At 60.9% G+C, this 230,686-nt stretch carries 197 protein-coding genes and 25 pseudogenes (1 of these 222 cut by a window edge); 97 read left to right on the top strand and 125 right to left on the bottom strand.

Annotation, left to right across the window (positions count from 1 at the left end):
• The 9 genes from ctaD to Amn_RS30960 form a co-directional block, all read left to right on the top strand.
• Positions 1 to 1,957, top strand: the 3' portion of a protein-coding gene (gene ctaD / locus Amn_RS31000) for a cytochrome c oxidase subunit I (RefSeq protein ID WP_286299239.1). Its footprint begins 551 nt before the window's first position; 1,957 of the gene's 2,508 nt are visible here — the last part of the coding sequence; its start codon lies beyond the left edge, outside the window; its stop codon occupies positions 1,955 to 1,957.
• Entirely contained in the window at positions 1,957 to 2,340 is a 384-nt protein-coding gene (locus tag Amn_RS30995) for a hypothetical protein (RefSeq protein WP_286299237.1), read from the top strand. Before ctaD ends, Amn_RS30995 begins: the two co-directional genes overlap by 1 nt.
• On the top strand, positions 2,337 to 3,062 hold the full coding sequence (locus Amn_RS30990; protein WP_286299235.1) for a cytochrome c oxidase assembly protein: 726 nt from the start codon (positions 2,337 to 2,339) through the stop codon (positions 3,060 to 3,062). Before Amn_RS30995 ends, Amn_RS30990 begins: the two co-directional genes overlap by 4 nt.
• Before the next feature lie 436 nt (positions 3,063 to 3,498).
• A complete protein-coding gene (locus tag Amn_RS30985; protein ID WP_286299233.1) occupies positions 3,499 to 5,079 on the top strand; it encodes an ABC transporter substrate-binding protein in 1,581 nt (526 codons plus the stop codon).
• Positions 5,080 to 5,090: 11 nt separating this feature from the next.
• A complete protein-coding gene (locus tag Amn_RS30980) occupies positions 5,091 to 6,026 on the top strand; it encodes an ABC transporter permease (RefSeq protein ID WP_192321395.1) in 936 nt (311 codons plus the stop codon).
• Between the two features lie 2 nt (positions 6,027 to 6,028).
• Positions 6,029 to 6,913 (top strand): ABC transporter permease, encoded by an 885-nt coding sequence (locus tag Amn_RS30975; protein WP_286299228.1) that lies wholly within the window; start codon positions 6,029 to 6,031, stop codon positions 6,911 to 6,913.
• Positions 6,914 to 6,917: 4 nt separating this feature from the next.
• Positions 6,918 to 7,928, top strand: coding sequence for an ABC transporter ATP-binding protein (locus tag Amn_RS30970; RefSeq protein WP_286299226.1), 1,011 nt, complete (start codon positions 6,918 to 6,920; stop codon positions 7,926 to 7,928).
• Positions 7,915 to 8,946 (top strand): ABC transporter ATP-binding protein, encoded by a 1,032-nt coding sequence (locus tag Amn_RS30965; RefSeq protein WP_286299224.1) that lies wholly within the window; start codon positions 7,915 to 7,917, stop codon positions 8,944 to 8,946. Before Amn_RS30970 ends, Amn_RS30965 begins: the two co-directional genes overlap by 14 nt.
• A 47-nt stretch (positions 8,947 to 8,993) precedes the next feature.
• Complete coding sequence (locus tag Amn_RS30960; RefSeq protein ID WP_286299222.1) at positions 8,994 to 10,238, top strand: aminotransferase class V-fold PLP-dependent enzyme; 1,245 nt, start codon at positions 8,994 to 8,996, stop codon at positions 10,236 to 10,238.
• Here the strand turns inward: Amn_RS30960 and Amn_RS30955 are convergent.
• From Amn_RS30955 to Amn_RS30940, 5 genes are all read right to left on the bottom strand, one after another.
• Positions 10,225 to 11,412: a M24 family metallopeptidase gene (locus Amn_RS30955; RefSeq protein WP_286299220.1), complete on the bottom strand. Its 1,188-nt coding sequence runs from the start codon at positions 11,410 to 11,412 to the stop codon at positions 10,225 to 10,227. The genes Amn_RS30960 and Amn_RS30955 overlap by 14 nt on opposite strands.
• 14 nt (positions 11,413 to 11,426) lie before the next feature.
• Complete coding sequence (gene hutC, locus Amn_RS30950) at positions 11,427 to 12,185, bottom strand: histidine utilization transcriptional repressor HutC (protein WP_286299217.1); 759 nt, start codon at positions 12,183 to 12,185, stop codon at positions 11,427 to 11,429.
• A gap of 503 nt (positions 12,186 to 12,688) precedes the next feature.
• Complete coding sequence (locus Amn_RS30945; protein ID WP_353622445.1) at positions 12,689 to 13,534, bottom strand: sigma 54-interacting transcriptional regulator; 846 nt, start codon at positions 13,532 to 13,534, stop codon at positions 12,689 to 12,691.
• A gap of 7 nt (positions 13,535 to 13,541) precedes the next feature.
• Positions 13,542 to 13,976 carry a response regulator gene (locus Amn_RS32685; protein WP_353622444.1) on the bottom strand — a complete coding sequence of 145 codons (435 nt, stop codon included), beginning with the start codon at positions 13,974 to 13,976 and terminating at the stop codon, positions 13,542 to 13,544.
• Positions 13,966 to 14,673, bottom strand: a complete 708-nt coding sequence (locus Amn_RS30940; protein ID WP_286299215.1) for a sensor histidine kinase — start codon at positions 14,671 to 14,673, stop codon at positions 13,966 to 13,968. Before Amn_RS30940 ends, Amn_RS32685 begins: the two co-directional genes overlap by 11 nt.
• A gap of 345 nt (positions 14,674 to 15,018) precedes the next feature.
• On the opposite strand from Amn_RS30940, the gene Amn_RS30935 reads away from it, so the two are divergent.
• Complete coding sequence (locus tag Amn_RS30935; RefSeq protein WP_286299213.1) at positions 15,019 to 15,267, top strand: hypothetical protein; 249 nt, start codon at positions 15,019 to 15,021, stop codon at positions 15,265 to 15,267.
• A gap of 3 nt (positions 15,268 to 15,270) precedes the next feature.
• On the opposite strand, the gene Amn_RS30930 is transcribed toward Amn_RS30935, so the two are convergent.
• Positions 15,271 to 15,462, bottom strand: coding sequence for a hypothetical protein (locus Amn_RS30930; RefSeq protein WP_286299211.1), 192 nt, complete (start codon positions 15,460 to 15,462; stop codon positions 15,271 to 15,273).
• A 923-nt stretch (positions 15,463 to 16,385) separates the two neighbouring features.
• On the opposite strand from Amn_RS30930, the gene Amn_RS32680 reads away from it, so the two are divergent.
• The 3 genes and pseudogenes from Amn_RS32680 to Amn_RS30920 all read left to right on the top strand — a co-directional run.
• A complete protein-coding gene (locus Amn_RS32680) occupies positions 16,386 to 16,778 on the top strand; it encodes a MucR family transcriptional regulator (RefSeq protein WP_353622453.1) in 393 nt (130 codons plus the stop codon).
• Between the two features lie 10 nt (positions 16,779 to 16,788).
• Positions 16,789 to 17,274, top strand: a complete 486-nt coding sequence (locus Amn_RS30925) for a BA14K family protein (protein WP_286299209.1) — start codon at positions 16,789 to 16,791, stop codon at positions 17,272 to 17,274.
• 824 nt (positions 17,275 to 18,098) lie between these two features.
• Positions 18,099 to 18,294, top strand: a pseudogene (locus Amn_RS30920) (integrase core domain-containing protein); the annotation flags it as partial.
• An 8-nt stretch (positions 18,295 to 18,302) separates the two neighbouring features.
• On the opposite strand, the gene Amn_RS30915 reads toward Amn_RS30920, so the two are convergent.
• Genes Amn_RS30915 through Amn_RS30905 form a run of 3 tightly spaced genes read right to left on the bottom strand, consistent with a single transcriptional unit; the run spans position 18,303 to position 21,989 of the window.
• A complete protein-coding gene (locus tag Amn_RS30915) occupies positions 18,303 to 19,313 on the bottom strand; it encodes an HlyD family secretion protein (protein ID WP_286299207.1) in 1,011 nt (336 codons plus the stop codon).
• Positions 19,314 to 19,323: 10 nt separating this feature from the next.
• Entirely contained in the window at positions 19,324 to 20,601 is a 1,278-nt protein-coding gene (locus Amn_RS30910; RefSeq protein WP_286299205.1) for a glycosyltransferase family 2 protein, read from the bottom strand.
• Positions 20,598 to 21,989, bottom strand: coding sequence for a TackOD1 domain-containing metal-binding protein (locus Amn_RS30905; RefSeq protein WP_286299203.1), 1,392 nt, complete (start codon positions 21,987 to 21,989; stop codon positions 20,598 to 20,600). Before Amn_RS30905 ends, Amn_RS30910 begins: the two co-directional genes overlap by 4 nt.
• A gap of 1,694 nt (positions 21,990 to 23,683) precedes the next feature.
• On the opposite strand from Amn_RS30905, the gene Amn_RS30900 reads away from it, so the two are divergent.
• Positions 23,684 to 24,085, top strand: a complete 402-nt coding sequence (locus Amn_RS30900; RefSeq protein WP_286299201.1) for a hypothetical protein — start codon at positions 23,684 to 23,686, stop codon at positions 24,083 to 24,085.
• Positions 24,086 to 24,548: 463 nt separating this feature from the next.
• Here the strand turns inward: Amn_RS30900 and Amn_RS30895 are convergent, their stop codons facing one another.
• The 3 genes and pseudogenes from Amn_RS30895 to Amn_RS30885 form a co-directional block, all read right to left on the bottom strand.
• Positions 24,549 to 26,159, bottom strand: a complete 1,611-nt coding sequence (locus Amn_RS30895) for a BCCT family transporter (protein WP_286299199.1) — start codon at positions 26,157 to 26,159, stop codon at positions 24,549 to 24,551.
• Positions 26,160 to 26,667: 508 nt separating this feature from the next.
• A complete protein-coding gene (locus tag Amn_RS30890) occupies positions 26,668 to 26,904 on the bottom strand; it encodes a metallothionein (RefSeq protein ID WP_286299197.1) in 237 nt (78 codons plus the stop codon).
• 77 nt (positions 26,905 to 26,981) lie between these two features.
• Positions 26,982 to 27,821 (bottom strand): annotated as a pseudogene (locus Amn_RS30885) (vitamin K epoxide reductase family protein); the annotation flags it as partial.
• 36 nt (positions 27,822 to 27,857) lie between these two features.
• Here Amn_RS30885 and Amn_RS30880 point away from each other — a divergent pair.
• The gene (locus Amn_RS30880; protein WP_286299195.1) at positions 27,858 to 28,064 is read left to right on the top strand and encodes a CHRD domain-containing protein; all 207 of its coding nucleotides are present in this window, start codon (positions 27,858 to 27,860) and stop codon (positions 28,062 to 28,064) included.
• Positions 28,065 to 28,244: 180 nt separating this feature from the next.
• Positions 28,245 to 29,048, top strand: coding sequence for a non-homologous end joining protein Ku (gene ku, locus Amn_RS30875; protein ID WP_286299194.1), 804 nt, complete (start codon positions 28,245 to 28,247; stop codon positions 29,046 to 29,048).
• Here the strand turns inward: ku (Amn_RS30875) and ligD are convergent.
• Positions 29,045 to 31,642: a DNA ligase D gene (ligD, locus tag Amn_RS30870; RefSeq protein ID WP_286299192.1), complete on the bottom strand. Its 2,598-nt coding sequence runs from the start codon at positions 31,640 to 31,642 to the stop codon at positions 29,045 to 29,047. The genes ku (Amn_RS30875) and ligD overlap by 4 nt on opposite strands.
• 2 nt (positions 31,643 to 31,644) lie before the next feature.
• Positions 31,645 to 32,526, bottom strand: coding sequence for a non-homologous end joining protein Ku (gene ku / locus Amn_RS30865; protein ID WP_286299190.1), 882 nt, complete (start codon positions 32,524 to 32,526; stop codon positions 31,645 to 31,647).
• A 227-nt stretch (positions 32,527 to 32,753) separates the two neighbouring features.
• On the opposite strand from ku (Amn_RS30865), the gene katE reads away from it, so the two are divergent.
• From katE to Amn_RS30850, 3 genes are all read left to right on the top strand, one after another.
• Positions 32,754 to 34,865 carry a catalase gene (katE, locus tag Amn_RS30860; protein WP_286299189.1) on the top strand — a complete coding sequence of 704 codons (2,112 nt, stop codon included), beginning with the start codon at positions 32,754 to 32,756 and terminating at the stop codon, positions 34,863 to 34,865.
• A gap of 183 nt (positions 34,866 to 35,048) precedes the next feature.
• Positions 35,049 to 35,486: a DUF6894 family protein gene (locus tag Amn_RS30855; protein ID WP_286299187.1), complete on the top strand. Its 438-nt coding sequence runs from the start codon at positions 35,049 to 35,051 to the stop codon at positions 35,484 to 35,486.
• Between the two features lie 308 nt (positions 35,487 to 35,794).
• The gene (locus Amn_RS30850; protein ID WP_183194924.1) at positions 35,795 to 36,400 is read left to right on the top strand and encodes a cysteine hydrolase family protein; all 606 of its coding nucleotides are present in this window, start codon (positions 35,795 to 35,797) and stop codon (positions 36,398 to 36,400) included.
• A 75-nt stretch (positions 36,401 to 36,475) separates the two neighbouring features.
• Here Amn_RS30850 and Amn_RS30845 read toward each other — a convergent pair whose 3' ends face one another.
• Positions 36,476 to 36,694: a KTSC domain-containing protein gene (locus tag Amn_RS30845; RefSeq protein ID WP_286299181.1), complete on the bottom strand. Its 219-nt coding sequence runs from the start codon at positions 36,692 to 36,694 to the stop codon at positions 36,476 to 36,478.
• Positions 36,695 to 36,786: 92 nt separating this feature from the next.
• Entirely contained in the window at positions 36,787 to 37,716 is a 930-nt protein-coding gene (locus Amn_RS30840) for an HU family DNA-binding protein (protein WP_286299179.1), read from the bottom strand.
• A 326-nt stretch (positions 37,717 to 38,042) separates the two neighbouring features.
• Here Amn_RS30840 and Amn_RS30835 point away from each other — a divergent pair, with 326 nt between their 5' ends.
• Positions 38,043 to 38,675: a DUF6766 family protein gene (locus Amn_RS30835; RefSeq protein ID WP_286299177.1), complete on the top strand. Its 633-nt coding sequence runs from the start codon at positions 38,043 to 38,045 to the stop codon at positions 38,673 to 38,675.
• A gap of 48 nt (positions 38,676 to 38,723) precedes the next feature.
• Here the strand turns inward: Amn_RS30835 and Amn_RS30830 are convergent, their stop codons facing one another.
• The 3 genes from Amn_RS30830 to Amn_RS30820 form a co-directional block, all read right to left on the bottom strand.
• Positions 38,724 to 40,544 (bottom strand): alpha,alpha-trehalose-phosphate synthase (UDP-forming), encoded by a 1,821-nt coding sequence (locus tag Amn_RS30830; RefSeq protein WP_286299173.1) that lies wholly within the window; start codon positions 40,542 to 40,544, stop codon positions 38,724 to 38,726.
• 94 nt (positions 40,545 to 40,638) lie between these two features.
• On the bottom strand, positions 40,639 to 42,792 hold the full coding sequence (locus tag Amn_RS30825; protein ID WP_286299170.1) for an amylo-alpha-1,6-glucosidase: 2,154 nt from the start codon (positions 42,790 to 42,792) through the stop codon (positions 40,639 to 40,641).
• A 28-nt stretch (positions 42,793 to 42,820) separates the two neighbouring features.
• Positions 42,821 to 43,867 (bottom strand): glycosyltransferase family 4 protein, encoded by a 1,047-nt coding sequence (locus tag Amn_RS30820; protein WP_286299168.1) that lies wholly within the window; start codon positions 43,865 to 43,867, stop codon positions 42,821 to 42,823.
• A 179-nt stretch (positions 43,868 to 44,046) separates the two neighbouring features.
• Between Amn_RS30820 and Amn_RS30815 the strand changes: the two genes are divergently transcribed.
• The gene (locus Amn_RS30815; protein WP_286299165.1) at positions 44,047 to 45,750 is read left to right on the top strand and encodes an HAD-IIB family hydrolase; all 1,704 of its coding nucleotides are present in this window, start codon (positions 44,047 to 44,049) and stop codon (positions 45,748 to 45,750) included.
• Between the two features lie 22 nt (positions 45,751 to 45,772).
• Here Amn_RS30815 and Amn_RS30810 read toward each other — a convergent pair whose 3' ends face one another.
• A complete protein-coding gene (locus tag Amn_RS30810; RefSeq protein ID WP_286299164.1) occupies positions 45,773 to 46,237 on the bottom strand; it encodes an NUDIX hydrolase in 465 nt (154 codons plus the stop codon).
• A gap of 2 nt (positions 46,238 to 46,239) precedes the next feature.
• Positions 46,240 to 46,476: a hypothetical protein gene (locus tag Amn_RS30805; RefSeq protein ID WP_286299163.1), complete on the bottom strand. Its 237-nt coding sequence runs from the start codon at positions 46,474 to 46,476 to the stop codon at positions 46,240 to 46,242.
• A 532-nt stretch (positions 46,477 to 47,008) separates the two neighbouring features.
• Here Amn_RS30805 and Amn_RS30800 point away from each other — a divergent pair.
• A complete protein-coding gene (locus tag Amn_RS30800; RefSeq protein WP_286299161.1) occupies positions 47,009 to 47,341 on the top strand; it encodes a PRC-barrel domain-containing protein in 333 nt (110 codons plus the stop codon).
• Between the two features lie 286 nt (positions 47,342 to 47,627).
• Here the strand turns inward: Amn_RS30800 and Amn_RS30795 are convergent, their stop codons facing one another.
• From Amn_RS30795 to Amn_RS30735, 13 genes and pseudogenes are all read right to left on the bottom strand, one after another.
• Positions 47,628 to 47,918 (bottom strand): plasmid stabilization protein, encoded by a 291-nt coding sequence (locus Amn_RS30795; protein WP_286299159.1) that lies wholly within the window; start codon positions 47,916 to 47,918, stop codon positions 47,628 to 47,630.
• A gap of 37 nt (positions 47,919 to 47,955) precedes the next feature.
• A complete protein-coding gene (locus Amn_RS30790) occupies positions 47,956 to 48,369 on the bottom strand; it encodes a DUF427 domain-containing protein (RefSeq protein ID WP_286299156.1) in 414 nt (137 codons plus the stop codon).
• A gap of 32 nt (positions 48,370 to 48,401) precedes the next feature.
• Positions 48,402 to 48,734: a hypothetical protein gene (locus Amn_RS30785; RefSeq protein ID WP_286299155.1), complete on the bottom strand. Its 333-nt coding sequence runs from the start codon at positions 48,732 to 48,734 to the stop codon at positions 48,402 to 48,404.
• Positions 48,735 to 49,547: 813 nt separating this feature from the next.
• Positions 49,548 to 49,688 carry a hypothetical protein gene (locus tag Amn_RS30780; protein WP_286299153.1) on the bottom strand — a complete coding sequence of 47 codons (141 nt, stop codon included), beginning with the start codon at positions 49,686 to 49,688 and terminating at the stop codon, positions 49,548 to 49,550.
• A 1,359-nt stretch (positions 49,689 to 51,047) separates the two neighbouring features.
• Positions 51,048 to 51,239, bottom strand: a complete 192-nt coding sequence (locus Amn_RS30775; RefSeq protein ID WP_067969365.1) for a DUF3606 domain-containing protein — start codon at positions 51,237 to 51,239, stop codon at positions 51,048 to 51,050.
• 299 nt (positions 51,240 to 51,538) lie between these two features.
• Positions 51,539 to 52,189 carry a hypothetical protein gene (locus tag Amn_RS30770; protein ID WP_286299146.1) on the bottom strand — a complete coding sequence of 217 codons (651 nt, stop codon included), beginning with the start codon at positions 52,187 to 52,189 and terminating at the stop codon, positions 51,539 to 51,541.
• Positions 52,190 to 52,290: 101 nt separating this feature from the next.
• Positions 52,291 to 52,668: pseudogene (locus Amn_RS30765) on the bottom strand (NADPH-dependent FMN reductase); the annotation flags it as partial.
• Positions 52,669 to 53,068: 400 nt separating this feature from the next.
• Positions 53,069 to 54,088 carry a succinylglutamate desuccinylase/aspartoacylase family protein gene (locus Amn_RS30760; protein WP_286299144.1) on the bottom strand — a complete coding sequence of 340 codons (1,020 nt, stop codon included), beginning with the start codon at positions 54,086 to 54,088 and terminating at the stop codon, positions 53,069 to 53,071.
• Between the two features lie 32 nt (positions 54,089 to 54,120).
• Positions 54,121 to 54,870 (bottom strand): amino acid ABC transporter ATP-binding protein, encoded by a 750-nt coding sequence (locus Amn_RS30755; protein ID WP_286299142.1) that lies wholly within the window; start codon positions 54,868 to 54,870, stop codon positions 54,121 to 54,123.
• 79 nt (positions 54,871 to 54,949) lie between these two features.
• Complete coding sequence (locus Amn_RS30750) at positions 54,950 to 55,609, bottom strand: amino acid ABC transporter permease (RefSeq protein WP_286299139.1); 660 nt, start codon at positions 55,607 to 55,609, stop codon at positions 54,950 to 54,952.
• On the bottom strand, positions 55,599 to 56,258 hold the full coding sequence (locus tag Amn_RS30745; RefSeq protein WP_286299137.1) for an amino acid ABC transporter permease: 660 nt from the start codon (positions 56,256 to 56,258) through the stop codon (positions 55,599 to 55,601). Before Amn_RS30745 ends, Amn_RS30750 begins: the two co-directional genes overlap by 11 nt.
• Positions 56,255 to 57,142 (bottom strand): ectoine/hydroxyectoine ABC transporter substrate-binding protein EhuB, encoded by an 888-nt coding sequence (gene ehuB, locus Amn_RS30740; protein ID WP_286299135.1) that lies wholly within the window; start codon positions 57,140 to 57,142, stop codon positions 56,255 to 56,257. Before ehuB ends, Amn_RS30745 begins: the two co-directional genes overlap by 4 nt.
• A gap of 111 nt (positions 57,143 to 57,253) precedes the next feature.
• Complete coding sequence (locus Amn_RS30735; protein ID WP_286299133.1) at positions 57,254 to 57,958, bottom strand: hypothetical protein; 705 nt, start codon at positions 57,956 to 57,958, stop codon at positions 57,254 to 57,256.
• A gap of 139 nt (positions 57,959 to 58,097) precedes the next feature.
• Here Amn_RS30735 and Amn_RS30730 point away from each other — a divergent pair, with 139 nt between their 5' ends.
• Positions 58,098 to 58,316 carry a helix-turn-helix transcriptional regulator gene (locus Amn_RS30730; RefSeq protein WP_192321883.1) on the top strand — a complete coding sequence of 73 codons (219 nt, stop codon included), beginning with the start codon at positions 58,098 to 58,100 and terminating at the stop codon, positions 58,314 to 58,316.
• Between the two features lie 412 nt (positions 58,317 to 58,728).
• Here the strand turns inward: Amn_RS30730 and Amn_RS30725 are convergent, their stop codons facing one another.
• The 4 genes from Amn_RS30725 to Amn_RS30710 all read right to left on the bottom strand — a co-directional run bounded on the left by Amn_RS30725 (position 58,729) and on the right by Amn_RS30710 (position 65,309).
• Complete coding sequence (locus tag Amn_RS30725) at positions 58,729 to 59,166, bottom strand: Ros/MucR family transcriptional regulator (RefSeq protein WP_286299131.1); 438 nt, start codon at positions 59,164 to 59,166, stop codon at positions 58,729 to 58,731.
• 134 nt (positions 59,167 to 59,300) lie between these two features.
• Positions 59,301 to 61,145, bottom strand: a complete 1,845-nt coding sequence (locus tag Amn_RS30720) for a reverse transcriptase family protein (protein WP_286299129.1) — start codon at positions 61,143 to 61,145, stop codon at positions 59,301 to 59,303.
• 251 nt (positions 61,146 to 61,396) lie between these two features.
• Positions 61,397 to 62,986: a reverse transcriptase domain-containing protein gene (locus Amn_RS30715; RefSeq protein WP_286299127.1), complete on the bottom strand. Its 1,590-nt coding sequence runs from the start codon at positions 62,984 to 62,986 to the stop codon at positions 61,397 to 61,399.
• Between the two features lie 181 nt (positions 62,987 to 63,167).
• Positions 63,168 to 65,309, bottom strand: a complete 2,142-nt coding sequence (locus tag Amn_RS30710) for an ATP-binding protein (protein WP_286299124.1) — start codon at positions 65,307 to 65,309, stop codon at positions 63,168 to 63,170.
• A gap of 637 nt (positions 65,310 to 65,946) precedes the next feature.
• Between Amn_RS30710 and Amn_RS30705 the strand changes: the two genes are divergently transcribed.
• Positions 65,947 to 66,360 (top strand): nuclear transport factor 2 family protein, encoded by a 414-nt coding sequence (locus tag Amn_RS30705; protein WP_286299121.1) that lies wholly within the window; start codon positions 65,947 to 65,949, stop codon positions 66,358 to 66,360.
• A 336-nt stretch (positions 66,361 to 66,696) separates the two neighbouring features.
• On the opposite strand, the pseudogene Amn_RS30700 reads toward Amn_RS30705, so the two are convergent.
• From Amn_RS30700 to Amn_RS30690, 3 genes and pseudogenes are all read right to left on the bottom strand, one after another.
• Positions 66,697 to 67,287 (bottom strand): annotated as a pseudogene (locus Amn_RS30700) (transposase); the annotation flags it as partial.
• Positions 67,288 to 67,770: 483 nt separating this feature from the next.
• Positions 67,771 to 68,694, bottom strand: a complete 924-nt coding sequence (locus tag Amn_RS30695) for a nucleotidyl transferase AbiEii/AbiGii toxin family protein (protein ID WP_286299119.1) — start codon at positions 68,692 to 68,694, stop codon at positions 67,771 to 67,773.
• Positions 68,691 to 69,305, bottom strand: a complete 615-nt coding sequence (locus tag Amn_RS30690; RefSeq protein ID WP_286299116.1) for a type IV toxin-antitoxin system AbiEi family antitoxin domain-containing protein — start codon at positions 69,303 to 69,305, stop codon at positions 68,691 to 68,693. The genes Amn_RS30695 and Amn_RS30690 overlap by 4 nt, the downstream gene beginning before the upstream one ends.
• 84 nt (positions 69,306 to 69,389) lie before the next feature.
• Here Amn_RS30690 and Amn_RS30685 point away from each other — a divergent pair, with 84 nt between their 5' ends.
• The gene (locus Amn_RS30685) at positions 69,390 to 73,460 is read left to right on the top strand and encodes a helix-turn-helix domain-containing protein (RefSeq protein WP_286299114.1); all 4,071 of its coding nucleotides are present in this window, start codon (positions 69,390 to 69,392) and stop codon (positions 73,458 to 73,460) included.
• A 1,244-nt stretch (positions 73,461 to 74,704) separates the two neighbouring features.
• Here the strand turns inward: Amn_RS30685 and Amn_RS30680 are convergent.
• A complete protein-coding gene (locus Amn_RS30680) occupies positions 74,705 to 75,061 on the bottom strand; it encodes a hypothetical protein (protein WP_286299111.1) in 357 nt (118 codons plus the stop codon).
• A gap of 373 nt (positions 75,062 to 75,434) precedes the next feature.
• On the opposite strand from Amn_RS30680, the gene Amn_RS30675 reads away from it, so the two are divergent.
• From Amn_RS30675 to Amn_RS30660, 4 genes are all read left to right on the top strand, one after another.
• On the top strand, positions 75,435 to 76,004 hold the full coding sequence (locus Amn_RS30675; protein WP_286299108.1) for a GNAT family N-acetyltransferase: 570 nt from the start codon (positions 75,435 to 75,437) through the stop codon (positions 76,002 to 76,004).
• Positions 76,005 to 76,288: 284 nt separating this feature from the next.
• Positions 76,289 to 76,732: an SRPBCC family protein gene (locus tag Amn_RS30670; protein WP_286299637.1), complete on the top strand. Its 444-nt coding sequence runs from the start codon at positions 76,289 to 76,291 to the stop codon at positions 76,730 to 76,732.
• A gap of 46 nt (positions 76,733 to 76,778) precedes the next feature.
• Positions 76,779 to 77,192, top strand: coding sequence for an SRPBCC family protein (locus Amn_RS30665; protein WP_286299107.1), 414 nt, complete (start codon positions 76,779 to 76,781; stop codon positions 77,190 to 77,192).
• A gap of 215 nt (positions 77,193 to 77,407) precedes the next feature.
• Positions 77,408 to 77,845: a VOC family protein gene (locus Amn_RS30660; protein ID WP_286299104.1), complete on the top strand. Its 438-nt coding sequence runs from the start codon at positions 77,408 to 77,410 to the stop codon at positions 77,843 to 77,845.
• A 680-nt stretch (positions 77,846 to 78,525) separates the two neighbouring features.
• On the opposite strand, the gene Amn_RS32675 is transcribed toward Amn_RS30660, so the two are convergent.
• A complete protein-coding gene (locus Amn_RS32675) occupies positions 78,526 to 78,729 on the bottom strand; it encodes a TetR/AcrR family transcriptional regulator (RefSeq protein WP_353622443.1) in 204 nt (67 codons plus the stop codon).
• Entirely contained in the window at positions 78,635 to 79,126 is a 492-nt protein-coding gene (locus Amn_RS30655) for a TetR/AcrR family transcriptional regulator (RefSeq protein ID WP_353622442.1), read from the bottom strand. The genes Amn_RS32675 and Amn_RS30655 overlap by 95 nt, the downstream gene beginning before the upstream one ends.
• A gap of 9 nt (positions 79,127 to 79,135) precedes the next feature.
• Here Amn_RS30655 and Amn_RS30650 point away from each other — a divergent pair, with 9 nt between their 5' ends.
• The 3 genes from Amn_RS30650 to Amn_RS30640 all read left to right on the top strand — a co-directional run bounded on the left by Amn_RS30650 (position 79,136) and on the right by Amn_RS30640 (position 83,484).
• Positions 79,136 to 80,473, top strand: a complete 1,338-nt coding sequence (locus tag Amn_RS30650; RefSeq protein ID WP_286299611.1) for an FAD-dependent oxidoreductase — start codon at positions 79,136 to 79,138, stop codon at positions 80,471 to 80,473.
• Positions 80,474 to 81,300: 827 nt separating this feature from the next.
• A complete protein-coding gene (locus Amn_RS30645) occupies positions 81,301 to 82,071 on the top strand; it encodes a CPBP family intramembrane glutamic endopeptidase (RefSeq protein ID WP_286299608.1) in 771 nt (256 codons plus the stop codon).
• Between the two features lie 489 nt (positions 82,072 to 82,560).
• On the top strand, positions 82,561 to 83,484 hold the full coding sequence (locus Amn_RS30640; RefSeq protein WP_286299605.1) for a winged helix-turn-helix transcriptional regulator: 924 nt from the start codon (positions 82,561 to 82,563) through the stop codon (positions 83,482 to 83,484).
• A 26-nt stretch (positions 83,485 to 83,510) separates the two neighbouring features.
• On the opposite strand, the gene Amn_RS30635 is transcribed toward Amn_RS30640, so the two are convergent.
• From Amn_RS30635 to Amn_RS30620, 4 genes are read right to left on the bottom strand one after another with little or no spacing between them, the layout of a single operon-like run.
• Positions 83,511 to 84,494, bottom strand: a complete 984-nt coding sequence (locus Amn_RS30635; RefSeq protein WP_286299602.1) for a branched-chain amino acid ABC transporter permease — start codon at positions 84,492 to 84,494, stop codon at positions 83,511 to 83,513.
• Positions 84,495 to 84,497: 3 nt separating this feature from the next.
• Positions 84,498 to 85,385, bottom strand: coding sequence for a branched-chain amino acid ABC transporter permease (locus Amn_RS30630; RefSeq protein ID WP_286299598.1), 888 nt, complete (start codon positions 85,383 to 85,385; stop codon positions 84,498 to 84,500).
• Positions 85,386 to 85,421: 36 nt separating this feature from the next.
• Positions 85,422 to 86,132: an ABC transporter ATP-binding protein gene (locus Amn_RS30625; RefSeq protein ID WP_286299595.1), complete on the bottom strand. Its 711-nt coding sequence runs from the start codon at positions 86,130 to 86,132 to the stop codon at positions 85,422 to 85,424.
• Positions 86,125 to 86,883: an ABC transporter ATP-binding protein gene (locus Amn_RS30620; protein ID WP_286299593.1), complete on the bottom strand. Its 759-nt coding sequence runs from the start codon at positions 86,881 to 86,883 to the stop codon at positions 86,125 to 86,127. Before Amn_RS30620 ends, Amn_RS30625 begins: the two co-directional genes overlap by 8 nt.
• A gap of 345 nt (positions 86,884 to 87,228) precedes the next feature.
• Between Amn_RS30620 and Amn_RS30615 the strand changes: the two genes are divergently transcribed.
• The 12 genes from Amn_RS30615 to Amn_RS30560 all read left to right on the top strand — a co-directional run bounded on the left by Amn_RS30615 (position 87,229) and on the right by Amn_RS30560 (position 99,764).
• Complete coding sequence (locus tag Amn_RS30615) at positions 87,229 to 88,389, top strand: ABC transporter substrate-binding protein (RefSeq protein WP_286299635.1); 1,161 nt, start codon at positions 87,229 to 87,231, stop codon at positions 88,387 to 88,389.
• A 92-nt stretch (positions 88,390 to 88,481) separates the two neighbouring features.
• On the top strand, positions 88,482 to 88,949 hold the full coding sequence (locus tag Amn_RS30610; protein ID WP_286299590.1) for an SRPBCC family protein: 468 nt from the start codon (positions 88,482 to 88,484) through the stop codon (positions 88,947 to 88,949).
• Positions 88,946 to 89,713, top strand: coding sequence for an enoyl-CoA hydratase/isomerase family protein (locus tag Amn_RS30605; protein ID WP_286299588.1), 768 nt, complete (start codon positions 88,946 to 88,948; stop codon positions 89,711 to 89,713). Before Amn_RS30610 ends, Amn_RS30605 begins: the two co-directional genes overlap by 4 nt.
• 16 nt (positions 89,714 to 89,729) lie before the next feature.
• Complete coding sequence (locus Amn_RS30600) at positions 89,730 to 90,602, top strand: FAD binding domain-containing protein (RefSeq protein WP_286299585.1); 873 nt, start codon at positions 89,730 to 89,732, stop codon at positions 90,600 to 90,602.
• On the top strand, positions 90,599 to 91,084 hold the full coding sequence (locus Amn_RS30595) for a (2Fe-2S)-binding protein (protein WP_286299583.1): 486 nt from the start codon (positions 90,599 to 90,601) through the stop codon (positions 91,082 to 91,084). The genes Amn_RS30600 and Amn_RS30595 overlap by 4 nt, the downstream gene beginning before the upstream one ends.
• Positions 91,081 to 91,842, top strand: a complete 762-nt coding sequence (locus tag Amn_RS30590; RefSeq protein WP_286299579.1) for an N-acyl homoserine lactonase family protein — start codon at positions 91,081 to 91,083, stop codon at positions 91,840 to 91,842. Before Amn_RS30595 ends, Amn_RS30590 begins: the two co-directional genes overlap by 4 nt.
• Positions 91,835 to 94,267 (top strand): xanthine dehydrogenase family protein molybdopterin-binding subunit, encoded by a 2,433-nt coding sequence (locus tag Amn_RS30585; protein WP_286299577.1) that lies wholly within the window; start codon positions 91,835 to 91,837, stop codon positions 94,265 to 94,267. The genes Amn_RS30590 and Amn_RS30585 overlap by 8 nt, the downstream gene beginning before the upstream one ends.
• Position 94,268: 1 nt before the next feature.
• The gene (locus Amn_RS30580; protein ID WP_286299575.1) at positions 94,269 to 95,024 is read left to right on the top strand and encodes an SDR family NAD(P)-dependent oxidoreductase; all 756 of its coding nucleotides are present in this window, start codon (positions 94,269 to 94,271) and stop codon (positions 95,022 to 95,024) included.
• A gap of 35 nt (positions 95,025 to 95,059) precedes the next feature.
• On the top strand, positions 95,060 to 96,625 hold the full coding sequence (locus Amn_RS30575) for a class I adenylate-forming enzyme family protein (protein ID WP_286299570.1): 1,566 nt from the start codon (positions 95,060 to 95,062) through the stop codon (positions 96,623 to 96,625).
• 18 nt (positions 96,626 to 96,643) lie between these two features.
• Positions 96,644 to 97,804, top strand: coding sequence for an iron-containing alcohol dehydrogenase (locus tag Amn_RS30570; RefSeq protein WP_286299568.1), 1,161 nt, complete (start codon positions 96,644 to 96,646; stop codon positions 97,802 to 97,804).
• Positions 97,805 to 97,808: 4 nt separating this feature from the next.
• Positions 97,809 to 98,249, top strand: a complete 441-nt coding sequence (locus Amn_RS30565) for an acyl-CoA thioesterase (protein WP_286299566.1) — start codon at positions 97,809 to 97,811, stop codon at positions 98,247 to 98,249.
• A 57-nt stretch (positions 98,250 to 98,306) separates the two neighbouring features.
• The gene (locus Amn_RS30560; RefSeq protein ID WP_286299561.1) at positions 98,307 to 99,764 is read left to right on the top strand and encodes an NAD-dependent succinate-semialdehyde dehydrogenase; all 1,458 of its coding nucleotides are present in this window, start codon (positions 98,307 to 98,309) and stop codon (positions 99,762 to 99,764) included.
• A 151-nt stretch (positions 99,765 to 99,915) separates the two neighbouring features.
• Here the strand turns inward: Amn_RS30560 and Amn_RS30555 are convergent.
• Positions 99,916 to 100,139 (bottom strand): annotated as a pseudogene (locus Amn_RS30555) (DDE-type integrase/transposase/recombinase); the annotation flags it as partial.
• A gap of 101 nt (positions 100,140 to 100,240) precedes the next feature.
• Between Amn_RS30555 and Amn_RS30550 the strand changes: the two are divergent.
• A complete protein-coding gene (locus Amn_RS30550; RefSeq protein ID WP_286299560.1) occupies positions 100,241 to 100,489 on the top strand; it encodes an acyl-CoA dehydrogenase family protein in 249 nt (82 codons plus the stop codon).
• 52 nt (positions 100,490 to 100,541) lie between these two features.
• Here Amn_RS30550 and Amn_RS30545 read toward each other — a convergent pair whose 3' ends face one another.
• On the bottom strand, positions 100,542 to 100,841 hold the full coding sequence (locus Amn_RS30545) for a hypothetical protein (protein WP_286299557.1): 300 nt from the start codon (positions 100,839 to 100,841) through the stop codon (positions 100,542 to 100,544).
• 571 nt (positions 100,842 to 101,412) lie between these two features.
• A complete protein-coding gene (locus Amn_RS30540; protein WP_286299555.1) occupies positions 101,413 to 101,628 on the bottom strand; it encodes a hypothetical protein in 216 nt (71 codons plus the stop codon).
• Between the two features lie 160 nt (positions 101,629 to 101,788).
• On the opposite strand from Amn_RS30540, the pseudogene Amn_RS30535 reads away from it, so the two are divergent.
• Positions 101,789 to 102,022, top strand: a pseudogene (locus tag Amn_RS30535) (thiamine pyrophosphate-dependent enzyme); the annotation flags it as partial.
• A 315-nt stretch (positions 102,023 to 102,337) separates the two neighbouring features.
• Here Amn_RS30535 and Amn_RS30530 read toward each other — a convergent pair.
• From Amn_RS30530 to Amn_RS30515, 4 genes and pseudogenes are all read right to left on the bottom strand, one after another.
• A pseudogene (locus Amn_RS30530) lies at positions 102,338 to 102,559 on the bottom strand (GMC oxidoreductase); the annotation flags it as partial.
• A gap of 97 nt (positions 102,560 to 102,656) precedes the next feature.
• A complete protein-coding gene (locus Amn_RS30525) occupies positions 102,657 to 104,300 on the bottom strand; it encodes an ABC transporter substrate-binding protein (RefSeq protein WP_286299552.1) in 1,644 nt (547 codons plus the stop codon).
• Between the two features lie 90 nt (positions 104,301 to 104,390).
• Positions 104,391 to 105,152, bottom strand: coding sequence for a 2-keto-4-pentenoate hydratase (locus tag Amn_RS30520; protein WP_286299549.1), 762 nt, complete (start codon positions 105,150 to 105,152; stop codon positions 104,391 to 104,393).
• 28 nt (positions 105,153 to 105,180) lie between these two features.
• Positions 105,181 to 106,086, bottom strand: a complete 906-nt coding sequence (locus tag Amn_RS30515; RefSeq protein ID WP_353622450.1) for a zinc-binding dehydrogenase — start codon at positions 106,084 to 106,086, stop codon at positions 105,181 to 105,183.
• A 229-nt stretch (positions 106,087 to 106,315) separates the two neighbouring features.
• Between Amn_RS30515 and Amn_RS30510 the strand changes: the two genes are divergently transcribed.
• A complete protein-coding gene (locus Amn_RS30510) occupies positions 106,316 to 107,173 on the top strand; it encodes a LysR substrate-binding domain-containing protein (RefSeq protein WP_286299545.1) in 858 nt (285 codons plus the stop codon).
• A 416-nt stretch (positions 107,174 to 107,589) separates the two neighbouring features.
• On the opposite strand, the gene Amn_RS30505 is transcribed toward Amn_RS30510, so the two are convergent.
• Positions 107,590 to 109,122: a Fic family protein gene (locus Amn_RS30505; protein WP_286299543.1), complete on the bottom strand. Its 1,533-nt coding sequence runs from the start codon at positions 109,120 to 109,122 to the stop codon at positions 107,590 to 107,592.
• Between the two features lie 47 nt (positions 109,123 to 109,169).
• Between Amn_RS30505 and Amn_RS30500 the strand changes: the two genes are divergently transcribed.
• The 4 genes and pseudogenes from Amn_RS30500 to Amn_RS30480 all read left to right on the top strand — a co-directional run bounded on the left by Amn_RS30500 (position 109,170) and on the right by Amn_RS30480 (position 112,148).
• Complete coding sequence (locus tag Amn_RS30500) at positions 109,170 to 109,415, top strand: hypothetical protein (protein WP_286299541.1); 246 nt, start codon at positions 109,170 to 109,172, stop codon at positions 109,413 to 109,415.
• 117 nt (positions 109,416 to 109,532) lie between these two features.
• Positions 109,533 to 110,533, top strand: a pseudogene (locus Amn_RS30495) (IS30 family transposase).
• A gap of 240 nt (positions 110,534 to 110,773) precedes the next feature.
• Positions 110,774 to 111,205, top strand: coding sequence for a hypothetical protein (locus Amn_RS30490; RefSeq protein ID WP_286299539.1), 432 nt, complete (start codon positions 110,774 to 110,776; stop codon positions 111,203 to 111,205).
• 886 nt (positions 111,206 to 112,091) lie between these two features.
• Complete coding sequence (locus Amn_RS30480) at positions 112,092 to 112,148, top strand: hypothetical protein (protein ID WP_353622452.1); 57 nt, start codon at positions 112,092 to 112,094, stop codon at positions 112,146 to 112,148.
• Between the two features lie 153 nt (positions 112,149 to 112,301).
• On the opposite strand, the gene Amn_RS30475 is transcribed toward Amn_RS30480, so the two are convergent.
• From Amn_RS30475 to traA, 3 genes are read right to left on the bottom strand one after another with little or no spacing between them, the layout of a single operon-like run.
• Entirely contained in the window at positions 112,302 to 113,537 is a 1,236-nt protein-coding gene (locus Amn_RS30475) for a conjugal transfer protein TraB (protein WP_502874783.1), read from the bottom strand.
• Positions 113,458 to 113,988, bottom strand: coding sequence for a conjugative transfer signal peptidase TraF (traF, locus tag Amn_RS30470; protein ID WP_286299537.1), 531 nt, complete (start codon positions 113,986 to 113,988; stop codon positions 113,458 to 113,460). The genes Amn_RS30475 and traF overlap by 80 nt, the downstream gene beginning before the upstream one ends.
• Positions 113,985 to 117,287 carry a Ti-type conjugative transfer relaxase TraA gene (gene traA, locus Amn_RS30465; RefSeq protein ID WP_286299534.1) on the bottom strand — a complete coding sequence of 1,101 codons (3,303 nt, stop codon included), beginning with the start codon at positions 117,285 to 117,287 and terminating at the stop codon, positions 113,985 to 113,987. The genes traF and traA overlap by 4 nt, the downstream gene beginning before the upstream one ends.
• A gap of 256 nt (positions 117,288 to 117,543) precedes the next feature.
• Between traA and traC the strand changes: the two genes are divergently transcribed.
• From traC to Amn_RS30445, 4 genes are all read left to right on the top strand, one after another.
• Positions 117,544 to 117,840, top strand: coding sequence for a conjugal transfer protein TraC (traC, locus tag Amn_RS30460; protein WP_286299532.1), 297 nt, complete (start codon positions 117,544 to 117,546; stop codon positions 117,838 to 117,840).
• 4 nt (positions 117,841 to 117,844) lie between these two features.
• A complete protein-coding gene (gene traD, locus Amn_RS30455) occupies positions 117,845 to 118,060 on the top strand; it encodes a type IV conjugative transfer system coupling protein TraD (RefSeq protein ID WP_067968880.1) in 216 nt (71 codons plus the stop codon).
• Positions 118,047 to 119,972: a Ti-type conjugative transfer system protein TraG gene (traG, locus tag Amn_RS30450; RefSeq protein WP_286299528.1), complete on the top strand. Its 1,926-nt coding sequence runs from the start codon at positions 118,047 to 118,049 to the stop codon at positions 119,970 to 119,972. Before traD ends, traG begins: the two co-directional genes overlap by 14 nt.
• Before the next feature lie 217 nt (positions 119,973 to 120,189).
• Positions 120,190 to 120,465, top strand: coding sequence for a WGR domain-containing protein (locus Amn_RS30445; protein WP_286299525.1), 276 nt, complete (start codon positions 120,190 to 120,192; stop codon positions 120,463 to 120,465).
• An 88-nt stretch (positions 120,466 to 120,553) separates the two neighbouring features.
• Here the strand turns inward: Amn_RS30445 and Amn_RS30440 are convergent.
• Positions 120,554 to 120,730, bottom strand: a pseudogene (locus tag Amn_RS30440) (DUF736 domain-containing protein); the annotation flags it as partial.
• A 210-nt stretch (positions 120,731 to 120,940) separates the two neighbouring features.
• Here Amn_RS30440 and Amn_RS30435 point away from each other — a divergent pair.
• Positions 120,941 to 123,379 (top strand): TOTE conflict system archaeo-eukaryotic primase domain-containing protein, encoded by a 2,439-nt coding sequence (locus Amn_RS30435; protein WP_286299523.1) that lies wholly within the window; start codon positions 120,941 to 120,943, stop codon positions 123,377 to 123,379.
• 37 nt (positions 123,380 to 123,416) lie between these two features.
• Here Amn_RS30435 and Amn_RS30430 read toward each other — a convergent pair whose 3' ends face one another.
• Positions 123,417 to 123,719: a DUF736 domain-containing protein gene (locus Amn_RS30430; RefSeq protein ID WP_286299522.1), complete on the bottom strand. Its 303-nt coding sequence runs from the start codon at positions 123,717 to 123,719 to the stop codon at positions 123,417 to 123,419.
• A 388-nt stretch (positions 123,720 to 124,107) separates the two neighbouring features.
• On the opposite strand from Amn_RS30430, the gene Amn_RS30425 reads away from it, so the two are divergent.
• The 4 genes and pseudogenes from Amn_RS30425 (at position 124,108) to Amn_RS30410 (ending at position 127,881) form a co-directional block, all read left to right on the top strand.
• Positions 124,108 to 125,334: a tyrosine-type recombinase/integrase gene (locus Amn_RS30425; protein WP_286299521.1), complete on the top strand. Its 1,227-nt coding sequence runs from the start codon at positions 124,108 to 124,110 to the stop codon at positions 125,332 to 125,334.
• Positions 125,328 to 126,248: a tyrosine-type recombinase/integrase gene (locus Amn_RS30420; protein ID WP_286299519.1), complete on the top strand. Its 921-nt coding sequence runs from the start codon at positions 125,328 to 125,330 to the stop codon at positions 126,246 to 126,248. The genes Amn_RS30425 and Amn_RS30420 overlap by 7 nt, the downstream gene beginning before the upstream one ends.
• A pseudogene (locus Amn_RS30415) lies at positions 126,245 to 127,252 on the top strand (tyrosine-type recombinase/integrase). Before Amn_RS30420 ends, Amn_RS30415 begins: the two are co-directional and overlap by 4 nt.
• A gap of 326 nt (positions 127,253 to 127,578) precedes the next feature.
• Positions 127,579 to 127,881 carry a DUF736 domain-containing protein gene (locus Amn_RS30410; protein ID WP_286299516.1) on the top strand — a complete coding sequence of 101 codons (303 nt, stop codon included), beginning with the start codon at positions 127,579 to 127,581 and terminating at the stop codon, positions 127,879 to 127,881.
• Between the two features lie 137 nt (positions 127,882 to 128,018).
• On the opposite strand, the pseudogene Amn_RS30405 reads toward Amn_RS30410, so the two are convergent.
• A pseudogene (locus tag Amn_RS30405) lies at positions 128,019 to 128,177 on the bottom strand (DUF736 family protein); the annotation flags it as partial.
• 842 nt (positions 128,178 to 129,019) lie between these two features.
• The gene (locus Amn_RS30400; RefSeq protein WP_286299652.1) at positions 129,020 to 129,199 is read right to left on the bottom strand and encodes a hypothetical protein; all 180 of its coding nucleotides are present in this window, start codon (positions 129,197 to 129,199) and stop codon (positions 129,020 to 129,022) included.
• A gap of 20 nt (positions 129,200 to 129,219) precedes the next feature.
• Between Amn_RS30400 and Amn_RS30395 the strand changes: the two genes are divergently transcribed.
• Entirely contained in the window at positions 129,220 to 129,402 is a 183-nt protein-coding gene (locus Amn_RS30395) for a hypothetical protein (RefSeq protein WP_286299514.1), read from the top strand.
• 512 nt (positions 129,403 to 129,914) lie between these two features.
• Here the strand turns inward: Amn_RS30395 and Amn_RS30390 are convergent.
• From Amn_RS30390 to Amn_RS30380, 3 genes are all read right to left on the bottom strand, one after another.
• The gene (locus Amn_RS30390; protein ID WP_286299512.1) at positions 129,915 to 130,523 is read right to left on the bottom strand and encodes a carboxymuconolactone decarboxylase family protein; all 609 of its coding nucleotides are present in this window, start codon (positions 130,521 to 130,523) and stop codon (positions 129,915 to 129,917) included.
• A 388-nt stretch (positions 130,524 to 130,911) separates the two neighbouring features.
• The gene (locus tag Amn_RS30385; RefSeq protein WP_286299509.1) at positions 130,912 to 134,136 is read right to left on the bottom strand and encodes a 2Fe-2S iron-sulfur cluster-binding protein; all 3,225 of its coding nucleotides are present in this window, start codon (positions 134,134 to 134,136) and stop codon (positions 130,912 to 130,914) included.
• 33 nt (positions 134,137 to 134,169) lie between these two features.
• Positions 134,170 to 134,625: a MarR family winged helix-turn-helix transcriptional regulator gene (locus Amn_RS30380; RefSeq protein ID WP_286299508.1), complete on the bottom strand. Its 456-nt coding sequence runs from the start codon at positions 134,623 to 134,625 to the stop codon at positions 134,170 to 134,172.
• Between the two features lie 139 nt (positions 134,626 to 134,764).
• Between Amn_RS30380 and Amn_RS30375 the strand changes: the two genes are divergently transcribed.
• From Amn_RS30375 to Amn_RS30350, 6 genes and pseudogenes are all read left to right on the top strand, one after another.
• The gene (locus Amn_RS30375; RefSeq protein WP_286299506.1) at positions 134,765 to 135,763 is read left to right on the top strand and encodes a TRAP transporter substrate-binding protein; all 999 of its coding nucleotides are present in this window, start codon (positions 134,765 to 134,767) and stop codon (positions 135,761 to 135,763) included.
• 47 nt (positions 135,764 to 135,810) lie between these two features.
• On the top strand, positions 135,811 to 136,293 hold the full coding sequence (locus Amn_RS30370; protein WP_286299504.1) for a TRAP transporter small permease: 483 nt from the start codon (positions 135,811 to 135,813) through the stop codon (positions 136,291 to 136,293).
• Positions 136,290 to 137,591, top strand: coding sequence for a TRAP transporter large permease (locus Amn_RS30365; protein ID WP_286299502.1), 1,302 nt, complete (start codon positions 136,290 to 136,292; stop codon positions 137,589 to 137,591). The genes Amn_RS30370 and Amn_RS30365 overlap by 4 nt, the downstream gene beginning before the upstream one ends.
• A gap of 606 nt (positions 137,592 to 138,197) precedes the next feature.
• A pseudogene (locus Amn_RS30360) lies at positions 138,198 to 138,869 on the top strand (chloride channel protein); the annotation flags it as partial.
• Positions 138,843 to 139,019, top strand: coding sequence for a DUF982 domain-containing protein (locus tag Amn_RS30355; protein ID WP_286299628.1), 177 nt, complete (start codon positions 138,843 to 138,845; stop codon positions 139,017 to 139,019). The pseudogene Amn_RS30360 and the gene Amn_RS30355, both read left to right, overlap by 27 nt.
• Before the next feature lie 214 nt (positions 139,020 to 139,233).
• Positions 139,234 to 140,472: an MFS transporter gene (locus Amn_RS30350; RefSeq protein ID WP_286299500.1), complete on the top strand. Its 1,239-nt coding sequence runs from the start codon at positions 139,234 to 139,236 to the stop codon at positions 140,470 to 140,472.
• A 76-nt stretch (positions 140,473 to 140,548) separates the two neighbouring features.
• Here Amn_RS30350 and Amn_RS30345 read toward each other — a convergent pair whose 3' ends face one another.
• Positions 140,549 to 141,118: a DUF2062 domain-containing protein gene (locus Amn_RS30345; protein ID WP_286299499.1), complete on the bottom strand. Its 570-nt coding sequence runs from the start codon at positions 141,116 to 141,118 to the stop codon at positions 140,549 to 140,551.
• Between the two features lie 665 nt (positions 141,119 to 141,783).
• Here Amn_RS30345 and Amn_RS30340 point away from each other — a divergent pair.
• The 3 genes from Amn_RS30340 to Amn_RS30330 all read left to right on the top strand — a co-directional run bounded on the left by Amn_RS30340 (position 141,784) and on the right by Amn_RS30330 (position 146,073).
• Positions 141,784 to 143,466 carry an acetate--CoA ligase gene (locus Amn_RS30340; RefSeq protein WP_286299497.1) on the top strand — a complete coding sequence of 561 codons (1,683 nt, stop codon included), beginning with the start codon at positions 141,784 to 141,786 and terminating at the stop codon, positions 143,464 to 143,466.
• Positions 143,467 to 143,476: 10 nt separating this feature from the next.
• Positions 143,477 to 144,289: an enoyl-CoA hydratase-related protein gene (locus tag Amn_RS30335; RefSeq protein WP_286299496.1), complete on the top strand. Its 813-nt coding sequence runs from the start codon at positions 143,477 to 143,479 to the stop codon at positions 144,287 to 144,289.
• Between the two features lie 152 nt (positions 144,290 to 144,441).
• The gene (locus Amn_RS30330; RefSeq protein ID WP_286299495.1) at positions 144,442 to 146,073 is read left to right on the top strand and encodes a BCCT family transporter; all 1,632 of its coding nucleotides are present in this window, start codon (positions 144,442 to 144,444) and stop codon (positions 146,071 to 146,073) included.
• Between the two features lie 42 nt (positions 146,074 to 146,115).
• On the opposite strand, the gene Amn_RS30325 is transcribed toward Amn_RS30330, so the two are convergent.
• Positions 146,116 to 146,958, bottom strand: a complete 843-nt coding sequence (locus tag Amn_RS30325) for a LysR family transcriptional regulator (RefSeq protein WP_286299492.1) — start codon at positions 146,956 to 146,958, stop codon at positions 146,116 to 146,118.
• A gap of 95 nt (positions 146,959 to 147,053) precedes the next feature.
• Here Amn_RS30325 and Amn_RS30320 point away from each other — a divergent pair, with 95 nt between their 5' ends.
• The 3 genes and pseudogenes from Amn_RS30320 to Amn_RS30310 form a co-directional block, all read left to right on the top strand.
• Positions 147,054 to 147,626, top strand: coding sequence for a hypothetical protein (locus tag Amn_RS30320; protein WP_286299491.1), 573 nt, complete (start codon positions 147,054 to 147,056; stop codon positions 147,624 to 147,626).
• Between the two features lies 1 nt (position 147,627).
• Positions 147,628 to 147,846: pseudogene (locus Amn_RS30315) on the top strand (group II intron reverse transcriptase/maturase); the annotation flags it as partial.
• Positions 147,847 to 147,913: 67 nt separating this feature from the next.
• Positions 147,914 to 148,387, top strand: a pseudogene (locus Amn_RS30310) (IS6 family transposase); the annotation flags it as partial.
• 56 nt (positions 148,388 to 148,443) lie between these two features.
• Here Amn_RS30310 and Amn_RS30305 read toward each other — a convergent pair.
• Positions 148,444 to 150,285, bottom strand: a complete 1,842-nt coding sequence (locus Amn_RS30305) for a HipA domain-containing protein (RefSeq protein WP_286299489.1) — start codon at positions 150,283 to 150,285, stop codon at positions 148,444 to 148,446.
• A gap of 260 nt (positions 150,286 to 150,545) precedes the next feature.
• Between Amn_RS30305 and Amn_RS30300 the strand changes: the two are divergent.
• Positions 150,546 to 151,000, top strand: a pseudogene (locus Amn_RS30300) (IS3 family transposase); the annotation flags it as partial.
• A 430-nt stretch (positions 151,001 to 151,430) separates the two neighbouring features.
• Here Amn_RS30300 and Amn_RS30295 read toward each other — a convergent pair.
• From Amn_RS30295 to mdeB, 4 genes and pseudogenes are all read right to left on the bottom strand, one after another.
• Positions 151,431 to 151,652: pseudogene (locus tag Amn_RS30295) on the bottom strand (DUF932 domain-containing protein); the annotation flags it as partial.
• A gap of 203 nt (positions 151,653 to 151,855) precedes the next feature.
• Positions 151,856 to 153,604, bottom strand: coding sequence for a dihydrolipoyl dehydrogenase (lpdA, locus tag Amn_RS30290; protein ID WP_067968845.1), 1,749 nt, complete (start codon positions 153,602 to 153,604; stop codon positions 151,856 to 151,858).
• A 7-nt stretch (positions 153,605 to 153,611) separates the two neighbouring features.
• Positions 153,612 to 154,913 (bottom strand): 2-oxo acid dehydrogenase subunit E2, encoded by a 1,302-nt coding sequence (locus tag Amn_RS30285; RefSeq protein WP_286299486.1) that lies wholly within the window; start codon positions 154,911 to 154,913, stop codon positions 153,612 to 153,614.
• Between the two features lie 31 nt (positions 154,914 to 154,944).
• Positions 154,945 to 157,638 (bottom strand): alpha-ketoglutarate dehydrogenase, encoded by a 2,694-nt coding sequence (gene mdeB / locus Amn_RS30280; RefSeq protein WP_286299484.1) that lies wholly within the window; start codon positions 157,636 to 157,638, stop codon positions 154,945 to 154,947.
• Positions 157,639 to 157,783: 145 nt separating this feature from the next.
• On the opposite strand from mdeB, the gene Amn_RS30275 reads away from it, so the two are divergent.
• Positions 157,784 to 158,272: an Lrp/AsnC family transcriptional regulator gene (locus Amn_RS30275; RefSeq protein WP_067969635.1), complete on the top strand. Its 489-nt coding sequence runs from the start codon at positions 157,784 to 157,786 to the stop codon at positions 158,270 to 158,272.
• Positions 158,273 to 158,301: 29 nt separating this feature from the next.
• On the opposite strand, the gene Amn_RS30270 is transcribed toward Amn_RS30275, so the two are convergent.
• From Amn_RS30270 to Amn_RS30165, 22 genes are all read right to left on the bottom strand, one after another.
• Entirely contained in the window at positions 158,302 to 159,603 is a 1,302-nt protein-coding gene (locus Amn_RS30270) for a TRAP transporter large permease (protein WP_286299481.1), read from the bottom strand.
• Between the two features lie 2 nt (positions 159,604 to 159,605).
• Complete coding sequence (locus Amn_RS30265) at positions 159,606 to 160,118, bottom strand: TRAP transporter small permease (RefSeq protein ID WP_286299479.1); 513 nt, start codon at positions 160,116 to 160,118, stop codon at positions 159,606 to 159,608.
• A 67-nt stretch (positions 160,119 to 160,185) separates the two neighbouring features.
• A complete protein-coding gene (gene dctP / locus Amn_RS30260; protein ID WP_286299478.1) occupies positions 160,186 to 161,163 on the bottom strand; it encodes a TRAP transporter substrate-binding protein DctP in 978 nt (325 codons plus the stop codon).
• Positions 161,164 to 161,602: 439 nt separating this feature from the next.
• On the bottom strand, positions 161,603 to 162,310 hold the full coding sequence (locus tag Amn_RS30255; protein ID WP_286299477.1) for an antitoxin Xre/MbcA/ParS-like domain-containing protein: 708 nt from the start codon (positions 162,308 to 162,310) through the stop codon (positions 161,603 to 161,605).
• 70 nt (positions 162,311 to 162,380) lie between these two features.
• The gene (locus tag Amn_RS30250; RefSeq protein ID WP_286299475.1) at positions 162,381 to 163,988 is read right to left on the bottom strand and encodes a bifunctional 3-(3-hydroxy-phenyl)propionate/3-hydroxycinnamic acid hydroxylase; all 1,608 of its coding nucleotides are present in this window, start codon (positions 163,986 to 163,988) and stop codon (positions 162,381 to 162,383) included.
• Positions 163,989 to 164,102: 114 nt separating this feature from the next.
• The gene (locus Amn_RS30245; RefSeq protein WP_286299474.1) at positions 164,103 to 164,861 is read right to left on the bottom strand and encodes an IclR family transcriptional regulator; all 759 of its coding nucleotides are present in this window, start codon (positions 164,859 to 164,861) and stop codon (positions 164,103 to 164,105) included.
• A gap of 29 nt (positions 164,862 to 164,890) precedes the next feature.
• Positions 164,891 to 165,751, bottom strand: coding sequence for a fumarylacetoacetate hydrolase family protein (locus Amn_RS30240; RefSeq protein WP_286299472.1), 861 nt, complete (start codon positions 165,749 to 165,751; stop codon positions 164,891 to 164,893).
• A gap of 10 nt (positions 165,752 to 165,761) precedes the next feature.
• Entirely contained in the window at positions 165,762 to 166,604 is an 843-nt protein-coding gene (locus tag Amn_RS30235) for a VOC family protein (RefSeq protein WP_286299469.1), read from the bottom strand.
• 116 nt (positions 166,605 to 166,720) lie between these two features.
• Positions 166,721 to 167,959: an MFS transporter gene (locus Amn_RS30230; protein ID WP_067968805.1), complete on the bottom strand. Its 1,239-nt coding sequence runs from the start codon at positions 167,957 to 167,959 to the stop codon at positions 166,721 to 166,723.
• A 127-nt stretch (positions 167,960 to 168,086) separates the two neighbouring features.
• The gene (locus Amn_RS30225; RefSeq protein WP_067968802.1) at positions 168,087 to 168,806 is read right to left on the bottom strand and encodes a dienelactone hydrolase family protein; all 720 of its coding nucleotides are present in this window, start codon (positions 168,804 to 168,806) and stop codon (positions 168,087 to 168,089) included.
• A gap of 76 nt (positions 168,807 to 168,882) precedes the next feature.
• Positions 168,883 to 169,836 carry a hypothetical protein gene (locus tag Amn_RS30220; protein WP_286299465.1) on the bottom strand — a complete coding sequence of 318 codons (954 nt, stop codon included), beginning with the start codon at positions 169,834 to 169,836 and terminating at the stop codon, positions 168,883 to 168,885.
• Between the two features lie 175 nt (positions 169,837 to 170,011).
• Complete coding sequence (locus Amn_RS30215) at positions 170,012 to 170,383, bottom strand: VOC family protein (protein WP_286299461.1); 372 nt, start codon at positions 170,381 to 170,383, stop codon at positions 170,012 to 170,014.
• 53 nt (positions 170,384 to 170,436) lie between these two features.
• Positions 170,437 to 170,985, bottom strand: coding sequence for a ribonuclease E activity regulator RraA (gene rraA, locus Amn_RS30210; protein ID WP_286299458.1), 549 nt, complete (start codon positions 170,983 to 170,985; stop codon positions 170,437 to 170,439).
• A gap of 7 nt (positions 170,986 to 170,992) precedes the next feature.
• Positions 170,993 to 171,964 (bottom strand): hydroxymethylglutaryl-CoA lyase, encoded by a 972-nt coding sequence (locus Amn_RS30205; RefSeq protein WP_286299456.1) that lies wholly within the window; start codon positions 171,962 to 171,964, stop codon positions 170,993 to 170,995.
• On the bottom strand, positions 171,961 to 173,163 hold the full coding sequence (locus Amn_RS30200; protein ID WP_286299626.1) for a CaiB/BaiF CoA transferase family protein: 1,203 nt from the start codon (positions 173,161 to 173,163) through the stop codon (positions 171,961 to 171,963). The genes Amn_RS30205 and Amn_RS30200 overlap by 4 nt, the downstream gene beginning before the upstream one ends.
• A gap of 113 nt (positions 173,164 to 173,276) precedes the next feature.
• Positions 173,277 to 174,284: a TAXI family TRAP transporter solute-binding subunit gene (locus Amn_RS30195; protein WP_286299454.1), complete on the bottom strand. Its 1,008-nt coding sequence runs from the start codon at positions 174,282 to 174,284 to the stop codon at positions 173,277 to 173,279.
• A gap of 54 nt (positions 174,285 to 174,338) precedes the next feature.
• Entirely contained in the window at positions 174,339 to 174,923 is a 585-nt protein-coding gene (locus Amn_RS30190) for a VOC family protein (RefSeq protein WP_157097267.1), read from the bottom strand.
• Between the two features lie 14 nt (positions 174,924 to 174,937).
• On the bottom strand, positions 174,938 to 175,885 hold the full coding sequence (wrbA, locus tag Amn_RS30185) for an NAD(P)H:quinone oxidoreductase (protein ID WP_286299450.1): 948 nt from the start codon (positions 175,883 to 175,885) through the stop codon (positions 174,938 to 174,940).
• A 377-nt stretch (positions 175,886 to 176,262) separates the two neighbouring features.
• Complete coding sequence (locus Amn_RS30180) at positions 176,263 to 179,736, bottom strand: ATP-binding protein (RefSeq protein ID WP_286299449.1); 3,474 nt, start codon at positions 179,734 to 179,736, stop codon at positions 176,263 to 176,265.
• Positions 179,733 to 180,992, bottom strand: coding sequence for a metallophosphoesterase family protein (locus tag Amn_RS30175; RefSeq protein WP_286299447.1), 1,260 nt, complete (start codon positions 180,990 to 180,992; stop codon positions 179,733 to 179,735). The genes Amn_RS30180 and Amn_RS30175 overlap by 4 nt, the downstream gene beginning before the upstream one ends.
• A gap of 220 nt (positions 180,993 to 181,212) precedes the next feature.
• On the bottom strand, positions 181,213 to 182,541 hold the full coding sequence (locus Amn_RS30170) for a type II toxin-antitoxin system HipA family toxin (protein ID WP_286299445.1): 1,329 nt from the start codon (positions 182,539 to 182,541) through the stop codon (positions 181,213 to 181,215).
• Positions 182,541 to 182,795, bottom strand: a complete 255-nt coding sequence (locus Amn_RS30165) for a helix-turn-helix domain-containing protein (protein ID WP_286299441.1) — start codon at positions 182,793 to 182,795, stop codon at positions 182,541 to 182,543. The genes Amn_RS30170 and Amn_RS30165 overlap by 1 nt, the downstream gene beginning before the upstream one ends.
• 436 nt (positions 182,796 to 183,231) lie before the next feature.
• Between Amn_RS30165 and Amn_RS30160 the strand changes: the two genes are divergently transcribed.
• Positions 183,232 to 183,528 carry a YgaP family membrane protein gene (locus tag Amn_RS30160; protein ID WP_502874782.1) on the top strand — a complete coding sequence of 99 codons (297 nt, stop codon included), beginning with the start codon at positions 183,232 to 183,234 and terminating at the stop codon, positions 183,526 to 183,528.
• 81 nt (positions 183,529 to 183,609) lie between these two features.
• On the opposite strand, the gene Amn_RS32670 is transcribed toward Amn_RS30160, so the two are convergent.
• From Amn_RS32670 to Amn_RS30145, 4 genes and pseudogenes are all read right to left on the bottom strand, one after another.
• A complete protein-coding gene (locus tag Amn_RS32670; protein WP_353622451.1) occupies positions 183,610 to 183,915 on the bottom strand; it encodes a hypothetical protein in 306 nt (101 codons plus the stop codon).
• A gap of 8 nt (positions 183,916 to 183,923) precedes the next feature.
• Positions 183,924 to 184,115: a helix-turn-helix transcriptional regulator gene (locus Amn_RS32665; protein ID WP_353622448.1), complete on the bottom strand. Its 192-nt coding sequence runs from the start codon at positions 184,113 to 184,115 to the stop codon at positions 183,924 to 183,926.
• A gap of 116 nt (positions 184,116 to 184,231) precedes the next feature.
• The gene (locus tag Amn_RS30150) at positions 184,232 to 185,551 is read right to left on the bottom strand and encodes a type II toxin-antitoxin system HipA family toxin (protein ID WP_286299436.1); all 1,320 of its coding nucleotides are present in this window, start codon (positions 185,549 to 185,551) and stop codon (positions 184,232 to 184,234) included.
• A 129-nt stretch (positions 185,552 to 185,680) separates the two neighbouring features.
• Positions 185,681 to 185,993, bottom strand: a pseudogene (locus Amn_RS30145) (Tn3 family transposase); the annotation flags it as partial.
• 244 nt (positions 185,994 to 186,237) lie between these two features.
• Here Amn_RS30145 and Amn_RS30140 point away from each other — a divergent pair.
• Together Amn_RS30140 and Amn_RS30135 are read left to right on the top strand one after the other, a co-directional pair.
• Complete coding sequence (locus tag Amn_RS30140; protein ID WP_286299434.1) at positions 186,238 to 186,909, top strand: hypothetical protein; 672 nt, start codon at positions 186,238 to 186,240, stop codon at positions 186,907 to 186,909.
• A 116-nt stretch (positions 186,910 to 187,025) separates the two neighbouring features.
• Positions 187,026 to 187,592, top strand: coding sequence for a HutD/Ves family protein (locus Amn_RS30135; protein WP_286299430.1), 567 nt, complete (start codon positions 187,026 to 187,028; stop codon positions 187,590 to 187,592).
• A 43-nt stretch (positions 187,593 to 187,635) separates the two neighbouring features.
• On the opposite strand, the gene Amn_RS30130 is transcribed toward Amn_RS30135, so the two are convergent.
• The gene (locus tag Amn_RS30130) at positions 187,636 to 187,800 is read right to left on the bottom strand and encodes a type 2 periplasmic-binding domain-containing protein (protein WP_286299428.1); all 165 of its coding nucleotides are present in this window, start codon (positions 187,798 to 187,800) and stop codon (positions 187,636 to 187,638) included.
• A gap of 284 nt (positions 187,801 to 188,084) precedes the next feature.
• Positions 188,085 to 188,231 (bottom strand): annotated as a pseudogene (locus Amn_RS30125) (leucine zipper domain-containing protein); the annotation flags it as partial.
• A gap of 256 nt (positions 188,232 to 188,487) precedes the next feature.
• On the opposite strand from Amn_RS30125, the gene Amn_RS30120 reads away from it, so the two are divergent.
• Positions 188,488 to 190,776, top strand: a complete 2,289-nt coding sequence (locus tag Amn_RS30120; protein WP_286299427.1) for an acyl-CoA dehydrogenase — start codon at positions 188,488 to 188,490, stop codon at positions 190,774 to 190,776.
• A gap of 108 nt (positions 190,777 to 190,884) precedes the next feature.
• Positions 190,885 to 191,019: a hypothetical protein gene (locus tag Amn_RS30115; protein ID WP_286299425.1), complete on the top strand. Its 135-nt coding sequence runs from the start codon at positions 190,885 to 190,887 to the stop codon at positions 191,017 to 191,019.
• Positions 191,020 to 191,400: 381 nt separating this feature from the next.
• Here the strand turns inward: Amn_RS30115 and Amn_RS30110 are convergent, their stop codons facing one another.
• From Amn_RS30110 to Amn_RS30075, 8 genes and pseudogenes are all read right to left on the bottom strand, one after another.
• The gene (locus Amn_RS30110; protein ID WP_286299620.1) at positions 191,401 to 191,532 is read right to left on the bottom strand and encodes a hypothetical protein; all 132 of its coding nucleotides are present in this window, start codon (positions 191,530 to 191,532) and stop codon (positions 191,401 to 191,403) included.
• 18 nt (positions 191,533 to 191,550) lie between these two features.
• A pseudogene (locus Amn_RS30105) lies at positions 191,551 to 192,168 on the bottom strand (oxidoreductase); the annotation flags it as partial.
• A gap of 57 nt (positions 192,169 to 192,225) precedes the next feature.
• Positions 192,226 to 192,961, bottom strand: a pseudogene (locus Amn_RS30100) (SDR family NAD(P)-dependent oxidoreductase).
• A pseudogene (locus tag Amn_RS30095) lies at positions 192,912 to 193,163 on the bottom strand (Fic family protein); the annotation flags it as partial. The pseudogenes Amn_RS30100 and Amn_RS30095, both read right to left, overlap by 50 nt.
• A gap of 70 nt (positions 193,164 to 193,233) precedes the next feature.
• A complete protein-coding gene (locus Amn_RS30090; RefSeq protein ID WP_286299423.1) occupies positions 193,234 to 194,019 on the bottom strand; it encodes a potassium channel family protein in 786 nt (261 codons plus the stop codon).
• A gap of 226 nt (positions 194,020 to 194,245) precedes the next feature.
• Positions 194,246 to 196,288: a TRAP transporter permease gene (locus Amn_RS30085; protein ID WP_286299421.1), complete on the bottom strand. Its 2,043-nt coding sequence runs from the start codon at positions 196,286 to 196,288 to the stop codon at positions 194,246 to 194,248.
• A 72-nt stretch (positions 196,289 to 196,360) separates the two neighbouring features.
• A complete protein-coding gene (locus Amn_RS30080) occupies positions 196,361 to 197,371 on the bottom strand; it encodes a TAXI family TRAP transporter solute-binding subunit (protein WP_286299419.1) in 1,011 nt (336 codons plus the stop codon).
• A 236-nt stretch (positions 197,372 to 197,607) separates the two neighbouring features.
• Positions 197,608 to 197,811, bottom strand: a complete 204-nt coding sequence (locus Amn_RS30075; RefSeq protein WP_286299417.1) for a hypothetical protein — start codon at positions 197,809 to 197,811, stop codon at positions 197,608 to 197,610.
• A gap of 138 nt (positions 197,812 to 197,949) precedes the next feature.
• On the opposite strand from Amn_RS30075, the pseudogene Amn_RS30070 reads away from it, so the two are divergent.
• Positions 197,950 to 198,082 (top strand): annotated as a pseudogene (locus Amn_RS30070) (hypothetical protein); the annotation flags it as partial.
• A 79-nt stretch (positions 198,083 to 198,161) separates the two neighbouring features.
• Entirely contained in the window at positions 198,162 to 199,061 is a 900-nt protein-coding gene (locus Amn_RS30065; RefSeq protein ID WP_286299416.1) for a LysR family transcriptional regulator, read from the top strand.
• A gap of 349 nt (positions 199,062 to 199,410) precedes the next feature.
• On the opposite strand, the gene Amn_RS30060 is transcribed toward Amn_RS30065, so the two are convergent.
• The gene (locus Amn_RS30060) at positions 199,411 to 201,246 is read right to left on the bottom strand and encodes an SLC13 family permease (RefSeq protein WP_286299414.1); all 1,836 of its coding nucleotides are present in this window, start codon (positions 201,244 to 201,246) and stop codon (positions 199,411 to 199,413) included.
• 194 nt (positions 201,247 to 201,440) lie between these two features.
• On the opposite strand from Amn_RS30060, the gene Amn_RS30055 reads away from it, so the two are divergent.
• The 4 genes from Amn_RS30055 to Amn_RS30040 all read left to right on the top strand — a co-directional run bounded on the left by Amn_RS30055 (position 201,441) and on the right by Amn_RS30040 (position 204,326).
• Positions 201,441 to 201,875 carry a hypothetical protein gene (locus Amn_RS30055; RefSeq protein ID WP_286299411.1) on the top strand — a complete coding sequence of 145 codons (435 nt, stop codon included), beginning with the start codon at positions 201,441 to 201,443 and terminating at the stop codon, positions 201,873 to 201,875.
• Between the two features lie 22 nt (positions 201,876 to 201,897).
• The gene (locus Amn_RS30050) at positions 201,898 to 202,143 is read left to right on the top strand and encodes a DUF982 domain-containing protein (protein WP_286299409.1); all 246 of its coding nucleotides are present in this window, start codon (positions 201,898 to 201,900) and stop codon (positions 202,141 to 202,143) included.
• Between the two features lie 22 nt (positions 202,144 to 202,165).
• Positions 202,166 to 202,417 (top strand): hypothetical protein, encoded by a 252-nt coding sequence (locus Amn_RS30045; RefSeq protein ID WP_286299406.1) that lies wholly within the window; start codon positions 202,166 to 202,168, stop codon positions 202,415 to 202,417.
• A gap of 970 nt (positions 202,418 to 203,387) precedes the next feature.
• Positions 203,388 to 204,326: an IS481 family transposase gene (locus tag Amn_RS30040; RefSeq protein WP_286299402.1), complete on the top strand. Its 939-nt coding sequence runs from the start codon at positions 203,388 to 203,390 to the stop codon at positions 204,324 to 204,326.
• A gap of 16 nt (positions 204,327 to 204,342) precedes the next feature.
• On the opposite strand, the gene Amn_RS30035 is transcribed toward Amn_RS30040, so the two are convergent.
• The 6 genes from Amn_RS30035 to Amn_RS30010 are packed head-to-tail and all read right to left on the bottom strand — an operon-like array spanning position 204,343 to position 207,708.
• A complete protein-coding gene (locus Amn_RS30035; protein WP_286299400.1) occupies positions 204,343 to 204,816 on the bottom strand; it encodes a YHS domain-containing (seleno)protein in 474 nt (157 codons plus the stop codon).
• A 25-nt stretch (positions 204,817 to 204,841) separates the two neighbouring features.
• Positions 204,842 to 205,099: a GDCCVxC domain-containing (seleno)protein gene (locus Amn_RS30030; protein WP_286299397.1), complete on the bottom strand. Its 258-nt coding sequence runs from the start codon at positions 205,097 to 205,099 to the stop codon at positions 204,842 to 204,844.
• A gap of 25 nt (positions 205,100 to 205,124) precedes the next feature.
• Positions 205,125 to 205,598 (bottom strand): DoxX family protein, encoded by a 474-nt coding sequence (locus Amn_RS30025; RefSeq protein ID WP_286299395.1) that lies wholly within the window; start codon positions 205,596 to 205,598, stop codon positions 205,125 to 205,127.
• Positions 205,599 to 205,632: 34 nt separating this feature from the next.
• The gene (locus tag Amn_RS30020; RefSeq protein ID WP_286299393.1) at positions 205,633 to 206,445 is read right to left on the bottom strand and encodes an HvfC/BufC N-terminal domain-containing protein; all 813 of its coding nucleotides are present in this window, start codon (positions 206,443 to 206,445) and stop codon (positions 205,633 to 205,635) included.
• Positions 206,420 to 207,352, bottom strand: coding sequence for an MNIO family bufferin maturase (bufB, locus tag Amn_RS30015; RefSeq protein ID WP_286299390.1), 933 nt, complete (start codon positions 207,350 to 207,352; stop codon positions 206,420 to 206,422). The genes Amn_RS30020 and bufB overlap by 26 nt, the downstream gene beginning before the upstream one ends.
• A gap of 32 nt (positions 207,353 to 207,384) precedes the next feature.
• Positions 207,385 to 207,708: a BufA1 family periplasmic bufferin-type metallophore gene (locus Amn_RS30010; RefSeq protein WP_286299387.1), complete on the bottom strand. Its 324-nt coding sequence runs from the start codon at positions 207,706 to 207,708 to the stop codon at positions 207,385 to 207,387.
• A 785-nt stretch (positions 207,709 to 208,493) separates the two neighbouring features.
• Between Amn_RS30010 and Amn_RS30005 the strand changes: the two genes are divergently transcribed.
• Entirely contained in the window at positions 208,494 to 208,796 is a 303-nt protein-coding gene (locus tag Amn_RS30005) for a DUF982 domain-containing protein (RefSeq protein WP_286299385.1), read from the top strand.
• A 663-nt stretch (positions 208,797 to 209,459) separates the two neighbouring features.
• On the opposite strand, the gene Amn_RS30000 is transcribed toward Amn_RS30005, so the two are convergent.
• Positions 209,460 to 210,494, bottom strand: a complete 1,035-nt coding sequence (locus Amn_RS30000; protein WP_202330503.1) for an IS110 family RNA-guided transposase — start codon at positions 210,492 to 210,494, stop codon at positions 209,460 to 209,462.
• Positions 210,495 to 210,603: 109 nt separating this feature from the next.
• Between Amn_RS30000 and Amn_RS29995 the strand changes: the two are divergent.
• Positions 210,604 to 210,705 (top strand): annotated as a pseudogene (locus Amn_RS29995) (IS5/IS1182 family transposase); the annotation flags it as partial.
• Positions 210,706 to 210,781: 76 nt separating this feature from the next.
• Here Amn_RS29995 and Amn_RS29990 read toward each other — a convergent pair.
• Both Amn_RS29990 and Amn_RS29985 read right to left on the bottom strand, forming a co-directional pair.
• Positions 210,782 to 211,021, bottom strand: a complete 240-nt coding sequence (locus Amn_RS29990) for an isochorismatase family protein (protein WP_502874784.1) — start codon at positions 211,019 to 211,021, stop codon at positions 210,782 to 210,784.
• A gap of 132 nt (positions 211,022 to 211,153) precedes the next feature.
• On the bottom strand, positions 211,154 to 212,929 hold the full coding sequence (locus tag Amn_RS29985) for an SLC13 family permease (protein ID WP_286299383.1): 1,776 nt from the start codon (positions 212,927 to 212,929) through the stop codon (positions 211,154 to 211,156).
• Positions 212,930 to 213,582: 653 nt separating this feature from the next.
• Here Amn_RS29985 and Amn_RS29980 point away from each other — a divergent pair.
• The 3 genes and pseudogenes from Amn_RS29980 to istA form a co-directional block, all read left to right on the top strand.
• Positions 213,583 to 214,044, top strand: coding sequence for an SRPBCC family protein (locus Amn_RS29980; protein ID WP_286299382.1), 462 nt, complete (start codon positions 213,583 to 213,585; stop codon positions 214,042 to 214,044).
• The gene (locus Amn_RS29975) at positions 214,031 to 214,360 is read left to right on the top strand and encodes an ArsR/SmtB family transcription factor (RefSeq protein WP_286299380.1); all 330 of its coding nucleotides are present in this window, start codon (positions 214,031 to 214,033) and stop codon (positions 214,358 to 214,360) included. The genes Amn_RS29980 and Amn_RS29975 overlap by 14 nt, the downstream gene beginning before the upstream one ends.
• Positions 214,361 to 214,647: 287 nt before the next feature.
• Positions 214,648 to 215,689: pseudogene (gene istA / locus Amn_RS29970) on the top strand (IS21 family transposase); the annotation flags it as partial.
• A gap of 19 nt (positions 215,690 to 215,708) precedes the next feature.
• On the opposite strand, the gene Amn_RS29965 reads toward istA, so the two are convergent.
• Entirely contained in the window at positions 215,709 to 216,290 is a 582-nt protein-coding gene (locus tag Amn_RS29965; protein ID WP_286299618.1) for a recombinase family protein, read from the bottom strand.
• A 163-nt stretch (positions 216,291 to 216,453) separates the two neighbouring features.
• Between Amn_RS29965 and Amn_RS29960 the strand changes: the two genes are divergently transcribed.
• The 4 genes and pseudogenes from Amn_RS29960 (at position 216,454) to Amn_RS29945 (ending at position 222,452) form a co-directional block, all read left to right on the top strand.
• Positions 216,454 to 219,420 (top strand): Tn3 family transposase, encoded by a 2,967-nt coding sequence (locus Amn_RS29960; RefSeq protein ID WP_286299379.1) that lies wholly within the window; start codon positions 216,454 to 216,456, stop codon positions 219,418 to 219,420.
• A gap of 45 nt (positions 219,421 to 219,465) precedes the next feature.
• Positions 219,466 to 220,458, top strand: a pseudogene (locus tag Amn_RS29955) (lyase family protein); the annotation flags it as partial.
• Between the two features lie 1,016 nt (positions 220,459 to 221,474).
• A complete protein-coding gene (locus Amn_RS29950) occupies positions 221,475 to 221,711 on the top strand; it encodes a hypothetical protein (protein ID WP_286299377.1) in 237 nt (78 codons plus the stop codon).
• A gap of 36 nt (positions 221,712 to 221,747) precedes the next feature.
• On the top strand, positions 221,748 to 222,452 hold the full coding sequence (locus Amn_RS29945; RefSeq protein WP_286299375.1) for an IS6 family transposase: 705 nt from the start codon (positions 221,748 to 221,750) through the stop codon (positions 222,450 to 222,452).
• Positions 222,453 to 222,611: 159 nt separating this feature from the next.
• Here Amn_RS29945 and scpB read toward each other — a convergent pair whose 3' ends face one another.
• Positions 222,612 to 223,316 (bottom strand): SMC-Scp complex subunit ScpB, encoded by a 705-nt coding sequence (gene scpB / locus Amn_RS29940; protein ID WP_286299374.1) that lies wholly within the window; start codon positions 223,314 to 223,316, stop codon positions 222,612 to 222,614.
• 2 nt (positions 223,317 to 223,318) lie between these two features.
• On the bottom strand, positions 223,319 to 224,278 hold the full coding sequence (locus Amn_RS29935) for a DUF1403 family protein (protein ID WP_286299372.1): 960 nt from the start codon (positions 224,276 to 224,278) through the stop codon (positions 223,319 to 223,321).
• 125 nt (positions 224,279 to 224,403) lie between these two features.
• Here Amn_RS29935 and Amn_RS29930 point away from each other — a divergent pair, with 125 nt between their 5' ends.
• Positions 224,404 to 225,654, top strand: a complete 1,251-nt coding sequence (locus Amn_RS29930) for a site-specific integrase (RefSeq protein WP_286299370.1) — start codon at positions 224,404 to 224,406, stop codon at positions 225,652 to 225,654.
• A gap of 210 nt (positions 225,655 to 225,864) precedes the next feature.
• Positions 225,865 to 227,031 carry an ATP-binding protein gene (locus Amn_RS29925; protein ID WP_286299613.1) on the top strand — a complete coding sequence of 389 codons (1,167 nt, stop codon included), beginning with the start codon at positions 225,865 to 225,867 and terminating at the stop codon, positions 227,029 to 227,031.
• 1 nt (position 227,032) lies between these two features.
• On the opposite strand, the gene repC is transcribed toward Amn_RS29925, so the two are convergent.
• The 3 genes from repC to repA all read right to left on the bottom strand — a co-directional run bounded on the left by repC (position 227,033) and on the right by repA (position 230,686).
• On the bottom strand, positions 227,033 to 228,241 hold the full coding sequence (gene repC, locus Amn_RS29920) for a plasmid replication protein RepC (RefSeq protein WP_286299368.1): 1,209 nt from the start codon (positions 228,239 to 228,241) through the stop codon (positions 227,033 to 227,035).
• A gap of 171 nt (positions 228,242 to 228,412) precedes the next feature.
• Positions 228,413 to 229,366: a plasmid partitioning protein RepB gene (repB, locus tag Amn_RS29915; RefSeq protein WP_353622447.1), complete on the bottom strand. Its 954-nt coding sequence runs from the start codon at positions 229,364 to 229,366 to the stop codon at positions 228,413 to 228,415.
• Between the two features lie 114 nt (positions 229,367 to 229,480).
• Positions 229,481 to 230,686 (bottom strand): plasmid partitioning protein RepA, encoded by a 1,206-nt coding sequence (gene repA / locus Amn_RS29910; protein WP_286299363.1) that lies wholly within the window; start codon positions 230,684 to 230,686, stop codon positions 229,481 to 229,483.

Below are 230,686 nucleotides of genomic sequence, written 5' to 3'. Positions count from 1 at the left end.
GGAACTGATTGTCGGCATCATGAAATGCCGGGCACCGGGAATGCGGGTAAACCTGATGCCGCTCTTTGCCTGGTATCTGCTCATCGTCGCAGGAATGATCCTGTTCGCTTTCCCGCCGCTCATCGCCGGGGATCTGCTGTTTGAACTGCAGCGCATGTTCGACTGGCCGTTCTTCGACCCGGCGCGCGGTGGCGACCCGCTTCTGTGGCAACACCTGTTCTGGATATTCGGTCACCCCGAAGTCTACATCATCTTCCTGCCGGCAATCGCCTTGCTCGCGATGATCGTGCCCACCTTCGCAAGGCGACCGATCGTCGGCTATTCCTGGATCGTGCTGGCGGCGGTCGGCACCGGCTTCCTGTCCTTCGGCCTTTGGGTCCACCATATGTTTGCGACGGGCTTGCCGCAGATCTCGCTGGCTTTCTTTTCGGCGGCCTCGGAGGCCGTGGCGATTCCGACGGCGGTCCAGATATTCGTATTCATCGCCACCATGCTGGCCGGCCGGGTCATCTTCTCGACGCCAATGCTGTTTGCCATGGGCGGCATTGCCATCTTCGTCATGGGTGGGCTTACCGGTGTCATGGTCGCACTTGTGCCCTTCGACTGGCAGGCGCACGACACCTATTTTGTCGTCGCGCATCTCCACTATGTCCTGATAGGGGGGATGCTGTTCCCTGTTTTCGCCGGGCTCTATTACTATTACCCGCTAATCGGCGGGAGACGCATGTCGGATCGTGTCGGCCGGTTTGCGTTCTGGCTGATGTTCGCCGGTTTCAACATCACCTTCTTCCCGATGCATCTCACCGGCTTGCGCGGCATGCCGCGTCGCGTCTACACCTATCCCGCCGATATTGGCTGGGACTGGCTGAACCTGATCTCTACGATGGGCGCCGTGGTGCTTGGCATCGGCATGTTCGCCGTGGTGATGGACGTTACCCTGCATCGCCGCGGGAAGCCGCGCGGCGAGGTAAACCCGTGGAACGCCGGCACGCTGGAATGGATCAGCGAGCCGGAAGAGAATTGGGGCGTCCGCTCCATTCCCCGCATCGAGAGCCGCTATCCGCTCTGGGACCAGGAGTCTCTGGCCAAGCAGGTAAATGCCGGAGACTGGTATTTGCCCGACGCCAAAGAAGGCCGACGCGAAACGCTGGTCACATCCGTCCTAGACGCCGAGCCCGAACAGGTTCTGCGGGTCGGCGGGACATCCTATGTCACGATCATCAGCGCTTTGGCGCTCGGCACCGTGTTCGTTGCCCTGACGTTCAAATGGTGGATCGTCTCCCTGATCTCAGGCCTCGCCTTTATGGCGGCCCTCTTGTGGTGGTTGTGGACCGGAACGGGGGACATCCCGGAAAAAGATGAAAAAGACATCGGGCACGGCATTTCCCTGCCGCTCTATGCATCCGGGGTGAAATCAGTGGGTTGGTGGGCGATGTTCATCACCATGACCGGTGACGGCACGGCTTTCGCCAGCCTCACCTTCGGATACTTTTTCTTCTGGACCGTTCATGAGGACTTCACCGGCGGCATCGCCGGCCCTGGCATGTTCTGGCCGATGGTGGCCTTGGCGCTGTTTGCGCTTTCCTGGGCAGCAGCGCTCGGCGCACGCGAGGTGAACCGGCGCCGCAAACTGGCAATGGCGCGGATCCTTCTCGGCTGCGGTGCGCTGACGTCCATCGCCGGCTGCGCCGCAGCTCTCGCCGGACCATTCACCACCGGCATGAACCCTACCGCCCACGTCTACCCGGCAATCGTCTGGACACTCGTCATCTGGGCGGCGTTACACGGTGCGGCGGGCGGCATCATGCAGCTCTATTGCCTGGCACGCAGCCTGGCCGGGCGGCTCACCCACCGGCATGACATGGAATTGCACAACATAGCCCTCTACTGGCACTTCATGCTGGTGACCGCGCTGGTGACCTTCGCCGTCGTCGGCCTGTTTCCGGAGGCGCTGTGATGCGCCACCTCTTGCCTCCGGAAATCGAGTCGCTGTGGACGCTTTTCACTGCCCCCGTCGTGTGGGCGCTGCACTTTCTGGCTTGCTACGTCTCGACGGCGATCTTCTGCGCAAAGCCCCGTCTTTTGGGCAACGAATTTTTCGATCTCCGCACCCTTATCGCCGGCATCACCCTGTTGTCTCTCGCGATGATCGTCGTCGCGGCGCTGCTCGCCTGGCGCCAATGGGGGTTCGGCACCGGCGATCCGCCGCACGACGACCCCACCCGTCGCGACCGTCTTCTCTTCCAAGGTTACGCAACCCTGCTGCTGTCCGGCCTGAGCTTCGTGGCCGTAATCTTTACCGCGCTTCCGGCCGTGTTCCTGACGGAGTGTCTGCGATGAGAGGGCTGGCGCTCACAAGCGGCGTGGCAATGCTAGCGCTGATCTGGCTAGGGCCCTTACTCGGACCCTGGCGCGGCTCCTTCGCCGCGCACATGGTAGCTCATATGGGTGTGATCGCCATTGCCGCGCCTTTGATCGCACTGGGCTTGCCTCAAAACTGGCGCCCAAGACATTCGATGCCTCTCGCCTTGCCGATCGTCGCCTCGCTCCTGGAGCTCGTCGCCGTCTGGGGATGGCACGCCCCTGTTCTGCGCGCCGCAGCGGAAACCTCGCTCCTCGTTACTGCAACGGAACAACTCATCTTTCTCGCCGTTGGCTTGCTGCTGTGGTTGACAAGTTTCGCAGCACCAACGGAGCCACGCCACGTGGCGGTGGGCACATCAGCCCTCCTGCTCACTTCCATCCACATGACCCTGCTCGGCGCACTTTTGGGGCTCAGTCCCCGACCGCTCTATGGCGGCGGCGAGGTCACCTGCTTCGGCATCGTGCTGGATGCCGGCCAGGATCAGCAGATCGGCGGCGTCGTCATGCTTATGATCGGCGCGATAGTCTATCTCGCCGGCGGCCTTTTCCTCATGGCTCATCTCGTCAAGCCAAGTCCCAACGCGAGAGAATTTCCGCCGACCGCCATGTCATCGACTACAAGCTTGAACAGGCAATCCCCTGGCTCGGTAGGCGCCGGAGCCCGTCGGCAGGCGACTAGGCCCGACCGCGCGAACTGAACCGTTCGCGGAGGCTCAGCTGGCCCCCCCTCTCCCAGCTCAACTGCGGGCTCGAAGATCCTGACCGGCGCACAGGTGAAGGCTTGCCTGCCATCGACCCCCATGGATCGTGTTGCATCGGTGGGCTCAACGATAGTGTCCGGCAGTATGCCCATATGCTTGAGCACGCGAATTACCCCGTCTCGAGCTAGGACTTCGCCCGCCCGTGAAATGGAAGCCCCGCCGCCGAGATCGGCCGTCAGCGCTGTGATGCCAAGCGCCTGGGGCTGTCGCCGAGAGTGACGAATATGCGAGCATCAGAAGTACCAAGAACCCTATTGCATAGACAAAAGAAACAAGCTACGTTTTTATTGTCTAGACAAAAGAGTGTCTCCTCCTTGCGCGACGCAGCAAGCCGGGCAGCGACACCACCATAAATGTCACAAGGGGAACTTGGATGACCGCATCAAGACGCACTTTTCTCAAGGGCCTGGCGGTTGCGCCGGCTTTATTCGGCGGTCTGTCGTCGACAATTGCCGCCTACGCCCAGGAGGCCAAGGCGCATGGCGACCTGATCGTTGCGATCGCAAAGCCGGCGGGAAATCTCGATCCGCACAAATATATCGGCCTGTGGGCCGTGCAGGATCTCATGTTCGAGCCGCTCATGCGCTACGGCAAGAACGGCTCGATCGAACCGGCACTCGCGACCGAGTGGGCCGTCGAGGACAATGGCAAGCTGCTCCGCGTCAAGCTTCGTCAGAACGTGACCTTCCAGGACGGCACGCCCTGGGACGCTGAGGCCATGATGTGGAACCTGGATCGCTGGATCGGCAAGCCTGCCAACAACTGGATGAATTCTTCGCGGTTGTATTCCGGCCACAGGATCGTCGACCCGCACACGGTCGAGCTGCAGTTCAAGGAGCCGGTGCTCGGACTCCTCTACGAATTCTCGTATGTCCGGCCGTCGCGCTTCCTCAGCCCGAAGTCGGTCGATAAGGATGGTAACTATCAGGCACCGGTGGGAACCGGGCCATGGATTCAGGAAAGTGCGTCGAACAGCGAAAGCACCTTCAAGCGCTTTGATGGCTATTGGGGCGATCTGCCAACCTTCGAACACGTCGAGCTGAAGGTCCTGCCGGATTCGCGCAGCCGCATGGCAGCACTTAGGGCAGGCGAGATCGATCTGGCCGGCGGCGACTACCTGGCTCCCATAAAGGCGACAGAAGCCAAAGCACTGGAAAGTGCCGGCATCCCGGTCACGGTAGAGACCGGAACGACGACGATCGTACTCGCCTACAATCCTGATCGGAACGAAGCGCTGAAAGATGTGCGTGTACGCAAGGCGATCAACATCGGCTTCGACAGGGCGGCGATCGGCCAGGTGCTCTACCAGAGCCTGGCAGAGCCGGCGGGCAGTCTGTTTCCCGCCAATGTTCCGCATGCCGGCAAGCGCTTCGATGTCGCCAAGCGCGACGTGGAGGCGGCCAAGTCACTGCTCGATGCGGCAGGCTGGATCGGTTCGGGGATCCGCGAAAAGGACGGCAAGAAGCTGTCGCTGGAACTGGTGGTCTCTGAAGAGCAGATGGCGGGCTCGCGCTCGCTCGGCGAAATCCTGCAGTCGCAGCTTGGCGAGATCGGCATCGAACTGACAATACGCTCGGTCGACCATGCCTCGCGCCACAGTGACATCCCGGCACGAAAATACGATATGGCGCTGTTCTATACCTTGGGCGCGCCCTACGAGCCGTTCGGAACGCTTGTAGGCCTGTTCTTGTCGACATTCAACAATGGCGTCGACGGCAAGCTGTTCCTCGATCCGGCAAACCTCGACCCGTTGGTGCTGGCGGCTACATCGGCATCGGAAGCCGACGTGGCGGGCGCGACCCAGGCCATCTATGACTGGCTCTACAACGAGGTTGCGATTTCTCCGCTGTTCTACGCGCCGATCATCTGGGCGCATGCTCCGCGGGTCCAGGGCTTCACGCCACCGTCGACGGAATACGACCTTCCCTACAAGAACATCACGTTGGGCGCGTAAGGGCGGATCCGATGCTGACACTAGTTTCGCGCCGGTTGCGCAACTCGCTTGTCCTTTTGGTGCTGGCGACGCTGCTCTGCTTCACTTTGGTGGTGTCGGCGCCCGGTAACATCGCGGTCCTGATCGCGGAGCTGCGCACCCCAAAGGCTACCTTTGCCGACATCCACAAGATAGAGCTGGAACTAGGGCTAAACCAACCGATCGTCACCCGGTACTCGCACTGGCTCACCGGCGCCTTGCAGGGAAATCTCGGAATTTCCTACAAGACCGGTGAGGATATCGGGCCGGCCTTGTCCAGCCGCCTGCCGATCACCGCAACGCTTGTTGCCGGCGGTGCGACCTTTGCGATGCTTTTCAGCTTCGTGCTTGGCTTTGCTGGTGCGCTTTGGCCGGGACGGTTCGCCGATGTTGCCACCCGCACCGTCGCCCTGCTTGGCGCCTCGATGCCATCGTTCTTTGTCGGCGCGCTCTTGATCTATGGGTTGGCAGTGCAGCTTCGGCTGCTGCCCACCTTCGGCTCGGATGGTCTTGCGAGCTGGATCCTGCCCTGGATGACGATCGGACTGTTGCCTGCCGCAGTGCTCAGCCGGGTAGTGCGTGTGGGCTTGGAAGAGGCGATGTCGCGGCCCTTTGCGCTGACCGCGGTTGCCAAGGGCCTGACACGGCGGACCATCCTTGTCCGGCATGCCCTGCCCAACATCGCACCGACCTACATCAACGCGCTGGGTGCCCAGACGGGTGCGATGGTGGTTGGCGCGGTTGTTGTGGAGCCACTGTTTGCCCTCAAGGGCGTGGCCGACCTGTTCCTATCGGGTGTTCTGTTCCGCGACTTCATGGTCGTTCAGGCGTGCCTGCTGGTCTTCATATCGTTCTTCGTTGTCCTCAACCTCCTCGTCGACATCGGGATGATGTTCACCGATCCCAAACTTCGGCGCCAGGGAAGCTGACCATGAAATTTCTTCGCGAATTCCTGTCTTACCCCTCAAGCCTGCCCAGGCTGGCGATTTGGGCTGTCGGCACCTTTCTCTTCCTCGGCATCTTCGCGCCATGGCTGACGCCGCATGATCCGAATACGCAAAACCTGCTCCAGGCGCATATGGGCCCGTCCTTCGCCCACTGGTTGGGTACCGATCATGTCGGCCGCGATACACTGAGCCGGCTGATCCTGTCGGCGCGAACCTCGGTTGTCGGCATGACCCTTGTCCTGGTGCTCGCGCTTTCTGTTGGCGTTACCATTGGCACGGTTGCGGGCTATCGCCGTGGCTGGGTCGAAGAGGGCCTGATGCGGATCGTCGATGTCGGGCTGGCGATGCCCAGCCTTATCGTGGCGCTGGCCGTTATCGGGATTTTCGGTACCGGCTACTGGAATATGATCCTTGCGCTGGCACTCGCCTGGTGGCCGGGCAGCGCGCGCATCAGCCGGGCGGTTGCGGTCAACGTCATGAACAGGCCGCACATCGAGTCCCTGCGGGTCCTCGGGGCAAGTCCGGTCCGGATCTATTTCCACCACCTGCTGCCCGCAACGCTGGGCGCCGTTCTTGTCTACGCGACGGCAGATGCAGGAGCGGTGGCCCTGGCGATCGCAACGCTGAGTTTCCTTGGGCTGGGCATCCAGCCGCCAACGCCGGAATGGGGCCAGATGCTGGTAGATGCCTTGCCCTATCTCGAGTCTTCGCCGCGTCAGGTCATCCTCCCAGGACTGGCGCTCACTCTGGCCGTGATCGGCTTCAATCTGCTTGGCGAATCCATTGCGCTGAACCGGGTGCCCACCCCGCTTTCCCGCAAGACCCTTCGCCAGAGGCGGGTCACGGCAGCTGCATGGAAGAAGGCATAACCGGATGGCTTCGAAGGATATTCTGAGGGTTTCGGATCTCTGCGTAGATCTGTTCACCCAGCGTTCGGTCATCCGGCCGGTCGACGGGGTCAGCTACTCTGTCGCTGCTGGCGAAACGCTGGCCATTGTCGGCGAAAGTGGCAGCGGCAAGACAGTGTTGAACTTTGCCCCTCTTGGACTGATGCCGACGGGCGTCAATGTCGACCTGAGCGGCTCGATCCTGTTCAATGGCACCGAACTGGTCGGCATCGCCGAACCAGCATTGCGAAAGCTGCGCGGCGGCTCGATCGGAACGATCTTTCAGGATCCGATGAGCGCGCTGAACCCCGCGCGCACCATCGGCAGACAGATCGCCGAGGTGACCGAATTGCATATGGGCCTGAGCTCCAGCCAGGCCGAAAGCAGGGCACTCGACCTGCTAAAGCTGGTCAGGATGTCCGACCCCGATGCGCGGTTGAAGCAGTATCCGCACGAACTGTCAGGCGGGCTTCGCCAGCGCGTGATGATCGCCATTGCGGTTGCCGCCGAGCCGAAGCTGTTGATCGCCGACGAGCCGACGACCGCTCTCGATGTCACCGTGCAGGCACAGATCATCGCCTTGCTGAAGGACCTGCAGAAGCGGCTGAACATGGCCATCGTGCTCATCACCCACGACATGGGCGTGGTGGCCGGCATCGCCTCGCGTGTTGCCGTCATGTATGCCGGCCGGGTTGCCGAATACGGGCCAGTCGGCGACGTTCTGGTCGAGCCGCGGCATCCCTACACGATGGGCCTGATCGACGCCATTCCGCGTGCCGACGATGCGCCCGGCTCGCTGTTTCGCGGGTTGCCTGGCGCACCGCCGATTCTGGGCGCACCTATCCCGGGATGCGCGTTCGCGCCTCGCTGCCACGCGGCAATCGAAAGCTGCCACATCAGTCGCCCGGCGCTGGTGTCGACGGTTCAGCCGCTGGTTTCAGCAGCCTGTCCGATCATCAACAAGCACAATCACGGGGGCGCGTATGTCCAGCACTAAGTCAGTCCTGCGCGTTGAAAACCTGGTGACGCGGTTCAAAAGCGTCGAACGCGGCAAATGGGTCAAGGCGGTCGATGGCGTGAGTATCGAGCTCCGTCCCGGAGAAATCGTTGGTCTGGTCGGTGAATCCGGTTGCGGAAAGTCGACGATGGGGCGCTCGATCGTCGGGCTAGAACGCCCGCAAAGCGGCCGCATCTTGCTCGATGATATCGACCTGAGCGGCTTTGGCGGACGCAAGCTGCGCGAGACCCGACGAGCGATCCAGTATGTGTTCCAGGATCCGTATGCCTCGCTCAACGATCGACAAACAATCGGCGAGGCGATAACCGAAGCGCTGGTAATCATCGGGGTTCACGACAAGGCCCGGCAGCGTCGGCGGGTTCACGAATTGCTTGACCAGGTCGGGCTACCCGACACGGTGGCGGAACGTTATCCGCGCGAACTGTCCGGCGGTCAGCGCCAGCGCGTGGCGATCGCCCGCTCCCTTGCGGTAGAGCCGCGCGTTCTGATCTGCGACGAGCCGGTCAGCGCACTCGACCTGTCGATACGCTCCCAGGTCATGAACCTGTTCCTGACTCTGCAGAAGGATCTGGGCGTCGCCTGTCTATTCATCGCCCATGACCTGGCGCTCGTCCGTCAGGCCGCGTCTCGCGTCTATGTGATGTATCTCGGAAAGATCGTCGAGCAGGGGACCTCGCTCGATGTCTACGAAAGACCGACCCATCCCTATACACGCGCGCTGCTTGCCTCGATCCCAAGCGCCGATCCGCGCATCGAGGCCACGCGCGAGGTTCCGGCATTGCTGGGGGACATTCCGAGCCCGACCAATCCGCCATCCGGCTGCCGGTTTCGAACGCGGTGCCCGAGCGCGATGCAGGCATGCGCCGCGGCCGAGCCGCCTACGGTCTGGGTTGGTGCCGGCCACGGCGCGGCATGCATCATTGCCTCCCAGATCAGGGCAACCGAGATCGTGGCGCGGCCCGAGCCGCAACGCCTGCCACAGCAATTGTCAGCCTAGGCGCCGGCAACGACACCGACACAGTCTGAACGACGGAGGCATCCAGGATGTTTTTGAACAGTGACGCAGCTCATGCGAGCTCGCTGAAGAATGCGCCCGACAACGAGGAGTTTTGGGGCGCGGTGCGCAAGACCATGGCGCCGATGTACACCCACACCCAATTGGTCAACACCCGGCGAGGGTCGGCGCCTCTCGAAGTGCGCGAACGGGTCAGGTCGCTCGTCGACCTTTCGCTTTCTTATGAGCTCGATGAATACGAGCCATTTCGCGATCTGAAGGAAAGTGGTTCCTCGCTTATGATCAGGCAGATGCTGGCCGACTATTTCGGCGGCGGCGCCGACGAGATCGCGCTGACGCGCAATGCCATGGAAGGCATCGCCACCGTCCTGAACGGCGTGACGCTGAAGCCAGGCGATGAAGTCATCGCGACGAAATATTGCTACGATTCAAACCTTGCGATCTTGCGGCAGCGCGTCGAACGCGACGGCATTTTGCTCAAGCTCGTCGATCTTCCCTTCGGTCGCGGCAGCGACGCCGAGTTCGTCAAAGCCTTTTCGGACGCCATTACAGAGCGCACGCGGCTGATCACATTTCCCCACGTGGTCGTTCGAACCGGCCAGGTGCTGCCCGTGAGGCCGTTGTCCGAACTGGCGCGCGCCAAGGGTATTTTCAGCTTCGTAGATGGCGCCCATTCGGCTGGGCATATCTGCTTTCGTCTCGAGGAGCTTGGCTGCGATGCTTTTGCGACCTGTCTTCACAAATGGATGTACGGGCCGCGCGGCACTGGTTTTCTCTATGTCAGGCGGGACAAGATCGCCGACGTCTGGCCGATGTGGGCAAGCTGGTCGAACAAACCGGCGGACTCGATCGAGAAGTTCGAGGAGGTCGGGTCGGTGTTCAAAGCGCTGCCGGCGTCAATTCCGGATGCATTGGCGTTCAATTTGCAGATCGGCCAGGAGGAGAAGGCCGCGCGGCTGCGCTATATGCGCAACCGCTGGATGATCCCGCTGAGCAGGCACGAGAAGGTCACGATGCTGACCGACATCGACGCCGAGCCGGGCACCGGCTTTGGCGCATTCGTGCTCGTCGGCATTGATCACGGACAGTTTGCCAAGGCGCTGCTCGACGAATTCAAGATCAACGTCTTGTCGTTTGCAATGGATGAAGACCCCTCGTTGAAGGGCATTCATGTGTCGCCGGGCCTGTCGAACAGCCTCGAAGAGATCGATCGTTTCGTCGAAGCAGCCGACATCGTCCTTGGCAGGTTCGGCTCGACCCTTACCCGGGTATGACAAACAACTCGCGGTCGAGTCTGGTCAGCGCTTCCGCTCCGGTGGCGGTCACCAGCAAGGTGTCCTCGCTCATCATGCCGCCCCAGCCGGGGCGATAGTAAGGCGCCTCGATATTGACCACCATACCTTCCCGCAGCGTCACGGAGTTTGAGGCTGCGATTGTCGGATACTCGTGGCTCTCGATGCCAAGGCCATGCCCGACATGGTGACGCATGTATTGGGGCAGCCCGGCCTGGCGGACGGCTGCCACGGCCTCATGAAACAGCGCATCGGTGGTCATCCCCGGTGCGACCATGTCAGAGGCTTTGCGGTGGCCCATAGAGGTCGCCGCAAACGCCGAAATGACATCCTTGCCCGGGTCACCGACAAAGGCGGTTCGCGCGGTGTCTGACCAATAGCCGCCGAAGGTGGCGCCGACATCGATGCGCACGATGTCGTTGGCACCGATCCGCCGCCGGGTCGGATAGGCATCGGCAAGCGCGCTGCGTTCTCCCGAGGTGACGACCACGAAGCCGGGCGAGCCACCTTGCGAGATCATCTCGGAGGATATTCTGGCGGCAAGCTCGTATTCCGTCATGCCTGCCTTGGCATCGCGCAGGGCGCTGCCCAGAGCGACTTCAGTCAAGGCGGATGCACCGCGCAGAAGGCTTATCTCGAGCGGGTTCTTGACCGCACGGGCGTCGCGGAAAAATGCCGCGGTCGCGCGCGCGTCGATCAGTTGCAACCATGGTGCCGAAACGAGCTTGGGGGAGGCGCCATCCACGCTGTCGATGCCGAGCTTGTGCCTGCCGCCGGCCAGCTGCGCGACGGCAGCGGAGAGAGCTTCCTCGAACGTGGCGAACTCGACTACATCGGTTCCTTCGCGTTCGCGCAGTTCCTGGTCGTCGAAGAAGAAGTTGCCATAGCAAAAGTATCGCAAATCCTTGCCGACGGTCTCGGCGGCGGACCAGAGGTCTGCTTTTAGGCCGACGAGGATCCAGTCGTCTTCAATGAAGACCACTGCCATCTTGAGCAGCCAGCTGGTGTCGAAACCCATGCTCTTATAGCCGCTGCAGTAAAAGACATGGTGCGGCTGGGTCGCGACCAACACGACGCTGCTGTCGCCAATCTGATTGAAGATGGCTTGCCGGTTTCTGCGGGCCAGCTCTTTGACGTCCACCGACGCGCCGTCCATTTGGTCTTTTGTGCTCACGGTTGAAGCGGGTTGAATTCGCCTACAAACTCGTTGCGGTCGGCAGGGTAGATCAGTTTTACCCAGGTGACCGGCATGGCGTCAGCCCATGTCTGGCGAAGCGACACCAGCAGCGGTGCGTTGGCCGCGACGCCGAGTTGCGCGGCTTGTGCTGCGGTTGCGATCTCGGCGCGGATGGTATGTCGAAGTCGCGTGCATGGAAGCCTTGCCAGCAACCAGATGTTCGGCGTTTCGGCCCCAAAATCCGCATCCACCGCATCCGGGGCAGCCTGCAAACTGATGAGCCGTTCCTCCAGCACTTCGGGCTTGCCGAAACCGCTATGCACCGCATGAAGGCGCAACAAGGGCGTGCCCGCTTCTACCTCCGGCCAGACAGATGTGTCAGCGCCGGCTGTGATGACGGACGAGCCAACCACCCGGTAGGCATAGGTCCTGCCCTTGGCTTCGATATCTTGCCTAATATCGAGATAGCCTATCACCGCATGCGATTCAGTGGTCTGAGCAACGCGCGTTCCCTGCTTGCGCCGGCGCTCCAGAAGTCCTGCTTCGGTAAGTTTGGACAGTGCCTTGCTGACGGTTGCCCGGGTCGTCGAGAATTTTTCCAGCAGCGTATGCTCGGAAGGGATGCGGTGACCGGCGGGCCACCGCCCGCTCATGATCTCGGCACGAACCGCGCGTTCGATCTGCCTGTAGATCGGACCATTGCCGTCCAGCTCGATCGTGTCAGCCAATTCAGTGTTGGTTTCTTGGTCCATCACGTCCCGGCAGCCCCATCAAAAAATGCTCCTCGAACCACGCGGGCGTATTGTCTACACATAAGACATCATGCCGATTTCTGCAATAACTCCCAGACGTTTCGGAAGCGCGGCCGATACCTCCTCAGAGAGGCCAGGCATGCGGTGGCACAATACCCCTGCACAGCATTGTCGCCCCTGAACATAAAAGGGCACGGCATATGATAGAAAGCTCGAATCATGGACAGCGTTGTGCTTCCGCGCCACAAAGGTCACTTGGCGGGGCGACATGTCTGGGCCTCGCCGCCTTGGCCTTTCCAAGTTCGCAATCCTGACAGGCAGGAAACGGCTACTGAGCTACCAGGCCGCTGACAACTCCTAAAAGCTGCGGTTTCCGTCGGGCCACAAGTCCGCGATGGGGGTGGAAACGGACTAGCGGCTTTCGGGCGGCTGCTTCGAGAAAGCTGACCATCATCGATCGAACGAGCTTCAGGATGTAGGCCTAACTGTAGCTCTAGTAGGGGTTACGCCCGAACCCCCAGCCGCGTCATTTTCTCCCACAGCGTAGAACGTCCGATGCCGAGGAGTTCGGCGGCCTTGATGACCTGGCCGTCGATCTGTTCAAGCGCGCGCTCGATTTGCCGACGCTCCGCTGCGTCGCGGACGTCAGACAGCGGGAGGAACCCGGGCCTGGCCTGGGTTCCAGGACGATCCGGAAAGAGATCGCCCGGCATTATCCATTCCGACGCTGTGAGCGCTACGGCCCGGTCGACGCGGTTGCACAGTTCGCGCACGTTGCCGGGCCATGGGTGCGCGAGCGCTGCTTCTTCCGTCAGGGCGCTGAAGCCGCGGATGCGGGCGTCAGAGCGCGCGGCGGCATTCTCCAGGAAGCGGTCGAGCAGCCAGACGATATCCTCCGGCCGCTGCCTGAGTGGGGGGATGTCAACAGGGAGCACGGCGAGTCGAAAGTAGAGGTCTTCGCGGAAGCCGGATGCCTGCCCCGGCGCGAGGGCGCAGTGCGTGGCCGCCACGATCCGTGCGCGGAAGGGGACGGCCGCCTCGCCTCCGAGGCGGGTGAAGGATTCGCTCTCGATCAGGCGCAGCAGCTTGGCCTGAAGCGCTGCCGGCATGTCGCCGATCTCGTCGAGGAAGAGCGTGCCACCCCGGGCGCGTTCGGCGTAACCGAGATGGCGCTGGTGGGCGCCGGTGAAGGCGCCCTTCTCATGACCGAAGAGTTCGCTTTCCAGGAGATCGGCCGGGATCGCCGCGCAGTTCACCGCGACAAACGGCTGCTCCGCGCGCGCCGAGACCTGATGCAGGAGCCGCGCCGCGACCTCCTTGCCGGAACCGGTCTCCCCCGTGATCAACACCGGCAGGCTATGCGCAGCGAAGCGATGAATGAGGTCTTCGGCGTGCTGGCCGCATGCCCGCGCGCATGGTTCGCCGGCCGATGGCGATCCGCTTCAGGAAATCATCCATCGCGAAGGGCTTGGTCATGAAGTCGACCGCACCGGAGCGCATCAGGCGGACGGCCTGGTCGATCTCGGCGAAACCCGTGACGAAAAGGAAGGGAGGAGCATTCGGCTGCCGCGCCATTTCCTCGAACACCGCCTCGCCAGACATGTCCGGCTGTCGGATGTCGCAGATCACGAGGTCGAGGGAGCCGGCGACTCGGCCGAGACCCGCCACGGCCTCTCCTCCGGTCTGCCACCAGGTCACGTCCCAGCCCTCAAGCTCCAGCCGCTGTACGATGGAACCGCCCATGACGGGATCGTCTTCGACCAACCCGACGCGGGCGCGCTCAGGCAGCATGGCTACGTTCATTCCGTGTTTCCTCCGGGATCGGCAAGGTCAGGGTGACGACCGATCCTCCCGATGGTCTTGCGTCGACATTGGCCTTGCCCCCGCAGGCGTCGACCATGCGGCGCACCATCCAGAGTCCAAACCCGCGTCCGGCGCGCACCGCCGGGCCGGGATCGTCATCGCTCAGCATGGCGATCGAATCCCTGGGCATGCCCGGACCTTCGTCGGAGACCGAAATCCTCAGCTGGTCCGCCGTCCGCTTGACGCTCAGGCCGATTGCAGTTCCTTCAGGCGTGACAGCGCTGGCGTTGAGCAGAAGGTTCAACACCGCCTGCCGCACCGGGCCGCCGGGTATCGTCGCAGCCACTTCGGCCGGCCACTCGACTTGCCAGTCCAGTCTCTGCCGGCGCCGGCGCAACTCCGGTTTCATCACAACCCTGACGTCCTCCAGATCGTCGGCGCTGAGCGGCCTGAGCGATCGTTCGGGGCGATAGGTAGCGAGCGCCGCATCGACGACCTCGCGGATGCCATTCAGCCCGCGTTCGATCAGGCTGATCGAAGTATCGCGCACGCCCGGCGTCCTGCCATGCGTCTTCAGCGTGTCGATGGCGTTGAACAAGCCGCCGAGCGGATTATTGATCTCGTGCGCCATCCTGGAGGCGAGCCGCCCGAGGCTAGCAAGTTTTTCTTCCTCGGCCAGTTGCATGGCGAAGTTGGCGCGCTGTCGATGTAGTCCTGAATCGAATCTCTGGGAGCCACCTCTACCGCCCGTATTCGCGAAAGAAACGCGGCAACTCCAGCGGGCCGCACCGCGCGACCGGCTTCCGCTCGTCGCTTCGGCGCCAGACACCGTCGACCTTGCCACCCTTCCGGTCATTATCAGGATTGAAGTGCGTGCTCTCTCAAGGTTGCGTCCAACGCTAACCCCCCCTATTCTACCCCATCCATCATAGTTTGCCGGATAAAGGGCCTGCCGCGCGCGTTGCCGGAGATGCGATGCGAAAGACCCCCGCGGCGCCGCGTCGGAACGCGCCTCGCCACATGAACGCCGTTGAAAGTCGTTCCACGCCCAGTCAAGGTTACGCGCGTCTTGGCGTTGGAGGAGGAGTTTGAAGTGCCCGAATTACATCAGAAGGGTGTGGATCTCGTTCTCGAATTGCTGGATGTGGCCGACCATCCCGGTTCCTTGCCTGACCTGGAAACTCGCAACTTGCTAAAAAGAGCAGCCACGACGCTGAGCGAGCTCTTGGTAAGGGATAAGCCCGCCGCCACAAGGATGCCGGGACAAGGCAAGCCATGACGGCTACAGTGTTTTGCGTCGGAGTGATTGGAAGACCTTGTTCATAAGGTCTTCTGATACCGACAGCAGCGTGTCGGCCTCCTCCAGAAGGACCTTGGAGGCTGAAGCGGCGATGCGTTTTCTCACAGCCCGTAGTTCCCCGCGGATGGCTTCGATCTCTTCAATGATCTCTTCAATATGATGGTCGTCTGGCATTGCCCGTTCTCCTGGGCAGCCAAGCGCCAGCGAGCAACATGGTTCCATCACCTTTCCGGCATACTAGCGATGGCCCACCGCTTCCGGTTGGAAAAGAAGCGGCAGGCCCGCTGCTCAGGAGCGAGTGACGGCGGGGTTGTCGGGTCGCTCCGGCATCATAAATTCGGCAATGTGGGAATGGTTCCGCCAGACTGCGAAGCCTGCCGGCCCAAGCTTGACGCAGCGTCAGCGGGGAGTAGAATCGCCCTTAAGCTCGCCCCCTTGCCATCGTCCCACCAGGCAACCGAGAGAGCCTTGCGCCTGCGCTAACAGCACCCCTTCTGGCGCGGGCGCTCTCTTCTTCGTTCAGGCCGAGGATGCCCTAGATAGAGGGTATGCGCGATCGGTCGCCTTCCGCCAACCTTGGCGGGGTCGTTTGTGGCTGCCTTCCTTCAGAATGTGGATCAATCGATCTCTATCTGTGATGCCCGATCCATATAGACAGATCAATGATGCTGTCTGCAATTCCTTATCTATGTCAGTCGCTGAAGGCGGCAGGGTCTCCCTAAGGATACGTGCCATGAAATCCAGGTCGCCGGGCCCAAAACAGGTACCACCTAAAGGCATGCTTACCTCCGGTATGACTGTCGAACGCTGAATGGAGAATTTTTGACAAACCCGCGCATCTCAGTCGAGTCATCAACGGTTGAACCTTAAATCGGCGATACTCGCATAAATTCTTTTGGACAAACCTCCCTGATCGTCTGACGTTTCGGAGGTCGATCGCCAATCTCGCGATGGCGTACTCGCCATGGCTATTGCAATGATAGCCGTTGGATAAATTAGATACCGCTTGCGTGACTATTGGAGAAATATGTCGACCGAAATATTGCCAAAGCCGGGCGGCCAGATTGTCGAGCTGACTTCCGATCTTGTCGCAGCTTATGTTCCAACAACCCGGTTCATGCAGCCGATCTGCCGGGCTTGATTGCAGACATCTATGCCAGCTTTACCAAACTGGGGGCACCTGTCGCCGCTGCCGCCGAACCGTTGACCCACCGGTGCCCATCAAAATAGCGGTTACTCGCGATTACATTATCGGCGTGGAAGACGCAAAGCAGTATCGGACGCTGAAACGGCATCTGGGGCTGATGGGGCTCCCCGCGCAGTACCACGCAAAGTGTCTTGGCGGCAATGGCGCGGAGACAGTCAGCGCTGACAGGTGCCTGCAAATGGCCTGTCACATGGGCGTGGTTTACCACGCCGTAGGGCCTCGTACGGCTTCACCGGAACCATTGCACCGGCGCGGACGTTGCAAAAATTGGGTAACGTCATGAGGAGTTGATCATGAGCAGGATCCTTTCCCGGCTGATGGCAACGGCAATCGCCACATCTTTTGCGGTAGCGTCCGTTATTCCGGCCGTTGCCGTACCTGCTTATCCACTGAAAGCACCGTCGGCAGAGGCTGCGTTCCAACAGGTTCAATATGATGGCTACTGGCAACGACGCATGAATCGCGATGATCGTCGCTATCGGGTAATCCGGCGTGGTAACGTGGTTTACCTCAATGGGCACCGCGGTTTTCGGGACTACCGGCCAGGCTATCGTCGATACAACGACTTCTGGTTCCCGGCTGGCGCCTTCATCGCGGGGGCTATCATTGGCGGAGCGCTGAACCAACCTCGTTATGCTCAGCCGCCATATGTCCAACGCACTAGAAACGACGCCCATGTCCAGTGGTGCTATGACCGCTACCGGTCTTACAGGGCCTACGACAATACCTTCCAGCCCTACAACGGTCCCCGTCGGCAGTGCTATTCGCCTTATAGCTAAGCTTTGCTAAGAAAAGCCCCGCAAGCTTGCGGTTGCAGGGCGTTGGGTAGCTTGGTCAGCGGTACCGTATAAATGGCCGCCTAAGCCATCGTGGCGCGGCAGCGGTGCGGATGCTTGAAGAAGACGGCGAGACGGACGGCAGCACGTGTCTCCAAGGCGCCATAGGGATGGCATTGGTAGCGTAGTGCCGATTTCCCCTCCCGATTTTGCCGAGTCGTTGCCCGCGCCTTGATGCGCACGTGGGCTGGGTGAAATGGGACATGGTCGCAGCGGTGTCATTTGAACGGCTGGACTTGTTTCGAACGGACCGCGATCGTCAAGGGAAACGTAAGTTTCTGACGATCAAGCGGGCCGACGCAGAATTCGAACGGGTGTTTCTGGCATCGTGACCGTTTGAACGCGAAAAAACCCCGCCTGCCGGAGCCAGCGGGGCTAGGGATGGGAGTGTGTCACACGGTGTCAGGCTATCATGATTCTGCTGCCCTTACGGCAGTTTAAAGCCTCCGCCCATCATGAAGGCGACGATGTTTAGGATAATGCCCCATGATGACCTGGCGCCGATCGGGCGGGTGGAATCGAGCAGTTGCTCGTCGTTATCATGGACGAAAACGATCCGAGGGTGCCGCCCGACGCACGGCTCTGCCATGGGATGCTCGAAGCTCAGCTCATGGTCGTGAGGGCACAGATCCTGGAGAGCAGCGGTACGGAGAAGCTCGGCAGCATCTCCAAACCAGATTCTAGTGGTCGGCGCTATGGCGGTCATCCGCTACGCCGAGCGACACGGGACTAGGCGAATGGCTCGTGCAGCTGATGGCACGGCGCACAACGGCAAGGCGGAGCGCTTCATCCAGACTTCGCTGCGCGAATGGGCCTATGTCAGGCCATACGCCTCATCGAACGAACGCACCAAAGCCATTCACCAGTGGGCAGACAACTACAATCTCGCACGGCCCACACTCAGCCCTCGGCGGCATCAGCCCATTCCGTAGACTGAACAACATTCTTGGAAACGACATCTAGGGCAACTTTCATTTCACCCAGCACCATCCGAAAACACAGCCGCGCACCACGACTTTCTGAGAAACGGCAAATGGACTCCCGTTGGGCAGCGCAATGCGGATGAGCCGGGAGCGATCTCTTGGTCGCAGCATGTTTTGAAACTCCGCAGGCAGTGCGTCAGCAATCTGGAGCACTTTTTCGACGGTGCCTTCGCTGCGATCGCTTCCAGCGCTGACGTCGACTTTCAATCCCTCGGTGACGGGGAATAGATACTCATCTGGAAGGTACGCCAGAATGTAAGACCGCCCGCCATTAATCTGAAGAAGTTCGTCGCCAGGACGGACGAACTGGCCGGGAACAGGCACGCGAGAACCAACCACTCCAGCGGTCAAGGCCTGGATTTTTCCGTCATCATATATTTCCTTAAGCTTGGCGACAGCGTTCTCGGCGACTTGTCGTGACTCTTGAACCATCCGAAGTTGCGCTTGGTTGTCCAGGCCTTGGGCAGTCAGTTCAGCCAGCCTTTGTGTCGCCTGGAAGCTTGTGCTCACAGCGTCATCGCGTGTCCGCATTGGGATTAGCCCCTGCCTGGCTACCTGGTCGAGCCTGGCTACCGTCTCGCCGCTTTCGCGCGAGGCGCGCTCCGCCAGTGGCAGGAGAATGGATATTGTTGTCGACTGTCCTCGCAACTCGGTCTCTTTCACTACCATTTCACTTGAGCGCACAGAAAGGTCGGCGATTTCCTTGACCATCTCGAAGGACTCGAGCTGGACGAGTAGCGCGCCATTGTCTACGACGTCGCCTTCGCTGACCAGAACCTTGACAATGGTGGCGGGATAGCTGGCCGCAACGACGCGCTTGTCATTGAGCACGATTCCGTCAGCCGACAGTATAACCAGTGAGCCGACGAGGTAGTACGCAATCATTAGGAAAAAACTCGCCAGCAATATAAGGTAAATCGCCCTACCCAAACGGCCGGTGTGCGATCTCTGTTGCTTGTCGATATTGTCTATAAGCGTTCTTTTGCGGATGTGTTGCATAGATGCGTGGTCACCACGGCCTAAGCAGACGCACTTTTGCCGGCACATAGTTGTCGCGATGAGAGCCTGAAACAAAGCACTCGTCGACGTAAGCGGTCAATCGCACAAATCGCATCACATACGACATGAACAGCGAATAGGCCGGCAGGAACGGCACGTTTCGTCCAAAGGCAGCGCGGTGGGTTATCCGGTTTGCCAAGGCGAGCATTGCGGCGTCGAACAGTAACAAGGCCGATTGGAGGGCGATCAGGATCGGGATGGCTTCGGGCCCAAAATGAGTGACAAGCCACAGAAGGTAGAGCGGAAATACGACCGTGCTTGCGACGCTGAAAAGAGCAAAGTCCCATTGGTGAAACGCCTCAGCGGAGCGGAAATTGCTCCCGAAGGGATTGAGCAGCCGACGATGCTTTCTGAACCTGAGCCAGAAAGCGTCACGCTCCCACCGCAGACGCTGTCGAATGTAGGCGTAAACCGACTCCGGCACATCGGTGTAGCACAACGCATCCGGAACAAAGGCAATGCGCCAGCCGGCTTGGCGCATTCGAATGGTAACATCCAGATCTTCGCCGCCACCAACGTCGAGCCCGCCAACCTGAGCCAACGCCTCGCGGCGAAATGCACCGAACGCCCCCGAGCAACATGTTATTTGCTCCATCGATCCGCCAAAGCGTTTGCCCACGGAGATGGACTGCAAATACTCAATTTCTTGGATCTGCGTCATCAGCGTTGCGCTGGCATTTCGCGGGGCGATGTCACCGCATGCCGCTCCGACGAGAGGGTCGTCAAAAGCACGTACCAGCGCTTCAATGGCAAAGCGATCGAACGAGCAGTCGCAATCGACGTTGATGATGATGTCGCCTTTGGCGATTTCGCAGGCGAAGTTCACGCCGCTTGACTTGCCGCCCCTGACATCAGTCGAAAGGACACAGGTCGCGTCACCGGATCCGACGATCTCACGCGCAACTTTGCTCATTCGATCGGTGGAGCCGTCACTGACAATCACGATCTCGAAGTCGAAAAACGACTGCTCCCTAAGCGATCGGACGCATGCCCGGATCGAATCCGCCTCGTTATGGCCAATCAGAACAACACTGACCTTGAGGGGCATGCAATGGGGTTGTCCGATCGGATCGGACTGCGCTGCTTCTCTTCTTTGGCTCAGCGCCAGCGCAGCAAATGGCAGGGCGTAGCGCGGCAGATCGAACATCAGCGTGTACCAGAAGATCGCAACGACGCTCGACAGGGTCTGTGAATATAGAAACGAGAGGCCGAATTCGATGTCAGTCACGCGATCGCCCCGTCCGAACCACCCCACAAGATGCGCAGCCTCGGCTGCAGATGGTCTGACAGAACTGCCTCGCACATGTTGAGAATGACCTGTGCATCAGTCTCCCGGTCGGATTGCGTCAGATGGAAAAAGAGCACGAAATCGCGTTCGGTCGACGAATGTACGGTGGCCATTCCCGCCAGATGGCCTTGCAAGTTTTCGGCGAACAATCGGCGGAGGGAGGTAAAAGTCGCTTCGCCGCGCCGACTTACGATTTCGTCCTTGGCCTCATAGATCAACTCTGCAACGACGCAATCGTGTAGCACCGGCAGGTCATTCGTGAAGGAGCGCAACTCCTTTTGCAATCCGTCTGGGCAGTCTCGGAGTTGTGGTGGCGAATGCAGTGCCTGCCGCGTACCGTCGGTGAGCTGATGGGTGGCGTAGTCGCTCAAAGCATAGGAATACAGATCGACTGTCGTTACCTTTTGGCCATCGATGCTCACTCCGCAGTCTTGGCACACAAACCCGATTGCCGGCTCTGACGTCGTGTGGCGGCATTCGCCACATATTTGCACGCTTCCCGGCTTGTCGTAGTCCTTTCCGTAGTTTCGCAACTGCTTGCTGCATTTCGGGCAGATAAGTGCATTGCCACGGCGAAAGTCGACCTCCGGGCCAAGTTGGGCGCAGCTGTAGTGATGGATCAACTCTGCTTCATCAAGGTTGGCTGACCGGCAGTTTGGACATTCTTCCCTCACCACAAGTCGGTGCGAGCCGCATGGGTCACATTGATGATGCCTGTCGACGAAATGCCTGTCCAACCAGCCTCGATTTGCAAGAGCCTCCGCGATCAGCACGGTCGAATTGGTGTCGAGAAATCCCTTCATGGCGAAAAAATACTTGGACTCTGGATCACGAACCGGCGTGAGGGCTTCGCCCGACACAAACAAGTGCGCCAGCATTCTTGAAGCCGGTGAATCTGCCAGTAGAAATCTGTGTGACAGGCGGGCTCTTCTTTCGGCGAACTTGCTGATAAGGCCTGCCGTTTTTATGATCGATTTCGGATCGGCGACGTCGAAATCGACGTCAGCGACATGGCTGGATCGGCCGGTCATATTGACCACCGGCACCAAGCAAAGGTTCCTGGCGCTTCGGAAGTCATCGAGTGCCAAAACGTGTCGCTCGTCCGTCAGAACAATGGCATCCGCATCGCCGCTGTCGACGACTTCGAAAATCTTGCGAAGATTGCTGAATTGCGTGCTCGCCTTAGGAAGCAAGGCCACACGCGGAGCGGGTATGCCGAACTGCTCCCAGATAGACTCGCAATATGCGGCTGAAGTGTATTCTAATGTATTAAAACCACGCTCGGAAATCTTGAGCTTTTCGATTGACGAGAAGTTTCGACTTAGCACGAAGCGACTCCGCACAATCAACGAATAAATTAACCGCCCGGCGAACTCCGGCAATTTTAACCGAAAGTTAAGCTTCAGATCATGCAGGTCAATCGCGTATAAGAGCTACGCTGCCTCTAGCTATTTCGATCTATTATCAGCTGGTCGCGCTGGGCATGCGACTGCTTGGACGGCTCACCTCTTGCGCTGGTCTCTGTGGTTCAATTCCCATGTCCAGCGCTTCCCATAGCGTTGCCTTCGCGACCGGCGGCCGCGTCAATTCGGAGCCTGTTCCGGTATATCGCCAGGGCGAATGATGCGCGTTGTCCCCGTGTTTGGTGGAGGCTCTTCGATCTCGTGGTCGCCGATCTTTGGCGGAGTCAGAACGCCCTTGCAGTGTTCCAAGGTGTTTTCAGAAGGTAAAGCCTCTCTTGACGTGTCGACCGTCGGATCTTCGCTGTGATCCCCGGGCTTTGCCTGACAGGGGTCAGCCGGAACCAATTCTTCGCCACCATTTGAGGATTGCGCCGTTGCCGAGGCAACAGCTCCTACTGTACACGCCACTATGACCACAATCCGTTTCAGCCACACAAAGGCGCACGGTTCAACACGCGTTTTTGCGCTGCCTGCGGGGCCGGGGGAGGGTGGCGGAACACCTGGCTGCACGACTGCCGGGGCTATTGGCGGCGGATGCGGACGCGCCGGCGCGGGATTGGGACTGCGACTGTCAGGACCAGGAATAGGCATATTCGGCTCCCATCACAGCTGAGGTTCTGCTTATTTAATCCGCGAACCTGCGACGTGTTCCGACCGCTAGAGCGGTCACCATCACGACCGATCCCGATGCGCGCCTTGCTGTTCCAACGGTTTGGCCCAAATGGAACTCACTGTGAAGTGATCACGCGCATGCCGACTGGGATGGCCAGAAAATCCAGTACGCAAACCGAGTAGGATCGCCGCACCGGCAAATCGTCTGCCGGAACTCTCAGCAAAGCAGGCTTCGCGCGCCAGCGGGAGACACGTTGGGAAAGCGAGGGTTACGTCTGTATTTGCGCGCGTTCGACGAGCGCGCGCAACAAACAGTTCACCACGGTCAATCGCTTGGCCAACGGACACGCCAAGCTGAGCGACGACGGGTTGCGACAGGCCTGCGCCGGAACAAGCGGACGGGCCAAGCGTTGTGTAAGTCAATGGTGGCTGGAGAACTCCAATGGATATCACGACGCTTCTAATAATCATCCTGATCGTATTGCTAATTGGAGGAGGCGGTTGGTACGGTCGAGGCCGATGGTATTGACCCTGTCACGCGCGAACGGTGTCTTTATGTAAACAGGGATTTGAACGAACCGTTGCTCAGGTTATCTTGCGAGGACACCATTTCGAGCAGAAAATTCCATCTGTTCCACCTTTGCATCTCAAGGTCCGTTGGCGTTCGTCCCACGTTCCAACAGTCAGCACATTCGACTGGTGTATACGCCTCCACGCTCACGGGCATACTGAGCCGACGATTGCGAGCCTTTTTCCGTTTTCAACACGAAGGAACTATTAGATCGTTTCCGAATTGATGATGCTCGGAGCGTGATGCCCCCTCAGCGATAGCGCTCTGGAGAGCGGGGCCTGCTGGGCGTCCCCAGCAGGCCCAAGTTTCTGCGCAAACAAGGCGCCTGCTTTATAGGCTAGCCCAGATAGCCGACGCCTAAAAAATGGAGGCAGCGATGAAGCATCACAGCATCGAACAACTGCAAGCCTTGGCCGACGTCGTTCCTATGACGCGCATCGAGCGTCTCGAGCGCTGGGCTAGATTGCTTAAGGACCAGCCGAAGCGACGTCTGACCACCCTTTCTGGCACCGAGTTTCTCCCGCACGCCGAACGACAGACCATGCGCGCATCGGGTTCGCCCATCACGGTGGCTTTCGAGGATCCAGTCTTCCGAGCAGCGGGGCTTAGTGACGACAGTTACGGCGAGGCCAAGCGCTTCTTCGAACTATCCGACCGGCAGCTGCATAACATAGTCTGCCACTGTCATCTCGGCGAGTCGACCAGAGGTGCCAGCGCTGCCCGACGCGTCCGCGCCGCAATCGGTTGGTGGCCACGGATGCGGGCGTTCTTCGCCTGAGGGCCAAGACGTTCCTGCCACTTAGCAAGGGCCGTGACAGAACGTCTGGAGCCGGGCCGAATTTCGCTACCAGGAGGCACATGAAGCACTGGAATGACTTAGCTTGAATAACCGGGGTAAGCGGTCGCCCGTTCTGACCAGCACGAACGAGCGTCTTGCGCCAATTCCGGCCCTTCGGTGCGCTCCTCCATTTCGGACCTTCGCTCTGCTGCTCGTGTTGTGAAGGCCTGCTGACGCGGCCCGCTGCACGGCAGTTCGCGCATAACGCCGGCGTCCGCAAGCCCTCGCAACGACAGCCCTGGGCCAGAAGGCAAAGGAAGGTTGGTTTCTAGCTCCAGTGCGAGGTGAGCCTCTCAGCGGCCGCGGCATTCTCCGCTTCCAAGTCGCTTAGGGTTTCGCCTTCTCCACATAAGAGCACTAAGAGACCGGTCGCTTCGCCCGATCGGCGAACAAACACCATCGCTCACCTTGTCCGGGCGCGATTTATCAGCGCGGTTTCCGACTGAAGCGTCTTCCAGGTCGCCACCATCATGAGCAGTAGCAGCAGGGCAAAGGGAAAGCCGGTCGCGATGGCGCTCGCCTGAAGCGCGGCAAGCCCGCCGCCGAGCAGCAGTGCAATGGCAACCAGGCCTTCGAAAGTGGCCCAGAAGACGCGTTGCGCTACAGGCGCGTCGACCTTGCCGCCAGCTGTGATCGTGTCGATGACTAACGAGCCTGAATCAGAGGAAGTGACGAAGAATACGATCACCAGCACGATACCGATCAGCGATGTGAGCCCCGCCAATGGCAGGGGCTGCAGCAGCCGGAATAGCGACAATTCAGGCGTGTAGGCCACGACGGTCTCCTGCACGCCCTGATAACCATCGTTCAGGAATTGCGAAAGTGCCGTGCCGCCAAAGGCTGTCATCCAGAAGATCGATACGACCGTCGGAATGAGCAGCACGCAGACGATGAATTCGCGCACTGTGCGGCCTCTCGATATACGGGCGATGAACATGCCGACAAATGGCGACCAGGAGATCCACCACGCCCAGTAGAAGGTGGTCCAGCCATGGAGGAACTCGTCGTCAGTGCGCCCGAAGGGATTGGACAGCGCAGGCAGATTGGTGACATAGGACCAAGTGTTGCTGAAGAAGCCGGCGACGATTTCCCCGGTCGGTCCAAGAGCGAAGACGAAAGCCACCAGCAGCACAGCGAGGACCATGTTGATCTCGGACAGGCGCTTGACGCCCGCGTCCAGGCCGGCGACAACCGAACCCAGCGCAATTGCCGTGATGCCGGCGATAAGCAGAACTTTCATCGTGTCCGTCACCGGAACGCCGTAAAGGAAGTTGAGGCCGGCCAACGCCTGTTCTGCCCCAAAGCCAAGTGATGTCGCCAATCCGAACAGGGTGGCGAAGACGGCCATAATGTCGATGACATGGCCAATCCAGCCGCGAACGCGCTCGCCGAAGATCGGATAGAAGGCGGAGCGGACCGACAGGGGCATGCCCTTGTTGTAGGCGGCCAAAGCCAACGACAGCCCCAAGACCGCATAGATCGTCCACGGATGCAGGCCCCAATGGTAGATGGTCGCGGCCATGGCGGCTTCGCGCGCGGCCTCGACAGCGCCGGCACTCAACACGCCGTCGGCAACCGGGCCGGCGATGCCCAGAGGCGGGTTGTTGAAGTGATACATCGGTTCCAGCACGCCAAAGAACATCAGCCCTATGCCCATCCCGGCGGCAAAAAGCATTGAGAACCAGCCGGCATAGCCGAATTCCGGCACGGCGTCGGCACCTCCGATGCGCACGCGACCCATTGGCGACAGGACGACGGCGAGGCAAAACAGGACGAACAGATTGCCGGCTATGATGAACAGCCAGTCGAAGGTGGACGTGAGCCATACACGCAAGTTGCCGAGCGCCGGGCCGACGGAACTCCTGAAGATCAGGGTGAAGATGACGAAGCCGACGATGATTACCGCAGAAACGAAGAAGACCGGATTGTGAATGTCCAAGCCCAGAACGCGAATGTTGTCCTGGCCGGCTTCCAGGCCATGATCCTCGGTCGCGGTGGTTTTGATAGACGACATGCTTCCCTCCCTGAGATTTTGTCATGCGTCGGTCGGCCATCGGGCCGTGCGCAAGATGACTCGGTTGCCCTTGCGTCATGGTCCTGATTGCGACATCGTCGCAACAATTGCGACCTGATGTGCGACTCTGGCGCGTAGCAACGCGAGGCCCAAGTTGACGCCCCAACCCGCGAAAGCCCCGGCGGGCCTTTCTCCCACCGGCCACGCACTGAGCGCGCATTGGGCGTTCGCCCAGGAATAGGTGCGCCAAGGCCGAGCCCGTTGTGCCGTCGACCAACCAACACCGACAGTGTCAAGGAACAGGCCGCTGTCATGGCGACCACCTGCACCTGCGCGTCCGCGTAGAAAGCCTGTGTTGCCACAGGTCACGCTGCATGAGGTACCGCAGCCGGTCGCGCTGACGGAACCCTGCCGAAGATCAAGCTGATGTTCGACGATCGCCGCAGTGCCAGCGCCACGCCACCGGTCAAACGCCTGCCCGCGCTTTCGGAAGCTCTGGTGGCGTGGCTCAACGGGCCCGGTCGATCAGTGCATCCGCCCCTTCCTGCTCTGCGCAGTGCGCGCAGCAGTAGATCACGTCGCCCTGTTCGACACCGTGCCCGATGATGCGCACATTGCAATGCGGGCAGGTCGGGGCCAATTTCTGGATCGCGCACTCGAAACTGTCGAACGTATAGCTTTCCTCCGCAATGATCACCTCAAAGGCCTTGTCGTAATCGTTGCCGCACTGGTCGCATCTGGCCATCGTTCCTTCTCCTTTCGATATCGAAAACCAACGACCGCGGCGGCGATCCGTTCCTGCGCCGTGCACGAAGACTGTCGGACGATCGCCCTATCCCAGCCGCCGTAGTGCTGATCGCTGCGGACCCCTCGCGGCAGGCTCAGGTCGATCAGTGCGAGCCCGATCACAAGGTTCACCGCCGTTGCAAGGCCCGATCCTCCATCCAGCGCGCACGGTGCCGCCGCAATCCACGCGCCAAGGGCTATATTGGGAAAGCGCACGGCCCGCACAATCTCGGCCATGGCGGTGATTGCGACGAGGATAACGAGGCAGCCGACGATATGATCGCTGAAGTACGCGGCTCGGCGCCAAGGACGAGCGGCGTCGCCATCAGCAGGACGCCGAGCGCTATGCTTGCGCCAAGTGACCAGGGGAAGGTCACCGCCGAAGAATAAATCCTTAAAGGCTTCCCAAGCCGGGCGATCGAGGTCGGCTTCCAGCGTCGGATCCTCCGAAAGCGCCGGCCCGCCCCTCCAGAAAGTCCGCCAGGACGGCTCGCCCGCTTTCTGGCCCGCCACAGATATTGGACAGTCGCCAGCACCTCGTCGATCGAGTAGGGGATGAGGATCACCCTCATCGCGGCCTGGAATGATGCACGGCGTGCAAAGGGCCCCGATAAGCGGCGGCTGGACGATGACAAAAGAGACGCAGGATGACGAGCAGGCCGAACAGGAGCACCACCTAAGGCTTCGTCCGCCAGCGGCGCCGGTGGCGATCGCGCCGGCGAGAATGTCCAGGCCATAGGCGAAGGCGCCGAGGCCGGCGTCCGCGATGGGAAAACCTTTGGATAGCCAGGAGGTGACGACAGCTTCGCTGCCGCCGGCCGCGGCAGCTACTCCGGAACCGAACAACGGATCCCACAGACTGTCTATGTGGCCCATGGAACGCTACTGGCGGTGCTGTCCCTGTCGGAGAGCATGAAGTTCAAGGCCGATCTGAAGGCCGCGAGCGAGGTTCCGCCGACCGACAGCACCGGAACCGGGACTGCCGATGTCTGTCTCGACAGCGCAACCAAGAAGCTGAGTTGGACGGTGACATCGACAAGTCTCACCGTCGACATATCTGCGAGCCTCGCCGCCTGGAGCGATGGTGCTTTTACTCGAGCGGCGAGTTGCGCCTGCTAGACGCGGTCGACGAACTTGTTGAACCGGCTGGGTCGCATCGCCGCAATCCTGGCCGCCATCGCTGATGATCTCTCCTCATGCATCCCGGGGGATGCATCCTGACACCTGCCCAGGAACGCAAGCCCGTATCTGACGTTACTCCTGCTCGACATCTGGCACTCGACACGCGGGAAGACACCGATGGCACAGCGCGCATTCTGGAAGGGCTACATGAAACTGTCGCTGGTGACCTGCCCGGTGGCGATGACGCCGGCAACCAGCGGGTCCGAAAAGGTCCGCTTCCACACCCTCAACGAAAAGACCGGAAATCGCGTCGTCAGCCACTATGTCGATGCCGTCACCGGCAAGCCGGTCGACGAGGACGACGAGGTCAAGGGCTATCCCAGGGGCGAGGACGACTATGTGCTGCTCGAGGACGAGGAACTCGAGGCCGTCGGCCTTGAAAGTACCCGGACCATCGATATCGAGAAGTTCGTTGCCGCAGACAGCATCGGCTGGATCTGGCTGGACAAGCCGCATTATCTGATCCCGGACGACAAGGTCGGTGAGGAAGCGTTCTCGGTGATCCGCGACGCCATGGCGGCGGCCGGCATGGTGGGCATCTCGCGCCTCGTGCTCTACCGGCGCGAGCGCGCCGTGATGCTCGAGCCGCGCGGCAAGGGCATCGTCGTGTGGACATTGCGTTATGGCGACGAGGTCAGGGACGCCGGCGACTATTTTACCGGGATCGATGCGCCGAAGCCTGATCCGGATCTGATGACCCTGGTGACCCGCCTGATCGACAGCCGCACAAAGCCGTGGGACCCTGACATGGTGCGGGATCCCGTCCAGGAAAAGCTGCTCGACATCATCGCCTCCAAGAAGAAGGGGCGCCGTCGGCCGGCCAGGGAAAAGACCGAGCCGGCCGCTTCGTCGGGCAATGTCGTCAGCATCATGGATGCGCTGAAACGCAGCATCAAGTCAGAAGGGCGCGCCAAGAATTAGCCGGCCTTTCGGCGCTTTGCTGCAAGCGGGACGGCGGCGGCGCGGAAATCCTCCCAGGGATCGCTTGCCAGGGCTTCGAGGCGCTTGGGCATGTTTTCGACGGTGAAGTGGGCCGGTCCGATGTCTGCGCCGAGCTCCTCCCACGACAGCGGCGCCGACACCGCAGCGCCCGGTCGGGCCCGGGTCGAATAGCAGGCGACGGCGGTCGCGCCGCGCTGGTTGCGCAGATAGTCGACGAGGATCTTGCCGCGCCGCTTCGATTTGGTGATCGTCGAGACGTAGCGGTCCGGATCGTCGGAGGCCATCTCGTCGGCGAGCGCCTTGGTGAAGGCCTTGACCTCGGGCCAGTCGGCTTTCGGCTTGAGCGGCGCCACGACGTGCAGGCCTTTGCCGCCCGATGTTTTCAGGAAGGCGGCAAGCCCCTTGTCGACCAGCCGCTGCCGCACCTCCTGTGCCGCTTCGGTGACGGCCAGCCAAGAGACGCCGTCTCCCGGATCGAGATCCATGACGATCATGTCAGGATGTTCCCAATCCGCTGCTGTCGAGCCCCAGGGATGAATTTCCAGCGTCGCCGACTGGACCAGGCCGAGCAGGCCATCGAGGTCGTTGATGCTGATCAGCGGCGCGCCTTCTTTTTCCTTGGGGTCCTTGATCAGCCCGATGTTCGGGTTCAACCCTTTCCAGGCATGCTTCTGGAAGAATTTTTCGCCTGTTATGCCGTTCGGGCAGCGCAGCAGCGCCAGCGGCCGGCCGACGACGAACGGTGCCATGTGGCGCCACACATCGGTATAATAGTCCGCCAGCCCCTCCTTGGTAACGCCATCATCGGGCCAGTAGAGGCGGTCGGGATGGGTGAGTTTGACGGTGCGGCGTTGCGGCGGCGGAGGCTTTGCGCCGGACTTTCTGATTTCGCGGACGATCTCCGTCGCCGGCTTGTCGTCGCGCAGGCCGCGAAACGAGGCGTGGCGCAGGTGGCCATCCGCGGTCCACGCCCTGAACTCCACTTCCGCCACCAGCTCGGGCCGGACAAACCGGGCCTGGCGCCTTTCGTCGGCCGACAGGCGTCCGGCAAATGGGCTGGTCGCAATCTCCAAGCGATGGAGCCGCTCAAAGAGCTGCCTTGCCACGGCTTCGGTGAAACCGGTCCCGACACGGCCGACATGGTGAAGCTCCTTGCCGTCGAACACGCCGAGGATGAGCGAGCCGATAGCCTTGCGCGACACGCTGGAGGGCACGAAACCGGCGACGACGAACTCCTGGCGGGCCGAGCATTTCGACTTGATCCAGGACTTGCCGCGGCCGCTGCGATAGGGCCCATCGCGCAGCTTCGACACCACGCCCTCGAGGCTGAGGCGGCAGGCGTGGCGCAGTACCAGGCTGCCGCGTTCCTCGAAATGGCCGCTGTAGCGAACAATGCCGTTGCCCTCGGGAATAAGCTGCTCGAGCCGTGCCTTGCGTGCCGAGAGCGGCGTCTGAGTGAGGTCATATCCCTCAAGATGGAGCAGGTCGAAGGCGTAGAAGACGAAGCGATCCATCCGGCCCGCGCTCAGGTCGGCCTGCAGGGCGGAGAAATCCGACGCGCCCGTGCCCGTCTCGACGACAAGTTCGCCGTCGATGAGTGCCGTGGTGACGGGCAGCGCTGCGAGCGCGTCGACGACCGCCTTGCCGAATTTGGCCGTCCAGTCGAGCCCGCTTCGCGTCGACAGGAAGACATCGCCATCTTCAAGCCGCGCCTGCAGGCGGTAACCGTCGAACTTGATTTCGTGTAGCCAGCGCTCGCCTGTCGGCGGCGACGCCGCAAGGGTTGCAAGAGCCGGCTCGACGAAGGCAGGAAGGGCTGCCTTTCTGGCTTTCGGCATGTCGGCAAGTGCTGCGGTCGGCGCCTCATGCGCGGCCTTGCCGCGCGCCCCCGACTTCCGCGTCCCCGACTTCTGGGCCCCAGTCTTCCGTGCCCCAGTCTTCCGTGCTGTTGCCTTGTGCTGCAGGGTCTTGGGGCCACGGATGCGCCCGGTCTTCGACGACCAGCCGGGAGCTTCGCCTGAGACCTCCGCCAAGTCCCGCCCCGTCTTCACCGACAGCGGCAGCTCGTCCAGCACGTCCTCGCCATTGTCGCGGGCAAATTCATCGTCGCCCTTGATCAGCAGCCAGTTTTCCCGTTTCTCGCGCGGTTTTCCGCGCATGCGCACGAGATGCCAGCGGCCGTGAAGCTTCTCGCCGTCGAGTTCGAAATCGAGCTGCCCCTTGGCATAGCCGCCCGCGCCGTCGCCGATCGGAGTCCAGCTGCCGCGGTCCCAGACGATCACGGTGCCGCCGCCATATTCGCCTTTCGGGATCGTTCCTTCGAAATCGCCATAAGCGAGTGGATGGTCCTCGACATGCACCGCCAGCCGCTTGTCGCCGGGCGACAGGCTGGGCCCCTTGGTGACCGCCCAGCTTTTCAGCACACCATCCATCTCCAGCCGGAAATCGTAATGCAGGCGTGTGGCATCATGTTTCTGGACGACGAAGCTGTTGCCTCTGCGGCGCCCCTGCCGCCCCTTAGGTTCGGGCGTGGCGCCGAAATTCCGCTTTTTGCGATAGGTTTCGAGCGCCATGATCATCCGGCCTTGCGCTGCGGCGGCTGTGCCTTGGCAGGTTTTCGCGCCCTCTTTTGCGGCGAGGTCTTCTTTTGCCCGGCGCTCTTGTTTTGCTTCGTGGCTTTGCCGGCAACGCCGGCGCTCTCACGCAGCGCGGCCATCAGATCTATCACATCCCCTCGTTTCGGCTGTTTCGGGGCGGTGATCTTCTTGCCCTCCAGCTTTGCCTTGACGAGGTCGGCCAGTGCCGCCTCGTAGCGGTCGTCGAACGTCGCCGCGTCGAAACTGCCCTTCTTGGTCTTGATGATGTGCTGGGCGAGGTCCAGCATCTCGCCTTCGATCTTCATCGCGGGGATTTCGCTGAAGGCGTCCTTTGCCGAGCGCACCTCGTAGTCGAAATTGAGCGTGGTGGCGACCAGGCCGTGGTCATAGGCTCGGATCAGCAGCGAGCGCACCCGCCGGAACAGCACGGCCTGGGCGATGGCGACGACGTTCTTTTTCCGCATGCCCTCGCGGATGAGCGCGAAGGCCTCCTCGGCTGTGTCGCCTGACGGGGCGAGATAATAGGGACGGTCGAAATAGACGTCGTCGACATCGGCGCAGGCGATGAAGGCGGTGACCGAAAGCGTCTTGTCGCTTTCCGGCACGGCAGCTGCCACTTCCTCCGGCGACAGCAGGACATAGTCGTCCTTGCCGACATCATAGCCCTTGACCTGCTCTTCGCTGTCGACGGCCTTGCCGGTCTCGCTGTCGACGAATTCGCGCTGGACGCGATGGCCCGTGGCGCGGTTGATGGTGTGGAAGGCGATGCGCTCCGACGTCGAGGCGGCGGTGTAGAGGGCGACCGCACAACTCAGTTCCCCGACCTTCAGCGTCCCCTTCCAGTTGGCTCGCGGTGCCATGTGTGCCTCCGTTCGACGGGGCAACGTGCTGCGGCGGCGGTTTGTTCCGGCGGCCCTCGGCAAATCGTTGCGATGGGGCTGCCGCGGAGGTCAGGCGAGGCCAAGTGCTGCGTTCGCGCGCTGCCGGAATCCCGCGCTGCGAAGACGCCGCGAAAATCAGGAACCCGATCGCCATCCCTGCATTTGGGAAGGAAGCGACGGCGGATTCTCTCACGAAGGAAACGACAATGGCCAAAACTCCGAGCGCCTCGGCACGCAAGCCTGCGACAATTCACGATCAGAAGCTGGAACGCGGCAGCGGCGGCGAACTGCACCAGACGGCAACGGGCGGCATCGACGTGCTCACCACCGCACAGGGCGGCCCCGTCTCCGACGATCAGAATTCGCTCAAGATCGGCGCAAGCGGCCCGACCGCGCTCGAGGATTTCCATTTCCGCGAGAAGATCTTCCATTTCGACCACGAGCGCATTCCCGAACGGGTGGTGCATGCCCGCGGCTACGGCGCGCATGGCTATTTCGAAACCTATGAGTCACTGGCCGCCTATACCCGGGCCGACCTGTTTCAACGGGCGGGCGAAAAGACGCCGGCCTTCGTCAGGTTCTCGACCGTCGCCGGCAGCAAGGGCTCGTTCGATCTTGCGCGCGACGTGCGCGGCTTCGCCGTCAAGCTGTACACCAAGGAAGGCAATTGGGATCTCGTCGGCAACAACATCCCGGTGTTCTTCATCCAGGACGCGATCAAGTTCCCCGACATCATTCATTCGGTGAAGCCCGAGCCCGACCGGGGCTTTCCCCAGGCGCAGTCGGCGCATGACACTTTCTGGGACTTCATCAGCCTGACGCCGGAATCGATGCACATGATCATGTGGGTCATGTCGGATCGCGCGATCCCGCGCTCGTTCCGCTTCATGGAAGGCTTCGGTGTCCATACCTTCCGCTTCGTCAATGCCAAGGACGAATCGACCTTCGTCAAGTTCCATTGGAAGCCGAAACTCGGGCTGCAGTCGGTGGCCTGGAACGAGGCGGTGAAGATCAATGGCGCCGATCCCGACTTCCATCGTCGCGACCTCTGGCAGGCCATCCAGTCGGGCAACTTCCCGGAATGGGAAATGCGCGTCCAGATCTTCGACCAGGACTTTGCCGACAGCTTCGATTTCGACGTGCTCGATCCGACCAAGATCATTCCCGAAGAAATCCTCGAACCGATCGCGGTCGGCCGCCTTGTGCTCGACCGGATGCCCGACAATTTCTTCGCCGAGACCGAGCAGGTCGCCTTCATGACCCAGAACGTGCCGCCGGGCATCGATTTCTCCAACGACCCGCTGCTCCAGGGGCGCAACTTCTCCTATCTCGACACCCAGCTGAAGCGGCTCGGCAGCACCAACTTCACCCATCTGCCCATCAACGCGCCCAAATGCCCGTTCCACCACTTCCAGCAGGACGGGCACATGGCGATGCGCAATCCTGTCGGCCGGGTGAACTACCAGCCCAATTCATTCGGCGAGGGCCCCCGGGAATCGCCGCAGCAAGGGTTCCGCTCCTTTGCCGATGCCGAAGAGGGCCAGAAGGTGCGTCTGCGCGCCGAGAGCTTTGCCGATCATTACAGCCAAGCCAGGCAGTTCTTCCAGAGCCAGACCGCTCCGGAACAGCGCCACATCGCCATGGCCCTGACCTTCGAGTTGAGCAAGGTGGAGACCCCGGTGATCCGCGAACGTATGGTCGCGCATCTGCGCAACATCGATGAGAGCCTAGCGACCGCCGTCGCCGACAAGCTCGGCATTAAAAAGCTTCCCGCGCCGGCGGATGCCGCGGTCGCACCGCGCGACGACCTGAAGCCGTCGCCGGCGCTCAGCATCATCGAGAACGGTCCCGACAGCTTTGCCGGGCGCAAGCTGGGCGTGCTCGTCAGCCCCGGCGCCGATGCGGCGCTGTTGAAGAAGCTCCAGGCGGCGATCGACAAGGAGGGAGCCGTGATGGAGGTCGTGGCGCCTAAGGTCGGCGGGGTCGAAGCCGCCGACGGCAGCTGGATCGAAGCCCGGCACATGGTCGACGGCGGCCCGTCGGTCCTGTTCGATGCGGTCGCTCTCGTCGTTTCGGAACAGGGAGCCGAACGCTTGGCAGGCGAGGCGGCTGCACGCGACTTCGTCGCCGATGCCTTCGCCCACTGCAAGTTCATTGCCTTCACCGCGGAAGGGGTGCCGCTGCTGGAGAAGGCCGGGGTCGATCCTCAAGCCGACGAAGGCCTTGTGCCTCTCGGCGATGCCAAGGCGGCAAAGGCATTTGTCGAAACCTGCCGCAAGCTGCGGCTGTGGAGCCGGGAGACGGCGGTCAAACTCTAGCCAAGCTGCGACAACGGGGCTGCGACCACGGGCAGACATCGCGGGCAGGGGGCGGGGCAGCCATCACGGGAGCCGATCATGCAAATCATCCGAACGGAAATCGAACAGGATCTCGCGGCCGAGGCCCATCCCATCCTGCGCGTCATGTTCAGGGGCGAGGGCGGCTAATGTGTCATCGTTGCCATGGCCGACGTTGACAGCCTTGCCGGCGACGAAGCCGCGGCAATCGAACGGGCAAAGGCCGTGCTCGTCCAGACCGCAACATTCGACAGCGCCGTTAACGACTATGACGCCCAGAGCAACGGCAACTTTGATCAGGTCACTGAAACGGCAGTGACGGATCAGGATGGCGGGATCTACGTCTTCGAATATCGCGACGGCGATGGCTCCCGGCGGGTGCCGCCCTCGAAGATGCCCAGCCTGGATGCCGCTCGTGAGGAAGGGCTTCGCTGTGCGGTCGAGGTGCTGGCCGACCTCGACCTGAACACGGGGCCCATCCCCGACTGGCTCATCCGGATTTACGACGAACACGACACCCTTCTTGCCGTCGTCGACCTGGAGCAGGCGGACGCAGCGCGCCAGGCGGCCGATCAGAAGGCGGACCGTCGTGACGGATCGTAGCGAGGGGTATCGTCTCGAGGCCGCGATTCTTTGCACCCCCTCTGTCCTGCCGGCCCCGCAAGGGCGAAGATCAGCCCTCGTTGCTGCCCGCGCCAATCTCCGGCGCAGGACGAGGCTGCCGCTGCCAAACTCCCCCCTTGCCACGGAGATATCCGGCAGGTCAGAGGCGAGCAACGTCGAGCACTTTCCTTTGAAGTCGGTGACAACCCTGCTCCACCGGCGGAGAACATCCGGTTCGGAGAGGCCGCGATCCTTCTGGGGCCGGCGAGGCGTACTGTTTCGGACAAGCGGACGCCGGGAGGGCGGTGATGGCGGCTGAGGGGCTGGTGCATGGTCCGCTGGGCGACAACTGTCTCCATCTCTGCGTCGACATGCAGCGGCTGTTTGCGCCTGACGGCCCGTGGTCGGTTCCCTGGGCGCAGAAGGTGCTGCCGGCGATCGAAGAGCTTGCTGGGGCGCATGCCAGTCAGACTCTGTTCACCCGCTTCGTTCCCGCCGCCCGTCCGGGAGAGGGGCCCGGCATGTGGGCACGCTATTACAGGCGATGGGCGGAGGTTACGCTGACACGCATGGACCCGGCCTTTGTGCGGCTGCTGCCTGCCCTGGAGCGGCTTGTTCCTCCGGCCCGCGTCCTCGACAAGCACGTCTATTCGCCATGGACCGAGGGACGTCTCGACGCGCTGCTGGGAACGGAGTTCGACACGCTGGTCGTCACCGGCGGCGAAACCGACGTCTGTGTCCTCGCCACCGTCCTCGGCGCCATCGATCGGGGATATCGGGTCGTGTTGGCGACGGACGCATTGTGCAGTTCTTCCGACGCGACGCATGACGCCCTCATGCAACTCTATCACTCCCGCTTCAGCGAGCAGGTCGAGACAGTGACGGTCGAGGAGATTCTGCTGAACTGGCAGTGACTGGAGCTTCGCGGAACGGGGATCGATATTACCCGGGCGCGGCGGAGGCACAGCTGGCGTAGCGTCGCTGCTTTCCTATCTCGCCGCCAGCCTGTCGGGCACGAGGCGATGGCGGAAGCGGTCGCGGATGTGGGCATTGAAGAAGCGCCCCTTCGAAAAGGCGCTTCGGAATGCGGCGTAGGTCTCGGGCGGCACCGCCACGTAGTCGTAGCGTCTGCCGCTGACAGCGAACCAGACCGACAGCACCCGGGTTTCCGGATCATAGGCGGTGTCACGGATCGAGGTCGACGGCATTTCGCTCAGGCTGGCGCAAAGGCTTAGTTAAGCCGGCCAAGGCGCCGGGACGGCACGGGGTCCAGCAGGCCGATAGCGCGCTGTATCAGGCCTCATCGCGAGAGGTAGCGGACCTCGTCGTCGTCGCGCTGCCAGCCGCCCAGGGCGCCTGCCGCACTGGCGATGAAGGCGCCGATGGCCAGCGACAGGGCGCCCACCAGCGCGAAGGTGGCGCTTGCCTTGCGCGCCGTGTCCGCAGCCTGCTGCGCGGTGGCCTTGGCTTCGCCGATGCGGGTCAACACGGCGTCGACGCGCGCCTGGGCATCGGCCTCGGACAATCCGGTGCGCGCGGCGACCAGTTGCACCAGGTAGGTGCGATCCTCTGCCGAAACTTCATTCGTCGTCGCACTGGCCAATAGGATGCGCGACGCCTGCCGCGCCGCCTGATCGGACTCCGCCGTGCCGGGGGCGGCGACCCTGGCGGGATCCGACGGCCGGAACAGGGTGTCGACGAAATAGGACGTCGCCGTGTCGACCGCGGGCGAATCTGCGTTGGCGGTCGCGGCCGCAGCGGCACCCGAGGCGACATTCGACGCGGCCTGGACGCCGCTGCCGACGGCGGCCGACAACACCGACCCCAGTACGCCGGCGACCAGAAGCGTGGCCAGCGCCCAGGCGAGAAAGCCATGCGCCGTATCCCTGAAGAAGGTTTCGTCGGTGTGGATGCCTACCCATTTGGTGCGCAGGCGGCCGGTCAGGTAACCGCCGACGGCGGCCGACAGCCACTGCACGATCACCAGCCAGACGGCGGTGGAAGCCGCAAAAGTCGTGATCGTGACGCCCGCGCTGGGCCACGGCGAAACCATCGTCAGGCCGAGGCCGGACCCGAGCAGCATCAGCACCAGCGTAATGCCGGCCGCCGCAGCGGCGCCGGCCAGGATCGGCCCCCAGTTGATCGCGGAGGCGGTGGATTCCGGGGCGGAGGATGCGGGCGAAGTGGCGATGCCTTGCGCGGCCAGCGTCTCGTCGGGAACCAAGGTCATGTCATCCTCCTAGCGCACGAAAAGAAGGATCAGGATGATGATCGGGATCGGAATCCCAAGCAGCCAGAGAAGAATACCGCGTCCCATTTACGTCTCCTGCACGTGTTCGGCGCCACTCCGGCGCGCTGTTTCGGTGGATGAACAGTCCAAAGGAGAAGCGTGCCGGGGCGCAAATGGTTCCTCGGAGCGGAGACTTTATGGCGGCAGGCTTTTCGGTGGGCGGCTTCACCGGAGAGCTGCACGAGACGCCCGGCCCAAACTGCGGCTCTGCTCGAACCATATCCCCGCCTGGCCGTTGAAGGGTGGTTCGTCACATGGAGAGTGCAATGAAACGCTGGCTCAGGGACAACGGCCTCACCCTCACATTGATGCTTGTCTTTCTGCTGTCGATCCTGGGAATGGCGATCGCGGGCTTCGCCCATGAGAGCCGGGAGCTGGCGCTGCACGGCGAAGCGCCGCCGCGTTTTCTCGCCTATCTCGGCTCGGGAACGTTTGTCTCGGCCGTCTTCGAGAATTGGGAGAGCGAGTTTCTCCAGATGAGCGCCTATGTCATGCTGACCGCGTTTCTGTTCCAGCGCGGGTCGGCGGAATCGCTCGATCCCGACGATCCGCACAGGCCAGGCGACACGCCGCCCGCCAGGCTGCGCGGCCGCATCAGGAGGTGGCTCTACTCCTACGGGCTGGGGTTGAGCCTTGCCGGCCTGTTCGTGCTTTCGTTCACTATCCACTGGCTGGCAAGTGCGGCTGCAGCCAATGAGGAGGCGGCACGCCACGGCGGCGAGATCACGTCCGTCGTGAGCTATCTGTTCGACCCGCTGCTCTGGTTCGAATCCTTCCAGAACTGGCAGTCGGAGTTTCTCTCGACGGCGATGCTGATCGTGCTGTCCATCTTCCTGCGTTTCAAGGGCTCGCCAGAATCGAAGCCTGTCTCCGCACCACACGGCCAGACGGGAGCCTGAGCTGCCGAGCCGGTCCGATCAGGGCAAGGGTTGCGTCGCAGCGCAAAACTATTTGATTTCCATCCTGGCGCGCGCCTCAGTGCCACGCCGGCGCGTCCGCGTGCCGGCGAGAAACCGCCTGAGGAAGGCTTGCGGCGGCGGCAAGGGGGCAGGGGCGACGCCGTTCTCCACCGCGCGGTTGCGCTTGCGCAGCCGGGCCGCATCCTGGAGCAGGGCGCCGGCCCAGCGATAGACGTTGTTGGTGCTGACGACCTCGCGCAGCCTGTGCATGCGCTCGCGCTGCTCGTCCTCGGGCATGGTGATCGCACGCTGCATGGCTTCGGCCATCGCCGACGGATCGAACGGATTGACGATCAGTGCGTCGAGCAGCTCCCGCGACGCCCCGGCGAAGGTGCTGAGGATCAAGACGCCCTGTTCGTCGTCGCGGGAGGCGACAAATTCCTTGGCCACCAGGTTCATCCCGTCATGCAAGCTGCTGACCACGCAAGCGTCGGCCGCGCGGTAGGCGGTGTAAATATCGGCCTGGTTGTGGTGTTCGTCGAGCAACAGGATCGGCTGGTAGTCCTTGTCGCCAAACCGCCTGTTGAAGTCGTCGACGAAGGTCCGGCATTCGGCGTGCAGGTCGCGATAGGCGGGCAAGGTACCGCGGCTGGGGGCGGCGATCTGCACGAAGACAAGCCTGCCCACCCATTCGGGATAGCGCTCGAACAGCTGCTGGAAGGCAAGGAACCGATCGAGGATGCCCTTGGTGTAATCCAGTCGCTCGACCCCGACCAGCAGCCTGGTTTGCGGATCGAGACCGTGACGGCTCAGCATCCTGTCGCGACATTCCTGCACCGTGGGCTGCGTCGCAAGCGCTGCAGGCGGCCATTCGATCGAGATCGGATAGGGGTGAACCAGCGTCGTCTGGCCGCCATAGGAGATCGAGGAATGCTCGCGCTCGATGCGGCTTTCGAGGAAGCGGTCGACGCTGTCGGTGAAGTTGTTGCAATGGAACTGGATGTGGAAGCCGACGACCGAGCTGCCGAGCAGACCATCGAGGATCTGTTCGCGCCAGGGACAGATGCTGAACACTTCGGGGTTCGGCCAGGGAATGTGCCAGAAGGTGACGATCGTTGCGTCCGGCAACTTGTCGCGGACCATGCGCGGCAAAAGCGCGAAATGGTAGTCCTGGACAAGGACCACGGGATCGGGCGTGCGGGCTTCGGCGACGATGCGGTCGGCGAACTTCTGGTTGACGGCGCGATAGGCCTCCCAGTCGGATTCGCGGAAGATCGGCCGGGTGAAGACAATGTGGCAGAGCGGCCAGAGCCCGTCATTGGCGAAGCCGAGATAATATCCCTTATGCTCCTCCTCGCTCAACCAGACGCGGCTCAGCGTGTAGCGCGGCCCGTCGGGCGGGACTTCGATCCGGTCGTGCCGGTCGACGACCATCCTGTCGGCGGTGCCGCCGCCATGGGCGATCCATGTGCCGGCACAGGCACGCATGACCGGCTCCAGCGCCGACACCAGGCCGCTCGCCGGCACGATCAGTTCGACCTTGCCGTTCTTCAGATTGTGGATGTAGGGCTCCCTGTTGGAGACGAGGATGATCTCGGCGTCGGGAAGCTCGCTTTCAATGACATGGCGCATCGTCTCCGCAGTCCAGGCGATCGTCGGGGTTTCGACAAGCCGATTGTTCCGTTCGAACTCCGGCAGCAGCTGCCGCGGCGGCTCCTGTGCGGTTCGCCGCAGCTGGCCGGCATCGTCCGATATCGGCGCCGGACGGCGCCGCCACGCGGCGATCGATACCGCAATGGCGATCACAGACATGCCCAGCGCGACGAGGGCCACGCTCGCCAGGTTCAGGAATGCAGGATCGTATGTCATGCCGTCGCTTGAAATGAATGGAACAGGCTACAGAAGCTGAACTCGTCCGGCGTGGATCGGTTCCTCCGTCTGGACAGTTTGCAGCCCGTGTTGGTCAACTCCGCACCACAAGCGGCGCGCGGCCTTCGTCACGGGCATCAAGGAACGCGGCAACCCGGTCGCCGACACGCTGGAAATTGAGGTCGACCTGCGCCCGGCCGACGCGCAGGCGTCTGACCGTCAGCGTGTCGATGCCGATCGGCAGCCTGGGCCTGTTGACCCTGATTTCGTTCTCGAACCCGTCGATCTCGAGGCCGAGGCAGGCCTGCATCAGCATGAAGGCCGACCCCGACGACCAGGCTTGCGGCAGGCAGGCGACCGGGTAGGCGACAGGTGCTTCGCCCGGCGCCCTGGTGAAGCCGCAAAACAGTTCGGGCAGGCGCATGTTGAAATGGACGGCGGATTCGAAAGTGCCGCTCAACAGCCGGACGAGGCTATCGCGTTCGCCGTAGCGCGCCATGCCGGCGCCGCACATGGCGGTGTCGTGCGGCCAGATGGAGCCGTTGTGATAGGACATCGGATTGAACGGGATTTCGTCGTCGGCAAGGGTGCGGATGCCCCATCCGGTCTGGAAGCCGGCCGCCAGAAGCTGGTCGACGAGGCGCCGCGCCCGTTCCGGCGACGGCAGGCCGACGAAAAGCAGGTGCCCTGCATTGGAGGCGCGAACCTCGCAGGGCTTGCTCTCGCCATCCAGCGCCAGCGCGTAGAAGCCCTTGCCGTCCATCCAGAAATGGCGTTCGACGGCGGTCCGCATGCTCTCGGCGCACTCCGCCCAGCGTTTCGCCGCAGCTTCGTCGCCCCTTCGTGACGCGAGGTCGGCGAGGCCGCGATAGGCGGCAAAGGCATAACCCTGGACTTCCACCAGCGCGATCGGGCCTTGCGGAATGCGTCCGTCGGCATGGAAGACCGCGTCGGAGCTGTCCTTCCAGCCCTGGTTCGACAAGCCGGTGTCGGCGGCGCGCTGGTAGGCGACGAAGCCGTGCTCATGGCTGGCCCGCATCGCATCGATCCAGCCGGCTGCGGCGCACAGCGACGGCCAGAGTTCGTCGATGAACGCCATGTCGCCGGTGCGTCGGGCGTAGGCGCCGGCGAGATGGACGTAGAGCGGCGTGGTGTCGACGCCGCCATAGTAGCGGCCGAAGGGCAGCTCGCTGAGCGCCGTCATCTCGCCCTTGCGCGTCTCGTGCATGATCTTGCCGGGCTGTGAATCGCTGAAGGCAAGCGTTTCGGTGGCCTGATGCCGGGCAAGGAACGACAGCACGCCCTTGGCAAGACCGGGATTGAGCCAGAGCATCTGCAGAGCCGAGATCACGCCGTCGCGCCCGAAGGCCGTCGAGAACCAGGGTATGCCGGCATAGGGATAAGGACCAGTCGCAAGTTCGGTCGTCAAAAGCGCGATGTCGGCGCGTGCGCGCGACATCCAGTCGTTGAAGACCCGACCCGAACTGTGCAGCGTCGCGCCGTGCCGGCGCTTGGCGCGCATGCGCCAGCGGGCGTGGGCGGCGGCCGAACGGTGGCGCTCGCGGCTGGGTGGCGCGACATGGCTTGCGCCGACCTCGACGAACAACGAGCCGCCGCCGCGGCGGGCGAGGCTGATGCGAAATTCGGCGTTTCCGGCGCTCAGTTGCACCGGCTGCTCGGAAAAGGAGATGACGGACTGGCGGACCAGCGTGTCGAGGCCTTCGTAGCGCAGCACGACATGATCGGCTGACGTTTCACTGGCAAAGGTCCTGCCGCGCTTCCGGCGCGCGGTTCCGCGCACTTCGAACATGTCGCGAAAGTCGGCGTCGAACTCCAGCGACACCGGGACCACGAGCTCCCTGTCGCTGTAGTTGGCAAGCCGGATGCGCTCGAACATCCGGTCCTGCCACAAAAGCCGCGAGCGTTCGACATGGATGATCCCCTGCGGCAGCTGCTCCAGCGGCATGTTGGTCATGTTGGCGGTGAAGACGATGTTGTCCTGGCTGAGCGAGGCGCCGAGCAGCGTCGGCTCGCGTCCGCCGACCCGCAACCGCAGCAGCGACAGCACCCGCGTGTCGTCGCGGAACAGGCCGTCGCCTCTGCCCTGTATGTCGCCGCGATCATTGGCAACGACAAAACAGTCGCCGTCCTTGAGGGCGTATTGCCGGTGCGGCGTCCTGGGCGGTGCATCGTCGAGCGCTGCGAGCGCCACCGCGGGGTCGAGCTGGCGTTCGTCGAGTTGTGCCATGTTCCCTCCCGTCAGGGTTTGCAATTAGTCAGCCGCCGTGGCCGTGCAGCAGCTGCGCGTAGGCGTCGGCATATTGCCTGACCATGCGTTCGGCCGAAAAACGCCTGTCGAAGACGGCGCGGATCCTGTCGCGGTCGAGGCCGACCACCTGGTGGACCGCCGAGATCGCCGCCTCGTCCGTGTCGACGACCGCCCCTGTCACCCCCTCGTCGATGATCTCGTTCATGGCGCCGTTGTTCCAGGCGACGACGGGCGTGCCGAGCGCCATCGCCTCGATCACCACCAGGCCGAACGGTTCCGGCCAGTCGATCGGAAACAGGAGCGCTGCGGCATTGCCGAGAAGCTCGTCCTTCTCGGCATCGCCGACTTCGCCGATGAACTCGACGTTGACACCGTCGATCAGCGGCTCGATCCGATCGTGGAAATAGGCGCGGTCGTCGTCGCCGATCTTGGCGGCGATCTTGAGCCTGTAGCCGCTCCCGAGCGCGATCCTGATGGCCCTGTCCGGCCGCTTGTCCCTGGACAGCCGGCCCAGGAACACCAGATAGCCGCCTTGACCCGTCCACCTTTCGCTGCCTGGCCGGCGCGGCGGCAGGCCATGCTGGATCGTCGCCAGCCAGTTGGCATCGGCGAGCGGAAAGCGCTGCCGGTCGGAGATCGAGATCAGCGGAAAGCCGGGCCAGCGTTTGTAGGCGCCGGGAAGGTCCCGGTAGTCCAGGCGGCCATGCGGTGTCGTGACCGTCTTGCCAGCTATCTGCTCGAAGAAGGGGAAATGCAGGAAGTGGCTGAGATGGAAATGGATGACGTCGAACTCGGCGGCCCGGTTGCGCACCTCATGGAGTTGCGTGAGGTGGGCGGCGATCGCCGAAACAGGCGGATCCGGATCGAGGCGCAGGGCACAATCCCGCGAAGCGACAAGCGTCGCACGCGTGGTGGAGTCGCCGCTGGCAAACAGCGTGACGTCGTGGCCTAGCGCGACAAGCCCGTCGGCCAGATAGGAAATGATCCGTTCGGTGCCGCCGTAGAGACGCGGCGGCACGCTCTCATAGAGCGGCGCGACCTGGGCAATCTTCATGTTTTTCAGCCGTCCTTCCGAGGCAATATCCATCCCGCCAGCACAGGCTGTCCGAGGAGGAAATCGTCCCCGGCGACGATGGTTCCCGCAAAAGTGCGGATTGGGCGCGCGGGTCTCTTCTGGGGAACGAATGGAGTGCTCGCCGGTTAACCCCCATCCTCAAACGAGAAGAAGATGCGATGTATGCCCTGGCGCTTGCCACCGATTACGATGAAACCCTTGCCGACCATGGCGCCGTCACGCCGGCAGCGCTTGAGGCGATAAGGAAGCTCAAAGATTCCGGGCGGAAGCTCATTCTGGTGACGGGCCGCGAATTGCCCGATCTCAAGCGGGTGTTTGCAGAGCACGAAATCTTCGACCGCATCGTCGCCGAAAACGGCGCGCTGCTCTATACGCCGGCGACCCGCAAGTCGCGCCAACTGGCGCCGCCGCCGCCGCCGAAATTTGTCGACAGGCTCCGCCAGAGGGGCGTCGAGCCGCTGTATGTCGGCGAGACCATCGTCGCCACGCTTGTTCCCAATGAAACCATCGTGCTGGAGGAAATACGGGACCTCGGGCTCGAACTTGAGATCATCTTCAACAAGGGCGCCGTGATGGTGCTGCCCAGCGGCCTGAACAAGGCGACTGGGCTTCTGGCGGCGCTCGAAGAGCTGGAACTGTCGCCGCACAATGTCGTCGGCATCGGCGATGCCGAGAACGACCACGCTTTGTTGCGCACTGTCGGTTATGGCGTGGCGGTGGCAAACGCCCTGCCGACGGTCAAGGAGACGGCCGACCGCTCGACGCGGGCGGCGCGCGGCGCCGGCGTGGCCGAGCTTGTCGGTCTCGTGCTCGACAAGGATGCCGCCTTGATGGACACGGAAAGGCAACGCGTCGAGGTCGGCGCCGACGCTGCGGGCGTGGCTTCGGTGATTTCGCCTTATGGCGGCTGCAGTCTGATCGCCGGCACCTCGGGCATCGGCAAGTCGACGCTCGCCACCCTGCTGACGGAACGCTTCTTCAAGAAGGGCTACCAGTTCTGCGTTCTCGACCCCGAAGGCGACTACAGCCATCTCGAGAACGTCGTGGTGGTCGGCGACGCCGATGCGGCCCCGAACCTGCGCGAGATCCTCGACCTGCTGGAGAAGCCGACGAACAACGTCGCCGTCAACATGCTGGGCCTGAAGACCGACGAGCGGCCCGATTATTTCGCCAGGCTTCTGCCCGAGCTCGCCTCGCTGCGGGCGCGCAAGGGACGGCCGCACTGGCTCGTCATCGACGAAGCCCATCATTTGTTGCCGTCGGCCAGGGTCGGCAACTCCTTCGCCCTGCCCAACGAATTGCCGGCGACGATCCTTGTCACCGTCCATCCCGATCTGGTGTCGAAGGACGTGCTGCAGAAAGTCGAGGTGGTGATGGCGCTTGGGCCGGAGGCCGGCGCGGTCTTCGACAGCTTTTCCCAGACGGTCGGCGTCGACGGTCCGAAGGGCATCGTTCCGTTGTCGGAGCAGCAGATCCTGTTCTGGGACCGGGCATCGGGCCGGCCCGCCAAGGCGATCGAGGTCGACAAACCGAAACAGGCGCGCAAGCGCCACAAGCGCAAATATGCCGAAGGCGATCTGGGCGACAGCAGCTTCTATTTCCGCGGGCCCGACGGCGCCATGAGATTGAAGGCGCAGAACCTGATGATGTTCCTGCATATCGCCGAAGGCGTCGACGACGCGACCTGGGAGCATCATCTCAGAGCTGGCGATTATTCCAAATGGTTCGGCGGCAAGGTCAAGGACAAGGAACTGGCCGCGGAGGCGCGCGCGATCGAGGATAACGAACAGTTGGCGCCCGGCCAGAGCCGCGCCGCGATCGCCGACGCCGTTCGAAGCCGCTATACTGGGACGACTGGGTAGAGCTGAGGTGCGAGTTGCCGGGCTAGCAGCGACGGATCAGCTCGGGCATTCGCCTGACCAGGCTCGCCAGCGCCGGCTCGTCGACAAGGGTCGCCGCATCCTCGGGGCACAGCCATTTGCGGCCGCGCTCGGCCTCTTCCTTCCAGCTGTCGAGCACCGTCTCGACCGCCATCGGAAAGACGCGGACGATGATGGGGACAAAGCCGACCGACAGCCTCTTCCAGTAGCGGAAGGAGCCGATCGGAACCCTTGCCATCTGCCCGACAACGCCGGCTTCCTGCCTCGCTTCGCAGGCCGCCGCAGCCGCCGAGCTCTTCTTTTTCATCGGCCAGCCCTTTGGCACGACGAAGCGCCGCGTTCCGCGTGAGGTGATGAGCAACACCCGCATCGACCCATCCGCAGCCAGGCGATAGGGCAGTGCTGCGACCTGGTTGGCGGGATCGCCCTTGATCGCCGAGCGGATGGCACGCTTTTTCCGCTTGTTCATGGTCACAGACTCGCCGCGCCCTTGCGGATGCGCGTGGCGCCCAGCTGCTCGAGCGCCAGGCGAACGAAGCGCAGTTCCGCCTGCCAGCCGTCGTCGGCATTCATCGCGCTTTCGGACGCCGCCCGCTGCAAGGCGCGGGCATCGTCTTCCAGATGGCGCAGGCGCTGTATCTTGATCTCGCGGGAGGCGCGCGGATAATCGAGAATCTTCCGGCCCAGTTCTTCGCAAGGCGTATTCATGACGACACCTGAATTGTCTCGGCACCTGAAGACAATGACCGGTGCGCGGCTTGGTTCCGCTCATTCCTCAGATCGTTGATTGGCATCCGATCAGCCGCCGGCATCGGACCGGCAGGCGCACCGGATCAATAGCCGGCCAGCCAGGAAAAGCGCGCTGGCGGTGCCGAAGGCCACGGCAGGGTGGAACCAGCAACTCCAGCGGAGTGGTTCGTTGTCGGTCAAAAGCCGTATTGCAGGATGATCGAGGCGAGCGCGCCGAAGATCACCACCAAGTAGACCATTTCCTCTGCGGACATATCGCATCTGCGGCGGCTTTCTCTACGAACGCCCCCCGCCTCGTTGAAGCACGCAGCCTGACATAGGGCGTGAGCCTGCGAAGAACACCTCGAACGCCAGATTGGCTTGCGGCGTCATGCCATCAGCCGCTGCCGGGTTGCGCCGGCTGGGGACAGGACGAGCCGGCAGAAAGTTCGGAACCAGCCTCGTCGCGATGCGTTGGCCTTCAGATGCCCTGAACCCGAGGAGACCCCAAATGAACAATTTTATCGAAAGCGACAAGGTTATCGGTACCGAAGTTTACGGACCCGATGGCGCCCACATCGGCGAGATCGAACGCTTGATCCTCGAGAAGGTCGATGGCCGTGTTGCACATGCCGTGCTGAGCTTTGGCGGTTTTCTCGGCATGGGGCAGGACCGTTATCCATTGCCGTGGAACAAGCTGACCTACAATGAGGATCTGGGCGGCTTCCAGGTCGACATCACCCGGGAGCAGCTCGACGGAGCGCCGACCTACGTCGAAGATGATTGGTCGGAGGAGAACAATCGCCGTATTTACGACCATTACGGCGCTCAGCCCTACTGGTAACGCGGCAGGAGAGGGGTAACGACTTCAGCGACCGTTCCGGTCCATCACGAGGCGTGGCAAGGGTTCTTGCCACGCCCCGTCTCATGCGTCCGATGCGGGCGACGGGGTCGAAGGCAGCGGGTCGACAAAGGCAGGCGGAGCGGTCGATCCACAGGGCGGACCGCGTCGCATCCACGGGGAATACCGCCGCAGGCGCGATGAGCCCGGGGATCAAAAGAGCCTCGCGACCAACAAGCCTCGGCCTCAACGAACCTTGCCTTCAATGAACCTCGGGGAAACCTCGGGCTCAATGCGCCTCGCGCCGTTTGCGCGTGGCTGCGGCCTTCTTTGCCGAGGCCGAGCGGCGCGCAGCGGCTTCGCCGCCAGCCTTTCCGCCTTTCTTGGCCGAGGCGTTGCTGTCGGGCTTGCCGCGCCCCGAGCCCGACTTGTTGCCGCCGCCCGAATCCTTGTTGACCGTCGCCCAGGCCCGCCGCTCCGCCTCGTCGGCAGAGACGCCGCGGTCCTTGTAGCCTTCCTCGATATGCTCGGCCTTGCGCTTCTGCTTGTCGGTGTATTTGTCCTTGTCGCCTCTGGGCATGTCTTTTCCCCTTTGGTTCGCCGACCGCTGGCGGGCGTCAGACGTCGGGCAAGGCGGTCGAATGGATGCCGTGTTCGGTTGGCACGGCCGAGATGACGGCACTTTCCGGATTGAAGGCGCCGTGGTTCGCCAGCGCGGCTGCCGCCGGCTCGGGTGTCAGATAGGCCCACATGAAATCGTCGGCCGCTTCGCCGACGGCGGAAACGCTCCAGAAATAAGCGACGCCCCAGTCCGGACGATGAATTGTCTTGTCCATCGCCCGCAGCATCTCGAAATAGATGTCTTCGAACGGGATGTAGAACACGTCGGGCTCGCCTTCGACGCAGACCATCCGGGCCCGGGTCGTCGACGCGATGACGGCATCGGAAAAGGTGACGGTCACCGTTCCGTCGAAGGTGCCGATCTTGAGCTGTTCGGTTTGTGGTGCGGTCTGCATGATGAGCTCCTTCATTTCAGACGGCCCTCCAAATGCTTCGGCCCGGCTTAAACGTCGAATCCTTGCCCCGTCGTCTCCTTGGCCGCATCGTTCTCACCCGCATCGTTCCAGCCGGCACGGTTCCGCGCTGCATCAGTCCTGGCTGCACTGGTGGCTGCATCGTTGCGCAGGTGATCGTGCAACAGGCTGATTTCGGCCCAGCCGAACTGATCGCCCGACTGCGTGACGATGCTGGCCGAATGCATCTGCCGCGACGACGGCGTGGCGACGGCATGCCGGATCGCCTGCGCCAGATGCGCAAAGAATGTTCCGTGCGTGAAGCGGTCTTCGTAGAACGTCGCCGGGCAATTCAGATCGACCGTTTTTCCGTTGATGAGCATCGGTAGTGACTCCGTCGTGCGGGACTTTTGAGCATGGGTTGGTTGGTTGCTGTCGGCTGTCTGTGACGCGCACGATCGACGTGCTGCTCCCTAACCGCCGGCGGGCCGGGCGGTTCCACGCTCAGCGATCACGAAATCAAAGGCTTCAAGCGGCGCCGCTCTCGCTGCTCTGGTCCATGTGAAGGGCCCGCGGTTGCCCGGCGGAAGGCTGCTAGACAACACCACCGTGACGATACCGTGGGGGCGGTCCTCTGCTGCGCCTTCATCACCGCGCTTTCCTCCTGCCGTCCTGCTGGTTGCCGCTGTGCTCGAAATCTTCATCGCGCTAAGACCTGCGCTGGGAACTCTCGTTATGTCCTGCTATCGCGCTGCCAATGTCGCGGGCCACGCCATGGCGCAGTGTGATGCTGCTTCGCCAAAGGTATGCTTACAGCGTGGCGTAGCGCCCTTGAAAAATGATCGAATGCCATTCCCGGTCCCAGCCGATTTTCGAAAAAGATAGCTGGTTCGTTGAAATCGATGGAGCGAATGTCTTTCATGGGTAAGCAAAGGCTGCCACCAGAAGGGAGAGGACGCCGATAGCCATCAGCAGCAGGCCGGGGCCAGCAGCGACGTCCAAGGAGGCCTAACCCGCGGCGCCAAGGCTGGAGTGTGCAGCCTGAAAGGGTCAACATGGCTATCGCTGAAGGGCCGCGGTTGATAGCGGCCAAGGCTAGCATAGCAATACCGCAGACAGACAATATTGCACCAAACCACATCGTCGCGACCATGGTATTGCTCCCCTTTACAGTCGCAAACAACTCACTGATTGTCTCATTGATTCAGCGTGTGTTGTGTGACTTCCTGGACGCTGCCGGGGTCGCGTGCACGGTCCATGAGGCCGATGACGAAGAGGGCAACCACTGCGAATGCGACAGCCACCATCATGGCATAGAAGCCTGTTGTCTTATCCATTGAAACATCTCCCTGAGACGCCCGGAATCAACCGCCGGCAGCCCAAACGGTTCCGACGCGCCTTCCATCGGGCGCATGCGGGGTTGTTTGAGTACCCGCCTCAGGCGACAAGCTCCGCCGCCTTTCGGCCGCGGGGCTTTTTCAACCATGGAAATTGTCCATCTCTGCTAGCGCGTCCCAGCCAGTGCCGTCTCGCTAGTCGCCAGATTTGAGTATTGACCACCCTTCGCTACCGAAGGGTGGTGGCGATGATTGTTAGCGTAGGCTAATGTTAATTACCCTCGATGCATCCTGAGCATCTGCGGGTGTGTATTGAGTACCGCGGCGCGAAAGCGCCCAGGCAACAGGCTCCGTCATCGAAAGGTGGCGGGGCTTGTTTTGTTTCAAAATTGGGAAACAAAGAGCGGCCCGCTTGGACATCGCCAAGTCGGGCCGTCGGGCCATCGGCAGCCGACACAACGCTCATTCATTAATGCATAGCGCCGGCGCTTATCCCACACCTGCCGATCTAGTTTACTCTCAATGGCAACAGGCACAATTAGCTCATTGGATGTCAGCGGTAGGGCGGACTGGCCAGTCGGCGGTGTCAGGCGGGAACCCGGGGCGCCTTGGGGGATTATGTTAGCGGAGCGCGTGCCCCTCAGCTGCGTTCCAAGCAGCGGCCCTGCTGTTTCCAGCCGGTAGCGGCAGGTCTCGCGTATTTCTCCTTGATTTGAAAGCAGAGCAAAGCTGGCGCGTCGACAGAGGCTGGCCGATCACGTGGGCTCACGTTCTGAGCAAGCTGCGCAGCTGATCGGGCAGCATGTCTGGGTACAGCATGCCGGGGTAATCGACCGCATCTCGACAACCGGATCGACGCGTTGTGAAACAGTTCCGGGATTTCCCGCTTCCTTGTCGAGACGGTCTTACCGTACCGGATGACGGGAATGACAATCATAGCGATGCGTTTTGAGTTGGAGCGCCAGGCAACGACCCGAACCGTCAGGCGCTCTAGCAGCGAGGCCTGCCGCGAATTCGCCCTCCGGCAGGTCTTCGCTTAGGAATATTGGTCCTTCTCAGAGTTTCACGATACATACCGTAGCCGTTTTCGTCCCCTTCTCGGCCACAGATTGTTTAGCTGGCCTGCCGGCCTCCCAGAAGGGCAAGCCTTTCTCTGTCGGCCGCATCCGTCGGTCGTCGCAACGCCTCTGGCCCAGGTCGAAGGCGTAGAACAAGGCCGGAACTTTCCAGCCGGACAGCGCTCACAAGCTTGTTGAAGCTGGAGCGCCCACTTTCGTCCTGCGCCACCCTCTCGCCTTCAATGACGGCATCGCACTTGATCCACTCGCGCATGGCAACGCGGACCCCGTCCCTTGTCGATCAACCATAGAAACGTTGCGCCATGATAGCGTCGAGCTTGCTCCGCGATGAGCCGTAGCGCTTGATGATGGTCGCGGCTTCGCCTCGGCTCAAGTCGTACTTGCTGGCAAAGTCATCAATCTCATATTCCTGCTGCGAGGACGAGGATACGAGTTTGCGGTCCTCTTTTGTTTTGGTTGGATCGTCAGGCATTGGAGGCCTCCAATCATTATTAGAGAACCCTAAAACGCTGTTCGGTGTAATTCGATCCAGGCCAGCTGCAGAGCTTGGACGCCGCTCTCGGCTTGGCCCGGATGATCGAGAGCGATCATGCAGGCGTCATCGCCCGACGGCTCACATTATTTGCCCGTACCCCTACCTTGCAACTGGCCAGCAGAATTGACGGTGAAATGCGCATCGTCACGATCGAACGACACCCACGGACTGGCGCTCGGATTGCGACGGCAACCATCAGCCGCAACTAGAATGACGTTTGTTAGGCCTGTTTCCACTTAGAAACGATAGCGTAAGCCGATTGTATTTGCGTTCGATCCTTCGGCCATGTCGCCAAAAAAGCCGTTTGCCCCCGACCTGTGATGCAACTGGTAAACCAACTCAAGGTCAGGAATTTGTCTGAGTCGGAAGGAGAGTTCGGGACCGACGAACCCAAGTAGCGTTGCATCGCCGTCCCGGCTGATCTCGCGAAGGCGCTCGATCTCGGTAGGTCCAGTCACGGCACTAAGACCGACGGTTACCGCCGGCGCAATCGCCAGATCGCCTATGACAAGCCCATGGTGGCGGAGTCTCAGGCCGGCCCAAACCTCCCCGGTCGTCTCATCATCGTCGCCAAACCGGATTGCCGCCCCTGCTACCCCGCCAAGAACGAAGCCTGCTCCAAGTTCACGGAAATCGCGTCCAAAGGCCGCTCCAACGAGGTAATTGTCCGTGTAGTCCACGTTCCAGAATTGCAGATTGTCGCCGAAGGAGCCTTCGCCAAACACGCCCCCGAAAACATGGACGTCGTTCAGCCGAACCTGGCCTTCGGAGCTGACGAACGGATCCTGGGTTGCGATGTAAAAAAAAGGGGCGCCATCGCCTGCGTGAAGGCTGCTGGCCGGTGCCAGGAACAGAATTGCACTTATAAGCGGCTTCGCTCCAAACACGGACCTCTCCCGAATCAAACGCCCCGACGTTTGCTAATTTAGCATCGCGAGGGTCCGTCCATGCAAGTTCCTGAATGTCGCGATCCTCGGTCCAAGGCCAAGCTCGTGGCATAAGGCTGCCAGTAGCCGATATAGCGGTCGAGCTGCGCCCTGGCGGTGGCCGGCGCCAGCCGCATGAAGGCGAGCCATTCGACGAGCAGGCGCCTGACATTTTTCGCGCCTTCGACGTCGCCATGAACAACCACCGAAAACAGCCGTCCCGCGAGATGGCGGGGATAAGGCCAGCCCGCCAGTTCCGCCACCTTGGCCTCACCGGCCTGCTTGCCATGGGCGGCTGCCCACATTGGATAGATGTCGTTCATCCAGTCCTGGGTCTGGCCCAGCCCATGATTGGCGAGTGACAGAGCGGTGCAGCCGTCGAAGAGCACGCCTTGCAGGGGAAAGTTGCGGTCATATTCGCAGGCCAGCCGCGAGAAATCCGTTCTCCAGCGGCGCTAACGAAGACATATCGACGACAACCTGCTCGCCACCACTTCCGAAAAAACGACTCTGTGAAAATACGAGCTCCAGGCTCAAAGTCCGGCGGAGAGCTCCTATCCGGCCACTTGCCTTTGGAATGCGACGAAGGGCTAACGAAGTCCAAAAAACGACAGTATGGCCACTACGATGACAACCAGTCCAACCAGATAAATGATGTTGTTCATATCGGTCCTCCCGTGCATTTGATAGGCGACATCATCCAAACGCTAGGCAGTCGTCGAAGTTCCGCGCATGGCTGTGCGCCCATGTGACCGCGACCGCCCCCTGTCATGGGATATGCAACTCTTGGCGATTTCATCCGCTCGGCGGAAGACCCAACCAAGGAAGTGCTATGCGCGCTCAGATCATGGGAGGCGCAGTGTCGATGACAAGCTTGAAAAGACAGTCACCTGGCTCGGTCAGTGCCGGAGCACGTTGGCAGGCGACAAGGCCCGACTGCGCGAACTGCACCGATCTGGCAGTCACGGACGGCCCAGCAATCGGATGGATTGTGCCGGCAAGATCTCCGGCCTCAACCTCGTCGCCCACCGCCACTGCGGGCTCGAAGATCCCCCTGACGGGTGCATAGGTGAAGGCCTGCCTGCCATCGACCCGCATGGATCGTGTCGGCCCAGCCGGCTCGACGATGGCGTCGGGCAGGATGCCCATATGCTTCAGCACACGCAGCACCCCGTCGCGCGCGAGCTTTTCACCCGCCCGTGACAGTGACGCCCCGCCGCCCAGTTCGGTGGTCAGGGCAGGAATGCAGAGCGCCTGAGCTGTCGCCGACAGGGTCGTGGCGCCACCGCCGCCCGAACCGTCGCTGATCGAGCCGATGGGAGCGCCAAAGACATGCATGAGTTCGACGAGCCGTGCCGTCTCGGCTGCGGTCTTGCCCACGCGGATCAGGCAGCAGGGGAGATAGAGCAGCGAGGTGCCACCGGAATGCAGGTCGATGACGATGTCGGCGCGCGGCAGCAGCACCTCGGAGACATAGTGGGCGATTATGTCGGTCGGCGAGCCATTGGCGTCGCCGGGAAACATGCGGTTGAGATTGCCCTGATCGAGCGGCGACACGCGCCTGCCTGCGTCCACGGCGGGATAGTTCAATGCCGGCACGATGATGATGCGGCCGCGGAGGTCGCCGGCATCGAGCTGCCGGGCGAGCTTGCTGAGCGCGACCTGGCCTTCATACTCGTCGCCATGATTGCCTGATATCAGAAGAGCGGTTGGCCCGACACCATTCCTGATGCAGACGATCGGGATGGGAATGGTGCCATAGGCGGAACGGTCGCTTGAGAACGGCAATCGCAGGCAGGAGATTTGCTTGCCGTCTTTGTCAAAATCAACGTCCGTCCAGATGCGTGTATCCTTCGTCACCGGTCCGTCCCTTCTCATCTGCCCACACGTCGTCAATGCAGCAGCGTGTGGAGGAAAGACTGGGCACGCGGATGACTGGGCGTCGAAAAGAACGTCATCGGCGATGCCTGTTCGACAATGCTGCCCTGATCCATGAACACCACCTGGTCGGCAACCTCGCGGGCAAAGCCCATCTCATGGGTGACGCAGATCATCGTCATGCCTTCCTGGGCCAGCCCGGTCATGACATCGAGCACCTCCTTGACCATTTCGGGATCGAGCGCGGAGGTTGGCTCGTCGAACAGCATCAGCCGCGGGTTCATGCAGAGCGCGCGCGCAATCGCCACCCGCTGCTGCTGTCCACCTGACAATTGTGCAGGGTATTTGTCGGCCTGTTCGGGAATGCGGACCTTTTCCAGGAAATGCCGTGCCAGGCTCTCAGCCTCCTTGCGCGGCATTGAAAGAACCCGGCGCAGCGCAAGCGTGCAGTTCGACAATACAGTCAGATGCGGAAACAGGTTGAAGCTCTGGAACACCATTCCGGTCTGCCGACGGGCCAGTGCTGTCTCCCTGGCATTGTCGCCCAGCCGGGTCGTGCCCAGTGTCACGGTCCCCTGCTGGTAGGCTTCAAGCCCGTTGAGGCAGCGGATCAGGGTGGATTTGCCTGAACCGGAAGGTCCGCAGATCACGACGCGGGAGCCGCTTGGGATTGTGAGGTTGACCTCCTTCAACACATGGAAGGCGCTGTACCATTTGTTGAGCGAGGTGATCTGGACGGCTGGTTTGTCATCTATGAGGGGCATGAAGTACCTCTGTATTCGCTTGAAGGTAGCGATCTAAGTATCTGATTTCGTGCAAACGACTGGGATGCCGGCTTGTCGGCTACCTGGTCGTCGGCCCCATCAGCCTGACCTCGAGCCGCTTGATGGCCTGCGAGATGAGGAGTGCGAGACCGAGGAAAATGAGGCCGGCGACCGTCAGCGGCTCGGCATAGCGGTAGGTCTCGGATGCGATGTCGAAGGCACGTCCGAGCATCTCCGGCACCGCAAGCACCGCCAGATAGGGCGTCGCCTTGAGGATAGAGACGAAGTAATTGCCCATGGGTGCCGCGATGTTGCGCAGCATCTGCGGCGCGATGACAAAGATGGTCATATCCATCCTGCCGAGCCCAAGTGCCTTTGCGGCTTCCGCCTGACCGTTGGGGATGGCATCGATGCCGGCCTTGAACACCTCCGCGAGATAGCCGCTGTAGTAGAGGCTGAGCCCGATCATGCCTGTGGCAAGCGCACCAAGGCGAATGCCGTAAAAGGGCAGGATGAAATACAGGCAGTAGAGCCAGACCAGCACCGGCGTCGCCCTGATGAAGTCGATCACGAAGCGGATGAACAGTCCTCCCAGCCCGCCGGAGCGGCGGACGAGTTCAAGGCCGAAGCCTATTGCCGAGGCACCAACGCAGCTGACCGCTGCCACCAGCAGCGTCATGCCGATGGCGCCAAGGATGGTCGGCACCGTCGAAAGCGTAAAGGCCACATCAAACGCCACAACGCGCCTCCCTTGCCGGGTTGATGCGTCGTTCCACCCAGCGGCCGAACAGGGCGACCGGATAACAGACGATGAAATAGGCGAGCAGCAGCGAGCTGTAGATCGGCACCGGGTCATACTCGATCTGGGAGATCTCCTTGGCGCGGAAGGTCATGTCTGTCAGCGTCACCAGCGAGACAAGCGATGTCGCCTTCACCAGTTGGATGAGCTGGTTGATGAAGGTCGGGCTCATCGCCACCAGCGCCTGCGGCAGTTCGATGCGCAACAGGATGGTGGACCGCGATAGCCCCAGTGCCTGGCCAGCTTCTTTCTGGCCACGGTCCAATGCCTGCAGGCCGGCTCTCACCGCCTGGCTGGCATAACCGCCAATGTTGAGCCCCAGCACCATGGCACTGACCGTCATTGCCGACAGCGCCAGTCCGGCCAGGGGCAGGGCGTAATAGAACACGAACAGCAGGATGATGACGGCCGAGCTGCGCCAGAACTCGATGACCGACGTCACCACGAACCGCGCCGGGCCCGTCGTCAAATATTGGGCGACGCCAAAGATGAGGCCGAAGGGAATGGCAAAGACCAGGCCATAGAGCGTCACCAAAGCAGTGACGCGAAAGCCCTGCAGGATGCCGAGCCAGATCTCGAGCATGTTCATTTGCCGGCACCATCCGTGCCACAGAGCTTCTCGACGGTGACGGTATCAGGCACGACCTCGGTTTCGCCAAAGCCATATCTGGCCATGACCTTGGAAACCGTGCCGTCCTTTGTCAGCGCCAGAAGCCTTTCATCCCACAGTGCGCGCAAATCCTGGTCTTCGCTGCGAAACGCGACTGCGGCATAGGTGGCCTGTTCGTCTGTCGTCACGAAGGGTGTCGCACTCTCCAGGCCCTTGAGCTTGCCGCTGGCAAGCAGCCCGATCACGGTAGGAGACGACAGCACCGTCGCATCGATGCGGCCGGAGCGCAGGGCCGAGATGTTGGCCTCGATGTCGGGGAACAGCAGCATGTTGCTTTCCGGCACGCCGGCGACAGTCGCATTCCTGACTGACACGCTGCCGCGGCCGGCACCCATGATGATCTGCTTGCTGACGATATCGTCAAAGCCATGGATCTGTTTTGGATTACCAGTGAGCACGATGGCTGCGTCATGGACCTTCAGATCGGGTGCACCGAAGGCAACCTGCCGGCAGCGCTCCGGCGTGATCGAGAGACCAGAGGCCACCGCATCGAAGCGGCCGGCCAGCAGGCCCGGGATGAGGGCGCCGAACTCGGTGACCCTGATGTCGATCTCCTTGACGCCAAGTTCGGCAAAGGCAGCCCGCAACAGATCAGGATGCCATCCCTTTGCATCGCCGGTGGCTTCATCGCGAAAACCCCATGGCGTCCGATTGTGAATGCCGATGACGATCTTGCCCTCGCGCAGGATGCGCTCCTTGGTCGTCTCGGCAAAGGCCGGACCACCTGGCAAGGCAACGATCAGCGCGAGCAAAACGCACCACATGAATGCAAGCCGCAGGCGTACAGAACTTCTGAAGGTCATTTCTCTCTCTCCCATTGTTGTAAAAGGTGCCTCCCACCCGCCGATCCAGGGCACGCCTGATGCGTGACCGCGGGCATCGCTGCCTCGCATCCCGCAGTCCTGCAGTGCGTTTCAGCTTCGCCGTTGATGGCTTTCGCGGGCTATGGTGCCGTCCGACATGGATGCGCGAAGGCGGTTCGTCTCGCCGTCCAGGCCGCGATCCCCGGCGGGCTGGCGCCGGCTGTCCGCCGGCAGCACGTCCGCGCCGCGGTCACCCAATGCCTGGAGATCCGCCAGGACCGACTGAACTTGCGGCCAGGGAAATGCCGATGTGTCGCCCATATTCTCGCCGCCGCCGGCAATGATCTTCAGTTTGGCGATCACCCCGGCCAGTGATTGGGCGGGAGTGGCAGCAACAGCGTCGAGGATCTCCTCTTCGGCCTCAACGGCCTGCGCCTCGGCGGCACGGGTTCGTGAGTAGCCGACCTCCCGGTCGAGCTTGTCCCAACGTGCCTGCTGATCTGCTGGCTGCGGTGCGCGGTGCCCTTCGTTCTCAGGTCCACCGCTGGGTTCAGAAGCCTGCAGGGCATTCCTGATCCTTATCTCCAGACGCTGCTGCAGCCGGCACAAAACCACGGCCATGTGGTGTGCCTGTTCCCACTCCTGCAGAAGGACCACGCATGGGTCGATGGTGCCAAGCAAACGCGCGGCGATCTTCTCGGCCGGTCTCACGCCAAGCGAGCTGTCACCTTCCGCTTCGTCATCCACAGCACAGCTCTTCCTTCGTCCCCCTTGGGTGACGAAAGGCAAAGCTGTGGTATTGTCGGAATCAGCCATGATCCGAGCTCCAACCAGCTAGGGTTTGGTCAGGCCGAGTAGGTGTTCCAGCAACTACTCGGCCGTCTACAGAGCCAAGTTCTTATACAAATTGATTGATGTCAATCGGAATGTTTAGTTGAAATCGCCAGTTTTGACGATGGAGCAGTGCCGGGGCGCTCGCGCGATGCTTAGCTGGAGCCAAGAGGATTTGGCTCAGGCGGCAGATGTATCTCGACAAACAGTGGCAGACTATGAACGGGGTGCTCGGGTCCCTATCTCGAACAACCTCAAGAGCATGGCTCAGGCCCTAGAGAAAGCTGGTATCGAATTTCTACCTGATAACGGAATTCGATTTACACGAAACCGGCCCGTGTAATCGGGCGTGATCCCGTGCATCTGCACGAAAAACGGCCCAAAACCTGACTGTCCGTACGGCTTCTGCTGTTCGCCCCGACCAGCGCCAACTGCGGCTTTGGGCGGGGTGGGGGTGAGCTGCAGCTGGCGCTAAGCTCATGAGCTGCCTTGGGGGGCGGCAGGAGCCTGACTGCAAAGTAGACAGAGCTAACGCAACGTCAAGCAACGCCAGCGTGTCTGGCGGAGACCTACCGCAACTAGCGAATGCCACGGCTTTTTGGCCCTGATGATCTCGCGCTGCGCCTTCCGCTTCTCGTAGACCTGTACTCGAACTAGAACTTTCGGACGTAAATTTCCGGCTGCAGGCAGGGCCTCGATCTTGATGGCCAGCTGTTACCACCGATGGAACCAGAGTTGGTATCTTGGCGGTCTGACTACGCCTTAGTCTTCCTTCCGGCTTTTTTCACAGGCTTCTTGTCCCCAGGCTTTCGACCGAGGCCGAACTGCTTCGCCAACTCCGAGCGCCTGGCCGAATACCCGGGAGCTACCATGGGGTAGTCAGAGGGCAGGGACCACTTGGAACGATATTGGTCAGGGGTAAGCCCCACAAGACCAAGATGCCGCTTCAGGGTTTGATATTTCTTCCCGTCTTCCAGGCTGATGATGTACCTGTCCGTGACAGTCTTCTTGATGGGCATCCGGGGTGTTGGCCGCTCTTCCACCGGCGTCGCCGGAGTGCCGAGCGTGCTGATGCTGGAATGGATTTGGGCAATCAAACCAGGCAGTTCTCCGGCCGGGACTGGATTGTTCGGAACATAGGCGGCCACGATATCGGCAGTGAGCTCAATCAGCTGACTATTGGGCTTCAGCAATATCGGTCATCACAATACCTCGGGAGAGTACTCGGCTACCAAGCTCCGGTAGCGGAATTTTGCCGGCGACGAAACCCAGGGGTTCCCAAAAGCACAAACTCGGCCGCCGTTGGACGTCCGCTTCGCGCCCATACTCAGCCGTTCAGAGGCGATCTCTCGTTTCTCGAAACCTGCCATTCGTTCGCTTGGCTGATTGCCTCAGCCGCTTTGGCATCACTCCAAGGAAGGATTGGTCGCCTCCGCGAATATTCCGCCCAAGTCGTCAAATCGAGGATCAAGCGATATTTGTCGCGTAGGCGTTCGAACAACAGCCGGTCGCGCGGCTCCGGCATACCTAGCGGTGCCGGCTTCGATTTTAAGTATTTGCCAAGCACACCGAGTAGGAAATCCGGCGCACTGATTCCGAGATGAGGCTTTGAGACCGGTTGGATGCTAAACCCGGCGGGCCGGCGGTCATCGCTGGCCTTGAGCCCATCGAACGCGCGTTGGACAAGTGCCTCGACCTTGGCGGCGGAGACCTTGTCGTTCTGCTCAAAGTAGAGAAACGCGAATTGGCTTTCCGCGGCTTTCAGCCTGCGCTCGATCATCGCACCAAGCAGCCGGAGATAGGTCTTCTCATAGCTGCTCGGCCCGTCATATTCGGCGAACGCCACATACCCCTCGAAACGCATCCCGGCGAGGCGCTTTATGTATTCGATCCTGAGATCCTCGGTCGCATCCACATAATGGAGCCCGCGCTTCCGCAGCGCTTCCGCATCTCCGTCCAGAAACATGTCCGCCAACGCTGCGGTCAGCACCTGCTGCCCCTCGGTGACCATCCGGGGACCATGCTGGCTCACGGTCATGCCGATCGCGAGGATCTTACGATCTCCTCGCTCGAACTCGGCCTCGTCGATGAAGAGATAGAAAGGTGCTCGGTGTTGTCCGCGCGGCACGAAGCTCGGCTTCATGCCTTCCGCCTGCAGCGCCGCCCGCCAGCACGTCTTTAGCTGCGTGGCGATCGTCGGCTCATGATGCGCGACAAAGCGAACCGTCCCGTCGATCCGATTCACTTCCTGCTGAACCACGCTAGGATCATTGACGCCAACGTGCCGGAGGTGGTCTGCAAGACCGAACTTTCCCGCGTAATGGAGCTCCTGCCGCAACCGGCGTTTTCGCGCGCGCGGCACATGCGGCTGCGCGGAATCGCTTATGCTGAGCCCCGTTACATAGTGCGCCTGGCCGATCTTAGATCGGCGCGTCTTCTGCTCCGCGAGCAAGAAGCCCTGCTCCTGGACCAGTTGGCGGATCGCATCGAGTTCAGGCAGCCCAGCATCGCCGGAGAAGCTTAGATCGTCGGCATAGCGCGTGTAAGTGGCGTCCATACGCCTAGCCAGAGCCTCGCACGCGAGGTCGAGCGGCAGTGCGATCGCGTTTGAGATCACCGGGCTGGTCGGAAGCCCGAGCGGTAGTGCACCGCCGATTGTCACAAATCTCGCGAGCAGATCGGCAACACTAGGCATGATACCGAGAGCTTCAAACAGCTGCGCAATCCGATCTTTCGAGATCGACGGGAAAAAGTCTTGAAGGTCGGTTGCCAGCAACGCTGCATGACCCGCATGCGCCCCGGCGTTCTCGCGAATGTTGCGGCCAGGACGATATCCGTACACGGCGTCGTGCGGGTAGCCGGGAAGCGCGATACGGAAGAAGGTTTCGAGGCGTCGGGCGAGCGCCTTGTATTCGGGCTTCATCAGTAGCGGTTCCCATACGGTACGATAGCCGCGCTTCCGGTTCCGTTTCGGGATATCGTGCCGGAAAAATACAAGAACATCGGCAATCGACACGGCCTTTACAGCCCGCCGTGCGGCTTCTCGTTGTTGTTCTTGGGATGTCGGCGGATCAAAGGCAAGGACCGCATCGAACATGGCCTCGTCGGTTCCGATTGCGACGATCAGTGCTTTGCGGCTAGTGATACGGCGGAAATCCGCAGGGAAGGTCATTCGCCCTGTTCCCTGAAAGGGGTGGCATACCATACGAAGCAAGTGGTGCTGAACTCAGCAAGCGCGACTCGCGCCTTGAACCTTATCGCCATGCCACCCCCCGCACGATCTTATACGCCACGTCGGTAAAGGTGCAATCTGATGTTGGAGGATCGCAGGTTGGTATTCCGAGAGCAGACATCGCCATGGCAAGGCTGAGATCGATGGTGTTGTTCATCGAAAATGATGCCCGTGTTGCGATCAGACATGCACTATTCAACTTGATCATCCACTGAGGCCCCCAGCTTTGTTATCAACTTATCCTTGTTGGACTTCGTCCATTTAAGGAATAGGTGGCAGGTCGGTCCTGAAAAAATCGGTTTCAACGTGACAAGCCAGTTTTCATATTCGTCTTTCGGCAAGCAAACCGCGCCAGAAATGAAAGCTGGCTGTTCGAAAGGCGGGATCTGTCCGACAGCAGCCTTGTTCATGCGAAAAAAATGCTTGTTGTTCGTCCTGCTCCGGATGATGTGAAGCTGCCTCTTGTCCAGCAGAGACGGAAGACTTTCGACCTGCTTGAATTGGGCTGCGGCGATAGGCACGGTCCCGCGCACGAACAGCTCTAGGAGCCAGGTCCGGATCAGTTGGACGCTGGAGGCCGGAGGTTCCAAGATCGCAGCAACAACGCTATCCGCAAGGCTGTTGAAGCAACCTGGGGTGTCCTCCTCTAAAGCCTGCATCAGCAGGCTGACCTCCTTTGCGAAAACTACAAGTTCCGAAAAGTTCGCTGCGATATATTCGATGGCGTCTGGGGGCTTCACGATTTTAAGAGCGCGGAAAATCACCTTGATCCGGCCAACGTCATAGTCCTCTTTGCCGATTTCCTCCTGAAGAAAACCAAGCAAATTAAGCGCTTTGAGGGCCTCCACATCCTCAGGGTCCGGCGAATCCTCGAAATAGATGTCGGCAGTTAGGGTTTCGAGGGCCTCACCCTCGGCTTCCTCCGATATGTCGCTCGTCAGTCCCTTGAGCGCTTCCAGATACGCCCCCCGCGACATGACTTTCGTCTTTGCAGCGTTTAGCGATAAGCCCTCATTTATGCTGAGTTGCTGGGCAAGAAAGCTCAGGACGTCGTACGGATTATCTCCTGCGTTCAGAAAGATGCGAAAATCGTCGACAAACCGCGTGGCTATGATGCCGTGGTCCATGAGCGCCTTATCGGTGTCGGAAAGGGCCAATTCAGCCAATAGTCTCGCGGCAGTGCCGCCAACTGGCAATCCAAACGATTGCTTCGCCCGGATGACCTTGATCACCTTCTTGATGTACCTTGCTGCGCCATTCGCGGGGGCGGCCTCATCGAGCAGATTTTCCAAGCGGTGAAAATTTATGCGGGCATAGAAGTCCGAGATATCCGTTAATACCACCTGCTTGATCTTGAGGCTGTTCTGAATTCGATTCTGCTGCGCATGGAGCCAATCCTTAAATGTACGGTTCGGTAGGAACAGTGACCCATCGGTCGTGCTGTCGAAACGATACGAAAACGCCTCAAGGCCCTTCGCATCAGGTCGTCTAGCCTCGATCAAGGAGCCGATCTCTATCACCGCGGCCAGAAGCAGGACCGTGTCCACAGCGCTCAATTGGTGAGTAATCCTGAAGCCGAAACGGCTCTTCGGCGCGAGAGCCTCCAACGCTCCACCCGGGTTATAGGAATCAAGGTCAAGCTCCTTGAGTTCAGTGACGATGGCTGCGCTTTCGTCTCGAAAGAACGCAAGCTCCGGCAAATGCGGGAATACATCGGTGTCACCGTATTTGCAAAGGTGCTTTATTGCGTTGTCAAGTGAGGAATCAGATAGTTTAAACACAAAGAATACCTGCCTTATGTATTATGGGTGATGATTTGAACATGCCCAATGATACTGGGGAATATAACTTCCTCGCGATATCCACTCATTTCATCCATATTGGCAACCGCCTAGACATGATTTGAGCTTAAAATGGAATTTGGGCGACGCGTTCGTTTGCCCGCGCGGCTGGTTCTAGCACCTATTGAGCGTCCGCAGCAGGAAGAGGCTGGACCGGCTGCTCTGCGCGAAAAGCATCAAGGAAGGGTTGGCGGTCATTTAGGCGCACCAGCACCGGGTTCTCACAGGACGAGGCTTTGCCAAAAACCACGGCGTGCCGCGCCTCAAGGCTGGGAAGCACACCGGCGTAGTCCCTGCCGATATAGTTGGACAGGAATTCCTTTCCCGTATCGTCGAAGGTTCTCATGGCAAAGATGGTATTGCATTGATTCAGGATGGTCTTCGTCACATTGGCCGTGCGCTGCGTGATGAGCAGGCAGCCGAGGCCGTATTTGCGTCCTTGCAGGATCGCTCGTGCGCTCCGCGCCGTCGCCGCCTTGTCTCCTTCGGCGACCACCGAGTTCCATTCGGGGACGAGAGAGTGCGCTTCTTCATAGACGAGGCAGACCCGCGCCCGTTCGATCATGCCGAGTTCCTGGCACACGGTTAGGGCGGCATCCGATACGATCGCTGTGACTTCGGTGGGCGTTAAGGACGCCATAGATGCGTCGCCGGTCTTGTAGTCCTTGAAGCCAGTTTGTCTCCACACATCGAACGCTGCGGGATTCAGAACGCGCAGATTCCGGCCATCCTCGACAACGAACGCGCGTAGCTGTTCCGCGAGCTTTTGCGAGAATTGATTGATCGTCCCACCTTCTTCGCGGTTCTGCTCGGCTTTGCCTCGCCCGCCGGCCTTATGCAGATCGTCCTCCAGTTGCTTTTCATGTGCGCCATCGAGGAACTCGCTCAAAAGCTTGGCGTACTGGTCGGTCAGATCGAGGCAGATCACCTTGATCCCATCGGCGATCATCCGCTCGACCAGCTCGATCGACAGAAAGCTCTTGCCAATGCCGAGGATGCCGAGAATCGCAGCGTTGTGCGTCACCGCGTCCGAGATATTCAGACTGACGCCGAAGCTTGTATTCGGAAAATGTCCGATAGCGCCGGGAGAGACGGCATGCTCGTTGGAATCGAGCAGGAAGACGGGCGAATTGATCCGGGGCAGCCATTTCACCGGCACGAATTTTCCGGCATCCGCGTCCCACCGGCCGATCTTCCGTGCCTTGGCCCGCGCATAGCCGTAGGTGTTCTTCTGCTGGACGATTTCCTCTCTCGTCAGTCCGTCGATGATCTGAAAAATGACGTGATGGTCGCCAATGCGGGCTTCCACCAGCCGCCCCTCCGCAAGGTCCCTGTCTTCCGTCACTTCAAAGAGCACGTAGTCGAGATTCGTATCGCTGACGACGACGCCGCACAGACGATTGATCCATTGGATCGCGGGCACGTCGTCCAGTTCTTCCGGCGTGGCGGATAGGGCAAGCGCGATACCTGTGCCCCGTGCCTCCGGCAGCTTGGCGATGCGGCTCTTGAGGCCTTCCGGCAGTCGCACGGTAAGCACGCGCAGTAGATTGCCTTCGTCGCGCCCCACGTAGTTCAGGGCGACGCCGAGCATCCACGGCCCGTTGTTATCGGCGACCACCATGGGCGTACCGCGCGGCACGCTGTTATCGCCGAGCTGCCGCACCAGCACGATTCCGGGCGACTGATAGGCTGCTATCGCGCCGACGACCTGACCGGCCTTGACAGCGCTCCATTGCTCACCGGCCCAGTCCATAAATCCCAGGACCGACTCCACCGGTCGCAGGACGACGATCACCGCCCAGGCGCTGAGAATGGCCGCAACTTCGTCCGCGCGTGTCCGGTGAAAGAGCCAGACGCACAGCAGGATGACGATCGTGAAGATCACGATCGGGCTTCCCAGCCCACGAACCGCCTTGTCAGCGAGCCGGACTAGGGGGCGAATTTCGGCACCAATCGGGGGCCTGATGAGCAGGACCAAGACCGACACAATGCAGATGGCAGCGAAGAGCGCAATAACGCCCCACAACAGCGCGGCACCGGCGCTATCTGGCGCAACGACTAGCGACCCGGCGATCAGAGCCGCCAGCGCCATGAATGCGTTCGTTGCTGCATCCGCAGGAGGCGTGAAGTGAGGATTGAGCAGGCGACTGCCGAATAGGAGACTGGCGAATCCGCTATACAGCCAGATGGCATTCTCGTTGGGTGTGAAGCCCGTCGAAACCACCAAATACTGCACCACCGCCAGCAAAGCGGCGTAAATCATCAGGCTGGTGACCCTGTGTCGCGTCTGTCGTCTTACCGCTTCCACGATGGCCCCCCTCGTGCATTTTGCCGCTATGGGAAGGTAGGATATAGCCCCCGTCGAGTCGATCACCTACATTCCGCGGTAGTGAGAGCCCGGCCGGCGGGTCGAGACAATAAGCGTGTAGTTGGCAAGCCTACTGCCAGCCATCTCCTTCGACCCCGAACTCTCCCAGTCCTAAACGCGTATAGATTCGGGCGGAGTTGGACGGCCGATTGCTATAATCTCGCGCTGAAAGCAGACGGTCGGTAAACGGCCCCAGATTAGCCGTTTGGGTGGCGGTAGATTGCAGATGTCCTTTCGAGCAGACATTTCCGCACCGATCTGATTGCTGCATTGCCGAGGTCGTACGAGTTTCAGTGACTAGAATATGGCGCGCGACGACTTGATGCACATGAGTTGTACTGACCACGATTAGAGGGACCGTGTGCAATGTGTCCCGCTATCTCGGAATGTCGGGCCTGAACGAGGAAATACACGCCAAGTCCCGGGTACGGAAAAAGCGGCCGCGATAGTTCCTACAATGAGGTTGCCCTGTCACCTGGAACTTTTCCATTCAACACGCAGTTCCTCATACTCCAGCTCAAGGAGATGAACGATGGAAAAAGATAACGCCCAGGAGATCATCGATCTGGAACGAAAGTTCTGGCGTGCAATGGTGGATAAGGACATTGAAGGGTCGATCGCAATGCTTGCCAGGGAGTCAATCGTTGCGGGCGCCCAAGGCACGGCGATGCTCAGCCATGACGATTATCGTGGCATGGCGCGGCAAGGCGAGAGCCTCTGGCAGCTGAAATCCTTTCAACTCGACGATATCAAGGTGATGTTCCCGTCCGGCGATATCGCCGTCATTGCCTATACGGTGACCGAGGATATGGACGTCGAGGGCAAGCCGCTGACCTTGAAAGCAGCCGATGCCACGACTTGGACCCGCCAGGACGGTAAGTGGCTTGCTGCCCTGCATACGGAGTCGGTGCTCGGCGATCCTTTTGGCCGAGACCGCGCGGCCTAGCAGGCTGTTGAAGAAGTATCGCGCGCGGCCTTGAGGTGGCCTCGTCGCCGTTGTGGTAGGCGAACGTGATCTCGATCGAGCCGTCGTCGAGCAATTCGGCGTGGCCGTCGCCGCTCACTTCGTCCATTTCGTCGCAACCTTCCCACGTGAAGAAGACCATCGATGGGCTGTAGCTGACATCGAGGCCGGCTTGCAAAGCACCAAATGCGATCTCGCCGTTGTTGTCGTCGCCGATGGTGATCGTGGCGGGACCGCAGAGGTTGAGATAATCGCGATCCCACAGATCGGCCTCGACAATGCGCCAGCGGCCGATCATCTGGCAGCCCGCCGGCGCGGTCATGTCGGCACCGCCAGCAGCTTCGGCAGCCGCACCAGATTGTAGGCGGCGGCAGCGAAGGTGAAGGCCCATCCGACGCGATCACGGCCGCGGAACCCGGTCTTGTCTTGGCCAGCGACCGTCTTGATCCAACCGAACGCCTCTTCGATGCGCTTGCGGATGCGCTGACTGACGGCATAGCCGCTGTGCCGGGTCGTGCGTCCGTCGATCGCTGAACTGCGGCCGTTGGTGTTCTGCGCTACGTGCGGCGTCACGTTCATCGAGCGCAACTCGTAGACGAAGTCCTCCGCATCATAGGCCTTGTCGGCGCCGAGCGTGATCGCCTGCGGCCGGTCGGCACGCGGCTCGATCATGTGCAGTGCGGCTACCCGTTCGGCATGCCCGTCGGCCAGCGTCAGGCAGGCATCGACCAGCAGGCCGTGGCGGTTCTCCATGAGCCCGTGCCCCATGAAGCACAGCTTCGTCTCCTTACCTTTGCCCTTGCGATAGAGCCTGGCTTCGGGATCGGTGGTCGAGGCATGCGTCTCGTTCGACCGCTTCTGGCCGTGGAAGTCCGCCTCCGTGTTGCGCCCGCCGTGCCCGTGCTGCGGCGGCCGCATGATCGTCATCGAGGTCTTCGAGCGGCGGCGGCGGCCGCGCGGACCGCCAGATGCGACGGCGACAAACCGGGTGCACGACCCATGACCCGGCACGGTATGGTCGAGCCTTCAGCTGCTGGCGCTCCGCCGCCGGCAACGGACACGCGTGCGCCCACGGCAATTGCTGACGCCGACGGAGGCGTGAAGAGCCGGGCGCCGGGCCGCCAACACCGCGAAAAGGCACAACGAAGCGGTCCGTTCACATCCACCCCGGGGCTTCCCAGTGGCGGTCGCGCCATCGCCGACACCGGCGGAAATCCGAAATCCCCATAGCCATCGCCAGTGGCCCGCGGGTTCCTGCATGGGAGGCTTTCGTACGCCTACCGGCACCCGAAACCCTTCATCTTCTCGGTCATTCGCCGATGTTGATGCGGCTCCTGAAAGCGGCCAGTCCGCTTCTGATACATCCCGAACTTCGGGATTTGCTTCTCGCGGTCAGCGCCAAGCGTTTCCATTGGGATCCCAACGTCCCCGAGCGCCTTCCGGGACACTCAGGCTGGCGATGATCGGCCTGAAGAAGCTTCGCAGCTCCTCCTGCAGCTGCCGAAAAGGCGGTGGCTCCATCGCTGGAGGCGACCTACGCAGGAAGCCCGCCCAGAGGCCGCGCTCTTCTGCAATGGCGGCGAAGACGTCGGTCAGGCCCACAGGCATGTCCGTCGGCATCACAGTCTCACGGCGCCGCAGCGTGCCGCCGACTGCCTCGACGACGCTTCCCAGGTCGAACGGGAAAGTGCGGGTGGTAACCCAGACGTCGTAGAAGTCCTTTATTCGGCCGTTGGTCTCCCCAAAACGGATCATCGCCTCGAACTTCTCGGCTATTACAGTCTCGGGCGGGTACATGAGGATGTTGGCCTCCGGTAGACCAGACAACAGGGATGGGAAAGTTTCCCTTTTCGGCGGCGGGTATACGTGGTCGCCGAAGCCTATGTCGATCAGCACGGTTATCACTGCGCCGGCCAGACCGGCCTTCAACTTCAGCCGCGCACCCTGATATTTGTCGGCTTCGCGCACTTCCTCGACCTGCAGCGTAGTCGGGTCGAATAGGATGCCGTCGTCTGCCAGCTCCACCTGGCAAATGCGGGTGAACAATTCCTTCAAGACCTCGGGGGCAGGGTCGCCTCGGCCGAGGAGGTCCAGGTCGCCGGTGGGCCTAAGAACATGCCTAGGCCAAGTGACGAATAGCATGGCACCTTTCAGCACATAGTGCTCTACGGCTTCTGTCTGGCTGAGACGAAACAGGAGCCGCTCAATGGCGTAGCGCGTCAGAACCCGCTGAAAGTCGTCGCCATTCGTTTTGGCGTCAGCTAGCAGACGCGCGCGGATCGATGAGGCAGGATCCTTGATGACCTTATCTTTCATTGCATGGCCTTCATGAACGGCTCCATGCGGCCGGCGACCCGGTCGATGACGGCAAACTTCATAAGTTCGCTTACGGTGGTCTTCCGCTGCCTTAGTGCGTCACGAAGGGCCTCAACCGCCACATCCTCGCCCACATGACGGCGGTGCTTGAAGCAATCAGCGACGGTTTTGGCAACGCCGTAAACCGGTACCGAGACCCCTTCGATTATCACTTGCTCAATCCCCGCCGTCAGGGCTTGGCCTGTTGCCCGGACAATCTCAAACTTTAGGCTCGTCGTTTTCGGCGTCCGATCTTTGTGCGGAATGGTCATCCAGACGGCATTCGGAAGCTGGGTCGTTAGCTCGTGGTGACGGAGCGCGCTTATGAGGCTGATTATGCCGTTAGGCACCAGCCGCGCCGCCTCCGCCAAGTTATGCTCGATATGCTCCCCAACGCGGTCGGAATCCTGGTAGAGTCCACGGCCGAGACGAACTAGGACGCCGGAGTCGGTCAGACGCTTGAGATAGACCAGCGGGATGCCGGCCGCCTTGAAGTCGCGCGCGCGCGCGATGCCTCGTGCCCGGACCAAATCGAGCGCGCGTTCGCGATAATTCATATGAAGATCAGTCATTGTGTTACCTATTGTCGGCAGAAACTCCAAAATGTCAACAAAAGAGAACAGTTGAGATATTATCGCTGAGGTCATATATTTCATATGACCATGACGAATTCCAGCCCTCCCACCGAACTCACGCCTAAGCATGTTCGCGCGGCCCGCGCCCTGCTGGCTTGGTCGCAGCAAGATCTCGCGAAGGCAGCGGGTGTCGGGACATCCACCATCGCCGACTTCGAGCGTGGCTCGCGCACGCCCGTCGCCAACAACGCGCAGGCCATCCGAACCGCTTTGGAGGGCGCGGGCATCAACTTCCTACCCACGGGTGCCGTGATCGGGCCATCCGTGCTTCCAATCGCGGGCGCGGACCCCACAGGCACCCCGGTTCGATGGGTTAGCGCACAAGACCTGTCGGATTGGGCCGATCGCATCGATGGTCCAGTTAGCCTGCCGACGTTGGTGGCCAAGCTGGTCCAAGCCGCGCCCGACCCCACCATCGAGCTTCGTTTCCCGTCTGACGAAGGGGTTCGTCACCCTGGTTGGGACGGTATAACCACTGCCGCCAAAGGCAACGCTTATGTACCCAAGGGGCGCGCGGGCTGGGAGCTCGGCGTCCAACGGCGTAACATCCAGCAGAAGGCGAGCGAGGACTACGAGAAGCGGACGGCTGCCCCGAGCCCTATCGAGCCTGCTACCTCCGCCTACATTTTTGTCACCCTGCGTCATTGGCCGCAAAAGGACGCCTGGGCCAAGGCTCGTCAGGCGGAAGGCCCCTGGCGCGAAGTTCGGGTCTATGACGCTGACGATCTGGTGCATTGGGTCGAGCAGCATCCTGCTGTCGGCCTCTGGATCGCTTCACGCCTTAACAAGCGGCCGCCGGGAACGCGGGAGCTCGATGAGATTTGGGAAGAGTGGTCGCTCGCCACCGAATGGCGGCTGACCGAGGATCTCGTGCTCGCCGACCGCAGCGAAGATTCGGCCGAAGTCCTCCGCTGGCTGCGCGGAGAGCCGTCCGTCCTTTCCCTGCAAGCGACCACGCCCGACGAGGTGGCGTCGTTCTTTCACGCCACGCTCAGCGAACTGCCGGACAATATCGCGATGGCCTATCGTGCCCGTACGCTGGTGGTGACGACGGCCGAGGCTGCCCGGGCGCTGGGCAACGCGCCAGCGCCTCTGATCCTGCTCCTCACCGAGCCTGATCCGGGCATTGCCGGCGCCCTAACTAAGCGGGGCCACTTCGTGCTCCAGGCATATGATGAGCGCATGATCGGACGTGGCGAGGTCCGAGGCCTGGCGCGCCCTTCGCGCGAAGGTATCGCTGCCGCCCTCCAAGCCGCCGGCGTGGCTGAACCACGAGCGAAGGCGCTAGCCCGCGACAGCGCGCGCAATCTCGCAGTCCTGCGTCGGCTGATCCCAGGAGCTCCCGGGCGCCTACCTTGGTGGGCGGAAGGGACTCCGCCAAAGGGGCTGCTAGCGGCGCTGCTCGCCGGCGGGTGGATCGAAACCTCCGAGGGCGACCGCGCGCGCTTGGCCGAGCTCGCTGACCAGCCCTACGACTCCATGATCGCCGATCTGGCGTCGCTTGTGAGTATTTTTGACAGCCCGCTTCAGAAGGTCGGACCGGCGTGGCGCATCGCCTCGCCGTCGGACGCTTGGATTTTGCTGGGCCACCACCTGACGCGCGCCGATCTTGACCGCTTCGACAACGTCGCTCAAGCGGTTCTGGGCGCTCCCGATCCTCGTTTCGACATGAAGCCAGACGACCGCTGGATGGCCGACATTCACGGCGTACGGCCGAGCTATTCGGCCCTGCTGCGGCATGGCGTGGGCCAAGTTCTAATCTTGCTGGCGCTCTGGGGGGACAAGATTCGAACCGCCGCGGACGCACCGCGACGCGCGGACGCGATCGTCGCGCACCTTCTTCGTAATGCTGATGCGCGACGCTGGTGGTCACTCTCTGACGACTTCCGGCTGCTCGCCGAGGCATCGCCCGACGCCTTTCTGACCGCCATTGAAGACAGTCTCGACCAGGACGACCCTCCGATCGGCGCCCTATTCGGCCACGATGACGGCGGGGTCTTCGGAACGGAGCACCTGTCCGACCTGATGTGGGCGCTGGAAGCACTGGCCTGGTCACCGGATTTGATGACTCGCGTGACCCATGTCCTAGCACGTCTCGACGCGATCGACGTCAAGCCGCGCAAGTACAGCAATGGGCCGATGAACAGCCTGAAGGAGGTTCACCTCCTGTGGAGTCCTCAGACGTACGCCACGCAGGAGCAGCGCATCCGCGCTCTCGACTTGATTCGCAAACGCGAGCCTGCGACCGCGTGGAAGCTGATGCTCAGCGTGCTGCCCAGCGGCCACGACATTTCAAGTCCGTCGCCAATGCCGCGCTGGCGCGACTTCAGCGTCGACAAGCCGGAGGTGGTGACTTGGAACTTGATCGGCCGAGGCGCGGCAAAGATCAGCGAGCGGCTGATTGCCGACGTCGGCCTCGATCCCCAGCGATGGTCTGCTCTACTGGATCGGCTTGGCGACCTTTCCCCCGACCTGAACCCGGCGCTTGCGGCGCTGGAGGCTGCCGAGACCGAGGTCACAGACACCGCCGACCGCGCTGTCTTCTGGGAGAAGCTTCGGCGCATCCTACACCACCATCGACAATTCCCTGATGCAGACTGGTCACTGTCGGAGGAAGTGCTGCAACGGCTGGAGGCGATCTACGAGCGCTTCGCACCCAAGGATTCCTTGGCGCGCGCGGCGTGGCTTTTCGAAGACTCGGTCGCTTTGCCCAAATCAACACGCGAGGGGTGGGAAGCCGAGCAGCACAATGTGGAGGTTGCGCGACAGGCGGCTGCCCAAGCCCTCTTCAATGAGGGAGGCATTCCGGCTATCCTCGGCTTGGCCCGACTGGTCAACAGCGCAGGCTACATTGGCCAGGCGCTCTACGACAGTAGCATTCCAGCCGCCGATGTAGACGCCCTGATTGAAGCAGCGGCCAGAAGCGGCGACGCGCACGAGCGCGGCGTTGCCCATGGCCTCATCATCTCAGCGTTCCGGGATCGCAAGGAGACTTGGGCGGAGGCGCTGATCGCTCAGGTGCGAGCGGAGGCCTGGGGCGACGACGCTCTCATGACTGTCCTGCGGGCCCTGCCGACCAGACGATGGACCTGGAACCAGGTCGCAGCGATCGGTGACGAGACGTTGGGGACCTACTGGCGCCTCGCACCGGTCATGTGGATGGACGGCGACAGCGATGACATCATCTACGCTATCCGCCAGCTGATTGAAGTGGGTCGGGCTCGTCACGCCCTGGTACTCGTCGGTCGTCGCGACAAAAAGGGTCGTCTGCCGTCCGCGGTATTGCTGGAGGTGTTGGAGCAGGCCGCGCGCCAACCCACCGAGAACACGGCGGATGGCAACGAAGCAACCATGTTTCAGCACTATGTCACGGAGGTCCTGACGGAGTTGGACACACGCGACGACGTGGACCGCAATGCCTTGGCGATGCTGGAATGGAATTACCTGCGCGTCCTTGAGTACTCGCGCCGCCCGCCGAAGGTGCTGCTGTCGGTTCTTTCGGAACAGCCGAAGCTGTTTATCGAGATGCTAAGCGCCGTGTTCAAGGCCAGCGCCGAAAGCGGGATAGAGGAGCCCGAGCCGTCGAATCCGGAACAGGCGCGCGCGGCGGCCCGCCAAGCCTACCGGCTGTTCGAACTCTGGAACCACATCCCGGGCAGGCGCGACGACAACACTATCGATGGCGAGGTGCTAGAGGCTTGGATCAAGGAGGCGCGCGCTCTAGCCAAGGCGGTCGGACGACAGGACATCGCCGATAGCAAGATCGGCCAGATGCTTTCCGCGTCACCCAACGGCGCCGATGGGCACTGGCCCGCGGAGCCAGTGCGCGACGCGCTAGATCTTTTTCGGAGCAAGCCTATGCTTGAGGGGTTCCGCGTCGGCAAGGCGAACAGGCGCGGCGTTACCACTCGCATGCCGGGCGACGGCGGCAATCTGGAGCGGAACGAGGCGGCGAAGTACCGGGGCTGGGCCAAGGCAATTGCTTTCGAGCATCCGTACACGGCCAAGGCACTGAACGAGCTCGCCGATGACTATGAGTGGCAAGCCAAGCGACACGATGAGGACACCGAACGGTACGACTGGTCCTACTGACTCGTGGCAGGGACCACAAGATGACTTGGCAAACCAACCATATCGCTGACTCTCGATTGTGGTGGGAAATCCGACGCTAGTCCCAAAGGAGACACTGCAACCGGGACTGAACGACAGCTTACCGACCTTTTCTGCCGTAAACTGCCAGTCTGGAGACGGCCCCTTGGTAGCCCAAACGGTTCCCATAGCGCCAGTTGAGCGCTCAAACCGACGAGGGGTCTGCAAACCGCGCCTGCTATGGGATGTCGTAAGTGGTTACGTGAGGCATCGCCCCGTACGGCGCCCTCAACCTCGCCAGCTCAAGCGCGTGCCGTCGAGCTGCTATTGATTGGGCTTTGGCGGATTCTCGAAAGGATTCGGAAGCTTGAAAGCGTCCGCACGAAGTGCAGTCGACAGCCAAATAGTCACCGGTCGCAGCGGGCCCCTTCCTGGCCCCATTTCTACAAATCGGGCAGACAATCTTGCCTGGTGCCATTTCACGGTTCCCCCGAGATCAAATGACAGCAAAGCAGATATGGCGATCACCAGCAAGCCGTGCGGACTTCACTGCAAGGTGCCGAGGCTCGAGCCTGGCTCTGCTCGCACGGCCTTAAGGCGCGAGCAGCCTGCCGGGAAAGAAGTGCGCTCGGTCTATTGGCCTGGAATGACCATTTATTGTGTCGCGTGACGTTAGTGGGCGTCCAGTCGAAGTTGCTCATCGGTGGAACAAAGCTGGAGCTGTTGAACGCCCAGCATCATGATGGTGTAGGAGACTTCGTTCGGGGTCCAACCTGCCTTTATGGCCATGTCCATCAAGCCTTGGATCGACGCTCCAATGCGAGGCGACAGTCAGAGGAATAGAAGGGGTGAGTGCTCGCACGAGTAGGCGAATTGATTACGGCTTTCCTCATTTGCCTCCCTCAATCGTCGATGCTGACAACCGCATCGTCAGTGAGGAAACCTTCGAATTGGGACAAGCTTCGGCGGTGGCAAACTGACACCACCAATCTCATCCGCGGACAATCAAAGTCCGTTCACCTAGAAGCAGGATATGAAATCATGAACGATCAAGATTCTGGCAGTACTCTCCTGCCGATGCTCGTCGCTGGCCTGGTGCTGGTGACCGTGGGCTATGCGGTGATCATGATGTTCGTGTAAACCGTCATCGGAAAGGCCGCTATCTAAGATTTGAGCGCGCCCAAGCTGTCGGTCTCCTGTCGGCGCCCGAATAGTCCTTAGAAAGTCGCTCGACTGGGCCGGCGTGCTTAAGCTTGCTCGGCGAGCCGCGGCGGATAATCCAAGTCAGGGAGTGAAAATGCCGGCGAAAGTGGATGCCATTCGAGCCGCCGCGTCACTGTGGCGAGATCGGGGGCACTCACGACATATCGCTCGTCATATCGAGCATAAAGCGTGTTGAAGAAACCCTCCAGATGAAGCGAGCTCGTCTCCTGAGGAAAACTGTCCAGCAAGTTGTTTCGTCTGGCGCCGTGCATTTCGACCAGACCAAAGCCAATTGCCTCGTATCGGCTGACGTCCTCGCGAATGCCACGCCGTCCAACAAGCTCACGTAAGGCATTGTGAAACCTGACAATTCCGGCGACGGGGTCACCGCCTTCCGTCATTGCTATATCGTTCGCAGTAAGCGTCCTGGTCCCTTCAGCAGCATCCTCCATCACGGCAGCAACAGCCGCCGCATCATCCAGCGCGGCCTCGAAATTGCGATTCGCGCGGAGCAGAACCAGATAGCCGAGGACAAGTGCCGGATAACCATGCTTGGTTCGGCGAGAATGGGTGAGGGAATGGCAGCTATTGCTGTCTGTGGGATCGACGCGCCTTTTTGCCGGCAGCTATCCCACATCAGAGGCTCGAAACCGGACTGTCGCCGGCCCCAAACAGCCCGTGGGCACGTCGGCGAAACTTGTCCGCCTCTCGCATTAGCCGGACGCGGCCCGCCAGTACTGTTGCATTGCCACCGCCTCAGGTCGAAAATGCCTTATGGAACCAGTCCGATTTCCTGAGCTCACGACACCAAGGCTCGTGCTCCGGGCGCCGAGCGAACGGGATATCCCAGCATGGTTTGCGCGCGCGACAGATGTCGAGTCCGCCTCCCTCGCCGGCGATCCCATTCCCGCAGACATAAGCGCAGGCGCGCGATGGTTCGCCCATTCGCGTCAGCTTTTCACTGACGGCAAGGCCATCAAGTGGTCGATAGACCAAGTAGGAGTATCGGAACCGACCGGGACGATAACCCTGTCTTTCGGCGCAACCGTCGCCAAGACAGCCGCATTGGGATTTGTGCTGGCACGTGGGCATTGGGGGCAGGGACTGGGCAGCGAGGCGGCGCGCGAAGTAATCCGCTACGCCTTTGAAACTCTGGCGCTTCAAAAGGTGACGGCCGAGGCGGTTGCGCGCAAAATCGCGTCGCTGCGGATTTTGGCGAAGCTCGGCTTCAAACACATCGAAAGCTACATTGATGACTCCGACGGCGAGCGCTGCGAGCGGTTTGCACTCGATGGAGACATCGGAAAGGCACTCTTGTCGAGCAACAAGATGCCGGACTGCTAGGCTTTGATCCATCCGCCAACAGCGATTGTTTGTGCTGTTTGGATCCGCAGAGAGCTCGCGGAACGTCCGCCTGCGGATGACTTCAACCTAGCTGACCGTCAGCTCACGGCCTCCACCCTGCCACTCAGCGGCGCGCCGCATGTCGTCCGTCCCGTCGCCGCTTCAGCTTCAAGCAAACCGCGATCTTGCGCGCCCCGCGAGAGCCTCTGGCAAAAAAATTTGCTTGATTGTCGGCAGGCGCACTGTTCGTTCGTCCTAGGGGAGCTCAATGAATGGAGGTGACCATGCCCAACACTGTAAAGCTGCACCGAGTCTTTGCCACGAAACCCGAAAAGATCTATCGCGCATTTCTGGAACCCGACGCGATTGCGAGTTGGCTGCCGCCCTTCGGCTTTACCTGTACAGTCCATGAGCTCGAGGCGAGGGAAGGGGGCAAGCACAGAATGTCCTTCCGAAACTTCACCACCGGGCAAAGCCATTCTTTCGGTGGCACTTATCTGAAACTCGTTCCCGGCCAGACGCTCGTCTATAGCGATGTCTTCGATGATCCGAACCTTCCGGGCGAGATGAAAGTGACGGTCACGCTAAGCGCCGTCTCCGTCGGAACCGACATGACGGTGGTTCAGGATAACGTGCCAGATCTGATCCCCCTCGAGGCATGCTACCTCGGCTGGCAAGAGTCGCTGCGCAAGCTTGCCAAACTCGTCGAACCCGAAATCACCCGATGAACTGCCGGCGAATTCTCATCCAATTGGGACAACGAGGAATTCAAAAGTGACCATCCAGCAGATTACCATCGCCACCACGATTGCGGCGCCGATCGAGCGCGTCTGGGAGGCCTACACGACACCCGCTGACATCACGCAGTGGAATTTCGCTTCCGACGACTGGTGTTGCCCAAGCGCCGAAGCTGACCTGAGGGTCGGCGGTCGCTACAAGGCGCGCATGGAAGCCAAGGACGGCAGTTTCGGTTTCGATTTCGAGGCAGTGTACGACGAGATCGAACCGTACAAGGCCATCACATTAGCGATGGGCGACAGGCGCAAGGCGCGGACGATCTTTGATGCCACCGAGAATGGCACGAAGGTGACCACGATGTTCGATGCCGAGACGCAGAATTCCATCGAGATGCAGCGCGACGGCTGGCAAGCGATCCTGAACAATTTCCGCAGTTATGTTGAGAAGTGACGCCATCCAGCGTTCGGCCGACCGACGTCATGCCGTGCGCTTCCAGGGATTCCAAGGGTCGTTTATTGCCTTCACGCGTCCCGGGAATGACTGACCGGCATCGTCCCCGATCGAGACGACCGAGGCGCGTTTCTCGCTGGGATCTGGAAAGGTGTTTCACCTGGCAAGCTGTTCTATGAGTTTGCGATTTGGACGACATTTTGGAGATTGGACATATGGCGCTCAAACGGATGGACAATGTAGGAATCGTCGTCGATGACCTCGAAGGGACGATTGATTACTTTCGCGAGCTCGGCCTCGAGCTCGAAGGGCGGGCCATGATCGAAGGAGAATGGGCCGGACGTGTCACTGGACTGGGCGATCAACGGGTCGAGATCGCCATGATGCGCACACCGGACGGCCACAGCCGGCTCGAGCTCTCCCGCTTCCTGGTGCCGGAAGTCGTCGCAGATCACCGCAACGCCCCGGTCAACGCACTTGGCTACCTCCGCGTCATGTTCACCGTGGACGACATCAACGAGACGCTTGAAAGGCTCCACCATCGCGGGGCGCAACTCGTAGGCGAAGTCGTCGAATATAAAGACGCGTATCGGCTCTGCTACATCCGCGGGCCAGGAGGGCTGCTCATCGGGCTCGCCCAAGAACTTAATTAAGCGCAATAGGCAATAACAAAGGCTGCTCTACGAGGGCGGTTGCAGCATGGCAGCTATTCCCTGACCTGGCCGAGGTAGCGGACGATGCGCTTGCGGTTCCGTAGCGAGCGCTCAGGCACAGCCGCTTAGGCCGCGTGCTGCGCCGTCGCTTCGGACCTGGCCAAGGCAATGTGCCGGACGCATATGCGAGCAAAGACTTTGAGGCACGTGGGCGGGCGATTTGCACCGACAGCCATTTCCCGTACGCGCGGGCTGCCTGCATTGTGCTAGGGGGCATTGTGCCAGGGGGCGTTGTGCTAGGGTCGCGGCTTGAAGTCGGCGGCGTCTCTCGAAACGGGGGTTTTACCCGTGCATCGAACGATGGATTATGAACCATTGGAACGCATTCGACGTCTGTTGAGGCGCGCCCGATTTGTTCGCCTCTGATGGGCGTATCGCAGATTCGTCTGGTTTTGGAGACATCGTGCAACAAAGAAGCCGTCGGGAAGCGGCCCCAAGACCGCCTGCCAACAATACGCCCTCATCTAGGCTGTTGGGGCTTCGCCGGCGCCTGAAAGGAGCCATTGCCGGCCGCGACGCAAGGGGGAGCGATTGGGTCTGAACCAGACACCCCCATTCTGCGCAGAACCCCATGGTTGGCATTGTTATCACGGGCTTCCATCTGGGTCTTGGAGGATGCGTCAAATCTTGCTCATCGCATCTTCATCGGTCGCCATCACATAGCTTTGTAGCGTCGGACCAATCGCGCGCACAATTTCCGCCTGGGACAGGTCAACCACAGGAGGCAGCCTAAGGATGTAACGGCACATTGCCAATCCGAGCAATTGGCTGGAGACCAGACCGGCACGCCTGGCTGCTGTCGCGGGATCCCCGACGGATGCCACAACCGGGCGAACTTGCGCGGCGAACACTTCCCGCATTTTTTTCGGCTGCAAACTCGTTCGAGGCCGCCGATCGCAACAACACCGCCATGCCGCAACTGCTCTCCGGCCCCTCCCATAGGTTCAGGAAATGGCGGACCAACGTCTCACCGATAGCTTGACTGTCGACCACCTGTAGCTGGGGGACATTCAGCCTGATCGAGGCAGCGCGGGCAAAGAGCTCCTCCTTGCTGCCAAAATAGCGGATCACCATCGCCGGATCGATCGAAGCCCGGTGCGCCACATCGCGCACCGTCGCGGCCTGATAGCCGAACTCCATAAAAAGTTCGCGGGCTGCCTCGAGGATTGCGGCCCGCGTTCGTTCGGACTTGGTTGGTTTCGCGGTCGGTTTGTTGGCCATGTCATTTATATGCCAACAGCTGTTGACAAATTCAATGGCATTCGTCATAAGTCAACAATCGTTGATAAAAATGATATCCAAGGAGAAATTGAAATGCTCCCCGATCATACGGACATAATCATCGTTGGGGCCGGCCCCACTGGCATGGCACTCTCGATCGCCCTGCACCAGGCTGGCGTCGATCATCTGCTGGTCGACAAGCTCGATCAGGGTCAAAACACATCGCGCGCTGGTGTCATCCATGCACACACTCTTGAGGCGCTAACCCGCTTGGGCGTGACCGACCGGATGGTTGAGCTTGGGATGAAAGTTGAACGGTTCACGGTCAGGGATCGTGACCGCGCACTATTGAACCTACGCTTCGGCAAGCTGCCGACCAATCATCCCTACCTCTTAATGCTGCCTCAGAACTTAACCGAGCAGGTGCTCGCAGAGCGCATCGCGGAGCTCGGCGGGTTTGTGCATCGAGGCTTCACCGCCACCGGCGTGCTCCAGGATGGCGACCAGGCAATTGTAACGCTCAGCAAGAATGGGGTCGAGCACAGGATATCAGCCCGCTACGTGGTTGGCGGCGACGGCGCACACAGCGTTGTGCGACAGGCGACCGGCTTCGATTTCGAAGGCGCGACCTATGAAGGTTCCTTTGTGCTGGCCGATGTGAGTCTGGAGTGGCCGCTGACCGGCAAGGAGGTCTCCCTTTTCTTTTCGCCAGCGGGAATGGTGGTTGTCGCCCCCTTGCCGGACGGGACGTTCCGCGTCGTGGCTACCATGGATGATGCGCCGGAGCAGCCTCAGATCGCTGACATCCAGCGCCTGCTGGACAGCCGCGGCCCAGAACGTGAGCGCGCCAAGGTCACCGCGCTGAACTGGAGTTCGCGTTTCCGGCTGCACCATCGTCTCGCCAGCTCCTATCGAAAGGATCGCTTATTCCTCATGGGCGACGCTGCCCATGTTCACAGCCCCGCCGGTGGCCAAGGCATGAACACTGGCTTGGTGGATGCGGTGGTACTCGGAGAACTGCTCGGCGATGTAATAAACGGCATCCGGGAAGAGGCGGCCCTCGACCTGTACGAAAGACTGCGCCGGCCTGCAGCGGAGAAGGTGCTGAGCATCGCTGGAACAATGACCGGCATGGCGACCACGCGCGGTCCAATAAGGCGCTTTCTTCGTAATATCATGCTGTCGCTTGTGGACCTCAACCCGATTGCCAGGTGGCGCATTCAGATGAACCTGTCGGGCCTGAGCCGTGCCGCTTCGGCCCAACTACCACCGGCGGCTGTCTCTGCCGCGCGTATCGACGACACCGCCGACGCGGCGCGCGTTCGATCGTTCAAAGCCGCGGCTTGAACGCGGCAATCTCCGGCAGAGATGCGATACGCCTCACCAATGCAGTCACCCTGGCGTGTGTATCGCGACGGCTCCAGCGCGTTCATTAATCACGGGCGTCCTGAGGCGCCACACAGGAAGCAGCGCCGGGCAGCTGCCCATGGCAAGCAGAGCGACTGGGCAGCATCCTAAACGGACCACCAGTGTTTGCTGTTGTGCCAAGCAGATGGTGCTCATGTTCACATACAGCAGGTCTATCGCTCCTCGTTTTAGCGGCGATGGTGAGCATCTATACGGGACGTTTCAGATACAACCTGTTGGCGGCCGCGGTTGCAAGGTTGCGGAACCCATGGGTGTTGATCAGATCATATCAGCGCCCAATAATCAGTTAGCGCAATCCGACTGCAATCACGCTATGGCATGTTGCTAAGGTACTCGGCGCGACGCCAGCGGACCTCGTCATCCACACGAACGGCCAAACCTTGCAGGAAGAAGCTGCTGCTGAGCTGAGGCCGACTTACGCATCGCCTCACGTGATCGGCAGCAAATGCGCCTCCATTGCAGCCCATAGATGCCAGCTTTGCCACTTCCATAAGGCGGACATTGCCGCGACCGCTAGACTGTCGAGCCAGAAGCGGTCGTCGAGCGGAACACCCCCGGCGCGCTCGGATAGACTGCATGTGGCAGGATCAGCCAGAGAGCCTGCAAATCACCCGTTGTGGGCCAAGCGGAAGGCAGGCTGACTACGTGGTTCGCGTCCGGGCAAAGTGATAGTCTATTTCGCCGAGGGGTGGCGCGCCGCCGGAGGAGCTTAGCTCTCTTGGTCATGCCCAACAGGGGTCAACGGTATGGTGACGCAGATTTCGAGGCACCCGCTCGTCAGCTTTTTCGCGCTCGCCTTCGCGCTGACATGGCTGTTGTTTCTGCCGTGGATGGCGAGCGGTGGCGAGGGCATACCTTGGTTCACTTTCGGCCCAGCGCTCGCCGGCTTCGCCATCGCGGCGCTAACTGAAGGCTGGGTGGGGGTGAGGCGGATCCTGGCCGCGATCGGGCGTTGGCGGGTGACACCCGTCTGGTACTTGGTGGCGATCGGGCTGCCGCTGGCATTGCAGCTTGCGGCAATGCTCGTAACCCCCATGTTCGGTGCGGCGCCGCCCAATTGGAGCTTGGTCCCACCGTTCGGCGAGATCGTCGCCTGGGTAGCGATTTTCCTGGTGTTCAGCGGCCCGCTCGGTGAGGAGCCGGGCTGGCGCGGTTATGCGCTCCCAAAAATGCTCGAGCGGCAGGGGGCACTGGCGGCGAGCCTAATGTTGGGCGTGCTCTGGGCGACGTGGCACCTGCCGCTCGGGCTGTTGGGTGACCTGACAGTCTACGGTTCGATCCACGCGGTATTCGCCGCAGTAGTATTCACCTGGCTCTGGCAGAACACCGGCAGCGCGCTGTTGGCGATCCTGATGCACGCCTCGCACCAAAATAGCGTGCGCTACCTTGGTCGGGTCTACGAGGGTGCCGACCAGGTGCAGCAGCAGTGGATCGCCGTCGCACTGTGGGCGCTTGTCGCGCTGGCGATCGTCGCAATCCACGGCCGGGAGCGCTTCGCGCCGAAGGCCGCAGCCTGAGGCTGCGCGCGGCAAGATTCGAAGCCGGTCGTTCGTTTCGGAAGCAGGTGGCCGACTAATGGGGTTTATTCACTTTTGAGGTCGGCCAACCGGCGCGCTGGCATTGCGCGGGATTTTCAGCGTATGTGCGGAGACCCAAAAGCGCGTTTCGGTCGTATGCAGGCAGGTAGCCTCGACACCAATGTCGAGTTCTACACCGCGATCCTGCTCGGCGCGCTGAAGATTCCGCGCGAGGCGTTCACACCGGTGCCCGCGGGTCAGCCTATCACGGGCTTCGTTGAACAGCGATGCCCTAAACTCGGTCCAATCCAGTCTTAGTTCGCCGGTCGCCAATTGAAGTGGAGTGACGCTTGCATTATTAGACTAGGTGTCAAAGCGGCCAATTTTGTACACAACTGAGGGTTTCCGTTGGCTAAGTCCGTTCACCAAGTCGGCGGCGAAAGCAATCCGACTCCCGCTGAATTCAAACTTCGACTGAGGCAGCCTCATTTGGAACGCCATTGCTCGGTCCGAAAAACCGTCGAGATCGTTCTCGATAGTTGGACCTTCCTGATCGTCCGGGAAGCCTTCTTTGGCGTGCGCAGCTTCGAAAAGTTCCAGCGCCGTCTTGGCATTCCGCGCCAGACGCTTTCGACGCGGCTGTCGATGCTGACCGACAACGATATTTTCGTCATCGGCGCCAGGCCGGGCGAGCGCGGCAAAAGCTATTTTCTGACCAAGCGTGGCAAGGATCTGTTTTCGACGATGCTGTCGCTGATGGAGTTCGGCGACAAATGGCTGACGCAGGGGGCTGAGCCTCCGCTGAAACTGATCCACACGACATGCGGTCACACTTGCGATCCGGTCACCGTCTGTTCGGAATGCCATGAGCCGATCAAGGCCCGCGAGGTTTCCTTTCGCGACGGCCCGGGCGCCGGCTATTCACCTTACGAGGTAAAGTTGAAAAGCCGCAGGAGCTCCGATCCTGCTCTTCTGGAGAGGGTCAGGCCGTGTTCTGTGGCGCGCAGCCTGCAGATCATCGGCGACCGCTGGAGCTTCCTGATCATTCGTGAGGGTTTTTTCGGCGTTAGGCGGTTCGACGAGATGATCGAGAAGCTCGGCATCGCCACCAATATCCTGACCGATCGCCTGACGCGGCTGGTCGAAAGCGGGGTGTTCCGCAAGGAGCGCTACGGTGCGAATGGCGATCGTTTCGAGTATCGCTTCACCGAAATGGGTCGCGATCTCTACCAGCCGATGATCGTGATGATGCGCTGGGGTGACCGCTGGCTCTCCGACGGCAAGCCGCCTCTGACGCTCAGGCATCGCCTGTGCAATTCGGATTTCGAGCCCTTGGTGGTTTGCAGCCACTGCAAGCAGCCGATCGTGGCGAATGAAACCGACTACGAACTCAGCTACACATTCGAGGAATAGGAGACGCCCTGTTTAAGGGCGTCTGCTCATTCCTTGGGAGATGCCGCAGCGCGCGATGCAAGGCGAGCGCGCAGCTCGCCATAGAGCCCACGCCGCGCCACCATCACGCAGGCGATGAAGACAAGTCCGATGATGAAGGTGATGGGCAGGCCGCTGGTCGAGAGGTAATGCTCCAGGCCGACGACGAAGGTTGCGCCCACGACGGGTCCGATGAGCGTTCCCATGCCGCCGAGCAGGGTCATGAGGATGACCTCTCCCGACATGTGCCAGGTGACGTCCGCGAGCGATGCGAGCTGGAATGCAATTGCCTTGAGCGATCCGGCAAGCCCGGAAAGGGCCGCCGAAAGCGTGTATGCAATCAGTTTGTAGCGTTCGACGTTCAGGCCGAGCGAGGTGGCGCGCTGCTCGTTTTCGCGGATCGCCGCCAATACGTGACCGAATGGGGAGTGCACGGTCCGCCAGATGACGAACAGGCCGAAGGCGGTGAAGCCGAGCACGACATAATACATCGACGTGGTGTCGCCAAGGTTGACGAGGCCGAGGAACGTGCCGCGGGGTACTGCCTGGATGCCGTCCTCGCCGCCGGTGAACGGCATCTGCACGGCCAGGAAGTAGACCATCTGCGCCAGCGCCAGCGTTATCATTGCGAAATAAATGCCGTGCCGGCGGATGGCCAGGGCGCCGAAGAAAAAGCCGAGAACGGTCGAGAATATGACACCGGAGAGGATCGCGAGCTCGAAGGGAAAACCCCACACCTTGGCGGAATGGGCGGCGATATAGGCCGCGCCGCCAAAGAATGCCGCATGGCCGAAGGAGAGCAGGCCGGCATAGCCGAGGACGAGATTGAGCGCCGACGCAAACAGCACGAAACAGAGGATCTTCACCAGGAAGAGCGGATAGACGAAGGACGGGGCGACGAGCGCTGCCGCGATCAGCAGGATAAGGAGCGCGCCCTTCAAGGAGGCGGCGGAGCGGGCCGGAGCTTTTTCGGCAACTGCGAAATTGGCCATGTCTTATCTTTCCCTGCCGAAGAGTCCGGCCGGCCGCACGAGCAGCACGAGCACCATGATGATGAACACCGCTATCGTGGACGCGGATGGAAAAAACACCTTGGTCAGCCCTTCGATGACGCCGAGCCCGAGGCCGGTCACGATGGCGCCGACGATGGACCCCATGCCGCCGATGACCACGACGGCAAAGACGACGATCAGGAGGTTGGACCCCATGCCCGGACTGACCTGATATAACGGCGCCGCGAGAGCGCCGGCAAAGCCAGCGAGACCGACGCAGAAGGCATAGGTCAGCGTCAGGAGCAGCGGGACATTGATCCCGAACGCCTGCACCAGCGACGGATTTTCCGTCGCCGCGCGCAGATATGCACCAAGCCGGGTGCGCTCGATACCGTACCAGGTGACAAAGCAGACCACGACCGAGGCCAGGATCACCCAAGCCCTGTAGGCGGGAAGGAACATGAAGCCGAGATTGTAGCCGCCGCTCAGCGAGAGTGGCAGGGGATAGGCCTTGCCGGCCGAGCCGTAGACATGGCGGAACAGGCCCTCAAGCGCGAGCGCCAGCCCGAATGTGAAAAGCAGGCTGTAGAGGTGGTCCATCCGATAGAGATGGCGAAGGAACAGGCGTTCGACGACGACGCCGAACAAGGCCACCGCCACCGGAGCGATGATCAATCCGGGCCAGTAGCCGACGCCAAGGACGCTTAGCGCGAACCACGCAGCAAAGCCGCCCAGCATGTAGAACGCGCCGTGCGCGAAGTTGATGACATTCAACATGCCGAAAATGATCGCCAGGCCGAGGCTCAGCAAGGCGTAGAACGAACCGTTGATCAGGCCGAGCAGGACTTGGCCGAGCAGCACGGCAACGGGAACGCCGAAGATCTCAGTCATGCCGCAATTCCTTCGAGATGGACAGGGAGGTCATGATCACACTCCGAGATAGATGTTGAGGCGTTCCATATTCGCGTCCAGCGCGTCATTCGCGATCTCATCGACGACGACACCCTGTTCCAAGACGTAGTGACGGTCGGCGATGGAGGCCGCAAACTGCAGGTTTTGCTCGACCAGAACGATGGTGAGACCGCGGGCCTTCAGAATTTTCAGAGCCTCGGCGATCTGATCGACGATGACCGGCGCCAGACCCTCGGTCGGCTCGTCGAGTAGGATGAAGTCTGCGCCCGTGCGCAATATGCGGGCGATGGCGAGCATCTGCTGTTCGCCGCCGGAAAGCCTAGTCCCTGATGTCCGGTCGCGGCCACGCAAATTGGGGAAGAGTTCGTAGATTTCATCGATGCTCATGCCGCCCGGCAGCGACACCGGCGGAAGCATCAGATTCTCGATGACGCTCAGCGAGGAGAAGATGCCGCGTTCTTCCGGCACGTAGCCGATGCCGAGGCGCGATACCTTGTGCGGCGCCAGCGCGAGGATGTCGGCGCCGCCGTAGAGGAGATTGCCGCGCCGCTTCCGCACAACGCCCATGATGGTGCGTAGCGTCGTGGTCTTGCCGGCGCCGTTGCGCCCGAGCAGGGTGACGATCTCGCCCTTGCCGACATGGAAGTTGACGCCATGCAGGACATGGCTTTCGCCGTACCAGCCATGCAGGTCGGATACGCTGAGACGTGAATGCGACTCACCCATGCGCACCTCCCATATAGGCCTTGCGGACTTCGCTGTTGCTGGAAACGTCGGCGTAGCTGCCCTCGGCCAGGACCTCGCCGCGCCGCAGCACGGTGATCGTGTCTGAAAGGTCGGCGACCACGCCGAGATTGTGCTCGACCATGAGGACAGTCCGCGACGCCGCCACCTTGCGAATAAGGTCGGCCGTGCGTCCGATATCCTCACGCCCCATGCCGGCCATCGGTTCGTCCAGCAGCAGGACTTTCGGATCGAGCGCCAGCGTGGTGGCCAGTTCCAGTGCGCGCTTGCGGCCATAGGGCAGCTCTGTGGCTGTCCGGTCGGCGGCATCTGCAAGGCCGACGCTTTCAAGCAGAGCCGTCGCTTCCGGATCGAAGCGCTTCAGTTTCGCTTCCGAGCGCCAGAAGGTGAAGGTGTCGCTTTCGCGCGCCTGCAACGCCACACGAACATTCTCGTGCACGCTGAGGTGTGGAAACACCGAGGAAATCTGGAACGAGCGGATGAGGCCGAGGCGCGAAATACCGGCTGGCCGCATCGAGGTTATGTCGCGGCCCTGGAAGAATATATGGCCGCTGCTCGGCGACAGGAATTTGGTGAGAAGGTTGAACAGCGTGCTCTTGCCGGCGCCGTTCGGCCCGATAAGTGCGTGGATGGTTCCGCCGCGAATCTTCAGATCCACATTGTTGACGGCGACGAATCCGCTGAATTCCCGCGTCAGTCCGCGAGCTTCGATGATGGGTTCAATTTCCGGCACGAGTCCTCCCAACCGGATTGCGTTTTTCTACGCCTGTTTCGCGTCGCCCGGCGTTCCGAATTTTTGGCTGCCGTACTTTTTCGCGCCAGGTGGCTTGACAGTTGTAAAGCACATGCCGTCTAATAATGCAAGTCGATGCCTTTCTTTTCTTGGGAGCGAATGTGCTGCCTGATAAGGCAAGATATGCGCAGGCGTCATTCTGCAACGGCAAGAAAGTCTTGTATCGCAAGTATGCAGCGAGAGAGATCGGCTCCTTGTTGCGATGGTGGAGGAAACGAAATGAGAAGAATGAAAAAACTGATCGGTGTGAGCTTCGCGATGACGCTCGCGGCAAGCACCGCTTTCATGCCGGCCGGGGCGCTGGCGCAGGATGCGAGTGCGGTCAAGGTTGGCGTCCTGACCGACATCAGCGGTCAATTCTCGCATGAATCCGGAGAAGGGGCTGTGACTGCGGTCAAGATGGCCGTCGAGGATTACGGCGGCAAGGTGCTTGGAAAGCCGGTCGAGGTCGTTGTAGCCGACCACCAGAACAAGCCGGAGGTCGCGGTGGCGACTGCCAAGGAATGGTATGAAGCGCAGGGCGTGACGATGATCGCGAACCTGATCAATTCAGGCATCGCACTTGCTGTCGCCCAGGTTGCCAAGGAAGAAAACGGTATCGCAATCGTCAACGGCTCGGGTTCTTCGCGGTTGACCGGCGACGGCTGCACTCCCAACAGCATCCACTACGCCTACGACACCTATGCGCTCGCCAATGGCACGGCCAACGAGTTGATCAAGCAAGGCAAGAAGAACTGGTATTTCCTGACTGCCGACTATGCATTCGGTCATGCGCTCGAAGCCGATGCGACCACCATCGTCAAGGCAAATGGCGGCGAGGTTTCGGGGGCGGTTCGTTACCCCATCGAGACGTCCGACCACAGTGCGTTCATGCTTCAGGCGCAGGCATCGCCCGCCGAGGTGGTTGCGATCGCGGGCTCGGGCACCACCTTCGTCAACGCCGTCAAATCGGCCGGTGAATTCGGTCTCGGCGTTTCCGGCAAGACCATCGCGGGCTTGCTTGTGTGGCTCACCGACGTTCACGCGCTCGGCCTTGAGGCCGCGCAGGGCATGATCCTGACTAACGCCTTCTACTGGGACCGGGACGACGAGACGCGTGCTTTCGCGGCCAAATTCGAAGCGAAGGTCGGCCGCAAGCCGCATATGGGCGACGCCGGCGACTATTCGTCGACCATGCATTATCTCGCGGCGGTCGACGCCGCCGGGACCACCGAAGTGCAGGCTGTGATGGCCAAGATGCGCGAGATGCCGATCAACGACTTCTTCGCCAAGGGCGGAAAGATCCGCGAGGACGGCCGCATGGTGCACGACATGTATGTCTATCAGGTCAAGACGCCCGACCAGTCGAAGGGCGAGTGGGACGTCTACAACCTGGTTTCGGTCATTCCCGGCGACCAGGCATTCCGGCCTCTCTCGGAAAGCACTTGCCCACTCGTCAAGAAATAAACGGCGCATCCTCCCGCGCGCAACGCGACGGCCTTGGCTCGATCTGCCCGGGCCGCCGACACAAGAAAAACGTCAATTCGAAAGGTGATGAGATGGAGCTCCAGGACTCAGTCAGAATCCCCAAGGACCGCGAGACGGTCTGGCGGGCGCTGAATTCTGCCGACGTCTTGCGTCAGGTCATTCCCGGCTGTCAGGAATTGGTACAGGAATCGGCCGACAGCATGACCGGGCAGATCGTCCTCAAGGTCGGGCCGATCAAGGCCAAGTTCAGCGGCGGCGTGACGTTCAGCGACGTTGTGGCGCCTGAAGGCTACACCATCACAGGCGAGGGGAAGGGCGGCATTGCCGGCTTCGCCAAGGGTACGGCGCGGGTCAGGCTGGACGCTGATGGCCCAGATGCAACGGTCCTACACTACGACGTCAACACGGATGTGGGAGGCAAGATCGCCCAACTTGGCGCGCGCCTGCTCGATTCCACCGCCAAGAAGCTTGCCAAGCAGTTTTTCGACGACTTCAACAAGATCGTCAGCGAAGGCGCGACGGCGGGAGCCGCGGCGTGAGCGATATTCTTTGCGCCATCGAGGGCGGCGTCGCGACGGTCAGATTGAACCGGCCTGCACAGCGCAATTCGGTCACCTATGCCATGTGGCGCGAAATCGGCGACATCTTCACCAAGCTCGATCATGATCGCTCCGTTCGGTCAGTCATCTTCACCGGCGCAGGTTCCGACTTTTCCGCTGGAGCCGACATAGGCGAGTTCGCTTCGACACGCGACGACAAGGCCCAGAGCGTCGCCTACGAGGAGGCGGTGGATTATGGCTGTGCGGTGATCGCCCATATGGGCAAGCCGGTCATCGCGGTTACATCAGGCTATTGCCTCGGCGGCGGCGCGCATCTGGCGATGTCGTGCGACTTCCGCTTCGCCCATGACAAGGCGATCTTCGGCATTCCGGCGGCCAGGCTGTCGATCATCTATGGCGTGCAGGCAACCCGCAAGCTGGCGGCGCTTGTCGGCCTGACCCAGGCCAAGCGCATCCTTTATTCCGCCGAACGGTTCGATGCGGCCAAAGCCCTGACAATCGGGTTCGTCGATGACGTATCGAGCGATCCGATGGCTGCAGCGCTGGATTATGCACGAAAGCTCGCAGACAGCGCGCCGCTGACGATCGCCGGCGCGAAATACATCCTGAACGGATCGGCATTCGGGACCTTCGATGAAGCGGAGGCCAACCGCCGCATCGATTTCGCCAGCGCCAGCAGCGACTACCGCGAGGGTCGCGCGGCCTTCGCCGAAAAGCGTGCTCCGCAGTTCACCGGCAAATGAAGCGGATATTGATGAGATGAAGCCGGCAGCTTTCGAATATCTTGCAGCCAAAACGCTGGACGAGGCGTTGAGCGCGCTTGCCAGCGGCGGCGACGCCAAGGTTATTGCCGGGGGGCAAAGCCTTGTTCCCATGATGAATTTCCGACTTGTGCAGCCTGAGTTTCTGGTCGACATAAACAGCATTCCTGAGCTCTCGGAAATCGAGGAGCGGGACGGAGGCCTGAAGTTAGGCGCGTTGGTGCGTCATGCGCAGTCCCTGAAGTCCCCTGAGGCCTTGCGGCATTTCCCAATCATCGCCGAGACGGTGCAGCATGTCGCGCATGTCGCCATCCGCAATCGCGGCACGATCGGGGGCAGCCTCGTCCATGCCGATCCCGCCGCCGAATGGCCGCTTCTGGTCACGCTGCTCGACGCCGAACTGGAAATACACGGACCTGACGGATTGCGTCGCGTCGCGCCGGACGAGTTCTTCATCGCACCGCTCATGACCGGGCTGGAGGATGGCGAGATTCTGACGGCAGTGCATCTTCCCTATCTTCCGGAGGGCACGGGAACCGCCTTCGAAGAGGTTTCCCAGCGTGCAGGCGATTTCGCGATCGTGTCGGCAGGCGCTATCATTGCGCTGAAAGACGGCATCGTTGCCGAGGCGCGCCTGGCGCTCGGCGGAGTGGCGGACACCGCCATCCGCGCGCGCGCGGCGGAGGAGCATCTTCTTGGCAAGACGCTCACGACGGAGTTGATGGCGCGGGCGTCGCAGCTCGCCGCCGAGGGACTTGAACCGAACGCCGATCTTCATGCCTCGTCCGAATACAGGCTCCATCTCATCCCGATCGTGGCCAGGCGGGTACTCGAACGAGCGTCGCGTCGCGCCGAAGGAGGCATTTCTTGAGCGGCAAGGTGGATATCGAACTGGCCGTCAATGGCGAAGCCGTCTTCGAGGCGGTCGAGCCGCGCACGCTCTTGTCGGATTTCCTGCGCGACACGCTCGGGTTGACCGGCACGCATGTCGGCTGCGAGCACGGAATCTGCGGCGCATGCACCGTCAGGGTAAACGGTTCAACCGCCCGCTCATGCCTAATGTTCGCAGTCCAGGCGAACGGCGCGACAATCGAGACTGTCGAGGGGCTGGGGAGCGTCGCCAAGCTTCACCGCATCCAGGAAGCTTTCCGAAAGCACCACGCGCTGCAGTGCGGCTTCTGCACGTCGGGGTTCCTGATGACTGTTCGAGACCTTCTCGAAAGCCATCCGCTGAAGACTGACGACGACATCCGGGACGGGCTGTCCGGCAATATCTGCCGCTGCACGGGATATGACCACATCGTCAAGGCGGTGCGGGAACTGGCGGACGAGCGTGACGGAGTTGCCTCATGAAGATGCATGCCTTGAGCGGGGGACGTCTCCGGATGAAAAATCGTATCTATGTCCCGGATGCCGATCGCGACGAGACAATCGAGTTGCCGGTGTCCGCGTATCTCTTCCGCCACGCTTCCGGCAATGTCCTGTTCGACACTGGCTGCCATCCGTCGGTCGAAACCGACGCTGAAGCGCGTTGGGGCGGACTGGCCAAGGTGATGACGCCGATCGGCGCGCCCAAATCAGACGTCGTCTCCAGCCTCGGTGCGATCGGCCTTTCCCCCGAGGATATCGACCTCGTGGTGAACTCGCATTTCCACCCCGACCATTGCGGCTGCAACGCGTTTTTTCGCAACGCGACCTTCATCTGCCATGAGGCGGAACTTTCCTCGGCGAAGTCGGCGGATGCTGCCGCGCAAGGATACCTGCCTGCCGAATGGGATCATCCGATGCCGGTCGAAACGGTTGCCGGCAGCCACGACATTTTCGGCGACGACAAGTTGGTGACGATTGCCTTGCCTGGCCACACGGCCGGCATGATCGGATTGCGCGCGGCTCTCGAAAAGAGCGGGGAGTTTCTCCTTGCCTCGGACGCGGTCAGCCTGAAACGGAACCTCGACAATGACGAAGTCCCGCGCAACGCCTGGAACGCCGATCTCCTGTTGAGCTCCTATGCGGAAATCCGCCGGATTGAGAAAGCCGGTGCGACGGTCCTGTGCGGCCACGACGACCAGCAGTGGCAGTCCTTGAGAAAAGGGGCCGATGCCTATGAATGACGTAGTGGACCATCGTCCAGGCGTTTCGCAGGACCATGCAGGTCCGGGCGATGACGCGCTCTCGACCTCCCGCCCGAAATATGTCGGCCAGCCGGTGCAGCGGCTCGAAGACCCGCGACTGTTGACGGGCGCTGGACGATATGTCGGCGACATCAGGCTGGATCGAATGGTGCATGCCGCGTTCCTGCGCAGCGACCAGTCGCATGCACGGATCGTTTCCATCAATGCCGACGCCGCCAAGGAAATCCCCGGGGTCCTCGGCGTCTTCACGGCGGCAGACTTCAGCGAGATCGCACCTGTCGTCGCCACCTCGAGAATGGCGAACTACCATGCGACGGCCAATCCAGCGCTGGCGATCGACAAGGTTCGCTATGTCGGCGAGCCGGTTGCGGTGGTCGTTGCCAAAAGTCGCTACGTTGCGGAAGACGCGATGGCGCTCATTGAAATCGAATATGAGCAACTGGAGGTCGTGATCGACCCTGAGGCTGCTGCAGCATCTCAAACAGCACTGCTTCATCCCGAATTCGGAACCAATGTCATCTTTGAACGCCTGTTCAAGACAGGTGAGGCAGAGGAAATGCTTGCCGCGGCTCCGTTGACCGTGAAGGGACGGTTCCGGTTTCATCGCAAGTCCCCCCTGTCCATGGAGAACCGGTCGTATCTGGCCGACTACGATCGCGGACGCGATGCATTGACGCTCTACTCGTCGACGCAGATTCCCGGGATCATACGCGATCTCTTGTCGACGCTGCTCGCAATGCCCGGAAAGCTGCGCGTTGTCGCTCCGGACGTTGGCGGCGGATTTGGCGGCAAAGGCTCGCTCTATCAGGAAGAGATCATCGTGTCGGCCCTGGCGCGCAAGCTTGGGCGTCCGGTGAAATATGTCAGCGATCGCATGGAGGATCTTGCCTCCACCAGCCAGGGTTTCGACGAACTGGTCACTGCGGAACTTGGCTTTGACGAAACCGGTCGCTTCCTGGCGCTCAACGCCGAGGTTCTGGGCGATATCGGCGCCTACTCGATCTTCCCCTGGACGGCCGCGCTCGAGCCGGTTCAGGTGGTCAGCTTCCTGCCCGGCGCATACAAGATTCCGCACTATCGTGGGCGCGTTCGCGGCGTGGCGACCTCCAAAGCCCCGACCGGACCGTATCGCGGGGTCGGCCGTCCGACCTCGGTCTTCGTGCTTGAACGGCTTGTCGATATGGCGGCCAAGAAACTCGGGATGGACCCGAAGACAATCCGCGCCCGAAACCTGGTGGGACCGGATGAATTTCCCCATCGCATTGGATCGGGCATCATCTGGGAAAGATCCGGGTTCACGGAATGCCTCGACAAAGCGTGCGAGGTGGTTGGCTACGAAGCTCTTCGCGAGAAGCAGCAGGCAGCCCGGAAAGCCGGGCGCTGGATGGGGATCGGCATCGCAAGCTATGCGGAACTGACCGGCATCGGCTCGCGCATTTCAGTGGCGCCGGGAATGCCGATCAACACCGGCAATGAATCCGCGACGGTCCGCATTGATTCGACCGGTGCGGTGACGGCCATCTTCGGAGTGGCCTCGCATGGGCAGAGCCTGGAGACCACGCTTGCGCAGATCGTCGCCGAGGAACTTGGGGTTCGGCCGCAGGATGTCGAGATCGTGCATGGCGACAGCGCCGCGACTGCCCACGGTACGGGTACCTATGCCAGTCGCAGCGCCGTAATCGGAGGCGGCGCCGCGATCCTGACGGCGAGGGTGCTCCGCGACAAGGTGAAGCGTGTCGCCTCCCATCTGCTCGAAGCTTCGGTCGAGGACATCGAAACGGGCGACGGGCGGATTTTTGTCCGCGGCACGGATCATCAGATCAGTTTTGCCGAACTGGCGCGCGCCGTATATTCGGACATGAAGACCCTGCCGCTGGACAAGCGCGAAAAGCTCGAAGCAAGCGAAAGTTTCGATCCCTATCTGGGCACGACGACCACGGCCACGCATATCGCAGTCGTCGAGGTGGACCCGGAGACCTATACCGTGAAGCTGCAGCGGTTCGTGGTCGCGGAAGACTGCGGCCGCATGATCAACCCGCTGGTCGTCGACGGACAGGTGCATGGTGGCGTCGCCCAGGGGATTGGTGCGGCGCTTCTCGAAGAGCTTGTCTATGACGGCCAGGGGCAACTGCTGACTGCGAGCCTCGTCGATTACATGGCGCCGACGGCTGTCGAAGTGCCGGACATCGAGGTCGCCCATCTGGAAACCGTCAATCCGGACAATCCGGGAGGGTTTCGTGGCATGGGCGAGGGTGGAACGATCGGCGCTCCGGCGGCAATTGCGAACGCCATCGCCGATGCGCTGTCGCACGCAGATGTCGAGATTTCGGAACTGCCCGTTACGCCGGAACGTCTGTTCCGCCTGATCGGCGCGGCCACACAGAATTCAAGCAAGGAGAATTGACATGGATTTCGGTTTGAAGGGGAAGGTCGCCCTGGTGACTGGCGGCGGCCGCGACGTCGGCGGTGACATCGCGCGTGCGCTTGCAGCCGAAGGCGCAAAGGTCGCGGTCAACTACAACCGCTCCGAAAGCGAGGCGGCAAGCGTCGTCGACAGCATCATCGCAACTGGCGGCGAAGCGCGCGCCTACAAGGCCGACGTCAGCGACAATGCGCAGGTTACCGCGATGACCGACGCGATTGTCGCCGATTGGGGCCGTATCGACATATTGGTCAACAATGCCGGCTATGTGAAATACCAGAAATTCGTCGAGTCCACGCCGGCCGACTGGAAGGCCCAGATCGATGTCTGCCTTTACGGTGCGCTCAACTGCTGTCACGCGGTTGCGCCGCACATGATCCGCCAGAATGGAGGCCGCATACTCAGCCTTGTCGGCGACAGCTCGCGCATCGGCGAGGCGAATCTGGCACTTGCCGCGGCGGCCCGCGGCGGCACGATTGCGCTCGGCAAGTCGCTCGCTCGCGAACTCGGCCGCAACAACGTCACGGTGAACGCGATTTCACTGGGCCTCGTCGAGACCGCGCATTCCGATATGGATTTCCTCGAGAAGAACCGCGAGAAGATCGTCAAGGCCTATCCGTTGCGCCGCATAGGCAAGCCGGAAGACATCGCGCCGATGGTCACGTTCCTGGCCTCTGACGCGGCATCCTGGGTGACCGGCCAGGTTATCAGCGTCAACGGCGGATTCAGCATGGTCTGATCCCCCTGGGGGATTAAGTCGATTGGGAGAAAGCGATGATCAGAACCGATCTCATAGCCCCCGTGGCCGAGCTCCTCGAGCGGCAAGCGAGCCGCTTTCCGGACAAGGTTGCGTTCGCGGACGCAGCTAAGACGCTCACCTATCGCGAACTGGACAGGGCGGTCGGAAATCTTGCCACTCAGCTGCGCGCCCGCGGGGTGAGCGAGGGCAAGACCGTTGCGCTGTGGTTGCCAAATTCGGTGGATTGGGTTGTCACATGCCTGGCGACTGTTCGCGCCGGCGGCGTTTCGGTTCCGATCAGCTTCGAGGCAACGCAGGGCGAGGTTGCCTATCGACTTGAAGATTCCGGAGCGGACGTCATCGTGACCAGCCCCGCCCGCAGCGAACTGCTGGCAAGGATATCTGCGGGCGGTCCCAATCCGACCGTCGTTCTTCTGACCGGCGAAGGCGTGGCGCAACATGGCGCGCTTTCCTTCGCCGAACTCTGTGCGGTGGCCGCATCGGGCATCCAATTGGAAGCCGACGACATCGACCGCGCTTCCTATATCATCTACACCTCGGGGACGACGGGCCGCGCCAAGGGCGTTCTCTTGACCACCCGCAGCATGCTTTGGGTGACCGCGGCCTGCTGGGCGCCGATCCTCGGCCTTGGCGAAGAAGACAGGGTGCTGTCGGCGCTGCCGTTGTTCCATTCCTATGCTCTCAACATTGCCGTGCTCGGCATCCTCGCGACAGGCGCGAGCGAATTTCTGATGGAGAAGTTTTCCACGCAGGGCGCGATGGACCTGCTCGAAAAGGGAAGTTTCACAATAGTGCCCGGCGTGCCGACCATGTTCCACTATCTGATGCAGGCCGCACAGGCATCCGGCGCCAAGCCGTTTGCGGGCGTGCGCCGCTGCGTTTCGGCCGGCGCGATCATGCCGGGCACCCTCAATCATGAATTCGAAGACTATTTCGGCATCGAACTGCTCGACGGCTATGGCATCACCGAGACGTCCACCATGGTGACCATGAACTGGCCCGGCAAGTATCGTGTTCCCGGCTCCTGCGGGTTGCCCGTGCCGGGGCTTGCCGTGCGCATCATCAGCCCTGCCACTGGGCTGGACGTTGTCACCGGCGAAGAGGGGGAACTGATCTGCCGAGGCCCGAACCTGATGATCGGCTATCACAACAAGCCACAGGAAACCGAAGCGGCGCTGAAGAACGGCTGGTATCACACCGGCGATCTCGCGCGCAGCGACAAGAGCGGTTTCCTCACGATCACCGGAAGGCTGAAGGAGATCATCATCCGCGGTGGTCAGAACATTGCGCCGGGGGAGGTGGAGGAGGCGATCCTGCCGCTCGAAGGGGTGAAGGATTGCGCGGTGGTCGGCATGTCTCACGCAACGCTGGGCGAGGTGCCTGTCGCTTTCGTGGTGGCCAGGGAGGGCCTTGCTCTTGAGGGCGAGGCCGTCATCGCCCACTGCAGGACGATCCTGTCAAGCTACAAGGTTCCGGCCTCCGTTCACATCATCGCTGAAATACCGCGCACTGGGTCGGGCAAGGTCATGCGTTTCAAATTGCGTGATCTGATCGAAAAGCCAGTCGTTTCGGCCGCCTGACCGTAGAGGAATTCGCCAATGCAAGCCTTCACCTTCAATACGACGCCCTCGATCGTCTTCGAAGCCGGTTGCGCCAAACGCTTCGGCGCGATCGCGGGCAAGCGGCTGGGCCCGACGGTGCTGTTCGTGACCGATCCCGGCCTGCGCAAGCTCGGCCTTTGCGACGCGGCCATCGCCTCGCTGGAAAGCGTCGGAGCGTCGGTTGCGATTTTCGATTCCGTCGAAGCCGATCCTTCGCTGGCGACTGTGATGAAGGCGGTGCAAGCTGGTCGTTCAGCAGGAGCTACCGGCGTCGCCGGCTTCGGCGGCGGCTCGTCGCTCGACGTGGCGAAGGTGGCCGCCCTTCTTCTGGGCTCTGACGAAGACATCGACGGCGCCTGGGGCGTGGCGCAGGCGAGAGGACCGCGCCTGCCTCTGGTGCTGGCGCCCACGACGGCAGGAACAGGCTCGGAAGTCACGCCGGTTTCGATCATTACAGTCGGTGAAGAGGAGAAGCGCGGCGTGTCCAGCGCGATCATCCTGCCAGACATTGCGGTGCTCGATCCGGAACTGACGCTGGGCCTGCCGCCGGCAATCACCGCCGCCACCGGCGTCGACGCGATGGTGCACGCCATCGAAGCTTATGCCTCGAAAAACGCCAACAACAATCCGCTGTCGAAGATGCTGACCAGACAGGCGCTGCAACTCATCGGCGCCAACATCGAAAAAGCGGTGCTTGATGGCAAGGATGTCGAGGCGAGGGGGGCGATGTTGCTCGGCTCCATGCTCGCCGGCCAGGCCTTCGCCAATTCGCCGGTGGCCGCCGTCCATGCGCTTGCCTATCCGATCGGCGGGACATTCCATGTCCCGCACGGCCTCTCGAATGCGCTGGTCCTGCCGCATGTCCTGCGCTTCAACGCGCCCGACGCCGCCCACCTCTACGCCGAGATCGCTGCGGACGCTTTCCCACGTCTCGCGCGGGAGGAGGGTGTCCAGGGACGCTGCGCGGCGTTCATCGAGGAACTGGCCTCGCTGTCGAAACGACTTGGACTACAGCCGCGCCTGCGTGATGTCGGCATCGGCGAAGAGCATCTGGAAAAGATGGCGGCGGACGCGATGAAGCAGCAGCGACTGCTGGTCAACAATCCGCGCAATGTCGCCGAGCCGGATGCGCTCGCAATCTACCGCGCGGCCTGGTGAGACGATGAGCGACCGGCCTTCACCCTCGTCGCGCAATGCATACAAGGCGTTTCGCACCATCACCACGCGCTGGATGGACAACGACATTTACGGCCACATGAACAATGTGGTGCATTATTCACTGTTCGACACAGCGGTGAATGGTTGGCTGATCGACGAGGGCGTGCTGGACATCCATGGCGGCGACCAGGTCGGGCTCGTCGTCGAAACCGGGTGCCGCTATTTTTCTGAACTCGCTTTCCCCGACACGGTGATGGCCGGTATCCGCGTCGCCAAGCTCGGAACGTCCTCCGCTCGCTATGAGGTTGGCCTGTTTCGGAACGAGGAAGAGGCACCCGCAGCCGAAGGCTTCTTCGTCCACGTCTATGTCGATCGCGAGACACGCCGTCCGAAGCCGCTCAACACTCGGCTGCGGACCGCTCTATCAGCGATTGCGGCTACATAGCGACACGCGTTGCTGGCTCGGTTGAACTTTCACTCACATGTTGGAACGGAACAAGGCATGACAAGACTCGACCTCCGCGACCCCTCGCTGCTGCGTGACCGGTGCTTCATCGATGGGGAATGGCTGGGTGAAGCCGGTGGCGAGACGATCGCTGTCAGTAATCCGGCGAGCGGCGCGGTCATCGGCACAGTTCCCAGTTTCGGCGCCGCCGAAACGCGGCGAGCCATTGAGACTGCAAATGCAGCACTCAAGCCCGGGGCAGCACGAACGGCCAAGGATCGCGCTTCCATGCTGCGCCGCTGGTTCGAACTGATCATGGCCAATCAGGAGGACCTTGCCCGGATTATGACCGCAGAGCAGGGCAAGCCCCTCGCAGAAAGCCGCGGCGAAATCTCCTATGCGGCAAGCTTCATCGAGTGGTTTGCCGAGGAGGCCAAGCGCGTCTACGGCGATACCATACCCGGCTATGCGCAGGACCGCCGGATCGTCGTTTTGAAACAGCCTGTCGGTGTCTGTGCAGCCATAACGCCGTGGAATTTTCCGGCGGCCATGATTACCCGCAAGGCCGCTCCAGCCCTTGCCGCTGGCTGCACGATGGTGGTTAAGCCTGCAAGCCAGACTCCCTTATCGGCGCTGGCGCTTTGTGTCCTGGCCGAACGGGCCGGGATTCCCAAAGGCGTACTTTCCTGCGTGACGGGTTCCGCCCGCGCAATCGGCGGCGAGATGACGTCGAACCCGCTCGTGCGCAAACTCACTTTTACGGGCTCGACCGACGTTGGAAAAGTGTTGATGCGGCAATGCACGGACACGGTGAAGAGGACATCGATGGAATTGGGCGGCAACGCGCCGTTTATCGTCTTTGACGATGCCGACGTCGATGCGGCGGTCGAAGGCGCGCTCGCCTCGAAATACCGCAATGCGGGCCAAACCTGCGTCTGCGCCAACCGGTTCTTGGTGCAGGACGGCATTCATGACGCGTTCGTCGAGAAGCTGAGCAACGCGGCCTCGGCAATGAGGGTCGGGGACGGGATGGACGATGGTGTGGAGATCGGCCCGCTCATCGACGATGCTGCCGCTGCCAAGGTCGAAGAGATGATTGCGGACGCTACGGCTAAGGGTGCGACTCTCACAACAGGGGGCAAGCGCCACGCGTTGGGCGGAACTTATTTCGAGCCGACCGTGATGTCCAATGCACGCAGCGACATGATGGTGTTTCGTGAAGAGATTTTTGGGCCAGTCGCGCAGGTCCTGCGGTTCAAAACGGAAGAAGACGCCATCCGTCTTGCAAACGACACGCAGTTCGGCCTTGCTGCCTATTTCTATGGTCGCGACATCTCGCGGGTCTGGCGTGTCGCCGAGGCGCTTGAGTTTGGCATAGTCGGCATCAACCAGGGCCTCATCTCGACGGAAGTCGCTCCGTTCGGCGGCATGAAGGAAAGCGGAAACGGCCGCGAGGGTTCGAAGTACGGGATCGAGGATTATCTGGAAATCAAATACCTCTGTTTGGGCATTTGAGATGCAAGAGATCCAAAGTCGGCCTCCGTACGTCCCTTAAGACATTTGCCCCTGAAGGGCGATGGCGAGGCAATCGCGTTTTTGGTAGCAGAGCTTTCGGTTCTGTTGCAAATTCCCAAACATCCAAAGAAAGCAAGAGCTGGCGCGCTTTTCACGCCGCTGCGATGATCTTAAACTGCTTGGCGATCACTGGGTTCGGATTGTAGGCATACCTCGCCTGTCGTTTGCGCATCATTTGGATCATCTCGATACCGTCCAGAGTTGCGGCGGCACTTGCGAATGACTGAAGCCAAGCATCGGCCGCACTCGACGTTTAATACGCCGATGGTCCTGCTCGATCCGATTATTCAAATACTGGCTCTGACGAACCCGGATCGGCTTCATCTCTCGCCGTGAGTGATCGGCGATTTGTTGCATCACAGGATACGATATCCGATGCGACATACATACTTTTGCGTGATGCAGGTCTCTTCAGCATGATGATGCCAAAGGAGGTTGGCGGCGCTGAACTTTCTCACGTCGACGCGATGCGGCTCGGCGAACGCGTGGCATGGGCGCATAGTTCTGCCGGCTGGTGCGTGATCGTGAACAACGCGGTCGGCGGTGTGATGTCGCTGTTTGTCTCAGAGAAGGGTGCCGCCGATATTTTCGCCGAGGGTCCCGATGTCATGGTTGCCGGAAACGGTGTGCCGCGAGGCTATGCGCGGCCGGTCGACGGCGGCTAACCGCATTGCGCGTGGCAAGTTTCGCAAGGTCTATGTTGGCATCTTCGGTGAATCAGCGTCCGCGGATATCGTCGTTGCGGTCATGCCAATGCGCAAAGTCCTTGCACGACTTGTTGTTGCCAACACAGCCGTCGACGAGAATGGTGTGGTGCCTGGTGCGAACCAGGTAGCTCTGGATAGGAAGAATAATCCGGCCGGTCGCAGGGGACAGCGATCGCGGCACGAGCCAATGAAGATGTGGTCTGATTGCTTCCTCGGTGCTGTCGGGGAACCATTCCGACGGTGTCCGCAAGGGTTCGCACATCTCCAGGATCCTGGTTGTCAGGACATCTCCAATGCGCCACTCATCCATCGAGGCGGCCTTTCTCTGCGGCTCCGATCGATGCCCGATTCCTGCAGGTCGGCATCAGACCAACGGCAGCTTGTGGCGGCGCAAAGCGCACCTTGCCTCGGACACGATCTCAGAAATCAACGACGGCAGCAATGACAGGGCGGTTCCGGCGCCGGGTTCCTGGCGCTGGGGGGGGGGCCAGCCACGACGGCATCGGCTTGGCGTTGGAACGTCTCTCTGCGCTGACTGTTCTGTTGATCGGAGCGAGCACGCCCCACCCAACCCTCCTCGCTCCAGCGGGGGCCTGCCGCGATCCCTCCCGGCAGGCCTTCTCACGATTAGCGGACTCGCCTTGAATTCTGCTGGTGCGCCATCTGGGGGCCCATGGAGCAAGGCGATGGATCATTCCACAACTAGGCTAGAGGACGCGCTCGCGGCGAAGAGCCATGTGCGCGAAGCTCGGGGTTTCCTCAGACAGGCATCAAGCGAGTTACTTCAGGAGATTGATTCACTCCTGGGGGTGGCAGAATTGCGCATCGACCGCCTTATCGCGTTGGTGCGCCAGGGCGTCGCATAGGTCGTGCGGTAGACGTCACTCAGGCAGGCTGCTCTTCTCGGCTGCTGCAAGTGCTGCTTGGACCAAGGAATCAATCATCTCATCTGGGTAGACCTCATCCGGGCAGAATTCTTCTGCAACAGTCCGAGCCAATTGGCGCAATGTGTCTGGAGCCGTCGTGCCTGACGCCGCTATCTGTCCCATTACCGCCTGGATGACGTCGAAGTCGAAGGCAGAAATTGGAGCTATCATAGCTTCCGTCCTCTAGTGTGGGGCGGAAGCTTGATCTGCGCGCACAGCCGGCGATGCCCATACAGTTACCGCCGATGCCGTATTCCTAGAAATCTCGATTAGCTACTCATCTTGGATTGCAAGGATAAATATACAGCTCATGGGCTGAGCACTTCGGTTATCGTCGCATGCGCTTGCAATCCTGCAAAACGAGATGCGGAATGTTGGCGTCAACGATTTCGGCCGCAATGCGCGTCGTATGCTCGATCTCGACAACCCCGAACTCGACTGGTGCCTGCTTGCGCGCGGTATGGGGGTCGAGGCAGCCCGCGTCGACACCATTGAACAATTCGCCGACATTTTTTCAGCGGCCTTGACGCGTAAGGGCCCTTTCCTCATCGAAGCGCGAATATAGAACGCAATGTCGAGTTGACGCATCGTCGCCGACCCTTGTAGCTGGCGGCTTGGCACTGCGGCGTTATTGACCGCGAACGGAGGGATCTCGCTATCGACGACCTCATGGGAGATCGGTTGGAAGCTAGCGAAAGCCGCACCAAGCAACTTATTTGACGCTTCCCGCATTGGGCCCTGGGAACCCTAAGGCGTGAGCATTCTGCCCACCGCAAAAGCTGTCGGTTATCCAACCGCTCTCACCACGACGAGCCGATCGAACCATGGATGACAGTGGGCTATGTGGCCCACTCCTACAATCTGGAGCCGAAAGCGCTGTTCAGCACGCTTGATCTCCCGACAGGTGTTTCGGACAATCCACAACGCGGAGTCCATAGATCCCGCGCACGCGCTGCTGAGGATCAACCACCGCCATGTCGTCGCTGCCCATTCGTGCAGTACCGACGGGATGGAAGATTGTCGTGGCGATATCGCCCGCGGCGCGGGCGAGTTCCCTGGGCGCCTGGATATGTGCGCCCGGCTTGAACTCCTCCAGGCGGAACTAGGCCATGGGCAAAGTTGCGCCGAACTCCTGCCCCCTTTGGTGCCTGCGGCAGGTGGACCCCGTCACGCACACACCTGGTGCGCTGCTGGCGATTTCAGGACTCGAGCCAAACTTTATCGAGCTGGATCTGGAGAAGCGGATGAGCGTGATGGTCTTTGACCTTTGGAACGAAGTGGGCAAATACCTTGCGCCAGTAGGGTTGGATGATCACCCCGGACCCCTGAAGGATCTTTTCAATGTCTTCCATGGCGCTACGCCGCTTTTCGACATCGGAGATCGAGAGCGCCTCGTTGAGCTTGGTATCGAGCTCCACGTTGGCAAACCCGGTTTCGTTCCAGGCCTCACCGCTCCGATAGGCGAGCGCCAAGATCTGAACGCCCAAGGGACGCATTGTCCACCCGGTCAACGAAAACGGATATTTTGTCCAGTCATTCCAGAATGTGGAACTGGGCAGCACCGTGCGCTTGACCTTGAAACCCGCTTCTCGCAACTGCCCCGCGATCGCGTCGGCCGTCCCCCGATGCCAGTCATCATCGCTACTGATCAGTTCGTGTTCGAAATCCATCATGCCGGCTTCCTTCATCAGGGCTGCGGCCTTTTCGAGATTCCGCTCGAGCTTCGGCAAGGGGAAATACTCGGGGTGGATTGGACAGACATGGTGGTTTTCGGCGACATTGCCGCGGCCGTTATATCCAAGCTCGAGGACCGCCGCGTTGTCGACGGCGAGCTGCATTGCATTGCGCACGCGCTGATCGTCATAAGGCTTGTTGGTCACGTTGAACCGGGCAACGGCGGTTGCGGCGGTCGGAGCTTCACTGCGGGCAAGCCCCATTGAGTCCAACACTTGAATCTGATCGCCGGTGGTTTCGAAATTGGCGTCGACTTCGCCTGCTTCGAATGCGCTGGCGAGTGCATTGGGATCGGTGCCGTAGTCAATGAACTCGACGCCGTCGAGGTAGGTCTCGCCGCCCCACCAGCCATCCCGGCGTTTGTAGACGGCGCGCACCGACGTTTCGAAGGAGACGAGTTCGAACGGTCCTGTCCCAACGGGGTGCTGTACCAGATCGGAGCCCGTTTGCTCGTAACTCCGGTGGACGATCAGTGCGGGGAAATCGGCAAAGTTCGCAATCAGCGAGATGTCCGATTTCGACAAGGACAGCTTGACCGTATGATCGTCAACCTTGGCAATGGCGTCTGTGCGCGCCTTGCCGGTTGCGGGATCGACAAGCGCGGCCATGCGCCCGGCCATGGAATTGCCGGGGGTCTTCTTGTCACACCAGCGCGTGATGTTGAAGATCGCATCCTCCGCCGTGAAGTCGTCGCCGTTGTTCCATTTCACGCCCTTGCGCAGATGCAGCACGTACTGCGTCGCATCGTCGTTGACGTCCCAGCTTTCGAGAAGCATGGGCTCGAACGTGTAGTTGGCGGTGTATTTGACAAAGGGCTCGAGAAATTGCCGGCCGAGATTGCCCATCTCGCCCCAGTCGAACGTGCGCGGATCCTTCAGTTCCTTGACGGGCATCGCAACCCTGAGCACGCCGCCTTTTTGCGGGGTCGCCGCCCGCGCAGGTACTGGCAGTGCCAGGCCCGCAAGCGCATAGGCGGTCGCCGCGCTCAGTCCCATCGTGCTGGCGATGGTCAGGAACTCGCGCCGGTCCATGCGACCGGCCTTGGCCATTCGCGCCATCTGCGCCACCGCCGCTGGTATCGGCTTCTCATCATGGTTGCGATTGGTCATTACGTGCTCCTCCCCGGGGAATGTCGCTGCCACGAATTCGTGGCGAAAGGCGATTGAGGTAACTGTTGAATGGCAGCTTGAAGCGTTCGTTCAGAACGACGCCTTGACGTGTCCGTACGGACCAAAATCCGCCTCGATCTGGTCGCCTTCCGCAACAGCTACCGCCCTTGCGAAAGCTCCGGACATGACGATGTCGCCTTTGCGGAGATAGGCGCTGGCATCGACAAGCGCGTTTGCCAGCCAGGCGACGCAGGCAGCAGGATGGCCCATCCCGATTGCCGAAACGCCCGTTTCTTCCACGATGCCATTGCGCGACAGGGCTGCGCCGACCCAGCGAACGTCAATGTTCTCTGGGCGGAAGCGCCGGTCAGAAAGGACTATGGCGGCGAAGGCCGAGTTGTCGGCGACCGTGTCGGCAACAATTCGTGGCGGAGCCATTCGATGGTCGACAAGCTCTAGGGCAGGGACGATGTAGTCCGTTGCCTGCAGCACCTCATCTATCGTTGCGCCTGGCCTGTCGAGGTCACGTCTCATCACAAAGGCCAGTTCAACCTCGATATGCGGCTTCACGAATCGTGCGGCTGGAATCTTGGAGCCGCTGTCGAAGACAGCATCTTTCAGTATCCTTCCGCGGATCGGCTCGGTCAGATTGCAGGCTATCTGGGTGGAGTGCCAGGTCAGACCGATCTTGTAACCAGCGAAGCGCAGCCCCTGCTTCTTGCGCATGTCGTTCAACAGGTTCTGGATGCCATACGCTTCATCAAGCGTCAGATCAGGATGGTCGCCGCTCAGCGGGGGCATGCTCGTCGCACTGCGTTCGGCTCTCAGGATTGCCTCTGCCGCCTTGTGCATGTCGAGGCGTCTTGGGGGCGCGGGCGTTTCAAGCATGGATGCCCCCAGTCGTATCGACAACGACCTTGCCAACCGCCTGCCCACTTTCGAGGCGGCGGAACGCGTCCGGCAGCCTGTCCAGAGTGAAGCGGTCGGGGTCGAGCAGCGGCCGAACCTTGCCATTTTCAACGAGGCCAGCCAGTTCGACGAGGATCCGGCCATGCTGCTCCCTGCCGATGCCCGAAAGCAACGGGATCAACATGAACACGACGTGGAGAGACAGCGCCTTGGCATGCATCGGCGACAGATCGTGGGTGCTTCGCGCCGCCGTGGCGACAACACGACCGTGCGGCGCAACCGCCTGCAGGGAACGGTCGAGACATTCGCCGCCGACCGTATCAATGACAACGTCGAACCCATGGCCGCCAGTCAGTCTACCGACATAGTCGGAAACCGTCTCTCGTGGGTAGAGGATCGTTTCGTCGGCACCCAGTTCGCGGGCAAGTGCTGCCTTTTCCATCGACGAGACGGTGGCTGCGACACGCGCGCCCCGTGATTTTGCCAGCTGGATGGCGATGTGACCAACACCACCGCAGCCGCCATGGACCAACACATGATCGGATGCGCCAACGGCTGCTCGCGTCATGCAGTTCCACGCCGTAATCGACACCAGCGGCAGCGCTGCCGCCTCGAGCATCGAAAGGTTGCGTGGCTTCCGTGCGAGCAAGCGAGCATCAGCGGCAATGTAGTCGGCGAAAGACCCACCAAGTCCTTTGACGCCACCTGCGCAGCCATAGATCAAATCGCCTGGTGCCAGATCCGAAACGCCTTCGCCAATGGCTTCCACCGTACCGGCAAGATCGGCGCCCAATACGGCAGGCAAGTCAGGCCCGATCGGCAGCCCTCTCAGGATGCGGACATCGACCGGGTTGACGGACGTGGCCTGCAGCCTCACCAAAACCTCTCCCGGGCCTGGCCGAGGCGTCGCAAGTTCGGCAAGATTGAAGTTCTCCGGGCCTCCGAAAGCCCCCACGACCATTGCACGCATCCACCAGTCCCAACACATTTCGTCTGTTGGGCACTTTGCCGGCAGCGGCGCATGAGAGGAAACGCATAAATCTAATGCTATCGATCTGGAACGCTTCTGGCTTATGGTGACCCTCAGACGACAGACAGGGGCCGCAATGAGATATCCCGATCTAGAAATCGATCTGCTCCGGGCGTTCACGACTGTCGCCGAAACAGGCAGCTTTACTGCCGCCGCCGACGTTGTCGGACGTTCGCAGTCTGCCGTCAGCCAAAAGATCATCCGGCTCGAAGATCTGCTCGGGCGGCCGCTTTTCAGGCGAACCAGCCGTTCCCTTGTCCTCACGGGCGAGGGGGAACGACTTCTCTCGGCGGCAAGGCGCATGCTCGAGTTCAACGATCTAGCGGTTCGCACGCTTGTCGATTCCGCAGAGGTCGAACGCCTGCGTATCGGCATTTCAGAGGATTTCGTACCGCACCATCTGCCCGCCTTGTTGTCGAAATTTGCCAGCTTGTGTCCAGCGGTGAGGCTCGAACTGATGACTGGCCTCAGTTGCAACCTCTTGGCGGCCTATGACGAGGATCGGCTGGATATCGTCATCGCCAAAAAGGATGGGCGCGCACAGCGAGGCAGGGTCATCTGGCGTGAGCCGTTGATGTGGATCTCGTCCAACCAATATGATCGCGATCCAGGTGAACCGGTGCCGCTGGTTCTCTTGCCGGCCCCGTGCACCTACCGCGGCGTGGCCATCAAGGCGCTCGATTCGGTTCGGCGCGATTGGTTTGTGGCCTGCACGACCAACAGCCTGGCGGGTGCGCGTGCAGCCGTCGCAGGTGGTTTCGGGGTGACCGTGCTGGGGAGATCGTTCGTTCAGGACGGAATGCAGGTCATCCGTCCTTCGGACCAGTGGCCTGCTCTTCCGATGACCGAGATCGTGGTCATAGGTGAGGAGAAGAGCGAGGCGCGCATCGTCCAGCCTCTCCTCTCTTTCCTCACCGACAATCTTGCCCACTGACGCCACCGCGAGGCTGGCTTTAAGGTGAACCGGACAGTCCTGCAGGGTCGACCTTGTGGAACGACTGAACAGAGTATCCCTACTCTCTGACCATCTAGGCGATGCGGCCGCTGGAATGGAGCCGAACGCAGATAACACGCCGCCTCATCATGGAAGCGGACTGTCCACTCCGGCTCCATACACGACGTTCGCGAACGCTCTGGCGAGTACGGCCCTTAGTGCAAAGCAGCCAGATGGAGCAATAGTGACTGCGACCTTTGATGCCGGGCCGGCCGCGATTGCCTATTCCCCCAAGCATACTGCTGATCCATAGTCGGCTGTCTAAGTCGACATCATTCGCCATGATCCGGCATCTTCCTGAAACAAGGCAAGGGCTGTTAGGCTTCAAAACGTCGGTGCAAACGCAAACACGGCTGTTAGACGTCTGCGTAGATTGCCTCGATCCGCACAGCTTCATCGTCGGTAAGGGCGGCGAACTCATTTTCGCGCGCACGCTTCGACAGCTTGCCCCCGTTCTGTCGCAAGAACCGGTACAGGAGGTCGAGTACCCGGTCCGGCATGTCGACCATTCCTTGCACCTGTGCCTTGAAACTATCGTACCTCCGAAGGAACGCGGTCTCAGAAGGTAGGTCGACATCGATTGCGCGCGCGACGCATTCGAACAGAAACTCTGCCTGGGGCGTCGCATCGAAATAGCGATAGAAGTCCGCCGTCTCGTTGAGGACCGCGACGTTCCCCCGGTCAGTGGGGCGCCAGCGGATGAGTGGTAAAAGACGACGTGAATAGGTTTCCAACACGCGCCGGTAGTCGGCAATCCTATCAAGAATGACGGCCGATACGGGGAAGACAAGACCGGGTGGGTTGAAGCCGCGTTCTGCCAGAACATGATGCATAAGGTAGCGGTGGAGCCGGCCGTTTCCATCCTCGAACGGATGGATGTAGACGAAGCCGAATGCGAGGACGGCCGCGGCAAGAACCGGATCGAGATCCCGCGCGGCGCCACGATCAAAAGCCGTCAGGCCGTCGATTAGAGCCGGTAAATCCTGATGCCGTGCGCTGATGTGATCGGGAATGGGTGTACCGTTCTGACGATCGTGTTCGCCAACAAACCCGCCCTGATCTCTCAATCCGAGATGTACGAAACGTGCGTCTCCGATGACAATGCCCTGCAAGCGCTCCAATTCGGCGCGGTCGATCGGGCGACGGCCCGCCTCGCCAATCGCGTGCCCCCAGCGTTGAATGCGCTCCTGGGGCGGATCGTCGCCCTCGATCTGGAAGCTCGATCGCGAATCCTTGAGCAGCAGAAACGCCGCAGTGCGGGCAAGGAGGTCTGCGGGCAGGTCGGCCACGAGATGCCGTGCTTGGTCACTGAGATTGCGTGCTACAAACCGCTCCAGCGTCGGCGTGCGAAAGATCAGCGGGCAATATGCGGGCGTACCAGGCAGATTGTTTTTCACGCGATGGCGTGACGATGTCGTCCCCTTAGTTGCCCATTGCTGGTCCGGGTCGAGGACAAGCGCGTAGCTTCCGAGCGTCGCGTCAGGCAGATCGAGCCGAGTGTCGAGCAGCCATTCGTACAGGAACCAGATCCGCCGTGCGTAGGAGCCGGTTGGAGCTGCGCGTATCAGGGCCACGATCGGCTCGGGCCCCGTGGCAAAAAACAGCGTCTTGAGAACTGCAAGGTCGAGCCCTTCATAGCGAAGCGCGAAGGTGAGATGACCGCTGACACTGGCGTCTGGCTGGTGGCGTGGGGTATAGAGCTTCCATCCGTCAGCCTCGTAGACCTTGTGCCGCGGACCGATCGCCGCCAGGTGGATCGGGATTGGCACCTCCAACTCGAAGGCGTCAATCAATGCGGCGTAACCGACTGGAATGGCCGCTTCGGGCAGTGGACGCCCGTGAAAAGCGGTTACCGCTTCTGAAAATGGCTTTCGTTGTTCGATTTCCATGAATTCCGATACCAATCTATGAAAGACACGCCAAATCGGAGTATTTCATGAAAATTGATAACTTTCTACAACATTTCATGAAATCTGTTCTAGCCGTAAACGACGGTTCCGACTATCACCGCGACGATGCCTACACCCAACCTCAACGTCCGCTCTGCACGATGACGCGCCTGAATGGACATAGCAGGCGGCCAATAACGCGCATTGTTGACGGCGAATGCGTCCAAGCCGATCGTCAGCCAAGCTTGCAGACGACCGCGAACAGCAAAAACCCAGCTAATCGGCGTTTCTGAAAGGCATGCTTGTTCCATAATTCCCGTTACGCGGCAAAATTTGTAACCGGGTGGGTTCTACCTTGAAGTGCGACTTTGCAGCGATACCAATAGGTTATCGCACGCAAGGAACCGCAGATGAAACGCACCTACTCGCAGATTGATCTCGATGAGCGGCGCAAGATCGCCCGCTGGCGTCAAGCCGGGGTCAGTGTCGATGTGATTGCCGAGAAACTCGGCCGGCATCGTTCGACGATTTTCCGTGAGCTGCGCAGGAATGTCTTCGAGGACGCGGAGATGCCGGATCTGACCGGCTACTTCTGTGTCGCCGCCGACAGCAAGGTCAAGGAGCGCCGTAGCCGATATCGCAAGCTGGCGCGTTTCCCGCGCCTGCGATCGGCGATCATCGAGCGGATCAAGCATGGCTGGTCGCCAGAGCAGATCGCCGGCCGGCTGCACCTCGAGAGAAGCCCGACGCGGGTCTGCCACGAGACGATCTACCGCTTTGCCTATTCGAGCGACGGCCAGGAGATGAAGCTTTGGCATTATCTGCCCGAGCGTCGGGCGCGGCGCCGGCCACGCCATGTGCGGCGACGTCACGGCCGAAGATTCAGCCCAGAACTCAGCAATCTGCACCGCCCGGACATCGTCCGGGAGCGCAAGCAGCTTGGCCACTGGGAGTGCAGTTCCGCAAGAAGTTCGGCAAGGCCAACATCACATCATTGGTTGAACGGGTCGGCCGATTTACGGTGTTCCTGCGCAACAACGACCGGCAGTCGAAGCCAATCATGGACGGGCTGATCGATACGTTGAGCGCCCTTCCCCATGGCGCGCGGCGTTCGATCACCTTTGATCGCGGCACCGAATTCACCGACTGGCCGTATCTCCAGGCCGGGCTCGGCGTGCAAACCTGGTTCTGCGACCCACAGTCACCGTGGCAGAAAGGGTCGGTCGAAAACACCAATCGCAGAGCCCGAAAATGGCTGCCGCGAGATCTCGATCCACTGTCGGTCAACGACAGCGACCTGAAGGGCATCTGCCACCAACTCAACACGACGCCGCGCAAATGCCTCGGCTTCAAGACGCCCGCTGAAGTGTTCCGGCAAAAGATGATGACGGCGCCGAGAACGTCAGGCTAACCTGAGCCGCTGCGAAGTCGCGCTTCGACGAGAACTCACACCGCAAGAGCAGAAGAGTTGCATGCTTCAATCTCCGGCACACCCGCCCCAAAACGCCACGGGCGGGCGGCCCAGCGGGCATGTCGGCCACGTTGTAACTTATTATCACACTCCCGTGACAGCCCCCATGGCTTTGTAATAATGTGTTATACTTCGTGACGATCCGACCCTTGAGTGAATATCAAGGCTGGAGAATGCAAAATGTTTACTCAGAACAACGAACAAATGTCTCTTTGGCAACGATGGGACCAATACACTCCTTCCAAGAAGATCTGGTTTTGGTCAGTAATTTCTGCCTCCATCTTGACAATGGTGCTTGGATTCACGGCTGGAGGATGGGTTACTGGTGGATCTGCCGGATTGATGGCTAACGTAGCGGCACGTAACGCAAGGACGGAACTCGCCGCCTCCGAATGTGTCAATAGGTTCATATCGGATAACAATGCTGAGCAGCAGCTGACCGCACTTAAGGCACTGAGTGCCTGGCAGCGCGACGACTTTGTCAGAGAAGGCGGTTGGGTGCTATTTGGGTCGGGTGAGGTAGTGGGTGCGGACGTTCGCTGTGCGGACACGCTCGCGGCAATGGACGGCATCCCGGAGCAGGAAGCAACAGCAGTACTGCCTGCCGGATGAGCGCCGCTCGCAAAATCATCAGTCGAAACCCACATCGGTTTAGTAAATGCTCAAATCGAGAATATAGCTATGAAATACTCATGGCAAACGATCGAACAAATGTTCGCATGGCTCACGATAGCAATTATGGCGATTGGAGCTGCGTATTTCTGCTACCTCTTCTTTACAAACATCACATGGTAACAGAGCTTCTGAGCAGCTGAGAACATGTAGGAACCCATAAGATCAGTTTGTCACTGCGCGGACGTACATGCGGCCATGGAAAACATCCCGAGCAGCAAGCAGCGTCAACCCGTCTATCACCGGAGGGTCGCGAAATGGGCAGGTGCTGCTATAAGGTTGGACCCGGTCAGGGGTGGCAGCAGCGTACGGGCTGGACCGATCCGCGCTTCGGGATCGACGCGACGAAACGATGCAGGATCAGTGACGAAAGCCCGGCCATCGAGCGCGTCTCCCGGAACGCGCCCAAGCACTCCGCAACCGGGATCGAGCCATCCTCGTCCAATGCCGCGAGGAGGCGGACCCGGTCTCCCAGGGGGACAGGATCAGCCGGCGTAGCGGAGAAGATCCTTGGCGTTGGCATACGTATCTCACGGTTGCTGCCAAATTCCTCCTTCCCAGAAGTAGCGACACCGAGCGGTCAACTCCTCTCATGGCGGCCGCGACTGTCGCGTCGCGTTCGGCGGGTGGCACAATGGCTTCGCAAACCTCCACTCGCTGCGAGCAATCACTTTTCCTTTCGCGCACTGATCTGGAGGTCCGGCCACTAGCTGACTAAGTATGGATCGATGGCAAGCAGGTTGAACTGACGAAGACAAAGCGGTCTGGCAGCCGGACGGCGGCGGGACGATCGAAACCGGAAGACGCAAAAGCCCGGTTCAGTGAGGTGGTGCGGCATGTACGCGAAGACGGACCGCAGACGATCTCCGATTGTTTCCTTTGAGCCCGCGCGTCAGCCGAAAGCGAAAGCGACATAAAGACTACCGACTCGCAAGTGAGGCGACATCTTGCGGCGCCAAAAGGCCGTATACAAAATTGATTACATTTTTCGCCAATCAGAACAAATTTGGGAAGATGCATAAGGCTGCTGCAGCGATCAAAGATTAAAGGCGGTGATAAGGGGAACGTCGAATAGCCGGGCCCAGGAAGCGGCGCTGGCCCTCTGAATGGCGACGATTGACGTGCCACCCGTCCACCAGCCATTGCCGGTGGCGACGACAATCTCGGGCGCATAAATCATGGACTGTAGGACGGGCCAGAGGATGAGCTGCTCGTAGCAGATAAGCGACGCAATCCGATAACCGCCCAGCTCGACCGCAGGATTGGCGAAGAAGTTCCCCCGCGCTCCGCCGCCTTGGTCGGTCCATGCAAGCCAGGGCTGCCACATGGAGACCGGAAGAGGCATGCGCTGGCGATAGAGGACGCGCGCCCCGTCGGCCGAAATCGCAACCATGACATTGTCGTATGCTTGCGCATCGACAATTGTCGCTCCAGCGATGACAGAGACTTCGCTTCCTTCCAGCCCCGCGCGCCAAAGCTTCTCTAAGGTCGGGGTCCAGAAGCCGAGCGTGCTTTCGGGAAGAACAACGACGCGCCCTTCCTCACCCGCTTCCCGCCGAACCATATTGATCAGGTCACGGTGACGTTCGAGCGAGCCGTCTCGCCCCAAGCTTTGTCCCAGTTCGAGATCGACGCCTTTCCACCCATTCGGTGGGGCGGGAGGCGTCCATGTTGCGGCGGACGATAACCAGAAAGCCCCCAGGACGATGGCCGCAGCTGGCCAGAATCGCGATGTCATCATCGCCAAGCTGGCGGCTGCCCCGGTGAGGCCCCACCATCCCCACCCCGGAAACAGAACGCCCGCCGCGGTCAACGGATGTGCCCAGCCAATGATACCGAAGGGCGGCAGTCCCAAAAGCACCGCCGCCGCCAGATAGCGCAGCGACCTCGCATTCCCCCGCTGCCCAGTCCACATCGCCGTATGCACGCCGACGAAAGAGAGCGATGCGACGATCCAAAGCAACAGACCAGGCCAAAGGTCGGATGCGTAATAGGTGGCAACGCCCTGCGGCAACCCACGGGAGGCTGCGAGGAAATATCCTAGCGATACCAGAGCCGCGATCAGGCGGGATGGCGACCAGGTCCATAGAGCTGGAAAGGCGAACGCAAGCGGCAAGCTCAACGGATCGCCGCTCCAGGCAACGCAGCCGACTAAAGCGGCAGTCGCTGTCAGCGTGATGCCGCGGACATAATCAGGGACGGAAGGTGAAGACCGGGCGAGCCCGACCGAGAAGGCCCGATGCGGGGATCGGCCCGAAATATCGGGAGTCATATGAGCTCTCTGAGGATGAGTGCAGGAAGAGGTAGCCAGGCGGCACGGTGCCTCCGGAAAAGGGGAAAATCACCCTGCCCTGACCGTCCCTGTGATGGATGCGCGAGGCAGCAAGCGGCCTGCCATCGATGCTGACATCGTCGCCGATCCAGACGCGCTGGCCGGCAACGGCCACGATAGTCTTGAGTAGCGGGGCCAGCCCACCCGGACAAAGTCCGCCACGCAGATAGCCCCGACCGAACGCCTCCATGAACATGGAGGTCGCAGGAGGGCAAATGAAGACTGTATCGCCAACGGCCACGGCGCGCTCCGTCGGCTCAATGCGCCAAAGGCCGATTGCCGCGCTTGATGTCAGGTTGAGCCTGTAGCCGCCGACCCAGCCAATCATGGCAAGTATTGTAGCGCTGACGACAGCCATGCCGAGAACGTTTGCGATGCGCCTGCGCTTCATAGCTTCCACGCCAATCCCTGGCGCTGCGCCAGTCGTAACTGCTCGACCTGCGTCAATGTCTGCGCTGTGCGCTCATGAGCAGCGATCTGCTGGGCCGCGCGCATCACCGGCCAGGCCTGACGCAGCTTCTCGCGCTTGAGAGGTCGAAGACCCTCGGCGGCCTTGTCGAAGAGAAAGCCCGAGTCCTCCCGGACTGCGTGGGTAAGCAACGTCCGCTCGCCGAAGCGTTCAGCAATGGCACGGTTGAAGCCAGCGATCTCCAGCTTCACCTCGCGATTGTCGCGGATATGGGCGAGTGCGGCTGGAAGATCGTTGCGGTCGATCGCCTCGCGGATCGTTTCCAGCACTGACCTGGCGGCCGGCGACAGCGCCGGGATTTCGATCGACAGCCGGTGACGATGTGCCTGCTCCTCCTTTTCGATCCTTTCGGCAGCAACCGCGCGCATCTGCAGATAGCGCTCGATGTCGCGCTTCAGTGCCGGCACATTGACCTCGGCAACACGGCGCGCCTCCTTGTCAGCTTTTGACGCGAGAAGGCCCGTTCGCCCTTTCAATGCTCCGAGCGATGCCGGCTCGCTGACGAGCTGAGCAAGTGTGTGTTGCGCAGCCTTGTGGTTCGTCAGAAGCGCATTGAAGTCCATTGCCCGGAAAGCGGCCTCCGGATCTGCAAAGACATAGCGGAAGCGTGTGGACATCTCCTCCCACTGCTTGGCAAGGGCCGGATCGGCGAGAAGCCTTTCCTCGACGACATCGGCCAGCGACCTGGCAAACACCGTGACACCGGCGACCATCGGTTCGGCCCTGTTGCGCATTTGCGTTGTCTGGCTTTGCAACAGGCCAAGGCGCTTGCCGTGGACACGGAACCGTTGCGCCAGGTCGGCAAGCCGCTCCTTCTGGCGCAGCATCCAGTCGAGCCGGTCGCGAACCAGGGTGCGTGCAACACGCGATATGTGCAGCCCACGGTTCTCGGCAAAGCGCAGTGCCTGCCGGTAGAGTGTGCCACGCTCGTAATCGAGCGTGGTTTCCTTGGCGTTCGTTCTAGATAGGATCGTCTCAAGCCCGCCCACTTTGGCGAAGGAACGACGCCCGTAATAGAGTGCCATGTCCTCCCGGTGCCGGGTCATTGCGACATAGGTGAGATGCCGATCCAGCGAGAGCGAAGCCAGCACCTTGACCCGGTCGACGGTCGCGCCCTGAGACTTGTGGATCGTGGTCGCATAACCATGATCGATGTTGGGATAGAAGCGCTGCTCGACTTTGACCAGCCGGCGATGCTGACCCTCGCCTATGGCCGCAACGATCCGGTTTGGTGCCGCCTCGACGACACGCCCGATCATGCCGTTCTTCACCCCGAGCGACGTCTCGTTTTTGAGGAAGACGATCTGGTCGCCAGCGTCGAACCGGCGAAGACCGTCATCAGTGCGGAAGTCATGTCCCACGCCGACGATCCCCCGCTCGACGAGCTTCTCACGCGCCAGGCTGTTGAGTGCGCGCACGTCACGCCGAAGATGGGCCAGGATGAGTGTGGTCTTTGTCGCATCGTGGTCACTGTTCCAGTCGCCGATCAGACTGTCGATCGCCTGTGCCTTGAGCTCTGACCCACGCACTCTGCCATGCTCACCATACGCCCCAATCGCCTGTGCGACGCGGCCACGCGCCAGGTCGAGAGAGGCGGCCCGCATCCATTCTTGGCGCTGGCGGTAGATGGTGTCGAGTTCGGCATAGCCGATGCGGTCAACGATCGCCCGAAACGCAGCACCTGCTTCAATCGGCTGGAGTTGCTCGGGATCACCGACCAGGACCAGCTTTGCGCCGGCCAGGGTTGCTGCTTCGACGACAAGTGCCATCTGCTTCGAGGCAACCATGCCCGCCTCGTCGAGGACAAACACCGTGCTTTTGTCGAGCATGTCCCTGCCCTGCTTCCAGCGCAGCTCCCACGACGCCAGCGTGCGGCTGACAATGCCTGCTTCCTTCTCGAGGCCTTCCGTTGCCTTGCCGGCAAGGGCAGCACCGACAACACGATAACCCGCCAGTTCCCACGCCTCGCGTGCTGCCTTCATCATCGTGGTCTTGCCCGCGCCTGCACGACCGACGACAGCAGCGATGCGTGCCTCACCCACCACATGCTCGATGGCGACACGCTGCTCCTGCGACAGCTGCGCATGACGCGCCAGCACACTGTCCAGCACCTTCTGCCGGACGCCATGTGATGTGCGTTGTGACAGCCACAGCGATTGCTTCGCCATCTTCGCTTCGATGCGGATCAGTTCACGCGTCGTGTAGCGGGAACGGATCCTTGCTCCCGTCGCAAGGTCGATGCCGTCGCGCTCGATGCGCAACGCCTCCGGGCTCTGCAGAATGCGCACCATCAGCTGCTGGAACGTGACGGCATCGTCGACATAACGATGCAGGATCTTTGCAATGTCGCGTTCATCGAAGACGCTTTTCTCCGAAGAGACGATATCGAGCACGAGCTCGGGTCGCTTCAGGATCCGGCTCGCATTCTCCTTGCGCCTCGCCTCGAGCAGCTCGATCCGCTCGAGCGACATCTCATGGCCTTCACGCGCTGACTTGCGCTGGATCGCCTTGGCGCCAACACCGATATGGGTGGTTGGCACGAGGTCGATGCCACGCTCGGCATAAGAGCGGCCATCGACACGCAGGTCGACCCCGCCGAGTGCCAGATGCTGGTTCTGGATCTCGAACCAGGCATCGCGAAGGGCCGTGAAGTCGTCCATGCCGCCGGCCCATAACTCATAGACGATCTTGCCGGCGGCGTTACGCAAGACCTCGCCGTTCTGACCAATGACGGCAACCTTCTTGGGACCAAAACCGTCCTCGGTCAGTGGTCGCAGGGTCATCATCAGATGGACATGCGGATTGCCAGGCGCATCATGATAGACCCAGTCCGCAACCATGCCCCTGGCGAGAATGTGTCGTTCGACGAAATCCCGCACCAGCGCGATGTTCTGCTCGGCAGAAAGCTCAAGCGGCAAGGCAATGGTGATGTCCTTGGCAAGCTGGGCATCGGAGCGTTTCTCGAAGGCTTCGACCTTGTTCCAGAAGGCTTCCGAAGCCCCTGCCACCGAGCAGTCGGCGATCAGGCTGCGCAGCCATTGCGGCGCATCGGGTGGCACCGAAAACGCCTCATGGAGCAGTCCCTGCTTGCGTGTGTAGTCGACCGAGCGCGCTTCGCGTTCGTACTCCATCTTCGCGCAATGCCGGTAGGCGGCCGACAGCACCGCGCTGCGGCCGTCACCGCGGCTGACGATGCTGACGGAGAAGTGCGGGACAGCCACGGTAGAGATTGCTCCTGGACAGCGAACGGACACTCGTGCGTTCGTCAGGAGCGGCTGCTGGGCAGGCCGCTGAGCAACGCGTCGCGTCAGCGACGTATAATTGCGCCCTTGGACCGCTCCTTCGGAACGGCCGGATCATCTTGCATCGCGTCGGCATCGCCGACTGCGCAATAAACGGGGATGCGCTGCGCATCCTCCCCGTTGATCCTGACCTGGTGCGCTTCGCTCAATCCAGACAATGGAAGAGGCTACCGGAATGAAAAGGCCATCATCGAAGATCAGGGACGAGATCGCCCGCCTGCAGGAGCAACTACGGCAAGCTGAAACGCGCGAGGCTGAGCGCATCGGGAGGATAGCACTTAAGGCCGGGCTCGGTGAGATCGACATCGAAGATGGCGAGTTGCTTGCGAGGTTCGAGGAATTGGCCGGCCGGTTTCGCCACGGCAACGAAAAGCCGTCCAAGAAGCCGGAAGGTGGAGCTGGCAGGTCAGATCGCCCATCAGCCGCCAAGGTCACGGCTGTCCCGGCTGCGGGCGGCGGCGGCGAGGCTTGAACGCATGTCGCGGTTTGCCACATCGGAAGCCCGCAAGAAGGACACGCGAGAGAACATCGAGCTGGGTGGCCTGATCGTGAAGGCAGGGCTCCGCTACGAGAAACGGGCGCTGTTGCTTGGCTTGCTGCTAGATGGGCGCCGACGGCTGCAAGAAGACGAAACCGAACGATCCAGGCTGGCACAGATTGGTGCGGAGGCATTCGGTCATGACGGCCAGTAAGCTTTTGCTTGCCGTCACGCCCGCAACACTGATGATCGCAAGTCTGTACTGCCCCACGGGCGCTGGTGATTGGCTGGCAGCGTTCGGAACGAACGATGGCGCTCGCCTGATACTCGGCCATGCCGTCGTCGCCTTGCCTTGCATTCTGTCGGCAACAGTTGGCATCATTTTCCTGTTCGCAGCAGCAGGTGCAGCAAACATCAAGGCCGCGGGCTGGGGCGTGGTGACGGGAAGCACTGTGGCGATTCTCATCGCAATGGTTCGTGAAACGATGAGGCTTTCCATGCTCACGGGTCACCTGCCGGTCGGACAGTCGGCGCTCTTCTATGCCGATCCGGCCACCATACTCGGCGTGCTTGTTGCTCTTTTCAGCGGCCTCTTTGGGTTTCGCGTCGCAGTGATAGGCAATGCAGCATTCGCGAGAGGAGCGCCGCGCCGTATTCGCGGCAAGCGAGCGGTGCATGGCGAAGCCGAGTGGATGAGCATGCAGGAAGCCCAACGGCTCTTTCCCGACACTGGCGGGATCGTAGTTGGAGAGCGATATCGCGTCGATCGCGACAGCGTCTCTGCAATGGCATTTCGCGCCTACAGCAAGGAGAGCTGGGGCGCAGGTGGGCGCTCACCGCTGCTCTGCTTCGACGGATCTTTCGGTTCGTGTCATGGCATGGTTTTTGCCGGCTCAGGCGGCTTCAAGACAACGTCGGTAACGATCCCCACGGCCCTCAAATGGGCAGGCAGCCTGGTGGTGCTTGATCCGTCGTCGGAGGTTGCGCCGATGGTAATCGCACATCGCCGCAGAGCGGGCCGCAATGTTGTGGTTCTCGATCCCGCCGAAGCCACGATTGGCTTCAACGCCCTTGACTGGATCGGTCGCTTTGGCAGCACGAAGGAAGAGGACATTGTCGCGGTCGCGACCTGGGTCATGACCGACAACGCACGACAAACCTCCGCGCGAGATGATTTTTTCCGCGCCTCCGCGCTGCAGCTTCTGACTGCGCTCATCGCCGATGTCTGTCTGTCAGGACATACAGGCCCCAAAAACCAGACCCTCAGGCAAGTGCGCACAAACCTTTCCGAGCCCGAGCCGAAACTGCGAGAACGTCTCACGCAAATACATCAGCAGTCGGCATCCGCGTTTGTGAAAGAGAACGTCGCGGTGTTCGTGAACATGACCCCGGAGACATTTTCCGGCGTCTACGCTAACGCCGTAAAGGAGACCCACTGGCTCTCCTATCCGAATTATGCGGCGCTGGTGTCGGGCGAGGCATTCACAACCGATGACCTGGCGAACGGTGGCACCGACCTCTTCATCGCGCTCGACCTCAAGGTTCTGGAAGCACATCCCGGCCTTGCCCGTGTCATCATCGGTGCTCTTATGAACGCAATCTACAATCGAAAAGGTGCTGTCGCAGCAAAGACACTATTCGTGCTCGATGAGGTCGCCCGGCTTGGTTATCTCAGCATCCTCGAAACAGCGCGCGATGCGGGGCGCAAATACGGCCTGACGCTCATCATGATCTTTCAGTCGATCGGACAGATGCGCGAGGCCTATGGCGGCCGGGACGCGACGAGCAAATGGTTCGAGAGCGCGTCCTGGATAAGCTTTGCGGCGATCAACGATCCTGACACCGCCGACTACATCTCAAGGCGCTGCGGCGACACCACTGTCGAGGTCGACCAGGTCAGCCGCACCAGCCAGACGTCAGGATCGTCGCGGTCGCGATCCAAGCAATTATACCGGCGACCACTAATCCTGCCCGACGAGGTCATGCGCATGCGCTCGGATGAGCAGATTGTATTTACCGCCGGCAATCCCCCGCTCCGATGCGGACGCGCAGTCTGGTTCCGGCGCGATGACATGACAGGTTGTGTCCGCCAAAACAGATTTCACTTGAACGAGGACGAAGCGTGAGCAGTACGTCTGACCGGCACTTGCCTGTACCTGTCCGTCTCAGCTGCGTCTTTCGTGGATAGAACACCGTCCTCATGTCTCGCTGTCGTGGTGGCGCACGGGAACAGAGTGGCCAGCATTTCGCATTGAAAACGTATCACCGTAATGAATCGATCAAGATGGATCGATTCAAACATGTTGTTGGACACGCCGCGCGTTCACACAGAGACTCTCGGCTATGCGCACCCCCCCAGACAACATTCATCTGCACCGCATCGACCCGGCCCTGAACATGCGCCGGTTCTACAGTCTAACCCTCCAGCCCAATCTTTTTGGCGGCGTATCGGTCATTCGGACCTGGGGGCGGATTGGAACCAACGGACAAGCCATGATCGAAACCTTCGATGAGCCCGACCAGGCAAATCGAGCCATGAGGTGTCTGGAGCACATGAAGAGGCGACGGGGATACGGAAATCCAAGTACCGGGAGAAAGTGCAGCAGTTGCACAAGGTGAAACAGTCTGCGGCTTCGCATTCCGTTGCCCGGAGCCGGCGCCAGTTGAGGGGAGGTCCCGACCGATGCGGCCGGGACCCTGGTTGGGCTCAGTCGCCCCGCCGGCCGTTCGGGCGGGACCAGATGAGGGAGAAGGCTTCGCCTTCCTCGTCGTTGAAGAGGTTCGCGTAGATCGGGGCGTTGAAGCTCGGATCGTCGAGCTTGAGGCCCAGATAGTCGCGGCCCTCATTGGAGGTCTTGGACCAGGCGGCGCCGATCTCGGCCTTATGCGGTGCACCGCATAACACCGATTATGCGTAGCGCGGGATTATGCGGAGTCGTGGGCTGGAGAGCCTGGTTTTCCGCCTGTTCCGGCGGTTTCCGCTCCGCATAATCTCATTGAACCGTTGCTGGCTACGCATTGCCTGCCTTAAGGCAGCGGCGGTTTTGGCGTATGGTCGGCCGTGACGTGAACGTTGAGAAGATAGGCAGAGGTTTTGGCCGACGAGGGTGACACTTCGGACGAAATCGCGGGTATTCGGCGGCGGTTGGCTGCTCTGGATGCGGAGCGGACGGCGCTTGCGCGCGAGCTGGAAACGCTTGAGCAGAAGCTGACATCCGATCGCCATGCCGCCGAGCGGACAGCCTTTGCCGATGCCCCTGTTACCAACAGCTCGTCATCGGCCGAGAAAATCGAATTGTTCCGCCGTCTGTTCGCTGGGCGTCCCGACGTCTTTCCGGTTCGATGGGAAAACAGAAAGACGGGAAGTTCAGGATATTCGCCTGCCTGCTCGAACGAGTGGGCGAAGGGAGTTTGCGCCAAGCCGAAGGTGAAATGTGGAGAATGCCCGCATCAGGCATTCATCCCACCGTCCGAGGACATCATCGAAAGACATCTGCGCGGCGGCGGTGCCCGCTCCGGTGACTTTGTCGCCGGGGTGTATCCATTGCTGCGAGATGAGACATGCTGGTTCCTTGCCGCCGACTTCGACAAGGAAAGCTGGGCGGATGATGCCAGGGCATTGCTCGGCACCTGTCATGCGAAAGGAATTGCCGCCGCCCTGGAGCGGTCGAGGTCAGGGAACGGCGGCCATGTCTGGATATTCTTCTCCGAGCCCGTTCCGGCAAGGACCGCCAGGCAAATGGGCTCTGCCCTGATCACCGAGACGATGGAAAAGCGCCCCGAGATCGGCTTCACATCCTATGATCGCTTCTTTCCCAATCAGGACACGATGCCCGTTGGGGGCTTTGGCAATCTGATTGCACTGCCGTTGCAGAGAAAGGCACGGGAGAGCGGCAACAGCGTTTTTGTCGACAACGATTTGCGGCCTTACGAGGACCAATGGGCGTATCTGTCGACCCTGCCCAGATTGTCGGCTGACATGGCCTTCAGGATTGCGGACGAGGCGGAGCTGTCAGGTCGGGTTCTGGGCGTCCGCATGCCGGTGGACGACGAACATGCAGACGAGCCGTGGAAGATGTCGCCGTCGCGCCGCAGCGTGCCACGGCGTATTGAGGCCGCGATACCGCACAGCATCAGGATCGTGGTCGCCGATCAGGTTTACATCGACCGGACAGACCTTCCGCCGGCCCTGATTGCGCAGCTTATTCGTCTGGCAGCTTTCCAGAACCCGGAGTTCTATCGGGCCCAGTCAATGCGGCTGCCGACATTCGGCAAGCCTCGGGTCGTCTCGTGCGCCGAGCTATATGCGCAGCATGTCGCTCTACCTCGGGGTTGCCTCGAGGAAGCAATCGATCTCATCGAAAACCATGGCGCCGTTGCCGATCTGGAAGATCTGCGTGAAATCGGCACGGCATTTCCCGCGGGCGTATCCTTCCAGGGCGAATTACGACGGCCGCAGTTGGCGGCTTTCGATGCTCTTGTCGCCCATGAGAACGGCGTGCTTGCCGCGACGACCGCCTTTGGCAAGACGGTCGTCGCGGCGGCGCTCGTTGCGCACCGTGCCCGAAACACGCTCATCCTGGTGCACAGACGGGAACTGCTCACTCAATGGGTGGAGCGTCTACGAACCTTTTTGCAGATAGATCCAAAACAGATCGGCGTTGTTGGCGGCGGGAAAAGAAAGCCGACAGGCGTCATTGATGTGGCGCTCATCCAGAGCCTGGTGCGCAAGGGTGAGGTTGCGGACATGGTCGCTGATTACGGTCACCTGATTGTCGATGAATGCCATCACCTGTCCGCAACGAGCTTCGAGCTGGTCGCCAGGCGGTCGAAGGCGCGATACGTCGTCGGCCTGTCGGCGACCGTTGCCCGGAAAGATGGGCACCATCCGATCATCTTCATGCAATGCGGTCCCGTTCGCCATAGGGTCGATGCACGGGTTCAAGCCGCGGAACGTGGTATCCGCCACCGCGCGCGCGATCGCTCCACGCAGTTTGAACTCCCGACATCGCTGGCCTCAGCCGAACGGCCGTCAATGCCTGCGATCTATGCTGCGCTGGCGCAGGACAGTGGCCGGAATGATCTGATCTTCGACGATGTACTGAAATCGCTTGAGGCCAAGCGTTCGCCCATCGTTCTGACGGAGCGGAAAGACCACCTCGATTATCTTCAGAAGAGGTTCTCGCCATTCGTGAGAAATCTCGTGGTCCTGCGTGGCGGCATGTCGGCAACCGATCGCAAGACAGCTAATGCCGCATTGAATGTCTCCGATGGTCATGAGCGGCTGATACTGGCGACAGGCCGCTATATCGGCGAAGGCTTCGACGATGCTCGTCTCGACACGCTTTTCCTGACGATGCCGATCGCCTGGAAGGGAACCCTGGCGCAGTATGTGGGCCGGCTGCATCGGGAGCATGATGGAAAGAGGGATGTTCTGGTCGTGGACTATGTCGATCAGACGGTTCCGGTCCTCGCCCGGATGGCTGGGAAGCGACGGGCGGGTTATCGCGCGCTGGGCTATGTGATCGAGTAGCGGCGCCCCGTTGTGGTGTGAGGCGCCGCGGTGTCGGTCAGCGTGACCAGATCAGCGCATACTTGCCATCGTCGCCTTCGAAGAGGTTGGCGTAGATGGGTGCGCTGAAGGACGGATCGTCGAGCTTGACCGAGTGGTAGGTCCGATCCTCCTTGGAGGTCCGGCGCCAGGCGGCACCGATCTCGACGCCGGAGACGATGACCCTCAGGTCGGGCGCCTTGTCGCTGGTATTGGCGGGATCGCTGGGGATGAGGCGCGCCTTGGCGTCGATGGCGAGGGTCTTGATGGTGCCGGTGTAGGTGCCGTCGCTGCTGAGGGTGAACGAACCGATCTGGGACATGGTGGAACTCCTGTGCTGTGTTCAAGCCCGCGACCATCGCGGCCTTGTGGCGATCGGGAGCCCCGGGACGGCCGACCCGCACCGTCAGGCCGCAGCGCATGCGAAGGACGGCGCGCGGCGATCTTGTTGTTGGGCGAGGAGCGGCGCAGCCGCGGGGAAGAAGATCGCCGTCGCGCTGTTGCGGGGAACAGGCCGGGTCGCAGACCGCATCCCGGGGCAGATCCGCCCAGAACAAGGCCCGTCGGTCGCAGGGCATCACGGCACCGGAAGAACCACCCAGACCCGGTCGTTCTCACATCGCACGACAGCACCAGGTCCAATCACTGACGTTCCGAATGACAGTCCTCTCGGATCATAGTCCCGCCTCTACATGCAAAAAGGAGGCGACATGCCGACAGGTGTTTATGTTCGTAAGAACGCGGTCGGGGACCGCTTGAAGGCGGGAATGGCCGCGGACCACGCGACGGGCTTTGCTCAATGGCTGCGTGAGCGACGGTATACGCCGCGCACCGTCATCGAAAGGATGCGGCTGCTTGCGAGCTGGACGCACTGGGCGCGCGCGGAAAGCTACACGCTCGCTGCGATCCGTGAGGCGTATGCGGCATCGTTCGCCTTGATAACAGCGGGACAGTGCCCGCGCTTCCGCGGTGACGTCAACCAAGACGCGGTCGAGACCGCCAAGCTATTCATTGCCTATCTCGAGGATCACGGCGTGTTGGCGTGCCTGCCGGCCAAACGGGTTGCGCCCCTGGTGGCTGAGTTTGCGGCTTGTGTCCGTGAGCAGCTCGGGTTGGCCGAGACGACGCTGGCCACGTATCTCGGGACGATCACTCCCTTCGTCGATGCATTGGGGGAGACACCGAGCGCCTACGACGCGGCGACGATCCGAGCCTACATGACCGGACGCGCGAAAACGGTATCGGTCTCGCGGATGAAGGGGATATCGGTCGGCATCCGGGCTTTCCTGCGCTTCCTGATCGCGACAGGACGATGCCGGCCCGGGCTCGACCACGCCATGCCCAATGTTGCGGGCTGGCGGCTAGCGTCGATCCCGCGCTTCCTGCCCGATGCCGATATCGCGCGGATCATCGGGGCGTGCGCGGGAGAGCGTCGCCTACGAGACCGGGCGATCATCCTGCTTCTGGTCCGGCTCGGACTTCGGGCGAGCGAGGTCGCACGGCTCAGCTTCGACGACATCGACTGGCGGCAGGGGAGCATTCGCCTGTTCGGCAAAGGCCGCCGCGAGGAGTTGCTGCCGCTCACCCAGGAGATCGGCGACGCTCTGCTTGCCTATATCGAACGCGGCCGGCCAATTCTGGCCGTGCCATCCCTGTTCATTACCGAATATGCGCCGCTGCGACCGATCGACCGCGTCACGGTCAAATGCCTGGTCAAGCGCGCGCTCAAACGCGGGGGTGTCGAGAGCCATTATAAAGGCGCGCATATCCTGCGGCACTCGGCGGCTACGGCGATGCTCCGCCACGGCGTCAGTCTGACCAATGTGGGCACGGTGCTGCGCCATCGATCGCCGGTGATGACGGCGCATTATGCCAAGGTCGATATCGCGCTTCTGTCGGCCATCGCCCAGCCCTGGCCGGGGAGGTCGCCATGCTGACCGACGATGCCGATCGTTACATCAAGCTGCGCCGCTCGCTCGGCTTCAAGCTCGCAAAGACGGCTCGACACCTCACCGCATTCGCGCGCTATGCGGTCGGCCGCGGCGATACCCATGTTCGCCGCGAGACCGCGATCGCCTGGGCGTCGGCCGTGTCTTCGACCCCGCGCAGTCACCAGCGGCGGCTTGGCGAGATAGCACTCTTCGCGCGCTTCCTGCGCGCCGAGGATCGCGCCCATGAAGTGCCGCACCATCATCCCAACCACAGTGCTGCAAAACGTCCCGCGCCTTATATCTACACATCCGAGGAACTGAGGCGCCTGCTCGATACCGCAGGCAATCTGCGGCGCCAGAAGCCCAGTCCGCTCAGGCGCCACATCTATGTGATGCTGATCGGACTGCTGGCGTCGACGGGCCTGCGGATATCGGAGGCTCTGAACCTGAGGGTGGACGATCTGCTGCCCGACGGCGTGCTGAACATCCGCCAGACCAAGTTCAACAAGAGCCGCCTCGTGCCGATGCATGCCAGTGTGGTCGAAGCGCTGCGGGCCTATCTTGAGGTCCGCCGGCGGTTCGCTGGGACGGACGACCATGTGTTCCTCTCGGTGGATGCCAAGCCGATGCCCCTTCGGACCGTCGAGAGCACCTTCCATGTGATCCTGCGCAAGGCTGGCGTCGGTCAGGATCGGTCGCGCAGCCCGCGTATCCACGATCTGCGCCATACCTTCGCGACCCGCGCGCTGGAGCAGTGCGCGATGGGTCGGGATGATGTGGCGCGGGACTTCGTCGCGCTCTCCACGTATCTCGGCCACGCGAGCATCCGACATACCTACTGGTATCTTGAAGCCACGCCTGACCTCATGGGCGATATCGCCGCCGCCGCCGGGGCGTTGATCGATGGGAGGCGTCCATGACGCCGATCGCTCCGCTCATCACCAGCTTCATGGGTGAGCACATGCCGCAGCAGCGTGGTTAGAGTCCGCACTCCTGCGAGGCCTATGCACACAGCTTCCGGCTGCTGTTCGTCTTCGCGGCTCGGCGCTTGCACACGCGCCCGTCTTTGCTCCAGCTCGAGCAGATCGACGCGGAGATGGTGCTCGCGTTCCTGCATCACATCGAACATGATCGCGGCAACGGCGCGGCGACCCGCAATGCACGGCTCGCCGCGATCAAGGCGTTCATGCGCTATGTCGAACTGCGGCACCCAAGCGCCCTGGAGCAGATCGCCCAGATCAACGCTATCCCCGGCAAGCGCCATGACCACAAGCTCATCCGCCACCTGACCATGGACGAGGTCCGCGCCGTGCTCGACGCGCCCGACGTGACGACACGCCTGGGGCTACGGGACCGGGCGATGCTGCACCTCTGCTTCGCCGGTGGCCTGCGCGTCTCCGAGTTGGTCGGCCTCACCCTGGAGAACGTCACGCTGCAACCCAGTCCGAGCATCCTGGTGTTCGGTAAGGGCCGGCGCGAACGCAGCCTTCCGCTCTGGAAAGAAACCGCCCGCGACCTGCGAGCCTGGCTTGCGGTACGCGGAAAGCCACCCGCGACGGAGCTGTTCGTCAACGCTCAGGGGATGGCAATGACCCGGGCCGGCTTCGAGTACATCCTCGAAAAGCATGCAAAGACGGCCGCCGCTGTATGCCCGACGCTGATCGGCCGGCCGCTGTCGCCGCATCTTATGCGGCACAGTTGTGCCGTTCTCATGCTGCAGGCCACACGCGACATCCGCAAGGTTGCGCTCTGGCTCGGCCATGCCGATATCCGCACGACCGAGGTCTACCTGCGGATGGATCCGTCCGAAAAGCTCGAGGCCGTCGAGGCGGTGCTGCCGCCGGCGCTTCGTCGCGGTCGCTTCAGGGCGCCCGACGCATTGATCGCGTCGCTGATGGCCGATGCGCATATCGTGCCGACATAAGGGGGATAGGCCGCATGAGCATCATGGCAATGCAGTCTGACCGGGTCTGGGTGGTTCTTCCGGTGCCGTGATGCCCTGCGACCGACGGGCCTTGTTCTGGGCGGATCTGCCCCGGGATGCGGTCTGCGACCCGGCCTGTTCCCCGCAACAGCGCGACGGCGATCTTCTTCCCCGCGGCTGCGCCGCTCCTCGCCCAACAACAAGATCGCCGCGCGCCGTCCTTCGCATGCGCTGCGGCCTGACGGTGCGGGTCGGCCGTCCCGGGGCTCCCGATCGCCACAAGGCCGCGATGGTCGCGGGCTTGAACACAGCACAGGAGTTCCACCATGTCCCAGATCGGTTCGTTCACCCTCAGCAGCGACGGCACCTACACCGGCACCATCAAGACCCTCGCCATCGACGCCAAGGCGCGCCTCATCCCCAGCGATCCCGCCACCACCAGCGACAAGGCGCCCGACCTGAGGGTCATCGTCTCCGGCGTCGAGATCGGTGCCGCCTGGCGCCGGACCTCCAAGGAGGATCGGACCTACCACTCGGTCAAGCTCGACGATCCGTCCTTCAGCGCACCCATCTACGCCAACCTCTTCGAAGGCGACGATGGCAAGTATGCGCTGATCTGGTCACGCTGACCGACACCGCGGCGCCTCACACCACAACGGGGCGCCGCGGCCATCAGCCCGTTATTATGCGGAGCAAAACAACGACAAAAGCCCCGGAAAACCGGGACCTCCAGCACGCGACTTCGCATAATCCTGCGCTACGCATAATCGGCGCGACCGACGAGAACGCGGTGGCTGGGGGCGTTCTCGCCGGTGGCGCGCTGATCGGGGACGATGCGCACGCCTTTGACCTGGAGGCTGAGAGTGAAGATTTCGCCGGTGAGCTCGTTGTCGCCGGTCTTTTTGAAGGTGCCAATGGTCGCCATGGTATTTCTCCGTTTTCCCGAGACCGCACCATGCGGCCTCAATGGCGATCGATGGGCCGGAGGCGACTGACGACGCATCGCCTGCGACCGCAGCAAAGCGGAGGACGGCGCAGGATCGAGTTTCTTGTTTCGCGAGGAATGACGGCCATCCCGGGGTCCCCATGCAGCTCGCTGCATGGGGTGGGTGCCGGCAGGGGAAGAAAGTCGAGACGCGCTGTTGCGGCATAGGCGGTCGAGGCGTTAGCCGTCCTTCGGCCAGATCAGCCCATGGAGAGGCCGTTTGGAGCGCTCGCTGAACGGATGACCGAGGCTGGCGACCATTTACACCTGAAACCAGCGAAAATGACATTTCCGCAAATCTCAACTTTACTCCTTGCTCTGCCGTCTGACTTACGTACCTGCGCCGCCCCCACGGAAAGCGCCGCCCCGCTCCCGTTTTGCTCGGGCGGCATGAGACGGCGTGCCGGTGCCTACGAACACCGCGCGGCTGCAGTCGCTGGCCCATTCAACGATGAAGCTACCTGCCGCACCTCACCCGTGCCTCTCAGGACAGGACGGTCCAATCGCTGTGCAAGGTCCGCCGCGTCGTGCCGCGACATCAAGCCCAGACACCGGTCGGCTTGGTCGTCGTCTGCCATTCCACCGAGCCTCAGGAAAGCAGCAATAGCGACCGCAACCACGCCGTTGATCGAGAACGCGAGGCAACTAGGGGTGTTTCGCAATGCCAGTGGGTGACCGCGGCCAAGCCATCCGCGGACTTACAGAACAGGCTACATTCCCCTGGGAACAAGTCGAGGACACGGTCGGCCTTACGCATTGGTGAGAGTAGAAGATGGCGACGCTTACGCGCCGCCGAATTTCCAGACGGGGATGCCGAGCTTCTTTGCCTTGTCGGCAAGGTTGTCGTTGATGCCGGTGCCGGGGAAGTGCATCACGCCCTTCGGCATGATGTCCAACATCTCGTCGTTTCGCTTGAAAGGCGCAGCGCGGCCACCGGGATCGTCGTCAGTCTTGGCTTTCACTGAGCGAAACCGGCCGCAGCTTGCTGGCTGCTTCACCCGATGGCGTGCAGGCGCGGTTTCAGGAAGAGTTCAACAAGCTGCTCGATTGGGAGCAGGCCATGTTGACAGCCTCTTTGGAGCGCGTGGCAGCAATGATGGGAAATCAGGATCAGGATGTGGCTGCCGTGCTGGACGGTAAGGCGCTGATCGACGACTGCAAATAGCCGCCGTCGACCTCACGGCCGTTACAGCGACGCTGTCGGCATTGTCGGCAGTTGCGGTGGCGATATCCCGCCCGGACCAAGAAGTGATCGACAACGCATCGTGGCACCGGCTTGATCTTCGATCAGACCGGACATCGCTTCAATCTGGACCGGCATGTCGCTCGAACCAAAGGCGCAACTGATCTTGCGCAGCAAACAGGCGAGCCTGCGCGGCAATCTCACCAAAACCTGACCTTGAAGTCGAACCGACCCCAAGACTGTCTTCCGGTGGTCGAGGCTCATCGTACTTGAAGTTGCGGAATAGCCCGACGTTGTCTGAGCCTGCGTCGAATATTGGCGACGGTGTGCCAGCAACTCACTGCCCGGTGCTTTGGCCGCCAATGCACCGGGCCGCGATCACACATCGTTCATCCGCATCAAACGCCCGACAGCGACGAACTCATGATCCGTACAGGGAAAGTCGCCGGTGGCAGCAAGGCATGTCGTGCTCGGGGCACATGACTGGCTCCAGATCAGGAGTGGTTCCAACTGTCGGGATCGTCGGAGTTGTTGGGAGAAAGGCCGAGTATGTCACCTTTCGTCGAGCACCCGAGCCCCAGGACAGTACGGTTGGCATAGCTGAAATAGGCGCTGACCTGATTGATTTCCAGAATTTCGCCATCGCTGAAACCCGCCGCGCGCAGGCTGATGACATCGTTTTCCGTCAGGCCCGAGGGATCCCGCGTGAGCTGGCGGGCATAGGCCATGGCCTGCTTCTCAGCCGCATCCAGCGGGGCGGCGTCCAGATCGCGCGCCTCGATTGCGGCAAGGATCGCATGGGCGCGCGCATCATCGCCCAGAATGCGCTTCAAACCGGCAAAATGATGCGCGACGCAGTAGTTGCACTCGTTCAGCGCGCTGACCCAGACACCCAGAACTTCAAGAAACCATTTTGGCAGCGTATTTCCAGAATGATGCAGCACATATTTGTAGAGCGCCATGTGCCCTTCCATCGAATGTGGGCGAAGGCTGTGCATCATCATGATGTTGTCGACATTGTCGTTCGGACCTTTGACCCGATCATAAAGCATTTTCAGCTTTCCGGTGGCATCCTCATACGCGACTGTTTCAATCCAGGGCATGGTCGATCCTTCCTTGGTTGGCAATTATGGCGGCGCCGGCTGATGAGCTGGACGACAATCATGCCGAGCGGGCTACCCGACAACCAATGCTGCGGCCTTTGGCGAGCCAGTCGGGTGGAGCGACGGCATGGCACGCGCTGGGTGTCGACAGCCAGTTCCATGAGCACGACTTGGCCGCGACGCCAGGCTGGCCATCTGTGGCCGAGAGCGGCAGCGTCGCGTGAACCGAATTCCCCCCCTGCTTTCCAAATAGCCAGGCCTCATCGCTCGATTCTTTCCCGGTTCGTCGTCGAACAGTTCCGCCAGGTCGTTTACCCCTCGTGTTGTCGCGTATTTTCGAGAAACTCGACAGCAGGCGGCAGTCCGGCTGCCGGTCGACGGATCGAGCCTACAGGTCAACCACCAACTCACCGTTCTTGGCTGCTGCTCGCGAACAACACAGCAACATTCTGTCGGCCCGCTCCTTGTTGGACAAAACAAAATCCCGGTGCTCGACATCTCCTTCGATGAGGGACACAGCGCAGACACCGCAGATCCCTTCCGCGCACTTCATGTCCACATGGATGCCGATTTCGGCCAGCATGTCCGTCGCCGTCCGATCTGCGGGCACCGACAACGTCCTGCCGCTGCGGGCCAGCGTCAGGCGGAAATCATGATTGACCCAGTCCGGCGTCTCTGGAAGCGTGAAGTATTCCCTGTGCATGGCATCGTCCGACCAGCCCTGTGACAAGGCGGCGTTGAAAACGGCGTCCATGAATGCCGGTGAGCCACAGGTATAGAGGTGGGCTCCATCCTGGTAAGGCCCGACGATGGCCTCGAGGTCGGCGCGCTGCCCCTCGGCCGAAACATGCAGATGAACCTTGTCGCGCCACGGCACCTGTTCCAGCGTGTCGAAGAAGCCAGCCAGGGCGCGACTGCGCATGCTGTAATGCAGCTCGAACGGCTTGCCGATCCGATGCAGCCGATGCGCCATGGCGATCATCGGTGTAATGCCGATGCCGCCCCCGATCAGGACGCTGCGGTTGGCACCTTCGTGAAGTGGGAAGTGGTTGATCGGACGGGAGATGAACACCTTCCTGCCGACGTCGAAGATACGGTGCATCAACTTCGAGCCGCCACGCCCCTCGTCTTCGCGCAATACTCCGACAACATAGCGGCTTCGATCGGCGGGGTCGCCGGCAAGGCTGTACTGGCGGAAATATTCGGGCGCCACCACCACGTCGATATGCGCGCCCGCTTCGAATGGCGGCAAGGGCAGGCCGTCGACCGAAACAAACTCGTAGCGCGCAATCGCATTCGACATCATCTCGACCTTGTCGAGCCGAACCTGGATGACCGGCGCAAGTTCCGTGGGCGCTGGCGGCAAAGCGACTAGGCCTTCAAGCCGCCCGTCGGCAAGGCGCGCCTTGTATTCGGCTGGCTCGAGCATGTTGCGATAAGCAGCAATCCCCTTTTCGCGGTCCAGGGGAAGCGGGAACGGATAGGGCGGCGGCGTCAGGTCGGCAGTGTAGGCGGCCAGCGTCTGATGCTCCGGATTTATGATCAAGCCAGGGTTGATGTTGCGGGAATTGATCTGGCTGGCCGGCAGATATGAGCCGTCTGCGCTGAGCTCCACATCCCACCACCACTTCTTGACCGGATTGACACTGCCATTGCCCAACCTGTCGTCCAGCCAGGCAAGGAACCGGGCTGCGCGCGGCATGTTCATCGCCGCCCAGCGGAATGGCGCCTCGACGAAAAGACCCTCCAGATTCCACGGGCAGGTTTTCATGCATCTGCCGCACATTGCCCCGCCCGCGTTGGTGACGCGATAGCGCGTGCATTTCTCGGCGTCCGATTTCCAGATCTCGTAGCCGTTGAACATCTTCTTCGGGCCGGCAGGTATCGCACCCGAGGGACATTCGCGGGCGCATTTGTTGCACGCATTGCAGAAGGCCTGGAGGCCAAAGTCGATCGGTTTGTCATGGACAAGCGGCATGTCGGTGGTCACGACACCCGATTTCAGCCGTGGACCCAGCAGCGGATTGAGGATCACGTCGCCGATTCGGCTGACCTCGCCGAGGCCTGACAGCAACAACAGCGGCGGCTGCAGCACCTCGCCGTCGACCACCGAGTGCACGCGTGCGGAATAGCCCAGCCGGCGGATCTGCTCCGCCACGACGCCGCCCAGGATCTGCGACCGAAGATAGGCGCGCATGGATTGAGCAACGGCGATCCAGTCATCGCCGCTGGAGCCCTCCATTGTCTCGTGGCCCTGGTCGATGATCGTCGAAATGGCGTTGCCGTGGTAGGGCGTGATCGGATGGCCAGCGGCGTCGTGCGAGTAGTAGGCATAGTCCGGGCAGCGCGAGATGCCGACGGCATCGCAACCGAGGAAATACAGCGCAGCCTTGACGTCATTCGCGTTCTTCTGCGGGTCCTTTGCGCTGGGCGCCACCTGCGGCGCCTTCTGGCCGTTCTGCAGCAGCATGAACGCTCCGAGCGCCCGCCGCGCGCAGTACCCGATGGGGCTCTTCAAGACATAATGTCCGCCCTTCGCCGCAGCCTGCATGCCCTTGCCCATGTCGCCGAACAAGGCACGGGCGAACATGTCGGCGCGCTTGGGGACCCTGGGGACGCGCGGCTCGTCGATGAAGGTCGTCGGCTGCTCGACGGTCTTCAGCTTCTCGAATGGCTGGGCGCCCTTGGCAAAGTCGCGCCGGGCATAGGGTGTCTTGTTCAGAGCACTCTTGTAAAAGCCCTTGCCGACCCACCAGGCGGGGCCATGCGAGCGCCACTTGTCGGCGAGGCCCCGCGCCGCCAATGGCCGGTCGATCTCCATTTCGCAGGTGGTCGTCACGGCAGCCAGGCTGTAGCGCGTGCCTACATAGGGATTGACCAGTTCCAGGCCGCCCGTGCCGTTGCGTTTCTCGACCAACCCAGCCGCAAGGGCCAGCTTGCCCAGATGCACGTCCGTGCTGGTCATCGTGTGGGCACGCGCCGGATGACCAAGAATACGCAGATAGTTGGCCAGCACGACCGCTACCTCCGCCACCCGCAAGGCGGAACGCTGGTCCGTCGTGCCGGAGATCCAGCCGCCACCGGCTTCATCGGGCGAGGGCTCGCGAGGATGCTCGACGAGGTAGACGATGGCGTAGCTGTGATCGGCAACGCTGCCGAGCTTGGCTCTGGCCGAGTCCCTCACATCGGCCATGATGGCATCGATGCCGGACGCGAACGTCTTCGTTTCGATGTTCTCGGCCCGGTTGGCAAGATCGTCGATCACGGGGTTTCGAAGCGGCCGGTCGAGCAAGGCCTGCGCCGGCAGGCGGCAGATGCCTGCCATCGTTGCATCGAAAAACATGCCCGCCGCTTTCATATGGCGGGCGCGCTCCTCCGGTGAATCGGGGATTATCGAGCGCTTCGCTGCCACCGGACCGTTGCGGATGACATCGAGCATTCCGGTGAACAACCGCAGTGGATCGGCAAGCGACTCCGTTCCAGCCATCGTCGGCGCAATCGCAGCCATGGCGGGAATGTCGTCGAAACTTGGCTGGGTATTGCTGCGCTTCAGCCTTTCGAGTGGATAGGGGCCGAGGTGAAACGGCCGGTTCTTGTAGCTGAAAAAGCGCATCTGGCGTTGCTGACCTTGTTCTCTCAGGAGAGATCAGAGGGCCGGCAGCGCACCCTCTTCACCGTCCATCATCTTGTCCAGCAGAATCTTGATCTGCTCGAATTCGTCTGCCGTTAGCTTGTTTTTGAAGTGCTCCGTCGTAAGCATCGCTTTGGGCAAGAAGGCCTCCAGCTTTCCCTGTCCCAGGTCGGTCAGTCCTATGTCACGGCCGCGCCGGTCGCCGTCTTGTCGCGTGCGCACGACCAGCCCTTGTTTCTCCATCTCCCTCAACACGCGTGAAATGGCCGTTCGGTCGACGCTGAGAAACTCAGCCATCGCCGACGGGGTGGCGACGCCGTAGAGCCCCACCATCACCAGAACGCACCACATCGAACGTGACAGGCCGACCTCGGCCAGCAGCAATTCATAGTGCCGTTCCATCAGCCGCGCGGTGCGCGACATGCGGAAGCCAAGCCCGTCACGGAGCTGATAGCTGTGATCTTCAGTCATATAGTTGTCATTGTCAATTATCTATGCTCATGTGTAACTGTTAGCCGCGAATGGCTTGGGAGGCAAACGGCCGGACGCGGTCCGAGGGCCCGCAAAATTGGGGCAACCGCCGCAAAACGCGGCGCAATGGGAGAGAGTAATGTTTTCTGGAAAGCTGTCCGTGGCCGTCATGGCCGCGGCGATGATATGTGCTGCAACCTTTGCCGAGGCGCGCGAACTGAAGCTTGCATCCTTCGTTCCGCCACAGCACCCGATGGATCGGGGTGCCATCACGCCGATGGTCGAGGCCTTCAATGCTGCAACCAATGGAACGTCGACCATCAAGATCTACCCGTCAGGCGAACTCGGCAGCGGGCCGGTGCAGCAATACAAGCGCGTGGTCACAGGCGTGGCCGACATTGTCTTCGGCATCCCCGAATACACGCCCGAGCAGTTTCCCCGCACGACGCTGATGAACCTGCCTGGGCTGTTTGACACCCCTGATGTAGGCACCACCGCCCTGTGGACCCATTATGGCCTGTTCGAACCAGACTTCGCCCAGGTCAAGATGCTCGCATTCTGGACCAACAGCCCGGCCATCTTGATCACGCGTGAAAAGCCGGTGCGCGGCATCGCTGATCTTGCAGGAATGAAGATCCGCGTGCCCGACCCGGCCGCCGCCGAGATGGCCGAAGCCTGGGGTGCCATTCCGGTTTCGACGCCGACCACCGAAGCTTACAATGCAATGAGCACCGGTGTGGTGGACGCGGTCTGGATCGGGCCGTCCGGCATTGGATCCTACAAGCTGCATGAGGTCGGCAAGTACCTCGTCACCAACCTGCCAAGCCCGCTTGCGACCTTCTATCTGGCAATGAACAAGGACAGCTGGGCTGCGCTGTCGCCCGCAGAACAAGCGGCTCTCGAAAAAGCGAGCGGACGCGAACTGTCCATGGCTGCGGCCAGCGCATTCGCCAAGGCCGGCGAAGAGGGCCTGAGCCTTGCCCGCAAGGCCGGCCTCGAGTTCATCACGCTCGATGACAAATCTACCGCAGACCTGCGCGAAAAGAGCAAGCCCGTCCTCGACGCATTGGCAGCTGACGCTTCCTCCAAGGGAGGTTTTGACGCCCAGGCGATCTTGTCCGCCGTCTCTGGTCGCTGAAGCCAGCCATCGCCATGAAACATGAATCTGGACATGAAGCCGCGCCGGTGTCCGGCGCGGTGGCTGGGATAAATCGTGCCTTGCGGCTTGTACTGGGCCTGGTCGGTGGCTGCGCGCTGTTTGCGATGATGGCCCTGTCGGTAGGGGACGCGCTGGGCCGCAGCCTTCTCAACGCGCCCGTATTCGGGGCCAACGACATCACGCAGGTGCTGCTGGTGAGCGCGGTATCGGTTTCAATTCCGCTGTGCATTCTGTCGGGCCAGGCGATCAGGATCGACATCCTGGCCGACATGATGCCATCCGCATTGGGACGGATGGTTGACCGGCTGCTGCGCGTCATCGGCGCCGCCATGATGCTTTATCTCGCCTGGCGCTGTCTGCTGAATGCCATGGAGGCATCTGGTTTCGGCGAAACGACGATGCTTTTGCGCATCTCCCACGCACCTTTCTACGTCGCGCTGGCCGTCGGGCTTGCCATGGCGGCGCTCATCTTCCTGCTTCCGATGCTCCAGAAAGGGCCTGCCCGATGAGCGCACCTGTGATTGGCCTGCTAGGGTTCGCAGGACTTTTCGTACTTATGGGAATAGGCATGCCCGTTGGCATCGCCATGCTGCTCGTCGGATTCCTGGGCATTGTCAGCCTGTCGTCGCTGAATGCTGCCGCCTACACAGTCTCCGGCCAGGCCTTCGAGATCGCGTCGATGTACGATCTTTCGGTCCTGCCGCTTTTTATCCTGATGGGCAATCTCGCATCCGCCAGCGGTCTCAGCCGAGATCTCTACACCGCTGCCTATTCCTGGTTCGGACATCGCAAGGGTGGGCTTGCCAGCGCAACTGTCGTTGGTTGCGCCGGCTTTGCGGCACTGTCGGGATCGTCGATCGCATCAGCGGTGACTATGGGCCGCGTCGCCTACCCCGAGATGCGAAGGTTCGGCTACGGAGCAAGGCTGTCGACCGGCGTGATCGCCGCCGGCGGGACCCTTGGCATCCTTATCCCGCCGTCCACCGGCTTTGTCATGTATGCCATCCTGACCGAGCAATCGATCGGGCGACTGTTCATGGCAGGCATATTGCCAGGCCTGTTGCTGGCGGCCCTGTTCCTGCTCGCCATCACCCTGATCGTTCATTTCCGGCCTGAAGAAGGCCCCGCCGGCCCACTTTCGAGCGGTCGCGAACGGCTTGATGCCTCTCGCCGAGCGCTCGGCATACTGACGATCATCGTGCTGACCATCGGCGGCATCTATGCCGGGTTCTTTACCCCCGTCGAGGCGGCCGGCGTTGGCGCGGCATTCGCCCTTGGGATGCTTGTCGTGCGAAAACAGGCGAGCCTGGCAAATCTGAACAGTGTCGTCATGGAGACGCTGCAAACGTCAGGCATGTGCTTCCTCATCCTGATCGGAGCCAGCGCGTTCTCGCCATTCATTGCGCTCTCTGAATTGCCACGCGATGCCGCGGCAATGTTTGCCGGCCTCGGCCTTGGGCCGTATGGAACGATGATCCTGCTGCTGATCGCTTATGCGATCCTCGGCATGTTCATCGAGGGACTGTCGCTTCTGGTGATAACCTTGCCGATCGTATTTCCGGTCATCATGGCGCTCGGGTTCGACCCGATCTGGTTTGGTGTCATCATGGTCGTCGTTCTTGAGATGGGGCTCATCAGCCCGCCGGTGGGGGTCAATTGCTTTGTGGTGAAAACAGTCGCGGACGACGTCAAGCTGCAGACCGTCTTTGCCGGCGTGATTCCGTTCTGGGTCGCGATGATGGTGTGCCTGGCAATCTTGGTGGCGTTTCCCCAGATCGCGCTGCTGCTGCCGAACGCCATGTTTTAGGGGATATCTGAATGTGGAGCGAGGCGGTTGCGCTTTACCTGCCGAACACCCAGGTGCCGAAGCGTGCCTGGCTGTTTCTTCTGCAGCTAGCGCCACCGCCTTCAACACACCATGATAACGGATGTTGAACTACGTGGCGCGGACCGCAGCCGCCATTCCGCCTACACCAGCGCCGAGATGATAGCGCTTCGGCGCGCGCCTCATTGAGCTCCAGCAGATGGGTTGGAATGACGCAACCTTAGCAAGGTAGCTGGGATGCTATTGATCTTCATCGGAAATCTCTTGGAAAATCGCGTGAGCGCCGGCGCGCGGATAGCTGATAATGCCCTCGAAAACGTATACTCGGGCGCATGTCGAGAAAGTCGTGCGTCTTGGCCAGGGCGAATATCGCCGAGAGCGTAAACCGCTCGGCGCTTGCGGTCGAAATGTAGAACTGCGCCGGATGCAGTCCGCTGCGGAGGACACCTTCAGCTCGGCCGCGTTTCAGAATTTGCTCGCAGCCGAGGATGCGCGCGTGAGACGAATGCACGCCATGCATGTCGTTGTTGATGAGCGAGATGCACCTCAAGCTTCCGTCAGCGAAACAATTCGCCTAGAAATTCATCAATGGCCAGTTTCGCAAGACCCCCCCGCAGGGTACCGATGCTTCGACGCTCGCGCGCCATGTGGGTTTCACCACGGTTGTGGCGCCCGCGCATCGTTTTTTGGGTAGGTGCAATCGCAATTGGCCTGATTGGCGTTCTTTTCGCCAAGATGGCCGATCAGGCGCAATACCTGTTCCAGCAATTCACATCCGCCGATGGAAGTTCTTGGTTGCCGCTGCTCATCACACCGTTGGGCTTTGTCTTTTACGCCTATATCGCCCAAGTCTTCTTCCCCGGATCACAAGGGAGCGGCATCCCTCAGGCCATCGCCGCTCGGCATCTGCGCGACGACCAGGAACGATCTCGACTTTTGTCCTTGCGCCTGGTTGTCGGCAAGGTCGCTCTGACTGTTGTCGGACTTTTCGTCGGAGCCTCTATCGGCCGCGAAGGCCCAACGGTTCAAGTCGGTGCATCAATGATGCTGCAAGTTGCGCGTTGGGGCGGAATGGCACAGGCACGCGGCCTCATTCTCGCAGGCTCCGCTGCCGGTATCGCCGCAGCGTTCAACACGCCACTGGCAGGGATCGTTTTTGCCATCGAGGAAATGGGGCGCAGTTATCAGGCGCGGACGAACGGTGTCATTTTGGCCGCAGTCATCCTTGCCGGCTTGGCTTCGCTCGGCCTCCTCGGCAATTGCACCTTGCGAAAACCCGCCAAAACCGGTCCGCGCTATCGTTCGGCGCTCCGCACGTGCCGAGATGCACTTGATGGACTGCGGCGCACAAAGGATGCCCGCAAGGCGTTCGTCGCGGCCGCAAAAGAAGTGGGCCGACGTATCTACTAGCTGGTTCGAAAAGCGAGGTGGGGATGAAATACCGGGAAGTGCAGGAGAAACTGAGAACTGTTGGCATAGTGATGTGCAAGACGGGCGGGCGCCTTCGGATCAATCACTTTTGCGGACGCCGCCTTGAAAGCGTCGATAGCTGACGCATTCGCGAAAGGCCAGGGCGTGAGTGGAGTGATAACCATGGGTGCAGACACTCACGGGCACGCCTACCATGACAAGCAGCTTGCGATCGGTCAGCATTCTGCTGCTCAGCACGTTCATAATGATGTTGGCTGTCGGACTGCAGGGAATGCTCATACCGTTGCGAGGGGCCGCCGAAGGGTGGAATCGCACCGAAATAGCCTGGATCGGCACCTTTTATGCACTCGCGTTCACAGCAGGCTGCGTCGCAACTCCTGCGCTCGTGAGACGCGTCGGCCACATCAGGGTTTTTGCTGCGTTCCAGGCGCTGCTCGGCACGTCGCTATTGCTACATGCCATGATCCCAGATCCATTGGCCTGGTGCGCCTTTCGCGCGATCGGAGGGTTTGCACTCTCGGGCGCCTACATGATCATCGAGAGCTGGCTGAACGAGCGCGTGGACAACGAGAACCGCGGCGCGATTTTCGCAGGTTACATGATCTCTTCAATGGCAGGCGTTGGCGCAGGTCAGTTCATCCTTCCGCTGGGCGAGGTCGGGACGTCTACCCTGTTCATGGTGGCGGCCGTTCTTTACAGCATGGCGATGCTGCCAATCGCATTTACCACAGCCCCATCACCTCAGCCCCTCGCCCGAGCCGCGCTTGATCTCAAGGCACTTTATTTCAAGACTCCCGCGGCCCTTGTCGGCTCGTTCGTTGCAGGCATCATTTTTGGGAACTGGACCTATTTCGGACCGCTTTACGGGCAAAGCGTTGGTCTTTCTTCTACAGGTATCGCGGGCATGATGACTGCGGCGATGGTCGGCGGGACGATCTTTCAGGTCCCGTTCGGCAGGCTGTCTGATCGGATTGACCGCCGCTACGTGATGGCGCTTGCAGGGTTTATCGGGGTTGCAGTCTCGGTTGCAATGATCGCAATCAAACCCGAGCAGCCTGCAGCAATCATTGGCGGCGTCTTTGCCTTAGGTTCAGTTCTTTTTACGATTTATGCGCTGAATGTTGCGCATGCGAGTGACAAGGCCGGCCCAGGCGAGTTCCTTCAGGTATCCGGAGGGCTGCTGATTGCTTACGGCATCGGCACGATGATTGGACCGCAGGTCGGCGGTCGGCTAATGGATGCATCGGGGCCGTCAGGCTTTTTCATGGCGATGGCCCTTCTGTATGCCATCTATGGGCTCCATGCGTTGTGGCGGTCCAGTCGCGTGCCGGCGGTCGAAAATGACAAGCGAACCGACTTCAAGGTCCTTCCCGCCAGCACCGTGCAAACGCCGGAAACTGCGGTGCTCGATGGTCGTTCGGACGACCTGTAGGTGCCAGCCCTGGGGTTCCCTTCCTCGAGCCAGTGTACGGCAGCATTCCGATCGCCTTCAGTCAAACCTTTCCAAATCATCCCAAACTTCTGGAAGGCTTGTGCGGCTTGGCTGCCAAACGGATCCGCTTACGTTCACGAAACGCCACCAAAGCGGCTTTGGTCAAAAAATAGAACACGATTGCAAAGAAAGCGCCAAGCGGAACGCCACCAACAGTCATGGGCTTAAGCAGCGGCGCCCATAGCTGCGCGACATCGAGCTGAGACAAGGCCTGCCCAAGGCGCAGAGGAGCGAGGTTCGCAGGTGTTTGACCGTAGAGGATCAGCCGTCCCAGCCCCAATGTAGCCGCCCAGATGAATGGGAAGGTAATCGGATTGCCAACGGCTGTACCAAGCGCTGAAGCGACAATGTTACCTCTGAAAGGGTATGCGACACAGGCCGCTATCAAAAAGTGAAACCCCAAAAAGGGAAGAAACGATGCGAATACGCCTGCAGCCACGCCCGCAGCGACCGCGTGCGGTGCGGCGGTCAGACGCAAGACTCGCTTTGTCAGATAGCGCGCGGAACGTAAAAACGACTTACGTGGCCAGAAGAAGCCCCGGATCCCTTCCCAAACACGAGCTCGGCTTCGTCGCTTTAAAAGCATGTTTCCCTCCGCGACAAAAGCAAACCTGGCGGGTTCCCAGTGCCTCACGCACTGTTTCAGTCGAACATATCTCGTGGGCTCATTTCGCTGCAAGCAAATGCGGGTTCCCGTTCCAGAGCTACCGCAAGCGGCGCGCCTTGGACTCAGTCGAGACGGCCTGTCAAGAAGCCCTCGAGCACAGCCTCTCATCGGCGACTGGCAGTCCTCGGTGCGGTCGCACTCGCGATCCGTCACCCCAAGCGCTGTCGCCGACGGAAAAATCCGCGCCGATGATGCGCCGCAACACGCCTCCATGGCGATCATGCAGGTCGGCATCTGCAGCCGCATCGTTCGGTGGACCACCACCGCACATTTGTCATCGACGCAGACAACGCGCAACTGTTCTTACTTATGTCAATGCCAACAACTGAAATCGTCATGGATCGGCTCCTCTTCCTTCAATGACGGATCACCATCCTCGATGTCCTCGGAAGGGCGGACCATCCCATAATCAACACTCAGCTGCCGCTCGCACTGGATCGGCAACTTGAAAGCGCCTTCGCTGATGGAAGAGCGTGACGGTCGGGCATTAGCAGCGGCTGGTGTGTCGGTCGAAGGGTATCGAAAACGTTGAACCCCAACATCGAAATTACTGGCTTTTCCCCTCTTGGAATTTCGGGTCTTCATTGCGCCACGACTGGCGGAAGAAGCCTCTTGCAGGTGGCACGTCAGCCTGGGAGGCCAAGATTTTGATACCTACGACTGTTTCCACCTATGATGAATTGATCGCCAATTTTGCTTGGGATGTTCCTAGGAAGCTGAACATCGGCTTCGACATTTGCGACCGCCACGCGACGTCCAACCCGGATGCGATAGCCCTGATCGAAGACGCCGATGGGGCTGTCAAGCGATATACCTATTCTGACTTGAAGCGCATCACCGACAATCTTGCGCATTCCTTCACCGAACTCGGCGTCAAGCGCGGTGACCGTGTGGTCGTTTCACTTGGCCAGAATGTGGAGGCTGTGTTTGTTCACATCGCCTGCTTCAAAGTGGGCGCAATTTCAGTTCCGATCGCCGGTCTCTACGCCGGTGAAGCGTTGGCATTCCGCATTTACGACTGCGAGGCGAGCCTCATCGTCACCGACCGTTCAGGTGCGGACAAGCTGCATGCCCTGGACAAGTCCAGCCCGCGTCTCGTCGTGATCCACGACGGCGCCAAGAGTAGCGAAATTGATTTCGATAATCTGATCGCCGGAAATTGCGGGGCATTCCCTATGGCGGATACAGAGTCGGATGACCCGGCAATGATCTTCTACACCTCGGGTTCGACAGGCAGCCCGAAAGGGGTGCTGCATGGTCACCGCCTTGTCATCGGACACCTGCCTTGCTTTCAGCTTGGCTTCGAAATGGCGCCACAGGATGATGACGTATTCTGGACAGCGTCGGACTGGTCGTGGCTCGGGTCCTTGGGCGATCTAGTGTTTCCGGGCCTCTATTCCGGCAAGACAGTGATTTCCACGCCCGGCCGTTTCACACCGGAACGCGCCTACAGGGTCATGGAAGAGCACAAAGTGACGTGCCCGTTTCTCGCTACGGCAGTACTGCGAAAGATGAGCAAGGAGCCGTCCCCAGCGGATGCGAGGTTTTGCATCCGCGGGATCATGACCGGGGGCGAGGCCATGCCGCCGGAGGTGTTCAAGTGGTCACAGCAGACCTTCGGTGTTCCAGTCAACGACGAATTTGGCCTTACCGAGGCCAACCAGATGTCGGTCGGCTGCGAGACGCTGTATCAGACGCCCGCCGGTTCAGTCGGCCGCATCGCACCCGGCAAAAAGGTGGTCATACTCGATCCGGCCGGCGAGATCCTCCCGGTCGGCGAGAGGGGGGAAATCGCAGTCTGGTTTGACTCGCCGGGCAACATGCTGGGCTATTGGAACCGCCCTGAGCAATCGGTCAAGAAGCTGGTTGGGGGCTGGTTTCGTACCGGAGACGAAGGCCGGATCAATGACCAGGGCTATCTCTTCTATTATGGGCGCTTGGACGATCTGATCCTCGTCAACGGGCTACGGGTGGGGCCAGAGGAGGTCGAGGCGACATTGATGACCCATCCGTCCGTAAAGGAAGCTGCAGTTGTCGGGCTGCCCGATCCCAGTTGTGGCGAGGCGGTGGTAGCCGCCCTCGTGCTGAAGGATGGCATCGAAGGAACCGATCAACTCATCGACGAGCTGAAGCGGCGGGTGAAACGCGATCTTGCTGTGCATAGCTATCCGAAGCGGATGATCTTTGTCGACGACATCCCAGTGACCACGACTGGCAAAATCCGGCGCCGGGAAGTGCGCATGGCGCTTTTAGGCGCGGAAAAATGAACTGACGGGCATGATCGAGACACCGACCCTGGGGAGTGTGGGGACGATGACAGGCTTTAAGATCGAAAAGCACGGCGAGGTTCTCGAAATTGTCCTGGATCGACCCAAGGCAAACGCGATCGATTCGACGACTAGCCGGGCGCTAACCCACGTTCTCGCCGACTTCAACGTCGATCCACGCTACCGGGCAGCCATATTCACCGCGGAAGGCCGTTTCTTCTGCACGGGCGCTGACCTTAAGGAGATGGACGCAGAGCAGAACGAGGTCGACTATGGGCCCAACGGCTTCGCAGGCCTCACCCATTTCAAGGATTTGTCGAAGCCGGTGATCGCGTCCGTCAATGGTCTGTGCGTCGGCGGTGGATTTGAACTCGTGCTTGCCTGTGATCTTGTCGTGGCAAGCGAGAACGCCCGCTTCATGCTGACGGAGGCAAAGATCGGGAACGTTCCTTATCTCGCCAGCGTGGAGCGGCTCCTGAAGAAGGTGCCGTTCAACGTCGGCTTGGAAATGCTCTACACAGCGCGAGAAATGAGCGCGGCTGAACTCCAGGCCTACGGGCTGGTAAACACTGTCGTGGCCGGAGACTGTCTGCGTTCAGCTGCTCGCCAGATTGCGGAGCGCATTATTGCATCGGGCCCACTGTCAATTGCCGCCTTGAAGCGCGCTGCTGCGACGGTCGAAGAGCTTACAGAATTCGCGCGCCCACACGGGGGTGATCGGCCTCTTGCCGATGTATTTTCATCGGTGATGATGTCACAGGATGCGAGGGAAGGAGCGCGCGCTTTCGTGGAAAAGCGCACGCCCCAATGGCAGGGGCGTTAGCGAGCCGCTTAATTGCTTAGCCTCGCGCTCTTATGACCAAGTTTTGGCGCGGTTAGCAATCGGCTCGTGTCCTTGCGATCCGATTGGCGAAGCACGTCGCCCAAAAGGGGCCCAGTTGCGGGCGCGTGTAGCAATAGAGGGAGGAATGCAATTTGAGTACGACGAAATCGGCTCTTACACGGGCGAACATCGACTACTACATATTCATACCGGCCATCCTATTTATCTTAGGTTTGGCTATTCCGATAGGCATGAATCCCGGAGCTGCCGAGGCACTCGCAGGCGACCTGATTGCGGCCATTACCAGAGGGCTGGGCTGGCTCTATTTGATTGGCGCGCTCGCGGTCTTCTTGTTTCTCTTGTGGCTGGCTCTGGGTCCTTATGGACGGATCCGTCTCGGTCGCCCCCAAGACAAGCCCGACTTCAGCAAGTTCAACTGGCTCGCGATGATGTTCTGCGCAGGCATGGGGTCATCGATCATGAACTACGCCTTTGCCGAACCGATCTATTTCATGCAGGGCCCAGCTCTCGGCTTCAAGGCAGGCAGCAATCAGGCAGCGGAATATGCCCTCATGTACTCGTTTTTCCACTGGGGGATCATCGCCTATGGCATTTATCTCCTGCCAGCTATTCCAATTGCCTACATGGTGTTTGTAAAAAGGGCCAATCTGTTCCGGTTGAGCGAGGCCTTCGTCGGCGTCCTAGGCGACAAGGCGTACGGGCCGGTCGGCAAGATCATCGACGTTCTAGTCATCTTGGGCATCATCGGCGGAACGGCGACGACGTTGGGTCTTTCGGTTCCGGTGCTGTCCACTCTGTTTTCCGGAACGTTCGGCGTGCCGAATACCTTCGGGCTTCAAGTTTTCGTGCTTGCTCTATGGACGGCGATATTCACCTGGAGCGTATACCAGGGTCTTTCCAAGGGTATTCAGGTTCTGAGCCGGATCAATGTGCTACTTGCGCTCGCGCTCCTGGCATTCGTTTTCCTAACTGGGCCGACCCTCTTCATCCTCGACCTCACAACTGACAGCCTCGGTCTCTTGGCGACAAACTTCTTCCGCATGGCCCTGTGGACCGACCCGATCGACAAGAGCGGATATCCGCAGGCGTGGACGATCTTCTACTGGGCCTGGTGGCTTGCTTATGCGCCGATGGTCGGCTTGTTCACGGCACGCATCTCGAAGGGACGCACCATTCGCGAACTGATCTTATACGCCATGGTATACGGCAGCGTCGGTTCTTGGGTCTTCTTTGCGGTATGGGGCGGCTACAGCATCTTCGCGCAGACGACTGGTGCGCTGGATTTGTCATCGATCCTGGCCGCCAATGGCATGCCCGCGACGATCCTGGCTGCGGTGCAGGCTCAGCCGCTGGGGAAAATATTCATGTTCCTCTTCTTGATCCTATTCATGGTGTTCACGGCGACGACGATGGATTCCTCAGCCTATGTACTGGCGTCTATGAGTTCCAGGCGTCTCGACGCAGATGAGGAACCATCCCGTCTCAACCGCATCACCTGGGCGGTCATTCTCGGTATCACAGCCATCGCGATGCTTATGATGGGAGGACTAAAAGCCGTGCAGTCGTCCAGCATTGTGTTGGCCACGCCGTTGGTGTTCTTGATGGCGTTGCTGGTGGTGTCACTGATGCGAATGCTAAAAGCCGACTACGGCATCGCCGTCTGTACGAGACACTTCGTGCTTCAGCCTTCGGGGGAAGTGGCTGAGGCTCCGGCGAGCGAGGCTCAGCCGTTGTCGAGCCTGCAACCAATCCCAGCGCATTGACTCCATTCCAACCAGTCCCCGTCTGGCATTGCCGGGCGGGGATCAACTCGCGTCGACATTAGAGGAGACCTCTTTAAGCCCGCGTAACGCTATAGCAAGCATGCCCGGGTCATAGTGGTTCTCCGGGTACATCAGATAAAGCGGAATATTAAACTCCGGCGCATCTACAACGGCGTGCAGCATGCCCTCGCGGATGAGGCCACGCACGGCTTTTCTCGACAGATAGGCTGCTCCTCCGTCGCGCATTATGACTTGTAGAGCCAGTTCTCCCAGACCTACCGTCAGCGCTGGCGCGAAAGATTCGCCTGAAGCCATGCTGAATTGCTGATTGAAATGTGGTCCCCAATCCACGTGGATATAGTTCTTGCGGCTCTCGAACAGTGACAGTCCCCGTATAGTCGAGAGAAGAACCAGGGGCTCGTCGGCAAACTTCTCTATGCACATTCCTGGGACAACATTGGGAACCGACGTGACAATGACATCAAAGAAGCCGTCGGATAAACTGCGCGTCATCCCTTGGGACCAATCAGCCTCGATGCGCAGGATGTAGTGAGGCGCGTTGGATCGCATCCATGATATCCACGGATAGCTGTAACGCTCCCATGCCGTTGCTTGGATGGCGATGCTGACGGCTCCTTCAAACGCATCGTCAAGCGCGGCCTCCTGCCGCCCCTGTCTCCAAGCTTGCGCCATGCGCAGCGCGTAGGGACGAAACCGCAGACCGGCTGCGGACAATCGCATGCCCGAATGCGACCGGATGAAAAGCTCTTGGTTAATCTCATCCTCAAGTTGTTTGATGCGCATGCTGACCGCCGATTGTGTCAGGTTCAGATGGTTCGCAGCCTTAATGATCGAACCTGTTTCGGCGACTTCAAGGAAGGTCACTATTCGTTGTATGTGCATGAGTCCGCAAAGTGGTTAGAGAAAAGTCGTGAGCAGCCTGCGCGTAACAAGTACATCAGTACCGAACCGATGCGGCGGTGACCGTGGTTGTAGAGGTGCTGATAGTCCTGCTTCGGCACATCATACACGCACTGATCGTTCGATGCATGTCGCGCCAAGCTTGCATGTTGATACGGTCTTTGTTGTCCGCTGCTTCATGCATCCCGGCCTGGGTTGATTATCTCGCCTTCACTTACGCGCCGATCGGCCGCAATCGCCTGGGCAAACAGGTCGCCAAGGCAGTGCTCTGTCTGCTCTTGGCAGTCGCCGCCTTTTGGCTACTTCCGCTACTCGTTCGTGGCCTCGAGAGCATTGTCTCAAGCATCCCCGGGGGAGGTTTTCTGGCTCGCCCGCTGTTCGGCCTCACCTTCGAACATTACCGGGCCGTGTGGGTGGACTACGGCCTATCGATGTGCCACACGCAAGATGGCCATGAAGGCCATCGCCCGCAAACCACATGGCCGACGCGAAAAGTCGTGGTTCCGAACCGGCCTCGACGCCCTCAGGCGATGGATCCTCAACGACCCGCAGCAAGCCATCTTCGCATGGCTGCAAAACGCTCCAAAAAGACCTCTCTCAACACCGTGAAGGCGCAGAGTCGTGTACTGTGATCGAGCGCCGGAGGCAGGCAAGGCGAAGACCTGGCTTGTCTATGGAGAGAGTGAACGTGGGAACCGTGTCGGCAAGGCACTGCGCCGAATGGTATCGAGTCCCAAGGCGCAGTTCCGATGGCGAAATCCGGAGATCAATCCATACATCTTCCGGAGCGAAATCCGCAACACCATCACGTCGCGATATCACGATGTTGCCATGGCCATGGGCCAAGGTTGAATGGAGAGCCGTATGCGCTGAAAGGTGCACGTACGGTTCGGGGAGGAGAAGCGCTTCTGCGCTTCTCACTCCACTCAAAGTCCGGGGCCAATGGATGTATCTCTATCGAGCCATCGACAGCGTCGGTGATACCGTCGAATTCTGGTTCAGCGAACACCGTGATCTGCCGGCGGCGAGGCGTTTTCTGCGCAGGGCCTTGCAGCGCCATGGCCGACCGGATCGCATTGTCATCGACGGCAGCCAGACCAACCGGGAGGCGATCCTTTCCTGCGATGCCGAGAACCGTTTGCAGGATCGGTCGCGACGAGCATTGAAGCCGAACCGTATCCGCAAGAGCCAATATTTGAACAACCGGATCGAGCAGGATCACCGGCGCATCGAGCGGAGGGGGCGGCCGATGTTGGGTTTCAAATCGTTCTCTTCGGCCGCCATCACATTGGCCGGCATCGAGATGGTTCACATGATGCGAAAGCGCCAAGGCCGCTTCGCCTTCAACCCAGCCCCTACACTCCAGGACCAGTTCGAGGCCATCGCCGCCTGAAATCCGTTAGCGGGAACGCCGCTCTCGCCTGCCTGTAAATTTGCAACACAACCAGCTCATGCGAAGGCGCCGCATCGCTCGGCGGCGATCACCTTAACGCGCTCCTCCGCGGACTTGGCGCCTTCGCGGTCCCGCGCAATTTTGGGCAGCGATAAGGCATCCGCAGCTTTGCGCGTCGCTGCCGCGACGTTCGCCATGGTCTCTTCTGCATGCGCGATGGGAAGCTCGATCGTGCGGGCAAGCGTAAGGAAATCGCGCGGCGTGAGCCGTTCGTCCTTACCGCTCAGCTTGAGCGCCATGCGATCGCTGGCGAGGCCGGGAAAGACCCGCGTCGTGACCGCGTCATAGAGCGGCGCGAACCTGACGCTTTCGAATTGCCGCGCGCCAGGCGGGACGATCTTTAAGAGCGCTAGGTTCTTGAGGTGCATGTCGCCGTCGGCGATCAGCCACGCGAACACCGCGCGGCGGAACAGGGTATCGAGATCGGCGGCGGGATCGGTGGACAGCGGCCGAAGCCCGCGCGCGACGCGCTCGATGGTGCCGTCGTACTTTGCCGACGCGGGCAGATCGAGGACCGAGCAGAAGTCCTCCAGCGCAAGGCGGCGCTGATCCGCGGCGTCTCGCCGGATGTCGAAGCGCTCAACAACAAGAGCGGGCGCCATCCCGTCGGGCATGCCGACGAGCGCTGCGTCGGGAACGATGAACCCCGCTGCCCGACCGAGTTCCAGGCAGATCCATTCGATGACCGGCAAGGCCTCGAAGCCGGCCGTACCCGCGGGCTTGAGGATATGGGTGAACGGCGCGTCGATCGCCGGGATCAGCGCGCCGTCGGACGTCAGGCACATCGGCGCCTTGATTTGTACGCCGGACAGACGCGGTGTTTCCGCGCGCTCGAAAAGCTGCGCGAGATTCTCCTCGAAGCTATGCTCCAGTTCACCCCTCGATGGACCAACATACCGTCCGGTGAATTCCCCACCCTTTGCGTACTTTGCGAGCGGCGCTTGCAAAACGTCGAGCGGCAGCGCTTCGAGCTCTTTCTTGTCGGCGACAACCGCGACATTCGACATGAACCGCTTGCCGCGCCGAATGGCATCGCGATTGTCCCGCTCGTGAAGCACTTGGGCGAGCCAGCCTTCCGGCAAGAGCGACTCCACAAAGGCGGGGAGCTTTCCGGGGGCTGTCTGGCGGACCAGCGGCGGCGCCGTATTCGCCGTTGCCTTCCAACGCCATTCGAAGCCGTCATGCGTCAGACGGCCGAGAGGCGCGCCATGCCAGGCGAGGATCCGCTCGAGCGCCGCCTTGTTTGCGGTCGCCTTTCCGAGAGCCGGTCGCATGGTCAGATAGCGCTCGGCCCCTTCCCCCTCGCGATACCAACCGTTTTCGCGAGCCAGAGCCCATACAGCGTCCGCTACCGCTTGCGGTGACCCAAACTCCTCGATCAGCCGTGCTGCCATGTCGGCACGAAGTTCGTCGGTAATGGCGCTCGCATGTTCGCTTCGGAGCCGGAAGGCTTCCAGAAACCGCTGGCGTGGTGACGACACCTCGATCCTGATCTCGCCCTGATCGTCGCCCACAATCGCCAGTGCCGTCGACGGATGAGCTGGCGCTTCGTTTTGGACGATCTCGAGCGTGCGGATTCGGGTTCGCTGATTGCGACGCCCACTCAGGAACAGTCGGCCATCAGGGGTTGGTCCAAGGAGTAGGGCTGATGCGGAGGATAAATAGGCGGTCGGATAGAGGTACTGCGCGATACGAACCGCATGCGTGAGCACCGCTGCGTCGACGTCGACGTTCGCCTGCACATAGACGCCGCGGACTAGCTGGATCAGTTCGCCCGCCGTAGCTTGTACGTGCGCGCGTCTTCGGTCGATTGTTTCACCCACCAAGAGAATGGTCACGGACGTTCTCGCATTTCAGATGCGGGAACGTCCGCATTTAAACGATCGATGTCAAGGACTTTCGCGCATTTCAGATGCGCAAAAGTTCGATATGAATGCAGTTCAAACGACCATCTGCGCCCTGAAGGCAGCAGCCCGCGCGCTACGATCCTGCAAATAGATGCGGTATCGAGAGAGAAGACCGTCGTGGTCTGCTCCTTCCCCAATCAGCTTATCCGTTTCGGCCAAAGCAAGCTCGTATGTGAGACAGCCGGACCCATCTCCCGCCCAAGATCGGCGAACTGACGCTGGCCAACGATTTTTTAGAGGACGCGCTCAGCAAAGCCGGCCTGTTGAGCGCAAAACGATGATCGACCGCGAGCACGCCTTTCCGATCGTGGGCCAGGCCAAGATGCTCGGCCTGGCCCGCAGTACGGTCTACTATAAGCCTCGGCCGGTTTCGGCCGAGGACCTGGCGCTGATGCGCCGGCTCGACGAGTTGCATCTCGATTACCCCTTCGCCGGGGCGCGGATGCTTCGGGCGCTGCTGCGGCGAGCCGGTGTCGTGGTCGGCCGCCGCCATGTCGCGACGCTGATGAAGCGCATGGGGATTTCTGCGATCTATCGGCGCCCGCACACGAGCAAGCCAGCTGCGGGCCACAAGATCTACCCGTATCTGTTGCGCGGGATGAAGATCGCACGACCGAACCATGTCTGGGCGATGGACATCAGCTACAGTGCGCCTCGCCCCAATCGGGGAGGCATATGACTGGAATGCAAAGAGAAAGGAGGATGCGAAGAATTGCCTGCCCCCTGCTGTAAGGGGGCATGAGCCCAAGCGGCGGTGACCTGTCGTCAACTGGCAGGGTGGCGTAGCCCGCAGGTAAAGGGGATTGAGGCGAAGTCGTTACGCCAAGATGGTTCCCGAGGCTGAAGTATTGGAAGGTTGAGGAACACGAACCGGTTAACCCGCATCTGAGGGCTGGAATGTCGCCTTCGCCTACACGGCTTAACAGGCGAAATGCTGATGATGACGCCTGAGATGTATGCCAGCGTCATCCCAACACGGACGAACACGTAGGCTGTCCGTGGCAGCCATGGGGAGAATGCAGCCAGACCATGGCATCGGCATCGACTTGCGGAAAGCAAGGGAAAAGATTGCGACCGGCAGCCTCGACATGGATGAGTGCGGTTTCCACAACGCGCGACCGGCTGCGTTCCGACCGGCGGCGCACCGAATCCGCCAACTCCGAGAGAGAGAGGTAGCGCTCGTCATCCGGGCGCGAGAACCACTCCGAGGAAACGCGACCGATTCGCTCACTGCGGCTGACATCCACCTTGTAGCCGCCGCTGATTTCGCGGCCGACGTCGAGAACCTGCATGTCCATGAGACCAAACTCCATGACGGGCGCCGAGAGCCTCTCTCTCGACACTCAACCCGTCACGGAACCCGGTCCGCGCTCTCACTCTCCAAGCGGGCGTCGAGGGATCTCCACCCACAGACGAGACCCGACGCCTGACAATTTCGCGCCCCCCTCTGCACCAGACATAACCGTCGCCGATGACAAGTGCCAAGGGCCAGCTCAGCCTCCTAGGCGGGCTTTCTCCGTATTGGCGGCAGGTCGGTGCAAACGCCTTCGGCAACTTCGGCAGCCATGCCGATGGTCTCGCCGAGCGTCGGATGCGGGTGGATGGTTTTGCCGATATCGACGGCATCCGCTCCCATCTCGATCGCCAGGCAGATCTCGCCGATCATGTCGCCGGCTGCCGGGCCGACGATGGCGCCGCCGATAATGCGGTGCGTCTCCTTGTCGAACACCAGCTTGGTAAGGCCGTAGTCCGCGCCATTGGCAATGGCCCGGCCTGACGCTGCCCACGGAAACTTGCCGATCTCGACTGCGCGGCCCGCTACCTTGGCCGCGTCTTCGGTTACGCCGACCCAGGCAATCTCCGGGTCGGTATAGGCGACTGACGGCACGACCTTGGCGTCCATGAAGCTCTTGAGCCCGGTTGCCGCCTCCGCGGCGACATGGCCCTGATGCACCGCCTTGTGCGCCAGCATGGGATTGCCGGTGACATCGCCGACAGCAAAGACGTTCTGGTTCTGCGTGCGCATCTGCGCATCGACTTCGATGAACCCCCTGGCGTCGAGGGTGATGCCCGCCATGACAAGTTGCAGTGCCTCGGCCGCTGGTCGCCGGCCTGCCGATTGCAGGATCAGGTCGTAGCGTCGCACGCCCGCCCCCTCGCCGCTCGTCGTCACGACAAGGGCATCGGCCTCGGCGATGACGCTTTCGACACGCGCACCCAGAAGGATCGCATCGAAGCGGTGGGCATTGCGCTTGCGCCAGACATCGACCACGTCGCGGTCGACGTCGGGCAGCAGCCTGTCGAGCTGTTCCACCACGTCGACACGCGCGCCAAGCCCGCTGTAGACGGTGGCCATCTCGAGCCCGATGATGCCGCCGCCGATGACCAGCATGCGTTCGGGAATGAAGGGCAGTTCGAGCGCGCCCGTGGAATCGACGATGCGCGGATCGACAGGCAGGAACGGCAGCTTGACCGGCACCGAGCCTGCGGCAACGATTGCCTTGGCGAAGACAATCCTGCGGTTGCCGCCGTCGAACAGCTCGACGTCGACCGAGCCGCTATCGGCGAACTTCGCCGTGCCTCTGACAACCTCGACCTTTCGCAGACGGGCCATGCCCTTCAGCCCATCGGTGAGCTTGGTGACGACGCCGGCCTTGAAGCTGCGCAGCCTGTCGAGATCGAGGGTCGGCGTGTCGAAGGCGACGCCATGGTCGGCGAGGCGCTCGGCCTCCTCCTTGACCGCGGCGACATGCAACAGCGCCTTGGAGGGAATGCAGCCGACATTGAGGCAGACACCACCGAGCGTGGCGTCGCGCTCCACCAGGATCACGCGTTGTCCGAGATCGGCGGCGCGGAAGGCAGCGGAATAGCCGCCCGGTCCGCCGCCGATCACCAGCACGTCGCAATCGGGCGCGGCACCCACGGCAGGTGATGGCGTGGCTGCTACGATCGGCTTCGCAACTGCGGCCGGCGCTTCATGAATAGCCGCAGGCTTGGCTTCGCCTCCGCCCGCTGCCGCTTCCACGATGGCGATCAGCGCGCCCTTGGAAACGCGCTGGCCGATGGCCAGTTCGACTGAAACGATGCGCCCCGCGGAGGGCGACGGCACGTCGATCGAGGCCTTGTCGGATTCGAGCACGATCAGTGTCTGGTCGAGCGCGACGTCGTCGCCCGGCTTGATGTGCACCTCGATGACGGCGACATCCTTGAAGTCACCCATTTCGGGCACCCTGATTTCGGTGATGCTCATTTTCGCCTCAAACGATCGCGCGGCGGAAATCGCCCAGAAGGGCGGCGATGTGACCAAGGAACCTGGCCGCGGCAACGCCATCGACGACGCGGTGATCCCACGACAGGGAGACCGGCATGATCAGCTTCGGCTGGAAGCCCTCGCCGTTCCAGATGGCTTCCATCGCTGAGCGACCGGCGCCGAGGATCGCCACTTCGGGCGCATTGATGATCGGTGTGAAGCCTGCCCCGCCAATGCCGCCAAGCGACGACACCGAGAAACAGCCGCCCTGCATATCGACGGCCGACAGCCCGGTACCGCGCGCCTTGTCGGCGAGCGCGCGCATTTCCGTTGCGATCTCAAGAACGCCCTTGCGGTCGCAATCGCGGATCACCGGCACCATCAACCCCTTGGGCGTGTCGGCGGCAAAGCCGATATGGACGTAGTTCTTGAGCACCAGCTCCTCGCCGTCGAGCGAGGCGTTGAAGCGTGGGTAAGCCTTGAGCGCCAGCGCCGACGCCTTAATCAGGAAGGCGACCATGGTCACCTTGGCGTCCTTGTTGGCTGCATTAAGCTCCTTGCGGAACTCCTCGAGCCCGGTCACATCGGCCTTGTCGCAGTTGGTGACATGCGGAATGGTCAACCAGTTGCGGGTGAGATTGCCGCCCGAGATCTTCTGGATGCGGGACAGCGGCTGGCGTTCGACGGGGCCAAACTTCTCGAAGTCGACCGCAGGCCAGGCCGGCAGGCCGGCGCCAATGCCGGAACCGGGCACCTGCACCGGGGAGCCTCCAGCGAGGCGCTCCTTGATATGCGCGGTGATGTCGTTGCGCAGTATCCTGCCCTTTGCGCCGGAAGGCTTGACCATGCCAAGTTCGACGCCAAGCTCACGGGCGAAGGCGCGCACCGACGGCGTCGCATGGGCTCCGACAGCGGTCTCCGTCGTGACCGCTGGCAAAGTGCTCGCCATTGCTGCTGCCGGTGCCACCTTCGCTGTCGCCGGCGGTCCTGCCCTAACGGGTGGAGTCGCGGGAGCGGCTTCGGTCTTTTTGGTTTCTGGCGTGGCTGCCGAGGGCGCCATGGCAGGCTCGTCGGCATCGATCGTCAGCAGCAGCGCGCCCTGCGACACGCGGCTGCCGATCGCCACTGCGAACTCTCTGACGGTTCCGGAAAAAGGCGCCGGAATCTCCATCGTCGCCTTGTCGGATTCGACCGTCATCAGCGGGTCTTCGACCGCCACCACGTCGCCCGGCTTCACCAGGAGTTCGACGACCGGCACATTCTTGTAGTCGCCTATGTCAGGCAACCTGACTTCCAATTGTTGGCTCATATCAACTCTTTCAGAACTGGAAATCGACGGGTCAGTGCTGCCAAGGCGCATCGATCGTGGTATCGAGCCCGTAGCGGGCAATGGCATCAGCAACCGTCTGACGCATCACCGAACCTTCGGTGGCGAGCGCTGCAAGGGCAGCCACCGCGATGTGGCGATGATCGACCTCGAAGAAGTCGCGCAACGCGGCACGCGTGTCGCTACGACCGAAGCCGTCAGTGCCGAGCGCGGTGAACGGCGCCTCGACATATGACGCAATCAGTTGCGGATAGGCGCGGACATAGTCGGTGGCAGCGATGATAGGGACCTTGCCCGGCAGGCACCCGGCGAGATGACTGACCACTGGCTCAGCGAGCGGGTTGTAACGGTTGTGTCGCTCCGCCTCCCTTGCGTCGCGCGACAGTTCGGAGAAGCTGGTGGCACTCCACACCTCTGAGGCGACGTTCCAATCGTTGGCGAGCATCTGTGCTGCCTCGATCACCTGCGGGAGGATGGTGCCGGAACCGAGCAGGCGAACGTGCCCGGCGCTCTTCTTCGGCTTGTGGCCGGCGATCCTGTAGAGCCCCTTGATGATGTCGGCCTCGACGCCTGCCGGCATCGACGGCTGGGCGTAGTTCTCGTTCATCGCAGTGACGTAATAGAACTCGTCCCTGCCCTCTTCCATCATGGCGCGGGCGCCATGGTCGAGAATGACTGCCAGCTCATAGGCGAAGGTCGGGTCATAGGCGCGGCAGTTTGGAACGGTCGACGCAACGAGAAGGCTCGATCCATCCTGGTGCTGCAAGCCTTCGCCGGCCAGCGTGGTCCGGCCTGCGGTCGCCCCGATCAGGAAGCCGCGCGAGCGCTGGTCGGCCGCTGCCCAGATCAGATCCCCGACACGCTGGAAGCCGAACATCGAATAGTAGATGTAGACCGGCAGCATGGCGAGGTTGTGCACGCTGTAGGACGTGGCGGCAGCCACCCAGGATGAGACTGCGCCCGCCTCGGTGATACCCTCTTCGAGCAGTTGCCCGTTCTTGGCTTCCTTGTAATACAGCATCGAGCCGGCATCCTCGGGCTCGTAGAGCTGGCCGACCGGCGAATAGATGCCGACCTGGCGGAACAGATTGGCCATGCCGAAGGTACGCGCTTCGTCGGCAACGATCGGCACGATGCGTGGCCCGACCTCCTTGTCCTTGATCATGTTGCCAAGCAACCTGACCGCGGCCATGGTCGTCGACATCTCCTTACCCTCGGCATTGAGGGCGAAATCGGCGTAGCTTGCCAGCGGTGGTATCGCCACCGGATCGGTCATGCGGCGCCGCGCCGGCAGGTAGCCACCAAGCGCCTCACGGCGCGATCTGAGATAGGTGAGCTCGGCGCTGTCTTCAGCCGGCTTGTAGAACGTGACCTGCTCTGCCTGCTCGTTGCTGATCGGCAGGGCGAAGCGGTCGCGGAAAGCCAGCAGAGCCTCGACGTCGAGTTTCTTTGACTGGTGTACCGTCATGCGCGACTCGCCGGCAGCGCCCATGCCAAAACCCTTCTTGGTCTTGGCCAAGATGACAGTCGGCCGGCCCTTGGTCGCCCTGGCCGCTTCGAAGGCTGCAAACAACTTGCGGAAATCGTGGCCACCGCGCTTCAGGGCGTCGATGTCGCTGTCCGACATATGGGCGACCAGCGCCTTGACCTCGGGATCCTCCTCAAAGAAATGGGCCAGGTTGTAGGCTCCGTCCTTGGCGCCGAGCGTCTGGTACTTGCCATCGACGGTGGCGGCAAATCGACGGAGCAGTGCGTGCTGGGTGTCGCGTGCAAACAGCGCGTCCCATTCCGATCCCCAAAGCACTTTGATGACGTTCCAGCCCGCACCGCGGAAGGTGCTCTCAAGTTCCTGGATGATCTGGCCATTGCCGCGCACCGGGCCGTCGAGCCGCTGCAAGTTGCAATTGATGATGAAGGTCAGGTTGTCGAGCTTTTCACGTGCCGCGATCGACAGGCCAGCGATCGATTCCGGCTCGTCCATCTCACCGTCGCCGAACACCCCCCACACATGACGGCCCTCGGTATCGGCGAGGCTCCGGTCGTTGAGGTAGCGCATGAAGCGGGCCTGGTAGACCGCGGTGATCGGACCGATGCCCATCGACCCCGTCGGCACCTGCCAGAAGTCGGGCATAAGCCACGGATGCGGGTATGAGCACAGGCCGGTGCCGCCGATCTCCTGGCGGTAGTGCTGAAGATGCTCTTCCGAAAGCCGCCCTTCGAGATAGGCGCGGGCATAGACACCCGGCGCAGAATGCGGCTGAAAGAACACGACGTCACCATCGCCCGCACCGCTATCGGCTCTGAAGAAGTGGTTGAAGCCGACCTCGAAGATCTCTGCTGCAGAGGCATAGCTGCCGATGTGGCCGCCGAGTTCGCCATAGGCCTTGTTGGCCTTCACCACCATCGCCAGCGCGTTCCAGCGGATGATCGCGGTGATGCGTTCCTCCATGCCAAGATCGCCTGGGAACGGCGGCTGCTTTTCGAGCGAAATGCTGTTGCGATAGGGTGAATACGGCAGCGGCTCATGCACGATGCCGAGTTCCTTGGCCTTGCGGTCGAGTTCTCCGAGGATGAATTCGGCCCGCGTGCCGCCCGAACTGACGAACAAGGACTCGAGCGAGGCCAGCCAGTCGGCTGTCTCCTGCGGGTCGCCGTCAAATCCGGCGCTGGCCTCACCGATGGGGGCGGACGGGGTCTTGGTGAGCATGATGGCGCTCCAGCTCCTTGAGTTTCCACTTGCGCGCGAGGATAGCGGCAAGGCTCCGGCATTTCCTGCCGAAGGTGTTGCAAATTTCAGAAAATGCAGCAGATACTGCTGCATTATATTTTTCATTCAGCAGGATCTGCTGCACATGCATCTTGATACGATAGACATGCGTATCCTCTCGGAAATCCAGGAGGACGCCAGCCTGACAAACGCCGAGCTTGCCGCACGTGTCGGGCTGTCGGCCTCCCCCTGCCTTGCCCGCGTGCGCGCACTTGACGCGGCGGGCATCATCACCCGCCGCGTCGCCCTGCTCGATCCGATGCTGCTGGGCGCTGATGTCAGCGTCTTCATCCAGGTGACACTGGAGAAGCAGACCGAGGCGTTGCTCGATGTTTTCGAGGCGGCGATGGCGGGCTTTCCCGAGGTCATGGAGTGCTATCTGATGACCGGCGATTCCGACTATCTGCTGCGCGTCGTGGTGCGGGACACGGTTGCGCTCCAGCATTTCATCGTTGACCGCCTGTCCAAGACGCGCGGCGTCGCCAACATCCGCTCGAGCTTTGCCCTCAAGCAGGTCAAGTACAAGACGGCCCTCCCGCTGGAGCAGCTTGCCAGCCCACGCGCGCGTCGATAGCGCGCGCGGTCGAGTATCTTCAGCATGCATCATCTGAATGTCGCCGTCAGTTGTGGAAACACCACCAGCAGCAGAACGAGCAAGTTGGTGCACAAGAGGTAGGGCAGGACCGCCAGGCTTACCTGCTCCAGTGTCGTTCCCTTGGGAGAAACGCCAAGCAGGACAAACAGGCCCATGCCGAACGGCGGCGTGGCAAGCCCGATTTCCAGCGAGAGCAGCATGATGATGCCGAACCAGATCGGGTCGTAGCCGAGGCCAAGCGCCAGCGGAAAGAAGATCGGCACCGTCAGCATCATGATCGATGCCGCTTCCATGAAAAGGCCGAGGAACAAAAGCACCCCGAACATCGCCGCCAGCAGGACCACCGGTGCGACGTCCAGCGAGGTTGCCCAGGAGATGAGCCCCGGCGAGGCGCCGGAGAACGCCAGCAACTGACTGAAGGTCGACGACCCCATGATGATCAGGAACAACATGCCGCTGACCTTGGCCGAACCGACGACCGCCTTCCTGAATGCAAGTACGCTGAGACTGCGGAAGCAGGCGGCAACGATGGCCACTCCGAGCACACCAAAAGCCGCGGACTCGGTTGGTGTCGCGAGACCGAGAACGATCAGCCCGACCACGAGGAAAATGACGAAAGCCATAGGCAAGAGATTGAGAGCAACCAGCCGCGCGATTTCGCCCCAGCTTGCCGGCTCGACATCATAACGCGGCGCAGCATCCGGATCGATCCGCACGGAGATGAAGATCACGGCTGCATAAAGCAGCGCAAGCACAATGCCTGGCACCAGTCCTGCAAGCAGCAACGCGCCGATGTCGAGATGGGCCAGGCTGCCGAGCAGGACAGCGAGGCCGGACGGAGGGATAATGATGGCCAGTCCGCCACAGGCAACGATCGGCCCCATCGACAGATGGTCCTTGTAACCGCGCCGCGTCATCTCCGGCAGCAGCGACGCGCCGAGCAGCGCTGTATTGGCCATGCTCGAGCCCGATAGTGCGGCAAACAGCGTGCCGCCCGACACCGTTATGTAGGAAAGCCGGCCCGGCAAGCGGCCAAACAGCTTGTCGAGCACATCGAAAATGCGGTTCGAAACGCCGGTGTGGAAAAACAGCTCGCCCATGAGAATGAAGAGCGGGATCGTCACCAATGTGAACGAGGTGATCGACGTCGTTGCATTGGCAACGAGCTGCTCCAGGCCGGCCTGGCCACCGATGAAGACCATAACGCCGACCATGTTGGCGAGCAGGAAGGCAAAGGCTACAGGCAGCGTAGAGGCCATCGACACGATGATCAGGCCGATGAGCAGCGTGCCCGAGAGGTACCAGTCCATGGTCACAGGCCTCCCCTAGCATCAAGGGTTTCTGCATTCCTCAATGGCGACAGGCCGTGACGCAGAAACTCTAGCGCACAGAGGCCGAAGCCGGCGGCCAGCGCCGCAAACAGCACCCATCGCGGGATTTCGATCGAGCGGATGTCGAGTTCGCCGCGGGCATGGACATCGATGCCCATGCGCACCGCGATGACGACCACGACAATACAGACACCGAAGCCGACAAGACTGACAACCCTGTGCAGCAGCAACTGCCCGCCGACGGGCAGTGCACGGCTGAACAATTCGATGCGGACATGGCCGTGATAACGCACGAGATATGGGGCGATCGCCATGGTCAGAAGCAGCATGGCGTATTCAGTCGCCGCACTCGTCCAGATCGGGGGCTGAAGGCCGACAGCTCGGGAGCCGACATCATAAAGGACAGACGCGCAGGTAAACACCAGCGCCGCACCCGCCAGTCCAACGCAGCATGCGTCGCTGACTTCATTGTAGGTCTTTGCAACGGAGGCCACGCTGATCTCCAGAAGTTTCAAGGTCGCGCCGCCGACGCGCCTTCGCGCCGACGGCACCCTGGGAGGATTACTTGGAGAGAGCGCGACGTAACGCGTCGGCATTGTCAGGCGCGTTGCGCGCCAGGCGCTCCCAAACGAGTTCATGGGCGAGCGCCTTGTATTTGGCCCCTGCATCAGGGCCCAGTTCGATGAACTGCACACCGGATTTGGCGATCTCGGCCGCCTCCTCGTCGGCCTGGACGCGATAGGCATCCATGGTCCGCGCCTCCTGCTCGACAGCAGCCGCGACCAAGACCTTGCGAGCCTGCTCCGGCAGGGCATCGAACTTGGCGGCGTTCATCACGATCAGCGTATCGATCTGCCATACGGCCGGGCTCACGCGTGCCTTGATGAACTTGGTGACGCCGACATCGCGGAAGTTGATGCCCGTTGCGGCAAGGCCGTTGACCATGCCCCGCTCGAAGGCGGAAAAGGTCTCGGGCGGCGCCATCATCACATTGGTGGCGCCCATGGCCTCGAACCAATCCTTGTAGGCCGAAGACGAGCGCAACTTCAGGCCGCGCAGATCCGGCACACCCTCGGGCGTCAGCTTCGGCGCTTCGGTCAGGTAGAGGTAGAAGCCGATGCCGCCGCTCATCCACCCCAGCACCTCGGCATTGAGCTTCTTGCGCCAGATACCGGACAACAGCTCGATAGCACCGGCCTTGCGGGCCTCGATCGGTGAGATCTCGGATGCCTTCAGCGCATCGGCTTCAGGCACCACACCCGAATAGTAGGAAGCGGCGCCGAACTGGATGTCGAACACACCATTGCGGATCGCCGTGTCCTGCTGGTCGGCCGGAACGACCTCCGGTCCACCGATATGGTCGATGCTGACAACGCCCTTGCCTGTCTCGTTCACGCGCTCGACGAAGCGAAGATATTCCTTCACCACCGCGTAAGAACTTGGCCAGGTCGAAACGGACTTGAGAACGACCTCGTCGGCTGCAGCCCCAAAAGGCGCCAACGCCAAGACAGCCCCAATGCAGAATCTGAGAAACTTCATCGATTTCCTCCTTCGATGTGGCCTGTAGGCACGATGTCCTCCGGCGCGCTCCGAACCCAATATCGGAGCGGGCGCCTCATCGCGTCAATGATAGCTAGTCGCATGATCGATACGTATCATCTGCGTATTATGATAATAATGTAAATACAAGTCCTGTAAATTATCATATTTTGGCATTTATATGCATCCTGTGCGGCCAGCACACCGTGATCGCGAGCCTTGGTACGCTCCCGAGGACCAAGGCTGGGTGCGGCACGCCCTCAAGGGGAACCCAACGACAAACAATCACCATGCCCAATGAAATGCCCGGCGGATGACCGTCGGCTATCCGGATCAGAGCTTTGCGTCGAGACGCAGCGAGCCCGCACACACCGTCATGGCAGGATTGGCGATGTGCCCTTGTTGCTCTCGCCTTTGCAGCAGTTGATCGCCACCTGTGTCACAGAGACTTCGAGTAATCACGCGCAGCCGACACGACATCGCTCACCATGTCTTGCCTGAGCAATTGAATCGGAGCGCGCCCTTCGAGAAGAGACGAGGGCTGGACCAGCCAGAACCAGGCAAGCCTCGGATACTCAATGTGATTAAGCACCTCCCGGATCCCCGATGCTGGCCTGCCATCTACGAACTGGGCCAGCGGGAACACGTGGCGTTGGGGCCCCTTGCGCAAGGCAACAACCTCCTTTCGCCGATACCAGCGGTGTAGGGTGGATCGCGGTATCCGCATTTTTTCATGGAGATAGGTCGCCCCAGCCACGCGGCCCGCCCAATCTTCGAGAACCATCGATTCTAGATCGCCTCGGTGTTCGCCGGGCCCCGGGCTGAGGAACGTCAACGCTTCCGGTTTGCCCGCAGGCGCGCCCGCGGCATCGGGTAGGCATTGCCCCGAGGCCTCGGAGGCGACGGCGCGGACAAATTGAGCCGCCAACTCCGCCATTTCAGATCGCATGTCGCCGATTGCCCTGAGGTCGCTCGGGGAGAGGCAGGTGAGCGCGGCGGAAACCTCGGCTGCAAGCTTCCCGGCCGCGCTTATCAGCCCGTCGCAGATTCTGACATCGTCCCCGCTGAATACCTTGCGGATCTCGATCGAGATGATTTCAGCATATCTGCCGGTGGTCATGCCTTGCAGCTGAATGTCGACATTCATTGTCACTTCCTTGGATCGATACATCGGAGAACCACAAGCCGAGGAGATAGATATGAAGAGAGGCTCGAAATCAGGTCGCCGCATCACCCCCGTTGCATGCCGCAACCATTTGCCTGATCCGGTCGGCAAATTCCTCGGGCAAGCCGGCGGTGGCAGCGGCCACATACCTGTCGGGACGAATGAGCATCAGCACCGTGCGGCCTTGCGGCATGGTCTTGCCCATAAGCCCGTCCAGTTCGCGCACAACTTCGATGTCGGCCGCAGCTTCGCGATCCGGCAACGTAGTCGAGGGCAGGATGGCGAGCGGACGCCCGACATGGAAGCCTAAACAGTGGCGACGCGCCTCGTCGAGCAGGCGCTGTGCGGCGTCGCCGAAGGCGACAAGTCGAAACCCTGGCCCCACCAGATCGTCGAGCAGCACATGCCGGCCATCCGCCGTCTCGACCAGTGGTTGCAGCACCATGCGGCCGGCAATGCTCAGCTCCCCATCGTCGGTACTGACGAAGCCTTTGGTGTAGTGAGGTTGGGGTTTGTACTTCATCTGCGCGAAATAGGCTTGCACGCTCGGAATGAGGCTGCTGACCCGGAATGCGGTCTGCACAAGCCAGGCATTGAGTCGCGACGACGGTACCATCACCCCGCCCGAGCGCACTGCGAGCTTAATCAGCGCCGCCGCATGCGGCCGCCTTTCGGCCTGATACGACTTCAGCAATCCCGGCCCAATTTCTCCCTTGACCACCGAGGCGAGCTTCCAGGCGATGTTGTGTGCATCACGAACGCCGCTGTTCATGCCCTGACCGGCAAATGGCGGCGACAGATGCGCGGCGTCGCCGGCGAGGTAGACGCGGTCGGTGTTCCAGCGGTCGGCAATACGAGCATGGAAAGTATAGATCTGGCGACGCACCACCGGTTGGTCGGCATCCGGTCCATGGGCCGAGAGCAGCCCATGGATCGCCTCGTCGCTGGTCATAGACCCGTCATTTTCATGATCATGCAGGAGGAATTCGTAGCGGCGAATGCCACGCGGCCCTGGCAAGGTGATGAAAGGGCGCGCCGGATCGCACATGATGCGGGTCTGGCGCAGCCGCTCGCGGGTTGAGGCGAGGTCGACGATCAGCCAACGCTGCTTGTAGGTCGAGCCGTCGAATGTCGCGCCGACATGCCTGCGCGCCATCGAACGCGCACCATCGCTGCCGACCATGTAGGCCGCCTGCACAGCAGCATCGCGGCCGTCGGCATCCTTGAGGCTGAGCACGACGCCATCGGCTCGTTCGTCGATCTCTTCGCAACTGTGCGAAAACAGCGTCTCGACATTGGAATAGCGCTCGAGGCCTCGCCTCAACGTCGCCTCGAGCAACGGCTGTGAAAACGCGTTGCGCTTGGGGAAGCCGTAGTCGCGGCTGCTGGGCGCAACGGCAAGAAATCGCGTTCCCCGGGCCGAGTAATAATAGGAGCCGTAGTCCTGGGCGACGTCCTTGAGCACCTCGCCGACCAGTCCGGTTGCCTGCATCGAGCGCAGGGACTCATCATCGATCGACACGGCCCGCGGCTCGGTAACGGTCGAGGCATTGCGCTCGATCAGGACGACACGGACGCCAGCCTGTCCAAGCAGATTGGCGATGGTGAGACCTGTTGGCCCGGCGCCAAGCACCGCGATGTCGCACTGATAATCGGCCATCTCCGCCTTCCTCCAATTGCTTCCTCGTGGCCGCAAGGCATGCGTCCATATTTCCCGTGGGCCTCGCCCACGAAATCCCGCCTTTTGCGGTCGAGTATTGCTATGCGCGCAGCTTTATCCCGCAGCGCTCTGACCAATGATCTCGGTCACTTCCGAGCGTCGCAATTGTTCAGTCAGCAGACTGGCCGACGACACCAGCAGGAGCACCAGTCGGCGCTCCAGATCCTCGTTGTTGATCTTGTCCTCGAGAATCAGGCTGATGCTTGCCGCCAGTCCCATTTCCGGCACCGAAATCGGTGCAGCGATGGCAATCAGCGCCGGATCGATCTCGCCGTAGGAGATATGGTAGCCCTGCTTACGGATGAAGGTGAACAGATCGCCCTTCTGGCTGAGCTGGGCCGCCTCTGCCGAACCGTTGCCACTTCCGCTTGCAAGCAGCTTCTTGCGCTGCTGCGCTGGAAGCTGTGCCAGTATCACCTTCGAGGTCGACCCCCTGGTCAGCGGTATCGGCCGGCCGCGTTCGAACAGGCTCCACTTGAACTCGACATTCTTTGCCGCCTCATGGTCGATGCACATTACCATGTCATTGCAGAGCCGCGACAGCAGCGCGACGCACGGAACCCGCGCCTGCAGAACGATCTCGTGCAGAAGCGAACTTCCGGCGCGCACCACCGGGTCGGTATTGCGCGCCAGCCTGTCATAACGCGGAAACGCAGAACCCAGCCGATAGCGAGCCCCGGTTGCCGGTTCTAGGAACGAGGCTTTCACCAGGTCCCGGACGATCCGATAGACCGTGCTGGCCGGCATATCCAAGGCGATCGCCATATCCTGGACGGACCAGACATCGGCGGTTTCGCTGTACAGGGCCAGCACCGCAACAAACCGATCCAATCCTGACATGACTATCCTTTCGGCAGTTCCTCTGCGATTTCATTGCGTAATTGGCCGACTTTATCAATCTCGACTTCAACGACATCGCCAGGTTTCATGTAGAGAGGCGGCGTGCGCTTGAAGCCGACACCACCCGGCGTTCCGGTGACGAGCACGTCGCCAGGCGACAGTGCAGTGAAGATCGAGACGTATGCGATCAGGTCCTCGACTGAAAACAGCAACTCCTCGAGCTTCGCCTGCTGGACCACGTCGCCATTGAGACGGGTCTCTATCTTGAGAGTGTCAAGCGCGCCAACTTCATCGGGTGTCACCAGTTCCGGCCCGAACGCACCGGTAGCAGGGAAGTTCTTGCCTGGCATGAACTGGTGCGTGTGGTTCTGGAAATCGCGCAGCGACGCGTCGTTGAAGCAGGAGTAGCCTGCAATGAAGGAACTTGCCTCCTCCTTGGGGATGCGAAAGCCGCTGCGGCCAATGACCACCGCCAGTTCGCCCTCAAAATCGAGCGCCTCCGAAACAGACGGCCGGCGGATCGCCCCGCCATGGCCGATCAACGTGTCGGCAAAGCGCGCGAACAACGTCGGATAGGTCTGCTTCGGCCGCCCAGTCTCCAGTCGATGGCCTTCATAGTTCAGGCCTACGCAGATAATCTTGCCCGGTACGGTGATCGTCGGCAGATAGGCGATATCGCCGGTCGCATAGTCGGCGAACGCGTTTGTAGCTACTGACGACACAAGGCCTAGTTCCAACGCCTTGAGATAACACTTCAGGTCGGGAAGAACGGAGCCGATACGGGCGCCAAGGTCGTGGACGCCCCGATCGGCAGCGATGCCGTAGCTCGCCTTGCCTTCGGCTTCGAAGGATAGGTAACGCATGGTGCTCTCCTCAGGCCCGCATCAGTCCGTCGCCCCACATATTGAGCGTCCGCTCGACGTGAGGCCACTCGCGAACCGGCCGGTCGTAGACAACCTCGAGCTCGGCTGAAACTTCGATCCAGTTGCCATCCGGATCGACGATGAAGATGAAGATGTTGTTGCCCGGAGCATGACGGCCCGGGCCCCACATCAGCTTGATCTGACGGTCGGCGAAGCGATCGCACCAATCGCGGATCGTGGTGAAATCGCCCGCTTCATAGGAGTGGTGATCGATGCCCGAACGGTCGCGATGGAGGAAGCAGGCCAGAGTGTGATGCTCGTGGTTCGAGCGCATGAAGCAGGTCATCACTTCACCGTCGTCGCTCCGTACACGGTCCGATACGGCAAATCCCAGCATGCCGGCATAGAACCGCTCGATGGCACCGATGTCCTGCGAGGCAAGCGTCAAATGCTGGATGGGACCATTGATCCCGCCCTTGACCTCGTCGACCGCCTTGGCCAGCCCGAACACCACCTGGTTTCCATCCGGATCGCGGACCACGAAGGCCCCGGGGCCAAGCAGCGGCGTTGAGAAGGTGCGTGGATCTAGCCCCTCCTGGAGAGCACGCTCATGGATCCGGCGCAGTCCAATCGCGTCGCGGCAAGCAAAGGCGCAATGCGCCAGCTTCTTGGCCGGCCCCTTGCTGATCAACACGCGGCGGCGCGAACCCAGGCAAATGATAACGTCACCGTCACGTTCGATTACCGGCATGTCCATGGTGTCGCTGTAAAACTGCGCCAGGGCGTCCGGATCCGGGCTGTGAAGGTGGATGTGGTGCAGGTAGGCACCGGCCTCAACAGTGGTAAGCGTCATATCGATCTCCTATGCCTTCATAATGATAATTATGTGCAATATGTCAATTGCAAATTCTCAATATTTGATTATTTGATGACCTACACTGCCGATTGATAATCGATATGAGCTCGCGATCATGGCGTGGCGGCCTGGCGATCCGCGTTGCGGCCGAGCTGCGCGGCAAACCAGGAAGCGAGTACCGGCAGGATGAGGGACGAGGCCATGAAGATCGGGGCGGCGCCCCATCTGTCGAAGACCACCGCCGCAACGGCCACGCCAGCCGTCTGTCCAAAGAACAGCGACGACGCATAGATCGCCACTGCGGTACCCCGCGCCTCGGGCGCCATCTGCGTGGCGCTCACCTGCAAGGTGTTGTGCAGCATGTAAAAACCCAAGCCCATGGCTACACTCAGAACCGGCGCGAGCCAAATGGTGGGCAGGGCACTGAACACGCCAAACGCGATGGAAAGCACGAGCCCGCCCCGCCGCGCCAACCCCGCCGGCCCCATCCAGTCGAGCAGCCGCTGCGAACTCACTGAGAAGATAAGGCCGCCCAAGCCAAAGACGGCGACGACCAGCCCCGCGCTGCCGACATTGAGGTCGAACTCCAACTGGAGGTAGCTTGCCAGGAACGCCATCGCCCCGAATACGGCAAAGCCCTCGACAAAAACCGCCGCAAGAACCGTCCGCACCCAGCGATCGCGAAGCAGACCACCCATTCGCTTGAAGAGGGCCACTGGGCCGAGTCTATCCGTGCTGGCTTTGGCCTCGGATTTTCGACGTAACCACAGCTCGACCAGCATCACCGCGCCGACGGCAAACTGCAGGCAGGCAATGACCAGGAAAACGCTTCGCCAGCCCATGAATTCGCCGAGCACACCGCCAATGGCCTGCCCGAAGACCACGCCGAGGATCTGTCCTGGCAGGAAGCGGGCGAGCACGTTCTGGCGCTGCTCGAAATCAACGGCGTCGCCAATCCACGCCAGAGCCATCGGCATAATGGCCGCTGCCGTGGCGCCCGACGCCAGGCGCGCGAGGGTCAGCGCATCGATCGAAACAGCATAGACGCAGAGCAATGCCCCAAAGCCCGAAAGCAGCGTTGCGACGGTCGCGGTGCGGAACTTGCCGAAGCGGTCGCCGATCACGCCACCGACGAGCTGAAACATGCCGTAGGTGATGGAGAACGCGATCACCACATTGGCTGCGACGCCGGTGGTGACACCGAACTCACCGCCGATGGCCGGCAGAAGCGGATCGGCGACACGAATGGAAGCAGCGCTGGCAAAGGCGGCGAGCGAGAGAAGCATGACGGCGCGCCAAGGTATCGGCGCACGCGCCAAGTCGCGCGCAGGCCTGGTCTGTTCGACAAGCATGGCTGATATCCGAGCTGGAACTATCGCCCGGCAGGCCGCCGCCGCGAGGCATTGTGAAAGCTCAAAAGCGGCGGCTATCTGGTGCGGGATGGTGGCTCCCCATCAGCCGCGATCGCCAGCGGGTCTGCTACCCGGCGAAAGCTTCGGCAAAGAAGCCACGCATCGCGTCCCAGGAACGGCGGTCGGCCTTTTCATGGTAACTGACACCGGGAATACCTGCCCGATCGGCGTATATGTTGGTGAAGCTGTGCTCGGCCCCGCCATAGACATTGACCTGCCAGTCGACATCGGCGTTGCGCATTTCTTCCTGGAACGCGGAGACCTGGGCATCGGGAACGATGCCGTCCCCACCGCCGGTGCAGACGAGCACCTTGGCCTTCACCCCACCCTTTTGCGCCGGCTCAACGGCATCGAGATTGCCATGGAAACAGACCACGCCGCTGAGATCGGCGCCGTCGCGGGCGAGCTCCAAAACAGAGATGCCACCAAGGCAGAAGCCGATCGCACCCAATCGAGAGGAATCGACCTCGGGGTGGTTGGCAAGCTGGTCGAGACCGGCGCGCAGGCGATCACGAAAACTGCGCGAATTTGCACGCATTTCGCCGACGATCGGCAGCGCCTCGGTCAGCGCCTTGGGCTGGAACCTGTCGCCGAAAAGATCGATGGCAAGTCCGACATAACCGAGCTCCGCCAGCCGGCGGGCCCGCTCCTTGGGCTGTTCACCCAGGCCCCACAAATCGTGGATCACCAGGACGCCGGGACGCTTGCCGGTCAGTGTCTCATCATGGGCGACATATGCGCCGAAACTCTGCCCCGCATGGTTGTAGTCGAAATCCTCGGTTCGCATGGCACATGCTCCTCAGTTGGAATGTGAACTGGCCGGTGAGAGGCCGGACAGGTGAACCCGGCCTCCCGATTTCAGCTTAAGCCGCAAGCAGCTGAAGCGCCTCGGAAGCCTTCATGCCTTCGCGCAGGCCCTTCTGGCCAGCGAGATCGTTGAACGCCGAGATGATGCCATCCTCGTAGGTGCTTAGGCCGTCGCCAATCCGCGCCGACATGGTCGACACAGCGGCGGCAGGTACGCCGATAGCGTTGCAAGCCGGCAAGCCGCCAATACCGGTGTGGTTCTTGGCCATGCCGGCATCGTTGCCTATCCAGCCCTTGACCTTCCACTTCTTCACCAGATCGGCTGCGATGGCGCCGGAATGCGCACCCCAGGCGATGACGTCATTGGTGTGGTCATCTTCCGGCCGAAGGTTGGTCAGCGCAGAGGACGCAAAGATGCGGCTGCTGCCAACCCTTCCCTTCTCGAACACCTTCTTGTCGAACGGCACGGCTACATCGCTCGGCTTGCCAGGTGCGGCGGCAAGCAACAGCTTGGCCGCCTCGGTCACATTCTGGCCGGGCTTGACGCCGAGCGCCAGCGCCTGGGCGTTTGCGTGGCTGATGACACCGGCAGCCATTGAGCGCCCGTTCGAAATCGAAGCCGACATGCACTCCACCGCGGCGACCGGAAAGTTGTGCTTTTCACCGAGGTACAATGCACTGATACCGGCGTCCTCCTTACCAACACCGGCATTGTGCGCGATCATCGCCTTCACGCCAGTCTTGATCGCATGCGGCAGAGTGGCGGCACCGCAATAAGATCCGGCAATGATCACGTCGTTGGAGGTGATGCTTTTGTCGTAGATGTAGAGCAGCGAATCCATGGCCACGACGTTGCCGTTCGAGCTCTTGTAGATGGCCTCGACCGCCTTCAGGCCAATCGGCGCGGGATCGGGATCGGTTCCCATGGCCTGGGCTAATGCCTTGTCCTTGTATGTGAGCAGCGAGACGGCGAGTAAGGCGGAGCTGCCCAGGAATATGCGACGGTTCATAGCGTTTCCCCTTGATGCATCACTTCTGGACCTTGGCACACTTTGCCGGCCCGGTGAACTTTCGGTAATTCTCATAATTAGGTAATCTGATGCCAAGTCAACATACAATTATCAAATTATGGTATTTCCTTTACAATTATTGCGCCGCATCGTTATGACCGCTGCGGCGCAGCATTCATGCGGACGGCCTCTCGACGAGTTCCACCCGCCCGCCATCCGGAACCTCGACGAATGCGATGCGGACGCCGGGCCGAACCTGTTTTGGCTCGACGAGAAATTGGACCTGCATGCGTCGCAGATCGGCGATCACAGAATCGAAAGCACTCGTCGCAAGGGCAAAGTGCTCAAGGCCGATGCGGCCGTGAGCAACCTCGCCCGGCGGTGCCTGTTCGATGTAGATCAGCTGTCCTGCCAGCCGAATGACGACCCGCAGGCCATTTGCCGTATCGCTGGCAAGGACCCTCTGCGCGGCGAACATATCGACATAGGCCTGGGCGGTGGCTTCCGGTGCCCTGCTCCAGCAATGGAGGTGATCCAGCATGAACATCGCAGCTTACCGCAGCACACAGGTAATCACGTTCCAGGAGCCCGGGCCGCCAGTCATTTGAGATCCGCCACAACTTCGAGCGCCGCCAGCGGTGCTGCTGTTTGTCCGGCAAGCTCGAAGTCGAGTTCATTCGGACTGACCAGAACGCAGTCCTCGTCGGCATAAACCCACTGCCCCGGACTGAACAGGGCTCCACCGAAATTGATGACACCATTGCCGACGCCTGAGACGGGGTTCCAACCCCTCCGCGCCGTAGCACCCAGTGCCTTGACGCCAATCTCGAGCTGATTGATGGCGCACGTGTCGCGCACAGCCCCGTAGAGTACGATGCCGGCCCAATTGTTCTGAACGGCGACGCCGGCGATCCGGTCACCCAACACGCCGACTTTCAGAGAGCCTCCGCCGTCAACGACCAGCACCCGGCCGTGGCCTTCGGCCTTGAGCGCATTGAGGACTGGCAAATGGTCCTCATGGGTCCAGACGGTCGCGCATTGCCCGTAAAAGCGCTTGCGACGGCCGAAGCTTCGAAACTGCAACTCGCAAACATGCAAGTTCTGGTGATAGTGATCGTAGAGATCGGCGGTGGTCCCCATCATCGTCATGTCGCTTTCAGTTGGAGAGATGGTCTTTGACTTCGCTGCTAGCCGAAAGGCGGGTGGCCAGCGCCAGACCTGCACGGCTAATGGGTTTGCGGCCGAGCACGTCGGATATTTCAGCACCGGCCTTGACGAGCGCATCGAGGTCGATGCCGGTTGCGATGCCAAGCCCGTCAAGCATGTAGACCAGGTCTTCGGTCGCCAGATTGCCGGCCGCACCCGGTGAATAGGGGCATCCGCCAAGTCCGGAGACGGAGCTGTCCACCACCGATATGCCGAGCTCAAGGCAGGCGAGTGTGTTAACCAGGGCCTGGCCAAACGTGTCATGGAAATGGACTGCAATCCGATCAATCGGAACTGCAGCGACGGCTGCCCTCGCCATCGCCAGTGCGCGGCCAGGTGAGGCGGCGCCCGTGGTGTCGCACATCGAAACCTCGTAGCATCCCATGTCGGCCAGGCCGGCGGCGAGTTCAGCTGCCTTCCCTGGCTCGACCCACCCTTCATAAGGGCAGTGGACGGCACAGGAGACATAACCTCTCACCCGCATGCCGCTGGCCAGTGCCGCAGCTGTCACCTCGGCAAACCGGGCAAGGCTCTCTGCGCGCGAGGCGTTAAGATTGGCGCGCGAAAAAAGCTCGGTCGCCGCAGCGAAGACGGCCACCGTGCGCGCGCCGGCCGCCTTGGCCAGTTCCAGACCACGCAGGTTAGGAACCAGAACCGGCATCTCGACGGCATCACTGGACCGAAAATGGGTTACGACACGATCGGTATCGGCCATCTGCGGCACCCAGCGCGGCGACACGAAGCTGCCGGCCTCGACTGTCCCAAGCCCTGCGGCAACGAGGCTTTCGATCAAAGACAGCTTGGCCGCCAGAGGGACGACGGCCCGCTCGTTCTGGAGGCCGTCACGCGGGCCGACCTCCACGATCCTGACCGCGTTGGGCAACGCCCCGCCAGAGGCGCCAGGAATGCCGCTTTCGGTCATGTCACCCCGTCCTGCCGCAGCCGCGCAACCTGTTCGGCGGAATAGCCGAGCCGGCGGGATAGGATGTCGTCGGTGTCCGCCCCAAGTTCGGGGCCAGTCCAGCGGATTCTACCCGGCGTCGCCGACAGCTTGGGAAAGACCCCTTGCATCGTTACGCTCCCAAGCGTCGCATCCGGCACTTCCAGTACGGCCTCGCGCGCCCTGAAATGCGGATCTCGAGCGACCGCCCGCGCATCGTTGACCGGACCGGCAGGGATACCATGCTCGTCCATCAGGCTAAGCAGGTCCGGGAGTGTCTTGGTCGCCGTCCAGGCGGCAATGATCTCGTCGAGTTCATGCTGATACCTGCCGCGCGACGCATGGCTGGAAAAGCGTTCATCGATGGCCAGTTCTGCAGCATCCATCGCCATGGCCAGCTTGCTGAACAGTCCGTCTGCATTCGCGGCAATCAGTACCGGCCGGCCATCCGCCGTCGGATAAAGGTTAGAGGGAGCGATGCCCGGAAGAATCGGGCCTGTACGCTGGCGGATCGCGCCAGTTTCTGCGAATTCGGCGATGACACTTTCGATGACACCCAGCACGCTCTCGGCAATCGAGACGTCGACGTCTTGGCCCCCGCCTTTTCTGCCTGGTCGGGCAACGAGTGCTGCCAGCACGCCGATGGCCGCATAGAGCCCAGCGAGCGAGTCGCCGATCGAAATGCCGACACGCGCAGGCATCCTGTCGGGATGGCCGGTGAGGCTCCTCAGGCCGCTTGCCGCCTCGGCGACAGCGCCGAAGCCGGCCTTGTCGCTGTAAGGACCGGTCTGACCGAAGCCCGAGACACGAGCAACGATGAGCCTATCGTTTTCCTGCCGCAGATCTCCAGGGGCTAGGCCCCAGCGCTCCAGAGTGCCAGGCCGGAAATTCTCAATCAGCACGTCGGCATCACGGGCAAGCTCGCGGACGATCCGCTGGCCCTCGGGCTTGCGCAGGTCGAGCGTGATGGAGCGCTTGTTGCGACCGATGACCGACCACCACAACGATCGTCCGTTCGTGGCCTTGACCGCGCCCCATTGGCGCATCGCATCACCAACGATCGGCGGCTCAACCTTGATCACCTCCGCCCCCAAATCGGCCAGCATCTGTCCGCAGAAGGGGCCAGCGATGAACGAACCGAGTTCGATTACCCTGACATGAGAAAGCGGTCCGTCAGGCATTACCGGCACCTGGCCGCATGCCGATGCCGACCGCCCATCATTGATGCGCGCGTTCATCGCATTAGTCCTCCAAAACTGATTGCCGCAGCCTCCACCCGCCATTGTGACCGGCATTATCCGCCGATCTTGGCTCCCTGCTCCTCGTAGAAGCGAATGGCGCCGGCATGGAATGGCAGCGCCGTTTCGCTACACAGCACCTGGGCGCTGATCGGAGAGGTCAGCGGGCTGAATGGTCCAGGATACATGCCTTCGACTTCGGAGGCATGCTGCACGATCGCCTGGGTGACGAGATAAGCGTAGCGTTCGGGCAAGTCGCGGCGGCAGTACAGGCACCAGCCGCTGAAGTCGATGCAGGCCACATCGTGGTCCTGCAGGCGGAATTTGCCAGCCGGCAACGTGGCCGACTTGGCACCGTACTTTGCTTCAAGCCGCTTCAGGACCGTATCGTCGACCGACAGGAACTGCATGTCGACGGCATCGGTCATGTCCTTCCACGGCTTGGTCATGATCGCCTCGTCGAAGATCGCGTCGAGTTCGCCATCGCGAAGCTTCTGGATACGGCTCTTCTGCTTGACGTGTACCGCCAGCGCCTCGATCGGGGCTCGGTCGGAATCGATGACCTGTCCGCCCCAGGACTCGATATCGGCAAGGCAGAAGCCGTATTCTTCCAGCACCTTGTCGATGATCCAGCCGCCGGGATGATCCATGCCACGCGGCGGAATGCCCACGCGCAGCGGGATCTTGCGGTCGCGGATATCCTCAATCCGCGTAACACCCAGATCCTTGCGGACCATCATCGTCGAAACATCGTGGTGCGGCAGAACTGCCAGCGCCACGAGATCAAGCTCATGATTGGACGCGACCTTGCCTTCGCTGATTGCCTTCACCAGCCACGGCGGTGAGGATATGCCAGTATGATAGACGCCGCGATGGACCAGTTCGGGTCCCTCAAAGCACATCTGGCCGGCATGCTTGGTGTGGGTCGAGATCGTCGACCCCTTTGGCAGCGGGCTATGATACCCGTTCAGGCCATGCGCCAGAACCGCGCCGAGCCGCAGCCAGTTGAAACCAGGTGTCAGCATCTTGAATTCGACCGGATGGTCGTCGTCGAGAATAATCACGGTAACCTCTACTCGTCTTGCATGTTCAACTGGTGCGCGCTGCGCAAGCGCCTATCAGGCTGCGTTGCCGGGCACGTTCGGCCAGTCGTGGACGAGATCCCGCCACTTCATGATGCCCACCCCCGGAGCGCCCATCATCAGCGACTTGTCCTCGGGATAGGGCTCCCAGGTGCAGATCTCGAGCTTATGGCCCTCCGGGGTCATGAAGTAGAAGGTGGTGCAGTCGATGCCACGATGACGGTAGGGGCCAGATACCGGGATGATCTTCTTCAGACGCTCGAAATTGGCTTCGAGGTCCTTTGCCGAAACCTTGAATGCGACGTGCGGGGCGATGTTTTCATCGTCCTTGCTTACGGTCATCTCACCTTCGGGAACTTCCGTGCACTGAAACAGCACGTTGCCAACGCGGATAAAGATATGAGGGACCCGGCCCATATTGCGGTCGGTTTCGTCGAAGCCGGCATAATAATAGGGCACGCCACCCAACACTTCGCGCACGAAGCGCTCCATCACGGCGATGTTGCGCGTCGGCAGGGCGAAATGATCGATACCATTGAGCCCGAATGCATTTTCAGCGCTCTTGTCCCGTTCGCCGGGCGCCATGGTCCTGTTTTGTAGACCGATCTCAGTTGTTGACACGTTGGTTTCCTCCTTTAGCTGAGAACTTGTTCGGCATCCCTGCCGCGCCGAAGCAATCGACCGATGCGCGCCGCGCGCCTGCCCAATGCCCTCGCCGCGACCAGATCCGCCTCGCTTGGCCGTACCCGAACGCCCTGGACCTTGGAGGTCGCTGTGGCGCCATAAGGCGAGCCGGCATCTTCAAATATCGCCGCCGTGTAGCCCGGCGAGGCCATCACCATGCCCAGATGAGTCATTGCCACGGCCAGCGACATCAGCGTCATCTCGTGGCCGCCATGCGGCGTCGACGCCGTGGTGAAGGCAGCCCCTACCTTGTCTTCGAACGCCCCGGCCCGCCACAGCGTGCTCAGCCCATCGATGAAGCATTTCATTTCCGCCGACATCGTTCCCATCCGCGTTGGGCAGCCGAACATCACCACGTCGGCAGCGACGACATCATTTGCAGATGCGACCGGGCAAGTCTGGATTGCCGCGAACTTGGCGCCGATGCGGGGATCCTCCAGGAGCAGGTGTTCGTCACGCAGTTCGGGCACGCGACGCAACGTGACTTCGGTGCCCGGCGAAAGCACCGCGCCGGCTGCTACCGCTTTAGCGAGACAATGCGTATTTCCACTCCACGAGTGGAACAGCACGAGCACGCGAAGTCCCTCTTGCCCCACAAGAGTGGTATCGCCGCCGGCAATGGGCTCGTTCTTCATTTCCATTCTATTCTCATAATATGGAAATTTTGCAATGTCTATAATATTCGTATTATCGTTTTTAAGCGAAACCATCTGTCTCGTCCTGTCGCATTGCCCACCGGCTTGGCGGCTGATTGTCCTCATCACGAACCTGCTGCCCTGGCTGGCAAGCACAGCAGAGTCGTCAACGAACTCAAGCAATTGCCGGCGCACATCTTCATCATCGGTGATCGCAACCATCGCGAGCCGGCAGATACCGTCATGGTGCAAGCTAAAAGCCATCGACGTCAGATCTGTGAGAAAGCGCCGTACAGTTTTCCGAGGCGCCGCATTCGGCCCTGTCCACTGTCCACTCGCTAAAGTGCCGTGCGCGGAGGGAAAACACTCGCTCCAACGATTCAACATCGCGGTTAGAAAAACCAAAAAAGAGCAGCGCATAAGGCGTAGACATCGGCGCGCCCGCCAGGACGGGCATCTCCGGGACGGTGTCGAAGCAAATTCGCGCCCGCTCGATCGGTCAACAAGGTGACCTAAGGAGGTTCAGCATAGCGCCGCGCGAGCGGGAACCGGGACAGATCACCTCCGACGAGCGGTCAATTTGTCAGTGTGATCTTGGCGCCGGCTTTGGCTTAGTGACGACGGCTGTGAGCAGCTCTACGTCACGATGCCAGCTCATGGATTCTCACACCCGGAACGACCTCGCGGGCAATCTCGCAGAGGTGCTGATGGTGCGTAAGGTAGATTACCTGGCCCGTCCTCGCCATTTCGCCAAATAGCCTGAATACTTCCTCCGACCTGACATGATCGAAAGTTTCCATGATGTCGTCAGCGATGAACGGCACTGAGGAGCGGACTTGCGCGAACTCGTAATATCCAGCCAGTCTCAGCGCGAGATAGAGTTGAAAGCGAGCGCCCTTCGAGAGTGCATCGGTCACCTTGGATTGCCCGTCACGTTGCATTGCTATGAGGATTTCTCCACCCTTTACGGGTTGGGTCGTCAGGCCGCTGTACTGCCCCCTCGTCATCAGCGCAAAAGCATCCGAGGCGCGTGCCATCATGCTTGAACGATGGCGTTCACGGTAAAGGCGCAGCGCGTTTTTTGCAGCCATGACACCCAGTTTCAGTTCGATGAACCTTACCGCCTTTTCTTCGATGTCGAGTAGTATGGTCCGGCGTTCGGCATCGATACGAGCAACCGCACTGTCTCCACCGATCGCCTCCAGTCTGTCGGCCGCCCGCGTCACCCTAACGAGCTGTGCCTGGATGCGTTCGTCGAAATCAGCAAGCCGCCGCTCGATTTCGGCCTTTTCGATTTCCAGGGAATCCAAGGCCAGGCCGTACAAGGCCGCCATTGCCTGACCAGTGTTATCAACTGCGATCTCGATGCAGAGCTTCTCCTCGAGTTCGATCACCTGACGACCCAAGCGGTCCCGCTCGCGCAGCTGTTCGTCACGCTCGATAACTTCTGCGAGCGTATCTACAGCGAAGATCTCAAGCACCTCGCTCTTTTCTTGATCGTGGGACATTGCCTCTTGCTCAAGGCTTTCCTTGATATCGTTCAAACGCTCCAATTCGATGAGTAGGCTCGCCTTGTTCTCCCTTGCACGATCGGCGAGCTCCAGGCGCTGTTGAAAGGCCACCACGAGCTGCGCCGGATCGTCATCATCGACACCATGATTCACTTCAACTGCAGCAGCTGCGACGTCAACGATGAAGCTCTCCCGGTCTGCTTGCATCTTGTCGATGCGCAGTTGCAATGCCTCGCGATCCTGAAGACATCTAGATAGAAGAGCCAACTGGTCGAGGACGCTTCCAAGACCCGGCATCGAAACGCTGCCCTCGAGCCATGTCCCCCTGATCGTCTCGGCAACGGCAAGAAGCCACTCCTGCTCGTGCCGTTCCGCCAGTTCGACTGCGCGCCGTCGGTTTGCTAGCTCCTCTTCCTTGGCAGCTACTGTCCGGAACGCTTCGGCCCGCTCGGCATCGATCCTGGTTTGGCGCGCCAAGAACTGGTCGGCTACGGCCATTGCCGTCTCCAGACTATCTCCGGCGTTCGGTCCGATGCCGACGCCCTCCAGCGCCCCAGCCAGCGCGAGCAATGTGACCGCTCCGTCATCACTCGCACGCTCGGCCCTCTTGCGGGCGAGGTCGATCTTCGACCAGGCCTCGAGAGCGTCATTGCGAGCTGCAGCGTGATCCTCGACCTGTTCTATCAGACGCTCGGCTGGGACGTCCGGCTTGTGGGCAAGCAGATCGCCTGCTGCAGCCACCACCTCCGCCAGCAACGCTTCACTATCAAGGCGGTTCGCGTCAATGGCGGCATGCGCTCGGGTAAGGACAGCCTCGGTTTCAGCGAGTCTCTGCCTCGCTGCGCGCAATTCAGCAAGCACTTGCGCATTGGTCAGTCGGCCAACCCCAGCAGCGTCGTCGCGTGCAAGGGCCAAAGCAAACTGATCGGCCGTTTCACCAACCAACACGCTTCTGTGCCTTTGCCAGGCCTCGTCGCGATCGCGACGGATCGCTGCGGCCGTCTCGTCATCCGGAACGTCTGCGGAGGAACGAAAGGCGTCAAGCCGACCCAATAGCAATGCTTTCAGGTCTTCATGCTCGGCAATACGCGTGGCAAGCACGGCCTTCGCCTTGGCAAGCTCGGCCGAACGCCCTTTCCACGCGTTGACTTGTGAAGTGCTCGGAACGGAGACCGCAGACAGTGACCGAGCGTCCCCCTCCCATGGATGCAGGCGGCGCAATGCGGTCTCGCACAAGGCGGCGTTTTCATCCTCGATCTCGCGCGCCGCCCGGATTTCGCGAAGGTGGCCGCTTTCCCTGGCCTTCGAAAGCGACGCCATCACCCGCGCTCTGGCTGGAGCTGGCACGGCCGGCTCCTCGCCAACACGCTCCCGTGCGGCCTGTAGGGCGTCGAATGAGGCCGTTGCCTCATCGCGTGCGACACGCAGACTGGTTGCGACGCCCGATCGCTGTTCGAGCAGGTGGCGCAGCGCCCCGACAATCGCCGCAGGTACAAGCAACTTTTCGGCATCTGTTTCAGACGACCGGCCAAGGGCTGATAGGCAGCTCGCCACCGCATTGTCGAGGATCTGCAATTCGGTTTTCCGTGCCGGCAAATCGAGGCCAGCCGAAATGTAACGCGCCTTGGCGTCTGCCATGGCGTGCACCCGTTCCGACACAGCAAGTATTTGTTCGTCCAGCTGGATTGATCGTATCCTGCCATGAACTCTTTCGAGCTCGTCAGCAATCGCGGACTGCCTCGTCCTGAGGCTTGCGTCGTGGTCGATCATCACTGCGACGCAGCCCGTCCACTTGAGGGCAGGCGCGACAAGGTCCGGCAGTTCTGCCAGACGCGCTTTCTTCTGCTCTATCTCTCTCAGTATCGGGAATGCGTGCAGAAGCCTCGAAATCGTCCCCAGCCGACCGGTCAGGGCAGCCCGTTCAGACACACTGCGATCATATTGTTCCTTGGCGTCACGACGCTCGGATTCCAGGCTCTCGTAGGTCGATGCGAGTGTGTCTATCTCCTCGCGCGCAGCCTTCAGTTCGGCAAGGCGCTTCTTGAGGAGCGCAATCTCGGTATTCTGGGCCTGCCTGCGGTGGATTTTGTCCGCATCCGTCTCGAGAGCGCCAAGGGTGTCACTGGCATGACCAAGTCCGGCACTGGCCGTAAACAGCAGCTTGCCCAGATCTCCGCGCGATTCCAGTATCGCCCTCCCACCGGCTTCCAGCGTCTCGTCATCGAGCGAGAACATGGTGGTGTAGGCATCGCGGGAAAGACCTGCGAGATGAGCGGAAAGCGCAACTTCGCTAACCGGTTGGCCGACTTCATTGAACAACGAATTGTTGCGCTGTTTGGTGCGGGCGAAAACCTGCTCCTCGCCAGAAAGTTCGATCACCCCGCCAACACGCATGGCGCCATACTCATGCAGGAAATTGTAACGGCTGCGCTCCTCGATCCCGAACAGTAGATCGAGATAGCCTGACAGTGCTGTCGACTTGCCGGCCTCGTTGAGCCCGAAGACGATATGAAGGTCGCGCCCTTGTTCCGGCCTTCGCCCGAAATCGATCGTCACGTCGGTGAACTTGCCGTAACGGACCAGATCAAGGCGCCTGAGCCTCATTGCGCGCCACCTGCCTTGAGACGGGCTGTCACCAGCTCGGCGCCACCAGTAAGCACCCGGTCGAGAAACTCCTCCAACGCTGTTTCATCCTTTCCCGCGAAACCGCGTGCGTCGGGTGGCAGATCTGCGAGCGTCCTCATCACGAGCGCCTTCGCTTCCTCGCGAAAGGCTTGGGACCTGATGTCGGCGCCCATGGTTTGGGCAAGCTCGAATATCGGGTCGGCAGCGCCGTCAGATGTCTGAGAACTGTTGTTCGACAGCGCAAGTTCGAGCTTTTCCACCCAGATATCGCCAATGTGTTCACCGAGCTGTTCGGCCTCAGCCAGCAGCAGATCCCTGTCGCGGATAATGCTCCATGACAGTGGCGATGAACCCATAAGCCTGAGACGGATCACGGCATGGCGCGACCTCGCAGTCATTCTGACCTTTTCCAAGGCAATCCGAATGCGCCTCACGGCTTCCGCCCACTCCACTGTTTCCGTCAAGTCGACGTCCACACGCTCGAACTGAGCAATGCTTACCGCCCTCTCCTCGATCTCGATCGAACGGTCGTCTCGGACGGTCACCAGCGTAACCGACTTCTCTCCGGCCTCGTTGATGTCCCTGCCCTGCGGCATTCCCGGCATCACAATCGTAGCTGTGCCGGGATAGACCTTGCGGACATGGACATGGCCGAGCGCCCAATAATCGAAACCATGCCGCTGCAAGTCGGCTACGCTGCACGGAGCGTAGACATCGTGGCCGGGAGAACCGGCAAGGCTGGTGTGCATGATGCCGATATTGACTACACTTTCCCGGGCAGCCGCATATTTGGGAAGAAGGCTCTCGGGCGCCTTTGAGCTGGCAAAGCTCAAGCCATGGAAGGCGACGTCAAGCCCACCAGCTGTCTGGAGCACTGTCTGAGCCCTGCCGCCAAATATGGTCACGGTTTCAGGAAAGGTGAGCTGCTTGGATATCCGCGACAGTGCGTCATGATTGCCGCGGATCTTGTAGACCATGACGCCGGCCTGATGAAGGCGCATCATCTGGGTGGCCAGAAAGCGTGCAGTCTTCATCGACGTCTGATCGCCATCATAAAGATCGCCGGCGATAATGAGTGCATCGACCTGCTCCGAAAGGCAGAGGTCGACGATTGCGACAAAGGCCTGCCGGCTCGCATCGCCAACAAGCTCAGCAAGCTCGGCATTCCGCAGCGCCAGCGAACGCAACGGCGAGTCGAGATGAACATCGGCCGTGTGAACAAATCGAAACGCCATGCAGGTCTCCAGCCACAGAAGGCGAGCATGTCTGCGGCGACTATTGATATGGCGCACCGAAACAGCTTCCGCTGCGAGTGGACGCAACGCTGCTTATTGCGTTGGAAAAGCAGCTTGTCAAAATTCAGGCAGGGCCGGGCGGAAGAATATCAACCTAGTACCATAAACGCTGGCCCAGCCTGCAAATTGGCTGAAGCTATCCGATCGCGGATTGCGTTGTTCAACTGTGTGAGGCCGTAGCCATCGCACCGGCGATGAGCCGGACCCGGTGGCTGATCGCTGCCATGGTTGAAGTCATGAGTTGATCAGGAAAATTGCCTGGCAGCGAATTGACGACAGCTTGTGCCTGACGCTCAGCGTTCGCCTGAATGTCTTCGAAGATTGCCTTCATCGTCGGGGTGCCGACACCCGCGATATCCGCCGTCTGCATGAAATGACGGGGCACGATGTCATGAATTGCGTAGTGACGGTTTTTTCCGACCGACATTGCGAGCTTGAATTTCTTGCGGGAGACCTGACCCTGGTCAAGGCTCGGCTGTGCGGTCAGGACGTCGTAAAGCGGTGTCATGCGGAACCGTCCGCCGGGCCCTAGGAAGATGCTGAAGTTCTTCGCGTGACCATCGGTCGCTCCTAGTAGCCAGAATATGATACTGGCGCGCATGAAAGTAGCGATGTCGGTTTCTGGCGTATCGCTGCCTTTCAGCAGGTTGATGATCTCCCGCATCCCGGGCCCACCGTCGGACTGGTATTTTCGGGTGGGCGGGATCGATAGAGCCTGGCACGTGTCCTCTTGGGGCAGCCGGAGCAATCGTCCTTCCTTTGTCCAAAGACGGTCAAAGCGTTCGACGATGAGCGTCCGACGTCCGCCAAAATCCGCGATCTCTGCTTTTGCGGCTGGGACCCCGAGCGCTTCTAGCAGCTTCAGGCAAAGATACTCATTCTCGACGCTGTTGGATAGATCGATGCCGTTGGGGAGCTGCCCGATCTGCGGTTTGAGAATGTGGGTGGTGGCAGTGGTGCCGGTGGGTTTGAACCACTGTCCGTCCTTGCGCAGCAGCGCTGTCTTTTCCTGTGCGCCGGCAATCGAGATGCGGAAATCTTCATCCTCGCCCATGCCGAGCGGTGCTGCGTGGAGGTTCTTGACGATACCGGCGATGTCGTCGTCACTGACCGGCTTTCCATCGGTGCCACCGGCAGCGCCGGGGTCGAGGCCGTCGGGCAGAAATTGCAAGGCGCCCACACAGTCATGGCCAAGGGCGGTCAGCAGACTAAAAGCGTCGGTACCGTCGGCGCCGACGCGCTCGGCGACACGCTTGCGGATATGGTCGCCATCCGGCAGCAGATTGTCGAATACATTGATGACCGCGGTGCCTATGTATCGGTCTTCGCGCAGCGGCAGGGACAGTGAGACGGGAAATGTGCCACCCCAGTCCAGCCAGTCTCTTCCATATTGAAAGTCGATCGCGCCTGTCGCCTCGCGGCGCAAAACGCCGACATGGCGACCGTTCAGGAAAACATTGAGAGGGACGTGAGCTCGCTTCCGTGCCATCAGAATAGGTTCTCGATGTCGCTGGCGCTGCCCTGGCTGCGTGGCCGGACGACGATCTCCAGGTTCAGGGCTGACAATACTTCCATTACGGTGTGCAACTGGACGGCGGGTTCCCCAGCCTCGAGTCGCGAAATCGTGCCTTGCCGCAGATGGATTTGGTCTCCCAGTGCGCCCTGGCTCAGTCGCGCCTGCTTGCGGACGCGGCGTAAGATGGCGCCGAGTTGCTTTTCCGTGCGGGCAATCTGTTCGTTCAAGGCAGCCTCCATGCCTCTGTATACGCGATAGCGTATATATCGTCAGCATACGCGAATGCGCTTAATTCTATACTATACGCGAGATCGTATAAAAGATGCAAACGCGGATAATCATGCCGAGTCGGGTCGCGCCCACAGGGCAGGCCAAGTTGGCATAATTGGCTTCGATTAGACGACGCCTGCCCGCACCCAAAACTCTTCCCGAAAGCTTCGCGGTATGCCGCCACTCGGGTTGCCAGATACGGTGGCGGTTCACGGAGAAGCCCATCCCGATTGGGAAGACTGGCTCTCGAACACCGGGGAGACGCCTGGCTCGTGGTGGCCGGAATAGACCGATTGGCTCGATGGGCATTCCGCGCCTCCGGCCAAAGTTGGGGAACACGGTTTCAGAGCGATCGGTTCGGCGCCCGGCACATATGTGTTCGAGAAGTGAAAGATGCTGCGGCGATTTTTGATCGCGATCAAGGTTGGTTCGTCGCTGTCCTGCTTGGATGCGGGTCGTCAAACGCATCTGAAGGAGGCATTCATGTTTACCAGCAACGCCGGCCCTTTAGACCGCGGCATCAGGATCGTTGTGGGGCTCGTGGTCCTGTCGCTTCTTTTTATCTATCCGACGAGCGACTGGCGCTATGCGAGCCTGCTCGGTCTCGTCCCGCTGCTAACCGGACTTGCCGGCACGTGTCCGCTCTACAGCATGCTCGGCCTTTCGACCTGCCCTACGCAGCGCGGCTGAGTGGCCTGACTGGAGAGGTTCCGCAGGCAAGCATGTCATCCGGCCGGCTTGAACGAATCGCGGCACCTCGATGCTCGACCGTCAGAACGGATGCGGACTGACTTCGGCGGAAGCTGCCCAGCGTCCCTGCCGCACCTCAGACGCCGGAACTGTCTTCCCGCATGTTCCGGTTCGGAAACGATGCCAGCATTGTGGGCCGTTAGTGAGTCCGAAGTCGACGTCCGGGTCCAGAAGATGGGCTAACTTGTCTGCTTTGCCAGACGTACAATGGGTGAGATGAAGCACCAGGCAATTCCACTTCTCGATCGCCTTCTGTGCGATCTCAGCATGCTTGCCGGGGTGGACCGTCCAGTCCTGCCAAGCTTGGAATAGGCTGACCGGGGAGATTCCAAGGGTCAGCCTTGGACGTTTTCATCCGCTTCATCGCTGCGGTCGGGCACGAAGGCTAGCCCGTACCCGAAGAGGCGACCAACCCTCATAATCGTCTCATAGGTCGGGTTGGCGTTCCCGTTTTCCATCTCGGCGACCTGTCGGCGGGTCAGTCCGATCAAGGCAGCAAACTCCTCTTGAGACTTTCCAAAGGTCATGCGGATCTCCTTAAGGTCATCCGGAAACCGCAAACGACCCGCCGCTGCTTTTTCGCCGAGCGCCTTTCGACGTGCCCTAACCTCTTCTTTGCTTGGCCTGCTGAATCTCGCCATATCTACCTCACCGCCCGGCGCAGGGCCTCAACCACGTCGCTGCACCTCACTGTTGCTTGCTCTACTGCCTCAGCAAGCGCACCTTCCTCGATCGCGATGGATGGCGCAGCTTCAAGAGCGGCGGCAAAGGCCACGAGCCCTTCGGCCAGCGCCGTTCCGTCAACCCCGTCACCGGAGACGGCGTCGCATACACGCGACCAATCAGGCGCGTAATCGGAGCCTTTGTCTTGCATGCAACGCCATTTAGTTGAGCGTGCGATCACGTCATCCGCCAGCTTCATCGGCGCGAAGTCGTAAAGGGGAGAGAGCCTCGCTGCGCCGTCGGAATATTTGGACATTGCAGTGTTACGGCCATGGTTATCGGGATTTCCCATGGCTAGGTTGGTTGCATCTCGTTTGAGATACTCGAGCACATCAGCCTGCGGATCCGCGGAATAGGCCTTCAAGATTTCCACGTAACGTTCGTGAGCATCGATGTGACCGAAATCTGACACGCCGACTGCGGACGTCATGCTCTCCTGGCCAACCCTAGCTGTGCGCCCACGTTCGTCCACGTATCTGTCGAAACGTGGGATTATCATTGTTCCGTTTCCGGCTGTCGACGGCGCGTGGACATGCAGCCCGATGCGGGCGGCCACCTGCGAGTAAACAGCCTCCGTTTTAAGAATGAGCCCGTCAATGTCGCCGCCGCGCTTTAGCTTGACGATGAGGTGTTCGACGGCCTCATCATCAGCCACCAGAGGGTCGGGATAGTACAGTCCGTCCTTAGCAAGCGTCAGCGCAACCTTTGGCCACTCGCCTTGAAGGCCACTAGAACCGGAGGCGATCATGGCGTTCTTGTCGACGACTTCCACGAACAGATCCGTGCGATCGAGGATGTCGTCAAGGGCTAGCCCCGTGCGAACAACGCCTTGGAGTCGTTTGGCTTCCTGTTCGGCTGCTTCCTTGATCCTGACATTGCCGATCGTGCTGCCCCCGGATCGCATCAGTAACGGTAGGTCCGAGGCACGGCTGTCTGGTGGAAGTCCGAGTGCCTTGGCGAGCCTGATACGCGCATGGCCTTGTGGGAGGAGGTCAAGCAGGAACGGAGGCCAGCGCGGAGTGCGCTTATCCGCCAAGCTTAAAGGATATTTGAAAGAGACGGCCCGGAAATCCGTGACGGGGCGTTCATTTGCGAATTCGACCGCACCTTTTTCAGCGAAGTAATCGACATCGTAACTGACGGTCGCTCCGGCGAGGAAACCAGCGTCGGGCTGCTCAAAAGAAACTTCTGCAGCGTCGAACCAGCGGTCACCCAGAAACGTCTGAAGCGTGATGATCATGAAACAACCCTCATGATGGGTTATATAATCGTGATAATACCAATTAACAACCCATCAAAAGGATCATAATCGGAGAGCCCATATCGGGGGTCACGCTTTTCACTCCGGCAGCGTTTTGTGTCCTAGGGGTGCCTCCGCGGTATCCGGCCTGCAATCCATGTGCCACTGCTTCTTCCGGTTATTGGCTTGCGAAAACCAGACCCATCAGCTTGCTGAACATCGTCACGGCATCATCGGTGAGCTTCTGGCCGAGCTTAATAATCTGCGCCACGATCAAGGCGCGCCGGCGACTGGCGTTGAAGTCATTGGCCAGCCAGGCCGCCGTGGCGTTGCCGTCACGAATCATCTGGTCCCACCGTCCCGAGGGAACACGCAGCTGCAAACTCGGGTCGATCTCAAGCGTCCGCAGGAATGCAACCCGTTCAATCAGCCCGACCAGGTTTTATCCAGGGGACAAACAGATGTACGCGCTTCGTTCCACCTTAACGTGTCTGGGAAAGCAAGTCTTGTTCCGACCCAGGTTGGCGAAGCGGCCTGTTTGGAAGCACTGCGAGCCCTTAGCTTGCGTCAAAAGAGCTCGCGAAATCCGCTTGGCAAGGATTTGCCGATGCAATGACCAGAAACATCGAATTTTCGCTCGTCGGTGCTTCACCCTAGACTGGTCTTGCTCAACGGGACCCGTTCTAATGTCCGCAACCTTGCCGACCTACCCGCTTCCAAGGTGTATGTACCGGCTGCCGGAGGTGGTGGGCGACGGCCTGCCGGCTGGCCATGCCCTGCGCGGCTCCGTATTGGTGCTCGGCAATTTTGACGGTTTCCATCTTGGTCATCAGGCGCTGGCTCGAATGGCGAACGAACTCGCCGCCGGTCACCCGATGGCTGTTATGTCCTGCGAACCTCATCCCCGCAGCTTCTTTTCGCAGGACCAAGCTCCGTTCCGGTTGGCCACGCCCACAGCCAAACGCCTCGAGCTCGGAGTGCGCCATGTCATCGCTGGCCCCGATTTCAGGTTCGGCCACAATCGAGCCGGAGACATGGCACTGCTGGCTGAACTGGGCGCCGACCGGGGCATAAGAGTCAGCGTTGCGCCTGACGTCACACATGCCGGCGTCCGCATCTCGTCGACTCTGATTCGATCGGCGATCGAAGCCGGCGACGTCTCCGGCGCCGTCCGGCTGATGGGCACCGGGACGCTATATCGGCCGGGCCGCGGCCGGTGGCAAGCCTCTGCGCATGAGATCGGTGCCGACGGCGCTTTCCGGCCCCTCGGGCCGCATTGCCTTCCCGCCCCCCGGCAGATGTGGCGGCTGGAAGGGCAGGTCGGGCGGCGCAGGAACGGACGTCCGTTTGCCGCATAGCACGATTGGGACGGCTGCGGCCTGATCCGCGGCCCGCCTGGCGATCGGCCCATCCCCCTTTCCGTCAAAATTCATAACCAAGCGCGGGAAATTGCCCGTCAACTGAAAGGACAACCATGACCATCTTGCACTTACCTGCCACAGGCTACGTGACCATGCCCTGGAAGAACGGCACGGGCTCGACAGAGGAGATCTGCCTGCTGCCGAAAGGCGCTTCGCGCGATGCCTTCGAGCTGAGGGTTAGTCGGGCGACGATTTCATCTCCAGACGTTTTCTCGTCCTTTGCCGGGGCGGAGCGAACGATCACGCTGATCGAGGGTCATGGGCTAACCCTGCAATTTGACGACCATGCGGTGGAGATAGCGGTCGGCCAACCCCACAGTTTTGATTCAGGCCTGACACCGGTCGGCGTTCCCAAGGGCGGTCAGGTACGCGTGCTCAACGTCATGGATACCTGGCAGCTTGGCATGGCTGAAATCCTTTCAGAAGAGACGTTGTTGCAGCACGAGCCACAAGGGCCGGCAGTTGTGTTCGCCTTGCGCGGGGATTCGAAATTGTCGGACAGACTGCACGGTATCAGCCTCGCTGAAGGCGATTGCGCCCTGCTGGACTCTCCCGTTCGGTTCGTCCCGCACCCCGGCTCCACCGTCCTTTTGGTGCCGCTCCGGACGACAGGCGCCTGAACAAAAGAGCGAGGCAGACCCACTTGGCCTGCCTCGCTATCGGTCACCGGGTCGTCGAACCTTTCTTGAAAACGTCCTGGCAGCATTCGATGAAACGCCGCGCGACGCCGGAAAGTGTCTCGTTCTTCCGGTGCGCGATGACGATGGAGGATGGATCCTGCTGTCCGACCAGAGGGCGCGCAATCAGCTTCATGCCGTCATAGGTCATGTCGGTCGCCGGCTTGGTGGCGAGCAGGGCATAGCCGAGACCGTGGCCAACGAGACCACGCTGGCGCTTGCGTCAGCCTCGCGAGCTTCGATAATTCCGAGATCAACCGCAGCTACCGCATGATGACTTCCCACTATGGCGTCGGTGTTTTTCCGGCGTGGCCGCGGCGCCCGAAGGATAAGGTCGCGAACGGCGCTTCGCCCAGAGCTGCATCCTCGGCCGCTTGCCGGCAAAACGTTCTTCTCGCTCACAGAAGCCAATGCCGCGCTCGCAAGTCTGCCAGCCCGATAGCGGCCAAGCCAGCGATAGGCCGTCCGTTCCGAAATCCCGGCCGAACCGGCAGCTCGCCGCACGCTCCAGCCCTGTTTAATCCGGCGCACCAAAAGCACTCGACCTGAAGGCGTCAGACGCGCATTCTTATGGACGTTCATTCGAGGAGCTCCACTGAAGGTTGGTTGGCTTCGCAACCCCAGCTTCTCAGTCCCTCCTCGAATGAACAACCTTCATAGCTTCGACAGCTAGACCGGTAACACCCCTCCTTAATAAGTCTCGCGAGCATCTTGTAGGGAGCAGCCCGGCATCCTCGAGGGCTTCAACGTCGGACCCTTAGGGGCGACGGCCATTTCCTGTTATTATGGAACTCGGCGGCAATTTCAGATGGATCGCCAGCACTAGCGGGAAGCCGACATGAGCATCAGAAGCCTCCGCAGGGACTATATTACGAAGCCGCTCTTCAGATGGGCGGGCACTGTCATGCCGCCGATCTCGGAAACCGAGCGCGACGCGATCGACGCCGGCACTGTGTGGTGGGACGGAGACCTCTTCAGCGGAAACCCCGACTGGAACCAGCTTCTCGCCATGCCGCCGGCCACGCTGACAGCGCAAGAGCAGGCGTTCATGGACGGCCCGGTGCGTCAGCTTTGCGCGATGGTCGACGACTGGAAGATCACATGGGAAGACTGCGACCTGCCCAAAGAGGTCTGGGACTTCATGCGCCGGGAAAAGTTCTTCGGCATGATCATCCCGAAGAAGTTTGGCGGGCTTGGCTTCTCCAACACCATGCATTCGGAGGTGGTGCGAACGGTCTCCTCGGCGAGCGTGGTGGCAGGCGTCACAGTCATGGTGCCGAACTCGCTCGGACCCGGAGAACTGCTGATGCATTTTGGCACCGACGAACAGCGCGACCATTGGCTGCCGCGCCTCGCGGACGGCTCGGAAATCCCGTGCTTCGGCCTGACGTCGGAGGACGCCGGCTCGGATGCAGCGGCGATGACCGACAGCGGTGTGGTCGAGCGCGGCAAGCACGAGGGGCGGGAGGTGCTCGGCATCCGTCTCAATTTCCACAAGCGCTATATCACGCTCGGTCCCGTCGCCACCGTGATGGGCCTTGCCTTCAAGATGTACGATCCCGATAAACTGCTCGGGCGCGGCGAGGAACTCGGCATCACGGTCGCGCTGCTGCCGACTGGAACACCCGGCGTCAGCCATGGCGAGCGGCACATTCCGCAATTCACGCATTTCCAGAACGGTCCGCTTTACGGCAAGGACGTGTTCATTCCGCTCGACTGGATTCTTGGCGGCGAAAAGCAGATAGGCGAAGGCTGGAAGATGCTGATGACGGCGCTTGCCGCCGGGCGCGGCATCTCGCTGCCCTCGCAGTCGGCGGCCTCGGCTGCCATGTGCGCGCGGGCGACAGGAGCCTATGCCCGAGTGCGTAGCCAGTTCAATGTGCCGATAGGCATGTTCGAGGGCGTTCGCGAGCATCTCGCCGATCTGGCTGCCAACGCCTATCTGATCGACGCCGCGCGACGCCTGACTGTCGCCGCACTCGATGAGGGCCACAGGCCATCCGTCATCTCGGCCATCATGAAGTTCCATGCCACCGATCGGATGCGCAACTCGATCGAAAAGGCGATGGACATCCACGGCGGCAAGGCGATCATCGACGGTCCGAAGAACTATTTGGGCGGCCAGTATCGCTCGGTGCCGATCGGGATCACCGTTGAAGGCGCGAACATCCTGACCCGCAATTTGATGATCTTCGGCCAGGGTGCGATCCGCTCGCACCCCTACATTCTGAAAGAGCTGCTGGCCCTGTCTGACGAGGACAACGCGAAGGGACTCGATGAGTTTGACCAGAACATTTGGAAGCACGCCGGGCATGCGGTCGGGAACGTGTTCCGTTCGTTCCTTCGCGGCTGGAGCGGTGGCCTTGTTGGACCGGCGCCGGACTATGCAGCACTGCCGCTGCACTGGCGCGCGCTGTCGCGATATTCTGCCGCCTTCGCTATGCTTTCGGATCTTTCGCTTCTCACGCTTGGTGGCGCGCTGAAGCGCAAGGAGATGATCTCCGCGCGTCTCGGCGACATCCTATCGGAACTCTATCTGCTCGGCGCGGTCCTCAAGCGCTACGAGGACGAAGGCAGGCAGGTCGCCGACCGACCGATCGTCGATTACATCATGATCCAAGGTGCGGAGCGCATCGGCGTCGCCTTCGACGGCGTGCTCGACAACCTTCCTGCGCGCTGGGCCGCCTGGCTGGTGCGGTTTGCAGCTTTCCCGTTCGGTATCGCGCACCGCACTCCGTCCGACGAGTGCACCAACGCGGTGGCAGAGATCCTGCTGTCGCCCTCGGCGCAACGCGACCGGCTGACCCCGGATCTCTACGGCGGCGAAGGACGCGACGACCACGCGCTCGCCCATCTCGAAGAGGCGTTCCGATTGATGGTCGATGTGGATCCCATCGAGAGGAAAATGCGGGACGCCAAGATAAGAGATGCTGGGGAGGCGCTCGAGCGCGGCATCATCGGCGAGGAAGAATTTAATCGGCTGTCGCGCGCGAAGGAGGCAGTGGATCGCGTTGTTGCAGTGGACGCATTTCCCATGGAGGAAGTCTCGCCGATCGCCGGGCAGCATCGGAAACCGCAGTTTAAGAAGCAACGTGCTGCGAAGGGCCGTCGCGAGGCAGCCGAATGATGGCAATGCCCCCGCACACAGAGCGGCGACGACGGCATCGCCTGGCTGATCCTCGACCGGCCGGACGAGAGCGTCAACACGCTGTCCGTCGTCCGGGAACTGGACGAGATGCTCACCGAGATAGAGCGCCTGTCGCCAAAAGGATTGGAGATCCGCTCGTCCAAGAAATGCGGCTTCGCCGCTGGCGCGGACATCCGTGCGTTTCAGGGCGTCACCGACGCGGCCGAAATCAAGACCGTATGACGGACGCCCACCGGACATCATGCGAACGACTTCGGTCTTGAGCTCGCCGAGGTGTGTCTTGGGCTGGTGTTGGGTAAGATAGCTGTTCGGGATATGGATCGGCCCAACCAGTTACCAGTGCATTGGCTTTCCGCTAGATCGTTAAGGAGTGTCCAGAAATGATCAATGGCGACGTAATGGCGTTGTTCGCGACGATATGGGTCGCTGTCTTGGTGGTAGCCGTCGTTTGCCTCATCGGTGCCAGATCAGAGTAGGTTAGCTCTACGTGTGGGCTGCGTGCCCGCTACTTGGCGCGCCGCGCCGGGTGATGATGAGAACTATGTCTACGCCATAGCTCTCCACAGCCTCCTTAATCGCTATTTCGGACGCCAGTCCTCCGGATTAAAGCCGTTCGAGCGCCAGAGCGATCCCCTGACCGCCGCCGATACAAGGGGTGACGATACCTTTGGAGATTCCGTCGGGCTTCATCGAATAGAGAAGCCGTGTCGTGAGGATTGCTTCGGTGGCACCGATCGGGTGACCGTGCGCGATGGCGTCTCCCTCGACCGATCCGCCATAGGCGTCGGTGCGGATATTGGCACCGTCCTTGGCGAACTGATCGAGCAGGTAACCGTTGGCGCCATGGATCTCGACACCGTCGAAGCCCGCGGCAATCGCGTTCGCGGCTGCTTTGCGGAAGTCCTCAACGATGGCCGGCAGTTCGTCCAGTTCGAGTGCGCGCGGCTCCGAGACATCGACGAAGCCACTATTGGCAAACGTCTTGGTTGCGGCCCGGATCGCCGAGGGTGCAACCGGCGCCGCCCCGTCCTCCTGGAGGTCGACGTGCGAGACGCGGCCGACATGCCAGAGCTGCAGGAAAATCCGCCCGCCCTTGGCGTGCACGGCGGTGGTGACCTTGCGCCAGCCGTCGATCTGGACCTGCGAGTAGATGCCGGGCGTGTTTTGGTAACCCTGTCCCTGCCGCGAGATCTGCGTGGCCTCGGAGATCGGCAGGCCGGCCGAAGCGCGCTGGCCGTAATACTCGGCCGCGAGATCGCCCGGAACGAAGCCCGCGCCCGCCCGATTGCGCGTCAGGGGCGCCATCACGATACGATTGGAGAGGATTAGCGAGCCGAGAGTATAGGGCTCAAACAGCGTTTTATTCGTCATGGATCACCTGTGCTGATCTCCGCAGCGGCGGATTGTTGTCGAGATGCCGGTTGGTGCTCAGGTGACCGTGCGGTACCGCTCGGCGGGAAGTTCGTTCCGATAATTCGGAAGCATGGCCTGGCGCGCGGCCTGAAGCGCGTCCCACTGCCCGGCATCGGGAAGCGGCGGGATGGTGACCGGCTCGCGGCGGTCGAAGCCGACCAGCGCCGCATCGACCAGATCGGCCACCTCCATCACGTTGGAGAGCGCGTTGACGTCGGCGCCGACGTGATCCCAGATTTCCGTACGCGTGGTGGCGGGAAGCACAGCCGTAGACGCCCTTCGGCCCGAGCTCGAGGCTGAGACCCTGCGAGAGGAACAGCACGAAGGCTTTGGTCGCGCCGTAGACCGTCATGCCGAACTCGGGCGCCAGGCCGACCACGGAGCCGATGTTGACGATCGCTCCCTCGCCAGCCTTCGCAAGACGTGGGGCGATGGCGCTGGCAAGCCGCAGAACTGCGGTCGTGTTGAGCGCAACCAGCCGCGCGGCGTTGTCGGCGCCCTGCTCGATGAAGCTTCCTCCGATGGCCGTTCCGGCATTGTTGACGAGGATCCCGATGCGGGCGTCGTCGCGCAGCCGCGTCTCTACCGTTGCAAGCTCGTCGGCCTTGGTGAGATCGGCCTGGATGATGTCGATCGCCACGCCAGTCTCCTGTTGCAGGCGAGCCGACATCGCGTCCATTCGTGCCATGTCGCGGGCAACCAGCACCGAGACAGCTATCCATCTCAGTCGGCGGCGAAACAAAGATCGCATTGCGGGCGCGTGCCGCCGATCCATTTCTGTTCGAAGTTCGCTTGGACTCTTCGAACCGCCGCACTCGCTTTGCAGTAGCCGCGCGTGCATCTCACGGATCACGCGCAGCGACAGTGGAACATCTCCAAGCCGCCCCAGTCCATCATCATCGCATCGACGTGGTTTGAACTTCATAGATATCGTCAATCGGCTGGCCGGCTTTTCCGCCTCATCGCTTGGGGCGCCTAGCTCGCGCCAAGCTGCCGATTTCATCGCCTTCGATCGCCGCCATTTCAGTTGCCTGGATCGGGTATCTTCATTGCGTGACCGCACGCCTTGCAATAGACCGCGTCGGGGTCATGGCGCTGTAAGGCGCACTGAGGACAGGGGAAAAACACTTTCTCCGGCCGGAAAATAGATTGCGCCAGTCTGACAAACAACGAAATCCCCACGATCATCGTGACGATCGCCGTGAGCTTGCCCGCCACGCCAGGCAGGACGATGTCGCCAAAGCCAGTGGTTGTGACGGTTGCTACGGTGAAATACAGCGCGTCGACATACTCCGCCAAGCCCGCGCCTGTCCTAAAGAAGAAGCTATAGACAAATCCCGTGGCGATGAACAAGAACGTCAGCAGGTTGACAACGGCGTGGATCGGCTCGCGCCAGTTGGCGATACCCCACGAGTGTAATGGGCGCCACAGAAAGCCGCTGCGAGACAGCGACCATAGCCTGAGGATGCGTAGAAAGCCTAAGTTGGCGAAGGTTGCGGGCAGAAGCAGTGTACCTAGGATGAATAGGTCCACCCAAACCGTGGGTTGCCTTAGTCGACGTGGAATATCACTTGATGCCAGGAGGCGTGCCGCAATATCCAAAAATAGTATCGCAGCGATGGAATAGTCGATCCATAGAAATGTCGACAGTTTCTGCAATACAGGCGTTGCGATGAAGAAGGCTATAATTGCGAGATCGACAAGCACGACCGTTGCCTGGAAGGCACGGGCCTTTTTGCTGTGACCATTGTAGAGAATTCTCAATCGGTCGCGAAATTCAGAAGAATTGTTGGCGTTGTTGTACGTCATTCGTGGCAAACCAATCGCCCCTCTCGGCTGCGGAAATCCGCACGTCGTCTATAGCGAGGAACCTGACGCTGAATTGAAAGTCCGTATCAGGCAAAAACGCGCACGTCAGATTTTACATCTCAGTTCCTTTGCTCGTAGCACCCAACCAGCCATTACGATATGCCGATGATTGGTGCGCGCCGATAAGACTGTGGACCGGTTGGCCGTGGTCACATTGCTCTCGCTATCAGGGATCGACGGCCCCGGTTTCGCGGGAGCGCGACGTAAAGGCTTGCAATACGGTCACTATTGCGAGCAGCGAGAGGCCGATTGCGGTCGAATATAATTCAGGCGCCACGAGCAGGAGCGCGGAGGCAACGAGTGCCCCGCGTGCAGGTAAACCAAGCGGTCTCAACAGATAGGCCGAAAAAGCTGCCGATAGCGCCGTGATCCCCAGCACTGCGCCGCTCGTCGCCAGGAAGAAGCTTTGCCAGGAGAAATCCTTCACGACGATCAGCATCGATGGCGAGAACACGAAAACGAAGGGTACAAGGATCTTGCCTATACCAAGTCGGAAGGCCGTGTTGCCGGCCTTGAAGGGATTGGCGTTGGCGATCCCTGCCGCAGCATAGGCAGCGAGCGCAACCGGCGGCGTGATATCTGCCAAAACCCCGTAGTAAAAAACGAAGAAATGCGCCACCAGCGGCTCGACATTCAGGAAGACCAGGATCGGCGCGGATACAGTGACCATGATCAGATAGTTTGCCGTCGTTGGGATTCCGCAGCCCATCAAAATGCACACGACGCCGGTCAGGACTAACGAAAATAGCAGCGTAAGTGATGTCAAAGACATCAGACCGAAGGGGATCAACGGCTGAATAGTAGAAGCCCAAGCGGCGGCGTTTGACGTGACGATGTAGGAGACTTTGAAGCTTACGCCAGTCAGCGTCACTACTCCGATGACGATGCCGACGGTGGCTGCGGCAGCGCCTACTGCCAGCGCGTACTTGGCGCCGATCACGAAGGCCTCGAACACGTCGCGAGGCGTCAGGCGTTGGCGCGGATTGAGCAAACCGATCACAACGCAGGAAGTGATCCCCCAGAACGCTGCGAGATAGGGGGTATTGCCGTTGAGCAATACGGCAACCAGGACAAATAGTGGTATGACCGTTGGCCAGTCGTGTTTCAGCACCTCCCAGACTTTTGGAAGTTCGTCAGGACTTAGACCGCGCAGGCCCTGGCGCTTCGCCTCGAAGTGCACCTGCAGCAGAACGCCGAGGAAATGCATCGATGCCGGGACAATGGCTGCGATGAGGATGTCAGTATAAGGAATACCGAGAAACTCAACCATCAGGAAGGCGGCTGCGCCCATGATCGGCGGCGTGATCTGGCCACCGGTGCTGGATGCTGCCTCGACCGCGGCGGCAAAATGCCGTGGATAGCCGATTCGGATCATAGCCGGAATGGTGAGCGAACCGGTAGTCACCGTGTTGGCGATGGAAGAGCCCGAGATCGAGCCGAGCAATGCCGAGGAGAGCACCGACACTTTCGCCGGACCGCCCGAAAAGCGGCCGGCGAGCGCGGACGCCAGATCGATGAAGAGTTTGCCCAGGCCCATGCGGGTGGCCAGTACGCCGAACAGGACAAAGTGGAACACGTAGGTTGCCACGACGCCTACCGGCAGGCCGTATATGCCCTGGCTGGTCAGGTAGAGGTGGTTGACCACTGTCGACCAGTCAGCACCGGAATGCACGAGAAGCCCGGGCGCTGAGCGGCCGAAAACCGCATAGAGCATGAAGATGACGGCAATGATCGGCAGCGGCCACCCCATCGCGCGACGGGTCGCCTCCAAGAGCACGACAATCAGGATAGTTCCCATCACCACATCAATATTCAGCGGATTGCCAATGCGGAAGGCGAGGTCGTGGAAGACGAAAGGCACATAGAGGGTCGACACCACTGCGGCGGCAGCCAGCAGCCAGTCAATCACAGGCAGGCCAGCAGGGCGAAGAAGGGACGAAACGTAGAGCGTCTTTTGGCCCTTTGACGACGCTGCGAAAACCAGAAAGATCAACGCCAGCACGAACGCCATATGCACACCACGATGCGTGACCTCTCGCAGCAAGCCGAAGCCGGCGGTGTAGTAGTGGAACATAGACAGTGAAAAGAGCAGTCCGGCGGTTAGCCAAGAAGCCACCGGCCCGAGCGGACGAAAGCGCACTTCAGGATCAAACTTTTCCTCAAGCTCGCGTACCGCAGTCTCGTCAAATTCGATCTGCTCGCTGCTCATCGGGCGCCTCGGGTACCAAAGAAGAGGACCGGGTGGGGTAGCTGCCCGGTCCTCTTAGCGTGGTAGTGCAGCTTACTTCAGAACGCCTGCTTCTTTGTAATAGCGCTCGGCGCCTGGATGAAGCGGAATGCCGATTCCGTCGAGCGCCGTCTCGAGCGTGATCGACTTACCCTTGGCATGGCCGCTATCAAGTAGAGCGCGCGAGTTCTTATTCCACAACGCCTTGGTGATCTCGTAGACGAGATCATCCTTCTGGTCGGTACTCGTGATCCACTGAGCGCCGACGCTTACTGTGTCAGTATCCGTGTCGACGCCCTTGTATGTGCCAGCCGGAACGACATGCTTGGCGAAGAACTGGTATTTGCCCAATAACCCTTCCGCTTCGGTTCCGGTGATGGGCACCAAAGTGATCGACAGGCTGGTCGCGAGTTCTGTGATCGCGCCGGCGGGGAAACCGCCGACGAAGAAAAAGGCATCCATATTGCCGTCGCGCATTAAGTCCGCCGCTTGATTGGGCTTGAGGAATTCGGCCTCGACGTCCGACTCCGACAGGCCATATGCTTCAAGGATAAGTCTCGCATCGACCAACGTGCCCGAGCCCGGCTCGTCCAGCGAAACCTTCTTGCCCTTAAGATCGGCGACCGATTGGATTCCGGCGTCGGCGCGAGCTACCAGATGAATGCTCTCGGGATAGAGATTGGCAATCGCGCGAACTTTATCGACGGCGCCCTTGTCAGCAAAGATGCCTGTGCCGGTATACGCCCAGTAGGCGACGTCCGATTGAGAAAAGCCCGATTCCAGCGAGCCGCCGTTAATACCATTGACATTGGCGACAGAGCCATTCGAAGCAACAGCCGTTGCGACGAGCCCCGGAACGCCACAGCTTCCTCCCTCCTCGCAAGCGCGAGAGCCTGGCGGATTTGAAATGGCATTGGCGATCAGGCCGCCGATCGGGAAATAGGTTCCCGCTGTGCCTCCGGTGGCAATGCGGAAAAACTGTATATCCTGCGCGCCCGATACACCGATTGCCAGTGCAGACGCCAGGCAAGCTGCGGCAGTAAACTGGATGAACCGTTCGAACATTTTTTCGTCCTTTCCGGATCTGTGGAAACAAATGCCAGGCAAACGTAATGCCCATTCAACCCGACAGTCGCCATAATGTCGAGTCGTGGCGCCGTGCGCCGCCTCCAGTAAGCGTCGAAGTGCTGCCAGCAAGCGTGTTGATTAGGCCAACTGAGCTTCAGAGGCCACTCATGTTCGCTACTTGTGCTTTATGGAAGGTCGTAGGTTGTAACCAACGGTGGCGTACGAAATGGGGCTCAGAGCTTTGCGCGCTCCAGGGCGCGACGCTTTTCTGCAATCGACTGCTTGGGGAAGAATTCCTTTGCGGTATCTGACAAGGGATAGCGACCGCACCCCTCACAGGCGTGCTCGGGCTGCCGCTCGGTCTCGGCAAGGCGAACCTGTCCGGCAGCCGCCCAGTGACTTCGCTGAGAGAGCGCCGCGACGGCGACGCGCGCCATGGCTCATCGGCTTCGATCGAATCCCATTGTTGCTGCCTTCCACGCCTGGCTTGAAGTGCAACTCCAGCACATCTCCGCAGCACGCTTGCTGAAGCGATCCGCTATGGGCTGTCGCGCTGGATCGGACTGACCCGCTGCCTCCGCGCCTTCCCCAAACGCGGCGTTGCCGTAACGGCTCCTGCACGCAAGTTGATTTCGTCTCCGCTGGTTCGGGCCAAATATCGGCATCAACGAAGATCCCGTCACCAGCTCGGCGCAGACGTGGCTGGCACTCTCCTAGAGTCCCGATCATTGCCCACAAGATACGCACGAGGTACATAGCCTGTATCGGCGGCAGCACGGAACACGTCATGAAATCACGCAACCTGCGTGCCCTTGAGGCCTTCGAGGCTGTGTCACGACATTTGTCATTGACTGCTGCGGCCGCCGAGTTGGGGGTCACGCAAAGCGCGATAAGCCATCAGTTGCGGCACCTGACCGAAGAACTCGGTGAGAAATTGCTTCATCGAGCTGGCCGCAAGGTAGATCTCACGCCCGCAGGGAACCGCCTCGCTGTCCAGCTAAGAACGGCATTCGCGCAGATTGACAGGTCTATTGACGAGACGCTCGGCACACATCGCAAAACGGTGCGCCTTGCGGTCTGCAGTTGCTTTGCCCCAGGGTGGCTGATCAGAAGGCTCGGCGATTTTTACGCAGACCGTCCGGGCTTCAGCCTACAACTTAGGATGTATGCCCAGGACCCTGCCCTTACTGATGAAGTCGCTGATGCTTTTGTGACGACATTTCCGAGCGCTCAGGGCTACTTTGCACTGAAGTTGCGCAACGAGAACCTGATAGCCGTGCGCCCTCGAAGAAGCGACACCTCACAAGCCCTGCCGCTAGTAACGACCTCGTTTCCACCCGCAGAAATCCTGGGGGCAGACTGGGCACGATATTGCCGTTTTGCAGGTCTGGATTTCGACCTCATGCATGCCGGGTACTGGCTTGAGGCAACACATTATGTGCTTGCCCTCGAAATGGCCAGGCAGGGTCTCGGCGTAGCCCTGGTGCCGGACTTCCTGGCAGAGGAGGCGCTTCTGTCCGAACAGGTGCAACTAGAATGCGCTATGGGAATGCCGACAAACGAGGACTATTACCTCTGCATCAAGAGCGCCCGTCGGGCAGAGCCTGCCTTGCGTGAACTGGAACTCTGGTTCCGGTCGCAGATCCCCTCTTCACCGCTTCAAGAAGCGGCAACGCAACTGGCGTAGCCCGGAGCCAGCGGCGGGAACGGTCGGGCACGCGGGTGAGACCGAGCTCGGTTCCGGCGTAGATCCAGCTGCCGCCCATGCCTGTGGCGACATCGACCGAGGCCAAGGCTGTTAGATTTCGTTCACGGGCATCGTTCAGCTGGGATAGCGGAAACGGTGTTGTCTTGTTCGGCTGAGACATGAGAACGAAATAGGAACAAATGCCTTGTGAAGTCAATTCACTTCACGGTAACTTACGGGCAGGTGCTCCGGACCGCGAATGCCGGCTACAAGTCCATGGGGTCGAGCATGTCTGGTGTGTCGTTCTTCGTTGAAGCCGTTTTTCCGCGCGATCTTGGACATGCCCCCCCTAGAGTGGCCAGACCAGAAGGATCATCGGTATGCCCACTAACACGACAAGCACCTCAAGCGGCACACCCATGCGCCAATAATCGCCAAAGCGGAATCCGCCCGGCCCCAGGATCAGCGTGTTGTTCTGGTGTCCGATCGGGGTCAGGAATGCGCAGGATGACCCAACCGCCACAGCCATCAGGAACGGATCGGTGCCGACCCCCAGCTGCGAAGCAGCACCAAGCGCGATCGGACACATTACCGCTGCCGTTGCTGCATTGTTCATGAAGTCGGACAGGATCATCGTGACCACCAGAATTGCCGTCAAAGCCAGGACCGCAGATTGCCCGGCAAAACCCTCGAGCATCGCCGTGGCAACGATATCTGCTGCGCCAGTTGAGGCCATGGCAGCCGCCACCGGAATGAGCGCCGCAAGCAGGGTGACGACAGACCAGTCGATGGCATCGTACAGGCGTCGTGCGGGCAGCACCCCGGCAACCACCACCGCAACGACCCCGCCTGCAAACGAAATGGCAGCCGGAACCAATCCGAAGGCCGCACCTGCAACGGCGACCAGCATAATCGCCGACGCGTAGACTGCCTTGGCCCGATCGGGAATTCGCAAAGGTCTTTCAGCGAGCGGGATGCATCCGAACCGGTTGGCGAAGTCCGAAATGGCATCGATTGTTCCCTGCATCAGAAGAACGTCCCCGGCCATGATCGGCAGGGACCGCAGGCGTTCAGGAGATCGCTGCCCCTGCCTCGCCAATGCTAGCAGATTGATGCCGTAGGCCGTGCGCAGGTTGATGTCACTGGCGGATCGGCCAACGATATCGGCCAGCGGACGGACGGCCAGTTCAGTCAATACCACCTCATCGGATTGCAGCGCCGCCAGCCGCCTTGGCTTCTGCTGGTCTCCGTCGGCCCCTTCCGCCGAAGCGGCTTCTTCGCTGTTGCTTCCCTCTTTCACGTCTTCCTCGAGCTTGAGTTCGAGCAGTGATAGCGCCTTCGACAGCGCCTCCGGTTCGGCCTCTATGATCAGGATGTCGCCGGCCCGCACTTCGCGGTAAGGATTTGGCGCCGGGATCCGCAACTCGTTGCGGATCAGCCCGACGACCTGCGCATCGGCATCGTTCAAGGCCGTCTCAAGGTCCCGAAGCGACATGCCGGCGGCCTTGGAAGCCTCAGGCACCCGCGCCTCCGTCAGATATGCTCCCGCCTCGAAGCTGTCGGTGCCCTTGCGTTCGCGAGCGGGAACCATGCGCCAGCCGATCAGCGCGAGAAAGACCAACCCGGCCGCAGCCACAGGGATGCCGACCGGCGCGAAATCGAACATGGAGAAACTCGTCCCGGACCCGCTCGCACGGAAGCCAGAAACGATGAGGTTGGGCGGCGTTCCAATCAGGGTCGTCATACCGCCGAGGATCGATCCGAAAGCCAGGGGCATGAGCACCCTGCCCGGTGGAAGGTCCAGGCGCCTGGCAACCTGTATGGCGATCGGCATCAACAGGGCCAGCGCGCCAACATTGTTCATGAAGCCGGACAGAACAGCTGCCAGTCCGGTGAGCGACGCTATGGTTGCCGTTCGGCCCGTGGCCGTTGGGAGGATGAACCGGGCGAGTGCATCGACGACGCCCGTTGCCTGCAAGGCACCGCTCAAGACCAGAACGCATGCGACAGTAATGACGGCTGGATGGCCAAACCCCGCGAAGGCTGCCTCACTCGGGACAAGGCCAGCGGCGACACAGGCAAGAAGAGCTGACAGGGCTACAACGTCATGCCGAATTCGCCCCCAGAGGAACGCTGTCACGGTTGCACAAAGGATTACGACAATCGTGACCTGGTCTTGTGTCATTTGCCCGCGCCCCACGCTTGGCGATGTTGGACGGACACTGAAGACGCGTCAAGGCGACTGGATCAATCACAAGGAACTTGCACGTTGTAACACATCTTCACGTTCCCGTGATGAATGCCCCACGGATTGATACATTGTGCTATAATTCGTGAAGCTCGATCTGAAAGAAAACAAAAATGCAGAAGGAGCCCGTCATGAACGAAGCAAACAATGAAAAAATTGATTTCTGGAACTGGCTGTATGATTACAGTCCGACGAAGAAATTTATGGCCTGGTCGATGATATTGACGGCCATTGCTACGATAATACTCGGATTTACGGCCGGCGGCTGGGTCACAGGCGGCTCAGCGCGTTTAATGGCTGCCGTTGCAGCCCGTGATGCACGAGCAGAACTCGCCGCTTCCGAATGCGTCCATCGCTTCATCGCCGATAGCGATGCCACCCAGAAGCTGACCGAACTCAAGACGCTCAGTGCCTGGCAGCAGGACGACTTCGTCAAGGATGGCGGCTGGGCTCGATTTGGCGCTGAAGACATACAGGGAGCGGACGTAATGTGCGCCGCCACTCTTGCAGCCATGGACGGCATCCCCGCCCAAGAGGCAGCGGCATCGACCACCGCCGACGGCTAGGCACGCAGAATGGACCAATGAGATGGTTTACAAGAGTTTTGATCCACCTGTTGTCATTGCCCGCAGGGATTCGGCCGGCAGGCGAACGATCGGTTCGGCCTGGGAAGCTTTGGAATGGCTGGCGCAGAGAAAGCCAGCCAAATCCGGGCCGCGCTACCGCTCGGCGCTTCGCACATGCCGGGATGCGCTCGACGGCCTGCGTCGCACCAGGGATGCCCGCAGGGCATTTGTCGCCGCCGTGAAAGAAGCCGGACGGCGCATCTACTAGACTGCAAAGAAACGAGGTGGGGATGAAGTACCGTGAAGTGCAGGAGACGTTGAGGACAATTGGCATCGTTATGAGCAAGAAGGACGGCAGGATCCGGGTTAATCACTTCGGCGGCACGCCGGAAACGGCCCGTTTCGCCGGCTGCCCAAAGGAGGCGCTAAGACTGGGGCTGTCGATGGCACAGCCGGAGCAATTGCCCCCGGAATGGTGCGCCGAACGGCGGAAAATCTTGGATAAGACTTCGGGAAATGGGTCGGCAGTGGCGATTTCCTGAAGCTGCCGCCCGGGCTGGGAGGAACGCCCGGGCGGCATTCCGTCGGGCGGAAGCAGGACAATACGGGACGCAGCAATGCGCCAGGTCGCAGCGGGGTGTCGACCGATTGATTTGGCTCTGCCGCGAAAGTGTCGGCGGCTTCTGAATTCACGCAAGAGGTCAGGTCGTCCTAGTGTTCGCGGCAAGTATGCAAACAGCCCTCGGAGAGCTAGCTGAGCAAGGGCTCGCCGACGACATTGACGCGACCTCGAGTCTCGTCGGTTCGGCGAAGTTAGGTCACGGAAGAATTTGTGCCAGGAATACAAAATGGGCCGGCGCACCGTGAGCAAGTGCACCAACTACAGCGAAGATCGTAAAGCACACAAAATATAGCTCAGTGCGCTCTTCTTCTGGGTCCCGCTTTGGCGAATTGTAATCAGTTGGCATTTGGATGCTCCATATTTCGAATTGATGCTTGGGACCTGCCCCGGCAGCCGAACAGCAGTTTCGCCATTATCGAGTCAGGTTTGCTTCGTCACGGACAGTAGCGCTTGATGAGGACTACTGCTTCGCTTCAACCCCGGTCGAGTTTTTGATCGAACTCATATTCCTGCGGTTGGGCAGGCTCTCCGCCGCCTTCGACGATCAGGACGATTCGTGGTCATGATCTGCTCCCGGTTGACCTCCTTTATCAACGCAAGAACCAGTGGCCCGATCCTGGACGGCACGGTTTTGTGATCGATGAAGCGTCTTCATGCCCCCTCATTTGCTGGCGAGGCGCATCCAATGCCAAGGGTGGATTAGTGGCGACCGGGATATCCGCACCTTCGGGGGATGCTGGGTGGCTACATAGGCGCGATAGGGCGGAGATACAGCTTCGTCGACACCCCGTCAGGATACCTAGGTGTCGAAGCTATGAAGGTTGTTCATTCGAGGAGGGACTGAGAAGCTGGGGTTGCGAAGCCAACCAACCTTCAGTGGAGCTCCCCGAATGAACGTCCATAAGAATGCGCGTCTGACGCCGTCAGGTCGAGTGCTTTTGGTGCAACGAATTGAACAGGGCTGGAGCGTGCGGCGTGGTGCCGGTTCGGCCGGGGTTTCGGAACGAACGGCTTATCGCTGGCTCGACCGCTACCGGGCCGGCGACCGGGTTCTGCACGATCGCAGTTCAGCGCCGCACCGCTGCCGGCATCGGCTGGCAGCCATGCAGGTGTCGCGGATCGAGCAGTTGCGGCGCCAGCGCATGACCGGGCCGGCGATTGCCCGGTCCTTGGGCCTGGCGCGCTCGACGGTAGGCTTGGTGCTGCGCCGGCTGGGACTGAACCGGCTGGCCTGGCTCGATCCCCGGCCCCCGGTGTTGCGCTACGAACGGCAGCGGCCGGGCGAACTGATCCATATCGACATCAAGACCTTGGGCCGTATCGACGGCGTTGGCCACCGGATCACGGGCCAGCACCAAGGCCATCATCGCGCCCGAGGCATCGGCTACGAACACCTGCATGTCGCCATCGACGATGCGTCCCGCCTCGCCTATGTCGAACTGCTGCCAAGCCTGGGCCGGGATGATGCCACCGGGTTCCTCAACCGGGCACTGGCCTGGTACGCCAGGCTGGGCGCCAGGGTTGAGCGGGTGATGACCGACAACGGCTCGGCGTATCGCTCCAAACTGTTCGCCCAGGCACTCCAAGGTGCCGGTGCCCGACACATCCGCACAAGGCCCTACACCCCGCGCACCAACGGCAAGGCCGAGCGCTTCATCCAGACTTCGCTGCGCGAATGGGCCTATGCCAGGCCATACGCCTCATCGAACGAACGCGCCAAGGCCATTCACCAATGGGCAACCAACTACAACCTGGCACGCCCACACTCGGCCCTTGGAGGCATCAGCCCGTTCCAAAGACTGAACAACCTTCTTGGAAACGACACCTAGGCATGACAGGTGACGACTACTGAACGACCTCCGGCCAGTTCCTGTCTGCGCGGGCAATGTTGCCCACCGTGTCCTTGTGCCATTTCGAAAGGACGCTTCTGGAGTGCTGGAAGTAGAGCTTGCCATCGACGATGGCCCACGCGTTCGGGTCGCCTGATGCTGTCGCACCCTGGCTGACTGCGTAAGCGCAGTAGCCGCCATACTGGGGCAGATACTGCGTCGGTGACTTCGAGAAACGAGGTCGATTGGCAGCGTTGGCGAAGCGGTAGACGATACCTTCATGTACGGCTGTGTGCGCCGCCGTCCCATTAACAGGCCGACCGTCGACAAAATAGGCAACCACGTCATGACCTCCGGCCCCGATACCGGGCAGTTGGCCTGTGTAAACCATGGGTTCCTCAGCATGAGCTTCCTTGGCCCATGGGGTGAACGAGGTAGCAACGGCAAATGGAATGGCAGCGAAGGTCAATACGAAATAGCGTCTTTCCAACTCAGGCACTCCTTCCAACCGCAGTTCAGTCCGACGACGAAGCGCACAATCCCCTGGGTTCGATCCCTTCGGGCAAATCGCCATCGAGTATCGATGGGATCTGCTTCGAGGGGCATGGAACCGACCCATATGAACAGAAGACACAGCAGTCTCCGGCCCGCGGACGCATGACTGTTGCGCAGCCCTGGCATTCGTAGATCACCTGACAAGCATCAAGCGCCATCGACTCGGTCATGCTGTATCTGCACCGCGGACATGTTATGATGCTGGTCAGGACAGTCATGCGATCGTCCTCGTGGCGGTGTCGATCAGCTTAGCTCGCTGAGGGAAGCCCGCGTGGGATGTCTATCGAAGCCGAACCAATGATCGAGTGATATCCGCCCAGGGCCCCACGCCATGATGCCGAGCGCCATCGCCGCCCAGGTGATGTGCAGAGGCCAACCGTCCGGCACCGTCAGTTGTACTACGGCCGTCATGATCAGCAACCCGAACGCGGCGAACCGCGTGCCCAGGCCTAGCACGAGCAAGATCGGAAGCACGATCTCGGCCGCGCCCGCGGCAAATGCCATGACAGCAGGAGCAGGGAAGTCGTACGGGCCGCCCGGCAGATGCAGCTTGAACTCTGCGCTGAACAACAGGACCGCGACTTCGTTCAGCTGCAAGAAACCGTCCCATTTGTTGATGCCGGATCGCCAGAAGGGTACGGCAAGCCCGAGGCGCAGGACCAATTGTGCCAGCCAGGGAGCGGCAATTGTTCGGACTCCTCTATCGGCGAAGCGCATGAGGCCTGCTCCCAATCCTCCGGCTATCGACGCGTCAGGCATCAGAGTCTTCCTCCGCCGCGATCGTGGAGAATGCACCCGCCTCAAGCATTCCGGCGATGGCGAGGGCGAGGTCGAAATCGGGATCGGCGGCGAACGCCGCGTCGGCAGCTGCGCCAAGCGCGGCTCCCTCGACAAGACGGTCCAGGAACGCTGCTGCGCCGGGAGCAATGCGGGCCACGACCACCTCGAGCGCCGGCCGGGTTACCAGCGCGATCTCCGGCCCGGTCGCATCGATAGCCCCGACCGGGCGGTCGACGCGGTTGGCCGCAAAAATGCTGACTGCCGGAAAGGACGAACGCAGGATTCGGGTCGCCGGATGTGCCTCGAACCGCGTGCTTTCAAGCGCGTCGAGTGGTACGCTGGCAAGCTGCTCCGGTCGAAGAGGTGCCGCGTCGGCCGCATGATAGGCATCGAGCCAGGCGCGTTCAATTCGAGCCACGTCGGCCAGCCACGGCATCTGCCGAGCATACTCGTAGCCGTCGATGAATGCGGGGAAACCACGGCCGTACTCGAACAGCAGCGGCGACGTCGGCGGTGCCGCCCGGACGTGCGATCTCGCCATGGCGCGGAAGAAGTCCGGTCCGGTAATGCGAAGGACGGCCGGGAACGCCGCTGAAAGCGCGTCGATCAGGCTGACGGTGACGTTGTTGCGATAAACGTTGTAGCGCCTTTCGACACCGCTGCCGTTCGGTCCGGCGACGACGGCGGGCGTGGCGCGTGCGGGGTGGAGCAGTGCCGACGCGAAATCGGCTGCGTAGGAGGCCTCTAGCTTCCGAAGCTCAAGCCGTTCTTCGGGCGGGCGCATGGGCTATCCCCGATTTGAGTGGCTGCAGGTGGCGATCAAGTATCTGTTGTGCCGCCATGGCTTCGGCTCGCAGCACTGGCCAATCCGGGATGGCGCTGTCCCATTCGACAAGCGTTGGAACAGGTCCGATACCGCCAATCACCGTCTCAAACAGTTTCCACACCGGATCGGCCACGGGGCCATCGTGACTGTCGATGACAAGAGTACGGCCTTCGTCGTCGGCCTGCCGGGAGTGGCCAGCGAGATGGATCTCGCCAACGTGCTTGAGCGGGAAGTCGTTCAGGTAGCCGATTGCCGAATAGCCTTGGTTGGTAGCCGACACGAAAACGTTGTTGAGGTCCAGCAGCAGGCCGCACCCCGTCCGCCTCACGAGTTCGCGGATGAACTCGGTCTCGGCCAGCGTCGACTCCTTGAAGACCACATAGGTCGAGGGGTTTTCGAGAAGGATAGGCCGGCCGATTCTCTCCTGAACCTGGTCGATGTGGTCAGAAACGCTGTCGAGCGTAGCTTGCGTGTAGGGTAGCGGAAGCAGGTCGTTGTAGTATGTCGTGGCATGGGTGGACCAGGCGAGATGCTCAGAAACCAGGGCTGGCTCGTAGCGGTCGATCAGCGTCTTGAACCTGTTCAGGTGGGCTTGGTCGAGCGGTTGCGGACCGCCGATCGACATGCAAACGCCATGGAGCGACAGCGGGTAGTTGTTGCGGATCTGCTCAAGTGCATGGTGGGGTGGGCCGCCAGCACCCATGTAGTTCTCGGCGTGCACCTCAAAGAAAATCTGCTGAATGCCGCCGGCGACAATGCCGGCAAGATGCTCATGCTTGAAGCTGGTGCCCGCAAGGCCATCGATCGGATGCGCCGGGAACCGTTCCGTTCCGGTGCGACGCGAGGTTCTGCCTCCGCCGTCCATCGTTCCCTCACTGTCCCGGCGCATAGGCCGCCTTAAGACGGAACGTCGCGTGTCAGGGCCTCGGGTGACCCCATGCGATCTCCCGGTAGTTTCATCGAGGCACAGGTGCCGCCATCGACAAATTTCCAGGCGTTACCCTGATAGTCGACAGTCGAAGTGCCTTGGCAGGTCGTGCCCGGTCCGGCTGCGCAGTCATTCTGGCCCTTCAGCGCAACGCCGAAGCACTTCTCCATGCCCTTGTCCATCGCAGTTTTTACCTGTGCTTCCGTAAGCGGCGCTGCACCTGCCAACGATGAGAGCGCGGTGGCGACGGCACTGGCTAGGAAGGCGGTGCCTATGGTCGATCTTGCAGTCATGACTCTCCTCCGATGCTTGCACGGCGCGCGAACGCGGGCCGCATTGGCAATTCGCGCCGAAGCCGACAGCTGTTACCGAAGCCCATGTCACAAGCTCGTGATCCCAGCGGCCGCATTTGGATGGGAGTCCAGAGCTTGATAAAGGCTCACCACTGTGTCTCGTGGCAGCAGGCTGAGCCGCAGCCTTTCGCGCCGTCCCGTCTGCACCGAAGGTTCTACGCCTGACGTGGCGGGCCGCAACTTCTCCTTTGTTTGCGACGGCTGTCAGGACTTCGCCCTCCGCCAATGCAGCCATCAGGCTGCTGTCCGGCTACGCGCGTAGGAAGTATGGCGCACCCTGGATTCGCTTCAAAGAAGGAACATATTCTCTACCCAAGCGTTTTCATGTCGGAGCGGGTACCTTGTGTCCCCACACGCCCCACCGCTCCAGCAGCGGGCCTGTCGTGACCCCCTCCGGCAGGCCTTTCGCTTGTAAGCTATGGCCTCTCCTCCGAAGGAGGCGGCGTAGCATTTCCACCATCACCCCCGCGAGCGTTTCATGCAGTTGGAATAGCCCAGGACGCTAAAGTTCGGCTTCTACATATACACGTTGGCTACCGCCGCTTCCGAAGCGTCGGTCGGCCCCATCTCGACGACGTCTTCACGGTCCAACGATGCGTTCCGGTGATCAGCAGCCCCTGATGGCATCTCTTGACTGGGCTGCTCACGATTGCCATTTTTTGGTTGCCGCTACGTAAGCGGAAGCAAGCGCTTGCTCAAAAACGTCTAAGAAACGGGAGGAAGTGATGATCGTTCAAACATTCGAGCATTCTGTACATGTCAAGGATGCACACAATGTCATCCGGGACATCAGCAGCATCGAGGATGCGCTGCAATTCTTGGCCCAATGGCCGGAACATCGGCGTGGCTCGATCTACGACGTAGCTTCCCGCGCTTGCTGTTTCGCACGCGACGATCGCGTTCCCATAGATGTCGCACGGAGTGCATTCGCTAGCTTCGCGCGCTCGGCCGGGATCCTGCGGCACACACCAGTGCCAATAGAGCCGTGGATGATCGTGCCCAAACGCGGCCCTGGCATGCCTCTCTGAAGCTTGAAGGCCCTGCCTCTGAGGAAGAAGTGATGCTCTTCGCGTGCTGAATGACCGTCTGCCGCGATTAGAAGCTGCCTAAAGCTGCACGCTCTCGAAACCCCGTGGAGGTGGCGTATGGTTACTGCGCTCCTCTATCGGGACGTTATCCATTCAACGAAGATGCTGTAGGCGATTACGAACAGCTTTGGTGGAATATCCCGAAAAATACAATGGCGAATATTAAACCCAGAGAGCCGAACATCCGAACAATACTGGCACGTTGGTTGACTTGCCGAGCGTGTAGACCCTCAGAACATAGTCGATGCTGCTGGAGAGCAGCATGCGACCTTGAGACCTGATCGATTGATTTCCCGCGTTGGTCGGCTAGGCCGTGTGGACTCTTGGGATTCCCATGAGCGACCAAATCAGATTCATATGTGGACGCCCCTGATTGGCAATGGCTTTTGGTGAGCTTCTGATCGGTCGCTTTCATATGTCCGGCCTGTTTGTGCGGAGCAGTTTCCGCTGGCCCTGATGGAAATCCGCGAACGAGATCCCTGATCAAGCTGGCGCATTCGAGACGCATTGAATCACACGGGGTGTTCTCGTTCTTGGTCGATCATCTCGCATCACGTTCTGCCGTCACCAATTCCTGTGTTTGCCTGTAGCGGCTGGCGGCCGTCAGCAGGCGCTGATCCGATATGGGCTGAACTGCTGCCCGCGGGCGAGAAGAGCCCAGGCGATCCGCGCGGTCTTGTTGGCGAGAGCGACCGAGACCAGCCGCACCGGTTTCTTCGCCAGCAACGATTGCAGCCACTGGGCTCCTGGCGTCTGCTTGCCCCGGTTGTGACGGATCACGGCCGTAGCGCCGACGACAAGCAGCCGGCGAAGATAGCGGTCTCCCTGCTTCGAGATGCCGCCGAGACGTTGTCGGTCACCGCTCGAGTTCTGTTTGGGGACGAGGCCGAGCCAGGCTGCGAACTGGCGCCCGGAGCGGAACTGGCCGGGTTCGCTGACGGTGGCCACGATCGCCGTCGCGGTGATCACGCCGATGCCAGGAACGGCCGCCAGGCGCCGGCTCGCTTCGTTCTGGCGATGCCATTCGTGCAAGACCTTGTCGAGCTTCCGGAGTTCGTCTTCCAGTTCGAGGAGCCGGCGAACCAGCGTCGTCATCGCCACCTGCGCCATCTCAGGAAGCATAGTCTGTGGATCATGCTCGTCGAAGACGGCACGCATCAGCTTTATGAGGTTCACCACACCCGGGTTACAGACCAGTCCGAACTCCGCCAGATGCGCCCGCAGGGCGTTTGCAGCCATGGTGCGCTGGCGCACGACCAAGGCTCGGGTCCGATGAACCATCAGGATGCTTTGCTGTTCTGGCGTCTTGACTGGAACGAAGCGCATGGTCGGGCGCCGGACGGCTTCGCAGATCGCCTCGGCATCCGCGGCGTCGTTCTTGCCCCGCTTCACGTAGGCTTTGACATAGGCGGGCGGCATCAGCTTGACCTCATGCCCCAGCACCGCCAGGGCTCGCGCCCAATGATGCGCCGTCGCACAGGCTTCCATGCCGATCAGACAGTTCGGAAGCTTGGAGAAGAAATTGATCATCTGCTTCCTGAGCAGCCTCTTCACCACGACGACGGTGCCGTCATCGGCAATGCCATGAACCTGGAATACGCTTTTGGCCAAGTCGAGCCCAATCGTTGTAACCTTCATGTAAACGCTCCTTCCTCGGTGGTTCCGATCATCAACGGCCACCTTAAGGCACATCGATGCCGGCGCGAGGGGGCGTCCACCTCATCAAGGCTGTCTTTTGGAGGTAGCCATGGGGGTTCTGGATCGTCTGATCCTTCGGGATGATCAGTGGGAGCGGATGTCGCCCCACATCATTGGCGACAAGTGCACACGCGGCTCATCGGGCCGCGACAAGTTCCACACGAGACTACGAACGGAAAAAATTCGGGAATGTTCCCTGCTTTCGTTTGGCCACTGCAGGTCGCCTATCAACTGGAAGCTCGACCTGGTGCCATCCCTAAAGGACTTCCTGCACGGGGCAGCTTCGGCCTGTTCGCTGATACAATTCCATCAGCGCATCGGGTGGTGTAGGAGGATCTGCAAAGAGCGTCCGTTACAAGGACCACGCGAAAGCCTCCGTCGATCGCACCAAGCACGGTCGCCAGGACGCATACGTCAGTTTCCCCGCCAGTAATAACGAGAGCGTTGATCTCCGAATCCTTCGGCAATGCATCGAGCCGCCCTTCCGTCCAAGGTGAACCACAAGGCGGCGATGGCCATCGGGCTCCGGATCACTCCCGGGTTACGGCAATTGAACTAAGGGCCCGCCGTCGAGCAACATCGCACACGAGGACTGACGTCTAGATCGGCCACACCAACAGCAGCATTGGAACCGAGATGAGGACAATCAAGGCCGACAATGGAAGGCCAAGTCTCGGATAATCCGAAAAGCGATAGCCCCCAGGCCCCAGAACGAGGGTATTGCACTGGTGACCGATTGGGGTCAGGAAATCACACCCGGCGCCGATCGCGACCGCCATCAGGAATGCTTCTGGCCGATACTCAAGGCCTTGGGCGAATGCCACCGCTATCGGCGCCATGACAAGCACGGTCGCTGCGTTGTTCAGGAAAGGAGTCACGGCCATCGCCGACACGACGATGAGTGCCAAGGCGCCATATGGCGGCAACGCTGTTCCCACTCCTGTCAGCCACCCCGCTATGACATCGGTTGCACCTGTGCTGCGCAAGGAATCGCTTACAGGGATCAGAGCCGCCAGCATGACCAAGATGGGACCGTCGACCGCCGTGTAGACCTCGCGAATGGGTATGACCTTGAGGAACACCATCATAGCGGCGGCCGCGAAAAACGCGACCGGAACCGGGACTAAGCTAGCTGCTGTAGCGGCCATTGCCGCAATGAGTATAACGACCGGGATAATCCCTTGACGACCACTGCCAAGGTGGATGGGCCGCTCCGCCAGCGGAAGGCAGCCCAATTCACGCAGGATCCGAGGCAATGCCTGCCGATTTCCCTGAAGCATGATTACGTCGCCAGGACGCAGGCTCAGGGTGCCCAGACGCTCCTGCAAACGTTCACCCTTGCGGCTGATGGCCAGAAGATTGACGTTGAAGCGATCGTACAGCGCCAGGCGTTGCGCAGACCAGCCAACCAGGCTTGAATTTTCGCCGACAACCGCTTCAATCGCTTCGGCCTCCAATCCCCTGCCTTCAAAGAACGCCGGGTCGCGATCGCCCGTGACGCTCAGCTTTGCTTGGGCCACCAATCGGTCGAGGGATTCGTGATCGCCCTCGATAAGAAGGATGTCTCCCTCCTTCAGCACTGCGTCAGGGAACGGTGTAACTCGAAGACCATCCGAACGCATGATCGACGTGACGACAGCATCCTGATCCGACAGCCTCAACAACTCCCCGACGGTCTTGCCGAGAACAATCGAGCCTTTGTCGACCTTGGCTTCGGTCACGTAATCCTGGATGTCGAGCGCTTCATGCATGGACATGCCCCCATGCGTTCTCTCCGGCAGAAGCCAGTAAAACGAGATGAGGAAAACTGCGCCCGCAGTAGCGAGGCTTGCGCCTATAGGCGTGAAATCAAACATTGTGAATGCGGCGCCGGTGATTTCTTCGCGCATTCGAGAGACAACGACATTGGGTGACGTTCCGATCTGTGTCATCAGTCCGCCCATCAGCGAGCCGAATGCCATCGGCATCAGGAAAACCGATGGCGAAACTTTGGAACGGCGGGCAAACTGGAACGCGATCGGCATCATGATCGCCAAGGCGCCAATGTTCTTGACGAAGGCGGAGAGGACCGTAACCACGATCACCAAGAGTGCTAGCTGGGCGCGTATCGAACTGACATTCGGTGCCCACCGTCGGATCGACCATTCCATGATGCCTGAGCGGGCAATTCCTGCGCTAACCAACAGCGCACTGCCAACGATGATAACGATGTCGTCACTGAACCCGCTGAAAGCGGTCCGGAAAGGTACGATCCCCACCGCGAGGGCAGCCAAGAGCGCTCCGACCGCGACGAGATCGTAACGAAAGCGATCCCACACGAACGCAGCCATCATCAGAGCAATGATTCCTAGCGCCAGGCCTTGCTCTGCAGTCATGCCGAACACGCACTCATGGCCAATACAGTCGATGGCTAGGCATTGGTGGACGTCTTCGTTGCCATGGTGCCGCCGGCTCCATCCAGAGCCTGTCATCGAGGGCGATACTGCAGGCGCTCATCAGGACTCCGCCCCTGCCGCTTTGGAGTCAGTAGTATTACCAGACGCGAGCAACGCGCCAACGGGAGACAAGTTCCCGGGCCGACGCGAACGACAGGAGAGCGCCTCGAGCACATGGTGTATCCGTCTGATTCCGATTTCGCCTCCAACGGCCCCGAAAAATCCTGGAAGACTCCCACGCGCCAAAAGAGATCACTGGCGCAGAGCAGGCAAAACGCGAAAGCCCCGCCATCTTGCGATGACGGGGCCTATTGTCTGCCGCGGTACTCAATACATGCCCGCAGATGCTCAGGATGCATCGTCGACAGTTAATATTGGCCCACCCTTAAAAGCCTAGCCACCCTTCGGCAGAGGGGACGTCAAAATTCTAGGCAGGCCCGACCAGCCAATTGCTGCCTCCGATGGCGCCCAAACCGGATTGCCCAAGTACTGGCCATTTCCAGATGCTTGAGGTTCGGACGCTAAAAAAGCAACCAAGCGGTTGCGTTCAATGCGCCCGCCCAATACCGTACTGGCAACCAAGAGGTTGCCAAATGCCAATCCATAAAGATCAAGACCGAATTGAAAAAACGGTCGATCTCGCTGCGCCCGTCGCGCGGGTGTGGCGAGCCCTCACTGATCCAAGTGAATTTGGAGTGTGGTTTCGAGTCCGACTCGATAACGGATTCGCCGTTGGAGAGACGACAACGGGGACGATGACTTATCCCGGGCATGAGCATGTGAAATGGGTGTCGGTAACAGAAGCTATGGACTATGAGCGTTTGTTTTCTTTTTCTTGGTCTCCTTCAGCCGTGGATCCGGATACGGAGTATGGTGAGAAGGCGAAAGTGCTGGTCGAATTTCGTCTGAACCCAATCGAGTCCGGCACACGGCTCGTCATCACAGAATCCGGCTTTCAACAATTTCCAGAATCAAAGCGGTTGGAAATCCTGCGTTCAAGCTCTGAGGGTTGGGACACGCAGGTCGATAACGTGAAATCTCATGCTGAAAGCTAGCGACGGTATTGAATCAGCACCAGTATTTTCGGCGTTGGGAGATGTCACCCGCCTGGAGCTCGTTTCCCGGCTGAGCGATGGACAGCAACATTCGATTACGGAACTTGCGGAGGGCCTGAAGCTGACGCGTCAGGGGGTGACAAAGCACCTGCGAGTTCTGAAGCAGGCTGGCATTGTCCACTCAAAGCGCATCGGAAGAGAAACACGGTTCACTATCAAGCCTGATCCAATCTCGAAAGCCAGAGACTTCTTGGCCCGCGCCTCGCTTCAATGGGACCAAAACATTGGAAGATTGAAGGCGTTCGTTGAGGAATAATTCCAGGAAATACCCTCCCGCAAAGGCGACCGTCGCGGATCAACTACGCTACGTTAATGGGTCGGGAGCGTAGTCAGCGCGCCCGATTTGGGATCCAATCGCTGAGCGGGTGTAGGATCGGCCTACCATCCCCAATAATTGGGCATTTGACCGCCGTGAACTTGCCTCCCAGGGGTGTTGATTTGCGCTGAGAGCTGACCCGGGATGGCGGGAAATTATCACTGAGAATTGACCCATGTTTCAATCATCCCCTGCATGGTTTCAGCGGGGGCTCTGGAGTGATCGACATGGCGTTACTGAGCGTAATCCGACGCTGGCATTTTCGAGAGCAGATATCGATCCGGGAGATTTGCCGCAGGACTGGCCTATCCCGGAATACGATCCGCAAATACCTGCGCCTGGACGGCGTGGAGCCGAAGTTCAAGGTCCCGGAGCGGCCGAGTAAACTTGATCCATTTGCGGATCGGTTATCGGCCTGGCTGAAGACAGAAACGAAAAAGAGCCGCAAGCAGAAGCGGACGATGAAGCAGTTACATGCCGATCTGGTGAGCCTCGGCTATGACGGTTCCTACTGCCGTGTTGCCGCCTTTGCTCGAGAATGGAAGGTGGACCGGCAGAGAGAACTCCAGACAACAGGACGCGGCACGTTCGTCCCACTGGCATTTGAGCCAGGTGAAGCCTTCCAGTTCGACTGGTCTGAGGATTGGGCGATTATCGGTAACGAGCGCACCAAGTTGCAGGTGGCGCATACGAAGCTGAGAAGTCAGGCGCGCTTTCGTCGTCCGGGCCTATCTCCTGCAGACGCACGAGATGCTGTTCGATGCGCACAATCATGCATTCCGCGTCTTTGGCGGCATCCCTAGCCGAGGCATCTACGACAACATGCGCACGGCGATCGACAGGGTTGGCCGTGGCAAGGAGCGCGACGTCAACGTCCGCTTCCTGGCGATGGCCAGTCACTATCTGTTTGAGTCCGAGTTCTGCAATCCTGCATCCGGCTGGGAGAAGGGACAGGTCGAGAAGAACGTTCGGGACGCGCGTCATCGCTTCTTTCAACCGATTCCGCGCTTTCCATCACTGGAAGCGCTGAATGATTGGCTTGAGCTTCGATGCAAGGAATTCTGGGCAAGGACCCCACACGGTCAGATGCGTGGCACCATTGCCGACATCTGGGCCGATGAAGCTCCAGCTCTCATGCCTGTTTCCAGGTCGTTCGATGGGTTTGTCGAATATACGAAACGGGTCACCCCAACCTGCCTCGTGCATCTGGAGCGCAATCGCTATAGCGTCCCGGCGTCACGACACGAAAGTGGTGAATCTGTCCGACTTTTGAGAACGTATGAAGAACTCACACCGACTTGGCGGTAGATGCTGCTGATTTTTCGGCTTTGAGAGCCTCGTAGAGCGCGGTCTTTCCGATCTTTACGCGGGCGGCGGCTTCGCGGACATTCAGCCCGGCAGCCAGATGCTGCCGGGCCTTTGCGAGCTTCTCCGGTGTTACAACCGCCTGGCGGCCTCCCCGTCGACCCCGTTCCTCTGCTGCCTGTAGTCCGGCGCGAGTTCTTTCCCGGATGAGATCGCGTTCGAACTGGGCCAGCGCCCCGAACAGATGGAAGACCAGGCGACCGCCAGATGTCGTGGTGTCGATGTTTTCGGTGATAGAGCGGAAGCCGACACCTTTGGATTCCAGCTCGGTGACGATCTCGATCAGGTGGTTCATCGATCGGCCCAGGCGGTCGAGCTTCCAGACCGTAAGCGTATCGCCGTCTCGCGCATAGCGCACGGCCTCAGTCAGCCCCGGCCGATCGGTTTTCACACCCGATGCCTTGTCTTCGAACAGTTTCTCGCAGCCCGCCTTGCGCAGGGCATCGAGTTGCAGCGCCGTATCCTGGTCGCCGGTGGATACCCGTGCGTAGCCGATCGAGCTCATGAGGTGTGATTTGTCCGCCTTCTCATTGAAGTCGGACAATGTCCGGTTTGCCGTCGAATGGCAAGGTTTACGGACGAAATCTGTGGAAGCTGCGAAACGACCGCTTGCCGGACAGGCATTTTCCCCTTCGGTGCAGCGTCTGCAACGAGAGGGAGGGTGATGAATGGCTCGAAGAGCATTGCTGGGCGAAACATGGTGGAGCCAGGTAACCACGATCCCGGATGAGGATAGGGAGATCGCCAAGCACTACACGCTGGACCAGTCGGATCTCGATCTGGTCATGCGACAGAACAAGGCGTCGAACCGGCTGGGACTTGCCTGCGTTTTGGCGATGTTGCGATTTCCAGGCCGACCACTCGCGGATGGTGAGATCCTGCCTTCCGGCGTCTTGCGATTCCTGGCGCGGCAGATCGGTGCCGATCATCGCGAGATCGCCCGATATTTCGATCGTCCGCAGACACGCCGCGAGCACCTCGCCCTGTTGTTCGAGAAAATGAATATGCGCCCATTTGCGTCTTCGGACGTGCGGGCACTGACCGGCTGGCTGACGCCTGCGGCGCAAACCCTGCGCCGGGCCGATGTTCTGGCGGATATGGTTGTCGAGGAATTGAGACGTCGGCGAATTCTCCTGCCGCCGCGCGGAGCACTCGAAGCCATCATCCATGTTGCAATCCGGCGTGGCATCCGCATCGCTCACCGGGCCCTGGCTGGCGGGCTTTCGGAAGGCCAGAAGCATGACCTCGACAAACTTCTCGACCCGCGTGCGGGAACGAATGTGACCATCCTTGCGTGGGCGAGAACACCGGCATTGTCACCTACCGCCATCAATCTCGACAGGATAGCCGAACGCGTTCAGATTCTTCGGTCACTGAACATGCCAATGGGATTGATGGAGCGCATTCCGGCCAAGGTTTTTGACGAACTCGCCGCGGAAGGGACGCGGATGAGCGCGCAGCATTTGCGCGACCTCAATCCTGAACGCCGGCACGCCGTGCTGGCGGCAACAGTCCTGCATCTTTCCCGCCATCTGACCGATTGCGCAATCGACGTGTTCAAGAAGCTGATCGGCGCCATGACGCGGCGAGCCGACAATCAGGCGACCGCCCGCATCACCCGCTCCGTCCGGGAGGTTCAAAAGCCGCTGAAGGACGTTTCGAAAGTTTGCCACGCGATCATCGAGGCCAGGCAGAAGGGCGAGGATATCGGCAGGTCGATCGAAGCGGTCATTCAATGGCCGACCTTCACGACCAATGTCCAGGCGGTCGACACGCTGATTGCCCCCGACAGCATCGATGGCAAAATCGAAATGCTCCAGCGCTATCCAACGATCCGGAAAATGGCGCCGGAGTTCCTGTCGACGTTTGTGTTTCGTGGCCACGCGGTGGCGGCGAATCTCCTGCGCGCGCTATCCATGGTCGCTGATCTGTACCGCAAAGGGAAAAGAGCAATACCCGACAGGGCTCCCATATCCTTTGCACCGAGAGGCTGGATGCCTCTCATCCTGCAGGATGGCAAGATCGATCGCAGGGCCTATGAACTGTGCCTGTTCAGCGAATTGAAACGCCGCCTCAACGCCGGCGATGTCTGGGTGGAGGGTGCCAAACGTTTCCAGTCCTTCGAGAGCTTCCTCATTCCGGAGCCGACATTCGAGTTGATGCGCGAGGAAGGTCCGCTTCCAGTCGCCGTCGATACCGATGTAGAAACCTATCTGAAGCAGCAGCGTCAGACTTTGAACGATGGATTGAGCGAGCTTTCCCGCCTGGCGGAAGCTGGTGAGCTCGACGATGTCGAATTGGCCGGTGCGGGTTTCAGCGTCACGCCGCACAAGGCCATGTTTCCGGACATCGCGAAATCGCTGAAACCGAAGGTAGAAAACCGCCTGCCTGCCGTCCGCATCACCGACCTGCTGCTTGAGGTGGACGCTCGCACAGGATTTTCCAACGCGTTCACCCATCTGCGCACCGGGCGCACAGCCGACAACAAGCTTGCCCTGCTTACCGCCGTTCTGGCGGACGGCATCAATCTCGGACTCACCAGAATGGCGGATGTTTCCCCCGGGCTGACGATGCGCCAGCTCGCCTGGGCGCACGACTGGCATATCCGGGAGGAGGGCCACGCCGGCGCTCATGCCATTCTTGTTAATGCCCAGAGGCAATTGCCTCTCGCGAAATTGTGGGGCGACGGAACCACCTCATCCTCGGACGGGCAGTATTTTCCGGCGGGAGGGCACGCCGAGGCGATCGGCGACCTCAACGCCCGCTATGGCCCTAACCCCGGCGCCAAATTCTATCGCTTCACCTCCGACCAGTATGGCGCGTTCCATATCATCGCAATGAACGCCAATGCGAGCGAGGCCATCTACGTTCTCGACGGTCTGCTCTATCATGGCAGCGACCTCGCCATCGAAACCCATTATGTCGACACCGGCGGGGTCAGCGACATGAGTTTCGCTCTTTGCCATCTTGTAGGGTTCCAGCTCGTGCCCCGGTTGCGCGGCCTCAAGGATCGCCGGCTCTATCTATTCCCGGGCGACACGCCTCCCGAAAACCTCGCACCGCTCGTCGGCGAACCCATCAACGTCGAGCGGATCAAGGCAAACTGGGATGACATCCTGCGTCTCGTTACCACTATCCGTTCCGGCCAGGTGCGACCTTCGACCTTGCTGGCGAAACTGTCCGCATTCCCGCGCCAAAACGGACTGGCGCTCGCCTTGCGCGATATCGGACGCATCAATCGATCCATCTTCCTACCCCAATGGTGGCAGAATCCCGAAATGCGCAGGAACGCCACTGCCGGCCTTAACAAGAGCGAGGCCCAGAACACCTTGGCCCGGGCGCTGTTCTTCAACCGGCTCGGAGAACTGCGGGACAGAACCTTCGAGAGCCAGTTCTACAGAGCGTCCGGGCTGAACCTGCTCATCAACGCCATCGTCTACTGGAATACGCTCTATCTCGAACCGACTTTCGCCGAGCTCAATCGCGAAGGCATTGCGACGCCGGCCGACGTGATCAAGCACATTACGCCTCTCGGATGGCAGCATATCAGCCTCACCGGCGATTACATCTGGACTCCGACTGACAGCCCCGAACTCAGGCCGCTTCGGCGCGAGACGTCCATGCTGGTCTCTTGATCACTGTATGTTCTCAAATGTCGGGCAGATTCACCACTTTCGTGTCGTGACGCCAACGACGTCTACCCAACCGCCATCCGCCTCGCGATCCTTTTTTCGCATGAGCAACTTCACGATGCGCTGGCGCTTCTTGCGGCTGAGTTCGAGGCGAAGGCGGAAAGCTTTGCCGATATACTGAAGCTCGGCCGTACGCAATTGCAGGATGCGGTGCCCATGACGCTAGGACAGGAGTTCGGGGCGTTCGCTATCACGTTGCGCGAGGACGTCACCCGGCTTAGGGAAATAGTATCGCTCTTTCGGGAAGTGAACCTCGGCGGAACCGCGATCGGAACCGGAATAAATACGAGTTCCGAATACCAGGCTGCCGCGCTTGAAGAACTTCGCAAGATCACTGGCCTTCCGCTTGAGTCCGCCGGCAACCTGATCGAAGCCTGCTGGGACACTGGGGCCTTCGTGCTCTTCTCGGGAATGCTGAAGAGAACCGCCACAAAGCTGTCAAAGATCTGCAACGACCTTCGGCTCCTTTCCAGCGGGCCGCGCGGTGGTCTCAACGAAATCAATCTGCCCGCTCTACAGCCCGGTTCGTCGATCATGCCGGGCAAGGTCAATCCGGTCGTTCCCGAGGTAGTCAATCAGGTGGCATATCAGATCATCGGCTACGACTTGACGATCACGCTTGCCTCGGAGGCCGGACAGCTACAGCTAAACGTCATGGAGCCGGTCATCACCTATAATGCGCTGCATTCGATCGAGCTGCTTTCCAATGCGATCGACACGCTACGCACCCGATGCGTCGCTGGCATCTCAGCGAATCCAGAGACCTGCCGCAGGCATCTTGAAGCCAGCACGGCAGTGGCCACCGCGCTGACGCCGGTGATCGGTTATGAGCGCGCGGTCGATTTGGCCAAGCAGGTTCTGGCTACAGGCAAGACTCTTCGAGACATTCTTTCGCAGCAGGACGATCTCTCAGAGGATTTGATCGCACAAATCTCGAATTTGCACCTTTTGGTGCGACCGACTCGGTCCACGATAGCCTGAGACGGGCATCCCCTTTCTAGGAAGGCTCAAGGGAACTCCTGCCAACTGCCGGAACGCGAGCGTTTCCAAGATGGCACTGGGGGCCGTACCAAGACCAGTTCCAGTCGATGGAATCTAACGCTTAGCGCAGGGTCTAGAGCGGTTAACAGCTCCTGTCGGTCGATGGAAACGCCGTTCTTGGACCTCCGGCAAGCAGCGATCGGGAGGAGCGGTTTTGGTGCAGACGCGGCATGGATTCTCTCAGCCCTGATTTGTGCGCGAGAGAGGGCCAGGAAATGCTCAACGGGTTGCGCGAGGATGCAGTGGCGGGTCGGCTAAATTCCTGCCGACTGCTGGCCTAATCGTCGTTACTGCAGCCAAAGGGGGAGAGCGTTCATCGTCGCATCCTTCCACGTGCTCGATGGCATCTCGCACTCCACCACGGGCCGCGACAGCGAGGATGACTTCCAGCATTTGTTCGAAGATTTCGACCTCAACCAACTGAACTATTTGCGACCGTTCTGAGATCAGCATCGCGCGGCTATGGAAGAGGGCTGTTATGCAGGCTTGCGCGCCATAGTCTGGCGATAAAACTTTCGACCAGGGGTGTGGTAGATGCGCTCGCCATCAGCACTGATATTTCCTTTGATGTCACACGACGATGAGCCCAGGAGTGTGAAGCTCGGGCTCGGCGCCACAGCAGTTGGCGCGATGTCGTCAGTGTAGTTTGCCCGCGAGTCCAATGGTTTCTGAAACTGTCCCTGCCAGGTGCCGCGCTTGGCATCTTTTGCCGCGACTTGGTGGCCAGCATATTCGAGCCCCGAATATTGCGCCCAATAGAGTGCGTGGCCGCTCTCGACCAGCCAACCGGCAACCGATTGGCGGTCGGCACGAATGCAGTTGCCGACAAAGCGGCCATATTGATCCCACCCGACGAACGCGCACTTGACCGGACGAGACTTTGCTAAGAATTGGTCGAGCGCCGTCTCTATGTCGAGCTTTCAAGTAGATCGGTCTCGGCGCCCCGGTGCGTGAAGATGGTCAACAACCAAAACAACGCTATCGCAGCTGGTGTCGCCATTGCGGCAGTTGGCGCAGCGGTGGCGGTCTGCGCCAACAACGATTGCGGGGGTGGAGGAAGCTATCGCCCAATCTATTACCAAGGTGCTGATTGGGACGCCTTCTACAATCAGTACGGTCAAATTGTCTGGGTTTGCCGGGAGGTCGCGTCCGGTCGCTTTACCTTAGACACCAACTGGGTATTGTCACGGTAACGGCTTGTTCGGACCGGCCGCGATAGACGCACACGCATGAACACCTCGTCCATCAGCTACAAGCGCCATCGTTTTCCGCCCCAAATCATCGCCAATGCGGTATGGCTCTACTTTCGCTTTCCGCTGAGCCTGCGCTTGGTCGAGGAACTGCTACTGGAGCGCGGCATTGTCGTTTCCTATGAGACAATCCGCCGATGGGGACTGAAATTCGGCCCGGACTATGCTCGCCGGCTCCAAAGGAAGCGTCCAGGCCCGAACGATACCTGGCATCTGGATGAAGTCGTCATCGGCATCGCAGGTAAGAGGCATTGGCTTTGGCGGGCCGTCGATCAGGATGGATATGTCCTTGACGAGATCGTCCAGAACCGCCGCAACACCAAGGCTGCCAAGCGATTGCTGATGCGCCTGTTGAAGAAACAGGGTGCCGCGCCCAAGCGCATGATCACAGACAAGTTGCGATCCCATGGAGCAGCCAGGCGACAAGTGATGCCGGCCGTCGAGCACCGGTCGCACAAGAGGCTCAACAATCGAGCCGAGAATTCGCATCTGCCGCTGCGAAAACGTGAAAGGACGATGCAGGGTTTCCGATCGCCAGGAAGCCTCCAGCGCTTCGTCTCGATCTTCTCGGCTCTTCGCAATCTATTCGTCCCGCCCCGCTCAAAACGCTCTGCTCTCGCCATCTACATTCACCGCCTGCAAGCGATGGCGGAGTGGAACGTCGCGGCTGGGAAACTCGCGTGAATTGAGCATCACCGGATCAGCGCAATCATTTTCAGATAACGTGACAACACCCTTCTCGGGTCTCCATTCACGCGGCAACGCGCATGCGACGTTAACTTTTCAACCGCGATTTGTATCGCGCAATCGTGTTTTTTCCCTTGTCGATGTTCGCACGATTCTTCAGCCGTCGACTTTTGCTCCATTGTCTTCATCGTCGCCCTCCCCGCCAGCCAGCCCGGCCGGAATGTCGCCGGCCAACAGCCTCTCTTTCGACAGCAACCCGGCGTCCTCAAGCGCCTCGAATTCCGGCAGGTCGCGTAGCGTGTCGAAGCCGAAGTGGGAGAGGAACGCCTTGGTCGTCACATAAGTATAGGGCGCGCCAGGCTGCGGCGAGCGCGGTCCCGACGCGATAAGATCCTGCGAGCGCAGAACCCCGATCAGATCGCGCGATACCTCCTTGCCAAAGAACGACGATAGCTCGCCGCGGGTGATCGGCTGGAAGTAGGCAATGCCCATCAGCACCAGCGCTTCCGATTGAGTCAGCTCTTTTTCGCCCTCGCGGCCTTGCTGGCCGAAGGCGGCCTGGATGGCGTCGCCAAAAACCTTTTTGGTCCGATGCTGCCAGCCGCCGGCGACCGACACCAGCTCGTAGGGCCGCCCGGCGAGCTCGGCGCGAATGTCGTCGATGATCAGCTCGATGTTGCAGCTTTTGCCAACCACTCCCGCGAGCACACTACGTGTGACCGGCGTGCTGGCGGCAAAGATTACCGCCTCGACGCGCCCCATCCATTCACGCCAACGCAGTTCCGGCGGCAGGTGCTCGAGCTCGCGGTCGAACAGCCCGAGCTGCTCGTTTTGCCCTTTGCGCGCGGCGAATCCGACCATCGCTACAGCCCATACAGCCGGAAGGAGGAACGACCCGACAGCTCTCGCACCGCCTCGAATGTTTGTAGCCGCTCGAACAGCCGGCGCGCCCCGAACCGCGACAGGGTTTTGGTGGTCAGCGAGCCGGGCACGGCATCGTCGTCGAGCAACTTTTTGATCGCGTCACCAGCCCCTTTGGCGCGCAGTTTTGGCATCACTGCCGCAAGCCGCTCGGCGCGCCGCGACAGCTCACCAGCCAATCCACAAGCGTCGGCTGCGCCCTGGACCAGCGCCAGGCACACCGCCCTTTCAAATCCTTCCCCTCCCGGTCGGATGCGTGTTCCTGCCGCGCGCGGTCCTTGCGTACGAAAGGCGGGGCCAAAAGCGTGCGCCATCAGCAGCGGCGCCGGCCGTGGCCAGCGCAGTTTTTGCGCCAGCACCAGATCGGCGCACCACCAGGCCAGCAATTCTGCGCCAGGCGACAGGGCAACAATCTGGCTGGCGATCGCCGCGGCGACAAACGGCGCCGCCCGGCCGGAGCGGACCAGGTCGTTAATCGTTCCCGGGAGATCGGCAAAGGCGTCGTCCCAGCGCAGACCGAGCAGCACGACCACTTCGGCCAGCCGCGCAGTGTCGATCACCGCCGACCGGGCCGCGAGCTGCCGCCACGCGGCCAAAATGGTGCCGGCGGGACCGGGATCACCGGCGGCAGAGCGCAGATACCAGGCGTCACGGAGCGCACTCTCATCTTCGCTCCGACCGGCGAGGCGCACGGCGGCGGCGGCGCATTTCAGCGCCAGCCGCTGGCGCCAGGCGCCGGCCCAGGGCGGTTCGGAACGCACCAGAGTGTCGAGCGACGTCAAGGCGGCGCCGGCAAAGAAAGCGGCGTCGGTTTTGTGGTCGACCGGCCCGCCCGGCAATGCCCAAGACGGCAAACGCAGCGGCGGAGACGAAGCGGCAGGCCGTGGGTCGGTTCGAATCATGCGTGCTATGGTAAACGGGGCGTGCGCTTTATGCTATCTCTCTCTCCTAAAACCGCACAGCCTGTCATACGCCAATCATGAACGATAATCTTGCCTTATCATTCATTTGATGGCCTACTGCCGAAATGGCCTCTCACGTCGCGCAAAATCCGGAAAACCATAGCAAACTGCGTTCGCCTCGACGAGAGAGCACCTCTGAAAACGCCGTTCCGGGTCAAAATCGCCGTCATGACGATGTTTCCGTCGATGACCTGCCCGACATCGTCGATGTCGTGATGGCCATGGGCCGGCAGGCGGAGGCGGCCATCGAGCCCGGCGCTGTCGTCGGTGCCGACGGCGGAGGCACCTCCCCTGCCCTCGCGTCCGACGACGTCTCGCCCGTCCGCCGCCATCCGGGCCAGCTCGATGAGCTGGCCGAGCGTGCGCGCGGTTATGTCAAGGCGGCCAGTTCCGCCAACACCCGGCGCGCCTACGCCGCCGACTGGAAGCACTTTTCCGACTGGGCCCGGCGCCAGGGTTTTGCCACCATGCCGCCGGATCCCGAGACCGTCGGGCTCTACATCACCGCGCTCGCTTCCGGCGCCGGCATCGGCGACAAAAAATCCGTGTCGACCATCGAACGACGGCTCGCGTCCCTGAGCTGGAACTATGCCCAGCGCGGGACAGAAAAGCTCGACCGGAAACACCGTGCCATCGCGACCGTCATGGCCGGCATCCGCAATGCCCACGCCCGCCCTCCCCGGCAGAAGGAAGCGCTCCTGCCCGAAGATCTGATCGCCATGCTGGAGACGCTCGACAGGGGGACCCTGCGCGGCCTGAGAGATCGGGCGATGCTGCTGCTCGGTTTCACCGGAGCGCTGCGCCGCTCCGAGATCGTTGGCCTCGATTGCGGCCGCGATCAGACCCAGGATTCTTCGGGCTGGATCGACTTTTTTCCCAAAGGCCTGCTGGTGACGTTGCGCGGAAAAACCGGCTGGCGCGAGGTCGAGATCGGCCGTGGATCGGCCGACTCCACCTGCCCTGTCGTGGCCCTGGAGACCTGGCTGAACCTTGCCCGCATTTCCCATGGCCCACTGTTTCGCCGCGTGACCGGTCAAGGCAAAAAGGTCGGCACCGAGCGGCTCAACGACCAGGAAATCGCCCGTCTGGTCAAACGTACCGCCCTTGCCGCCGGCGTCCGCGGCGATCTGACCGAGTCCGAACGGACCGGGCTTTTTGCCGGCCATTCGCTGCGTGCTGGCCTTGCCTCTTCGGCCGAGGTCGAGGAGCGCTACGTGCAGAAGCAGCTCGGCCATGCCAGTGCAGAAATGACCCGCACGTACCAGCGCCGCCGCGACCGCTTCCGCGTCAACCTCACCAAAGCGAGCGGACTCTGATTGAGGGAACGGCCCTCCTCGCCCGCTTAAGCGGCGCGAGCGTCCATATCAGTTTGGTATGACCACAGCATCAGCGATCCCCTCCCCTATTGCGCCGCAATTCAGCTCCACCCGCAAGTAGCCGCTGTGAGCTCCCTCTGCAGCACTCCATACCCTGCTATCAGCGACATTTACCTTGCATTTATGGAGCAGGGCTCCATAAATGCAAGGATGATTATCCGCAGAATTACCCCTGAAGTCCTCGAAATGCTCGACACGTCGCCGGCCGTTGCGCTGCTGGGACCCCGCCAAGTCGGCAAGACCACGCTTGCGCTGGAAATCGGCGAGACGAGGCCTTCAATTTATCTGGACCTCGAATCTGATGCCGACCGCGCCAAGCTGATCGAGCCCGAACTCTATCTCACAAGACATGAAGACAAACTCGTCATCCTCGACGAAGTCCACCGGCTCCCAGGGCTGTTTCAGAATCTGCGCGGCCTAATCGACCGCGGTCGCCGTGCTGGCTTGCGGACCGGACGTTTCCTGTTGCTCGGATCGGCCTCCATCGATCTGATGAAGCAATCGAGCGAGACGCTTGCCGGCCGCATTGCCTATCTAGAAATGCACCCGCTCGATGGCCTGGAGGTTGCCCCACGGGATCTTTCCTCCCTTTGGGTGCGTGGGGGGTTTCCTGAAAGCTTCCTTGCGCCTAATGACCGAGCCAGCCTGCGCTGGCGACAGGGTTTCATCCGCTCCTATCTGGAGCGCGACATACCTATGCTGGGGCCTCGCATTCCAGCTGAAACCCTGCGCCGCTTCTGGACAATGCTCGCCCACCACCAATCTGGCTTGCTCAATGCCGCGGAATTTGCCCGGGCACTGGGCATCGATGGCAAGACGGTCGCTTCATATCTCGACCTTCTTGTCGATCTGCTGCTCGTCCGCCGCCTCGAGCCCTGGTACTCCAATGTTTCCAAACGTTTGGTCAAATCGCCCAAGATCTACGTCCGCGACAGCGGCCTCACTCATGCACTGCTGGGTCTCGGCACACAGGAACAGCTTCTGGGTCATCCTGTCGCCGGCGGCAGTTGGGAAGGTTTCGTCATCGAGACCCTGTCGGCAGCAGTTCCCGAAGGCACTGGCATAAATTTCTACCGCACATCGGCCGGCGCCGAAATCGACGTCCTTCTCACCTTGCCAGGCGCAGCCGTGTGGGCGATCGAAATCAAACGCAGCCTGTCACCGAAGGTCGAGAAAGGTTTCCATTTAGCAGCCGAAGACATCAGGCCAGACCGCCGCATCCTCATCTACCCCGGCACGGAGACCTATCCGCTGCCCCACGACGTCGAGGCGATGCCGTTGACCGTGGTCGCAGCTGAGCTCGCAAAGCTGCACTGATCTATCCCGCTTTGGCCTGGGCCCCTCCCCTGCCGCGCAGCAGCGCCATGAGCACCGGCCCGATCGAGAATTCGCCGGCCCGCGCTTTCGCCGTCAGGCTGCGCAGATAGCCGCCCGGGCTGGAAATGGCCTCGCCCTTCTGCAGCATCGCCGCCACCATGATCGCGGCATCCACCGCCCCCATCGCCTCGCAGGCCTGGTTCCAGGCATCCGGGCTGACGCCGAGGGCGCCGCGCACCAGATTTGCCGTTTCCACCAGATCCGCCCAGCCCGAAATGCCGTTTCGTGCGTAGTCGGCAATGTCAGGGCAGGCACGCAGCACCATGCCAAGCGGATAACCCGTTGGCGGCTGGCTCCTGGTTTCAGGTTTCACCGCAGCGGCCGTCCCTTGGCCTTTTTCGAGGCCTGGTTCAAATTCATGGGGGTGTGTATTTGAATTCAGTATGTGGCGCTCGGAATGAGACTCATTGGCGCTTGTTTCTTCAGTTTTTACGTGACTTTCCAGCGCCTTGCGTACCTCCTGGGCAAGCGCAGCCAGATCGGCGGCAATCGGTTCGAGCTCGAGCCGGCTCGCCGTGCGTGGAATAGCCGCCACTATGTCACGATAACTGAGATGCAGGCGTGGCCAATCAGCCGCAATGCCCTCCTCGAGGCCGAATGCGATCATCTTGGCGATGTCACGACGCAGGATGGTGATGCGCTCGCGGACGAGCAGAAGCGACCGCCGCTCAGCCCTCACTGCCTCGGCCATGCGCTCGAATTCTTCGGCACGGGCCAGAAGCGGCGTCAGGTCGAAGCCAAAGGCCTGCTCGATCGCACCGTCAAAGCCTTTGCGGGCATAGCGCTTGCCATTGGGGCTGTCGCGGCGCACCACCAGGCCGCAGTCGACGAGCACCGAGAGATGCCGCCTGAGCGTCGCCGGCGCCATGCCATGCGCCCTCAGCGCCAGCTGGGCATTGGACGGAAATACCACCAGCCCCTCCCCTTCCACGAGATCCGTGTCGGGATGGAAGCTCAGCAGCGCGTTGAGAACAGCAAGGGCGCGATCGCTGGCGCCAAGCAATTGCTTGGCCTCGCAGACGGCACGGAACACCTGCCATTTGTTGGAGCTGGCGCCAGGCGCGCAGCTGTCGGCCGCCATCTGACCTGCCACCATGGCAAGCGACAACGACCGCCGCCCAAAGGGCGTCGCCGAGATATGCGGATCCATAATTTCCCTGCCTTTCAAAGAGGCAAAAGAAATCTGCTCACCAGTTAGGTGCCGTGACTCTTGACACTGATTCGGGGAAATGCGATTCTCTAGTTCTTCACGCTATGAGAAGGGCTTCCACGACGGCAACGTTTTTGGGGGCCTTTTTCTTTTGCGGTATGTCTCCGTTTTCTACTTTTCTGCCCGCCTGAAAGCCTCGTAGAGGCTGTCCAGCTGGTCCGTGATGAAATCAGCAAAGCGCGGGCCGTCCGCGGCCTCAACAGCAATCAACGCCTTCTTCGGTGTCTTCTTCACCGACACGCAAACCGATTTGTCGCCGGCGGCCCAGACATTGGGCGCTGCGGACACCTTGGCTTTCTTGGGTGCTCTCTGAGACTTCAGGAAACCCAGAAGGGCGTTGAAGGCCTCATCGCTCGCATTTCCTGTCGCAAACTCCTCCGTAGCAACGAACGCGACGGCTTTAGCGGCATTGGCCGGGACCTGCACGATCTTCTTGAGTTCTTCCCACCGATCGCGCCCAACGCCCTTTGCAGCACCCACTGCCTCGAGGATTGCCTCGGGAACGGTTTCTGCAACCGAACTCATACGAGAGAGTAGCGTATCGTCGATGGTCAGGGCGGATTTAACGACATCCTTTGTCATGCCGCTGTCGAGAAGCTTTCGCGCGAAAAGAGCCTTTTCGATGAACGACAAATCGGCGCGGGCCGTATTCTCCTGCCCCTGGGCGAGGACATGCTCGATATCAGCCAATGGCTTCACCACCGCTCGCACGCTCGTGCCAAGATCCCTGGCAACCTTCGCGCGACGATGCCCGAACACGATCATGTATCGCTGTGTGTCATCAGGATGCGGCCGGACCAGGATTGGAGTCGATTGCCCCGAACGCCGAATTGCATCGCGCAGCTGCTGGTATTCTTCGTCGTTGTCGCCAATGCGATCAGCAACAAACGACCCATCAAGCAATGCCGGATCAAGCGATACAACCGTTTCGCCATCAATCATCCGCAGCGAGTTCTCGGCCAATTCGTCCAATGACTGGATCATGGAACGAGAGGCGCCGCGCATTGCATACTGCGAGCGAGCTTCCGAAGCCGAATGGGCCGTTTCACTCTTGTCGCCAGCCATTGACGCAGCCACACTTGCCAGAAGATGCTTTCTAGCCATTGCCGCCTCCGAAACTCCAGCTCATCAATTTGATTTCACGCAGAAAAACGGCGTTCTGCACGGCTGTCAAAATTGTCATCTGCGTCCCCATGCCTGGTGGACGAGCCCGGTGATTTCAGAGTTCACCAGGTTGAGGCTTTCCATTGCCCGGTCGTAGGTCGAACGCGTAAACTGGCTCTTCTCTACTTCGTACAATGTCTGCTTGGTTATGCCCGCATCCGAGATGGCGGTGGATTTCAGCATCTGGTTCTTGAGCATCCGTTTGTTAAACAGTGCCTGCAGAAACCCGACCATCTGAGCCTGTGGTCCATCGGTCGGTTCGTAGCGCGTGACGAGGTAGCGGAACCACTTCAGCTTGACCCCTGCCCCTGCCCCCTTGATGGACTGTAAGATGCCTCCGAGCATCAGCAGAAACTGGCTCATCGACATGATGTCGAGCATCTGCGGATGGACGGTGATGAGCACTGACGTCGAAGCCGTCAATGCCGTCAGCGTGAGATAGCCCAGCTGCGGCGGGCAATCGATGACCACCACGTCATACCGATCGTCGACCTCCTTGAGGGCATTGGAGATCCGGGTGAAGAACAGCTTGCCTTCAGTGGAGTTCTTGCTGGTCGCAGCCAGCGGTGTTTCGTATTCGTATTCTTGCAGCTCGAGGTTCGCGGGCACGATATCGAGCCCAGGGAAGTTGGTCGGCCGGATCACGTCCTTGATTGACTTCCGTTCGCCGTCATAGCGAAGCGCCTCATAGAGAGACGGGTTCTTGTCGAGTTCTGGCTGTATGCCATGGAGAGCTGACAGAGAGGCCTGAGGGTCAAGATCGACGGCAAGCACGCGATGTCCGGTGAGAGCCAGATGCTGCGCTAGATGTGCTGCGGTCGTAGTCTTTCCGCTGCCACCTTTGAAATTGACGACGGAGATGACCTGCAGCGCCTCACTCTGACGGCGATGCGGAACATAACGCTTGAAGTCGGTGCGGCCATGCTTGTCGAGGTATTGCCTCAGTTCGAGCATCTGCTGCGCCGTATAGGAGCGGCGGCCAGACGGGGAAACCTCAGGCGCAGGCCCCTTCCCTTCCAGGTGAAGCTTCTTGATATGGTTCTGAGTGACACCGATAAAGTCCGCGACTTCAACCGACGAAAACTGCCGTAGCCCTTTCAAGGCATTTGGGGGATATTGCTCCAGACGGAGCATGTTGAGTTTGTCTGAGATGAGTTCCCCTTGTTCGAGAATCTCCTCATCAAAGTCGAACTCGACGTCGTGGTTGGGTACCAAATTCAT

It is taken from the genome of Aminobacter sp. Y103A (assembly GCF_030294925.1).
Taxonomy (GTDB): Bacteria; Pseudomonadota; Alphaproteobacteria; order Rhizobiales; family Rhizobiaceae; genus Aminobacter; species Aminobacter ciceronei.
The sequence above is the reverse complement of the archived record's forward strand: the minus strand, read 5'-3'. Positions and strand labels throughout refer to the sequence as shown.

Coding starts and splice junctions, on each gene's coding strand:
- Amn_RS30995 (WP_286299237.1), top strand. CDS start 1,957: ATGCGCCACCTCTTGCCTCCGGAAATCGAGTCGCTGTGGACGCTTTTC.
- Amn_RS30990 (WP_286299235.1), top strand. CDS start 2,337: ATGAGAGGGCTGGCGCTCACAAGCGGCGTGGCAATGCTAGCGCTGATC.
- Amn_RS30985 (WP_286299233.1), top strand. CDS start 3,499: ATGACCGCATCAAGACGCACTTTTCTCAAGGGCCTGGCGGTTGCGCCG.
- Amn_RS30980 (WP_192321395.1), top strand. CDS start 5,091: ATGCTGACACTAGTTTCGCGCCGGTTGCGCAACTCGCTTGTCCTTTTG.
- Amn_RS30975 (WP_286299228.1), top strand. CDS start 6,029: ATGAAATTTCTTCGCGAATTCCTGTCTTACCCCTCAAGCCTGCCCAGG.
- Amn_RS30970 (WP_286299226.1), top strand. CDS start 6,918: ATGGCTTCGAAGGATATTCTGAGGGTTTCGGATCTCTGCGTAGATCTG.
- Amn_RS30965 (WP_286299224.1), top strand. CDS start 7,915: ATGTCCAGCACTAAGTCAGTCCTGCGCGTTGAAAACCTGGTGACGCGG.
- Amn_RS30960 (WP_286299222.1), top strand. CDS start 8,994: ATGTTTTTGAACAGTGACGCAGCTCATGCGAGCTCGCTGAAGAATGCG.
- Amn_RS30955 (WP_286299220.1), bottom strand. CDS start 11,412: ATGGACGGCGCGTCGGTGGACGTCAAAGAGCTGGCCCGCAGAAACCGG.
- hutC (WP_286299217.1), bottom strand. CDS start 12,185: ATGGACCAAGAAACCAACACTGAATTGGCTGACACGATCGAGCTGGAC.
- Amn_RS32685 (WP_353622444.1), bottom strand. CDS start 13,976: ATGCTGCCTGAGCGCGCCCGCGTCGGGTTGGTCGAAGACGATCCCGTC.
- Amn_RS30940 (WP_286299215.1), bottom strand. CDS start 14,673: ATGCAACTGGCCGAGGAAGAAAAACTTGCTAGCCTCGGGCGGCTCGCC.
- Amn_RS30930 (WP_286299211.1), bottom strand. CDS start 15,462: ATGCCAGACGACCATCATATTGAAGAGATCATTGAAGAGATCGAAGCC.
- Amn_RS32680 (WP_353622453.1), top strand. CDS start 16,386: ATGTTCCAACAACCCGGTTCATGCAGCCGATCTGCCGGGCTTGATTGC.
- Amn_RS30925 (WP_286299209.1), top strand. CDS start 16,789: ATGAGCAGGATCCTTTCCCGGCTGATGGCAACGGCAATCGCCACATCT.
- Amn_RS30915 (WP_286299207.1), bottom strand. CDS start 19,313: ATGCAACACATCCGCAAAAGAACGCTTATAGACAATATCGACAAGCAA.
- Amn_RS30900 (WP_286299201.1), top strand. CDS start 23,684: ATGAAGCATCACAGCATCGAACAACTGCAAGCCTTGGCCGACGTCGTT.
- Amn_RS30895 (WP_286299199.1), bottom strand. CDS start 26,159: ATGTCGTCTATCAAAACCACCGCGACCGAGGATCATGGCCTGGAAGCC.
- Amn_RS30890 (WP_286299197.1), bottom strand. CDS start 26,904: ATGGCCAGATGCGACCAGTGCGGCAACGATTACGACAAGGCCTTTGAG.
- Amn_RS30880 (WP_286299195.1), top strand. CDS start 27,858: ATGAAGTTCAAGGCCGATCTGAAGGCCGCGAGCGAGGTTCCGCCGACC.
- ku (WP_286299194.1), top strand. CDS start 28,245: ATGGCACAGCGCGCATTCTGGAAGGGCTACATGAAACTGTCGCTGGTG.
- ligD (WP_286299192.1), bottom strand. CDS start 31,642: ATGGCGCTCGAAACCTATCGCAAAAAGCGGAATTTCGGCGCCACGCCC.
- ku (WP_286299190.1), bottom strand. CDS start 32,526: ATGGCACCGCGAGCCAACTGGAAGGGGACGCTGAAGGTCGGGGAACTG.
- katE (WP_286299189.1), top strand. CDS start 32,754: ATGGCCAAAACTCCGAGCGCCTCGGCACGCAAGCCTGCGACAATTCAC.
- Amn_RS30855 (WP_286299187.1), top strand. CDS start 35,049: ATGGCCGACGTTGACAGCCTTGCCGGCGACGAAGCCGCGGCAATCGAA.
- Amn_RS30850 (WP_183194924.1), top strand. CDS start 35,795: ATGGCGGCTGAGGGGCTGGTGCATGGTCCGCTGGGCGACAACTGTCTC.
- Amn_RS30845 (WP_286299181.1), bottom strand. CDS start 36,694: ATGCCGTCGACCTCGATCCGTGACACCGCCTATGATCCGGAAACCCGG.
- Amn_RS30840 (WP_286299179.1), bottom strand. CDS start 37,716: ATGACCTTGGTTCCCGACGAGACGCTGGCCGCGCAAGGCATCGCCACT.
- Amn_RS30835 (WP_286299177.1), top strand. CDS start 38,043: ATGAAACGCTGGCTCAGGGACAACGGCCTCACCCTCACATTGATGCTT.
- Amn_RS30830 (WP_286299173.1), bottom strand. CDS start 40,544: ATGACATACGATCCTGCATTCCTGAACCTGGCGAGCGTGGCCCTCGTC.
- Amn_RS30825 (WP_286299170.1), bottom strand. CDS start 42,792: ATGGCACAACTCGACGAACGCCAGCTCGACCCCGCGGTGGCGCTCGCA.
- Amn_RS30820 (WP_286299168.1), bottom strand. CDS start 43,867: ATGAAGATTGCCCAGGTCGCGCCGCTCTATGAGAGCGTGCCGCCGCGT.
- Amn_RS30815 (WP_286299165.1), top strand. CDS start 44,047: ATGTATGCCCTGGCGCTTGCCACCGATTACGATGAAACCCTTGCCGAC.
- Amn_RS30810 (WP_286299164.1), bottom strand. CDS start 46,237: ATGAACAAGCGGAAAAAGCGTGCCATCCGCTCGGCGATCAAGGGCGAT.
- Amn_RS30805 (WP_286299163.1), bottom strand. CDS start 46,476: ATGAATACGCCTTGCGAAGAACTGGGCCGGAAGATTCTCGATTATCCG.
- Amn_RS30800 (WP_286299161.1), top strand. CDS start 47,009: ATGAACAATTTTATCGAAAGCGACAAGGTTATCGGTACCGAAGTTTAC.
- Amn_RS30795 (WP_286299159.1), bottom strand. CDS start 47,918: ATGCCCAGAGGCGACAAGGACAAATACACCGACAAGCAGAAGCGCAAG.
- Amn_RS30790 (WP_286299156.1), bottom strand. CDS start 48,369: ATGAAGGAGCTCATCATGCAGACCGCACCACAAACCGAACAGCTCAAG.
- Amn_RS30785 (WP_286299155.1), bottom strand. CDS start 48,734: ATGCTCATCAACGGAAAAACGGTCGATCTGAATTGCCCGGCGACGTTC.
- Amn_RS30780 (WP_286299153.1), bottom strand. CDS start 49,688: ATGGATAAGACAACAGGCTTCTATGCCATGATGGTGGCTGTCGCATTC.
- Amn_RS30775 (WP_067969365.1), bottom strand. CDS start 51,239: ATGCCTGACGATCCAACCAAAACAAAAGAGGACCGCAAACTCGTATCC.
- Amn_RS30755 (WP_286299142.1), bottom strand. CDS start 54,870: ATGCCCCTCATAGATGACAAACCAGCCGTCCAGATCACCTCGCTCAAC.
- Amn_RS30745 (WP_286299137.1), bottom strand. CDS start 56,258: ATGAACATGCTCGAGATCTGGCTCGGCATCCTGCAGGGCTTTCGCGTC.
- ehuB (WP_286299135.1), bottom strand. CDS start 57,142: ATGACCTTCAGAAGTTCTGTACGCCTGCGGCTTGCATTCATGTGGTGC.
- Amn_RS30735 (WP_286299133.1), bottom strand. CDS start 57,958: ATGGCTGATTCCGACAATACCACAGCTTTGCCTTTCGTCACCCAAGGG.
- Amn_RS30730 (WP_192321883.1), top strand. CDS start 58,098: ATGGAGCAGTGCCGGGGCGCTCGCGCGATGCTTAGCTGGAGCCAAGAG.
- Amn_RS30720 (WP_286299129.1), bottom strand. CDS start 61,145: ATGACCTTCCCTGCGGATTTCCGCCGTATCACTAGCCGCAAAGCACTG.
- Amn_RS30710 (WP_286299124.1), bottom strand. CDS start 65,309: ATGATTTACGCCGCTTTGCTGGCGGTGGTGCAGTATTTGGTGGTTTCG.
- Amn_RS30705 (WP_286299121.1), top strand. CDS start 65,947: ATGGAAAAAGATAACGCCCAGGAGATCATCGATCTGGAACGAAAGTTC.
- Amn_RS30695 (WP_286299119.1), bottom strand. CDS start 68,694: ATGAAAGATAAGGTCATCAAGGATCCTGCCTCATCGATCCGCGCGCGT.
- Amn_RS30690 (WP_286299116.1), bottom strand. CDS start 69,305: ATGACTGATCTTCATATGAATTATCGCGAACGCGCGCTCGATTTGGTC.
- Amn_RS30685 (WP_286299114.1), top strand. CDS start 69,390: ATGACCATGACGAATTCCAGCCCTCCCACCGAACTCACGCCTAAGCAT.
- Amn_RS30680 (WP_286299111.1), bottom strand. CDS start 75,061: ATGACGGAAGGCGGTGACCCCGTCGCCGGAATTGTCAGGTTTCACAAT.
- Amn_RS30675 (WP_286299108.1), top strand. CDS start 75,435: ATGGAACCAGTCCGATTTCCTGAGCTCACGACACCAAGGCTCGTGCTC.
- Amn_RS30670 (WP_286299637.1), top strand. CDS start 76,289: ATGCCCAACACTGTAAAGCTGCACCGAGTCTTTGCCACGAAACCCGAA.
- Amn_RS30660 (WP_286299104.1), top strand. CDS start 77,408: ATGGCGCTCAAACGGATGGACAATGTAGGAATCGTCGTCGATGACCTC.
- Amn_RS30655 (WP_353622442.1), bottom strand. CDS start 79,126: ATGGCCAACAAACCGACCGCGAAACCAACCAAGTCCGAACGAACGCGG.
- Amn_RS30650 (WP_286299611.1), top strand. CDS start 79,136: ATGCCAACAGCTGTTGACAAATTCAATGGCATTCGTCATAAGTCAACA.
- Amn_RS30645 (WP_286299608.1), top strand. CDS start 81,301: ATGGTGACGCAGATTTCGAGGCACCCGCTCGTCAGCTTTTTCGCGCTC.
- Amn_RS30635 (WP_286299602.1), bottom strand. CDS start 84,494: ATGGCCAATTTCGCAGTTGCCGAAAAAGCTCCGGCCCGCTCCGCCGCC.
- Amn_RS30630 (WP_286299598.1), bottom strand. CDS start 85,385: ATGACTGAGATCTTCGGCGTTCCCGTTGCCGTGCTGCTCGGCCAAGTC.
- Amn_RS30625 (WP_286299595.1), bottom strand. CDS start 86,132: ATGGGTGAGTCGCATTCACGTCTCAGCGTATCCGACCTGCATGGCTGG.
- Amn_RS30615 (WP_286299635.1), top strand. CDS start 87,229: ATGCCGGCCGGGGCGCTGGCGCAGGATGCGAGTGCGGTCAAGGTTGGC.
- Amn_RS30610 (WP_286299590.1), top strand. CDS start 88,482: ATGGAGCTCCAGGACTCAGTCAGAATCCCCAAGGACCGCGAGACGGTC.
- Amn_RS30600 (WP_286299585.1), top strand. CDS start 89,730: ATGAAGCCGGCAGCTTTCGAATATCTTGCAGCCAAAACGCTGGACGAG.
- Amn_RS30590 (WP_286299579.1), top strand. CDS start 91,081: ATGAAGATGCATGCCTTGAGCGGGGGACGTCTCCGGATGAAAAATCGT.
- Amn_RS30585 (WP_286299577.1), top strand. CDS start 91,835: ATGAATGACGTAGTGGACCATCGTCCAGGCGTTTCGCAGGACCATGCA.
- Amn_RS30580 (WP_286299575.1), top strand. CDS start 94,269: ATGGATTTCGGTTTGAAGGGGAAGGTCGCCCTGGTGACTGGCGGCGGC.
- Amn_RS30575 (WP_286299570.1), top strand. CDS start 95,060: ATGATCAGAACCGATCTCATAGCCCCCGTGGCCGAGCTCCTCGAGCGG.
- Amn_RS30570 (WP_286299568.1), top strand. CDS start 96,644: ATGCAAGCCTTCACCTTCAATACGACGCCCTCGATCGTCTTCGAAGCC.
- Amn_RS30565 (WP_286299566.1), top strand. CDS start 97,809: ATGAGCGACCGGCCTTCACCCTCGTCGCGCAATGCATACAAGGCGTTT.
- Amn_RS30560 (WP_286299561.1), top strand. CDS start 98,307: ATGACAAGACTCGACCTCCGCGACCCCTCGCTGCTGCGTGACCGGTGC.
- Amn_RS30550 (WP_286299560.1), top strand. CDS start 100,241: ATGATGATGCCAAAGGAGGTTGGCGGCGCTGAACTTTCTCACGTCGAC.
- Amn_RS30545 (WP_286299557.1), bottom strand. CDS start 100,841: ATGGATGAGTGGCGCATTGGAGATGTCCTGACAACCAGGATCCTGGAG.
- Amn_RS30540 (WP_286299555.1), bottom strand. CDS start 101,628: ATGATAGCTCCAATTTCTGCCTTCGACTTCGACGTCATCCAGGCGGTA.
- Amn_RS30525 (WP_286299552.1), bottom strand. CDS start 104,300: ATGACCAATCGCAACCATGATGAGAAGCCGATACCAGCGGCGGTGGCG.
- Amn_RS30520 (WP_286299549.1), bottom strand. CDS start 105,152: ATGCACAAGGCGGCAGAGGCAATCCTGAGAGCCGAACGCAGTGCGACG.
- Amn_RS30510 (WP_286299545.1), top strand. CDS start 106,316: ATGAGATATCCCGATCTAGAAATCGATCTGCTCCGGGCGTTCACGACT.
- Amn_RS30505 (WP_286299543.1), bottom strand. CDS start 109,122: ATGGAAATCGAACAACGAAAGCCATTTTCAGAAGCGGTAACCGCTTTT.
- Amn_RS30500 (WP_286299541.1), top strand. CDS start 109,170: ATGAAAATTGATAACTTTCTACAACATTTCATGAAATCTGTTCTAGCC.
- Amn_RS30490 (WP_286299539.1), top strand. CDS start 110,774: ATGTTTACTCAGAACAACGAACAAATGTCTCTTTGGCAACGATGGGAC.
- Amn_RS30475 (WP_502874783.1), bottom strand. CDS start 113,537: ATGACTCCCGATATTTCGGGCCGATCCCCGCATCGGGCCTTCTCGGTC.
- traF (WP_286299537.1), bottom strand. CDS start 113,988: ATGAAGCGCAGGCGCATCGCAAACGTTCTCGGCATGGCTGTCGTCAGC.
- traC (WP_286299532.1), top strand. CDS start 117,544: ATGAAAAGGCCATCATCGAAGATCAGGGACGAGATCGCCCGCCTGCAG.
- traD (WP_067968880.1), top strand. CDS start 117,845: ATGTCGCGGTTTGCCACATCGGAAGCCCGCAAGAAGGACACGCGAGAG.
- traG (WP_286299528.1), top strand. CDS start 118,047: ATGACGGCCAGTAAGCTTTTGCTTGCCGTCACGCCCGCAACACTGATG.
- Amn_RS30445 (WP_286299525.1), top strand. CDS start 120,190: ATGCGCACCCCCCCAGACAACATTCATCTGCACCGCATCGACCCGGCC.
- Amn_RS30430 (WP_286299522.1), bottom strand. CDS start 123,719: ATGTCCCAGATCGGTTCGTTCACCCTCAGCAGCGACGGCACCTACACC.
- Amn_RS30425 (WP_286299521.1), top strand. CDS start 124,108: ATGCCGACAGGTGTTTATGTTCGTAAGAACGCGGTCGGGGACCGCTTG.
- Amn_RS30420 (WP_286299519.1), top strand. CDS start 125,328: ATGCTGACCGACGATGCCGATCGTTACATCAAGCTGCGCCGCTCGCTC.
- Amn_RS30410 (WP_286299516.1), top strand. CDS start 127,579: ATGTCCCAGATCGGTTCGTTCACCCTCAGCAGCGACGGCACCTACACC.
- Amn_RS30390 (WP_286299512.1), bottom strand. CDS start 130,523: ATGCCCTGGATTGAAACAGTCGCGTATGAGGATGCCACCGGAAAGCTG.
- Amn_RS30385 (WP_286299509.1), bottom strand. CDS start 134,136: ATGCGCTTTTTCAGCTACAAGAACCGGCCGTTTCACCTCGGCCCCTAT.
- Amn_RS30380 (WP_286299508.1), bottom strand. CDS start 134,625: ATGACTGAAGATCACAGCTATCAGCTCCGTGACGGGCTTGGCTTCCGC.
- Amn_RS30375 (WP_286299506.1), top strand. CDS start 134,765: ATGTTTTCTGGAAAGCTGTCCGTGGCCGTCATGGCCGCGGCGATGATA.
- Amn_RS30365 (WP_286299502.1), top strand. CDS start 136,290: ATGAGCGCACCTGTGATTGGCCTGCTAGGGTTCGCAGGACTTTTCGTA.
- Amn_RS30350 (WP_286299500.1), top strand. CDS start 139,234: ATGACAAGCAGCTTGCGATCGGTCAGCATTCTGCTGCTCAGCACGTTC.
- Amn_RS30345 (WP_286299499.1), bottom strand. CDS start 141,118: ATGCTTTTAAAGCGACGAAGCCGAGCTCGTGTTTGGGAAGGGATCCGG.
- Amn_RS30335 (WP_286299496.1), top strand. CDS start 143,477: ATGATCGAGACACCGACCCTGGGGAGTGTGGGGACGATGACAGGCTTT.
- lpdA (WP_067968845.1), bottom strand. CDS start 153,604: ATGAGCATCACCGAAATCAGGGTGCCCGAAATGGGTGACTTCAAGGAT.
- Amn_RS30285 (WP_286299486.1), bottom strand. CDS start 154,913: ATGAGCCAACAATTGGAAGTCAGGTTGCCTGACATAGGCGACTACAAG.
- mdeB (WP_286299484.1), bottom strand. CDS start 157,638: ATGCTCACCAAGACCCCGTCCGCCCCCATCGGTGAGGCCAGCGCCGGA.
- Amn_RS30275 (WP_067969635.1), top strand. CDS start 157,784: ATGCATCTTGATACGATAGACATGCGTATCCTCTCGGAAATCCAGGAG.
- Amn_RS30270 (WP_286299481.1), bottom strand. CDS start 159,603: ATGGACTGGTACCTCTCGGGCACGCTGCTCATCGGCCTGATCATCGTG.
- dctP (WP_286299478.1), bottom strand. CDS start 161,163: ATGAAGTTTCTCAGATTCTGCATTGGGGCTGTCTTGGCGTTGGCGCCT.
- Amn_RS30255 (WP_286299477.1), bottom strand. CDS start 162,310: ATGAATGTCGACATTCAGCTGCAAGGCATGACCACCGGCAGATATGCT.
- Amn_RS30250 (WP_286299475.1), bottom strand. CDS start 163,988: ATGGCCGATTATCAGTGCGACATCGCGGTGCTTGGCGCCGGGCCAACA.
- Amn_RS30240 (WP_286299472.1), bottom strand. CDS start 165,751: ATGCGTTACCTATCCTTCGAAGCCGAAGGCAAGGCGAGCTACGGCATC.
- Amn_RS30235 (WP_286299469.1), bottom strand. CDS start 166,604: ATGACGCTTACCACTGTTGAGGCCGGTGCCTACCTGCACCACATCCAC.
- Amn_RS30230 (WP_067968805.1), bottom strand. CDS start 167,959: ATGCTTGTCGAACAGACCAGGCCTGCGCGCGACTTGGCGCGTGCGCCG.
- Amn_RS30225 (WP_067968802.1), bottom strand. CDS start 168,806: ATGCGAACCGAGGATTTCGACTACAACCATGCGGGGCAGAGTTTCGGC.
- Amn_RS30220 (WP_286299465.1), bottom strand. CDS start 169,836: ATGAACCGTCGCATATTCCTGGGCAGCTCCGCCTTACTCGCCGTCTCG.
- Amn_RS30215 (WP_286299461.1), bottom strand. CDS start 170,383: ATGTTCATGCTGGATCACCTCCATTGCTGGAGCAGGGCACCGGAAGCC.
- rraA (WP_286299458.1), bottom strand. CDS start 170,985: ATGACGATGATGGGGACCACCGCCGATCTCTACGATCACTATCACCAG.
- Amn_RS30205 (WP_286299456.1), bottom strand. CDS start 171,964: ATGACCGAAAGCGGCATTCCTGGCGCCTCTGGCGGGGCGTTGCCCAAC.
- Amn_RS30200 (WP_286299626.1), bottom strand. CDS start 173,163: ATGCCTGACGGACCGCTTTCTCATGTCAGGGTAATCGAACTCGGTTCG.
- wrbA (WP_286299450.1), bottom strand. CDS start 175,885: ATGGCTTTTAGCTTGCACCATGACGGTATCTGCCGGCTCGCGATGGTT.
- Amn_RS30180 (WP_286299449.1), bottom strand. CDS start 179,736: ATGAGGCTCAGGCGCCTTGATCTGGTCCGTTACGGCAAGTTCACCGAC.
- Amn_RS30175 (WP_286299447.1), bottom strand. CDS start 180,992: ATGGCGTTTCGATTTGTTCACACGGCCGATGTTCATCTCGACTCGCCG.
- Amn_RS30170 (WP_286299445.1), bottom strand. CDS start 182,541: ATGGCACGGAAGCGAGCTCACGTCCCTCTCAATGTTTTCCTGAACGGT.
- Amn_RS30160 (WP_502874782.1), top strand. CDS start 183,232: ATGCTGCGGCGATTTTTGATCGCGATCAAGGTTGGTTCGTCGCTGTCC.
- Amn_RS32665 (WP_353622448.1), bottom strand. CDS start 184,115: ATGACCTTTGGAAAGTCTCAAGAGGAGTTTGCTGCCTTGATCGGACTG.
- Amn_RS30150 (WP_286299436.1), bottom strand. CDS start 185,551: ATGATCATCACGCTTCAGACGTTTCTGGGTGACCGCTGGTTCGACGCT.
- Amn_RS30140 (WP_286299434.1), top strand. CDS start 186,238: ATGTCCGCAACCTTGCCGACCTACCCGCTTCCAAGGTGTATGTACCGG.
- Amn_RS30135 (WP_286299430.1), top strand. CDS start 187,026: ATGACCATCTTGCACTTACCTGCCACAGGCTACGTGACCATGCCCTGG.
- Amn_RS30130 (WP_286299428.1), bottom strand. CDS start 187,800: ATGACCTATGACGGCATGAAGCTGATTGCGCGCCCTCTGGTCGGACAG.
- Amn_RS30120 (WP_286299427.1), top strand. CDS start 188,488: ATGAGCATCAGAAGCCTCCGCAGGGACTATATTACGAAGCCGCTCTTC.
- Amn_RS30115 (WP_286299425.1), top strand. CDS start 190,885: ATGCTCACCGAGATAGAGCGCCTGTCGCCAAAAGGATTGGAGATCCGC.
- Amn_RS30090 (WP_286299423.1), bottom strand. CDS start 194,019: ATGACGTACAACAACGCCAACAATTCTTCTGAATTTCGCGACCGATTG.
- Amn_RS30085 (WP_286299421.1), bottom strand. CDS start 196,288: ATGAGCAGCGAGCAGATCGAATTTGACGAGACTGCGGTACGCGAGCTT.
- Amn_RS30080 (WP_286299419.1), bottom strand. CDS start 197,371: ATGTTCGAACGGTTCATCCAGTTTACTGCCGCAGCTTGCCTGGCGTCT.
- Amn_RS30075 (WP_286299417.1), bottom strand. CDS start 197,811: ATGGCGCGCGTCGCCGTCGCGGCGCTCTCTCAGCGAAGTCACTGGGCG.
- Amn_RS30065 (WP_286299416.1), top strand. CDS start 198,162: ATGAAATCACGCAACCTGCGTGCCCTTGAGGCCTTCGAGGCTGTGTCA.
- Amn_RS30060 (WP_286299414.1), bottom strand. CDS start 201,246: ATGACACAAGACCAGGTCACGATTGTCGTAATCCTTTGTGCAACCGTG.
- Amn_RS30055 (WP_286299411.1), top strand. CDS start 201,441: ATGAACGAAGCAAACAATGAAAAAATTGATTTCTGGAACTGGCTGTAT.
- Amn_RS30050 (WP_286299409.1), top strand. CDS start 201,898: ATGGTTTACAAGAGTTTTGATCCACCTGTTGTCATTGCCCGCAGGGAT.
- Amn_RS30045 (WP_286299406.1), top strand. CDS start 202,166: ATGAAGTACCGTGAAGTGCAGGAGACGTTGAGGACAATTGGCATCGTT.
- Amn_RS30040 (WP_286299402.1), top strand. CDS start 203,388: ATGAACGTCCATAAGAATGCGCGTCTGACGCCGTCAGGTCGAGTGCTT.
- Amn_RS30030 (WP_286299397.1), bottom strand. CDS start 205,099: ATGACTGTCCTGACCAGCATCATAACATGTCCGCGGTGCAGATACAGC.
- Amn_RS30025 (WP_286299395.1), bottom strand. CDS start 205,598: ATGCGCTTCGCCGATAGAGGAGTCCGAACAATTGCCGCTCCCTGGCTG.
- Amn_RS30020 (WP_286299393.1), bottom strand. CDS start 206,445: ATGCGCCCGCCCGAAGAACGGCTTGAGCTTCGGAAGCTAGAGGCCTCC.
- bufB (WP_286299390.1), bottom strand. CDS start 207,352: ATGGACGGCGGAGGCAGAACCTCGCGTCGCACCGGAACGGAACGGTTC.
- Amn_RS30010 (WP_286299387.1), bottom strand. CDS start 207,708: ATGACTGCAAGATCGACCATAGGCACCGCCTTCCTAGCCAGTGCCGTC.
- Amn_RS30005 (WP_286299385.1), top strand. CDS start 208,494: ATGATCGTTCAAACATTCGAGCATTCTGTACATGTCAAGGATGCACAC.
- Amn_RS30000 (WP_202330503.1), bottom strand. CDS start 210,494: ATGAAGGTTACAACGATTGGGCTCGACTTGGCCAAAAGCGTATTCCAG.
- Amn_RS29985 (WP_286299383.1), bottom strand. CDS start 212,929: ATGACTGCAGAGCAAGGCCTGGCGCTAGGAATCATTGCTCTGATGATG.
- Amn_RS29980 (WP_286299382.1), top strand. CDS start 213,583: ATGCCAATCCATAAAGATCAAGACCGAATTGAAAAAACGGTCGATCTC.
- Amn_RS29975 (WP_286299380.1), top strand. CDS start 214,031: ATGCTGAAAGCTAGCGACGGTATTGAATCAGCACCAGTATTTTCGGCG.
- Amn_RS29965 (WP_286299618.1), bottom strand. CDS start 216,290: ATGAGCTCGATCGGCTACGCACGGGTATCCACCGGCGACCAGGATACG.
- Amn_RS29960 (WP_286299379.1), top strand. CDS start 216,454: ATGGCTCGAAGAGCATTGCTGGGCGAAACATGGTGGAGCCAGGTAACC.
- Amn_RS29950 (WP_286299377.1), top strand. CDS start 221,475: ATGGTCAACAACCAAAACAACGCTATCGCAGCTGGTGTCGCCATTGCG.
- Amn_RS29945 (WP_286299375.1), top strand. CDS start 221,748: ATGAACACCTCGTCCATCAGCTACAAGCGCCATCGTTTTCCGCCCCAA.
- scpB (WP_286299374.1), bottom strand. CDS start 223,316: ATGGTCGGATTCGCCGCGCGCAAAGGGCAAAACGAGCAGCTCGGGCTG.
- Amn_RS29935 (WP_286299372.1), bottom strand. CDS start 224,278: ATGATTCGAACCGACCCACGGCCTGCCGCTTCGTCTCCGCCGCTGCGT.
- Amn_RS29930 (WP_286299370.1), top strand. CDS start 224,404: ATGGCCTCTCACGTCGCGCAAAATCCGGAAAACCATAGCAAACTGCGT.
- Amn_RS29925 (WP_286299613.1), top strand. CDS start 225,865: ATGATTATCCGCAGAATTACCCCTGAAGTCCTCGAAATGCTCGACACG.
- repC (WP_286299368.1), bottom strand. CDS start 228,241: ATGGATCCGCATATCTCGGCGACGCCCTTTGGGCGGCGGTCGTTGTCG.
- repB (WP_353622447.1), bottom strand. CDS start 229,366: ATGGCTGGCGACAAGAGTGAAACGGCCCATTCGGCTTCGGAAGCTCGC.
- repA (WP_286299363.1), bottom strand. CDS start 230,686: ATGAATTTGGTACCCAACCACGACGTCGAGTTCGACTTTGATGAGGAG.